A 230,686-nucleotide genomic window follows, 5' to 3' on the forward strand; every position below is an offset into this window, starting at 1 on the left:
GATTGCGCCGAGATTGCTTTAGGCGTAAACACATAAGTGATGCCACTGGTGTCTTTTACGTGTTTGTCACGGTCTACGTTTCTTATTTTGTAACCATCAAACTGGTTAATATCAAAAGGCATTTGGCCCGCGTATTTAGTCTCAAGGCCATTACTTAAGCTGCCTTCAATATTCCACTCGCGATAGGGTTTTACATCTTTTGAGGTTATGTAGCAAAGCATAGGGCCGCTTTTGTCGAGCGCGTATTTGTTAGCGTATTTAATAAATTGATGTAGTAACGCGCGATTAAGCACGTTCATGCTGGTTTTTTGAGTGTTGCTTTCAAATGCTTCGCGCCCTACAAAGGCTGGAATAAGCGGAAACTGAAAAATAACCACATCAAAGCTGTGCTGGTGCGCAGCTAATTTTTGCCAACATAAAGGGTCCGTTACATCAAAGCAATTAATAACCTCAACATGACACTTTTTTAAACTACTTAGCGCATTGTGCTGGTATTTTTGCTCTATGGTTTCGGCGCTATCATAAGTAGATGCGACTAACTTTGCCGGTTTTATATGATTAAACACCGCATTAGAGAACGATAGATCGCCATCGCCTACGGTGAGAATTCGCCAATTAGGATTTAAATACATAACTTAATTAGATTTGTGAGTGTTTTGATCTGCAATTTGAGTATTTTGCGCTGTATTAGCACCATGCAAACGATGAAATGCAAGGCGTGTTTTAAGCCCTTCAATGGCTATTTGTTTTAAAATTAAATTAAAGGTAATTAAAATAGCAAACACAATATGAATAGGACCATGTGTAAAACCCGCCTCTGGGTTATAAAGCGTAAGCCCAAACAATATAAATAACACCACTAACAGTATTTCTATTAATTGGTTTGAGTAAAAGCTGAGCCGGCCTTCATTTTTGTGATCTTTTTTAATACTAATAGCGCAAAAAAACGGAATAACTTTAATTTTAAAAGCGGCGTTTTTTTCTACGTAGTTTTCGCCAAGCTCGTTAAGCTGCTGGCGTAATGTATCAATCATGGTGCGTCCTTAAATAGCAGTGCGCGGATGTTACACTATTACGCCTAGTAGGTTAAGCAGCGCAAGGTTATTTTGGGTAAAGGCTCATACCAATGGTGAGTATGTGACACACAAATACCACTGAGGTAAGAATAAAGCGCATTTTTTGATAATCGCGATGGTAGGTTTGCCATTGTGGTGTGGCTTTTTCAAAGATAAGAACTAACCAAAAACTAGCCCCTAACCAGGCAAGCGCCCACTCCAGCGGGATAAACGATAAAAATGGTACGGGTATAACAGGCACAACCGCTTTAATTGCATCGCTGTAGCTTTGCATCCCAGCGCGCCATAAATTGCCCGCCATAAATGCCAGTATGGCAATGCTGTAAAAAGTAAAAAACTCCAAGTTAACGCTATTACTGCCAAACATAAGCGGCCACGCTACACAGCCCAAAAAGGGTAGTAACCCCAAATAGCCAAGTTGAATATGATTAACAAATTTTTCCATTACAGCATGCCTTATGTTGTGTGTTTTTTAGCGCGGCTATTGTAGCAGTATTCTTAGCACTTAAAGGTAATAAATCGTTTACGAATAGAAGAGCTAGATAGTTCAATCTTAAAAATCGATTGTTTTAATCTAAACAATCAATTTTATTTAGTTTACCAATGGGCTTATTGTATTAATCAAGCCAACGCGAAAGGCCACACATTTTGGCTGCGTTGAGTAACTTTAAAACACTTTAAATATAAATGAGGAATACTATGAGCACTTCATTGATCAACACAAAAATTCAACCTTTTAACGCAACTGCATACCACAATGGTGACTTTGTAGAAGTGTCTGAAAAAGACGTACTAGGTAAGTGGTCAATCTTTTTCTTTTACCCTGCAGATTTCACGTTTGTATGTCCTACTGAGCTTGGCGATGTTGCTGATTACTACGAGCAGCTACAAGAAATGGGTGTAGAAGTTTACTCAGTATCAACTGATACTCACTTCACGCATAAAGCATGGCATGACACGTCAGACACTATTGGTAAAATTAAATTTCCAATGATTGGCGACCCAACTGGCCGTATTACTCGCAGCTTTGGCGTTATGATTGAAGATGACGGCCTTGCACTTCGCGGTACTTTTGTAATGAACCCAGAAGGCGAAATTAAAGTAATCGAAACTCACGATTTAGGTATTGGCCGTAGCGCTAAAGAGTTAGTACGTAAAGTACAAGCTGCACAATACATTGCAACTCACGACGGTGAAGTTTGCCCTGCATCTTGGCAGCCAGGTGAAGACACACTTGCTCCTTCACTAGACCTAGTTGGTAAAATCTAAATATAGGTTTACCCACTTTTATGAGGGCAGGTAACTGCCCTTAAACCAACATCATTTCGTTTGTTGGTGCCTCCTATCTCAACTCGGACTCATTAGCACATGCATTAGTTGGCATGGGAGGCTTGCTGTTTAAATTTTCCTAAAAAGGGTTAAGCCATGTTAGATAACAACATTAAAAATCAATTAAAAAGCCATTTTGAATCGCTTACTCAACCTGTTGAGCTGCTTATTGCCTTGGATGACAGCAAAAAATCAGCAGAAGTAGAAAGCTTAGCAAACGATTTAGCCTCGCTAAGCGACAAGTTCACGGTAGTGAGCAACCCCGATTCGAGCGCACGTCGCCCATCTATGGTTGTGCATTCACCTGAAAAAAACACCCACATTACGTTTGCTGGCGTACCAATGGGTCACGAATTTACAAGTTTAGTGTTAGCGCTTTTACACACTGGCGGACACGCAAGCAAAGCAAAAAGCGAAGACATTGAACAAATAGAATCACTCAATCAAGAACTTAATTTTGAAGTTTACATAAGCTTAAGTTGCCAAACATGCCCACAAGTAGTGCAGGCGCTAAATACAATGGCAGCAACAAATAGCAAAATTAAAGCAACAATGATTGACGGCGCACTCTTTCAAGACGAAGTAGAAGAGCGCAATATTTTAGCAGTACCAGCTGTGTACTTAAATGGCGAACCGTTTAGCCAAGGTGCATTAAGCCTGACCGACATTTTAAATAAAGTAGACACTAAAGGCGCTGCTAAGCAAGCTGCAGCACTAAGCGAAAAAGACGAGTTTGATGTATTAGTAGTCGGTGGCGGACCTGCGGGTGCCTCAGCCGCTATTTACTCTGCTCGTAAAGGGTTAAACACCGGTATAGTCGCCGATAGATTTGGTGGCCAAGTTGCCGATACGTTGGCTATCGAAAACTTTATTTCGATTAAAGCCACTGAAGGTCCAAAGCTTGTTGCTCAGCTTGAAGAGCATGTTAAAGAATACGATGTAGATGTAATGCATAACCAACGCGCAGCAGGGCTTGGTCGCGGTAGTAATGGTTATGAAATTACCCTTGAAAACGGCGCTACTTTAAAAGCTAAATCGCTTGTTTTAGCAACCGGTGCACGCTGGCGTGAAATGAACGTACCTGGTGAGCAAGAATATCGCGGCCATGGCGTAGCTTACTGCCCACACTGTGATGGTCCGCTATTTAAGGGTAAGCCTGTTGCCGTTATTGGTGGTGGTAACTCGGGTATAGAGGCGGCTATCGACTTAGCTAACATTGTAGAGCATGTAACGGTACTTGAGTTTGCTGACACGCTGCGCGCTGACGAAGTACTTATCCGCAAAGCGAATAGCTTAAGCAACATCACTATTATTAAAAATGCGCAAACCACTGAAGTAGTAGGCGATGGTAAAAAAGTAACCGGACTTAATTACACTGACCGTGTAACAGGTGAGGAAAAATCATTAGCACTTGCAGGTATTTTTGTACAAATAGGTTTGATCCCTAATACCGAATGGTTAAAAGAGAGCGACCTTACACTAAGCAAGTTTGGCGAGATAGAAATTGACGCTAAAGGCGCAACCTCATTACCGGGCGTTTACGGTGCGGGTGACGCGACAAATACGCCGTTTAAGCAAATCATTATTGCAATGGGTAGTGGTGCAACAGCAAGCTTAGGGGCGTTTGATTACTTAATTCGCCATAGCGAGCAAAGCAACCAAGACCAAAATGCAGCTTAATAGGCAAATCGTCTCTTGATGTAACAGCAATAGGTACACCCAAAAGCTGTTTGTTAACCCAAGCCGCCCTCTCCAAAGGCGGCTTTTTTAATGCTTATAACAATATCTTTATTAATCACAGCCACCAGAATCCCCACCGCAATCATTATTAGAGTGTGAGTTATTACTAGCATAAATTGAAGAGTCATTGCTTGTATAAGTTGAAGAGCTACGTGATGCTTTCCCATTGATAAACGTAACTAATAGCAATACGCTTGATACAATAACAACGATTATTGATGAACCCCATTGCCCTGTAGAAATGCCTTTAAATATGGCTAACAACAGTACAGTAAAAAGTAATGTTCTTATTATATTTCTCATAGTATGTCCTTACTAAATTAAAGCGAATTTACTTTAGCTGTATGTTCTAAGGCATTAGAAAGCGCTTTTTCTATGTGCGGAAGCTTAAACGGCTTAGAGACAAACATATCCATGCCTGCTTGCTGGCAAGCTAGTTTATCTTGCGACGATGTATTAGCAGTTAGCGCTACAATGTAGGTGCTTTCGCTAGGGCAAATACGTTGTGCTCTCAGCGTTTTAGTGGCTTCAAAACCATCCAGGATTGGCATAATGCAATCCATAAAAATAAGGTCGTAATGCTTTTGCTTACACTTAAAAATAGCGTCTTGGCCATCAATGGCGCAGTCGGCTTTTACGTTTAACTTATCAAGAGAGGCATCAAGCACACGGCGGTTTATATCGTTGTCATCAACAATAAGTACACTGAGCGAATGGCTGTTTAACTCAATTTTTGATTTAATATCGTCTATTACTTGCTCTTTACCAAGCTCTAGCGGAATATTAATGCTAAACGTTGAGCCTTTTTGTTGCTCACTTGTCACCTTTATTGTGCCGCCCATGTATTCTACAAGCTCTTTTATAATTGCTAGGCCAAGCCCTGTGCCCCCTTTATTATTTTTAGCGTCAACCTCTTGTGTAAACGGCGAAAATAAAGACTCTAAAAAGGCAGGGGTCATTCCGCGACCAGTGTCAGAAACTGTAATACCAAGAGATAGCGCATCGTTATTATTTATGAGCTGTGTTTTAAGTTTTACATGGCCTTGCTCGGTAAATTTTAATGCGTTACTTAATAAGTTAGAGGTAATTTGGCTCAGGCGTGTGCTGTCGCAAAAGGCCCAGCAGCTATCATCAATTGTATTTTCTATGATTAATTCAACATGGGTTTCTTTAAATAACGGGGTATATAAAGAGGCTAAATCACTAAATATGGTTTTAAGCAGTACATCGGTTGGCTCTAGTTTTAATTCACCATGATTAATTTTAGAAAAATCAAGTACTTCGTTGATAATATTAAGTAAAATATCAGCGCTGCGTAGCGCTATTTTTATTTTTTCGTCTCGTTTTTCAGTGTCTTTTTCATCTATTAAGGTGGTGAGCATGCCAGTTATGCCATTTAGGGGGGTGCGTAACTCGTGGCTAATTTTAGCAAATAGCATACTTCTATCTTCTAACATATGCTCTGCTTCGGCTTTTTTCTTTTTTAGCGCTTCTCTAAGTAAGATTGATTCGGTAATGTCTTGAAATGTACCAAATAGCCTTATGCAATTACCTTCGTGAAACTCGGCTTCGCCAAAAGTCGAAATCCAAATTTCTTGGTTTTGTGCAGTGATAACCTCAAGTTCTAAATCCCATTTTTCACCTTTGTTTATGGCGTTTTCTACCGCTTTATTTATGGCTTCTCTGCTGGGGCCCTCTTTGTAAAACTCAATTGCGTTATCAACTATTGGCTGGTAGTCATCGGCTACCTGATGAATGCGTTTAGTTTGCTTACTCCAATAAACTTTGTTCTCGATTAAATCGACCTCCCAAGTGCCGATATTCGCGATGTTTTCGAGCTTTGAAAGGGTGTAGCTATTTTTTAAAAGTTGCTCTTTCGTGTCTATTTTTGCAAATTCAGATCCTAACCACTGGGCAAATAGCTCAATGTAATCGTAGGCTTCGTCGCTAAATGCAGTTGACTCGTTAGGCGATGAAAAGTTAACCGTGCCAAAAGTTTTATCGGCTACTTTTATAGGTGCGCCAATGTAGGACTCAAGTTGAAAATTTATGTAACAAGGGTGAGTTGCAATCGTACTTTGTGAGGCTTTATGAAACGATAGCGCCGAGCCCGCAGATAACGTATGGACGCAATAGGTGCCATCTAGCTCAAATTGTGTACCGGGTAATAAGGCGTTATCGGGTGTTAGAGCATGTAATACTGTGTACGTATTAGCATCAATTTTACTAATTATTGCTACATCAAGGCTGAACACTTCTAGGCCAAACGCGAGTAGGTTTTTAATTTTAGAATTAAAATCCAGAGTTTGGTCTGAGACTATATCGTGAAAACGCCTTAAAAAGTTCACCGCAGTTACCTTAATTGTATTTTATATCGTTATGCGTATCGGCAGATAGGCACATTTATTTATATGTTTTTAACAGTTTATACCAACAGGCGTAAACCGCTGAGCAATATATTGAGTAATGGGTGTTAGGCTATCAACACGCGAACTTAATTGTTTTGCTCAATTAGCAAACTTTTCCCATTAATAGGTAGAATTAGGCGTGTATTCTGGGTTTATGTCGCCGCCTACTTCTTCTGGGTCTACATCGTTTATAAGCAACACTTCGCGCACGGCTTCAATATGATCAAGCACCGTTTGATAGTGCTCGCCATATTCGTACTTTGTTACTTCAATTGCTTGCGGCATGTAAGTAAATGCAATTTTTAGTGCGTGTAACGCGTCTGGATTGATTTTATCGCTCATAAATTTCTCTTATTTTATCAATGTATAGTGATTTGTTTAACAGCTGCTAAAAGAGCCTGCCTAGGGGCAATTAGCTTTTTGCATATGCCCTAACAAAATAACAATAATTATAGAGTTTGTTGACTGTTAAAGTTAAAAATTTGCCTGTTTAGCCGTTATTTTAATGGGCTAAGCAGTTAAGCACTGATCAGTATGATAACGCAGTTATTTTTGGATTATTTAAAAACAGTTTTAGCTCATCATATTTGCCTACCTAAATACCAAGTATGCTCAAAAATGTAATTTTATAAATAAACAGACATTGATTATGCGAATAAAAAGGAGCTTGTTCGCTTATTAAGTAACGATAATATGTTGCATAAATTTACAAATGCGCAATATAATGCAAATAGTTGTTATTTGCATATGCAGGTGTGCGCGCCTGCTATTTATTAAATGAGCTAAAAATGTATAATAAAAAAACCTTTAGCGCTACAAAGCGTCGCCATTTAATGGCGTGCGTATTGGCATTGGTAACCGCTACGGTGATGATCGCCGGGATGACTACCTATTTGCCCTTACAAATGAGTGAACAAATTTTACTGCCTATTTTACTGTTTCCAATTATTTGGGTTGGGCTTTTTATATATGCCTACATTAGCGAAAAAGCATGGCAGCCATTTTTACTCATGATCACTTTGTGTTTAGTGCATGGAATTTTAAGTTATTTTGCATTAATGCAGGGGCAAGGATGAAATCAATTACTTTAAAAAAGCTATTCTTATTACATAGTTGGGTGGGCGTAGTAACCGCCGTTTTATTGTTTGTTGTGGCATTTACCGGCGCGTTAGCAGTACTTGCCAGGCCTGAGCTAAAAATTTGGGCCAACCAATCACTGCAGCAAACTCAACATATTCCTAATAGCGAAATAAGCACATTAGTCAACACATACCACGCTCAAGTGCCCAAAGAGTTTGGTGAAAACATTCATGTGTTTATGCCAACAGGGCATAATTTTCACTTACTGGCTTTAGTATTTGAATCGCACCATGGTGATGAAAATTACCAGCAAGAAGTACTTCGGGCATTTGAATTTGACCCAACAAGCTTAGCGTTGGTAAATACCTACTATGGCCCAAGTAAGCAATATTATGCCAATCGAAAAACAGATGCAGCCAGCTACATTGGTGAGTTTCACGCTGACTTACATTTAGGGCGACCTATAGGGCTTATTTTAACTGGGTTTTTAGGTTTAACATTATTAGTAAGTACGGTAACTGGCTTATTTATACATCGTAAATTAATTAAAGAGCTGTTCACCTTTAGGTGGCTTAAAGGCTTTGATGTAACCATAAGTGACGGCCACAAAGTAATGGGCATTTGGGGCAGTATTTTTAATATTGTAATTGGCTTTAGCGGCGCATTTTTAGGGCTCGCAACCGTAATTTTACTACCTGCAGCAGCCTTTGTTAGCTTTGGAGGCGACCAAGATAAGTTGATAGAAACTTTTACAGCTATTCCTGAGCCAATAATTAGTTATGTAAATCAGCCAACTAACATAACCGCTATTTTAAGTGATGCGCAGCAACGCTACCCACATGCAGTTATTTTAGATGCCACGGTAATGGCGCATAACGATGCTAACGCACAAGTGTATTTACGCCTTTTAGGAGGCGAAGCCGTGGCTTCTCAGTTATTGCATTACAATGGGCAAGGGGAGTACATCACTTCAATGAGTAGCTTTGGTGATATAGCTGGGGTATCAATTAAAATTATTGAAATACTCTTCCCACTCCATTTTGGTAATTTTGCAGGTTTATTTGTGAAGTTACTTTGGGTAATGCTTGGCTTAGCATGCGCCTTAATACCACTTTCAGGCATGATGATGTGGTTAGCAAAGCGTACCAGAGGCAGCACACCAACGCTTAGCGCTGACGCGTATGCAAGGTGGAACCGCTTTATTATAGGCAGTTGCGGTGGTTTAGTGATTGCTTGTTGTGTGTTATTCCCTATGCAAGTACTTTTAAACTATGCCGTGGCTGGCGCTGAGCACAATGCTTACTTTGGGCCGGTATTTTTTTACGCGTGGTTAGTATGGCTAGTAATTGCAGCATTTTGGCAAAGCTATAAAAACTACTTCAGAGCAACCTTGTTGCTTTGCGCCTTATTCTTAATAAGTGTTTTACCACTTAATAGTGTATTGGGCGTTAATAATGTTATTAACGCAAACAGTACCTTAGTGGCATTTACAGATATTAGCTTTTTAATTGTGGGACTGGCGTTTTTATGGGGATACTTAAAAACAAAACCTGATGCCATAGCACTTGCAGAGGTAAAAGCAGCATGAACACTGTTATGATAGTTATTGCACTAGCGTGTTTATTGGCCGCTTTATTATTAATGAGAAGTAAGCACTACAAAGTAGCCTATAAATGGCTGTATTGTAGTGCTTTAATAGCTATTGCCTTAGCGTGCTTTATACATGTTTACGCTGTGCTAGCGGGCATTGTATGCACCATTGCAGCGTTTACTGTAATGGGCATACTGGTTGCGCTATCTAAAGGGAAACAACACACTTAGCTTAAAAAGGCTTTGGCTGTATCAATTCCCATTTTGTACCCATCGTTAAGGCGTTTAACATTTTTGGTTGTACGACCCACTCTAAATTGAGGCGGTGGAGCAATAATATTGATTTTGCAATCTTCAGGCGGGTTATTAATAAAATCTATGCTGCTGTTATAAACATGCGCTCTGTTAATCGTGCTTTTTACTAAAGCAGGGTAGTTTTTATAAAGTTTTTTAGTTAACCACTGCGATTTACTTGGCTTTTTTCTATAGCCAAGTGGCTGAGAAAGCACCACGGTTATTTCTTGAGCGCCCATTTCGTATGCTCTTATTACGGGAATAGAGTCTGCTACGCCGCCATCGGTCATCGCAATATCATTAATTATAGGGTAGTTACGATACGCAATTGGAATCGCGCACGATGCCTTAAGTTGCTCTACCATCGCATCACTACTTGCTTTAAGGTAATGGGGCTGCCCTGTGGTGATAGCTGTAGAGACGATATAAAATTCGTGAGCCGCCTTTGCAAAGGCTTCTGTATTGAGGGGGATCTCTTTAATGGTTGCTTGCCACAGCCAATCTAAATCAAATAAGTGGCCGCCTTTGATAAAGCGCGCTAAGTTAATAAATTCAGGCCGACACGAAAAATCGGTAATAACATGGTAGTTTCGTTTAGGTTGTTGGCATAAATAAGCGGCTATATTGGTAGCGCCAGCAGAAACCCCAAAGTAATTAGTAAAAGGTTGATAGCGCTGCGCTAAAAACTCATCCAACACGCCGGCGGCAAAAATACCGCGCATTGCACCTCCCTCAACCACTAAAGAATGTTTATTGTTATTATTAATCATACTATTACCTCCCTTTTGATGATATTACCAACTAACCAGGTAAAGCGCGATAAAATGCTGAAATAATTATACCCATTTGCCACATTACTTAATTCACTTAAGGGGTTAAACTTAGCGCTAACGGCGCTAAAAATTTTGATATAAACAGAGCAATAACGAAGCTTTTATCCTGTAATCAACATGGTTTAGTATTTAAAACTAAATTACTTAATTAAGCTATTTGGTATTAGTGCACTGTTTGGCTTAGCAAAAGCATTTAGTTGCTAATATGTTTTGTTTAATCGTAAGTGTTGGGTATTTCTGATAAAGTATTTATTAATACAAGGCTTTGTTAATATTAAAGAATCGTTATTTATGACTGACACAAGTGTAACCGTATTTAGTAATTTGCAAAATAAGTTAGGTGAAAGCCCGCTTTGGCACCCTTTGCTTGAAACGCTATTTTGGGTAGATATAGAAAAAAATCTCCTGCTAAGTAAGTGTTTGACAAAGCCTGACTCACTAACACAAGTTGAAATGCAAGATACGGTTTCGGCTTTAGCGTGGCTTGATAAAGCACACCTTATTATTGGCACCAGTACGGGTATATATAAATACCATATAGCTTCTGGGGTGCGCCAAACGCTCACATTTTTAGAAAATACCCAGTCCACACGGCGCTCTAACGATGGTCGGGCAGACCCTTGGGGTGGTTTTTGGCTAAGCACTATGGATACAAACGCCCGCTCAGGCGAAGGTAAGATTTACCGTTTTTATCAAAATTCGCTTAATTGCGTGGTGCGAGGTTTAACCATTCCCAACGGGTTATGTTTTGATAAAGCGCGCTCACGTGCTTATTACTGCGACTCAAAAGCCAGCTGTATTTTTACTTTAAATGTAAACCCAGATAGCGGTGAGCCTATATTACCCGCCCAAGTTTTTTATCAATTTAAAAATACCCAAGTAGACCCAGATGGCTGTGTGATTGATGCACTTGGCAACTTATGGCTTGCGGTATGGGATATGGGCTGCGTTATGTGTTTATCGCCAGATGGGGAGGTTTTAAACACACTGTCGCTTGCTGCAACAAAACCTACAAGCGTTGCGTTTGGTGGCAACAACGCACAGTGGCTATTTGTAACTTCTGCAGATGACAGTAATGAAAAAACTAACCAGTCATTACAAGGTAATGTATTTAAAATATCAGGTATAAAAAACGGGCAGCTAGAGCCGCCCGTAATAATATAAAACGTTACGGGGCAGGGGCAACCCACATAACACCTACCTCTTTTTTAACCACTATTACTTTGGTGCCAGCACTAATGGGTTGTGTACTTTTGAGTTGCCAGCTTATGCCAGAATATTGATGTGTTGTTATTTCTTTATCTGAAACATCTTTTGCTAATACAAAAGTAAGATCGGCGAAATCGCTATTTATTTGCTTAGAATCTACATTTTCTTGCATACGTTTCATGGGTTTCCATAAAAGTAGTGCCAAAACAGCGGTAATGATGGTATTGCTCCAAAGTGCCGCTGTAATAGTTTCGGGTAGTACTCCTGCAACCATTAATAGCCCAGAAGTAAGCAAAGACAACCCCAAGAAAAGCAGAATAATAGTAGATAGCCCTAAAACGGTGACTTCTATTATTAATGCAATAATACCTATAACCATTAAAGCTTGTGGTAAGTTTTGCGAAATTAGGTCCATATATTCTCCTAAATTAAGCTAATAGGCTTTATTGCAGCTTTTGCGTTTTATTTAATGTATTGATAATAGACATACCTTGCGCTACGAGCGAGCTAGCATCGGTGGCGTTATCGGGAAGTAAAACGACCGATGACTCTTTAGCTATGGCCTCTTTTGCAGCGATAGCCTTAGTTGCAAGGTCTAATTGGATAGCTTTTTGTCCTTGTTCTGTATCTGCTGCTGCACCTACTTCACGCAGAGCATCTGCTTGTGCTTCAGCTACCGCAATAATGGCCTTTGCTTCACCTTCTGCTCTGAGTATTTGTTCTGCTTTTTCTGCTTCTGCGGCAAGTACCTGCGCCTGCTTTTTACCCTCTGCAACATTAATATTTGCTTGTCTATCACCTTCGGATTCTAATATTTGCGCGCGTTTTACACGCTCAGCTTTCATTTGAGCTTCCATTGCTTCCATAACTGATTGAGGTGGCACAATATCTTTTATTTCATAGCGTAAAACCTGTATACCCCATGGCTCAGCTGCTTGGTTAATAGCTGCCACAATGTTGGTATTTAATAAGTCACGTTCTTCAAATGTTTTATCTAGTTCCATTTTACCTAACTCTGAACGCATAGTTGTTTGCGATAATTGAGTAACAGCAAATACATAGTCATCCACGCCGTATGTTGCTTTGTAAGGGTCAAGTACTCGAAAGTACAATACACCGTCAACAATTAGAGAGATATTATCTTTTGTGATGGCTGACTGTGAGGGAACATCTTGAGCTTGTTCTTTCAAGCTACGGTCTGCAGCAATGCGGTCTATAAATGGCACAATAAAATTGAGGCCGGCTTCTTTAGTTGATTGGTATTTTCCAAAGCGCTCTATTAACCATGCTCGGTTTTGAGGTACAAACTTAACACTACTTTTTAGAAGTACAATTACAAAAACAAGTAAAAATGCTTCAACAGTAAATACCATATTTAGTATTTGATTGATTGGATCCATTTAAAAATTCCTTATGAGAGTGGAGTTGCTGAGTTGTTGTATTGTTTATAATTTCAGCGTGTATAGATTATCACTACTTGAATTTATGCACCACAAAAACAAGCTTTTAGTGAGTGGGTTTAAATTGACACACCTTATTACGGCCTGTTTCTTTTGCGGTATAGAGTGCTTGATCGGCTTTGTTTATAAAGCACTGCGGCGTACTATTTTTATCAGGCGTGGCTGAATAAAAACCGATACTTAATGTTAAGTACTCACTTACGGTAGAATTATTGTGTTTTATGCCTGCAGCGTTAATTGCTTGTTGAATTAAGCGGGTAAATTGTTGGCAGTCTTGCTCACTAGTTGCCGGTAAAATGACCGCAAATTCTTCACCGCCATAGCGCGCGGCTAAATCGCCTTCGCGTCGGCATTGCGACTTAAGCGCAGCTGCCACCTTAACTAAGGCTTCATCGCCTTGTTGATGGCCGTAGCTGTCGTTGTAATTTTTAAAAAAATCAATATCGCACATAATTAAGCTTACGGGTTGCTTTGCACGTGCGCAACGTTTAATTTCGCTCTCTAGTGCTTTGTCAAAACAGCGTCTGTTTGCAATTGTGGTGAGGCTGTCGGTATTAACAAGGTGGTTAAGTTTTTGATTTGCGGTAATTAGCTGTTGTTGAATATGCTGAAGCTCTTGCTTGTAGTTTAAGTTTTTAAACGCATTAGCGATTATTTCACCTACTAGTTTTAACCTAATTAAGTCTAAGTCTGTCCACTCACGTTTTTGTTTTACACAATCACAACCAATAAAGCCTACTAGCTCCTTATCGTAGCGAAGGCCAATACACAGTACCGATTGAATACCTTCACGCTCAAGTTCTTGTTTTTCTTTAGCCGCTTTTTCTGGGAGGCTGGCAACATCATTTACTTTAAATAAGTGTGTGGTGCCCATTAAATTAACAAAGTAGGGGAGTGAGTTTTTTGGTATGTGCTGTAGTTGATCTTTAAATGGCTGAATCCCTTGGTTAACCCACTCATGGGTGTTACGCATTGACTTACCATCGTCAGAAAATTTAAATAAGTAGCTCCTATCGGCATGGCATACAGTGCCAATGGCTTTAAGCGCAAACTCTATATGAGTATCAATATCGTCTATTTGAATATCTATTAGGTCGGTAGAAATTTTTGAAATAATTTTATCAAAGTTATATTGCGCATCTTCGTTGTGTTCAATTATCTCAAACGTAGCAATGTATAAGTGATTATTTAGCGAGGCAAGTTTGGCGTTTAGTAATAGGCCGTGCGTTTGTTTTTGTAAAAATACGTGGCAGTTAGTATTTATAACTAAGTATTTTTCAAACAATTGCGCAACAGTAAATTGTTTTTTACTTTCTGGACTACTTAACGTGAGGTGCTTAAAGTCTGCATCTTTTAAAGTTGGCTGTGAGGGTAAATCAAATATACTCTGCGCTTGAATGTTTGCTTTGTAGGCTTGTGTTTTAGCATCATAAAGTACAACGGCAAACGGAATAAGCTTTATAGTACTCCACATATCTTCGATTGGTTTTAAGCCCACTCATTGCTCCCGTTGATTTTACATACAATTTAATTGTTCCTACTATGTTATTTAGTACAACTTTAGCTATTTTGCTAAGTTTTTAGTGCGTTTAAGAGGGCTTCGTATTACAATTGCTACTGTATATCATTACCCTTTTCTACTCTAAGCCACCTGACGGCTTATTTGCATTTTAAGTATAGGTTTTTCAAGCATTTCATGACAGAAATCACTACACACCAGGCGTCTCGTCGTCGGTTACTTATCGCTTTAGCGATAACATGTTCATTTATGGTAATTCAGGTAATTGGCGCTTATTACGCTAATTCGCTTGCTGTACTTGCCGATGCAGGGCATTTATTTGTGCATAATAGCTCGCTATTTATTGCCCTTATTGCCTCAAGCTTAGCAATTCATTTTGCTAAAACCTATAACGATGGCTATCAACGTGCTGAGCTCATTGGTGGTTTAATTAATGGTTTACTGTATTTGGCAATAAGCTCCGTAATTTTATATGAAGGTGTAGAGAGAATTTCCCATCATAACGATGGTCATGATTTAGCAATAAACAGCTTTTTAATGTCGAGTATTGCCTCTGTAGGGTTTTTATTTCATGGTGCTGCAGCGTGGGTACTTTATAAAGGGCGCAAAGCAAGCATTAATGTGTACGCTGTATTTTTGCATTCGTTTTTTGACATTATATCGACCATTTCTACGTTTATAGCTGGCGTACTTATTTATTTTACGGGCTGGAGCATTATTGATATTTTATCGAGCATGCTAATTGCCTCGTTTGTGTTATTTACTGGCGGTAAAGTGATCACGAGCTGTATTAAAGGGCTGTTCTTTAATAACGCTAAGTTGCCTAAAGTGAAGGATATTGAGCAGTCAATTACCGATTTAGAGCATGTGCATAACGTACATAATGTGACGGTGTCGCGCAAAGACAGCGATATTATTGTCGGCGCTCACGTGGTGTTAAAAGAGCATTGTACAATTGAAAAGCACGATGAAGCCTGCCGCTTAAAAATAGAAAAACTCCTCGCTGCGCGTTTTAATGTTAAAAGCAGCGTACTGCAAATAGAAAGCCACGAATGCCAGCATATTCATAGCTAACTTTTTATTAAAGTGTGAATATGCTCATGTGTTTCGGGGTTTTGTAATTTCTCTGCACGCATTGGTTTTGCAAAATAATAACCTTGTAAAACATGACAACCTAACCCTTCTAAAAAGGCTTTTTGTTGCTTAGTTTCAACGCCTTCGGCTATGCAATAAAGCTCCAAGTTTTGAGCTAAAGTGTAAATGGTTTTGATGATCGACTCATCACTTTTATCAACCCCAATGCTGTTAACAAAGCTTTGATCTATTTTAATGACATCAATAGGGAACTGGCTCAAATAAGTAAGTGATGAGTAGCCGGTGCCAAAATCATCGAGTAACAGCTTAAAACCAGCCGATTTTAACTTTTGTAGTTGCTTTGCGGCTTTTTGCTTGTCTTCTAGCAGTATGTTTTCTGTTATTTCTAGGCGCAGTTGCACTGGGCTCATTTGATGCTGTTTTAATATATTGGTCAGCTTGGTTGCTATATTCGTCCTTAAAATGTGCTTTGGCGACAAGTTAAGTGAAATATAAAACAATGGGTTGCTGGCCAATGTAGGGGCTAGCTCAGTTAGCGCGCGCTCTAAAGCTTGCTCAGTTAATGCTTCTATCAGGCCTGTTTCTTCAGCAATAGGGATAAATAATGCCGGCGAGACAAATTGGCCGTTATTTTCCCAGCGCATAAGTAACTCAACCCCATTTATTGTTTGTGCGTGCGTGTCTATTATGGGTTGGTAGTGATTAAATAATAGATTATCTTTCGCGGCGTCTTTTAAATCGTTTTCGAGGATGAGCTTTTGTTTTATTTGCTCGTTCATCGAGTCGTTAAAAAACTTAAACCCGTTTCTGCCTGCTTGCTTTGCATGCATCATGGCTACATCGGCGTTTCTGATCAGTAAATCGGTCGAGCTGGCATCAAATGGGTATAAAGCCACGCCAATACTGGCTGATATATTAATAGAAAAATCTTCGATAATGACCTTATTGGCAAGTTCTGAGCTGATACTTTTGACTATGTTATTAAGTGCGGCTATGTCTTCTACGTTATCAATAAGCACTAAAAATTCGTCACCGCTTTGGCGGCCAAGTGTGGCATTACTTGGCAACATCGCGCTCACTCTTTGGGTAATATTACACAGCAGTTGATCTCCCACTGCGTGGCCAAATGTGTCGTTTACCGGTTTAAATTTGTCTAAATCTATAAATAGTAAAGCGCTTTGAGTGAGCTGCTGATGAGCTTTTTTAATCGATTTACCAATTTTTTGATGCATTAAACTGCGGTTAGGCAATTGTGTTAGGGGATCGAAGTTGGCTAAATAGCGCAGCTCGTCTTCTGCCTTTTTTTGCTCGGTTAAATCCGAAATAACAATTACATAGTAATTTATGCTATGTGTATCTTTAGCGATTGCAGTGGCACTTATATGTATGGGGTGGTGCGGGTTAGTTGCAGTTTTAATAACGGCATCAGTTCGCCAATTTTGTTTTGCTGTTAAGCTTTTTAATGTGTTGGCATAGCTTTTACATTGCACTTTACCTATCGCGTTAATAAACACTTTTAAGCTAAGCGGATGTTTATGAGTTTGCGAAAAGGTTTTTATAAAACTGTTATTTGCAGAAACCGGCACCAAATTATTATCTAAAATAAGCAGCCAGTCGTTTATTTGCCCAAATGCCTCACCTAAAATATTGGCTTGCTGCTCATTGGCACGTTGCTCAGTTATGTTGGTATATATGCCAGATACAGATACCGGTTTATTTGTTTGTTCGTCATAAATAATTTGCCCTAAATCTTGATACCACAACCAATGGCCAAGCTTATGCTTTAACCGGTAAGTTGCTTGCCAATGCTCATGCTTTTTTTGTTTGGTAAAATTTAACCAGTGCGAAATAACCCGAGGTTTGTCTTCAGGGTGAATTAAAGCTAAATAATGTTTTAATGGAATACGGTTTGGCAAATTAGTATACCCAAGCTCACTCCCCCGGTTTGTATTTACCGAATCGTCGCTGTAATGGTAATCCCAAATGCCACTTTTATTGTTACTGAGCGCAAGCTCGGTTTGTTTTTGCGAGTGTATTGTCGCTTTTTGCGCATTAGCTATGGCTAGTTGTCTGCTTCTGTATTGCCAAAACAGTAAACACAGCACAGTTATAATAATTAAAATATAAGCCGCATACGCATAAGGAGACTTCCACGGCGCGTATGCCACATTAAAATTTAACAGCGCCGGCTTTGACTCAGTCGCACTGTTAAAATTATACGCGCTGGCCTTTAATTGATAATTACCTGGTGGGAGCTTTGTAAAAAATATCTTGTTTGCTTTTAAATCATCATATTCTAGCGAAGTAGGTCCTTGAAGCGTAATTTTGTAACGTGTTTCCGCGCTATTTTGAAAATCAAAATTAGAAAAGCTGACCTCCAAACCCATATCTTCATGTGTTAATTGCAATGCAGAGGTTGCAAACTGATTTGGCTGATAGTCTAAATCGCGCGACATTAAAGTAATATCGGTTATTGAGGTTGTTGTTTGCGTGCTTTGCTGTAAAAACTCAGCGGGGTTAAACGAAATCGCACCATAACTGCTGCCAAACATTACATTGTTATTTTTAAGCGTAATTGCCCCTAAAGTGCTAAATAAATTAACCGATAAACCATCTTTTACCGTAAAAACTCGCAGCCTTAACGTATCGGTATTTAAGCGGTACAAACCATTTTTACTGCTAAACCATAAATAACCATACTCATCGCTAATAAGTGAATAAATAGACTGCGTTTTTAAGGCGTTACTTACGTTAAAGTGGTGCTTTTTTTCAAAGCTCTGCGCATCAATACCCACTAGGCCTTCGCTGGTTGTTGCTAACCATAAAATGTTATTTTTATCGGTTAACCTGTTTTCGACTGTGTGGTAATTTTGGCTGTCTTTTTTGCTGGTTTTATAAATAGTGGTAAGGGTGTTTGTTTGCTCGTTAAACCGGTAAAAGTGGGTAGTTGTACTTAATACAAATTCATTTGGGTAATCATCAAAAGGTCGATGAAAAGTATAGGCCTCTAAAGGGTTTACATGTTGTTTTAACCCGTTAATTTCGCGTGTTAAGCCTGTTTTACCATTATAAACATAAAAACTGTGATCATTATAAAAAGCGAATGTGTCGGGGGCTACCTCAGACAAACCATAAATAACCGCACCTTCAGACAGTGCGTTATTTAAATCTTTTTTAGCAACGGCTGTGCCTGTTTCTTTGTCAAATAAAATTAAACTGTAGTACCCCGTTAGCCATAAATACCGCGAAGTGGAATCTAAATGCGCTTTATTAATTGCAAAAATAGCGTATTCACCATAAACCGCTTTAGGGTCTTGCGAGGTTAGGTAGTAGGTTGTTTTGTTTTTAGCATTTACATGAGCAAGGCCATTATCGGTGCCGTACCACATAGATAAATCATCGTCTTGGTAAATACTGTTTATATAGTTGTTTTCGGGTAGGGTGATTTTGTTAAAGCGCCGTGTGTTTATTGACCAAGTAAGCACGCCTTGAGTGCGCGACGCCAGCCAAAACACGCCACTTGAGTCGACCATTAAATCGTTAATAGTATTTTCGGTAATATTAAATTTACTTTGATCAAAGCTAAGAATTAACTCAGTGGTGCCCTTTTCTCGGTTAAATTCGAACAAGCCATGCTCTGTGGCAATAAATTCGCCATAGGGTGTATTGCTGTAATCCCAAATATTGTAATCAGCAATCACGCTTTTAGTGCTTTGATCTGCAGCTGCTCCTGCTGAGCTATTTAAACTTAATGCGTACATGCCCTCAACGGTGCCTACTAATAATCCTAGCGTGGGATCTACAGATAAAAACTTAACATTACTGTTATCGACTGTTTGTTTATCGGGAGTATGTAAATTAAGAGGGGTTAATGACTCTGTTTTTAGGTCGTAGCTAAATAAACCCGTTTGTGTGCCTATAAATAGCGTATTTTTGTAATATTTTAACGCGCGCACCACGCTGTTTTCATTGCCTATAGTAAACTCTAAAGTAAGTGAATTTGTTTTAGAATTAAGTGAATACACGTTGTTTAGAATGGCAAGGTAAAAGGTATCTTGGTGCTGGGCTATCGCTTCAATTGAAGCGTAACTGCCTGTATTACCTGCAAGATTGCCCGAAAATATATTACGAGTAGTTAACGTTTTTGGGTTAACTAAATAGGCACCGGCAAGCTCAGTAGAAACAATTATATTGCCTGCATGCGTTTTAAATAGTGTAGTGATGAAGTTTTCGTTAAGGGTAAATCCGCCATCAAAAGGGGTTACCGTGTAGCCGTCAAATCGATTAAGCCCTTGCGCTGTAGCTATCCAAATATAACCTAAATCATCTTGCAAAATTTTAGTTACGTAATTTTGGGATAAACCTTCATCGGTAGATATTCGTTGTAGTTGTTGAGCATAATTTGTGGAGGCAGATACGCTAGTAATACAAAGAAAACATACAGTGGTGAAGAGAAAAAACAAAATACTCAATCGCACTAATAAACTCGCTCTAGGGCAGGGGATATACATATAAAAGTTAAATATAGCACATTTTTTAAAATGTGGATTACAACTTATAACAACTAAATTAAAGCACTAATTTAGTTATTTATAACCATTTAAGCTACGCTTACTAATTATAATTACTTAAAAACGGGGTGTTATGGTTAGTCACAAAAATTTATCTGCGGATAACAGCGTGTTATTAGTGATAGATATTCAAGATAAGCTATCTCCTGCTATTAGCGAATTTACTGATTTACTAGGGTGGGCAATAAAAATTGCCAAAGTAAGCGGCCTTTTTAAAATTCCTAGCATAGTGACTGAGCAATATCCTCAAGGGCTTGGTGGTACAAACAGCCTTTTAAAAAACACCCTTATAAACGCACAGACTGTTGAAAAAACACATTTTAGTGCGTGTAATGAGCCTGCATTTAATGCTGTGTTTACAAAGCTTACGCGTTCACAAATTATAGTAATAGGCACGGAGGCGCATGTATGTGTGTTACAAACCTGCTTAGATTTAATAGCACAAGGGTTTGAGGTGCATGTAGCTGCAGATGCTGTGGGCTCACGTAATACGATGCATAAATCGCTAGCTCTAGAGCAGTTACAACAGGCAGGGGCAATAATTACAAGCGTAGAAAGTATCATTTTTCAGTGGACAAAAAACGCAGCGTTACCTGAATTTAAAGCGGTTTTATCAATTATTAAGTAAAGTTGGCAGGCTAGGCTATATTGATAATTAAATGTGGTCGTAATTATTAGCTAATACGTACAACCCCTGATTTTGTTTAAAAAAATTTTAATAACTAAAGGTATTTATGAATAGTGTAAGTCGTTTATTCACCATAATATTCATTTTTTTGTTTGTAGAGTCTATCGCCATAGGCTTGTACTTTGGGACACTTACACAAGCATTTATAGTCGGCCTACCTTTAAGCTTAATGCCTATATGGTTACTTAAAACTCAGCAAAATAACCCAATCACAGGTCATGTTGTTGCTGCGGCAATTATGATGTTTTCTTTTTTGCACATACAACAAGCCTTTGGGTTAATAGAAATACACTTCGAAATATTCATCTTAATGGCCATGTTGATTATGTTTGTACAGTGGCAGGTGTTTATTACGGCCATTATTTTTGTGGCCGTTCATCATTTAAGCTTTTACTTTTTACAAACACAAAACACCGGTTTTTATGTATTTGACCCTGACAGACTGGCGTTTACTACGGTGCTTATACATGCCGGCTATGCAATAGTAGAAGTGTTTGTAGCAGGCTATATTGCTAAAACACTACAACAAGAGCGCAGAGCTGGCGTGTCTTTAACCAAAGCGACCGAAGCCATTATGCAAGACCCTGAGCATATACAGCTTTCGCTTAGGGCCGATGATAAAAATAGCAATGCAGTAGCGGGCTTTAATACTTTATTGGGTTATTTATCAGATGTAATTAGGCAAGTGCAAACGCAGTCTCTTTCACTGCAGCAAAATTCGCAGCAATTAATAAACGTACACGATGAGCTAGCAAGCGGGGCAGAGCAAAGAAAGCAACAAACTAATGATATAGCTGACTCTGGTGCTCAAGTTGCACAGGGTTTTAGCTTAGTTGAGCATGAAAGTGAAGTATTAAAGCAGCAGGTAGATAACATTACTCAAGCTGCAAATAGCGCCTTAAATGACGTTATGCAAACAGACACTAAAAGCACGGAACTACTTAATTTACTTAATCATACAGAAGAGCAAATAAATCATTTGGTGGCCGCTGGCGATGTAATATCAGGGTTGTTGAATGAAATATCAGGCATTGCAGAGCAAACTAACTTACTTGCGCTTAACGCAGCCATTGAAGCCGCAAGAGCGGGTGAGCATGGACGTGGGTTTGCAGTTGTAGCCGATGAAGTCAGAACGCTTGCTACAAGCAGTAAAGCCACGACAGATAAAATTGCTTTAACATTAAAAGATTTAGTTACAAACAGTAAAACGTCAACCCAATCTATGAGCCAGTGTGTCGATTTTGTTGTTGATTTAACGCATATCAGCACCACCATGAAAGAAAACATAAGCTCCATGAGTGAGCAAATAAAAGCCGTCAGCCAAAGTACTCACTCTGTAGCGCAAGTTGTTGCTGAGCAAGCTGTAAACACAAAACAAATAGCCTCAAGCACAGAACAAATGCAGCAAAGCCAATATCAAGATACCAAAGTGGTAGAAAAGCTAACCGCTAAAGTACAAATGATCGACGTAAGTATTGCGGTATTAGAGCAAAGCATTGCTAAATTTAAGTAATTCATCCATTAAAATGAGTGCAGTGATTGCTCTGTGGTTAGTATTGACGGTTTCTGGTTTAGTTTATTATCAATATAATCAGTTGCGCGTTTTTGACAGCTATGGCGTGCTTGAGCAACCAGGGTGGTTTACTCAATTTAAACAACACATAGGGTTTACAGCTGCAAAGCATAATTCATTGATTATCGTTACTGACCCTGACTGTGGCTGCACCAAGCAAGCCCAGCCTCATTTAAAACAGTTGGCTGCGTTTTCTAAAGCGCAAGATTTTACGCTTATCAATATTGAGCAAACAGCCTCTTTACAAATACTGCTCCCTGCTACACCAGCTGCTGTGGTGATTAACTATAAAGGTGACTTTGTTTATGCCGGCCCACTTTCTCAAGGGCTTGGCTGCGCGCAGGGCAGTGGTTTTGTTGAAACGGTTATAAATAATCTTGTAGCTGGATTTAACAGCGAACTGTTACTTAATAAAACCAGTGGTTGTTACTGCACTGCTTGATATTAGTGAATAATGAATCGCTTCCTAGATTTTCAATTTCAAAAACGTATTTCATTATTGACTCAAGCTAATGCTTAATGACAAACAAATTTAATAAAGTATACAGTGTGAGTGTCGAGCCTGATGAGTTTCTCTTACTTAATGGAACGGGGGCCGAACAAACAATTCAATTGACCGTGGGCCAGTTGTTAATGTTCGACGGTATGAGCATGAGAGACAATTGGAGAGAGTTGGGCGTTGATTGGTTGATAGAGCCTAGTACTGCTCACCGAAACCTACAAAAACCTGATATAGCGGGTTTGGGGGTCTCAACAATTGTAGTATCCCCTAAATATTCGCCGCTATTCTTAAACGATTTTAGCAACAATGTTGAGCTGCTTGAATGCAATTTAAAAGGTGAGAAGTGGTTTGCATTTAATGTTGTAGGCTTTGACAAAGCCCTTAGTGAAGAGCATTCCATCCGAAATATTAAAAATGGCACTACACTGGAATCACCTCTACAGCTCAAACTGAATAATATGTCAGACACAGCTAACAATAAGTTTAGCAATCTGCTAATCTAGGAACATTAAACATCTACCTGATTTCTATTTACAACTATCCCAATGCTGTTTATTTCCTTGCCAATGCAATATCTTCATGTCATCGGAACATTCCAAGGCATCTTATTAGCAGCAATACTTTTGTTTAGTGCTGGCGTTAATAATACTGGGCGCATAATGGGCGTTTGGTGTCTTTTTCTAGCATTTTATTTCTGCTGTCCATTGATTGTAGTGCATGCTGAGGATACTGTTTTTGCTAACCTAATTGGATGGGGCTACTTTGTCCCCGCCAGCTTTGGTGTATTTTTATATTTATATTTTCGGTCAGCGATAATTAAAAAGTCATTCCATTTAAAGGATAGTATTCACGCTACGCCGTTATTACTTTGTCTTCTCTTAAATATAGATTTTTTGTTTTCTACCCCGACTGAAAAAATCAACATCGCTAATAACGCTTTACACAAAGAAAATATCCAACTGCTGACTCAAATTATTATGTTCGTACAGGCATTTTTTTATTTAGCATTGAGTGTCAAACTGATAACTAAAAGTGGACGCCATGCGCGTGACACGCTTTCCAACTTTAATCCCAAAATATTTACCTGGTTATGGGTAGTATTAAATTTGTACGCAGCAATGTTGCTGACAGAAGCTGTCAGCACAATAATCGGCGCAAATTCTACTTTGGCTATTGCTAGTGATCTCATTGCCTTTACTTTGATATACAGCGTTTCGATGGCTCAGTGGCGTGAGCCAAACTTATTTACCATTGACAACTTGAGTGAAACTCCAGCGGAAGCACTCAACTCGACAACCAAGGCACAATGCTTCGACTCTAATACTAGAGCCAAATTATTAGAAAACATTGTTCAATATATGGAAGAAGAGCAACCTTATCTAGAAAGTGAACTTAGCTTAGATGCGCTAGCAAGATATACCAACCTTAGTAGTCATCACTTATCTGAAATCCTCAATCAGCAAGCAAATAAGAACTTTTATCAATTTGTTAACGAATACAGAATAAAAACAGTCTGTTCTCAAATTTCTTCTAATCCAAAAGAGAGACTTATTGATCTAGCTCTATCTGCTGGGTTTTCCTCAAAAAGTACCTTTAATGCCGTTTTCAAGCAATTCAAAGGAATGACCCCAAGCCAGTACAGGAAACAGCTGAAACTCGATTGCGAATGAGTGCGAATCGACCGAATCGCACGTCCAACTCGTCCAAATCAGACGATTTTTCTCTTAGACTGCTCTTTAATGCAACTTCTAGTCGCCGTGGATAACAATATTCATCAGACGATTTAATTAGTGGAAAATAGAATTGAGGACAAAAATTGAAGACTATAATTTTAACTTTTTTTATTGCGTTTGTAGTTGGCTGCACTAGCTTGAATGAACCAAAGTCAATTACAAAAAACACAAAAAACACAAAAACGCAAGAAAGTAATACTCATACTAACCTACCTTCATCTGGCAAGATAGTGAGCATTAAAGTATTAAAAAGCAACCTGACTGAGCTAAGTCAACGCCTTGATACGATCCACCCAGACCCGGGCTTTACTATGGATGTATCTGAAGTTAAATCGCAGATAGAGTCCTTGTCAGAAGGTATAACTTCACCCATGACACATTATGAAGCATGGAAATATTTCTCTCAGCTGAATCCTTACTTTAAAGATGGACACATGCTAATTGCTTCGCCACAGCTTGATGATCAATTTAAGAGCCACATTCAGAACGGTGGTCGGCTATTTCCATTTGACGTAATGATAGATGCATCTCAACGTTTGCTTGTGGCGGAAACTCTTGAGGGCTATTTAGATATTAAAATCGGTGATGAGATTACCTCAGTCAACGGAGTTAGGGTATCAAAAATAATTGAAACTATGTTGGCAAGAATGTATGGCGACTCATTAGAGTTTAGGGCTGCTTTTGCTGCCAGTCGATTTAACAAAATGTACTGGTTACTGTTTGGTAGTAGCAAAGATTATCAAATTGAGTTTATGCATAAAAATAAGCGCAAGCAATTCTCTATAATGGGTGTCACTGATGAGCCGGAAAATCACAATGCTGATGTGAGGGAATTTGTCCAAAGTCGAATACTAGACAATGACATAGGGTATTTGCGTGTCGATCGCTTTTTTTATTCTCAAGAACAAGAACAACCTTTTTTCACATTTCTAGATGAAACGTGGCAGGCGTTTAAAGATGCGAACGTCAAAGATGTGATTATCGACGTTCGCCATAACCCTGGGGGGACCGATCACTATTGGCAGCAAGGTATTGCACCTTACATTGCGAGCAAGCCATTTCCATTTCTGTCAAACTTTAAAATTCGTATGACTGAACGAAATATCAAACTAGGACCTATTAAAGGTAATCAAGGTGAGGTTATTGAAGGCACATTTAATCAATTAGTGCCTGTCGACGCGCATAAGGGTTTAAAGGTACCTGGACGGGCATATTTACTAATGGGGCCGCTCAGTTATTCATCCACTACTTTGTTTTTAACCTCACTACAGGACTCTCGTCAGGCTGTCATCGCGGGTCATTCAAATGTAAGGTCTTGCACTACTGGGCGTATAGAAACTCATGTATTGCCTGGTTCTAATTTAGAACTAACCATGCCGACACTTATCTTTACTCGCCCATCAGGAAAAGAGCATTGTCAGCAACCTATCGAACCAGATGTTTATGTGTCGAACGAAGTAATAAATTCGAATGAGGCAGTGGAATACTTAGCAAAATATATTACCGCTAGTAGGTAGACGAATATAGACGGGTTACCCAACATTTAAATAAGAGCGGTTAACGTGCAGGCTCAATCAAATCTGATGGTTTACCAACCCCGTCTTTAACTCAACACGTTAACCTAATTCGTTTTATGGTCGTTAAGAAGAAGCCTTGTGTTCATCAAATGGGACATGTCCTTAAGTATGTAATAACACGCTCTTGCGAGTTTATGTGCAACTGTTTTAATCGCGATAATTTGGTTGGTTTTACCCAGCTTGCGTTGGTAATTTTTTCTAATTGTCGGGTTATACCTAATAGCAAAGTTAGCAGCTTCAGTAAACGCCCACGCAAGGTAACGATTACCATTCTTTTGATTTGTAGCGCCTTTCTTCTTCCCATTGCTGTATTTTGCACCTTTCACGCAGCGACAATAGGAGGAGAAATTACCTGGACTATCAAAACGTTTAATAGTGCCTGTCTCTAACATAATGGTCAGTACTAACGTATTCCCAATCCCATCGATACTGGTTAGGTTTATAAACTCAGAGGAGAGTGATGTTTTATTAATAGCGCCCTCTATCGCATTGATTTGCTGTTGAGCACAGCGTATTAATGAGAGGTTAGAAATGACTGACAGTGCTGTATTCGTTGAGCTGAAATCGATGTGTACTTGCACAACATTCACGCCTTTTCTGATAGCGCCATTTGTTTTATTTTGTTGCTACTGAGCTTATACCCAAGATGACGCATGTAACAACTTTGCACTGATAATAAGTTTTTAGTGGACTGTTGAACAATGTCCATTCGTTTACGCATTAAGTAGCAAACAGCCCTGAGTTCATGAGGATAAATGTAGCCCTCAGGCAAAATGTTTAGACGTAGCATTTTAGCCAACCAGCATGCATTACTATGGTCATCAGCATGTTTTAAACTTGAATATTGCTGAATTGCAGCGGGGTTTGCTAAGTGAAGTTTAAACCCTTCATCCATTAAAGCATCGACTAACCAATACCAATTAAAGGTCGATTCAACAACAAGCCCTTCTAAGTTGTCTTTGTAAGGACTTAAAAAAGATAAAATGACAGACATATCATTATTTAAACGCTTAGCGGTAAGTGTTTCACCGTGTTCATTAATGATAGCGATAACACTTTATTTGAATGCAAGTCAATTCCACCACATAGTTTCATACCAAGCTCCTCGGATTCAGTATATGTTTTGGTCAACAAACTGTATCGTAAAACTCGAGGAGCTTTCTATATGAGTATCAAATCTTGACTTCATACATTAAAAATCGTGAATGACCGCTTATGGCACAGAGCAGACCGCCGGTGATTATTGAGTGCAGAAATCCACGGCTATAACTGCCCATGAATAGAAGTTCTTTATGTAATGAAAAATAAAGATGCGCTGTCGCTCCTCTGGTAAGCATCGGCCTAAATAAACTCTACCTCGAAGTAAACTCGATTAGCTTTCGTATAATAGATAGTCAAATTATCACTTCAAAGCACTTACTTTAATAGATGTTTGTAAGCGATTTCTCGTTGTTTGTGAAATTTACCTAATTATTTTTAGAGTGTAATTAAGTTAATAAATCTCAATTTAAGTGCCATATTTCATTATAAATCAATAAGTTCTCAACGCGCCGTGTATTCTCGACTTAAGTGGCACTGATCATATTTTTGATCGGCGCCATATAACTTGAGAATCTCAGCCATGTAATAAGATTTCAAAACAATAACTTAGCTTGTGTTCTTTATGGGTACTGCGCCTCTTAAATTGAGAATTATTTATAGCTAAAAACTGCCCCAACACAAATTCTCATCCAGCCAAAAAGTTCTCATTCTGCCTTGCAGATTCTCATTCTGCCACTGAAGAACTCTGACTTGATTTTAATGAGCACATAATTAAGTAGATTCTGTATTCGGTAAATTAGTGGCGAACACTATACGCTAATATTTACTTAGTAAAAGTGTAGTAAATCGATTAGAAAATGGATTTTTAGGATAAAGAGAAATGAAGCCATTTAAGTGAAAGTTAAAATGCAGATATGCGAAGCTTCATTTGTAATGTTGAGTTAATTCAAATTTGGTTTGATTTAGGTTTAGTTATGGATGAAATTACTAAACTTTTATTAAAAAAGGGAAAGTTAAACTTATTGATATTCAGTCGATTAGTTTTAGTGAACTGCTGTTATTGTTATTAATAAAGCATAGACCGAGAACATGTCTCGGCCTAAAAATTAAAGTTGAAATTACAAAGTACTAAATGTCGAGTGATAGCTGTTTGTTTTGCGTTTTCGCCAACTTCAAAGTATCACAATTAAGTATACGTTTTGAATTATTGCCATGAATGTAAACGGGCCTGAGCTTACCGGTATTAATCAACCTCATTAGTTCTACCTTTGGTATACCGGTGACTTCAGCTACGTTTGCAACGGACATAGTTTTATCTCTTATAAGTTGAGTATGTAATTTACAAAAGGTATCGAATGCTTCAGGCAAAACGTGTATGGAATGCATTAAGTCTAATGAAGGTTTGTATGCTATTGATAATTCTTTATTTTTAGCAGCTATCAGTACATCAGTTATACAGATATTATGAAGAGCCATAAAGCGACGTAGCTCAGAAAGGGGGACGTAATCTTTATTGTGGCTGAACTCGGCTAAAAAGGTATAAACACCTGATATTTCAACGCGAGTATCTGTTCTTAAGGCCTTTTTTGAATCAGTTCTTATCAATCCAACTTCGACTAAAAGAGCGATTTGTTTAAACGTTACCCCAATTATAGAGGAGGCTGTTTGAGCTTCAAACCAAAGCTGAGTTATGGGAGCTTTTGAACGAATATACTCGCTATTATACATTTCATATAGTGTGGATAATGACCCCCATTCACATAGCAAATTCTGAACAATAATTTCAATTTTGTGAAACTCAATGTTCAACGGTAGATCTGTTGGTACACGTTTAGCCCTTTCACTTAAGAATACTCTAGCACTATCTGGGTTATTAAGAATATCAGCCGCTCTATTTAATAATGTGGAGGTAATCTCCTTTGGTGGGAAACTCGTTCGTGTATTACTATCGTCAACTATCACTTTAGCTATGAGGTATGCATCGTGGACTTGTTCAGGTGATTTTAATTGATTATTCAATGGTATATGCGTTAAGCGTAAGCCGCACAAAGGTGATGTGCAGCGGCCATTTAGAAGATTAATGGTAAATTGCAGCGGTGAATTGCAATGAGGGCATTCGGATAACAGGGCACACTCATGAATAATACAGTGTCGTAAAAATGGATTTTGCCACTGGGCCCTAAAATACCCATATTGGTTAACACAATCTGGACAAACTTGTGGCGTTAGCAATCTCGCATGTGTCCAGCACTTTATCTTTAATGATGATAAAGTGCGAGTTATAGGAATAAGGTGATCAAGGAGTTCTTTCTTTGTTGATCTACCTTTGATGATACTGGTTAGCATAGCCTTATTGAGTACGCGAGATTCTGATTGTATGCCATTTCTTTTAAGTAAACGAAGTACATAACCAATACCTGACTCCGCTTCATAGTAAGAGGGTTTTATTGGGAAACGCATTAGCATAACCCCGAATAGAACTGACTTCTAAGGTTTTTATCTTGCTCATTTAGATATGCATCTAATTGTTTTTTTGTTAAAAGTTCATAATCAAATGGATTGACAGCCCCAATTGCATATTTCTCAAAGTTTTCAAATAAGGCTTCTATAAGCTGATCATAGTTTTTTGCATTTCGTGTGTTATTACGTAAAAATAAATCGCGCATTGTACTCATGGTGTGCTCACTGTACGCAAGGTAAATACGATCAAGTAGCTCACTGTGCTCATCCTTTGTTAAATTTGGCAACCCAACTTGTTGAATGAACCAATTACAACAGGCAATCCAGTTTTTCGTTTTAGGAAGGATTGGCTTAATTTCAATGGGGCGCATTTGTCGACGAGACATCTGCTCGTCATCGTCAAATTTACCGGCGGTTCTACCAAATGTAATAAGGCGCTTAGCACTGCTTGTACCGGCGAAAATAATCGAACAACGGATCTTGTTGCTATCGATCAGATAGCAAAAATATTTAATAATTCGTTGAAACTCTATCCCATCATAACTTGAGGCAATATTCTGAATTTCATCAAGAATGATTAGCTCCACTTCTAGGTCTTTGAGAAGTGAGATAAGTTGGGCATCCAATTCAGCTGCAGTAGTGCGAGAGTTTTGTGTTGTTCCCTCTAGCTCTGAAATTAAAAATCGAGTTATCTCTGCAGTACTTTTTTTAAACTCCTTAAAAGCGACATAAAAGATTGGTTTTGTCGTTTTTTCTGGCTTAGTAACAGGTAAAAACTGAGCGTGATACTGCTTTAATATATACGTCTTGCCAGCACCCGAGGCACCATAAATAAGTTGAGCTCGTTTATCCTCTGAAGGTACGTGATACATATTGTGGATTTCCGCTATCCTCTGCCATATCTTCATTTGTATGTCACATGCGAAAATTGTACTGGGCATAGTTACCATTGTTTTTCATTTCCTTCATCATCATTATAACGGGTAGAGGCCATTTCTCTGGTTTTGCTCACTATCGTATCTGCGTAGGTATCTTGTTCACCTGAGTGCGATATCTGTGATTTAAGTTCATTCACTTTATGAGATTTTTTTATTCGCTCTACAATGGATAAGTTCTCTTTCGTATTTTTATTGAAAGACGCTACCTTCGGGCCCCTGTGCTGTTTGCGTTTGGGCTTTTGCTTTACGAATTCAGTTATTTCACCGACATAGTGACCAGTAGGAGTATGGGAGAAAGTTTCTGTATATATTCCGAGTTGGGTCAGAGTTTGATTGCCATTTAGTTCAGCAAAGCTGACTGGTAGTTTAGTATCATGATGGTCAATATTATCAGCCACTATTTCCACAGGATTGTTCTCGCCAAGCAGTGTTGCTTGAACTGTTACTTTTCTGGCATCTAGGTCGTCATGAAACACATAAACAGAGGGGTTTTCACCCAGCTCCATGTCTGTTTTAGTAGCCGCGTATAGTTGTTTTAGCTCATCACTGTAATAATCTTGACCTAAACATCTGATAGTTCCACGTTGCTGTAATTTATGTGAGGCCTGGGCTCTGGACACGTGGAAGCAATGTTGTAGCTGATCATATGTGAATGAAGGCATAGGCGTATCAATAATGGACTGATTCCATTTTTTGATAGGCGTATGGCCAGCCTGTTTATGGTGTTTGTGCATGTATTCTGTCAAAAATATATTCAGTAGCTTTGTAAAATCAGATACCTTTATATCCGCACGTTTAGCTAATGGAATTGTGTCGAGTGAGTTCGGGTTAGTACGTTTTCCTGAATAACTTTGAAATCCAATACTCGTCTCACCACTTTGCGTTTCAATCTTCATACCCGAAAAAAAGTGATCTCTTAACACATTAAAAAATGACTCAATGAATGGCTTCTTAGCAGGTTGATTTGATGGTGTATAATGAATATTTAACTCTAGTCGCTCCGCAGCCTTTTTTATCAAACGATTATTAAACCCTGGGCCATTATCCATAATCAATGTAGTCGGTTTACGTCCATTCATTGTAAGATTACTATCTGCCATAAATATTTGACGTAAAAGATTAAGCCCACCGGCAGAGTTTTCAGGTTCAAAGCTAAGCACCACAGAGATAGGTGCGCGTGTGTATACGTCTATTGCTACATACAAAGAAATAGGCGGTGTCGGAAGACCTGTTTTGTCGTCAATTAAACACATATTTAGCACAACACGGTCGCATTCAACGCGCTGCATTGCGTAATAGGTTTTTATTCGTTTACGTAGCGTTGTTAGTCGCTTATTGATTTCCGCTTGTGAAAGGCCTTTAAAATTAGCAAGTTTTTCGGCATCAGTAAGCTCTTGTAACCGGCGGTAAAAGGTGCGTTGTGATGCGATTTGAATCTCATTATTTTTCAAGCTAGCTTCTTGCGCTTCTCGTTTATAGTTACTGTAATATGCGCCTTTGAAAGCAGAGTTATTACACGAATAGACGGTAGCGATGTAGTGCTGTATGAAAGCCTCAGTGGCCGCATTTAGCCGTACAGGGCTATTGCGCTTCACTCCCGCAAGCGCCTCATCATTAAAATCTGATTGAACCCATACGCGCCAATGGCGACATACCGTTTTCCATTGCGGGTGTTTTGTGGCAATAGTTGCAGGATGTTGGCTCTCGACTCGTTTGATGAGCTCATCATATGTCTTCTTAGTTGTAGCAGGGTATCCTTCACTAACCAGTTCTTTCAAGATAGATTGATACATCAATCGTGATGTAACCGTTAACTTTTGATATTCTGTTAGTTCAATATGTGGATGCTGTGCCCTTCTTAATATAAAGCCTTGATCATCAATTGATTTCTCAAAGTCGTCTCGAGGTAATAGGCGCTTCTTAGTCTCTATACCATCACCGGAAAGGAGTATTGATGTACTGTCAACAAACGCAATAGATTCAACGTTACCGTACTTATTAGTCAAGTCAGTACCCGTAGCATATCCGATCATTTGAGGTGACCTCGCATCAATGTAGTAGAGGCGTTTAACGGCTTCTCCATATCGAATTTATATACATTTGATGCAATTAGTCCATAAGCCTCTGCCACTGGGTTTTTAGCTATACCCTCCAAGCATTCGATGAGTTCACCAAAGGTTAAATCTCCATCAGGCAGCATTGTTAATGGGAATGAATGCTCCGAGTAATACATTGTTATCAGATTAAGGTTCGCCATAAAGATAGTATTGAGCTTATCGACGATGATTAACCGTAAACCTATTTGTGCTTTTTTTCGGGTGTACTCATTAAAAAGATGAATTTTCGAGTGATACTCTTTATCAACCTGAGACTCATGATGAACTTCAATATATTCAGCGAAGCCAGAATGATATAGCACTAAGAAGTCGGGTGTATAGCGGTAAACTTTTTTGTCTATAGTCACTTCTATTTGCTCTGGTTGGGTGGCAAACAGCTTCACATTAGGGTCACATTCCAGTTTAAAAGCCAGGATCAGCTCCTGAAATGACTCGGGATTAAGTGCGCACTGATTTTTATGGGAGTAAAATCGTATAACAAATCGACCTCTGTGAACGTTAGCATTCGTCTTTGTAACGGTCATAATTTTACCTCCCAAAAAATAAATGTCTTTACACTATAGATAATGGGTGATAAATTAAAAGGTTTATCTTTAGAATAGTTGTTCTTGGTAAGCATTTTTACATTATTCCTTTCGTCATAATTAGGCTTATCAATCCTTGGAGCCACTGAAAATTTTGTTTTATTTTCAAGGGTTAATCTCACTTTAAAATTCAAAAGTTAAGTTCAATGTTTTTTCTACGAGCGAATTATTTATTCTCAAAAAAAATTTATCTTTAAAGTACTGTGAAGGTTTCTCGAGTTGTTTTTACCTTATCCAAACCGATTTTATGTTTGTGTTTAACATGACGTTGTTATGTTCAAGTAAAACACCCAAAGCGAAAGTAATATTCAGTGCTGCTCCTAAAAGCTTAAATTTAAAATTTCACACCTAGCCCCAGCAAGGTTGATGCTTTTCAAAAGGCAGTCGCTATGATTGCAGATATCGCAAAAATAGAGAAGGGTTAACTGGTCTGACCTCTTAGGTATCTTCTTTGAATCTGGTTTTAAAATTCAACAAAGTGCCAATAAAATTAATCCTGGGTTCATATATGCTTCATTATTTTTGTGTTTTTTTAAGAAAAAAGAGGTGGTGTTCTCGCTTATTAGGTTAAGGTTAATGGAGGCTTAAATTTTTTTATAAACAAGATGGAGTGATATATGAAACACAAGCCAGAGGGGTGGGTTGTTTTAACGTTTCAAACTATTGATAGCAAACCTTGCTATGTGTTGTTTTGTTCGTGGAAAAATGATGATGAATGGAGAGTAAGCTCAGGTTCAATGGTTCTACCCCACTTATCAGCCTGTGGGAATTATTGGATTTGGCCTCAAATATCAGGCTCTGTTTATGAGCTTCCCGTTGATGAAGAAAATGGCTATACCTTCTACACTGGTGCTGTATTAGATGAATTGTTAGTAAAAGGGTATCGCGATGGTACTAAGCTAAAGCGCATTGCACTTAAAGATATTATGGAAGATAAATAAGGCGATTATCGCCTTCTAATCTGTCTATTTTACTTTTAAAGGTCATGAGCTCTACATTACGGTAGATACCTAGGGGCTTTGGTAGGCAAAGATGAGAATCTGTATTATGTAAATGTTGCTAGTTTTACATTAAAAGCTAATAAATGAATACATTAAAAGCTAATAAATGAATACAGTAAAAGCTAATAAATGAATAGAGTATAGGTATAACTAATGCGCACTCCTTTAGTAATCCAGCCTAATAAAATTTGGCTAATATCCAATGAGGTTCTGCTTGCGTTGCCGAAGGAGTTGATATTCTGGCTTCATTAATCTTTAATAAGCACAAATATTACTTCACAAAGGATTACTTATGGGAAAGGAACTCGATATTTATAAATTGCACAAACCAGATAGAACATACGATATAATTGACCTAGATATCGTATCGATGGCAGACCAAATTGCCGAAGAAAATAACCTCAGTTATAAAGAAGCTGTAATATTAGCCAAGATTGGTTTTCCTAGCGGCAAAACTAAAATAGCGGATATAGTCAAAAACGGATTTAGCTGCAAAGTTGAAAAAGAAGCTTTAAAGCAAGCCTACGACGTAAACTTATTTACGAATTACCTTGTTTTGAACCAAAAAGCGTATATTGCCCTAGGGAACTATCTGCAAGTTTACGGGGAATTTATACCACTTAGGTGTGATAAAGAGCTAATTTTATTTAATCCTCTCGTTTTCGAAGAAGAAGACAAAACTCTAACTGAAAAGGCTTACCTGAATGGTATTGAGGATGGTCTCAAATCCTTATCATTTAAATCAGGCAAAAACCTTGTCTTTAAATCATGCATGCAGGGTGGGACCGCACTTTATTGCAATGCTGAGTTTAAATCTCTGGTTAATGAAAATAGCTTAAGCGGACTTTCTTTTAATAGTGATTTAGTCAGCATTTTTGCTTAAAAAGATAAGTGCATATTTTATTCATTGAACAGCATCACATGAATAAGTCTTAACTTAATCTGTCAGGTTTGGTTTTTAGTTTTGATCAAATCTGAGAGTCGCATATGTGCCATGAGCGGTCATTCACATAGCACTCGCTTACACCCCACGTTTTTTTAAAGCAAAAACTTCTTTTACTCTTTCTGAAAGTTATTGGGCGCCCATTGGTAACCTTCAACAGAGCTGTAATCAGCTGACTATCTAGGTAAAACACCATGTACGTAAGAACAAGGTGTTTTTATGAGGCATAAGGTCCATAGAGTAGAGCTATATACAAATACTTAACAATGCTAAATCAGATCTTAAGTGCTGCCCCTAAATGTAGTTTATATCGCTCCATATCGGCTTTTATTTGGGGATTTTTCATAACATCGCTACAAACAAAAGTTTCTAGTGGCTTCATTCCTAAAAACTGATTTGCTTTATGCACGGGTAAATACACACCATCTACCCCAGTCCCCTCAAAAAACTGCTCACTATCAATGAACGCATTTACTGGGGCATTCCACGTGACAGAAAGCATGTATTTTTTACCGTGAAGTAAGCCTCCAGATCCATACTGCTTTGAAATATCACTTCTAGACCTACCGTCGCTTTCATATAACTTACCGTGCCCTTTGGTAAACACCTCATCCATGTACTTTTTCACAGTCCAAGGAGGCCCCATCCACCATGCGGGCATCTGAAAGATTACCAAGTCAGCCCACAGCCATTTAGAAATTTCTTCATCGACATCATATCCTTTATCAATAGTTGTGTTACGAACATTACAGTTACTTTGTACAAAGAAGTTTTCAGCAAAGGCTGTGAGCGAATTGTTAAGCTCACCTTTAGAGTGAGCGAAACATTTACCGCCATTTAAAATTAAGATATTTTTCACTATGTACTACTACCCATTCTTTATTGAAATTCACTTAAAAACCTTGAATTGATAAGTGTCTGACATTAAATGCCTATTTGATGCCTTTTAATCCAGTTAGAATCTCTTCGCCCACTTTACGAGCTGATTGCGGGTTTTGACCAGTAATAACTCGCCTATCATTCACAACGTTTACCGTCCATGCAGCACCATAAATGTGCTTTGCACCTTTGGACATTAATGTATCCTGTAGTGAGAAAGGAACAACTTCTGTTAGCCCTACATTTGACTCTTCCTCGTTAGTAAATGCAGCTAATTTTTTTCCTTTAACGAGGTATTGTCCGTTACTAAGCTTTACGTCTGTAAGAGCTGCTGGGCCATGACAAATCGCGCTTACAATACCGCCTCGCTCATATATTGAAACAGTTAATTTATTGATACGTTCATTGTTCGAGAAGTCCCACATGGTACCGTGACCGCCTACATAAACTACTGCTTGATAATCTTCACTGTTTACATCTTCAATCGCTTTAGTATTTATAATTGAAGCCATGAGCTTTTTATCATTTATAAACCTAGCATTGTTTTCATCTGAAAAATCTAGACTTTTAGGGTCTATTGGGGCCATTCCACCATCAATACTAGCAACATCAACTCCAAAGCCTGCATCAGCAAGGACGTAATAAGGATGTGTTAACTCACCTAACCAAAAGCCAGTTTTCATATCTAACGAACCCATTTTATTGTGGCTAGTCAGTACGAAAAGGATTTTATCCGCAGCAAAACTTGGAGCCGCGAAAACTAGTGTCATTAATAATAAAATTTTCATACTATCTTTCTCATATAAATTAAACCAACCGATTTGTCGGTTACTTGTAAAATATGCTACAAACTTTCATTGTTAGGCATTGAAGCTCAAGTCTCAGTTTTTGGTAGCGGCTCACCATATGTAACAACTCGACGGAAATATTATCCGCAGAGCGTAAAAAAACCATTTGACCGTCTTGAGGAAATCGATTTACTTCAATGCCTAGTTCCTGTAAGTGAGCGCATGTCTCGTATATATTTTCAACTCTGTAGGCTATATGACCGAGGTTTCTTCCTGTATTTAGATACTCAGGCTCCAAGTTATAAGTAAGTTCAATTTGAGCGCTTTCATCACCTTGTGCAGCTAAAAGATAAGAGAAAACTTTGCTCCAAAGTAGTCTTTCCTTTTTAGAACTTTCAACCCAAGACCCTCATAGCAAAATCTTAGTGATGTTTTAATATCTGATATGCGGTGATATTTCATTTATCACAAGCCTTAAAACACACGAGCTGTTTTAATAACGACTGATAGCACTCTACCTTCTAAAGACGTTTGTAATTGAAGATAATGCGACAGTGTCTTATGTTGCTCTAAAGTATCTATGTCACGCCACATTTCAATTAATGTGATTCTTTGTGACCCATTAACATCAGGGAAAACATCATAACGCTCGCATCCATCTTCAAGAATACTGTCACTCGAACATTCATAAATTGCATTTAATACGGTGCTGTAATGTTGTGTTTCACATAGAATATCCACAACGACCATTACTTCATTGTCCATTTTGAACCTTTATCTTGGTTTATAAGGCTGCTTACACAGCCTTTAATTAAATAGCAGAAATTTAACGCTCGATTACGACTTTACCTGTGGCTAACCCTGACTCTAGACGAGAGTGAGCAGCTTTAACTCCATCCAAAGTGAAAGGGAAAACACTATCAATCAAAGGTTTAACTTGGCCTTTATCTACAAGCCCAGCAAGTCGGCGTAGAATGTCACCGTGAGTATCTCTATCGATATTGTGAATAATCGAAATCGCCATAAATACAAGATCTAACCTAAGAGCCTTAAAGTGCATTTCAGTTAAGTTATAATCAGCATAACCAATTGTAGAGATAACATGCCCCTTCAGTTTTGCAGCGATTAATGAGTTTTGTAAAACGGGCCCGCCCACTGTATCAAATACCGTATCGAAGCCTTGACCATTGGTTAGTCGTTCAACATATTCCTTTGGCTCTTCTGTAGGGAATAGAACCGTTTCATCTGCGCCTAATTGTTTTGCAGTTTCTGCGCGAGCTTCATCTGCAACAGTCGTTGTAACATGTGCACCTAGTGCTTTTGCAAGCTGAAGACCAATGTGGCCTACGCCACCTGTACCACCATGAACCAACACTCTATCGCTCGGCTGGATTTCAGCTCGACCAATAATTGCTTCCCATGCTGTAATTGCTACTAAAGGCAAGCTAGCCGCCTCACCAAAACTAAGCGTTTTAGGTTTATGTGCTAATAATACAGCGTCAGCTTCAACCTTATCTGCAAGAGTACCCGGAATGCCAACGATACCGCCGACACAACCGTATACTTCATCACCAATTTTAAAGTTAGTTACACCTTCACCTACTTCACTGATTACGCCCGATACATCCATGTGAAGGATTGCTGGATAAGTCATACCAGCAGTGCCTTCACTGCCTTGACGGATTTTAGTATCAACAGGGTTAACACTTGTCGCTTTTACATCTATTACGACGTGACCGCGTTTTGGTTTTGGCGCATCAACTTCGATTTCATGTAAAACATTAACGTCACCATGACCATTAATAGCTATTGCTTTCATAATAATTTCCTCTTTGTTATTGACGAAAGTGATGTTATCAACATAATTAACAACCAAAAACACACTAAAAGTTTAATGATTAATTCCAAAAGGTTGATAATTTGATTGATTCAATAGAAGAACTAAAGATATTCAGTACGATTTTTGAACTTAAATCTATTCGAATGGCTGCTGATGCTCACAACCTAACGGCTGCAGCAGTGAGTAAAAGGTTGATAGCGCTCGAAAACAGACTGAGTGCTAAATTATTTTATAGAACAACACGGACCCTTAGTCCGACATTTACGGGTGAGAAGCTATATAACCATGCGCAAAGACTTTTAAGTATTAGCGATGAGATTGAACATGACCTCGACCCAACAAATACGTTAAAAGGAAAAATAAAAATAACTGCGTCAGCTTCTTTTACGCAAAGCTATTTATTACCTGTGATTAGCAGCTTTTTAGAAAGTTACCCGCAAGTTAATATTGAAATCATTTCTACAGATAGTTTAGTTAATTTAACTGAACAAGGTGTTGATTTGGCAATTAGACATGGCCCTTCGCGAGATTCATCATTAATTGGTCAAAAGCTATCTGATACAAAGAGAATATTATGTGCAACGCCGAGTTATTTAGAAAAAAAAGGAGTACCACAATCACCTGAATATTTAACTGATCATAGTTTATTAACCGTTGGGAATGAAACTAACTGGTCATTCATTAGAGAAAGTGAACGAAAAACAGTTAAGTTAAACCCCAGCTTTTCTTCTAGCTTAGGGGACAGCGTTTTGGGTATGGTGGAATTAGATCATGGTATTGCACTCTTGTCAGATTGGCATATTAAAGAACGTGTTGAAAAAGGGCGCTTAAAGGTTATTTTAGAAGATTGGGAGTGTGACCCATCAATTTCAATTAATCTATTATATCCGTCTAGGAAAAACCAATCGATAATAGTTAGGAACTTCATTGACCACTTGAAAGAATGGATAAAAAGCAATCCCCTTTCAAAATAGACTTAACTTCTTAGGGTTTTCACTACAGTTAACTTCATCTGGTAGTAAATTAGCTAACTCCACCTAGAGCCATTTACCAAACTTTAAAAAAGAGCAAGATATAAATTACACTTTATAGTGGTTTGGAGTATGTGTTTAGTGGATAAAATACTTTATATCCGAAGGGGGCTATGTGCCAACAGCGGACAGTCGTAACCATAGTCACTTGTTAGCCTTTAATTTTACTACCATTTTACGATGCCACGGGTAACTTTTATACCGCCCATCAATGTGGAACCACCATAATCTTTTGCAAGACGTAGCAATGTGTTATGAAAACCTAAATTTGGAAATGCTAATTCGACTTCTTTTATAGCCGATTTATTAAGGCCTTTGCGAATAAGTCCCTTAGATGCATCAATCCAGTCAGCCTTACGGCAGGCTTCGATAATATTTTGATGTTGCCCTTTATAAGAAAAAATTTTATGGTGCCAATGAATACCACCTCGAAGAACCTCAGGGTCTAACCCCCACTCATACTTTTGATTATCTTCTAACGCAACGGTTTCCGATGGCTCTAAATATGCCAATTCATGATCTGTCCATAGTCCTATATCATGATAAACAAAAATGGTTTCCACTAAACGTTCCAATTTGGGGTCATTACCTAGAAAATGCATAGCGTAAGTTATAGTGCGATATACATGGTTTCGATAACTAGGAAAATCTTTACCGATTATGTCTTTATAACGTGAAAAGAGCTCTTCAACATTAGCTCGCTCTAATTTAATTTCAATCTCTGCCATTATTGACACTCCTTAACAATATTTTAAAGGCTAACGCCTCGCTAACGGGCGCACAAATAGTTGGCTAAAATTAGCGAAGAATGAGCGCAAGCCAACTGTTTTGCGTCCACTTTGAGCGACTTGTTAGGCATCGATTTCATCTTTACTATCGTCTATCTTCTCTAATGCATAATCGAGTTCGAATTTGACTTCACTCTCAATACGTATGGCAAGAAATATCACCATTACTACTAGTTTTTCTTTGATAAATAACCGCGAATATTTTTCAGCTAGTCCAGCAGGTCGGTCTGGGTTATTAGAAATAATGTCCTGAATGCCTTCACGATCCTCTGCTACAAAACTATCATAAAAACTTTTAACATCCGATGAATCGAGTTTGAAATTAGCTCTATGAGCAAATTTGTTTCTTATACTTGTTATAGAATTTATAGGTTTATATATTTCTTCATCTAAACCCATTGCAACTGCAAGTTTTACTTTATTAGAAAAATCTATACTCATCTTATCTAGGTAGTCATGATTAGGGACGACTAGCGATAAAAAATGATCTACATATTGCTCAATAAGGATATGTGCTCTTACAACTGCACCAAGCTCATCTTCATTTAATAAAATATTCAACATTTTATCGAGCAACGCCGATTCTCCTCAAGATGCCTAACAATTTAATAGTGCGCTCATCGCGCATATTTCTGCCGACTTAACGCTCATTTATCTACTTTATTTAGTTTTAACAAATAACATAAAGCATTACTACCACTAAGTTTTTTAAAGCTTTAAAGTAAAGTTTAATAGAACAATATGCGCGCGTCGCTTATTTTCATGAATATACGCGCAAAGAGCAGTTTGACCAACCAAGTAACTACGATTTTTAGCCAACCTCAACGTCTGCTGATCGCTCAAATAAGACCCCGAAAGGTTGCTCATATAGTTATCTAGGTTAACGCTATCAAAAAACAGAAGTATATTTCCGATAACTACCTTTGAAGCCCTAAAAACGGAAGTTTGCTTCTGAAATATAGCAATATAGGCTTACAAATCGGAAGTTTACTTCCGCTTTGTACTTTAAGATTATAAGCCGGTGTTTAGTGAAAGCTGGGAAGTCCAAACTCGTTTCTGCCCCAAAACGTGTTTAGACGAATGCCGCAAAAGAGCAAACTACGGACGTTGGCTGTTAAGGTTTTAGCGACAGCGGCTAGCCAATTGCGGACATTAGGCATTTGCAAATTCAAGAGAATATTTAGTGCTGTATAACTATATTTTTTGATGGCTAATCTTAATTTTTTTTTGAGGTTTGATTGTTTGTATCAATAGGCATAGTGATACTAAAGCTACGCCTATCCAACCAATTACTTTAAATTTTTCACCAATAATGACTATAGCTAAAACAGTTGCAACTAACGGTTCAATTAAGGTGATTAATGTCGCTTTACTTGCATCTATATAATTCAAGCCAAAACCAAATAATAAATATCCTAAAAACATTGGAATTATTGCCATATACAAAGATACGAAAGCATTAGTTGAGCTTGAAAATAAGTTATCACCCGTAAACCATAATGATGGAAGTAACAATAGTGCAGCACAACCGAATAGCCCAGACATGGACGATTTTGATTGAATGCCACTTTCAATTAAACGCCTTGCTGACCATGAATAACCTGCATAAGTTAAACCAGCAATACAACCTAAAAGAATCCCCAAACCTTGTTGATTAATACTGTAAGCATTATTGCTCTGGTCTTTACCTAAAGTTAACAGAGCAATACCTATAGCACCAATGACAAAGCTCAACATCCATTGCAATGAAATGTCCTTTTTACTAATAAGACGCTCAAGGATTGCGGCAAAAAAAGGTGCAGTGGCTATAGATACTACAGTACCAATGGCAACACCTGATAAACGCATTGAGGTATAGAATACTAATGGGTAAATAGCGACAGAAACGGCACCTAAAAGAAATACTACAGGCTGTTCGAGCATCAGCTTATAATCTATAAGTAGCTTTTTTCGAGCTGTGATTACAAGCAACACTCCTCCTATCCCCATAGAGAATGCACCAATAGCCAAAGAGCTTACATCTGGTGAGTAGCTTGCAGCAGTACCAGTTGTCCCCCACAAGAAACTAGCAACAATAATCGCCATAACACCTTTAAAACTTCCGTGATGATTTTCCATAATAAGACCTATTTATAATAACTTCAATACAGAAATAGTATGCTAATTATGTAGAGTATTTTTAACAATTAAGACGCAATCGTTATCAATTCCGACTAAGTTTACTTTTTGAATTTAATTGGTGATAGACCAAAGTATTGTGAGAATTTTCTGCTAAAGGCTGAAGGTTCTTTATAACCTACTTTTTCACCAATAAATGGTAGCGGGTAATCTGTATGTGTAAGTAAGGCTTGGGCTTTTTCCATTCGAAGTTTTGTTACGTACTTCATCACGGTCATACCTGTTTGTTGTTTAAATAGTTTCTTAAACTGTGTCTCACTCAGGAAAGCAGATTCAGCTAAACATTTAATTTGAAGCTGCGCTGCAATATTTTTCTCTATGAAGGATATTGCTGCTCCAATGCGGTTATCTACTTTTGGTAATAAAGGTTGCTCTGCAAGCAATAGGCTGAACATTTCGAACATCGCCTGTTCTAATTGGGCATTAACTTTGTTTTCTAGTTGGTTTTCGATAAAAGTTAAGTAACTTCTAAGAGGTGAGTTAATTGCAAAAACAATACATTGTGAAGATGAAATATTTAGCGGAAGATTTTTCATATCTGCGACTACAAACCTAGCTTCAGTGTTTGCGGTGAACAAGTGCTCTTCGCTGGCTTTAACTACAACACATTCACTAGGAGCAACTTTACCATTAAAATCACCAACAGATATATTTATGACACCACGTAAAGGTAGAACCAACTGATTAAATTGATGTGAATGACGAACTGGCTTTGTGCTATAGGAACGGATGGATAATAGATTTTTCATAATAATAGAAAACGTATTGCCTTATTTCATCCTGAGATTAGGATTATACATCTTAGAGCAATGAATTCTAAAGTGAAGTATTAGTTTCTACTGGGGCTTTAAATTAAAGTCTCTATGGTGGCTTAGTTTACATACAGCCTTAAAAGGAAATCGACAAACGTTATGATAAAAACACCAGTGCTTTTATCTACTTAGGAAAGTCTGCTATCGTATCATTGCTGTTTTTTTGAATTAAGTGGCCAGTTTTCGCTATTGGCACAAAGCACGCCTTAGTTCTAAATCGTTTTTGTCCAAAAACGAGTTTGTCTGGACGTCTGCTTCTCGCTCTTTTGAGGCATTCGCCTCAACACGTTTTTTGTCCTGCTGAATTGACTTGTTAGTGTTCATTTGCGCTTATTGTGCCATGACTTTGTTGCACTCAAATAACTTTCTTGTTCCATTATTTTTTTAATAAACTCTTCTACTAGATCTAGAGAATAATAATGTATTTCTGGATTCTTATTTTTATAGTGAAACTTGTTATCCGATGACTTCCAATTGTTTTTAGATAAAATTGCCGCAAAGCAATTAGGGTTAATGATTGGCATCCCCGTATTTTTGCAACTTTTAACTAAATGTTTCTTTAGTTTAGCGTTATCAAATCGCTCTTGAAGCCTAAGATTGATTTCGTTAATTGCATCTTTTTGCAATAATGGATGAGATTTAGAACGATCGACCGGTTTTTCTATTACTAGTGCTTTTTTTAAGCCCTCAATACCTTCATCAGCTCTTGCTATCGCAATTGTGCTGCCATCTTCTCCATCTGTAGCAAATACTAATTTCACATTGAGTGGGATAGCAAATTCTATATCATCACTATTTTCAACATCAGTTTGTACTGAAGTTGCAAGTTCGATAATTTCATTTGCGATATCACCGTAAGTCGATTTCATAATTGATACTGGTGGCGATTTAAACTCTCCAACAAGAGAGATCATTCCTGCATGGCTGTTATTTAAAAATGATATCTCCGTAAACTCTTCAAATTTTGAAGTGTAATTTAAAACACCAGACTGAAAGACTCTAGACATAATGCCTTGTATTTCAGGCATTAAAAGATGCACAGCTTGATCTCTTAAATACGCTATCTGTTCGATATTTTTTCTAATGTTTGATTTTAGTGGGTAAACTTTTTCTAAACAATCGCGCAGGGAAATAGTTTCTTTTAGCCCTTTTTTACCAGCCTTGCGAAAAATACTATTTTCACCATCTTTCTCAATAAGTACTGCTTTTAAAAATTGTTCCCAAGCAGTGCAAAAACACATTACAAATGCATCCATTCGATTTTCTAAAGATGGTCTGTTATATAATTCAAGAGCTAATAACATATTGTCTTTCGACTTACTTAGTAGTGCTTTAGCAAGCTTAGATTTACAATTATGACCTAAACCTCTTCTATGTTTACTCTGAGAAAGCAGCTTTGCAAATTCAATTTCTGATATATCAATACAGTTGGACGCTTCAAAAAAACCTTTGCTAACTTCACTTATAAAATCAGCTAATTGACCTTTATTCCAATATGTTCTGAAAGTTGCAATTTTCCACCCTGTTGCATTAAGAATGTCATCTTTAGTGAATTGCTTCGATTGTTCTTCTTTTGTTTTTAACAACTCATGGAGAGATGATAATGACTTGCTGACCTTCACGTGACCTCCTTGTGAACACTAACAATTTTATAGTGCGGGCATCGCGCACCTTTCTGCCGATGTCACGCTCATGTATTAATAAATCTATTATTAACAAATAACGTAAAACATTTCCAACTATAATATTTTATTGAAAATAAAGGTACTCAGAAAAAGAAAATGCGATCGTCGCTCATTTTCTTGAATATGGAGTAGAGCCAATTGCATTAGATGAATAACACTGTATCTGATCGCTCAAAGCTGACCTATAGAGTAATTACGTTAACTCATTTTGGGGCAAAAACGAGCTACGATTGAAGGTCCGCTGGCACAGAGCCGAACTTCGTCAAAGAGCGATAATCAGTCAGTCAGGTGAGTCGTCATTAACTTAGTAAAAATAAGTGAATACTTTCCTCTTTTATAAATGTTTAAATAAGCTACAGTAAGCATAATATTTATAGTTGGCAGTGGCTTACACTATTCGCTAAGAATATAAGTCCATACAATATGGACGTTTTCGCGTTAAAATAAGAAAAATGTTCTCTTATAAAGTTGTTCAAGTGATTATGCAACACAAACTGCGTGCTGCATAAATACTAAAGTGTTAGGCATCAATCGAGGAATCAACATGTTATGAAATGGAAATGTCTTGGTTCACTTAAAGAAGCGAAAAGCTCTGGTTGTAGTGGAATTTATTTGATAGTCCATAAAGGTGCATTAAACCGAATAGTTTATGTTGGTGTTAGTGTAAATGTTGGTATAAGAATGAGTGAACACTACGAAGGTTATCTTCGAGGTAACAGAACGATCTACAACGTAGATGAGTCAGAAGATGTGTATAGCTTGATGTCTTCATATCTTGTTCATAACCATATTAAAGAATACAAAAATTTAGCAAATATTAAAAAAATTTGGGCATCAACAACTATCACATCAATTGAACCAAAAAATTTACTGTCATCAAATCAAAAGTTTTCGAATGAATGGGAACAAATATTACATAATAAATACCTTCCAAACTTATGTGTCTGGGCACTTCCTCTTTCAAACTACACATACGAAAAAGCAACTATAATAGAAAGTTTAATTCAGAGTAGAATAATAAAAACTTTCGACTTGAGAGGTTTTTTTAATCTAAATGATATTAGTATTTTGGGTAAGATTGAAAATACCAAAGTCAGAAAAATAAATATTGATTTTGATTGTTTGCCTGATCTTGATGATGCTTCTAAAATTGTAATCAAAAATATTAATAAGTCTACAACTCCGCCAACCGCTTTTTCTTTAGCTAAGATTCAACTCCAAGATGTTCTTACTGTCAGGGAAATTTCTAGGAAGCAAAGAGTAGAAGTCAGAGAGAAGGCTGCTCTAAAATATAGAAATAACGGTAAACCTTGGAGTACTATCGACTTGGAAAAACTAAGAGTGATGGTTGTTGAATTTGAGATGACAGCAAGTGAGATTTCTCAGTATTTAGGCCGAAGCCCTAGAGCAGTAGCTAAACGAATTGAATATAATGATAGGTTTTCCTTCAAAAAATGGAGAGAAAGTGTAGAGTCGCTATAAATTCCTTACAAATAAATGCAGATCACCTTCGGCAGCGCATAATTTGGGTGTGGGGCGTTAGAATTACTCCTTTTAAAGAAAATAAGCCCGTTTATGGGTTTCAAATGTATTTCCTAATGCCGAAAAAGTGCTGAGGAACGATTACAGGAGCTCGTTTTTACCCATTTTGGCTGTTAAACTTATCCTCCAGCCTCGTTATACGCACAGGAGTTGCGCTTGATTTTTCGATTAACATTTTTTTTATTTGTCTTATATGCCAGTCCAGTCATTGCGGGAACTCAGGAACCAAGATTCTTAGTTATTGATGGCATTCAAATGGAATACATCGATATCGGTGCTGGAAGCAAAACTTTGGTGATTGAATCAGGTATCGGAATGGGCTTAGCTTACTGGCACCCGTTATTAACAGACCTTTCAAAATTAAATATCAGAGCAGTTATATATTCTCGTGCTGGGAATGGAAAATCTCAGGTTGTCAAAGACGTTAGTTTAGCTAGTTCAAATCAACGACTCGAAAAACTGCTTTCGACTATTAACGCAAAAGAAAATCTAATTTTAATTGGTCACTCCTTTGGTGGCTTGCATGTCAGAGCATTTGCTGCTGCTTATCCCGAGCGGGTAAAAGGGTTACTGTTGATCGATCCAAGTCATGAGTTGTTTGATAGTGAATTAAATAAATACGACGCAACGTGGGCGAAACGCGATACTACTAAATTAAACGGAATGATGAATAACCAGCCTGAATGGGATCTCCTACAGGAAATTTATCATCAGAAAATGATTGCTGATGACGATATTGCCAATAAAATTCCTGTAGTTATAGTCACTTCATCAAAATTAAATGAAAGTGACTGGTGGATTGGGCATAGTGTGCAGGGTAAAAAGATCTGGCGGGATTTGCACCAGTCAATGATCATCAATAATGCAAATTCTATCCATATGGTTACTAATAAAACGGGCCATAACGTACCACATGATAACAAGCCTCTGTTTTTTAGCTCTATTAGTGCATTACTAGGCTTTATTGATGGCGTATAACAAACAAATTTTATCACCAGCAAAAAGTCTGGGCTGCGACGTCAAGCCGCTGCGCTGCTTTCCGCGCTAAATTTGGGCGTTACCACTGTCTGCAATTGGCACAGAGCAGACCGCCGGTAATTATTGAGTGATGCAATCCACGGCTATAACTGCCCATGAATACAAGTTCTTTATGTAATGAAAAATAAAGATGCGCTGTCGCTCCTCTGAAAGCATCGGCCTAAATAAACTCTACCTCGAAGTAAACCCGATTAGCTTTCGTATAATAGGTAGGCAAATTATCACTTCAAATCACTTACTTTAATAGACGTTTTCAAGCGATTTCTTTATTTTTAGAGTGTAATTAAGTTAATAAATCTCAATTTAAGTGCCATGTTTAGTTATAAATCAATAACTTCTCAACGTGCCGTGAATTCTCGATTTAAGTGGCACTGATCATTTTTTGAAAAATAACTAATTTTTATCTCACAAACAATTGATAACCATTATTGTTTAGATTAATATGCACCTACTAAATGAAATTGAGAGTAGTTTGTATTCATGTATATTTGTCTTTGTCACGGGGTGACCGATAAAAAAATTGAGCAGACAATTGACGATGGTGCAACTACCATGCGTGAATTAACTAAAGAGCTTAAAGTAGGCAGCCAATGCGGTAAGTGTTGTTGTTGTACTAAAAAGATCCTAAATCGCAAACTTATTGAGATTGCAGATATTACCGATCAAGTCGCTTAATTCGTTATTACAAAATTCAGATACAAAAAAAGCAGCTTATAAAGCTGCTTTTTTTATGACCTAAATTTACCTTAAAGTTGAGACTGTAAGTAATTTTCAAGCCCCGTATTTTGAATAAGTAATTGTTGGGTTTCTAGCCAGTCAATTTGTTCTTCCTGCTCGTTCAAAATATTGTCGAGTGCTTCACGGCTAATATAATCTTTTTTGTTTTCAGCTAATTTAATTGCACTGCGCAAATCATCAATTGTATCAAGCTCAAAGCTCATATTTGCGGCAATCATTTCTTCGCTGTTTTCGCCAATACGTAAACGGCCTAGGTCTTGTAAGTTAGGTAAGCCTTCTAAAAATAAAATACGTTCGATTAAACGATCGGCGTTTTTCATTTTTTGAATTGAAACTTTGTAGTCTGCTTTATCAAGCTGGCTAAAACCAAAATCTTTAAACATGCGGGCATGCAAAAAGTATTGGTTAATACCCACAAGCTCATTAGCGAGTACTTTATTTAAAGCTGCTATAACGTCTTTATCGCCTTTCATACTTTATGCTCCTTACTCGCCCATTTGTGCTTGGTGGTAGTTTTGCGTACCAATTTTATCAATTAGACCAAGTTGTTGCTCTAACCAATAAACGTGATCTTCCTCGGTATCAAATAATAGCTTTTCTAACACTTCGCGAGACTGATAATCTTGCTGCTCTTCACAAATAGCAATTACCTCTTTAACACATGCAACTACTTCAAGCTCTAGTGTTAAATCGTTTTGCATCATGCTTTTTACATCGTTACCAATTAAAAGGTCACGGCGTTTAGTCATGTTAGGCACGCCTTCTAAAAACAAGATGCGTTTGATTAGCCAATCAGCATGATCTTTTTCTTCTTCCATTTCATGGTTAAGGCGTACATATAATTTATCTAAACCCCAGTCATCATACATGCGTGAATGAATAAAATACTGGTCAATTGCGGCTAACTCATTGGCTAGCAAAGTATTAAATGCATCGATTACTTTTTGATTACCTTTCATGATAAATCACCTTAACTATTTTAATTGTGCACAGTGTAGTTAAATTTGCGTATTTTGCAAGTTTTTCTATAAAAATCATTAATTTACAATTGGTTTTGATTCTTATTTAAGTTTGCGTTATTGCTTGGTTTATGTACAGTTTTGCATTTTCATTTAAAGGGTAATGTTATACCCACTTATGCCGTTTGCACCATAAATAAACACCACTGAGTATAAAAAATGCTAACGACAGTGATACTAAAAGCCATACAAATTTTACAATCGGCCCTGCAAATGCGCCAGTATGAAACACATATTTAAAGTTCCATACATGGGTGACTGCATTTGCTTTACTGGCATCATACGCGCTAAGCACTTTAGCGTTGTATGGATTTACCCACACCCAGCTATAAGCATGGCTTTCTCCTGGGTTTTGTAGGCGTAAAGCGATTGGGTCATTGTGTTTTTTAGGTAAGTAAATACGATACAAAATCCCATCAGGAAATACATCAAGGGCTTTATTTATTGCTTGGTCGTAGTTAATACTTGCTGTTGATTTTGCTATCACTTTTGGCGCTTTAGGCCTATTTTGTACTTGAGAAAATGCCACGGTTTCTACTAATGTTTTGGTCGCGCTTTTCCAATTAAAGGTGATACCTGTAAAGGCTATAAGCAATAGCGGTAATAAAACATAAACACCAAGCACGGTGTGTAGCTGATACATAAGTACTTTAATTTTGGCTTTAGGTTTAATCGCCAGTCGTTTTAGGCGGTTTTTAGGCTTAATCCATAAATAAAAACCCACTAACGCATTTATTATTAATAATAGGGCGCATACAGAGACTACGTTTTTTAGTGGTTTTTCACCAGAGGCTGTTTCAAATAATAGCCAGCGATGCAAAGCAAGGGTAAAACCATACAGCGTGTCATTTGTTTGGTATTGAAAAATTACTTTGCCTGTATACGGGTTCACACTGGCGTTACTGCCATCACCTAATCTAAATTGCCAGCTGGCATTAGGATTACTAAGGGGCATAAAGCGGGTGATTTTTTTATCTGTTTGCTGCTGTACTGCGCGGATTAACTCTGCGTGGCTAAGCGTTTTGGTTTGTGGTTCTACCTGCCATTTATCGGGCTGAATATAATATTGTATGTCATTTGCATAGAGTAAAATGGCGCCGCTAATACTGAGTATTAACAAAAAAAGGCCACTTAGTAAGGCAAGGTATAAGTGAATTCGACGTAACCAGATTTTCAAAAGTAATCTCTATAATAAACAGTTACAGTGATTGTAAGTGATAGAACAGGTGTTTATCAATTTATAAAATGTGACCCTTTGTGTAATCAAACTACTGTATATAAAACCGCGAACAACACGCTAAGCTTTAGACCCTTAAATAAAGTTTAAAAATTGAGTGGCTTTAAGTCAGTAAAAGTTCGTATGAGTAATGCGCTTTAATTTTTATAATAATGAAATAAATACCAGCTAAAAATTAAAATATGCACGGTTTGCGTTCTTGCTTATTTTTACGTGTAAATTTTAATTGCAACTTATTGATGTTTAAACTGTAATTATGTGATGTATTTTAAACGCTTTGCGGGCTAAAACTTGCGTCTTTTAGGTTTTAGTGCATTAATATAGGTAATAAATAATACAATTACAGTTATTGGATATATAGCATGGTTGAAGGAAAAAAGTATGGGCTGCTAAATGGCACAGCTCAGTCTGTGCGTAGTAAGCTGATCATTACTTTTTTAGTTATTGCTATTGTTCCACTTTGTTTGCTGACCTGGTTTAGCTTACAGCACGTTAATAATACCTTGCAAAAAAATGCAAATGCAGAGCTTCATGAATTAAGCTCTATCGCCTCAGAGTTTGCTAATTTATGGTTTGATGATCACCTTACTGATTTATATACCTTTAAAAATCAGCTTTCTAACTTCCCGCTTGAACAAAGCAAATTAATAAATCATTTTGTTAATCAATATGACTTTGTAAACAGTATAGAAATTATCGCTGCATCGGCACTTAAGCTGCCCACTATCTCGCCTTACGGGCAGATAAACAAAGGTGAGCTTAGTACGCTTATAAATTCGGTTAATAGCTCAACGCCCGCCGCTTTTGGCTCTGTTATGTTAAATGGCAAACAGTTTAATATTATGGCTATGCCTTTGCTTAATGCGGCGCAACAACTAGAGGGTGTAATTCTCACAGAAGTAAATATTAATGGCCTTTTAAAAAGCTTAAACACCATTCACAACATGCACAACGAAGTGAGTTTTTTTGTACTACATAATAATAAAATAGAGCGCTCTTCAGTAACAAATGCAGATGAGGCGCCTGTTTTTTCGCAAACGGCACTCACCAGTAAGCAAGTGTTTGATTACGCCAGTGCCAACGGCACGACATACCATGCATATATTAGTGATTTAAATTTTTTAGGTGTGCAAGGGTGGCAACTTTTAGCAGCAAAACCTTTGCATATTATGCTCAAAGACTCTACTTATTATAAGCAGCTGGCTATTTTTACAAATGCAGTTTCTTTACTTCTCATTTTATGCGCAGCGTGGTGGTTTAGTCGGCGCTTATCTAAGCCTTTAATTCAGCTTACCTCAGTAATGGCCCGAATTACCGATGGCGAGAAAGTAAAGGTGCCTACTTTAACTGATAGCCACGAGTTAAATAGGTTATCAGTAGATCTTCAAAAAATGGTGGCATTTAAAGAAGAGCAGCAGAGCATATTGCAAAAGCAGCGCTCTGCTTTGCAAACTGCGTTTAAACAATTGGATGAGCAAAAAAGTGCCCTTGATGAGCATGCCATTGTAGCGGTAACAGATTTAGCGGGCACCATCACCTTTGTAAATAAGAAGTTTTGTGAAATTAGCGGCTATGAAGAACATGAGCTTATAGGTCAAAATCACCGTTTACTTAATTCAGGAAGGCACGACAAAGGCTTTTTTAAAAGCATGTATAAAACCCTTAAACGGGGTGAAGTATGGAACGGCCAAATATGTAATAAAGCAAAACATGGTGGCTTTTATTGGGTAGACACCACCATAGCGCCATTTTTTGATGAGCACGGTAAACCGCAAAGCTATATAGCCATTCGTACTGATGTCACGCCATTAAAATTACAAGAGCTTGAACTTGAGCAGCACAAAACCCAACTTCAGTTAGTCATAGATACCACCGCCGTAGGAATATGGGATTGGTTTATAGATACCAGCAAAGTGACTTTTAATAATCGCTGGGCAGAAATAATAGGCTATAAACTCAGCGAGTTAGAACCTACCACTATTAATACTTGGTATAAGTTTGCACACCCCGATGATTTGGTTATTTCAGAGCAAAAGTTAAAAGCGCACTTTAATGGTGACACTGATTACTATGTCAGCGAAGCGCGAATGAAACACAAAGATGGCCACTGGGTTTGGGTACTTGATACTGCAAAAGTAGTCGACTGGAACCTAGATGGGTCGCCTCGTCGTATGATTGGAACACATTTAGATATTACCGAGCGCAAGCAAATAGAGTCTGAGCTACAGTATAGCCGCGATCGCTTTGCTTCTTTGGTGGAAAATATTCCAGGGGTTATTTATCGATGTAAGTTCGATAAAGCCTGGACCATGTTGTACATGAGTGACCAAGTAAAAGACATAACAGGCTATACGCCTGATGACTTTATTAATAATAAAACACTGAGCTTCGCCGCTATTATCCACGATGGCGATCAAGATGTTGAGCTGCAGGTAAGTACCTGTATTGCACAAAAGCTGCCTTGGTCTATTGAATACAGAGTAAAAAGAAATGATGGCAGTATTCGTTGGGTACACGAAAAAGGCCAAGCAATTTATGGCGATGACAACGAAGTTCTTTATTTAGATGGCTTTATTTTAGACATTACTGAGCGCCATAATACTCAAGTAGAAATTACCCGCCAACAAAACCTGCTTGAGGCAATGAGTAAACAAGGCCAAATTGGCGCATGGGAAATAAACCTTGAAAACCAAACCATGTATTGGTCAGACGAAGTAAAAGTCATACACGAAGTTCCCGACGGGTTTGAACCTAACATTGATACAGCCATTAACTTTTATAAGCCAGGAGAGCACCGCGATAAAATTAGTACGTTGTTTGAATGTGCGGTGACTTTAGGCGAAAGCTGGAGTGTTGAGCTGATAATTTTAACTTATACCGGTAAAGAGCGCTGGGTTAAGTCGATGGGGCAGGCGGAATTTAAAGACGGCAAATGTGTGCGTGTCTTTGGCTCGTTCCAAAGTATTGATGCACATAAACGCCTAGAGTTAGAAAGCGAAAAAGCAAACGCCTATAACAAAAATTTAGCGTCATTAACGGTTTCGCCTGAGGTACAAAACAGCGACGTTGCGCAAGTTAAAAAGCTGACGATAAAGTCGATGGTAGAGGTATTAAATGTTGAGCGTGCCTCGATTTGGATATTTAACAAACAGTGCGACGAAATGGCGTGCCATGGTTTATATACTCGACAAGATGGTTTTGTAGATTTTGACGGCGTTCTTAAAAAGGCTAATTTTCCAAGTTACTATGAGGCTGTTTTTGAGCAAAACCTAGTGGCAATTGAAGATGTATATACGCATAAAGCAACCATTGAATTTACGCAAAGTTATACTCAACCATTAAATATTCAGTCAATGCTGGATGCGGTTATTTCATCAGGCGATGGAAATTTAGGTATTTTATGCGCAGAAACTGTAGGGGTTAAACACATTTGGACGCAAGGCGAAGAAACCTACTTGCGCTCTTTGGCTACGTTAGTCGGTAGTACCTTGGTCTCGCAAAAGCGTAAAGAAACCGCTGAAAAGCTAAAGGTTGCTTTAGTGCAAGCACAAGATGCTGCTATAGCAAAAAGCCAGTTTTTGGCAACTATGAGCCACGAAATTCGTACACCGATGAATGGCGTATTAGGCATGTTAGAGCTGGTAGAGTTAGAGCCATTAAGTAAACCAATAGAAAAAAAGGTCGCTATTGCTAAAAGCAGTGCTCATTCTTTACTTGGCGTTATTAACGATATTTTAGATTTTTCTAAGGCGGAAGCAGGCAAAGTTGAGCTTGAGCATATACATTTTAATGCACGCGACTTAATTGGCGAAATAGCCGAGGCACAGGCCTTTACCGCACAAGAAAAAGGCATTGAGATTATTTTAGATTTAGTCTCCTTGGAGCCTTCACATTTAATGGGCGACCCCGGGCGCATACGCCAAGTGGTAACCAACTTAATTAGTAATGCGGTTAAATTTACCAGTCAGGGTGAAGTGGTGGTGAGTGCATCTATAGAAAAAACTGACCAAAACCTACTGCTAAATATAAAAGTAAAAGACTCAGGAATAGGCATAACCGAAGCAAAACAACAGCAATTATTTACCCCTTTTTCGCAAGTGGATGCATCAACCACGCGAGAATACGGAGGCACGGGTCTGGGGCTTGCAATATGTAAACAGTTATGTGAGCTAATGAATGGTAAAATTTCACTGGCGAGCGAACCTGGCAAAGGCAGCGAATTTACTGCAACCATGCAAGTGGCTGAAGGCATCGAAAAAGAACGTAATATCCCTAATATCAATATGAGTTCGTTAAATGTACTAGTGGTTGATGATAACGAGACAAACCGCTTAGTTATCTCTCAGCAATTAGGGCATTGGGGGGCTAATGTTACGCTTGCTAGTAGTGCAAAACAGGCGCTTGAACTATGTGCACAGCGCATAGAAAATGATCAGCCTATGTTTGATATTGCCGTGCTAGACATGCAAATGCCAGAAATGGATGGAATGGAGCTGTGTAAAGTGCTTAAAGCACATGATGACTATAAAGCCATGCCATTAGTAATGATGACCAGTATTGCAGGTATGGAAGGCGCTCAGCGCTACTCAAAAATTGGTTTTCAGGCTTATTTTCCTAAGCCGGTTACAACCGCCGATTTAATTTCTGCGTTATCGGTTATTACAAGTTCAGACAGCACCGAGCCCCTTCCTTTGGTGACCCCAGGGTATATTTCGTCACTCAGAAAAGAAAAATCAGACACACCTGCAAAAATTTTATTAGTTGAGGATAACCCCGTTAATCAGCATGTTTCTACACTGATGCTTAAAAAGCTAAATTGCGAAGTAATACTGGCGCAAAATGGTCAAGAAGCCATAAATACCTTAAGCGAGCATAACGAGGGGTATTTTGATTTAGTGTTAATGGATTGCCAAATGCCGGTAATGGATGGCTTTGACGCCACGGCTAATATACGAGACGGTATGGCAGGGGATGAGCACAAAGCAATAAAAATAATTGCCCTAACCGCCAATGCAATGGACTCAGATAAAGAGCGTTGTATTAATGCCGGTATGGATGACTACTTAACTAAACCCATTCAGCTTGATATTTTAAAAGAAAAAATAGAGCAGTACTTTTAGGATTAATAACATGAGTAAGCAAATACAAATACGCGATGCTAAAAAAAGCGATGCGCCAACCATTTTACAGTTTATTACCGAACTGGCCATTTACGAAAAAGAACCCGATGCAGTAAAAACAGATGAGCAGGCAATTATAAAAACGCTGTTTAGTGAGGGGGCAACAGCACACAGTGTTATTTGCCTTGAAGATGATGAGCCTATTGGCTTTGCGGTGTATTTTTATAATTACTCTACCTGGCTGGGTAAAAATGGCTTATATCTAGAAGATTTATACGTAAGCCCCGATAGCCGTGGCAATGGTGCGGGCAAACTAATAATGAAACACCTTGCTAATAAAGCCATAAAAAACGACTGTGGACGTTTTGAGTGGGTAGTACTGGATTGGAATCAACCCGCTATAGATTTTTATAATAGCATTGGGGCAAAAGCCCAAAACGAATGGATAATCTACCGCCTAGCAGGCCAAGACTTGCTCGATTTTGCAGAGCAATAGTGATACTAAAACGCTTAATTAAGTGGGTTGGTATAATACTTTTTTAAAAGCAGATGAGTGCCGAAAACGGCCAGTATCTGCTTTAAAAATTGTTATGCTGAGGTACGTTTTATTGATTAAGACCCTACATGAATAATCAGTATTGGCAAAAAGCACGGCAAAGCCGCGATGCACGATTTGATGGCTTATTTTACGTTGCGGTAAAAAGCACCGGTATTTATTGTCGGCCAATTTGCCCCGCGCCCACCGCTCAAGAAAAAAATGTGGTGTATTATCAATATGCGCACAACGCAGCGCAAGCAGGCTTTAGACCGTGTATACGCTGCAGGCCCGATAGTGCTCCGGGCAGCGCTGCTTGGCAGGGGGTAAAAACGACCGCGCTTAGAGCTAAGCAGTTAATTGATTTAGGTGACAGCTGTAATTGCGAAATGCTAGCTACTCGTTTGGGTATTACCAGTCGATATTTGCGACGCATATTTAATCAGCACTTTGGTGTGTCTGTTACTCAGTATCGGTTATTTAACCAATGTCAGTTTGCTAAAAAGCTCATTCAAGAGACCACATTACCTATAACCGATATTGCATTTGCCGCTGGGTTTAAAAGTGTGCGACGTTTTAACGATGCTTTTTTACAACAATTAAATATAGCCCCATCAAAGCTCAGAAAATCAAAAAAAGAGGCAACCCCAGTGATTGTATTAACTCTCCCTTTTAGACCTCCTTACAATTGGCAGGCTTTGCACAGCTTTTTGTCAAAGCGGTTAATAGAGCCTATGGAGTGGATAACCCCAACCAGTTACGGGCGAACATTTAAGCTAAAAGGGGCGGTAGGTTATTTTAATGCGCACTTTAAGGCGCAACATAACCATTTTAAAGTTGAAATAGTAATAAATAATACCGAGCACTTACAAAAAGTCATTAACAATATACGCCGTGTACTTGATGTAGATGCCGATATAAACCCTATTGAAAGCCACTTAAAAAACAGTATTAATGGGGCATTTACATTAAGTGAAGGGCTACGCTTACCTGGAATATGGTCAAGCTTTGAAGCGGGGATCCGCGCTGTATTGGGTCAACAAGTTAGCGTGGGGGCAGCGCACACTTTAGTAACAAAGCTGGTTGCAGAGCGAGGCGATAAACACGCAGATAAAGTGTATTTTCCACAGCCTGAGGATTTAGCGACATGCGACTTTGAATTTTTTAAAATGCCGCAATCGCGCAAAAATGCATTAAAAAATTTATCTAAGTACTGCGCTGATAACCCCGATAACAGGGTTTTGGATAATTGGCTCGATATAAAAGGGATAGGCCCATGGACTGTTAACTACGCTAAACTGCGCGGGCAAAGTAACCCAGATATACTATTAGCCGGCGATCTCGGGGTAAAAAAGGCGCTGATCAATGCTAAGCAATTTAACCCAGAGCTGAGCGCTCCATTTCGCTCGTACTTAACGTTTCAACTATGGCAGCAACTTTCATGATTATACAGACCGCAATTTCGAGTCCGATTGACGATGTTATTATTCAAGCGACTGAAAACGGGGTGAGCTATGTTGGTTTTTACCCAAAAACACACTATGCCCATACACCCGTTGAGCAAGTAACAAATGAAGCGGCTTTAATCTGCGTAAAGCAATTAAACGAATACTTTAATGGTCAGCGCAAAACCTTTAATGTGACATTAGATACGCAAGGTACGCCTTTTCAAAATAGTGTGTGGCAAGCGTTGCTCAGCGTCCCTTTTGGCAAAACCATGACCTACGGCGATATAGCTAAAAAATTAAATAACCCTAAGGCGGTAAGAGCGGTAGGGGCTGCAAATGGCAAAAACCCCATCAGTATTATTGTGCCATGCCATCGAATTATTGGTGCAAACTCAAAGCTTACTGGGTACGCTGGTGGCCTTGAGAGAAAAAGTTGGCTACTAAAGCATGAAGGAATAATTTAACAGTTACAGTACTGGCAGCTTTATTATCACAAGCTACAATTTACATTATTTACTAATAAAAATTATTATGAGTATCAGCAGCTTAAATTATTTATTTATAATTGGTTTGATGTTTTCTTCAGCAGTGTTTGCTAACCCTCAAACACTTATATTTTGCTACGAAGATAAAGACGTTGCCCCTATGTTTTTGGGCATTGGGCAAGAGGTACCTATAGATAACCCTGGCGCCTCAATTGAAATTTTAAAGCAACTGGATGCCGACATACCCAATGTGTCTATTTCATTTGTTAGAAAACCATGGCGCAGGTGCCTAAACGATTTAGAACTTAACCGTGTTAATGCCGTTATTGCCAGCTATCGTGATGGGCGTGAACGTTTTGCTGTGTACCCTACAAACGAAAAAGGGGTGTTGCTAGAAATATTTGCAGTGAGTCGTTTTAGTAGCTGTTTAATAGGGCGGGCTCGTTTTCATAAACAATGGCAAACACGTGAAGTATTTCAAAATAAAGCGTTCACTATCGCCATTCCTAATGGCTATGGCTTAAACAGCGCGCTAAAAGAAGAGCCTTTTTATATTCATAATACTTTTTCAAAAGACAAAGCTTTTGAATTACTTGATAAAGGAGTGGTACAGGCAAGTGTTGATTTATGCCAAGTAGATGACTTAAAAGTGTCGAGCTATCAACATAAAGGGAGCGATGTAAAACCCCTTTACCCACCTTATGAAACAACCGACGGTTATTTAATTTTTTCAAAGCAGTTTTACCAGCAAAACAGCCAGCTTAGTAAAGAGATATGGCAATGGTTAGCGCGCTTTGACAGTGCACAAATTTATATAAAATACTTGCAAGCTGTTGAGTAATAAGAAAATCAAAGCGCTTATTAACTAAAATAGCGATATGAAATTGGTATTAATCGCATATTAAGGTAGCATAAGCGCACTTTTTATCTTAAGGCACGGCAATGGCTCAATTATACTTTTACTACTCTGCGATGAATGCGGGTAAATCAACCACCTTATTACAATCTGCGTTTAACTATCGTGAACGCGGTATGGAGCCAGTTATTTTAACGGCTGCAATTGATAACCGCTCTGGTGTAGGAAAAGTATCGTCTCGTATCGGACTGCAAGCTGATGCGCATATATTTGATGCGTCAAAAAATGTTTTTGAGCTGATCCAAAATCTGCAAAACGAAAAAAAGCGCCATTGTGTATTGGTTGATGAATGCCAGTTTTTGTCTAAAGAGCAAGTTATGCAGCTGACCGATGTGGTTGATGAACTTGGTATTCCCGTATTATGTTATGGCCTGCGAAGCGACTTTAGAGGTGAGTTATTTATTGGCTCTCAGTACTTGCTAGCATGGGCCGATAAACTGGTTGAACTTAAAACAGTGTGCCATTGCGGCCGTAAAGCCAATCATGTGTTGCGTACAGATGAAAACGGCAATGCCATTGCCGATGGTAACCAAGTAGAAATTGGCGGCAACGACCGTTATGTGTCGGTTTGCCGCAAGCATTATAAGGCTGAGTTAAATATGGGCCGCTAAGGCTCGTATAAAAGTATCTATATCATCTTGGTTTATATCAAGATGAGTGACTAGCCTAAGCTGTTTGCTTGGGCTAATTAATATGCCTTGTTGTGCTAATTGCTCGCTAATATGCGCTATATTTAACTCACTTGAATAGCGCGCATACACCATGTTAGTGGTGTTATTCATATCAACGCTAACCCCATCGAGCTCATTAAGCTTACTTGCTAAATAACGCGCATTAGCGTGATCGTCTTTTAAGCGAGAGACGTTATTTTCAAGTGCGTATTGCCCCGCGGCTGCCAGCATTCCGGCTTGGCGCATGCCACCACCGAGTACTTTTCTCCAGCGCCGTGCTTTTGTGATAAGCGCCTTTGTGCCTAGTAATAGCGAGCCAACGGGAGCACCTAGCCCTTTTGATAAGCAAATTGAAACAGAGTCAAAGTGCTGGGTTATATCTGTAATATCAACGTTTAATTCAACTGCTGCATTAAACGCACGTGCGCCATCTAAGTGCAGAGCTAACGAGTGCTCATTTACAAAATGACGTGCTTTGGCTAAGTAGCTAAGGGGGAGTGCTTTTCCTCCTATGGTGTTTTCAAGGCTAAGTAAGTGGGTGTTGGCAAAATGGCTATCGTTTGGTTTTATTGCTGCGGCAATTTTATCAAAGCAGAGGCTGCCATCGGGTTCATTCTCAATCGGTTGTGGTTGAATAGAGCCTAATACTGCAGCGCCACCGCCTTCAAATTTATAGTTATGGGCATTTTGCCCGCAAATATATTCATCTCCGCGTTCGCAATGGGCCATAAGCGCAAGTAAATTAGCTTGTGTGCCAGAGCTACAATAAAGTGCGGCTTCAAAGCTAAAACGCTCACATGCATAGGCTTCTAGTTGGTTTACGCTAGGATCATCTCCGTACACATCATCGCCTACTGGCGCGCTATACATTACATCGCGCATGGCTTTTGAAGGTTTAGTAACCGTGTCTGAGCGAAAATCTATCATGGTTTTTATTCCTTTATTAAGTACTACAGGCTTTATTGTTTTTATGGGTTTAAACAAGCTCTTCAAAAATTTGTTCACGCGTGGCTTTATCAAAATAACTCCAGGCAATAAAGCGACTTACTTTTTGTCCTTGTGCCATGTCTATAATTTTATATTCGGCAATAGGGAGGGAGCTTAATTTATTTTCTAACACTTTAAGCGTTTCTTTTTTTGAAACCAAGGAGGTAAACCATATTACTTGCTCTGCAAATTGCTCACTTTGAGCAATCATATTGCTAATAAACTGTGCTTCGCCGCCTTCGCACCATAGCTCATTATTTTGCCCGCCAAAATTAAGGGTGTTTTTAGGCGATTTCCCTAAGTTTTTCCATTTGCGCTGCGACCCTTTATTGGCCTCTTCTGCGCTTGCGTGAAACGGAGGGTTACACAGGGTTAAATGAAAAAAATCTTTTTTATTTATAATGTTTTCAAAAATAGATGATGCGTTTTTTTGGTGTTTTAGGGTTATTTTTAAACCATTAAATTGGGCGATTTGCTTCGCTATTTTTATTGAATTTGCATCGATGTCGCTACCAGTAAAGTGCCAGTTGTATTCATGATTACCCGTTAACGGGTAGACCAAATTGGCCCCTGTGCCAATATCGAGCACCTTAATTTGCCTGCCAGTTGGAATATTTTGTTGGTTGTCGTCGCTTAATAAGTCTGCCAAGTAATGAATGTAATCAACGCGACCAGGAATAGGAGGGCAAAGATTATGCTCAGGAATATCCCAAAAATCTATTTTATAATGCGCTTTTAAAAGCGCTTGATTAAGCGTTTTTACTGCTGTGTTATTGGTAAAATCAATGCTTTTACTCCCCGCAGGGGTGACGATGATGAAAGGGGTTAACGCATCGTGCTTATCACATAGCATGTCTAAATCGTAGCCATGTAAATGTTGGTTGCGTGGGTGGAGCTTGTTAGAGACTTGTTTTGATTTCATAGCATTAATTTAGCAATTAAATAATGGCGCAATTGTATCAAATGCCCCACTAAAAAGTGCAACCATTTACTTTAGAATTAACAGTGGTACTGGTAGGATGAGTGGCTAAAAATAATAAAGGAAAATTTGTGGCAATAACACAGCACTCACATTTTGTTCAACTAGGCAATCAGCAAACGCTACATTTACGCCGTATAGCAAACGACAAGCAAGCGGGCCCCGTGGTGTTTTTTATGCACGGCGCAGTAGAAAACGGCAAAATTTTTTATACTCATAGCAATAAAGGGCTAGCCCCTTATTTGGCTGAGCAAGGCTACTGCTGCTATGTAGCAGACCTGCGCGGACGTGGAGAGAGCAAGCCGCTTATTTCGCCGCAGGCTAAATATGGTCAAACAGAGGCAATAGTAGAAGATATCCCCGCCTTTATTAATTACATTGAACAATTCGAGGGTAAAAAGCCAGACTATTGGGTTGCTCACTCTTGGGGGGGCGTTTTAATGAATAGCGTTTTTGCACGTTTTCCTGAGTATTTAAAAGAGGTTAAAGCGTGTGCTTATTTTGGCTCTAAACGCTCTTTGTTTAACAATCACCCTAAAAAGTTACTACAAGCAAATGTAATTTGGTACTTTATGGCGCCCATATTGGCTAAAAAACAGGGATACTTAAACGCTAAAGGCTATAAGTGGGGCAGCGATAACGAATCGCAAAAGTCGCATTATCAAAGCATGCAGTGGGCTAAAAAAAGGCCATGGATAGATAGCGATGATGGTTTTGACTATGCAAAAGCCTTAGCTAAAGTGCAGGTGCCTCCTACACTACATATTGGCGCTGTAAACGATAAGGCTCTTGCGCAGCCTATTGATATTAAAAAGTTTATGGCAGAGTCCGGGCCTGGAAAACAAACCCTTAAAATTTATGGCAAGCGCCATGGTCATAGTGTGGATTACGATCATATTAATATGCTTACTCACCCTCAGGCACGGGATGAGCAATTTAAAGATGTTGTAAGCTGGTTTAACGAGCACAGTTAGGCAATTAGGCTCATTCAAATTGTTTTAAAAGCGGTGTTTTATAGCGCTCCCAATGCGCGAGTGCCTGTGTATTAATTGGCTGCCTAATGGCTTGTTTGCTTAATGTGCTAACAGGAGCCTTACGCTTATAAAATGCTAAGCATTGCGGTTCATACTCACACCCTAAAAACGAAAATAAAGCACTTAGCTGCGACTCAGGCTCGGCAACTATTTGCTCATAATGAATATCGTATAGCGGTAATGAGGGCAGGCTGCGCCAATGGTCCATTAATTTTGCATACAACGCATGGTAAAGTTTAAATTCTTTTAAATCACAAAAGTACGGCTCATTTTCGGCAAAGTAGTTACTGAACACCGAAAAAGCAGTGGCATTAAAATCTCTACTTAAATTAATAAATTTAGCATTAGGGAACAGCAAGTAAATTAAGCCAATAGACTGATAGTTACTCGGTAGCTTATTAATAATGAAAGGGCGTATAGGCTGTGCTTTTTTTAATTCTTCAATATAAATATTGCGAGCTTTTGCGATTAAATCGTTACTAAGTGCGCTTAAGCATTGCGGGTAAGGGGTTTGCGTTTGCTGCTCTATAAATGCCACCACTTGGTTAGCAATACTGGTGTTTTCACCTAATGTGGCAAACTGTGAGTGGCTGGCCATCATTTGCTCAAGTAAGGTTGAGCCGCTGCGGGGCATACCAATAATAAACACGGGCGTAATAGTGCCGGTAAAAGTGTGATCGGCAGATGCAATTAGCTGTTGTGTACTATGCGTTATAATTGTTTCATAAAAAGGCACTAAGTCACTGGTTTTAAAGTGAGTAAGCTTTTTTTGAAGTTTGTTGGCAAGCACATAGTAGTTAAATGCTTGCTCTGTATCTTCTAGTTTGTCGTAGCTTTTACCTAACGCGTAGTAACACACCATTTTTAAACGCACGTTATTCGTTTGCGTTAAAAAGTGGTGCAGGTTGCTCACATAATTATGTTCTTTATTGAAACGGCCTAATTGTACTAGTTCAAATAAAATATAGGCAGTTACGGGGTAAAGCCCCATGCTTAGCGCATGCGCAAATGTGGTGTGTGCTTTGTCTAATTCGCCGTAGCTTAAATAATGCTGAGCTAAATAATAATGAGGCTCTGGGTTATGGCTTGCGAGACTTTTAGCATATTCAAGTACTTTAAGCGCATCATTAGGGGAGTTAACACCGTTAAATGCATCGGCAAGGGCGTGCAGTGGCTCAAGCATATGGGGTAAACGTTCGCATGCTTTTTGTAATAAGTATACCGCTGCATCAAAGCGCTCTAACCTAAGTGCTATCCTGCCTAAACCAAATAATGCTTCGCCGCTTTGCGGGTTACTATTTAAAATTGCTTTAAAATGAAACTCGGCTTCTTTGAGTTTATTTTCTTGTAGTAATTGATTGGCTTTTTTAATTAGCATGATGAGGCATTATTGTTTTTTAATTAATATAAAATAAAAAAGGCGAAATGTCTTAACATTTCGCCTTGGTTTATCATGAAAAAATATTAGAAAGTATAGGTTGCTTTCGCGTAGTAGAAGCCACCGTTAATACCGTATGGAGACGTCTCGTAGTATTGGCCACCCCAGTTATTGTTAGGGATACCCGTACGGTCTTCAAAATCAAGTTTTTCAGCGTCTTGGTCAAAGATGTTTTGCGCACCTACCGAGAAGCTAATAGACTCATTTAAGAAGTATGTTATTTCAGCGTCAATAGTTACTGCTGCATCAGCTGTTTTTGCTGTTGCATCGTAATCTACGTGAACACCTTGGTATTCGCCGTAGTAATTAGCACGGGTAAACATTGAAAAAGATTCCCACTGCTGTGCCCAAGTAAGCGTTGCACGGTGGTTAGGTAAATCTTCTTCTAAACGCTTAACTTTAAACTCACCGGTAATGTCGCTGAACTTAGTTACCTCAGTTTCATTCCAGTTGTAAGCAAGGCTAAATGTAGAGCTTCCGCCTAGCATGTCAGCTGTGTAGTTTGCTACTAAGTCAATACCTTGCGTTGTTGTATCAAAGTCATTAGTGAAAAAGCTTACTTGTGCATAGCTTTGCGCATTTGGTACGCCTGCTGCTTCTAACGTATCTTTATCATCTTGGCTAAGTACAATTTTTTCAGATTGGCTGATACGGTCATCAACTTCAATGTTGTAGTAATCAAGTGTTACAAATAAATCGCCAATAGTGTAAACCGCACCTAATGTGTAGCTTTGCGATTCTTCTGGCTCAAGCTCTGTACCACCTAATTGCACTGCAATTGGGTTTGTTGGTGGTAAAAGTGCTGAATCTTGTAATACACCGTCACTTAAGTTTGTTTGTACGTTACTAACGTTCGCTTGGCCAACAGTAGGGGCACGGAAACCTGTGCTTACTGAGCCACGAATATTTAGATCTTCAGTTACGTGGTACTGCGCCATTACTTTGTAGTTTGTTGTTGTACCAAAGCTGTCGTAATCTTCAAAACGTACCGCAAGGCCCATTAAGAATTCTTCTGTAAATGGTGCTTCAATATCTACATAAGCTGCGTAGTTACGGCGTGTATATTCGCCTGCATCAGAAGGTTTGAAACCAGGGAAACCATTAGAGCCAATACCAAAACCTTGCTCAGTTAAAGGACCTGCAGTGAATGATGCTTCATCACCCGAAATTACAGTAAATGTTTCTTCGTGCCATTCTAAACCACCGGCAATATTTACATCGTACGCTAGGTCAAAATCAAAGCCTTTAGAAAGGTCAAAGTTAAAGTTTTTCTCTAGTTGCTCATATTTACCTGGGCTAAAATCACGTGGGCTGTCTGCACCTAACGACGCATTAACCGTGTCGTAAATAAAGTAGCGAGATTCGTTTAAACCCACCGTACCACTTAAATCGTAAAATGCATCTTTAAGGAAACCACCCGTAAACATACCCTTTGTACCAATAGTTAAAGAGGTATCGGTAATGTTGCCACCAAAGTTAGGTGTAAAACCGCCAGGAATGGTTTCGTTAAATGCAAAACAATCAGGATTATTAGCAACACCGCTAATGTAGTCTGGGTTATCTAGTACGTTGTCATCAATTGCGATAGTTGGACAGTTACCGCTCATGTCTTCTGTTAAATCGGCAACAAGCAGTGTTTCACCGCCATCGTTTGAGTAAACACCAGGGCGAGTATGCGGGTTACGGTAGTAAAAACCACCACGTACGTCACGCTCAGAGTAGTTACCAAACATATAAAATTCTGAGTCGTTTGTTAGTTCTAAACCAAAGTTACCAAAAATTGAAATGTCGTCATCAACCTCTGGAGCACCCCAAACTTGCGCAAGCGAAGACACTTCTGGTACACCTGCAGCAGAAAGTGCGGCTGCATCAGGGCGTTGCTCTGAGCGACTTGTTGCATCTGCTGTTTTATATTGAAAACTTAAGTTAGCAAAGCCGTTGTCGGTAAATGGTAAGCCTACGTTACCCGATATCTGTGTTGTATCACCGTCGCCTTCGTAGTATTGACCTTGGCGTACTTCAAGTTTACCGCCTTCAGAGGCATCTTTAAGTTGGAAGTTCATTACACCTGCGATTGCATCTGAGCCGTATTGTGCTGCTGCACCATCACGTAGTACTTCTACTTGCTTAAGTGCAATGCTAGGAATAACTGAAATATCAGCGCCTTGTGCACCATCGTTAATACCACCACCTAAAAATGCAATAACAGAAGCACGGTGACGGCGTTTACCGTTTAAAAGGATTAATGTGCTGTCTGAAGGTAAGCCACGTAAGTTAGCTGGGCGTACTAGTGATGCAGCATCACTGATTGGGTTTTGGTGAACATTAAAAGAAGGAACAGAGCCTTTAAGTAGCTCTAGCATGTCTGTGTTACCAGACTTTTCTAGCTCTTCACCGCCAATAATATCAATAGGAACCGGTGAATCACCAATAGAGCGTGGCGCTGAGCGAGTACCCACTACGGCAATTTTTTCAACGTTTTTATTAACTTTAGTTTCACTTTCTTCTGCTGCAACAGCAGAACCTGAAATAAACAAACCTGCGGTGGTTGTTGCTAATGCAAATTTAATTGCTTGATTTAGCGCGTTGCTTTTAAGTTTCATTCTAATTTTCCCCAGTTAGAATATATTTTGTACGTAATGCAGTAATTAACATTACTTATTTATAATTTTGGACGTATTCACATGGGGATAAAGAGTCAACCTACTCGACTTCTTAAAGCTAAAAGCCCACCTCATGTGAAGTCCTATGTACAGACTATACATAAAAAACTTTCAGGGCAATTAATAATTAACTCTTTAATAACAAAAAGTTCAAAATAAAATATATTTGCAACAATGGTGCAGTATGTAACTAATTTGAACTAATAAAGTGCGGTTTTATCGCTTTTTCGAAGATTTAATGCGCGAAGTGGGTGAGTGGATGTTATCAACTTGTTTCTATTGGTGAGGCAGGTGGTGTGTTTTGCGCTTGCCAGTCACGATATTTTTGTCTGTATTCGTCCCACACACAAGGGCTACAGCTACCTCCGCCGCAGCATTCATCAGGCTGTGGTTTTTGGGGTTTGAGGAGTACTATTATTTGTTTGTTTTGCATAAAAATGAGCTTTTTGAGCACTGTTATGGTGCAAAAGAGTAAAGTATAGGGCGTATTAAGTAAATTATTCTTGTGTAAAACCCTTTATGTGTGAAAATAAAGGGTATGCGATTATATAAAGTTATTCACCGTGCGCCTTGGCGGGTAGTTAAAATTAGTAAAAAGCGCCAACAGCTTCGCTTTCGTCGTGCAATGGTGGCGCTAAAAATTGCTCTTGCGCAAGAAAGGCAAGAAACCATAGAAATGCTCACCATTTATAGGCGTTACACGCAAGGGCAAACCAGCAAAGAAGAGTTAAAGCGTGCTAATGAGCAGTTTGTAGATATTTTAAAAGGGCTTGGCTTAGGTGTATTTGCCGTACTGCCGTTTGCCCCTATTACTATTCCATTGGTTGTAAAGCTAGGAAGAATGGTAGGTGTAGATGTATTGCCTAGCTCGTTTAACATTAATAAACCAGTTAAAGAGCTAGACGCTGAAATAGTTAAAGAGGATTTAAAACAACACACTAAAGCGCCAAATAAAGAATAAATCTGGCTAAAATTAGCTATACCTTTTAGCCGGTCTTATTGGTATGCTTTGAGCTACCATTTTTTATTATATGAGCTTTTCAATGAGTGCATTACTTCGTCATACTTCTTCTGGTATTCCTTTATCTTTTATTCTTAAAAACGAGTTAACTGACTGGCAATCACAACAACCGGCTTTTATCCAAACATGGTTAACAAATAGCGGCTTTGAAAAGCAAGGTTTAGCGCTTGTGCCTGACGCGCAAACCGGTGAGCTAAGCCACGTTTATTGTTTATTACAAAGCCAAAATGATTTTTGGGCCGCAGGCGAGCTTGCCAATAAATTACCGCTGGGCACGTATCAAATTCAAGGCGATGATGCCTTTATAGAGCAAGTCGCGCTTGGTTTTGTGTTAGGCGGCTATGAATTTAGTGAATATAAAGAAAAACCAACGGCCAAAGCACAATTAGCCATTGCCGATGAAGCGCTGTATCAGCGTATTAAGCAACAAGCCGATGCCATTTATTTAGCGCGTGATTTAGTAAACACACCTGCGGTAGATATGATGCCGCAGCATTTATCGCAAGTAATGGAAGATTTAGCCAATAATTACAACGGCGAATTTACCCAGTGGATTGGCGATGAGCTACTTGAGCAAAATTACCCAACAATACACATGGTCGGGCGCGCCAGCGAAAACAAACCGCGATTACTTGATTTAAAATGGGGCGATGAAAACGCACCACTTATTACCTTAGTCGGTAAAGGGGTATGTTTTGACTCTGGCGGACTTGATTTAAAGCCAAGCTCTGGCATGCGTAACATGAAAAAAGACATGGGCGGGGCTGCGCACGTTATTGCTTTAGCACAGCTAATTATGGCGGCTAATTTACCTATTAGACTGCGTGTTTTAGTGCCTGCGGTTGAAAACGCGGTATCGCGAAATGCATTTCGCCCAGGTGATGTAATTAAAACGCGTAAAGGCATTATGGTAGAAATAGACAATACCGACGCAGAAGGGCGTTTAGTATTGTGTGATGCGCTTAGCGAGGCACAAAACGATAACCCTGAGCTAATTATTGACTTTGCGACCCTTACCGGTGCTTGTCGTGTTGCTTTAGGTACTGAGCTGCCGGGCTTTTTCTCAACAGAGCGCGATGTAGCAAATGGTATTATTGATGCCGGTATGGATGTAAGCGACCCAGTATGGCAATTGCCTTTATTTGATCAGTACAAAAGCTTTTTAAAGAGCGATGTAGCCGATATGGCAAACTGTGCCAGCACACCATTTGGTGGTGCAATTACCGCGGCGCTTTATTTAAAAGAGTTTGTAGAGCCAACCACACCCTGGGTACATTTTGATGTAATGGCGTGGAATTTACGTGCATTACCTGGTCGCCCAACTGGCGGCGAAGCGTTAGGTATTCGTGCGGTATTTAATTACTTGCAAAGCCGCTTTAAATAAACCTTGTTATACGAGGGTTATACCTCGTATAACTCAAGCGGTAAGTTATCTGGATCGGCAAAAAAGGTGAATTTTTTGCCGGTTATTTCATCCACTCTTATCTCTTCCACTGTTATATTTTGTGACTCTAAATACTGCTTAGCTTGGGCAACGTTTTTAACTTTAAATGCTAAATGCCTCAAGCCTTGCGCTTCTGGGTAGCTTGGTCTTGCAGGTGCTCCATCAAACGAAAATAACTCTATTTGGCTGCCATCAGGCATCGCTAAATCTAATTTATACGAATTACGCGCGGCCCTAAAATGCTCGTTAATAACTTTAAGTTTAAGTACGTTACTATAAAAGTGCTTAGAGCGGGCGTAATCACTGCAAATAACAGCAGCATGATGAATGCCTAATAGTTCCATATAGTTAGTTCCATGTAGATAGCTCCATGTAATTAGCTCCATGAGTTTGTTCTTCTAAAAAACAAAAACGCACTAAAAAGTGCGTTTAATTTTTATGTGCTTTAAAAACGTTTAGCTAGGCTCAGCGTCTTTGCAGGCTTTAACTGCGGGGGCTACAAGCTCAAGGCCGGTTAGCTCACACGGTGGCAAAGTTGCATCACTTACTTTAATCGGCGCAACACGCTCGCCCCATTTTATATAGCTTGCTGCCCACGTTAAACCTGCGCCAAACGCTGCCGACATAATATTTGAATGCGGCTTAATTAAGCCTTGCTCTACGGCTTCACATAACGCAATAGCAATCGTCGCGGCTGAGGTATTACCGTAGTCAGCAATGTTTACCATTACTTTTTCATCCGGCACTTTTAAACGATGCTGAATTGCTTGAATAATACGTAAATTAGCTTGGTGTGGCACTAATACGTTTATGTCATCAAGGCTTAGGTTGGCTTGCGTTAATACATCATCACACGCTTCGCTCATACCTTTAACGGCACGTTTGAAAATTTCACGGCCTTCAAATAGTAAGTCCGATGGGCCAATTGGCTCATATTTATTTAAATCACTACCAAAGTTGGTGATATGCAAAATGTCTCTGTCTTCACTGTCGCAACCGGTTTTAGTACCAAGTAGGCCTGCGGGTGTATCTGCGGCTTCGAGTACTACTGCGCCTGCGCCATCACCAAATAATACAGCGCTGTCACGGCGTGCCCAGTTTACATACCAAGTCATGCGCTCAGCAGCAATAACCACGGCTTTTTTAATCATACCCGCCTGAATTTGAGCGGTAGCTGCCTGAAGAGCATATAAAAAACCAGAACACGCAGCATTGGTATCCATAGCTGCAGCGCCGGTTGCACCAATGTTTTTTTGTACTAAAGAGGCGGTATTGGCCACTACAGTAGAAGGGGTACACGTTGCTAAAATAACTAAATCGATATCTTTTGCGTCAATCCCTGCACAATCGATGGCGTGCTTTGCGGCAACGGTTGCAAGTTCTGCGGTGCTAACATGGCTAACCCTACGAGATTTAATACCAGTACGTGTGGTGATCCACTCATCGTTGGTATCAACTATTTCGCTAATTTCATCGTTGCTAATGCTTGCTGGTGGAATACATTTACCCCAACCAGTAATATGTGCGTAGGCCATAGTGTGTTCTCTTAAAAAGGTGGTCTGACGTGTATTGCTAATGGGTGAGTTATATCAAAAATTGCCCTTTAAGAGAAGTTATTAACCTGTTTTGTCTCGTAAATAATAGTAATTGTGGGCAATTTGACGTAAAGCTTGTTTAAAGAGTAAGCAAGTATTAAAACTATACGTAGCGATGTGTTAAACAGCATATAATTGAATAGTGCATGATTTTGCGGCTTTACTTAAACGTAAGTGGCTTGCGTTTATGGCACTGCGTTAAAGTGTTAGCTTGAGTGAATTAAAGTAAGCCGATATTATTAATTACTGCCCGTTTAACGTATAAACACACAAACACGTGGCAATTGCATACATAATAAGGAAGCCCATGAGCAATAAAATAAAAGTGTCGTTGTTTAATCAGTTGATTGAGGCCGAACGACAGTTGCTCGACCCCGATGTTCGTCAATCAAGCCATGCATTAAATGCCTTACTTGATGATGAGTTTATTGAAATTGCAGCTAATGGCACCGTATTTGATAAGCAGCACGTACTAACACGTTTACCTACCGAGGTTGTTCCGCAGTTTTATAATCAGCACTTTAAAGGGCGAATGCTTAGCGATGATGTCGCGCAAATTAGTTACCAAGCGGCTTATAGGCGCTCAGCCCGAAGTGAGTTTAATTACTCCTTACGTATGTCGCTTTGGCGTAAAAGTAATGAACAATGGAAAATGGTGTTTCATCAAGGGACCCCGTGCGCGCTGTTTACTATATCAATGGATGAAGATTAACTTTTTTAACGTATTAAATTTTATAGGTACATCGCACCTTGTTTATTCAAACCGACCCGACCATTAGCCGCCTTTTAATGCTGCGAAGTGGTGCTATTGCTGTGCAGTTAATTGCTGTACTAAGCGTGTATTTTTTATTAGAGCACCAAATAGCGTTACTCCCTTTATTAGTGGTAATAGCCATAGAGGCGATATTTCAATTAGTAAGCGTATTCGCCTATCGAAATGTTAGCCAAGCGCGCCCTATAGGGATGTTAATGCAGCTCACTGCGGATGTCCTGTTTTTAACTATTTTGCTCTCATTAAGTGGCGGCGCAACCAATGCGTTTGTATCGCTATTATTGCTACCTATCATGATTGCAGCGGTCACCCTTCGTGAAAAAGGACTCGCTTATATCGCCGTACTGGCAATTGCCGCTTATAGCTTTTTACTCATTAGGATGCCCGATCACAGTATGCATCAAATGAATATGAGTGGGCACTTTATAGGCATGTGGGTTAACTTTGTTTTAAGTGCAAGCGTTATCGCTTTGGTTATTGGTGCTATGAGCCGGGCATTAAAGGAGCGAGAGCGCACAATAGCTAAAGCTCGCGAGCAGCAATTGCGTAACGAGCAACTGGTAACCCTAGATGGCGCAGCTGCGCAAATAACCCATCAACTAGCCAGTCCTATCGCTAACTTACAATTATTATTTGAAGAGCTTTTAGAAGAGCAGCCAAATAACCCTGTCGTTGTGCAAATGCAAACGCCGCTTAAGCAATGTGCTAGGCAATTAAATGACTTTAGAAAGCTCTCTGCTCAGCTTCGTAATAAAAATACCACCGAGCACATTACAGTAAACCAGCTACAAACGCAGATCATCGATACATTATTACTGCAACACCCTGATCAGCACATTTATTGGTTAAGTGAGCCAATAGCAGCCACCTTAAAAAGTGATGCAATGCTATTGCCCGCCATACTTAATTTGCTACAAAATGCATGCATTGCTAATCAAAAAAATAACCAAACCCAGTTAGAGCTAAGCTGGCAGCAAGATAATCAACACAGTGAAAGTATATATTTGCTAATTCGTGATTTTGGTAGCGGTTTTAGCCAATCACAATTAGCAGAGCTTGGCGGGCAACTTATGCCTAGCAGCCAAGGTATGGGGCTTGCGGTTTTACTTTCTAATGTAACGTTTGAGCGACTAAACGGCTCGTTAACTATGTATAATCACGCTGGTGGCGGGGCAGTGGCTAAAGTAAAATTAGCCATAGCAAATAATGAGCAATCACTTACATGAAATTACTTATAATTGAAGACGATATAAACCTAGCCAGTACACTTGCTCGGCGTTTAACAAAACAAGGCTTTAGTTGTGAAGTTGCGCATACCCAAAGTGATGCATTACTTAGTGCACATAAATACTTACCAGATTTTATTTTGCTCGATATGAAACTAGGTGACGACAACGGCCTTGGCTTAATTAAGCCACTTCGCAGCTTATTACCGCAAGCGTATATTGTATTATTAACAGGGTTTGCAAGCATAGCCACCGCTGTAGAGGCCATGCGTTTAGGCGCTAACGACTACCTTACTAAACCCGTTGATATGGCCACGTTATTAAAGGCCCTAAACGCAGATTTAAATACACAAAATGTTAGTGATGTTGCCACACCAGTTATGTCACCAGAGCGTTTAGAGTGGGAGCATATTCAGCAAGTGCTACATAGTAATAACGGTAATGTGTCGGCCACTGCGCGGCAACTCAATATGCATAGGCGCACATTGCAGCGTAAGTTACAAAAAAAGCCGGTTCAGCAGTAACCGCTTAAGGGGTATAAAATGAGTGATGATGCGGCTACATTAATGCGTAATCAAAAAATTATATTATTCGATGCACAGTGCAAATTATGTAGTGCGTGGTGTAATTTTATTATTAGGGCCTGTTTATCTTTCGAGGTTAAATTTGCAGCAGTCTGTTTGGTAATTAGGCAAGACAGAGCCTATGTAGTGTGGTTGTTCCCCATAAATAGGCGATAACGTAGCATAAATGCCAAACAGGCGCTGCCCGAAGGGTTTCTGGCTATGGGTCATTTACTCTTTNCGATAACGTAGCATAAATGCCAAACAGGCGCTGCCCGAAGGGTTTCTGGCTAGGGGTCATTTACTCTTTGTTGCTCGGTTTTTACTTAGCCCACTAGGTTACAAACCTCGCGNCCGCGATTAAATGGCCCCTAGATTGAACAAATTTTAATCCTGAAAGGTCAACAGGCCCTAGTAACGATGCCACTGCCATTTTTAAACTGTGCAGCGTGCAATCCCCAAAAGGTGCACTGCTATTAACTCATTTTGGTTTTTCAACCACACAATACGCCTCAATGGTTTACCTACAAAACGGCAAAGCGTACACGCAAAGTCATGCTTTTTTTGAAGTAGTTAAGCAGCTAGGTTACCCCTATAAACTAGCCACTGTATTTAGTGTTTTACCCAACACCTTTAATAATTGGCTATACGATAAAATTGCTTTAAACCGCTATACCTTATTTGGCAAATATCAGTATTGCAGAATACCCAACCCAGAGGACGCAAAACATTATTTATAATTGATCGCAGGTAAAGAAATTTACTATCGTGTTGAATCATTGTCTCCATAAACAAATATATTGTGTAGTCCCAAAAAATTAGGTGCTGATATGTTTAATAAAAGTAGAGTCTTTTTTGTTGTAATGCTTTTAAGTTCACTCGCTTGGAGTGCATATTTAGTAACCGTTGTTTCAGAAGGTCTGACTACGAAAAGTTGGCCTATGGTTGAGGGTACTGTTATTTATAGTAATGGACTACGTATACAACATAACCAAGAGCGCTATATTATAGAGGTTGAATACTCTTATATGCTTGATGAAAAGCTATTTGTTGGAAATCGAGTATCAAACGTCAACTCTATGCTTGATAGAGCGGAGCGAGATTTACAACTTAAAAAATATCAAACGAGGGATAAAGTTAATGTTTATTATAATCCTCAGGAGCCTAGTAAATCCTACCTAATGGTTGGTGTAGGCTACGGTATTTATCTTTTGTTGTTTGTGTGTATAGCTATGGTATTTTTCTCAGCTGTGAATTTAAGAACGTTATTAAAAAACTGATTTTAAAAAGGCTCTTAGCAGAAGCAGAAAACTAATTGGGTTAGGTTTTTCTTATTGCCTTTGGTTGTTGCTAATATTAAGGTGTTAACTAATACAAATCAATAGGTTATGAGGTTTTTTGGCCTCGCAGTTTAGAGTGTACGGATGCGTTATAGAGCAATCCTCCCGGAAAGTTAATAGAATCCAAATATGAAAAAATTTATATCTATGTCTAGATTGTTAGTTTTAATGGTTGTGGTCTTTTCTGTAAAAGCATTTCCCTTACAGGAAAGTATAGAATGTAAAAAAGTATCTTGGGGCGAACTTTTTAAGAATCAAAATGATTTGGTTGGAACTAAAGTGTGCTTAGTTGGACATTATGGACACCTTGATTTTTATGAAGATCGTGCAGCTCTAGAAAAAATGTCAAAGCAATACTTAGTATTCCCATTTTACGGTGATGTAACTGAGGGGTTTGTTAAGCATTGTAGTGATCGAATGCTTTAGTGGAGGGATTTATTGCCAGTCATGAAAAAAGTAAAGCACCACGAATTAGAAAAGTAACTAGCTTGAGCCCACTCTCGGACCCTAGCTATAGCTGCTTAGACCAAATATCAGGTTTTGTGAATTAAAGCGTGCTATTGGGTGACGCCAATTATTTGATTGGTCAGCTATAAGTAGATGCTAGGTTTAGGTGGCTGTGCTAAAATCGCCGCGTTTTAAATTATCAGGGTTTTGAAATGGCAAGCACAGCGCACGCACTCCACATATTGGTTAAACACAAAGAAATAGCAGAAGACATTATTAAGCAATTAGGTAAAGGTGCCAAGTTTCAAACCTTAGCTAAAAAATACTCGTCGTGCCCATCAGGTAAAAAAGGCGGTGACTTAGGTGAGTTTAGACGTGGGCAAATGGTTCCACAGTTTGACAAAATAGCCTTTAATGGCGCTATTTTAGAGCCACATTTAGTTAAAACTAAATTTGGCTGGCATGTAATTAAAGTGCTTTATCGTACTTAATAAGCTCTCTGTCAAATACTAAAAAGGCTGCACACTGCAGCCTTTAAGATATAACCTTACCCGATTATTAATTATCCAAATTAAACTCAATTGTCATTTCTAAGTTTTTATCAGGTACAGCAACACCATTAACAACTTTAGGTGAGTATTGCCATTTAGATAGGGCACGTTTGGCTTCGCTATTAAACACTTGTTCAGGTTTAGCGTTAATAACTTTAATATTATTTGGGCGCCCATAACTATCTACATCATAAGACATGGTAACAAAACCTTCTGTTTTGTTACGTACCTCTGCAACAGGGTATTTAGGGGGAACTGTTGATTTTACTGTTGCGGTAGGACTGTCTTGAAGTGGAGTTGTAGTACAGCCAGTAATGATTAGAGCGGCAATTATAGACAGTAAGTATTTCATTTTAATTCCTTTTATTATTTAGTTAGTCCCCTTTTTTACACTAAAATACCAGTCATGTAAAATAATCCGCTTAGTTATCAAGCCCATTATTTAACCTGAATTAAGGTTATTTAATAAACATCCAGATACCCGCCGCAATCATAAACAGGTTTTCGGTCAGAGAGACAAACCCCAGCGGTACATTACTATCTCCGCCAACACAGGCACATTTAAGCTCTCGTTTGTCTATGTAAACAGCCTTAATCACCGACACGGCGCCAACACCCCCAATAAATAAAGAAATTGGTGCAACAATATATGCTGAAAGCCCTGCAATCATGCCAATACTTACAAATGCTTCTAAAAATGGATACACATAAGCATATCTCACTACTTTCATCGCAAATAAATCATAGGTTATAAAAGAATTACTAAAGCTGTATAAGTCGCGTAATTTTTGAATAGCCAGTACGCCCATTGTTAACGCGACAAACAGCATAACTGTATGCATTGAAAAAAGTGCAAAGCCAGTCGAGTAGCTAAATGCAAAGGCAAGCAATAGTGTAACAGCAAAAATGGCCGTTACGGGAGTATAAGTAGTACCTTGTTGGCCAGGCTCCGATTTATTAAAGTAAGCGCGCAGGTCGTCATACCCGCCAATGCGTTCGTTATCGATAAATGTTTGTGGTGTGGTATCAACATTGTACTTTTGTTGAAATGCATCGGTTTCTTCGCGCGAAGTCAGCGGCTTATCATCTACCTTATAGCCTTTTCGCTTAAGTAAATCTTTTGATTTGAGTCCAAATGGGCAAATATGCTCATTAGTTACCATTCTGTATAATGTTGCTGACTTAGCCATGTGTACTCCTTACTTTAAATAGTTAATTTATTTGTGCAGACAGTACAAATGTAGGTTTCAACATTGTTGGTCGCTTTGAAAAAAGGGTCTAAATAAATGTAATTTTTACCTATCATTCGCACAAAATTATCTCACAGAGCATGTAATAATTTTCTTTGCTAATAATGCACTTATAATGCCAGTGTAAAAATCTATTCGTGTAATGTTAATTGTGGCAAAGGAACAAATAGTAGATATGTTCCTATATTAGAAATTAACCATAAGCAATATCAACTACCTATTATTATGAAAAATACAGTCACGCTAATAAAATCTAAAGGTGTAGGGATAGGAGCTATCGCTATATTAGCAGGGCTCGTTTTAGCGTTAGGGGAGCTTACTAGTCTATTCACTCATTTACCAACATACGAAGGTGGCTTTAACAAAGTAGCAGGGGAGATGATACTGACAATTAGCTGCTTAGCCAGTTTGTATATAGTTTATAAATATTTTCGATTGGCTAGAGTTATTAAAATAAACTTAATAACAGAGCAGGTAACAATAAATAATAAATCCCTCATAGGCTTTTTAGAAATATCGATTAAGACTTTCGAAAATACGCATCGCTGCGCGTTAATAATTAAAAATACTGAGGAGGAAATACTCAAGTCAGGGGCGCTCTATTACTGCGCTAGTAAGGATTACTTAATCAACTACAGCGGCGAATATTTGCATATTACAGTTGAGAACCAATAGGGCTACAATGTGCAGCCTTATTTAGTTTTAAACTTGTCTTGTCCTGAAATGTGTAAACAGATTTCAGGACAAGACACTTTGAAAGAGATTGGTGACTATTTTCAATTGCACTATTCTCGTGTAAGTAAAATAGTGTCAAAAAGAAAGACCTGACCACCCTATTTACACAAGCCTTGGGCAACACTTTGCAAGCATTTGATAGTTATTCTGATAACATTGAATTTCGTAAAGTGCAACAGAAGTTTCAAACTGGCAGTAGTTTAAAACCAACGTTTGACGTGACAAATTACACCATTGGAAAGATTCAGTTATGAGCGATTTAAAGTACCACAATGACCACTATAAATTAGTGAACTTGCAAAATGCCTTTCATATTCATTTAGATACTTATAACAATAGGTGGCAGCGTTATCTCGAGCTAGAGCCCGCGATTTATGAGGAGCCGCAGGCACGGTTAAACTCTGACGCAATGGATTGTATAAGTCTAAGCTTTCATGCACAAAATGCAGAAAAAGGGCTTGAGGGCGCGTCTATTATGCGCTTTGGCCTAGATTTATTACATGCGCACTATAATTTAGTGTCAAACCCCGGGCAGCGCCATATTTTTACTTTAAAAGGTCACGTATTTCGCTTAGAAGGTCATTCTGAACATCGCTTAATCATGGTTGATGATTGGTTACTGCAATTAAGTTTAGCCCTGTGTTTAAGAGATGCTGATGCGACTGAGCTAATCTGTCGATGCGAAGAAAGTTGGCTTGAGTACCCTGATGCCCTTGACTTCGCACTCCTAAATTTTGTGCGAAATATATTTGTACAAGACGCAGACCAAACAGTGTTATTACGCGAGGTAATGGAAAAATCAGGCCCTGAGCATGTTGATGAATTTAGAGCGCCTTATGTGAACATGCTTTTCTTGCCTTATTTGGATGTGTGGGTAGCGCTTTTATCAAACGATGAAGCTCATTATAAACGGGCAATCTACAAGGCTATTGAATTACATTATACATTCTACAATGACCCACCTGAGGGCGCAGTTACGTGGACAGGCGATGTAGCTCTGCTAATAAGCGCAGTGGCTAGCCTTGCCTATGATAAACATGGTTGGCAAGTGCCCGACACCCCTTACCTGCCAAAGTGGCTAATTTATAAAGAGTTTGAAAATGCTTAAATTAGCATTGTTTGGCTACGAGGCTGCATATTGCAGCCTTTAATTTTGCTAGCTAACTAAACTTCTTGCTTAGCCTCTTCTTCACTAATTTGTTTTAGTGCTTGAATAAATGAGTCGCTTGGTTGTCCGCCACTGATTGCATATTTATCGTTGATAATAAATGTAGGGACTGAGGTAATACCGAGTTGTTTAAAGCGGTCTTGCTCTTGGCGTACTGTTTGAACGTATTTATCTGAGTGTAAAATACTACGCGCCTGTTCTTTATCAAGGCCAACACTTTCTACTACATCAAGCAGTGCCTCTTCTTGATTTAAGTATTTTAAATCGGTGAAGTGTGCTTCAAACATGGCAAGCTTTAATTCGGTTTGCTTATCTTCTTCACGCGCCCAAGTAAGTAGGCGGTGTAAATCAAAGCTGTTGATCATGATGCGCTCACCATCAAAATTAAAGGTAAACCCGGCACGCTGACCTGCTTCGAACATGTTTTTACGATTTTCATCGCCTTGTTCTTCGCTTAGGTTGTATTTTTGCATTAGATGCTCGTTTAAGTTTTGACCTTCAAGCGGCATGTCAGGATTTAGCTCAAAAGGATGCCACGTAATATCTGCACTCATCTCGTCTTTAAGTTGGCCAAGCGCTGTTTCTAGGTTTTTGTAACCTATTACGCACCATGGGCACATTACGTCTGACACGATATCAATTTTAAAGTTTTTCATATTCATCCTTTTGCGGATTGCTTTTGTATAACAAACGATATTGGGATGAAGTATGCATTATCAATCCTCAAACTAAAAAGAGCAGCTAATGGCTGCTCTTTATAAAGGGTTTAAGCGTTAAGCCCAAACGGGTCGTCAATACTATAACTTGGCTGTGTAAACCAATGTGGGCCGTTGTCGGTCATATAAAAGTGATCCTCCAAACGCACACCAAATTCATCGGGTATAACTAGCATTGGCTCGTTACTAAAACACATGCCAGGTGCAAGTGGGGTTTTGTCTCCACCGACTAAATAAGGCCATTCGTGAATATCTAAGCCAATACCATGGCCCGTACGATGCGGGCAGCCCGGTGTTTGATACTGTGGCCCCAATCCGTGAGCCGCTAAATAGTGACGAGCGCCTGCATCAACTGCTTCACACGTAGCGCCAATTTTTGCAGCACTAAAAGCGGCGAGTTGCGCTGCTTTTTCATGATCCCAAAACATCCGTTGTCGCACTGTTGGCTCACCAAATACATAGGTGCGGGTTATATCTGAAAGGTAATCATGCACTTTGCAACCGGTATCTATTAATACCATATCGCCTTTTTTAAGCACTTGCGCATCTTTAACGCCATGTGGAAATGAGGTCGCCACACCAAACAATACAATGCAAAAATAGTTACCGGGGGCACCTACCTTTTGATGCGCTTTTTTAATGAAGGCTTCCACCTCTGTGGTGGTAATACCTTCATATAGCATACTTGCGGTTGCTTGATGTACAGCTAAAGTCATATCCATTGCGCATTGCATGAGCGCTAATTCGTTTGCCGATTTATGCATGCGGCAATGTGCAGTAACGCTCTGTGCATTAACTATATTTAGGCCTTTTTGCGCTTTGTTTATACCGTCGAATATAAAAAACTGTGCACTTTCATCAATGCCTATTGTGGCATTGTCATTAATGTTGAGCTGCTTGAGTACACTTACAAATAACGCATATGGACTTTCGTGTTCTTGCCAGCCATGAATGGGGCCTTCAATCACTTTAAAGCCGTTTAGGGTGCCAATTTCAAAATAAGGGGCTATGTATTGTACATCGCCTATAGCGGGTAAAATGGCGCCAACCATGCGCTCACTTGCATACCACTTCATGCCTGTAAAATAAGTAAGGTTTGTACCTGCATTTAAATAAATTGCATCAATATTATTTGCTTGCATGTAAGCTTGTGCTTTTGCAATGCGCTGTAAATATTCATCTGCTTGAATAGGGTTTACATTGGCGGTCATATTGCTTAATCCCGCTAATGCTTGCTCGCTTGTGTGTGTACCAACGCCTAGTGTGGCCATAAAAGTCTCCTTGGTTTCAATACCAAGCTGCATAAATTCTTGAGCAATTTAACAAATTAAATTTCACTAAAATGTTAAAAAGGCCCAATAAGCAGATTGGTGTTAGGCATTGTGTTTAATATAAAAGCATAATTCAATATTATGCGACAACATGCATGCTAAGGTTTTTTAGCGTAAGGTAAACGCGATAATTTATTGCTAGTGTGGTAGCTATCAAGCCCTGTTACAGCCACTGTTTCAATGGCTTGTAAATCTAAAAAGCCATCACTTTGTAGCGCAGCTTCATCTAAATAAACATCGGTAATTTCACCTATAACCAGCTCGGTGCCATTAACGGCTAAGTGTTGGTGCTCAACGTATTTTACAGAGTATTTTAATCGCGACTCTTGCACAAACGGGGCTGTAAATTCATTTAGGTATTCTGGCGTTAAACCTGTTGCGTCAAACTCTGACTCGCCTTTATCGTAGCGAGCTGATGTTTGATGAGCTTGCTTATATATGGCCTTATTAACTTGGTTAATGGTGTAACAGCCGGTTTCTATGATGTTTTCAAACGTATGGCGAGGCACGCTATTAGGGCGCATTATCATACCAACTAATGGCGGGTGAGCCCCTAAATGAATAACCGAGCTAACAATAGCTACATTTTTATTGCCTTGCTTATCTTGCGTGCCAATTAAGTTGGCGCTTTTAAAACCCGAAAGAGAATTAATTAAATGAGTACGAGTGTGTTTTTCAAGTGCGTTTATGCGCTCTTTAGTAAAATGCATTAAAGGTCCTTACCAGGGTATGGCTTCGCCTTGCCAATCTAAATAGGCGGGCTCACCGTTAAGTTCTAAATGAGGGTTATTAAACGTAAGTGTAAAAAGCTGTTTAGCTACAAACTCAGCGCTAAAAAGCTTATCCGCAGGTATGTTTTTTTGAAATGGTTTTGAAAGCGCTGTATCGGTAGTGCCCGGATGAAATAACACCAGTTTAGTATTTTTAGCTCGGCGCGCCAGTTCTACCGCTGCGGTTTTAAATAGCATGTTTAAGGCCGCTTTAGATGCGCGGTATGTATACCAACCGCCTAATTTATTATCGTTAATACTGCCCACACGCGCACTGAGCGCCGTTATAGTGCACTGCGTTTTATGTGTTAACAGCGGCAAAATGCTTTGTAAGCACAGCAAGGGAGTGAGTGTGTTGGAATTAAATAATTCGTTAAAATAGTCTGCGTTTAGCTCTTCTAGCTTTTTTTCTGGCATGTGGGTTTTGTTGTGTAAAGTGCCATTAAACATAACGACTTGTTGAATATCGGCATTTTGCTCTTTTAAGTAAGTTGTAACCTTGGCTAAGCTTTGCGCTGTGTAATCGCTCTTTAGGTAAACAACATTACTATTTGTATCTGCCTTTTTTGAGCTAACACATATAACTTGCACTGTGGGGGCATTTATTTGTAGGTGCTCAATATAAGCTTGTGCTATTGCGCTGCTGGCACCGAATAAAACAATTGTTTTCATTGTTTGTCCTTTGTATTAACAGTGCATTGGCCGTTTAAACAGGAGGCGTTTGGCATGAGAAAACGGCTTATTTTTTGTCTGTGTTTTGCAAAAAACACATAGGCGGCATCAGCGAAGTAGCGAATTATTGGCAAGCGAAAAATTTTCAACCAGCGGTATTTTCCTACTGTTTTCCACGCTTGATAGGTAACATCTAAGCCGTAAATCATCTCGCCAGTTGGTAACTGTGCATGCAATATAGCCATGGCCTTGTTTTTATTAACACTTGGATAACGTGCGCTAAAATCGTGACTATTAAGGTCTTCTAAAACAATTTTATGTTTAGTATCAGCATCTTTAAGGTGCTGCATTTCGGTATTGCAAAGCGGGCAGTTGGCGTCGTAAAAAATGATCATAAAAGCCGTTTTCTAATAATTTACATATAGCTAATTACGATTCACTAATGCAAATGGATCTATTAAATCTGTGCTCATGATGATATTAATAGCATTCCATGAAACAAAGGAGACTGAGAAATGAGTGAACAATATGCCGCCTTGCGAGGTAATGTTAATTTACTTGGGCAGCTACTAGGACAAACTATTAAAGATGCCCAAGGCCAAGCGATTTTAGATAAAGTAGAAGAAATTCGTGCTTTATCAAAGTCATCTCGCAGTGGTAACGAAGACGACAGACAAGCGCTAATTGAGGTACTACATGCGCTTAGTGATGAAGAGCTTTTACCGGTTGCCCGTTCATTTAATCATTTTTTAAATTTAGCTAATGTAGCAGAGCAGTTTCACACTGTTTCGCGTTTTAATGATGTTGGTTTTTGCCAACTAAACCCTCTCACTCAAACATTAAAAACGTTAACTGCAAAAGCAAAAGAAGGCCAATTAGATAGTAATCATCTGGCCGAAACACTCTCAAAACTCCACATAAACTTAGTATTAACCGCTCACCCAACCGAGGTGACGCGCCGTACAATTATTAATAAGCACGTAGAATTAAGTGATTGTTTAGCCTCGCTTGAGCGCAAAGACAATTTACCACAAGAGCGTGAAGCTATTTTAAACCGTATCGCTCAGCTTATCAGCCAAGCATGGCACACCGATGATATTCGTCGTTCTCGCCCAAGCCCAGTTGATGAAGCTAAATGGGGATACGCTGTTATTGAAAACAGCTTATGGCATGCTGTGCCACGCTTTTTACGTGAGTTTTCAGATCAAGTTAAAGAGCATTTAAATTTAGAGCTTCCGATTGATTACAGCCCCATTGAGTTTACCTCTTGGATGGGCGGAGACCGTGACGGTAACCCATTTGTAACCGCACAGGTAACACAGCAAGTACTTGACCATGGTCGTTGGATGGCGCTTGATTTATACAGCCGTGATATTGACACGCTAAGCGCAGAGCTGAGCATGTCAGATGCAAGCGATGAGCTAATTGAGCTGGCAGGACAAGACTTTGAACCTTATCGCGCTGTACTTAAAAAGCTTAAAAACCAAGTCTCTGAAACAGTGGTGCATTTAGGTGCAAAAATTAAGAATAAGCGCAGCGATTCAGAAGACTTAATCACTGATATAAATCAAATCAAGCACCCAGTAGAGGTGTGCTATCGCTCTTTATTAAAGTGCAACATGAAAGTTGTCGCCGATGGTTTATTACTTGATTTACTGCACCGTATAAATAGCTTTGGCCTGCGTTTGGCAAAACTTGATGTACGCCAAGATTCAGACCGCCACAGCGATGTGTTTTCTGAGCTTACACGCCACCTAGGCTTAGGTGATTACAACCAATGGCAAGAGCAAGATAAGCAAGCATTTTTGCTTACCGAGCTTAACTCACGCCGTCCGCTTATTCCTAAAAACTGGCAACCAAGTCCAGAGGTGCAAGAAGTACTCGACACCTTTGATGTAATAGCTAAGCAAGATGAAAAAACATTTGGCTTGTATATTATTTCAATGGCGCGTACCGCCTCTGACATTTTAGCTGTACAACTGCTTTTAAAAGAAAGTGGCTGTCAGTTTGATTTACCAGTAGCGCCTTTGTTTGAAACGCTTGACGATTTAAACGCTGGTAGCGATGTAATTACCACGTTGCTTGATAACGTATGGTACCGCGGGCATATTAAAAATACCCAAAATGTCATGATTGGTTATTCTGATTCAGCTAAAGATGCCGGCATGATGGCCGCAGGCTGGGCACAGTACGAAGCAATGGATAAACTAGTGCAGCTTGCCGATGAGCGCGGCATTGAACTTGTTTTATTCCATGGTCGTGGTGGTACGGTAGGGCGCGGTGGTGCACCTGCTGCACAAGCATTGCATTCACAACCGCCTGGTTCATTAAAAGGTGGCTTGCGTGTAACTGAGCAAGGCGAAATGATCCGCTTTAAGTTTGGTTTACCCGATGTAGCACTGCAAAGTTTAAATATTTACGCCGGTGCCGTACTGCAAAGTAACTTATTACCACCGCCAGAGCCTAAGCAAGAATGGCGTGAAGTGATGAAGTTGATAAGCGAGCAGTCGTGCGATCACTACCGTAATGTGGTTCGCCATGATGAAAACTTTGTTCCTTACTTTAGAATGGCAACGCCTGAGCTAGAGCTGTCTAAATTACCATTGGGCTCGCGTCCTGCGAAACGTAACCCAAATGGTGGGGTTGAGAGCTTACGTGCTATTCCATGGATTTTTGCATGGAGCCAAAACCGTTTAATGTTACCTGCATGGCTTGGTGCATTAACAGGCTTAAAAGCGGCACTCGATAAATACGGCATAGAAACACTGCACGAAATGAGCCTGCAATGGCCATTTTTCAGAGCACGTCTTGAAATGCTAGAAATGGTATTTAGTAAAGCCGATAGCTGGTTAAGTGAGCATTACGATAACGCGCTGGTGGAAGATATGTACAAACCACTAGGTACTTCGTTACGTAAAGAGCTAGAAGAAGCAATTAGCTTAGTGCAATCGCTTAGCCCACAAAATAGCTTATTGGCAGATCAACCATGGATAAAAGAGTCGATTGCGCTGCGTAATCCGTACACCGATCCGCTTAATGTACTGCAAGTTGAGCTGCTGCGCCGTTCGCGCTCAAGCGATAAAGTAAGTGAAGGTGATATTGATAATGCATTAATGATCACTATGACAGGTATTGCTGCAGGTATGCGCAATACTGGTTAGTCTACTTTAACTAAAAAATAGGGGGGCACAGTGTGCCCCCCTTTTTTTGCTGGCATTTAGGCGCCTAACCTTTTAAACTACTTAGCCATTAAATAATTATAATATGTTATGGCATCAGCAATTTTTACTGTGCAACAAGACACAGCACTCACAAATTCACATATCTCACTAAGCGTTACGCAAACTCAAGCATTACGCAGCCAATTAAAAGCCCAGCGCGGTATTTTACATCCTAACGATATTAGCCAATTATGCGCGCAACTTAATGTATCTGATGACGCGTTATTACAAGGTTTAGTGCCTTTAGCGTCTGGATTTTCGGTGGCTCCTGTTTCTCATTTTCATGTGGGAGCTATTGTTAAAGCACTTGATGAGCAAGGTGATATAAATTTTTATTTTGGTGCGAATGTCGAGTTTGATCACCAAGCGCTTAGTTTAGTCGTGCATGCAGAGCAGTCGGCGATTAACAATGCGTGGTTAAATGGCGCAAAAAAAATACTAAAAATAGCAATTAGCGATGCCCCATGTGGTTATTGCAGGCAGTTTATGAACGAACTGGCTGATGCAAAAGAGTTTGATATTTTACTACCAGAGCAACATTTTAAATTAGCTGATTTATTACCGCATTCATTTGGCCCCACTGATTTAGGCAACGATTTTAGCCTGTTTAACCCAAAACAGCAGCAACACACATTTGCAGATACAACCCTTGATGAAAAACTAGCAGCCATGGCGCTAATGGCCTACGTACCTTACAGTAACAACTTTAGCGCAGTTAAAATAAGCACCTTTAATAATGGTGACTTTTACGGCAGTTACGCAGAAAACGCGGCTTACAGCCCAAGCCTTTCGCCACTACAAAGTGCGCTTAGTCAATTGTTTTTAGCGGGTCTTAGCTTTAACGATAAAACGATTAAAGCTATTACACTGTTAGAAACCCAAGGCCATGAAAACCAAGGGGGAGTAGCACGTGCGGTACTTGCAAGCTTTAGCAATTTGCCAGAAATAGAAGTGATTAGCGCAAAGCTAAGGTAACCAGAGCTCAGGGTAAGCTAAAAACAATAAAGCACAGCAATTGCTGTGCTTTATGCGTTTTATTAAAGCGCTAAAAAGGCATTAGCCTAATAGTACTTTTGCAGCTTCTAAAACCACAGCCACAGATTTTTTCTCAATTTCACCGTGATCAACGTTTGGAATTTCTTGGCGAGTACGGTTAACCAATACACCGGCAACACACGCCGCTTTAAGGCCTAGCGCTGCACACATGGTAAATAAGGTAGCAGACTCCATTTCGTAGTTCATCACGCCTAGGTTTTGCCACTCTTCACAGCTACCTTGTAATGACTTAGGTACATAACCCGAATGCGTATCGTAACGCTCTTGCCCTGGGTAGAATGTGTCGCTTGAGGCAGTAATACCAATGTGGAAGTCGATATCTAGGTTTTTACACGCTTGCACCATAGCTTGAGTCGCAAAAAAGTCAGATACCGCAGGGTAGCTAAGTGGTGCAAAGTGTTGGCTTGCGCCATCTAAACGCACAGACGCTTGGCTTACTAAAATATCACCTTCATTAATATGTGGCTGAATTGCCCCAGTAGTACCAATACGTAAGAAAGTACGTACGCCAAGCTGTGCCAGCTCCTCTACAGCAATAGAGGTTGAAGGGCCGCCAATACCGGTTGAACAAATCACCACAGAGTGACCATTTAACTGGCCTAAATAAACATGAAACTCACGTGTTTGAGCAAGGCAGGTTGGGTTGTCTAGGAATTGAGAAATGCGTGCAGCGCGATCTGGGTCACCAGGGACAATAGCAAGCTCAGCCCCTTTTAAATCGTCAATACATAATCCTAAGTGAAATACCTTTTCCATAACTAAGCCTTTTTATAAAAATTTGTTGTCAATCTAGCATCATTACGGCAAATGTAAACTAAGTACAGGACGTATGTCCGATGTTGAAAAATACTTATAAATGATGGCTTTATTCATTCACATTGAATATTAAATCAAAGGCTTAAAGTTCGTTAAAAGGCGGGTGGTTGACTTGTTTATTGAGAGTCTATATGTATTGATTATGGTGATAATTTAAATTTATCAATACGTGGTTTAAAGAGTTTTTAGTTATTTAATAACAAACAGTTACGGTTTTATTTTAGCTTTTTTTTAACGGCTTTTATATAAGCGCATAAATAATGCTTGAGCAATAAGTGAGCGCATTGCGCGTTATTTGCAAATAGGCCGATAATTTTAGTTTTTGCATAACTAATCAAAACCGCATGAATAAAACACACAAGTATAGGATTTATTATGAGCACACAATTTGACGCGTTTAAACGTAAAGTAGAGCACTGTTTATGTGCACCTGGCGATGGTGTATTTACAGTTAATACCGCGAAAGAGCGTAAAGCGGCATTACGTAATAAATTGTATGGGCAAAGCGAAAATGTTGATGTTTTGTGGCGCGATTCTTTAACACAATTACCCGAATCTCCTCACAAAGCGGTTATGTTAGGTATTAGCTCAGATTGTGGCGGCGGTATTTTACGTGGCGCAAACTGGGGGCCATTATTTTTACGCTCAGCCTTGATTGATCAGCAAACCCAGTGCCGCTCTTTTGATTTAGGTGATGTACGCGTTATCCCGCATTTATTACATGATAAATACTTAAACGACGCCACTATTTCAAACTGCCAAAAAGCCCTATACGGCGATAAAAACGATGATTACTACGTAAGCCCGCTTTCTATTACCGAAGATGTGTGTGACAGCTTTTACGCCACATTTAAAGATAAAGGCATATTTGGGATTGGGGGCGATCACTCAATTAGCTACCCGCTAACTAAAGCGTATTTAAAAGCTAAGCGCGAGCAAGGCAAACGTACCGCTATTATTCATTTTGATGCGCATACCGATTTATTAGTAGAGCGCTTAGGGATAGATTTATGTTTTGGCTCGTGGTGTACGCATATATTAGAGTTTTTACCTGCACCGCATCATTTAATCCAGTTTGGTATTCGCTCAAGCGGTAAACCTAAATCGCACTGGGAAAGCACCTTTGGTGTAAAACAACATTGGGCTAATGAAATTATAGAACGTGGTGCAAAAGCGGTTGCAGATGAAACCATTGCGCAGCTTAAAGCCGATAACGTAGATGAAGTGTATGTAAGCTTTGACATAGATGCACTCGATGCCGAATTTGCCTCAGCGACGGGTACACCAGAAGAAAACGGATTAACCCCGCAACATGCACTGGATATTTTACAAGCTATTGCCGATGAGTTTCCAATTACTGGCGCCGACATGATGGAAATAGCGCCATTTACCGACAGCTCATTAGTAGGCCAAGCAAGTTCAGAAACAACATTACGTGAAGGCGCTAAAATTTCAGCGTTCTTAATTAGTGCAATGAATAAATAGCAAGTTAGTCTTTAAAAAAATCTAGTCCTATCAGCGTATAGGGCTAGGTTAAAAACTAGCGGTTCGGTTACCCTCGGCTATAGTTGGTGTATATCTGTTTTAGTTTTGAGGCGAAGCTAAATGAAGCTGTACTTATTTTTGTTGTGTTTTGCATGCATAAGGCTCAATGCAGCTGAAATTACAATAGTGACCGAAGTATTCCCCGATTTTCAATACATTGACGAAAACAACCAACTTGCAGGGCGCTCTGTAGATAAAGTGAGAAACGCGCTCGCCAATACAGATATTAAATACACTATGTTAGCGCACAGTTGGGCTGTGTCTTATAACGCGGTATTAAGAGATACGAATACCTGTATATTTTCTATTGTAAGGTTACCTAAGCGAGAAGATAAGTTTAGCTGGGTGGCTGAGCTTGAAAGTTTTGACTCTGCTATTTATGCCCTTAAATCACGAAACATTCGCTTAAAAACGCTTAACGACGCTAAAAAATATAAAACAGCGGTGCTTAGGGATAATTTTAGCCACCATTATTTGCTAGAGCGTGGCTTTAGTGAGGCTAAAAACTTATTGATAATTGATAGCTTAGACAAAATAGATAAATTAATAAGTACACGGCACGATATTCTCGACTTTGTTATTTTAAGTAAAAAACAATTTAACTACCGCGCACAGTTTGAGCCAAAGCTTAAATTATTAGAGCCTATATTTACGCTCAATACACAACACTCCCCCCTTTACTTTGCGTGTAATAAAAACATGCCGCAAAGCCTACAAGATAGACTTGCGCTGGCATTCGATGAAGCAAAAAAGAAAAATAAACAACGCTAATTCAATGGCTTATTAATTAATCCTGTAAAAGCATAAATATAAATTGCCGCGTTTAAAAAAGCGTCTATAATCAGCTGCTTTTTATTGAAAAAGCGCTAACTTTTTGGAGCGTTAAATGGGTGATTTAATCGGGATTAGCTTATTGATCTTGATCAGTGCGTTGTTTGCCATGTCGGAAATTGCTATTGCAGCGTCGCGTAAAATTAAACTGCGGGTAATGGCTGATGAAGGCAGTGATAACGCGGCCGCGGTATTAAAACTGCAAGAAAACCCTGGGGCGTTTTTTGCGATGATCCAAATTGCCTTAAACGCGATTGCTATTTTAGGCGGAATAGTAGGCGAACAAGCGCTATCGCCTTATGTACAAAGTATCTTGGTGCTTTTTTATCAAGGTGTACACCTTGAAAAAATTAGCTTTTTATTTTCGTTTTTTACCATTACCTCGCTGTTTATATTATTTGCCGATTTAATGCCAAAGCGTTTAGCGATGATCATGCCCGAAGCGGTGGCTGTGCGTGTGGTAACAATAATGCGATGGGTTACTTTTGCACTTACGCCATTAGTAATGTTTTTTAATGGTTTAACTAATTTTGTACTGCGTTTATTTAAAGTACCCGCAGAGCGAGAAGATATTGTTACCACCGAAGACATTGTGGCGATGATGGATGCGGGCGCAGAATACGGCAGCTTACAACAACAAGAGTATGAGCTAATTGGCAATGTGTTTGAACTTGAAGCACGCTTTTTATCAAGTGTAATGACCCCACGCGACCAAATAGTTTATTTTGACTTAAATGAAAGCAGCCACGATATAGCCACCAAAATTATTGAAAACCCCCATAATCATTTTTTAGTGGTGTCGGGAAATTTAGATAAATTACGCGGCTCTGTTGAATCAAAAGATATACTACGACAAGTACTAAAAGGTGAGCCAGCTAATATTGAGCAAGAGCTGATTGAAACAGACGTGTTTTATTTACCTGAAACCCTAAGCCTGTCTGAGGCACTAAATGCATTTAAAAGTGCTGCAAAACCGTTTGCTGTGGTAGTAAATGAATATGCCTTGTTAGTCGGTATTGTTACCGTAAAAGATTTAATGAAAGGGTTTATGGGAGATTTAATTACCCATCAAGGCGATGAACTTATTATTGCCCGCGATGAGCACTCATGGTTAGTGGATGGCTTAACCCCGATTTCTGATTTAGCAAAAGTATTAGGCATTGAAGAGTTTCCCGATCAAATGCACTTTGAAACCGTAGCTGGCTTTTTAATATACACAATGAAGCGTATACCTAAACGTGCTGAGCACTTTACCTTTAATGGCTTTAAATTTGAGGTGGTTGATGTTGAGGGCATAAGGGTTGAGCAATTATTGGTGTCTCGTATAAATAAATAGTTATAAATTTGTATTAAAGCCAAGCTTAGCTTGGCTTTTTTGTTGCAGGTTAATAAATAACGCACCGCAATAAAGTTTATTTTTCATACTTGTCCGTTTTATTTTTCATCAAGTTAACACCTTCTACAACCTATGGCGTAGTTTAATTTTGCAACTGTAAGTTAGTGTAAATTTGCACCCGTTTTAATTTATTCTCGTTTAGATTTACTTTAGAATGATCGTTCACTCTAGACATAAATAGACTAAAAGGTATTTAACATGCAGCGTTCTCGCATCGCTTTATTTGTATTAACAGCCCTCGTTGGATCTGTTGCTTTAACAGGTTGCGACCAAGCAGCTGACTCGCAACAAGCTTCAGCTCCACAAGCAGTACCTGTTGGTGTAATTACATTAAAAAGCCAAGCGCTTACACTAAAAAAGGAGCTTCCCGGTCGCATTAGTGCTTTTCAAATTGCGGAAATCCGCCCGCAAGTAAGTGGCATTGTGCAATCGCGTTTATTTAAAGAAGGTGCTCAAGTTAAGCAAGGCCAAGCGCTTTATCAAATTGACCCCGCTACGTTTGAAGCTGACCTAGCAGCAAGCGAAGCAGCTGTGGCCCGCGCTGAGGCAAGTATTGCCAGCACTAAATCAAAAGCGTCGCGTTATAGCGAGCTTTTAAAAATTAAAGCCGTAAGTCAGCAAGACTTTGACGAAGCAGATGCAGCGCAAAAGCAAGCGCAAGCAGAGCTATTAACGGCAAAAGCACAGCTTAAATCGGCGCAAATTAACCTAGATTACAGCCATGTATCTTCTCCAATCAGTGGCCAAATTAGTAAATCGAGCGTTACTGTTGGTGCGCTTGTTAGCGCTAATCAAACAACAGCACTGGCAACAGTGACCCAGCTTGACCCTATTTATGTTGATTTAACCCAATCTAGCAACGAGCTAACTCAACTTAAAAAAGCTATTTCTTCAGGTTCATTGAGCGTTGATTCACAATCGCAAACAGATGTTGAACTGCAAATGGAAGATGGCTCAACTTACCCACTTAAAGGCACGTTACAGTTCTCTGAAGTGACAGTAGACCCAAGCACAGGGTCGGTTACCTTACGCGCTAAATTCCCAAATCCTGATAAGTTATTATTACCGGGTATGTATGCACGTGCCTCAGTGGTTGAGGGCGTAAAACAAGACGCTATTTTAGTGCCGCAACGTGGGGTTAGCCGTAATACAAAAGGCGAGCCAACAGCCATGGTTGTTAGCAAAGAAAACACCGTTGAAAGCCGCGTTTTAAAAGTAGACAGAACGATTGGTTCAAACTGGTTAGTAACCGACGGGCTAAGCGATGGCGATAAAGTGATTATTGAAGGATTACAAAAAATTCGCCCTGGAGCGCCGGTAACACCGACTGAAGTTTCACCATCAGCAACAGCTGACAAAGCGCAATAACGGAGAGTTTTAATGTCACGATTTTTTATCGACAGACCCATCTTCGCATGGGTACTTGCTATCGTGGTTATGCTTGCAGGTGTTTTAGCTATTCAAAGTTTACCAATAGCTCAGTACCCGTCAATTGCCCCGCCGGCAATTAGTATTACTGCAACATACCCGGGCGCATCAGCACGTACCCTAGAGGATACGGTTACCCAAGTTATTGAGCAAAAAATGAAAGGCCTTGATGGTTTGCTATATATGTCATCGACTTCTGAGTCGAGTGGTTCAGCAACCCTTACGCTTTCATTTAGCGCCGAAACTGACCCGGATATTGCACAGGTACAAGTGCAAAACAAGTTAGCCACAGCCACCCCTTTGCTACCTGAAGAAGTGCAAAGGCAAGGTGTATCGGTGGCTAAGTCTGCACGTAACTTTTTAATGGTACTGGGTTTTGTATCAAAAGATGGCAGCATGACGAATATCGATATTGGTGATTATGTGTCATCTAATGTTCAAGATATTGTTTCGCGTGTTGAAGGGGTAGGTGAGGTTCAGCTGTTTGGTTCTCAGTATGCTATGCGTATTTGGTTAGACCCAGCTAAGCTGCAAAACTACAAGTTAACCCCTGCTGATATTAGTGCATCAATCAGTGCTCAAAACGCCCAAGTGTCTGCTGGACAATTAGGCGGCATGCCTGCGGTTGAAGGTCAGCAACTTAATGCTACCGTTACTGCACAAAGCCGTTTACAAACAGCAAAAGAGTTTGAAGACATTATAGTTAAGGCAAACGCCGATGGCTCGTTTGTACGCCTTGAAGATGTAGCCCGTGTAGAGCTTGGTGGTGAAAGCTATCGTGTTGTAGCGCGTTACGATGGACAACCAGCATCGGGCTTAGGTATTAAGCTTGCCAGTGGGGCAAATGCACTCGATACCGCAGAAGGTGTAAAAGCTGCTATTGAAGAGTTAAAAGCGTTTTTTCCTGAAGGCTTAGATGTTGTTGTTCCTTATGATACTACTCCGTTTGTTTCGTTATCGATTGAAAAAGTAGTGCATACATTGATAGAAGCAGTTGTGCTGGTATTTGTTGTTATGTATCTGTTTTTACAAAACTTCCGCGCTACGCTTATTCCAACTATAGCTGTACCTGTGGTGTTGTTAGGTACTTTTGGTATTTTGTACGCGTTTGGCTATTCAATAAATACATTAACCATGTTTGCGATGGTACTTGCCATAGGTCTACTGGTTGATGATGCGATTGTTGTAGTAGAAAACGTTGAGCGTGTAATGAGTGAAGAAAAACTCTCTGCGCTTGAAGCAACACGTAAATCGATGGATGAAATTAAAGGCGCGCTAGTGGGTATTGCCATGGTGCTGTCGGCTGTATTTATTCCGATGGCGTTCTTTAGTGGGTCTACCGGTGTTATTTATCGTCAGTTTTCTATTACGCTGGTATCAGCAATGGGGCTATCGGTATTAGTAGCACTTATTTTAACACCTGCATTGTGTGCCACGCTTTTAAAGCCTAGCCACGTGCATGATAATAGCTCGATGTTTGGCCGTTTTTTCAGTGGTTTTAACCGCGGGTTTGATAAAACAAATGCCGGCGCGCAAAGTTTTGTAAGCCGTATGATCCGCTTATCTAAGCGCTACCTTTTATGTTATGGCCTTATTGTTGCGGGCATGGTGTATATCTTTTCAAGCCTACCTACAGCGTTTTTACCTGATGAAGACCAAGGTATTTTGTTTAACCAGGTTTCACTGCCTGCAGGCTCAACTACCGAAGAAACATTAGAAGTGGTTAAAAAAGTAGAAAACCACTATTTAAACGATCAATCTGAAGCTGTTAACGGTATTTTTACGGTAACCGGATTTAGCTTTGCAGGTTCTGGTCAAAACTCAGCAATAGGGTTTGTAAACTTTAAGCATTGGGATGAGCGCGAACGTGATGATTTATCTGTGCAAGGTGTGGCAGGTAAAGCAATGGGCTATTTCTCAACGATTAAAGAAGCGTTTGTGTTTGCTTTCCCGCCGCCAGCCATTGTTGAGCTAGGTACTGCAAATGGTTTTAATATTTTCTTACAAGACAGGGTTGGACTTGGCCACGATGCTTTATTAGCAGCGCGTAATCAATTACTTGGTTTAGCGAGTCAAAGCCCAATTTTGGCGGGTGTACGCCCTAACGGACAAGAAGATATGCCCGAGCTGCAACTTGATGTTGACCTTGCTAAAGCACAAGCACTGGGTGTGTCTCAGGCTGATATAAACAGCACGCTATCAACTGCGTGGGGTAGTAGTTACGTTAATGACTTTATTGACCGTGGCCGCGTTAAAAAGGTCTACCTTCAAGGTGAAGCGCAAGGACGTATGGTGCCAGAGGATTTAAACAAGTGGTATGTACGTAATGACAGCGGCGATATGGTGCCATTTTCAGCCTTTGCAAGTTCGTATTGGACTTATGGTTCACCACGTCTTGAGCGTTATAACGGCTTTTCAGCAATGGAAATTCAAGGTACTGCTGCACCAGGTTACAGTACTGGCCAAGCAATGGATGAAATGGAGCGCTTAGTTAAACAACTTCCTAATGGAATTGCCTCTGAGTGGACGGGTATTTCGTTTCAAGAGCGCTCTAGCAGTGGCCAAGCCCCGTTACTTTACGGTTTATCGCTATTGTTTGTATTTTTATGTTTAGCAGCGCTTTATGAAAGCTGGTCTGTACCGTTTGCGGTTATGCTTATTGTGCCATTAGGTATATTTGGTGCGACGGTTGCCGCGGTAATGGCAGGTTTATCTAATGATATTTACCTTCAGGTAGGTTTATTAACCACCATAGGATTAGCCTCTAAAAATGCAATATTAATCGTAGAATTTGCGATTCATAAAATGCAAGAAGGCCTAGGGTTAGTCGATGCGGCTATTGCAGCAGTACGCTTACGCTTACGTCCAATATTAATGACCTCAATGGCCTTTATTTGTGGTGTTATACCGCTTGCTATTGCCTCAAGTGCCGGTTCAGGTGCGCAAAATGCACTGGGTATTTCGATTATAGGTGGTACGCTTGCCTCTTCTATTTTAGTGGTGGTATTTGTGCCGTTATTCTTTGTTTTAGTTCGTCGTGTATTTCCAATGAAAAACACCGACGATAAAAAGGAGAGCGCACAATGAGCATTAAACGCTTCACTTTAAGCGCAATTACATTAGTTGTTTTAAGTGGCTGCCAACTAGCCCCTGAGCAAAAAGAGCTTGGTTTACCAGTGCCAGATACTTATGTATCTGACACTGAGCAAGCAGCAGCGCAACAGTTACATTGGCAGCAATTTTTTAATGATGAAAAATTGCAAACCTTGATTAGCTTAAGCCTTGAGCATAATAAAGATATGCAAATAGCAGTATTAAATGTGCAGCGTGTACGCGGTTTGTACCAAATTGAAGATTCAGGCTTATATCCTTCATTAGATTTTAATGGTGGGGCTACGCGCCAACGTTTACCGGCTGACTTAACCAGTACGGGTGAAGCAGGTATTAGCTCACAGTACAGCGCAACGGTCGGTATTACCTCTTATGAATTAGATATTTGGGGTAAGGTACGTAACCAGTCTGAGCAAGCCCTGCAAAACCTCTATAACACTGAGCTTACACAATACAGCACGCAAATTTCACTCATTGCTGAGCTTGCTAATGCTTGGTTAAACTACGCAACTGACTTACAGCTATTAGAGCTTGCTAAAGAAACATTAAGCTCGCAGCAGGAGTCGCTCTCGCTTACGCAAAAAAGCTTTGATTTAGGCGCTACATCGGCAATTACGCTTGAGCAGCTTAAAAGTACGGTTGCCACTGCAAAAGTAGATATAGCAACATATAAACGCTTGTTAAAACGTGATAAAAGCGCGTTAGATTTACTGGTAGGGCGCCCTGTATCGAGTGATTTATTACCGACAAACTCGTTAACTAATTTACTGGATTTACCAGAAGTACCTGTTGGTTTACCCTCTGATTTATTAACGCAGCGCCCTGATATTAAAGCCGCTGAGCACGCTTTATTAGCCGCTAACGCGAATATTGGTATAGCGCGTGCGGCGTTTTACCCAAGCATTAGCTTAACCGCGACTGCGGGCAGTACGTCTAGCGATTTAAGTGGCTTGTTTGATTCAGGCTCAGGGACGTGGAGCTTTGTACCGTCAATCAACTTACCAATTTTTACTATGGGACGTAATCAGGCAAATCTTGATGTGGCAAAGGCCGATCAAGAAATTGCGGTGGCGACGTACCAGCAAAAAATTCAAAATGCGTTTCGTGAAACCGCCGATGCATTAGCAGATAGAGAAGGCTACAAAGAGCAACTTGATGCCCTTGATATGTTAATTAGTTCGCGTCAGCTAACGTACGATTTATCAAAAATGCGTTACGAAAAAGGCGCTGATAGCTACCTACAGGTACTTGATGCACAGCGTACGTGGTACTCGGCTCAACAGCAGTTAATAACAGGTCAGCAGGCTTACCTTGCCAGCCAAATTAATTTGTATAAAGCTTTAGGTGGCGGCTGGAATATAGCTAAAACACCTGTGCAAGAGCAGTAAAATGAAAGGTGTTGTTAAGTTAAGCTATGCAATGAACTTACGCTGTATTAAGTATGCGCTTAATACCGGAGTAGGGTTATGAGCACGAAAGCTAAAAGGCATACAGACCCAGCATTAGCACAAGCTAGGCGAGAGCAGGTGCTTAGTGCTGCCTCAGAGTGTTTTAAACGCAAGGGATATCATGGCGCAGGCATGGCCGAAATATCCCGTACTGCAGGCATGAGCGCTGGGCATATATATAACTACTTTGAAAGCAAAGAGGCAATAATTGAAAGTATTATTGCTAAAGACATGGAAGAAATGTTTTCTATCTTTCAGAAGTTTGAAGATCACCCAGGTGATGTTCTGCAAGCGCTTATAGATGGCTTAAACATTGGTGTACAAAGGCATATGGATACCGGTGCCTGTGTGGTTGATTTAGACATGATGGCGGAAGCGGGTCGCAATAGTAAAGTGGCCTCGCTTTTACGAGATATGGATATTCAAGCGCGGGGGCGCATGCGCCAACTACTCACCAGTGAACGTAGTGCACTTAAAGATACTGATGAACACGAACTTGAAAGCCGCATTAACGTTATTTTTTCGATGATGGCGGGGTTACTGCTTCGTAAGATGCTCTACCCTGAACTCACCGAAGAAACGGTGTTAATCGCGCTAAGGCCTGCGATGAAAACCTTGCTCATGCCGTTTGATAAAACCAAGTAATAGAAAACTAAAAAGCGAGTCAAAAGACTCGCTTTTTCAATGCTAAATGCGCTCTACGCACCACAATAGTGCCATTGCAGCGATAGCAAGGGAGCCAATTGGCATCACCCATTTTATGTAAATAGGTTTATTGCGCATTGTTAGTAACACCGGCAGTGCAATACACAATATACTTAGCTGCCCAAGCTCTACACCTAAGTTAAACGCTAAAATGCTGAGCAATTGATAATCGCTCGAGAGCCCAAGCTCACCCAGTACACTGGCAAAGCCCATTCCATGTAACAAACCAAACGCAAAAGTAAGCCAGCCAAGGCGTAATATAACCGGCCATACATTGTTTAAAGCCGCAAATAATACCGAGATTGCAATACCTAGCTCTACCCAGCGGCTACTTGGCGAAACAAGATTAAGAGCCGTAGCAGTAAGGGTAAGTGAATGCGCAAGGGTAAACGCAGTCACAATCCACGCAGTGTGCTTAATAATGTGCTTTTTACTTGCTATTGCCTGCCAGTGACTATCATTGCGTGTTAAAACGCAGGTTAAAAGTAGTGCAATTAAAAATAAAATATGGTCAATACCAATCCAAATATGTAACACGCCTTGATAAACATATTGGTTAAAAGTCGTTAAATAACTCGATTGCCCAGTGGTAAAAGTGTGTTGTTGCTCATCTATAGTGAAAACCCGCGAAACCTGATTTACATTTACAATAACTTTGTGATTTGCATCTTGGTTAAAAAAAGCGCGGTACGTTAACGTTACATCTGCATCAGTGTTACAGCTAAAAACTAGCGGTAACACTAAATATGCTTCATTAAAATGATTATCTAATTGGTAGTTATCGGTGATTGTTAATGGGCAAGTTAGCTCATTTTGTAAAACCGATAGAGTATTTTTGGCATAGCGATTAATAGCCGTCTTTTGTGATTTTAATTCGCCCCAGCTTATTAGGGTGTCTTGGTTAACATCAAGCGCAACTTGTTGTTCTAAATCGCTAATATTTATTTGCCATGTGCCTGTGTATTGCTTTTCGTTATCGGTATTATCCAGCGAAATGTAGCTTGTGCTCAACTGATGTGCTTGCACGCTAAAGTTGGCAAATAGCGCAACTATAAATAAAACAAATAACGCGTTTATTTTACTCATAAAGAATCCCTAACCATCGTATTTGCTTGGCTTAGTAAGTGTTTATCTGTACTCATTTTTGCTTGCTGCCAATTTATATTTGCCCAGTATTGTGCCTTGGCTTGGTTTGCTTGTACATGAATATAGTAGTTAGCTAAGTCGTTGGCATGAAAGGTATCTTGGCGTTGTTCACGTAATTTTACGCGCTGTTGCATGAGCGGTTGCCACACCGTATTAGTGTGCTTATTACTGCGTTTTTCAGCTATGGCTAACTTGAGCAAAATAGCGTCTTCAAGCGATGAGTGGCTATTGGCAAGTTTACCGAGTGTATTAAGCACTTTTTCAGGGTTGTTTTGCTGCAGTTGAATTTCGGCCCACAGCACAATAAGGCTCACTGGGGCTGTGTTTAAATCAATATTATTTATATGCTGCTGCGCACGGGTGAATTTATTGAGTCTAAACGCCATTTCGCTGAGCACATGTTTTGTCGTTAAGCTGCTGTTTTTGTTTTGCGTAAGCTTAACTAACGCGTGATAACTTTCACTCAGTTTGCCCTGTTGGCTTTGTACATCTAGTACACACGTGCTGGCCGTTAATAGGCTGGTGTTACCAATTAATGCCACACAATGGCGCTTAGCTTGTTCAAATTTGCCTTGTGTCATCAACATATTAGCGAGTAATAAATGGGTGTTTACATGATCTGGCTGGGTTTTTAATACGTTATTAGCAACGTCTATGGCACGCGAAAACGCATGCTCCTTTTGAAGTACCCGTGCATATAAATAACCGCTTTGTGCAGTTGCAGAAGCGGTATATAGGTTTTTTAAGCGTTTTTTTAATACACCTTGATAGCGCGCTGTTTGGCCTATGTATTGGCTATTTAGCACCAGCGCAGTGAGTTGCTCAAGGGTTAAATTAGCACTTAATGTTGCATTGCTTGAGGCAATAATTGCGTTATCTTTTGGGGTAATTGGTTTTGCAAGCACGTTATTTACACACAGTGCAGCGCAAAAAACAAAGAGCATTTTTTTATAATGACTGCGCATTGTTTTATCCTCTTAAAAAAGCCATCCATGGCCATCAGCTTAATTTACTTACTGAGTTAGTTACCAGAAGCGCCTGATGAAATACCGCTTACGTCTGTGTCTGTATTGATAAAGACACGTCCGTTGGTAGATAGCGGTTGCGCAGTGGGGCTTTGGTTAAATGCATCGCTTGCAAATTGTGCAAAGTCCACTTGCAGTGCTTCAATGGTTATATTTACCGCTGCAGTCACTTGCTGGTTAACACCGTCTGATACGCCAAACATAAAGCTGTCGCTACCGGTTGCTTCTTTGTTTGGGGTATAGGTGAAGCTGCCATCGCTATTTACTACAGCGTTACCTAATGTCGGCTGCGAAGTTAATGTGTATGTTAATGTATCGCCATCAGCATCGGTTGCCACTAACATGTCGTTAATTTCAACTTCTGTTTGTGTAATTAACATTGCATCACTAGCATTGGGCGCAGAATTTACAACCGGTGTGGGTTGTTTATTATCATCATCACTGCTACACGCGCCTAGTGCCAAAGCGCATAACAATATACTGCTATGGGTAAGGTTTAAATTACGCATACGTTACTCCTTATTTAGAGCCTGCAAGTGGGGTGGCTAAGTATGGGAAAGTGGCATCCATCATGCTCGCATCAACTGGAGCACCATCAGTGAATGGCACTGTACCTACATCAGCATCCTCTGGTGTACATAGGCCTAAGTCGGTGTCTTCACCATTTACAGGAATAGGATGACATAAACGCCCCATTACCACGCGAAGTGCAATATCAACGACATCGTCACCTGGACGGCGCCCGTTTGGAAAACCTGCTAAATCATCACCGGCTACACCAAATGCAGACTGATCAGTTTGTGCTGTGGCTGCAATTGCAGTATTTAAACGTAGCATTTCTGATGGCGTTACGGTGGCTTGTTGGTTTACCCCTGCAAAACCAGTTAAAAATGCGGTGATTAAATCAGTACGTGGAAAGTTAGTTGGAGCAAGAGTTTCTAAATTAGCACCAAGTGTGGTATTTACTGCATCTTTAAATAAAATATTTAACAGCTCTGGTAAAGACGGGTGCGAAACGTAATCTAAAAACTGTGCATCGTCTTTAGGGTGAGCCGTTGAGAAGGTATCTTTGTCTTTAATACCAATAACTAGCTCATTAACTAATGGATTACCTAAGCGTGAAACCTGCGTTAATGCACCGCCATTTACCGCGTTATCTGCAAATTTAGCGTTAGGGTTTAAAATGCGTGCTTGAGGTAGGCTCGCTGTTGTCCATGAACCAATTACGCCGTTGCCTTCACCTACAATACAGCTTTTAGGCATTTCAACTGCAATTGAGGTAACGTTTTTATCTACGAGGTCGTCATTCTCACTGCTTTGTGTAATCCCTCCAGGGAAACCACCGCCATCCCCAGCACCTGGCGCACTATCACCTTCAACGGGAACGTAATTTACTAAATCGAATGTTTTACCTAAGTTAACGACAAATGGGTCTTTGCGCTGACCAACAAATACTTTGGCCATACTGTCACAGCCTGGTACCGAAACTTGATAAACAAACTGATCTGCATAGGTTTGGTAATCAGCCATTGAACCAAATGTTTTGTCACCAATATAATCAAGCGGTTTATTAAACGTGGTTGAACTGGTGGTGATATTACTTAATGCTGTACTGGTACCCGTGCGTTGTGGACCGCTTATAATGCTGAGTGTATATGACTCGCTAAAATTAGCGGCGCTATCATCACCTGCTGCTACACCACCAACGTTTTTAAGAGGTACAGATACAGTACGCTGATTATCTTCTGGGCCAACGGTTAATTGCACGCCTTGATTATCGTTTGGCAGCATACTGGTAAAATTAAAAGCAAAGGTAATATCCTCAACTGCATCACCGTCGTTATCAATATGAATACTGTAGGTTGCATCTGGGTCCATAGCAAAGTAGTTAGGGCCGCCGTAGGCATCTTGTAGAGGAATATAGTTGGCAATAAATGTAACGTAGTCGTCTCTGCCTGCTTCATAACTATTAAATACGTAAAAGTCGGTAGAGTCTAAGGTTGGAAAGCGGCTAATGTTCGGCGCTTCACGATGACTTGATGCCTCGCTAGAGGTGCTTACTAAGGTACTGCATACTACTACTGCGAGTATAGATGGAGTTAAAGCTTTCATGACTTTTTCCTTTAGTTTTGATTGGAGTCATAACTAATAACGAAACAAAAAGCACAATGGATGCAAAAAAGTTAAATGTTTTTTTATTTTGTTAATAAAGGGGTGTTTAACGTTCAAGATTAAATTTTCAGCAGGCTGTTTTGCATTTAGATAAGGAAGTGATAAGAGAGTGTTAAGGGGCTGAAGCGGTTTGGTTTTATACTTATTACAGGGGGTGTATGCAATTAAAATAACGCAGCAGGTATTGAGCACACAATATGATAAGCATCGCACTGCGATTAAGCCTACTTTAGTTTAATCAAATATTAATGGTTACCCAAGGTAAATAAAAAGGTTGGCCAAACAAAGTTTGACCAACCAGTCGCGTTTATTTAGTTATAAAATAACTAAATCTGTCGTGTACAGTACTTGTGTTGGTAGGCCGTTTGGCGAGCCACCTAAAGGCTCTAAGCTAACAGCTAGTAGGGCAATGTCTTGTGCCTTAAAGCGCGTGCCTTTGAGTAACTGTTTTTCACCGTTTTTAGGCAGTAGACCCAACGAAATTGGCGTGTCTTGCCCTTTTAAAATCATCCACAGCTCGTAGTCTTTATCGGTTTGCGCAACGAGTTTATCACTGGCTTTAACCGATAATGTTTGCTCATCTACGTTAATAAACCACAGTGATTGCTTATCTTGATTTTGTACTACTGCAATTTGTTGGCTGTATTGGGGCTGAGTTGTGGGCTGAATAACCAAAAATGCTAAGATAATACAGGCAGCTGTGGCTATAAATGACCAATTGCGCCATAGCGATGTAGCTGGTTTGATCACCGTTTTAACGGGTTGGTTGGTGTGTTCTAATGTATTTAAAATATTTTGCCACACTTGCGCGCTGGGTGTTTGAGGTGTAATTGCACTGGCTAAATCATTTAAATTTTGCTCCCACATTATAGTGGCTTCTCGGGCTTGCGGTAAGCTGAGCATTAAGCGCTGAAAACGTTTTCGTGCCAGGCCTTTTAAAGTACCTAATACATACTGCCCTGCTAAAGCATCAAGTAATTCTGGTTTATTATAATTCATAATGTTAAACACCTCTGCAACTGCTGCAAACCACGCCTGATCCAGCTTTTAACTGTGCCTAAGGGCGTTTCTATGTGATTGACTAACTCACCATGGCTTAGCCCTTTGTAATAGGCTAAATGAATGGCTTGTTTTTGTTGGGGGTCAAGTTGCTCAATACAATTAACAAGTTTGGTTTGTTCGTCGTAACTAACATCGACAGCTTGTTCATCGTATTCATCGTCACCCATTGCCTGCTCTTTTCTTACCTTGTGATAACGCAATGCATCTAAGCTGCGGTATCTCACAATGCTTATCATCCAGCTAATAACTGTGCCTTTAGATGAGTTGTACTCTGACGCGTTATGCCAAATTTTTATAAATGCCTCTTGCAGTACTTCTTCTGCGTGCGCGCGGTTTGACAGCATATTTAAACTAATCGCAAAAAGCTTTGCGCTTGTTTGCTGATACAAATCAGCAAACGCGGCTTTGTTACCCTGTGCTGTTTTACACAAAAGAGGAAGTAAATTGTCGTTTTCCATAAGGTTCCTGTTGTTTTTATTATTACCGAGGTGTGTTGGGCTTCGTGAATTAAAAATTGTTTTATTTAAGCGCAACTTAATCGCTTTGAAATAGAGATTAAACAGGCTGTTATAAATTTAACCAATAAAGATAAACACACTCTCAATAAACGTGTGAAAAGAGTGATTGGATGCAAAAACTTTTAAGCTGACATTTATATTAGCTGCTGTACACATTGAAACAAGTTTTAAATATAAACAGTTACCTTTGAGTAGTGAGAAAAAATGACCGATTACTGTGTAAAAAGCGCCTAATATGCGAATACAGCTAAAGCTAGCTACTTTTATTTATTTTATATCAGTTACTTAGTGTTGTTTTTGTTCCTAAAAAACAACTTTTGTTGGCGTGTAAATTGCTACTACACTTATACACAGCTGTAAAAAAATGTGCCAAAACAGTAAAAATAAAGGAGAAAATATGTGGGCTGCAACGAGTTATTTAATTTTAGCGTTAATTTTTATATTTATAGGGTGGGAGGTTAACTCGGTATATTTTGCAGTGGTATTTTACTGGAGTGCATTGTCGTTAATTCTTGTCAGTGGTGCTTACATTTTTAATTTGGCGAAAATTTTTAGAAAGCGTGAAAATGGTGTCATCCCATTTTATATTCGCTGGGCATTTGTGCCTTTTTTACTGGGTGCTCAAATTTACAATGCGTATTCTCGCAAGCACGATAAAGTCCCTCCCATTCAAAAAATTAACGACCATTTATTTTTAGCATGCCGATTGTTCCCCTCTGATATAGATACGTTAAAAGAAAACGGCATAACGGCAATATTAGATGTAACGTGTGAGTTTGATGGCTTAGAATGGAGCTCTACACAAGAAGATATTAGCTATTTAAATATTCCGGTGCTTGATCATAGTGTGCCTACCCATTCGCAATTAAATCAAGCCATTAACTGGATACATCATCATATTAAAGAAGACCGCCGCGTGGTAGTTCACTGTGCACTGGGCAGAGGGCGTTCGGTATTTGTTATGGCAGCGTATTTACTGAGCCAAGATAAAAACGCCGATGTTCACCAAGTGCTCGCGCAAATAAAAGAAACCCGCGAAACCGCAAATCTTAATAAGCATCAGCTTCGTCATTTAGCAAAGCGACATAAAAAGGGCGACCTAGTTATTAAAAACAAAGCCGTTATTATTGCAAACCCTGTGTCGGGTACCAAAATGTGGCAAGACAAAGAGCATTTAATAGTGGCTAGGTTGTCGGCGTATTATGATTTAGAAGTATTAACCACCACCAAAGAAATAGACGGTATTGAGCTTGCTAAACAAGCCATTAAAGATAAGCCAGATATAATAATTGCCTGTGGCGGCGATGGAACCGTGACAGAAGTAGCAAGTGTGTTGGTAAACACTCAGTGCAAGCTGGGTATTATCCCAATGGGCACAGCCAATGCATTAGCGCATGTGCTTATGGGGATTAGCTCTAAAATCATTCCTGTTGAGCAGGCCTGCGATCTTATTATTGATGGGCAAACCCAAACAATTGATACGGCCTATTGTAATGACGAGCTTATGCTGTTGTTAGCTGGGATTGGTTATGAGCAATCAATGGTAGAAAAAGCAGATAGAGACTCAAAAAACGAATCGGGTCAGCTTGCCTATTTAAGTGGTTTTTTTCAGGCATTTAGTGAGCAAAAAGCGCAAACCCTTTATGTCACCCTTGATGATAATCAAACGCAGCAAGTAAATACAAATAGTTTTATTGTGGCTAATGCTGCGCCATTTACTACGTTATTAGCCCAAGGAGGTGGTCAGCCCGATCACGAAGATGGCCTATTAGACATTAATTGGCTGCTACCTAGTGATGAAAACACCACTCGCGTGTTAAGCATTGCTGAACTTATGTTTAGTAGTATTACACAAAAGCATTTAGCAATTAGCTCGCATCATACCAACGCTAAAAAAGTAACGATAACCGCAGACGAAGAAATTAAGTATGTACTCGATGGTGAAATTAAAACAGCGGATACGCTTACTATTACAGTTGCCCCTGCCTCGTTAAATGTAATTAGTAAGGAGTTATAAAATACAAAATGCACGTATTTAACGTGCATTTTTGTGTGTTACTTTTTAATGCTTGGCCAAACAAACCCACTGCTGTCGCTTTGGCTGGCAGGTTTAGGGCGCTGAGCGCTTTTGGGTTTACGCAGCGGCTTGTTACTTAACGTATGTAAGTAGAGAGCTTCAACTTTATCGCGAGCCCAAGGGGTTTTACGCAAAAATTTTAAGCTTGATTTAATACTCGGTGAGTCGGTAAAACATTTAATGTTTACTTGCTCGCCCATGGCTTTAAACCCTAAGCGCTGCTCAAGCTCTACTAAAATTTGTTCTAACGTTACCCCATGAAGAGGATTTTTTGGTTGATTATCCATAGCCATACTACTTATTTAAACTGTGCGCATTGTAGCGTAAATCCGCTTTTAGCGCTAATTGACCGTAATGGTTTTAGGCTTTGTGGGATAAACAATATTGCCTTTTTTATCTAATTTTAGCCAAATTAGCTCGCTGTTATTATGCTGCGGGTTATTAGCTGCGCACACTAAGGTAAAAGAATGTACTTGCACCAGCGCGCCTTCACTATAACGTTTGTTGTCGTACCAACAAATATCACCATTATTAATAATCTCATTAGCGTCAATAATAGAATGCGTTTTGACTGTTTTTGCATAACTGCTAGGGGCTAAAGTGAACGCTATTAAAAAAATAAATAAAACCATAATATGGCGCATGAGCGACCTCGAATTTTGATAGTTTAAAAATAGTACACACGATTAAAAAACATGCTAGGGTAAGTAATAGCGTTAAACAACACTGACTTAAACACACAATTATAAAAAGGTGAACACATGCAATTTAATCAAACAATGATAGATGAATTTACGTTATTAGCTAAATTTCCACGTGAGAGCAAAATGCAAGGGATTAAGTTACATTCGGATGCTGAACCAAATTTATTAAGCGCGGCACAAAGGTTGTTTGATAAAGGCGTGATAGACAGCCCAGATGGCGGCTATTTAACCGAACTGGGCCTTGATTTAATAGAGCACGTGAGTGTTATTCACTGCGCATTAAAAAGTTAAACTGCATCGCGCTGATTTTGCGGCGCGGCGTCACTAAAAGCGGGTAATGCATTACAACGTGCATAAATGGCTGCAATTTTTGGATACGCAGCCATATCTACATTAAAACGCAACGCATTAAATACCTGTGGCACTAAGCATATATCAGCGAGAGTGGGTGTATTGCCTACGCAAAACTCATTGTTTTCACTTAACATCAATTCAATTTTTTCAAATCCAAGCTCTACCCAATGCCTATACCAGGCGGATTTAGCTTGCTCGTCTACACCCAATTCGTTACTTAAATACTTCAGCACTCGTAAATTATTTACTGGATGAATATCACATGCCACTGCATAGCTAATATTACGAATTTGCGCTTTTTGCCATGCAGTGCCATAAATTAACGGCGTTTGCGGATAGCTTTCATCTAACCACTCTAAAATAGCCAGTGATTGCGCTAATACGCCTTCGTCCGTTTCAAGAGCAGGAAGTAAACCTTGCACATTTTTATCTAAGTAAGGCTGCGCTAGCTGTTCAGATTTAAGTAAATTAACGAATTGCATATCATGCTCAATGCCTTTTAAATTAAGTGCTATGCGTACACGGTATGCGGCAGATGAGCGAAAGTAGCTGTATAGTTTCATTGTTATTATTCCTCGCCTGTAAAATGTTTTGTGATACTTCGCCAGCACTGAGTGTAATTAGTTTGACGCTCTTTTCCTTCAAGGGCATATTTAGTGGGCGATATTATGTAACGAGACTCAAACATAAAGGCCAACGTGTTCTCGTATTTTTGCGGTGCAAGCTCAGCGTTAGATGCTTTTTCGAATACCTCGGCTTCAGGCCCATGTGGCGACATACAATTATGCAAACTAGCGCCTCCTGGTACAAACCCGTGCTCTTTTGCATCGTAAACCCCTTCTATTAAGCCCATAAACTCACTCATAATATTGCGATGATAGTAAGGAGGTCTAAATGTATTCTCTGCCACCATCCAGCGCGGTGGAAAAATTACAAAATCTACATTTGCCATGCCTTCAGTGGCTGAAGGGGAGGTAAGTACAGTAAATATAGAAGGATCTGGGTGGTCAAAACTCACGGTATTAATAACATTAAAACGTGCTAAGTCGTATTTGTACGGTGCGCTGTTACCGGTCCAAGCAACTACATCAAAAGGCGAGTGTGTAATAGGGCAACTAAATAAATGACCGTTAAATTTAGTGACTAATTCAAAGCTACCTTCTTTATCTTCAAATGCAGCGACAGGGTATTTAAAGTCTCTGTCGTTGGCATAGCCATTTGCCCCGACGGGGCCGCGCTCGGCAAGTTCAAATGCGTGACCATAGTTTTCACAAATGTAGCCACGTGCGGTTTCATCAATTAAATCAACCGAGAATTTAATCCCGCGAGGAATGACGGCAATTTCCCCCGGCTTTACTGTGAGCTTTCCACATTCGGTGTGTAATAACAGTTCGCCATGCTGAGGCACAAACAACAGCTCACCATCGGCATTACAAAAATAACGCTCTTGCATAGAACTGTTAGCAACATAAACATGAATACCCATACCGGTTTGTCCATTGGCACTGCCATTTGCAGCCATTGTAATTAAGCCATCAATAAAATCAGTGGGCTGTGTGGGAATATCAATAGGGCTCCAGCGCATCATTGTAGGGGGCGTAATTGCTTCAGTTATAGGCGCTGTTCTTATTAGTGCGTTATCTATAGCGGTGTATTCACCTTGTACAACCGATGGGCGAAGGCGGTACAGCCACGTGCGACGATTAGCGGCTCGCGGGGCGGTAAAGGCCGTGCTGCTAAATTGCTCGGTGTATAAATTGTACTTCACCTTTTGTGGGGTAAATTGCCCAACAGGCAATGCACCGGATAGCGCTTCGGTTTCAAACTCATTGCCAAAACCGCTCATGTAGTTTATTTCGCTGGCCATATTTAGATCCTGTGAGAGTGACATTGTTTTATTTTTCTAGGGCCTGTTTATCTTTCGAGGTTGAATTTACAGCAGTCTGTTTGGGAATTAGGCAAGGCAGAGCCTATGCAGTGTGGTTGTTCCCCATAAATAGGCCATAACGTAGCATAAATGCCAAACAGGCGCTGCCCGAAGGGTTCTGCCTAGAGGCCATTTACTCTTTGTTGCTCGGTTTTTTACTTAGCCCACTAGGTTACAAACCTCGCGCCGCGATTAAATGGAATCCTGAAAGGTCAACAGGCCCTAATTAGTTTAAAGTACTCTCAAGTGAGAGTAATTTCAAATGGGCGCATGTTTTAGCCTGTAAATAAAAATGCACAGTTTTCACAGTGTGTAAATGCGATGAGAAAGTAATAATGGAAATAGATCTAGAGCAGTTTTTGCCCTATCAGTTGAACCAAATGGCAAATCTCATAAGCGATGATTTTGCGCGTGTTTATCAGCAAAAATACAACTTAACCATCCCTCAATGGCGGGTGTTGGCAAACTTAGCACAATATGGCAAAAGCAATGCAAAAGATTTATGTACTCAGGCCAATATGGACAAGTCAACGGTTTCGCGAGTTATAAAATCATTGCTGCAAAGAGGGTATGTTGAAGCACAACTAAATCAGCAAGATAAGCGAGTGACGCAGGTTATGTTAAATGAGCAGGGCAATGCAATTTACAAGCTCATAGCACGTGATGCACAAAACTGGGAAGCGCAATTAGCTGAAAAATTTAGTAAGCAGCAACAAGTCCAATTGCTAAATTTACTAAAAGAGCTTAAAGGTGCCTTATAAAACCAATCCGCAATAATACTTAATCATTTTGAGGGGATAAATAGATCATTTAATTAAGCTGGTTGGTAAAAAAAAGCCCATCAAAAGATGGGCTTTAATTAGTCGTTTTTTTACGTTAATGCGATTAGAAAGTGTAACGAACACCTACACGCATTTGCCATAATGACGCATCAGATTGTACTGATGTATTTGCGTTGTTTTCATTAAAGCCTGAGTAAACGTAACGGCCTTGCTCATCAATCGTTGTAGAAATCATGCTAGCGCCAACGAAAGGACCTTTTTTAAGTACGCCCCAATCATCGTTTAATAGGTTAGTTAAGTTATCAATTACGAAGAACGCTTCACCTTTATGGCCATCCATAAAGCCTGGTAATTCTTGAGTAACTTTAAAGTTAAATTTAACAAACCAATCTGAGTTTTCAGCATTACGGCCAGTGATTTCACCACGCTCTAAACCGTTAGACGCGATAAAGTCGTTAAACGCGTTAATTTCATCAGCGCTCATGTCGTAAACAACGTTAGGATCGTTTTCAAGTGGTACGTAAAGTAACTGACGGCTACCGTTCCAGTTGCTATCCCCGAAGTTACGATCGCTACCATCAAACGTGTAGCTGTATGGTAAGCCTTTGTATGCTTCACCGTATAGGTTAAAGCGAGTAGCAAAACCATCTACAAATTCATGTGTGTAGCCAAGCGTCATAGTAAAACGGTGCGGGATTTCGTAATCTGATGATGCAACACCAGGGTTACCCGGATCCGTTAGCGCAATATTACCGTAGTTTGAGCCGGCAACAGAGCTTGTCATTGGGTTAACATCGTCTGAATCTGTGTATGCGTAACCAAAGTTAACGCTTACGCCATTATCAAACATTTTGCTTACTGCTAATGAAATAACAGATGAATCACCGCTATCACCACTTACATTTGTAAGAAGGTACTCACCAGAGCGGCCTTCAATAGACTCGTAAAGAGGGCGACCATCAAATGTAGTTTCGCCCGAATCCTGAAGTGCGATGTCACGCATTAAGGCAGCATCTTTCTTCTTAGAGTATAAGTAATCAAGTGAAATTACATACTCGTTTTCAGTTGTGTATGTTGCACCAATTGAGTATTTCCACTCTGAAGGAATTTCAAAATCTGGGTCAACAGCGTTTGTTGCTGAATCACCCGAGCCGATAACAGTGTTAGCAACTTCATCAAACATATCTTGTGGTACTTCAAAACCAGGCGCGCCGCCATTTACGTTTGGCGTGTTGAATAAATCAACTGGGCTTCGGAATGTACCGATGTTAGTAATACCATCGTTAGAGTAAGAGTTAGATAACCACACATTTGGGTTACCACCAGAGAATAAGCCAACACCGGCGCGTACTTCTAATTCGTCTGTTGCATACCACTGGAAGCCAACACGTGGTTGAAGTAAATCAATACCATCGAACGTGCTTTGGTTACTAAAGCCGTAGCGGTCAGTAAAGTTTTGGTTGAAGTTAGGTACGTCATCACTTGTGTATTTATCGTAGCGTAAACCAAATGTGATGTTTGCATCTAAGTCTGTAAATGCGTATTCATCTTGTACATAAAACGTATGCTGAGCGTATGAAAAGCTTGCAGCTGCATCGTTTGGATCGTTAGTCGCTGCAGCATTATTGTAGTAAACACGGTCAGCTAAGCCATCTTCAAAATCATCGATTGAATCAAAACGATATTCACCTTCAGTATGCTGTACGAATAAGTTAAATACGTCTAACTCTTCAAACTCATAACCAGCAGTAATTGTGTGTTGGTCAAGGTAGTAAGTACCCGCTACTTTAAATGTAGTGGTATCGTAATCTAAATCATTTGATTGACGAGAGTCATCTGGACCAATGTAAACCGTACCACCATCTTCTGTACGAATTTGCATTTCGCCAAAGCTGCTAGCAGCATCAAGTGACTGTACAGTTGCATCTAGTTCTGATTTACCAATACGAACTTCAGTTGAAAAGTAATCTGACCAATCTGAGTAAACAGAACCAATAATTGATGTGAATTCTGCACTTTGGTCGTAAAAGTGGTTTGATAGTGAAACACGGCTAGAACCAGTATCAGACTGTGAAACCGTATTACCATCGTTGTAGTTATAGATTAAGTTTGCACGGTGATCTTCGTTGATGTTCCAATCTAATTTAACTAAGATTTTTTCATCTTCAACAGGCATACTTGAAGGCATACCGCCTACGTCATAACCATATACAGATTGAGCTACACTTGTAATACGAGCAATATCATCTGCAGTTACACTGCCGCTGCTTAAACCGTCGTAGTTAAACTGTTGAACACCTTCAAGTTTTTCATATGAAGTGAATAAAAATAGTTTATCTTCGATTAACGGTAAGCCAACGTTAAAGCCGTAACGTTTTTCGGTGTAGTTACCGTTATCAACGTCTTCGCCTTCAATTTCGTCGCCTTTGAATGAATCACTTGTGAAATCGTAGAAGATGCCACCGTGAACTTCATTACCACCAGATTTTGTTACCGCATTAATGTTACATGAGGTAAAACCACCGTACTGTACGTCAAATGGTGCTAGCTCAGCTGAAACTTGCTCAATTGAATCAAACGAGAAAGGGGCACGAATAGTAGGGTAACCGTTCGAGCTTAAACCAAAGTTATCGTTCATACGAACGCCATCTAGCGTTAAGCTGTTGTAACGAGGGTTACCACCGCCACAGTTGATTGAACCGCGGCTATCATCAATTGTGATACGCGGGTCAATACGAATGATATCTTTTAAATCACGGTTAATAGCAGGCGTGTTTTCAAGATCAGTTAAAGTAAATGTAGACGCTGGGCCAGTACCACCAGACATAGAGCTGATAGGTGCACCTGTTACTACAATTTGCTCCATGCTTGATTGTGGCTCAAGTGCAGCATTTACTGGGTAATCGTTACCAATGTTTAGGATAATGTTATTAAATTCTTGATCAGCATAAACATCAGAATCAACGATTACCTTGTAAGGACCACCAACACGAAGGCCTTTAGCAGTAAAGTAACCTGCATCGTTTGCTTCTGTTGTTTTAACTGAGCCAGACGGTACGTGTAAAATTGTTATTTTGGTACCTGGAGCTGGGTTACCGTTTGGACCGGTAATTTGACCCTTAATCGCAGAGGTTGTTTCGTTGGCGAATGCAGCGCCACTTACACTTACACACGCAGCGATAGCAAGTGAGAGTGCTGTTTTTTGAAGTTTAGTCTTCATTTTCATTTCCCGTGAAAGTTATAATTAAATTGTTATTTTAAGTAGTATAAAGTCAGCAGTGTTGTTGAATTTATACTCTTGTAATATGCAAAATTAATTTGCACAATTTATACTTGTATACTTAACTAAATTTGGATTAATTACTTATTGTTATGTTACCGCCGTTATGTGACAGTATTATGAAATGCAAACTTTATAATTCCTTTTACAATTAATTATTTACATTTTGTAATTAATACATTTTTAGCTGTATTATTTTAGCTATACTCCAGACCGTGTATAAACATAAATTAATTCCCGTGTGTAGGTTTTTTATTTATAGGTTGATTGTTATTTTGTCGTTATTTTTAATTTTTTATTGTCATCTGACGAATCAAATAAATAGTTCAATACACCCGCAAGCCTAACGCCTGCTTTTTGCAAACGCTGCTTTACAAGCGGATTGTATTTGAAAACATAACTATAGCTCACTTCATCACTGGTTGAGGTATAAATATCTTCGGCCAGTTTGTGAGATTCCATCAGCCAAGTAGTAGGGCTGCTGTTTAAGTATGTTTTAATTAATGCTGCATCGTCGGTATCTATAAACTTAGCGTATTCAGTGTAAGCTAAGTTTTCATTTTCTATTAATCCAGTGTCCCAAAGGCTATGCAAATTGGTTTCGTTGTCAAAAAAATCAACTTTAATTAAATTGCCGCCTCTATCTTCACTTCGCCCAGCATGAAATGGTTGATGGCTGTCGCCAACCAAGTGAACTAAAAACTTTAAAGCAAACTGTTTTTCATTAAGGGAAGAGGTAGATGACTGAAGTGTATTAATAGAGAAGTAAATACCTTCTAGAATATTTGTTACATCGTCTTTGCTGTGTGTATGTGCGTGATTTAGAGAAAGTGTTTTATTTTTAGGAAGGTTTATGTAGTGCCAGCGTGAAGATTTTTTACGCCAAAATAGTTCAGGACTAGATCGCATTTCATCTGCCCAAGTAGAAATTTGAGCTAGGGATTGTCCTTCTAATAGTGGCAACAGGTTCTGCACTGTTTCGTCACTCAAATGTTGCTCTGCAATATGCCCAACAATTCGATGACCATTTTGACCCCACGCATACGCTTTAGAAGTTGTAAAAACAGCACCAATTATTAACGTTGTTGCTACGAGAGTAGCAATTTTAATGCGCATCAATGTTTCCTGCATTTATTTTTATTCACCTATTAGCTGGTGTAAACATTGTGATTGTTTTTGCTAAATATAGAAAGGAGTCAAGAGCATTCATTATTTCTTATTCATAATTGCGTTAAATCAATGACTTACCTTTGATGGGTAAAATTACCTGTTGTAATAAGTAAATAATATTGTTCAAATAAAGCCTTAGGGTTGTTAGGTACATCTTATTGATGGGGTTTGGAAAGGTCATGTTACATAAACTGTCGTTTGTTACACTTTTGTTTCTGGTTATGGTTGCTGCATGGTCTGTTGGAAAGGTGAGCGTTAAAAGTGATGAAATAAATTTCCCAGAACTAATAAAAACGTCAACACAATGTTATACAACAGCCAGTGAAAACAAAAATCAGCTTATTGTATTTACGCCATCGCAAAGCGTGGCAGAGAAGCTTACAGAGTCTCTATGCCTTGATACCGTGGTAACGAAACAATACGGTTCAGTTAAAGGTTACTGGGGTGACAGTACAACGGAAAGCTTCGATTTTGTCGGCAAAGGGATTGCAGACCTCGTACTTGCAAAAAATAATATAATGGATGCCTTTAATGCAGAGCTAACTTATAACTATCAATCTGTGGTGGGCTTTTCTGATTACACCGCATTTTTTATCTCCTCAAAAGAAAAACCACGCTTAACAAAACAATACTTTTTAGATAAGCGTATAGGCTTATTAGATTACCCTACAAGCCGCTCTGGCCATATACTTCCAAAGAAAATGTTTAAAGATTTAAATATTAACTTAGCCAATTTAGATATTACTTACGCCAGTTCGCACAGCGAGCTTCGTGACTTATTAGCTAATGGGCAGGTCGATATTATTGCGTCTTTTTGGAAAGAAAGTGATGCTGCTCGTTTTTCAAAAAATTATATAACCCCTTTAAGTAATAAAATTTCAGGTTCGCGCTGGTATCTAAAAATGCAGCAAAACAATACAGACCTTTTATGTGCTGTACAGCGTCATATTCTTGATATGTCAAAGGAGCAAACACTGAGTTATTACAAAGAGGCGCAATCATACTGGGATTGCAGTTCAGAGCAGGTAACAGCTAAAGATGAGAGCGTTAAAAATGGATAAGTATAAATATGTTTTTTTTGGCTGCGCTGTTTTTATTATTAACTGTTTAGTGTTTTATGTGTCTGTAATTAATGAGCAGAGTGACGCTATTAAACGCCAGGTTATTGAAACCGAAAAACAAGTTGCGCTGGATTTACCGTTAATTGCGCTCTCTAATGAGCTCTTAAAGCACTCGGGTAACCAACATGCAGTGCAAGACTACTTATTAAAGCTCAACGGCTATTTAGACAATAACCTTCGCTTAGTTAAAATTGTGCCAAAATCTGCTAAACCTTTAACTTTAAAGCCAAACCAGTTTATAAGAACACTCAAGTCGAGCACTACCCATGTCTCTTTAGTGTTTGAGAAAAACGCACATTTTTGGTCAGAAAACAGGTTTTTAATTTGTTTGTTATTTTTGGTTTTGAGTATTTTATTTAGCAAATGGCTGAAGTCTATTATAGGTATGCCTGTAGGTGCTAAAGGCCCATCATTAAACGCTGATACTGACTTAGGGAAACCAAAAGAGCTGGCATTGATCATTGATTTAAACACTAAAACACTCAGTAATAGTTATATGCCTGAGGCTACAGTGTGTTTAGCTAACAAACCGTTATGCTTTTATTTAGCATTAATAGAGTTTTGTCGTGATAATAAAGATGTTGTGCTAAATCAAAATAAATACGTGCCAGATGAGCTTATAGAGCTTGCTAATAAGTACTTTTATAGGTTGATTGAGCTTGGGCATACTATACGCAAGCGGCCAAATTTTAATATCAGCTTAGAAAAAACCCTCAGTGAAATTCGTGCAGCCCTAGACGAAGTCTTAAATGAACACCCTGATATGAAAGATATTTATTATCCGCCTAAAGCATATGGCGAGGGCTCTCGCTCACGTTTACACAGTTACGGTTTAATAAATATTGCAAAGGGAAACATAGAAATAAAAGGAAAGTAGTCAGCTACTTTCCTTAAACATTATCTTTTAATAACGTTTTGTTATTTAGGTGCAAACTGCGCAGCTTTAAGTGGACTATTTTGCGATACAAAGGTTTTAAGTGCCTGGGCATCGGTTTCATCTGTGCTCACAAACCCTTTGAGTTTATTAATAGCAGGGTAACCGTCACCACCTGATGCGTTATAGCTATTTAAACTCATACGGTAAGTTTTATTTTCATCAAGTGGCTTACCATCAATGAGTACACTGACTAATTTGCCATTTTTACGGGTAAACGCTAATTTGTGATATTGCAAATAGGCACCTGCATCCACTGGGAAGCTGGTCACTGTTTCTAAGTAGTTCCATAAATCACGCCCTTGCCAGTCCATGTAAGTAATGCGATTTTTAAACGGATGTACTTTTAAAATATCTTTATAGCTAATATCGCCAGCTTCAATAGAGCTTCTTATTCCGCCACCACTAATCAGGCCAAAGTCGGCGCCAACTACATTCATTTGTGCCTGTATAATCACACGCGCTAAATTAGTTTGTTGGTAACGTACCTTGTTTCTATCGCCCTCTAAACGCGTATCAACACTGCCAATTTTACCTGCAATTTGTTTTGCGCCTTTTGCTTGGTAACTTGCTAAAAAAGCTTCTAGGGTCGGATCGGGTTTAATGTATTCGTTGGCTAATACTTGTTTACTAGACCCATCGGCTTGAATTTCATCAACATATAAATTAACTGGCAACAATTTATAATCAAGTAGGGTGAGCTTTTCGTTCTCTAGCTTAAACTCTGCCTTACCCACATACTTGCCCCACTCATGTGCTTGCATAATCCATGTGCCGTTTTGCTGATCGGGCTTACACGCAAGACCGGGTTTAAAGTTATCGTCATTTTTATTTTTAGCTGCCATACAAACCGGCTCTTGCGAGTGACCACCAATAATCATATCTAAGGTATTAGCGGGTAAAGAGCGGGCAAGTGTGACATCGCCCGGGGCATTAATCCCAAAGTTTGCATCTACATAATGGCCCATGTGAGTAAGTGCAATAGTGATATCGGGGTTGTATTGCTCATTAATTTTTTTAGCGAGAGCTGCCGTCACATCAACAGGGTCTTTAAATTCTAAATGGCCAATATATTGTGGGTTAGCTATTTTAGCGGTGTCTGTAGTGGTAAGTCCTATAACCGCAATTTTTAAGCCCCCCTTTTCAAAAATTTTATAGCCTTGAAATGCGATTTCCCCAGTTGCTTTGTCAAAAATATTTGCAGACAGTAAGGGAAAGGTAGCCCATTGCTGTTGCTTAGTTAAAACGCTCAGTGGATTATCAAATTCATGGTTACCAATTGCCATAGCATCGTAACCGAGTAACGACATCCCCTTAAAATCAGGCTCTGCGTGTTGTAAGTCTGACTCAGGTATACCGGTGTTAATATCACCGCCAGAAAGCAGCAATACTGCATGGCCTTGCTGTTGAGCTTTGTTGCGTAAAGCGTCAATTAACGTTTTACGCGCCGCCATACCATATTCACCTTTTTCGTTATGCCAAAAGCGCCCGTGATTATCGTTAGTATGTAATACAGTAATATACTGTGGGGCAGTGGAGGTGTTTAAAGGTGAGTTTGTACAACCTATAACAGATAAAATAACTGAAAATAAAATAATTATACGCATGAAATACCCATTTATTATGGTGTGCTTAATTTATTAGGCGGTTAGTTTAAACTAATTTAGCGATAAATAACGTACTTATTTTATACTTTTTTATATTCGAGTTTTAAAAGTAATATTAAATTATTAAATGCTTTACGCTAAGCGAATACAGCGAGTGTTATTTAAAAGAATATGTAATGAAGTGTAACTAAAAGGGTGTTAATTGTAGTTGTGCCTTCTAAATGCTTTTCCTTGGCGTATAGTGTGGATTAGAATTAACACTTAATTTAAATAACAATAACAATAACAAAAAGGACTCATAATGAAAAAGTGCCTGATTGGCTCACTACTTGCGTTTTCGTGCTTTACTAGCCAAGCCACTATTGTTGAAATGCAAACTTCGCACGGGGTGATAGAGCTTAACTTGTTTGATCAACAAGCCCCCAATACGGTTGCTAACTTTTTAAGTTATATTGAAGATGACGCATACAACCAAACCGTTATACACCGCTCAGTCAGCGACTTTGTAATACAAGGTGGTGGCTTTACATTTACCGACGAATTAGTGCCAATAACCACCAAGCCTGCTGTTGTTAATGAGCCTGTTTTATCTAATGTGAAGGGCACAATTGCGATGGCTAAATTAGCCAACGATGAAAACAGTGCAACGAGCCAGTGGTTTTTTAATATGGTTGATAATAGCGAAGCGCTTGATGCCCAAAATGGCGGTTTTACAGTATTTGGACAAATTACAGCGCAAAGCCAAGCTACGCTCGATAATATTGCTGGATTGGTACACTGCGGCGATATCCCATTGGTTGATATAACCAGTGAACAATGCTCAAGTAGCGATGTCGCTCTTAGCAGCGCTAACTTTGTAACTATTAATAGTGTGGTGGTATTAGATGACGACCCGCTTTCATCTGCCAACTTAAACCCAACAGCCAATACATTAATAAGCCAAGACGATTCATCGGCAGAGGCTGGCTCATCAAGCAGTTCGGGTGGGAGTATGGGTGTTGGTTTTTGCTTAATTGCACTGCTTGGTGTGGGTAAACGGTTAAAACGCGCTAAATACTAATTAAGTGTTAAAGAGTAAATAAAAAAGCGGCTAATTAAGCCGCTTTTACTAAAATGCTAAAATTCGCCAAACAATCGCGAGCCATAAAGCAAACACACTGGCGCAGCCTAGTAAAAAAACATTAAATCGCAGCCTTACATTATTACTGCCAATATGAATAACCGTATGCACAATACGCGAAATAACAAATAAGCACGCAAGCGCAGTAATTAAGTAGCTAGCGCTGTTAAGTTGCAATGCAACAATACAACCGATATAAAAAAGCACTGGTATTTCAAACTGATTGGTAAAGTTTCTATCTGCTACGCGCACGGTATCGCCTGCGTTATCAAGGCGCATGGTTTTAAAATCGCTCAACTGTAATTGTTTGTTTTTTGCAGCAGCAAAGCGTCGCTTGCCCATAATTAACATTACAACGAGCGATAACGTTACTTGTGCAAACATGGCGAGTATTATTATTTTTTCCATCCTATTTCCTTCGTTATTATTTTACTGACTTTAAGTATGCAGGTGTTTTTCACAATGTGTTACATAAATTAGTATTATTTTGTGGTAAACCCTTAATTGTTAGTGTTAATTTAGCTCTATTACGTTGTTTTTAGCGCATCCTAAGCGCAATTTTAATGGAAAAACAAAATGAAAAAAATTCTTGGTTTTAGCGTCATCGCTTTAGCAGTTTTAAGTGGCTGTACTAATACATCATCTACCTCATCGGTTGCTAGTTCTTCGCAAAGCTCCTTACTCTCAGACACATTAGTTGTAAGCCCAAATGATACGCGCGAATATAAAACCCTTACCCTCGAAAACGAAATAGAAGTCATTTTAGTCTCTGATCCAAGCGCTGAAAAATCAGCAGCATCGCTAAGTGTAGGCGTAGGCTTACTACACGACCCTATGATGCAGCAGGGTATGGCACATTACTTAGAGCATATGCTTTTTTTAGGCACAGAGCGCTACCCCGATACAAAAGGCTACTCTGACTTTATGACCAAAAATGGCGGGGTAAATAATGCGTATACCTGGCTCGATATTACAAACTACATGTTTAAAATTAATAACGATGCCTTTGATGAAGCGCTAGACCGTTTTGCTGATTTTTTTAAAGCCCCCAAGCTGTACCCTGAATATGCAGATAAAGAAAAAAACGCTGTAAATGCCGAGTGGTCAATGCGCCGCGAAATGGACTTTTTTGGCCAGTTTAAACTTGCCCGTAAAATGATGGGTGATCACCCGGCAAATCGCTTTTTAATTGGTAACCTAGAAACGCTAGGAGACAAAGAAGGCAGTAAATTACACAAAGAAACGGTCGACTTTTACAATAAATACTATTCATCTAACATCATGAAAGTGGCGCTTATTTCAAATTTGCCAATTGAGCAAATGGAGCAAAAAGCAAAAACTTATTTTGCCGATATCGAAAATAAACACATTGAAAAGCCAACCGTTATTGCAGAGCTTGATTTTGATAAAGCCGGTGGCAAAAAAGTATATTACTCACCTAATGAAGACGTAAAACAGCTGCAACTTGAGTTTACTATTAATAACAACAGCAGCGACTTTGCGGTTAAACCTAACCGTTATGTCAGTTATTTATTAAGTAATGAGATGCCAGGTAGCCCGGCACAATTACTACGCGACAAAGGCTGGGTATCGCAATTAACAGCGTCTCCTTCTCCTAGTCAGTACGGCAATTACGGCGCGCTTACTATTTCGCTAGAATTAACCGATGAAGGCATGAAAAACCGCGAAACAATTGTCGCAACTATTATGCAATACATTGAACTGATTAAAAAAGAAGGTGTAGATGCTAAGTACTTTAATGAAATTCGTACATCACTTAGCAATCAATTTAAGTTTTTAGAAAAAGGCGATGAGTTTAGCTATGTCAGCTCGCTTACTGGTAGCATGCAAGATTACCCATTAAATCATGCCATTGATGCGCCTTACTATTATGCCAAATTTGACGCAGAGGCGATAAACGAGGTACTTAAACAATTAAATGCCGATACGCTGCGCGTTTGGTATATTTCGCAACAAGAAGAAACCGACTCGCAACTGCATTTTTATGATGGTAAATACCGCATAGAAGATATTAGCGATGCCGAAATTGCCAGTTGGAAAACATCAAGCGAGTTTAAGCTTGCTTTACCAAGTGTAAATAACTTACTACCTGAAAGCTTTGCTATTAAAACAGCTGAGTTTAAAGAGCAAAAACACCCTGAACTGGCTTACGATAAAAACGGCGTAAAAGTATGGCGCCAAGCAAGCCAAAAATTTGCTGCCCAGCCAAAGGGGTTGGTTGAGGTATATATTAATACCCAGCCAGGCTTAAATGATATTAATGCTGAAGTACTTTACTCAGTATGGGCCGACTTATATAACATTCAACAAAGCCAACTAAGCACCGAAGCCGCCATTGCCGGCATGAGTGTAAACCTTGCGCCAAGTAATGGTTTAGTTTTATCAATGAGTGGCTTTACCGATAAGCAAGATGTACTTTTAAAACAAGCGCTAAGCGGGTTAAAAGCCGATGTAACGGCACAAGCATTTACCCAAGCAATTGATCGCTACAAACGTGGCTTGTTAAATCAGCAAAAGCAATTTCCGTATGCACAAGCATTTGGCGCCTACTCAAAACTTATCCGCACAGGCAGCTTTGATACAGAGGCACTGATAAAAGCGGCAGAATCGTTAAGCGTTGCCGATTTAAACAAGCTAAAAACAGCCACATTTGCCACCAACGATTTACGTGTATTTAGCTACGGTAATTACAACCAACAAGATATAGAATCGATAGCCACTGAGCTAAGTGCCACTTTACCAAGCAATCATACATCGAGTGAGTTTGCGCGCAGTAAAGCATGGTTACCACAGCCAGGCGAAACGCGAGTATTGCAAAAAGATATTGATGTTGCCGATGTGGCAGTAGTTGATATGACTGTTCACCCAGTGCCAGGGTATAAACAAAAAGCGCAAGCCGCGGTGTTACAAAGCCACTTTAGAACCATTGCATTTGATAAAATGCGTACCGAAGAGCAGCTTGCATACGCGGTAGGTGCGCTGGCTCGCCCAATAGAGGATTACTCGGCAATTGGCTTGTTTATTCAAACACCTGTTAAAGGGCCAAAAGAAATACAGGCACGTTTTGATCAATTCAAAAAAGAGTACGCGGTAGAGCTTGATAATATGAGCTTAGATACTTTTGCTCAACTTAAAAATGCCACGCTTGTATCACTAAAAGAGCAGCCTAAAAACCTAAGCGATGAAATGGGGCCACTTATTACCGATTGGTATCGTGAAAACTTTAACTTTGACTCTAAGCAAAAGCTAATTGATGAAGTTGAAAAAGTAACGCTTGAAGATATTAAGCAGTACTACAAACAAACTATGCTAAACCCACAAGCCGCACGTTTAAATGTGCAGTTACGTGGTACTAAGTTTGTAGAAAGCGACTTTGCTGATTTACCAAATCAAACCAAAATTCAATCGCTTGAAACCTATTACAATGGTATTAAATTACAAAAATAAGCTATATATATTTATACAGCTAAATAATACCAATCCGCTTAATTAAGTATTATTGTGGATTGGTAAAACACCCCAATGTAGTACTACATTGGGGTGTTTTATTTGTATTAACTTAATTTATGCCATAACAATAAAGCCGACAACGGCAAGTGCCGCGGCAATTAATGTATAAGGCAGTTGTGTTACTGCATGGCTCATTAAATTACAGCCAGAGCCTTGTGCTGCAAGTACGGTAGAGTCTGAGTAAAAACAGGCTTGGCTACCAAATGATGAGGCCGATAACAACGCGCCAATAACCATCGGAATATTAGCATCAACGGCAGTTGCCAGTGGCATAACTATTGGGATCGACACAGCAAAAATACCCCAACTAGAGCCTGTAGCAAACGCTAACACTGCCATAGCAATAAATACCACCGCCGGTAAGTATTGGGCAGTCATGTACGGGCTCAAACTACCGATCACAAACTGCGCTAAGCCAATTAAGTCGCACACATCTTTAAATATAAATGCCGCTATTACAGTGCCAATAGCCGGTATCATGCTTTTAAAGCCATCAAGCATGCGCTCTATCATTTCGCTAAAGCTCATTAATTTTTGTAGTGCATAAAAAGGAAGCGTTACCGCCATAGTTGCCAATAAGCCTTTATATACATCTATTTCAAAGTAAACTGTAAAGGCTACTAGTAAAATTATAGGCAGTAAAAAGTTGTGCAATTTTCCTTTAGGGTCGGCATCTTCAAAGCTTTCTTCTACTGCTTTTACAGCGTATTCGTCGGCTGTTTGAATATCACTAAATTGCGCAGGGTCTACAGTGGCTTGCTCAACTTGTGCTAACCTTTCGGCTTTTTTCATAGGCCCAATAGCAGGTATTACACCCAGTACCACTAACAAAACCACCAATACTGCAAACCAGGCGTAAAACATATAAGGAATGGCTTGAATATATACCGCAATGCCTTTGCCTTCCTCGGCAATGCCGTTATCGACTAACAAGCCGCCAAAAAATACAGCCCAAGTCGATAAAGGGACAAGTACGCAAATAGGTGCCGCTGTTGAATCTACAACGTAGGCAAGCATTTCTCGGCTAACTTTAAATTTATCGGTAATGCGTTTCATCGTTTCACCAACGGTAAGCGCATTTAAATAGTCATCAATAAAAATAACCACACCTAAACAAAAGGTCATAAATAAAGAAGAGCGTTTACCTTTAGTGTATTTTAGCGCTAATTTGCCAAACGCCGACGCACCGCCAGTGCGCACTAATAAAGCGATTAAAGCGCCAAAGCCTCCGCACACGAGTATTAACCAACCTATGGTTTCGTCGGTCATTACTTTAAGTGATGTGCTGGCAAAGTTAGCATGCACCTGAGCTGGGTCGGCTATTACTAAGCCAACTAAAGCGCCAATAAGTAAAGATAAAATAGGGCGGCGTAAAACAACAGCCAATACCACAACCACCGCTGGTGGCAGTAAACTTAATGCAGAAGGTTCAAGCATTTAAAGATTCACAAAATTAAAAGCATATTTAAATAATAAATTGCTTAACAAAAACAAAGCAGGTAATAGTTATTACGTGCCAAGTCACTGCTTTTGCCGCGTAGGGTGCTTTGCTGTTATGTTAAATTAATAGCGAAAGGGAAACGCGTTGGCTTTGGCGCCAGACGGTGCAAGAGAAGCATGCCGCTATTGTTGTGCCTGTAAAAACATCGGCGCAAAAATAATCCGGTTTTGTATTTCAGTCAATAAAAATTTACGTACAAAATAACTTTTTATAGGAGATAATGTGGAGGCCGTATTTAAAACCCAACGTTTATTATTGCGCTATGCAAATGAGCACGATGCAGCCATGTTACTTACTTTGGTGAATCAGCCAAATTTTATAAAATATATTGGCGATAAAGCCATTTATACGCACAGCGATGCCAAGCGCTACATTGAGCAATCGTTTAGGGCAGCCCATAAACACCAAGGGTTTGGCCCTTATATTATTACTTTACACAATGGTGAAGTAGTAGGAGTTGTGGGTTTTTATAAACGCGACGTACTGCAACTGCCAGATTTAGGTTTTGCCTTGTTAACCCGTTATGAGAAAAACGGTTATATCTTTGAAGCGGCCAAAGCGCTATTACAAAATAGGCACACACTTGGGATAAAGCAGGTCAGTGCTATCTGCGCAGCCAATAACACCGCATCTCAGTGTGTATTATTAAAGTTAGGTTTTAATAGGGTAGGCAAGGCGGTTATTAATAATGATAAAACCGCCGTAATTATATATGGTTACTAAAGTCGCGCTTGCTCTATGGCTTTTGCTACGCTTAGGTTTATGTTTTGCCAAGTTTGCTCAAGAGTAGCCACTAAGCCATCGTAACCGTCATCTTCTATTGGAACTACATGCGAAAAATTATGCACACTAATTAGGCGGCGGCCGGTTTCTGGGTGGGTGTAATATAAGCGCCACAGGCCAGAAATATCAGCGTTGCCTTGCATATCACCATTAAAGTGGTGCACTTCATATTCAAGCTCGTAAAACGTTTGCTGATCAAGCTCGGTAATTACCGGTAAGCCCTTAATAACCATCCAATTAGGCATTGCATTAAAAAGGGTTTGTTGCGCTGTAGCGGTGAGCATCACATCGGGCGATTCACCCCATAGGTTGTAATTTGCCGCATGAATTTGGTTGCTATCAATTTTCATTGCTATGCCCAAATTATTTAATGCGCCTCTAAGGGCCACGGTTTGCACTCTTAATTGGGCATCAGTTTCTTTTACATGGCGTGATGATGAAGCAATGGGTTGTTCAAACTGATAATACTGCGTTGCGGTTTGAATTGACGCACTGCACCCTGCAAGGGTAATTAACACGGTTATGGCTAAAAATAAGTGTTTCATTATTGCTTCCTTGGTTGTGGATCAGCAGGGAGTGCTTTATCAAAAATAAACATATTAGGTTGTTCGTTTAAACCCCGTGTAAGCGGCTGAATTTCTTCACTTAAGCGTTTAAATTCAAGCAAGGTTTGCTGTAATTGATGATGAAACTCAGAGCCGGCCTGATAACTTGCCATGGTTTTATCAAATTGACGCATGGTCACTTCAAACTGCTCCATACTTTTGGTCATTTTATCAAAGTTACGGTTAAAGTCGCCGGGTAAGTTTTGGGTATCTTTTTGGCTTAATAACGCACGCATTTCGTTAGCAAGCGCTTGGTAGTCGCTAAATGTAGCCTGCATTTGCGCTAGGCTGTCTTCAATTTTTAAATCGTTTACCTTGTTAAGCACATCCGAGACCTGATCGGCAAGCACCGTAATACCGCTAGAAATACTCGGAAATACATCATACTGGGCAAGCTTTGCTAAATGCGCTTTTGGTGCGTCGGGGTATATATCAAAATCTACATACACTGCGCCAGTTAAAAGGTTGCCAGGTTTTAAAGAAGCGCGCATACCATTTTTTATCCAGCCGGTTAGGCTACTTTGCCAAAACTCTTTGGCCGCTGCGCTATCGTGATATAAACGGCCATACTCTATTTTAATCAGTACCGGCACCGCCGTATTATGGTTTTTAAAATGTGCAGGTTTGCCATTAACAATAACGTTAGCGGGGGCTTCTACCACGGTACCAATTCGGGTGCCGCGATATTCCACAGGCGCGCCGGGTCTTAGGCCACGTATAGATTGTTCAAAATCAATAATGTAGTAATCAAAGTCATAAAAGCGCTCTTCTAGTGCTTCTTTGTAGCTTTGGCTTAGCGAAAAGTTGTGGCCGTCTTGGGCTAAGTCGCCTGGGGCTTGTTGCTCTGGTAAGCCAACCGAAATACCGCCTTTGAGGAGTTTACTTAATGAGCCGGTACTTATATTAATACCATCGGCCGACAAATCTATTTCAATGCCGGCATTAACCCAAAATATAGAGTTTAATGTTATGAGGTTTTGATACGGCTCGTTAATAAAAATACCGTACTTCATTGCTTGGTTTTTCCAGTCAAAAGTAGCGGTTTCTATTTGGCCTATTTTGTAGTTTTTAAAAAATATCCCAGTGCTGACCTCTAGCACTTCAGCGTTGTAGCTGAGTAACTGAAAACGCCCACCTTTTACATCTTTACCAATAAGGGCTGGCTCGTCTTGTAATACAAAACGCTCTTTTAGTTTTTTACTCTCCCCCGGTGAAAACTCTAAATAAACACCCGACAAAAGCGTACTCATACCACTAATGCCCGTTTCGTCTATACGGGGTTTAACAACCCAAATTTTAGCATCGTCGGTGAGGAGCTCATTATAGTTTTTGTCTATTTGTGCGCGGGCAATAACGCTATCTTGCGAGTCAGAAAGGCGTATAGCATCAATTTGACCAATTTTAACACTGCGCACTTTTATTTCTGTTTTACCTGCAATAATGCCCTCTGCGTGGGGCATTTTTATATAAATAGTAGGGCCTACATTTGCTTGGTATTGATACAACATCCATATACCAACTAATAAGGCTATCAGTGGAATAATCCAAATAGCAGAAATTTTTGGTTTTGTTGTTACATTAGCCGTTTCGGTCATGCTTTATTCTCTGAATGTTTGTTTTTTGGTGTATCCCACAACAAGCGCGGATCAAACGCATGTGCAGCCATCATTTGGCATATTACCATAACAGTAAAAAATACAATGCCTAGCCCTGGGGTAATTGACATTAAGTTGCCTAGTTGCACTAAGGCAACGAGTATAGCAACAACAAATACATCGATCATTGACCATTTGCCAATAAATTCAGTAAGTTGATAAATTTTAGTATAACCTTTTGTGTGCTTGTTAGCAGGTTTTGCCACCATAATGCATAAAAAGCTAAGCACAAAGGCTTTGGCCAGTGGCACCACTACGCTGGCCAAAAATATAATGGCAGCAATGGGGTAGGAACCACTTTTCCAAAGTGTCAGTACGCCGCCAATTAAGGTTGACGGTGACACATCACCCAGGCTGGTGGTGTGCATTATTGGTAATAGGTTTGCAGGTATGTAACACAGCACAGAGGTCACTAACCATGCCGTTGCTTTTTGAACACTGTTGGGGTTTCTTACATGGGTTTTAGTGTGACAACGCGGGCAAATACTACTTTTACACAGCTGATGGCATACGTGGCAAGCTTTAATGTTTTGATCAATAGCGCGTTTGGCATGTGCTGCGTCTTCGAGTGTTGTTGCTGGTTTAATATGTGCCCATAAGCGCGGCTTATTTAAATGGGCAAGCGCCGCAATATACATAATAACAAAGCCAATATATGCCCAAAAGCTGGTGCCAAAACTAATATCGGCAAGCGACATAATTTTAACCATGCTTACTAACACCCCAATTAAAAATATTTCAGACATGATCCACGGCTCAAGGGCCAAGGTAAACTTGAGCAATCGCCTAGCGATGGCCTCTGGCAAGGATTGCAAAAGCCCAAGATGCATAGGAATAAGAATGACCAGTAAGCTCATTGGCAGCGCAATAATGCTTAAATCAATAAATAAGCCAAGTAACTCACTGTCGTAATTAAATAAAATTCGGGCAGCATCGGGCAGGGTGATGGTTTGCGTTATGCCGCTGCTACTAAAAGAAATAAACGGGTAAAACATGCTGCTTAATAGCATTAGCAATGAGCCAATACTTAGAGCAACCACTTTACTGTCGTTGTTTACATCACCTTCGCACAACTTATGGTGACAATGCGGGCACACGGCCATTTGCTTATCGGCTATTGCGGGTATATCAATTATTAGGTCGCAGCACGGGCAAATTGTTTGCAAGTTATAACCATCAAAGAAGAATGTTTACGCAATTTTGCTATATTTAAGTTATTAATACAACGCGATTCATCATTAAGCGCAATAACAATACGTTAAGGATAGATGTGAGGCTGTTATTACTTTGCTTTATTAGCTGTTTTTTATAAGCCCGCCAGTGTCTGCCGCTTGGCAAAAACAGCCAATTGTGATTGCTGCCAGTGCGACTATTCCTCCCTATGTAATAGAAAAAACAGATACGGGTATACAACTTAATATAATTAAAGCGGCACTTATTGAGCAAGGCTTAGATAATATTGTGGTTATTTACATGTCTAACAAGCGCGCCGAGCAGCAACTGCATAGCGGTAATGTGGATATACTGCTTAATTACGCAGGAAAGCGCGGCGCAGGTATTTACCCTAGTCAGCCTGTATTGAGTTACAAAAATGTGGCGGTATCACTTAAAAAGCGCAACTTTACTATTGAGACGATAAATGAACTAAACAATAAAAGTGTATTAGGATTTCAAAATGCAACAGCTTATTTACCACCCCCATTTGCAAAAGGGGTTGCTCAGTTTGCAAGTTATGAAGAAGTAGTCAATCAGCGTGCGCAAGTCGATAGGCTAATGAAAGACTGGGTGGATGTAATTATTCTCGATGAGCGCATATTTCATTACTATAACAATGACTATGCGCACTCATTACCTGTTAATATTCACCCAATTTTTCCAAAAGCCCCACGCCCTGCTTATTTTAACAACGCAGTGCTGCAAAAAACATTTGATAAAGGCCTGCTAACTATAAAAGCAAAGGGAAAATATCAACAAATAATGAGTGGTTACCACTAAGCTCATTAGTAAGCTAAGCGGTACTTAATCAAACAAAGCAACGGTTTGACGTGTCAAAGCAATTAGCTCCCCCGATTGCGACCAAATACAGCCATCTTCTAAGCCATATCCCCCTTTAGCATGATGTGTAATTGCTTCAAAGCCTAACCATTCACCGGGTGTAAGCGTTGGTTCTTGCACAAATTCTAAATACCACGACATGCTACTTGCAGGAGCCGGCTGTTTAAACATTTGTAATAATGTAGGAGGCCATGCATCGGTAAGGGCTATTATATGTGCTTCGGTAATTGCCTCTGGGGTATGTTTAAAGCGCATCCAGCCGCCTAAATGCGAGGTCTCTGCAGCGCTAAAAGGCATAGCGCCTTGCTGCGGACATAAATCAACATGCTGAAAAAACTCAGGCATTTGCCCTTCAATAAACGGCAATGTATGACGTGCATCCACAGGCTTTAATCCCATCTCTTTACTAACCGGTACATTAACACCCGATTGCCTATCAATAGCAAAGCACGCTTGGACAATAACGCACACTTGTTCACTCTGAATCACTTTAGCTAATACCTGAGTACTGCTTTTACCTTGGCGTAAAATTTCAACTGACAATGAAAAAGGCGTGTCGGCAAGCAGCGGCCCAACAAAATTAGTGCTTAAAGACAGTAATCGTCTACTTGGGTCAATGTGTTTTCTGATTGCTTGATAAAGTAGTGCAGCAGAAAGGCCACCAAAAGCGGTTCTACCTTGGCACCAATTAGCAGGAAACTCCATTGTATTGCTGTTATTGGCAAGCGAACCCGAAGAAGAGCTTGAAATAGCAGAGGCTTGTTTTAATAAGTCATCAAAATGCATCGTTAATATCCTTGAAATTATCATTATCAGACATATATAGCACATAACAACTGGTCAGACTAGTTGTGTTGAATAGGTGTATTTGGCGTAAAAAACATCAAACCCTACTTTTATTAAGGTTTTTTGTTAAATAAATTACAAAAAATGAATTTTTTTTCATTTTTACAGTTGAATTAACTTTGTGGCATCCCTATTTACTAGTCATCGAACGTATTAACGAATTTGAAGTTGGAGAAGATTCATGGGTAAAATTATTGGAATCGATTTAGGTACTACAAACTCTTGTGTTGCAGTACTTGATGGTGATAAAGCACGTGTTATTGAAAATGCGGAAGGCGATCGCACAACCCCGTCTATTATTGCTTACACGCAAGACGGTGAGACTCTAGTAGGTCAACCTGCTAAGCGTCAAGCGGTTACTAACCCAACTAACACGTTATTTGCAATTAAGCGTTTAATTGGTCGTCGTTTTGAAGACGAAGAAGTACAACGCGATATCGGTATTATGCCGTTCAAAATCATCAAAGCTGATAACGGCGATGCATGGGTTGAAGCGGGCGGTGAAAAACGCGCTGCACCACAAATTTCTGCAGAAGTACTTAAAAAAATGAAGAAAACGGCAGAAGACTTCTTAGGTGAAGAAGTAACTGAAGCTGTAATCACAGTACCTGCATACTTTAACGATTCACAACGTCAAGCAACAAAAGATGCTGGCCGTATTGCGGGTCTTGAAGTTAAACGTATCATCAATGAGCCAACAGCTGCTGCCCTTGCTTACGGCATGGACAAAAACAAAGGTGAAAACGTTGTTGCAGTATACGACTTAGGTGGTGGTACTTTCGATTTATCAATCATTGAAATTGATGAAGTTGAAGGCGAGCACACATTTGAAGTACTTGCTACAAACGGTGACACTCACTTAGGTGGTGAAGATTTCGATAACCGCGTAATTAACTACTTAGTAGCTGAGTTCAAGAAAGACCAAGGTATCGATTTACAAAACGATCCGCTTGCTATGCAACGTGTTAAAGAAGCGGCTGAAAAAGCGAAAATCGAACTATCATCTGCACAATCTACAGAAGTTAACCTTCCGTACGTAACTGCCGATGCATCAGGTCCTAAGCACATGAACGTTAAACTAACGCGTGCTAAACTTGAGTCATTAGTTGAAGACTTAGTAACTAAGTCAATTGAGCCACTTAAACGTGCTCTAGCGGATGCTGATTTATCTGTAAATGATATTAACGATATCATTTTAGTAGGTGGTCAAACACGTATGCCACTAGTACAAAAAACAGTTGCTGAGTTCTTTGGTAAAGAGCCACGTAAAGATGTTAACCCTGATGAAGCTGTAGCAGTAGGCGCGGCAATTCAAGGTGGTGTATTAGCAGGTGACGTTAAAGACGTACTATTACTAGACGTGTCTCCATTATCGCTAGGTATTGAGACAATGGGCTCAGTAATGACCGCGCTAATTGAGAAAAATACAACGATTCCTACTAAGAAATCGCAAACGTTCTCTACAGCAGAAGATAACCAATCTGCCGTTACGATTCACGTACTACAAGGTGAGCGTAAGCGTGCTAGCGACAACAAATCTCTAGGTCAATTTAACCTAGAAGGTATTCGTCCAGCACAACGTGGTACTCCACAAATCGAAGTAACTTTCGATGTAGATGCGGATGGTATCTTACATGTATCAGCGAAAGATAAAGATACAGGTAAAGAGCAAAAAATCACGATTCAAGCGTCTTCAGGCTTAAGCGATGAAGAAGTAGAAAAAATGGTTCGTGATGCAGAAGCTAACGCTGAAGAAGATAAAAAGTTTGAAGAGCTAGTAGCAACTCGTAACCAAGCTGATGCAATGGTACACGGTACTCGCAAGCAAATTGAAGAAGCTGGCGATGCGCTACCAAGCGAAGACAAAGATGCAATTGAAGCAGCTGTTGTTGACCTTGAAGCTGCTATTAAGAGCGATGACAAAGCAGAAATTGAAGCTAAAACGCAAGCACTTGCTGAAAAGTCTCAAAAGCTAATGGAAATCGCTCAAGCTAAAGCGCAACAAGGTGGCGCAGATGCAGGCGAGCAACCACAACAGTCTGCCAAGCAAGACGACGATGTAGTTGATGCTGAGTTTGAAGAAGTAAAAGACGACAAGTAATTGTCAGCTAAGCTTCTAACTAGCCTAAACAACATGATTTGCTCAAGTTTTTAGGGTAGGATGAACTTTTGAGGCGCGCAGGCTACAGCTTGTCGCGCCTTTTGTATGTATTTAAGGTTTAAAATTTTCATGATAAATCGATGTGATTTATCGGTTTATCCCGCAGCCTAGCTGCAAATAGAAAAGAGTAGTGTGATAGATATGTCAAAACGCGATTATTACGAAGTTCTCGGCGTAAGCAAAGATGCAAGCGAGAGAGACATAAAAAAAGCGTATAAACGCTTAGCGATGAAATATCACCCAGATCGTACCGCCGGTGATAAAGATCTCGAAACTAAATTTAAAGAAGTAAAAGAAGCTTACGAGATTTTAACCGACGATCAAAAACGTCAAATGTATGACCAATACGGCCATGCTGCCTTTGAACAAGGCGGTGGCGGCGGTCACGGTGGCTTTGGCGGTGGTGGTCAAGGCGATTTTGGTGATATTTTTGGTGATGTGTTCGGTGACATTTTTGGTGGCGGTGGTGGCCGTCGTCAATCGCGTCAACAACGTGGATCAGATTTACGTTACAACATGGACCTAAGCTTAGAAGAAGCGGTCCGTGGTAAAGAAGTAGAAATAAAAGTACCTACATGGGTTAGCTGTAAGCCGTGTGATGGCAGTGGTGCAAAAGCGGGCTCTAAGCCTAAAACATGTACTACGTGTCATGGTGCTGGCCAAGTACAAATGCGCCAAGGTTTCTTTGCTGTTCAACAAACGTGTCCAACGTGTCAGGGACAAGGTCAGATTATTTCAGACCCATGTGATAAGTGTCACGGACAAGGGCGTGTTGAGAAAACGAAAACGTTGTCAGTTAAAATTCCAGCAGGCGTAGATACAGGCGATCGTATTCGTTTAACCGGTGAAGGCGAAGCGGGTATGCACGGAGCGCCAGCTGGCGACTTATACGTGCAAGTATCTGTACGCGAACACCCAATTTTTGTACGCGATGCGAATAACTTGTACTGCGAAGTGCCAATTAGCTTTACTACCGCAGGTTTAGGTGGCGAAATTGAAGTGCCTACGCTTGATGGCCGTGCAAAACTTAAAATACCGTCTGAAACACAAACGGGCAAAATGTTCCGTATGCGTGGCAAAGGTGTTAAATCGGTTCGTAGTGGTGCTCAAGGTGACTTAATTTGTAAAGTAGTGATTGAAACGCCAGTTAACTTAAACGAGCGTCAACGCGAGTTACTTAAAGAGTTAGACGAGAGCATGGGCAAAGATAGCTCAAAAAACCGTCCTAAAGAGCAAGGCTTTTTTGACGGCGTTAAAAAGTTTTTTGACGATTTAACTAAGTAATTAGTTATCGTAAAAACTAAAAAAACGGTGCTTGATGCACCGTTTTTTTTGGCTCAAATTCATGTGATTTAACCATTTTACTGGGCACGACTTAGCAATATTGTAAAGTGCGTATACTCAATCGATTAATTCACAGAGCTATTTTGTTGCCTTAGGCAATTGCCCCCACACTGCTTTACCCTTTGTACCTATACCCTCGTCAATAAAAGGCTTTTTACGTATTTGCTATTAAGTTACTCTTCAAAATGATTAACCCTTATTGTAGATTAATAAAGCGCTTAAAATAATGTGGCTAAATTGTATGACCCCTGCAATAGAATTACTGAAAAAACAAAATGTGCCTCACGATGTACTTAGTTATCAACACGATGCTAATACAACACGTTATGGTCAAGAAGCCGTTGAAAAGTTAAACCTTAACAGTGAGCAGGTATTTAAAACCCTCGTGCTTGAAACCAGTGAAGGGCAGTTAATTGTTGCCGTTACACCGGTATCCCAGCAAGTAAATTTAAAGCAATTAGCCAAACTCAGTCACGCTAAAAAGGTCGCAATGGCAAGCGCGCCAAAGGTACAAGCCGCCACGGGATACATTTTAGGAGGGGTTAGCCCACTTGGGCAAAAAAAGCGCCTAACCACTTTTATTCATTCAAGCGCTATGGCCTTTAAAACAGTGTATGTAAGTGCAGGTAAGCGAGGGCTTGAGGTAGCGCTTTCGCCAACCGATTTAAAGGCACAAACGCGTGCCACCTATGGCGATTTTTAAAAGCCTCCACAAAAACCAACACGCCCTATACCATATATTTTAAAGGCGATAATTTGCTGCTTAGGGTATTTTTAACTACAGTCAAAATACCCTTGTACACTATGCATTATGGCAGTATGTATGAATTTTGCTGATGTTAATTTTTTTGCCGTGCTTGTGGCGGCGCTTTCCTCTTTTATGCTTGGCGGTATTTGGTATTCAAACGCTTTTTTTAAAAATGCCTGGTTAGAGTGTACAGGCCTTACGGAGCTTGATTTACAAACAGCAAAACCGGCGTTAATTTTCGGCGGCAGTATGGTACTTGCACTTTTGTCGGCGGTGGTGCTTTCATTATTTTTAGGTAAAGAGGCCGGAATGGGAGAGGGCGCCTTTACAGGTTTTGCCATCGGTTTGTTTTGGGTAGGTAGCTCGCTGGGGCTCAGTTACATTTATGAGCAGCGGCCAATCAAGTTATTTATAATTAATGCAGGGTATTACACATTACAATTTACATTAATGGGTTTTATTATAGGTGTATGGCCCTAAGTACGCTAGATAAGGCGCCACCTTTAAGCTAAGCGCTAAAATACAATAAAGATAATTATGAAAATATTAGTCGTTGATGATATGCCACTTATGCGCCACGTATTAATTAACATGCTAAGGCAGCTTGATTACAAAAATGTTGTGGAGGCAACTGACGGCCAACAGGCGTTAAAAATACTGCGTCAGCAAAAGTTTGATTTAGTAATAACCGACCTACATATGCCTAAAGTAGACGGTGTAAACTTGCTTGATAATATACGCCACGACCAAGCTTTAGTCGATTTACCTGTTATTATGGTCACGTGCGAAGATAACGCTGATACAGTAAAACAAGTTATTAAAGCAAAAGTGTCGGGGTTTATTATTAAACCATTTAATATGAATGTGTTATCAGCGCAATTAAACCGTTTGTTTTTTAGAGATTAGCGAAACGCTTTTATGGTGTTTTATATCGTACCTATTATTTAATCCCCTGCGTTTTCTCCACCGCTTATTAGGCTAGATTCTGTAACGTTTTTATTTATTAACTGCTAAAATGCCTGCTTTGTATCAATGTAGGTATGTTAAGGAGTGTATGGCTAAGCCAAATAAAAAAGGGCCGACTAAAACTGTCGATATTTTTTGCTCTGCTTGCAAAGCGGCGCTGTTTAAATATAGAAAAGGTGGCAAAGGCGCTTTAGTAAAGTGTTTTATAGAGCGAATAACCCAAGATTACACAACTACACCGTGTATTTGCCCCCAATGCGAGCGCCCATTTGCGCGCTCAGCAATCATACGCGGTACGCCAGCTTATAAAATAATTGGCGGTAAAGTTACCTTTAAATAACCCAATACGTTTAAAAATGTAATAACTACAAAAACTTAGATTTGCTTAGTAAGGCGGACAATTGACCTTGTACCAATAAACAAGCCTGATATACTCGCCCGGTTTTGCTGTTTCAATGATTGAAAAACACCCTCCCCAAGGATAGGGCCAGTTAGTTGGGTTTTTTAAGCAAAGGATAAACGTGTGATAGCACTGTTATTTGATATTGTAGGTATGGCGGGTACTTTCTTAGTTGTTGGTGCATTCTTTTTATTACAACTTAATAAAGCATCCCCAACGGGGTTATTGTACAACATAATGAATTTAACAGGGGCAATTTTGCTGTTAATCAGTTTGTGTTACAACTTTAACCTTGCAAGCTTTGTAATTGAGATTTTCTGGATTGCAGCTTCACTGATCGGCTTATACAAGTACGCTAAAAATAAGCCTCAATTAGCCACTAACTCTTAATTTTAGTACCGCTAATGATGTTTACTGTTGCGAGTCAGTACAGACTTGCAGCAGTTTATAAATAAATTAAGATTTATTGTATTTGTTAACACAAAGTTTCTGTTGTTAGCGCCCATAACCCGTTAAACTAGCGCCCTTAAATTTTATAGCTATTTTGTTGTGAGCTAGGGCATGTTCTCCTTTTCTAAAAAACTTCTTTTATCTTTTGTTGTACTGATAGTGCTATTGTCGGTCGTGTTTTGCTATGGCCGAACTCATTATTATAATCAGGCCGAGCAAAAAGCAGCCCAGCAAGCAACTCAGTTAAAGCATTATATTGATGCTGAGCTTGCGCGTTTTTCAAAAATTCCTCAGCTTCTTACCTATAACAATGAGGTTATTGATTTTTTAGGTGCGGCGCAAAATAACGAAAAAAAGATTAATAACTACTTAGCTGATATACAACAAGCCAGTGGTGCCTCAGATATTTATATTCTTGATGAACAAGGCGCTGTGATTGCAAGCAGTAACTGGCAGGCCGATCATAACTTTTTAGGCAGCGATCTGTCGTTTAGACCGTATTTTAAGCGCGCATTTGCAGGGGAGAAAGTAGCGTATTTTGCCGTAGGTATGCGTACAAAAGAGCGTGGCATCTATTTTTCACAAGCCATTTATAACAATAATCAAGCGGTAGGGGTTGTTGTTTTAAAAGTTAATGTGAACAAATTTGAAAGTGACCGTGAGCTTTTAAATACCGCCAAGGGCAGCCACTTTTATGTGCAGCTAGAAGATAGCGTGATTGCTATTTCAGATATGGAAAATTGGCGCCTGAATACGTTTTCAACACTCGATATTACTCATCGGCGAGACATCGCTCAGCGTCGAGCGTATTTAGATTATCAACCTAAGCTGATTGCCCATTCAAATTATACATCACAAAGGTTACTGTTTAGCACAATTGATGAGCATAATTATTTATCGGTAGAGCAAAAATTACGTTTTTTGAACGCATCGGTTACCGTATTAGTAAATGTATCTAATGCTAATATTGCCCAATTACCGGCGTTATTTGGCTTTGTGGTAATTTATGCGCTTATTATTGCCCTAGGGTATGTTGTTTTAAGGCGCTTTGTTGGCGTTAAAAAGCTGGTTTATTCCCATCACAGTGTCAGTCAGGAAATTAGTGCACGTACTAATGCTTTTAAAGCACAGCAAGATGCGCTTGTACAATCAACTAAGCTTGTAACAATTGGCCAGCTTAGCATGGGCTTTAACCACGAAATTAACCACCCGCTTAATACCATTAATACTTACTTAGCCAGTGCTAAGCGCTTGCTAGCTAAAGGAAAGTTTGAAGCCCTAAACGAAAATTTACAGTTTGTTGAATCCTTAGTAGCAAGAGTGCATAAGATAGTTGCACAGCTAAATTATTTTTCTGATTCTGCAAAAACGATTATTAGCGAAGTGCCATTAAGTGAATCAGTAGCCAAGGCACTTGAGATTAATAAAAACCAGCTAAAGCAGGACAATATAAGTGTTTTACCGCCTAAAATTGACAGCCAATTAAACGTGTTAGCAGATAAAGCGGCCCTTGAAGAAGTGTTAGTTAACTTAATATCGAATGCCAGCCAAGCAATGCAAGGGTGTATTACTCGCGAGTTGAGTATCAGTGCCAATTATCTAAATAATAGTGTGCAACTGTGTATTGAAGATACCGGTCCGGGTATAGAAGTGCACGATATAGACACTATTTTTGAGCCTTTTTACAGTACTAAATCGGTTGATGGGCTAGGGCTTGGTTTGTGTATTTCTAAGCAAATTATTAGCGCGCTTAATGGCTCGCTAAGCGCACAGAACCGCGAGCAAGGCGGCGCTAAATTTATTATTACGCTGCCTTGTGAGCCGCTAACGAGCTAAATAAAAGTAATTTAAGGGCTAAATTATTGAGCGAGTAGTGGTTAATTGTGGCTATTTGTTCCTACAAAAGCGGTAATTTTTAGATAGTTAGTGTTATTGCTCGAAAATCAGAACGGCGTTATAGTCGTAGCAAAATGATACACGAGTAGCACCTTTGGATACTGATAGCACACACACACCGTCACTCAGCGATACGTTTAATGAGCTGCAAAATAGCTTTTTAGCCCAGTTGTACCTCCCGATAGATAAGCGTATCGTATTATTAAAAACGTTGCACAAACGCATTGTTAGTAATGAACAAGCGCTTATCGATGCAGCATCAAAAGACTTTGGCTACAGAACCGCGTTCGATACGTTACTTGGCGATATTCTGCCAACGGTTCAGGGTTTAGCGCACATAATTAAAAAACTGCCAAAATGGGCAAAACCCAGTAAGCGCTCAACTAGCTTAAGTTTGTGGCCATCAAAAGTGAGTGTGACTTACCAGCCACTTGGTGTAGTTGGCGTGATTGCACCCTGGAATTACCCCATACAATTGGCATTAGTGCCTGTTATTACCGCCATTGCTGCAGGTAATAGAGTTATGCTTAAGCTCAGCGAGTTTACCCCGCATACTAATGCAGTCATAGAAAAAATATTTGCAGAAGAGCTACAAGCGCATTGTAAAGTGGTGTTAGGAGCAAGCGATGTAGCGAGTGAGTTTTCTGCACTGCCATTTGCACATCTGCTGTTTACTGGCTCAACGTCAGTGGGCAAGCTGGTTATGAAAGCAGCCAGCGAAAATTTAACTCCTGTTACCTTAGAGCTTGGTGGTAAGTCGCCGGTGATCATTACTGAACAAGCTAATATTAAAAAAGCAGCGCAAACATTATTGTTTGGTAAAATGGCTAATGCGGGGCAAATTTGTGTAGCACCAGATTATGTATTTGTACCTAAGGCCCTTGAGCATCAGCTGGTGCAGCAATTGTGCGAGCTTTATAAAAAGCACTTTAAAGACGGGGTTGAAGGCAAAAACTTAACGTCAATTATTAGCGATGCGCATTACACTCGCTTAGAAGGGTATTTAACACAAGCACAGCAGTTAGGTGCGCAAGTTATTAAGCCGCTAGATCAAAACCAGCAAGACAAACAAAAGCATAGAATGGGTTTGCATATTGTTACCGCACCTAGCGATGATATGACGCTAATGCAAGATGAGTTATTTGGCCCCATTTTACCTATTAAAACCTACGAAAAGCTCGATGAGGCAATTAGCTACATAAAAGCGCATAATCACCCTTTAGCGCTATATATTTTAGGGCAAGATAAGCACGCTCAAGATTACATAATGGAGCAAACATTAAGTGGTACAGTTGCTGTAAACGATGCCTTAGTGCAGGTGACAGCAGACGATGTGCCATTTGGTGGCGTTGGGCATTCAGGAATGGGGCATTATCATGGTAAAGAAGGGTTTTTAACCTTTAGTCATGCAAAAAACACCTTGGTGTCTAGCTCGTTTAACCCGCGTACCGCGCTTTTACTCAAACAGAGCAACCTTATTATTAAGCTGCTTAAATTTTTATATATTAAGTAAATTGGTATAAAAAAGGGCTAATGCGAGATGCATTTGCCCTTGTGAAACGCTTGGGTTTAGCTAGGCGCAAATTAAAATAAGCGACCTTCACCGACGTATGTGCCTGCGAGTATTTTTTCGTAGATTTTGTCGGCTTTTTCTTTTGCTTCTTCTATTTCTTTAGGTAGCATTTTACGCTCATCTAGCTTACGGCTATGGCTTGCTTGCATGTTGCCGTTGTATTCTGCAATGGTGTTCCATACATACGACTTCTCTAAGTCTTTTGGCATGCCTAGGCCTTCAAAATACATGAGCGCCAGATTAAATTGCGCCAGTGAGTAGTTATTAGCAGCGGCTTTTTCGTACCACGTTCTGGCTTGTTTATAATCGCGCGTTACGCCCTCGCCATTTGCATACATAACACCTAAATTAAATTGTGCGGCGGGGAGGTTTTTTTTCGCTGCTTTTTCAAATAACGTAACCGCCATTTGCTTATCAAGCTTTACGCCTTTGCCTTCATCGTATAAAACCGCTAGCGCAAACATTGAGTCAGCGTGATTTTTTTTAACGCCTTCTTTATAAAGCTCTGCCGCTTTAAAGTAATCGCGTGTAACCCCATAGCCGCCCTCGTAAAGTTTACCTAGTTCGTAAATACCAGGGGCAAAGCCTTTATCAGCTAAATATTCAAATTCTTTTAGTGCCGTCGCAAACTCGCCTTCGTTGGCAGCTCTTATACCGTCTTCAAGAGTTGCATGTGCAAATGGGCTTGAAAGCAAAACGCCAGTGAGTATTAATGCTTTTAAATTAAACTGTGACATAGCCATGTCTCCAATAGGTAATAGTTGCAATGTGTATGTATAAAAACCTGTTTTATTGCAACACTTTGTACTTACTATTTAATAGCCACGTATAAAATGGTGCAAGTGCTTGGGGTTAAGTGAAATACTAACGCTTTGGTGATTATATGCTCGTTTAACACTTAGCCAAGCTGTTGTGGTAATTATAGCTTAAATAAGCAATTATATTGCTAATAATGCGCTGTTTATAAGCGTAAGATACAGATATTACAGAAAATTTAAAGCAGTAAAAAAGCGCAAGCCAAAGCCTGCGCTTTTAATGTCATATTAACCGTCACTAATATGAGCAATGTAGCAAGTAGAGATGAACTTTTATGCTATTACTTGGGTCGAGTAAATAATAGCCATTAAGCAGTCACGCGCTTAAAACAAAATGTCAGCATCCATGCTGTATTTCTTCCTTGGGCACTGAGGTCGTTACACTTTGTTTATGCGATTAATTATTATTTAGATTTGACGGTGTGTTAACAGTAAATAATAATTATTATCAATTAAAATAAATTAACATCTTTGCGTATTATGTGAGAGTTTGAGAGAAAGCGTTTGTTGAGGATTTCATGTTTAAAATAAAAAATATAAAAGTTTCGCGCGTAGCCATTGCGCTCAGTCTGCTATTTTTGTGTAGTTGTTCGGCTTCGTTTACTTATAATAACTTAACGTGGCTTTCGTCGTTTTGGGTAGATGACTACATTGACCTAAATAAGCAGCAAAACAAGCAACTCAAAAGTATTATTAACACAACCCAGCAGTGGCACCGCACCACGCAATTACCCGCCTACAAGCAAGATATACTAAATCTAAAAGGGTTATTTAATCAGCAGTTAGACTATCAGCAATTAAAGTCGCAAGTGGTATTGGCCAGAGCTCATTTTCAAAACATTCTTGAACATGCGCATATACCGCTCGCGCAGTTAGGGCTTACGCTTTCTTATGCGCAGCGCGAAGAGCTTATTGCTAATATCCAAACGCAAATTAACGAAGAATACGAAGAGTTTAATGAATTAACAGCGCAGGAGCGCAAAAGCGAGCGCCTAGAAAGGCAGCTCGATTACTACAAGCAATGGCTAGGAAAGTTAACCCCTGTGCAAACGCAGCTTATTACCCAAGCTAACAATGCTCATTATGACTCTTCATTGCTTTGGCATCAGTACAAGCAAACGCGTTTAAATGCAGCGCAGCAAGTACTTTTAAATAAAGCGCTCAGTGAGGCTGAATTTGTAAAACAATTAAGCTATGTAATTACACAGCGAGAAGCGTATATGAGCGAAGAACTATTAGCCAGTAATGATGCAAACTTAGCGCTCTATGTAAACCTACTTATTGAGCTAAATACCACATTGAGTAAGCAGCAACGCGAGAGTGTAAATGATGAGTTTGATGAGCTAATTAATACGCTCACCGATTTAATTGAAGATTAATGCTTATTTAAGCCAAGGCTCACATTAGGCAAAAAGCTAACGTATTGTTTGCTAATTAAGCATGTGTAACTTTTTATAAATTTTACGCTTATTAAGGAAGTTAGGGCATGTTGCACTGCAGTGGATGAATTTACAGCAGGGCGTTTGGTTTTTAGTCAGGGCAAAGCCTTTGAAGGCGATTTAATTGCACCTAGAGTGAAAAATTTCAATCCACACAGGTCACCTCGCCCTCGATAAATGCTAAGATAATATTTCATATTTAATAACGTCCTATCTGATCGATTTTAAAATATATCACGTACGCTTCTCACTTATTTGTTGCTTGATTATCCTCGTTATATCTAACAAATGAAGCAAAGCGACACCATGGTGATAATTAAAACGCGCGCATATTAAGGTTTGGAATGGCAGCAGCTAATGGTTACTGATTTAAAAGGAATGCTCAATACGTGGTATCCGCTTCGTGATGAACAACAATGGGTGCTCGCAACCTTGTACCAAATTGAAGGGTCTAGCTATCGAAAATTGGGCGCGATGATGCTTATTTCGAGCCTTGGCCAGCGCTTAGGCATGCTTTCGGGTGGCTGTTTAGAGGCTGATATTCAGCGCCATGCCAAACAGGTTATGACCTCATTACATTCTAAAACTATTACCTACGATGCAACCGATGAAGACGACTTAACATTTCAGCTAGGAATTGGCTGTGGTGGTGTGGTGCATATTATTTTGCAAAGCGTTAATAGTGAAAACGAATACTTACAATTAGATAGCATGTTTAATGCGCTTAAAAATAAGCAATCGGGGCACTATACACAGCAAATTAAACCTTTAGTGGCAAAGGGGTCTGGCGTTTTTAAAACCGTGGCGCAGCAGCACAACTTATCTTTAAACCGCAAAGCAACGCTTTTAGAGCAAGATAAAGTTCAACGTTTAGAAGTGGCTATTTACCCCAGCGCACATTTATTAATTGTTGGCGGTGGCGCTGATGCGATACCAGTATACGCGTTTGCTAAACAACTCGGGTGGATGGTAAGTGTATGGGATAGCCGAACTGCAAATGCTAAAAGAGACTACTTTAAGCATGCCGATAATATTTTGCGTTGCCCAGCTGCGCAGCTTAAACAATTTTGCGAACAGCACAAAGTGGATGCCGCTGTTTTAATGGCCCACAGTGTAGAGCTTGACTCACAGGCGTTAGCCGCACTTGAGCAAAGCCAACTAAAGTACATGGGGTTACTGGGGCCTACACATCGCCGAGCGCAAGTGTTTGAACATGCTAATACAACGGTAAATAAGGTAGTAGCGCCTGTATTTGGTCCTGTTGGGCTTAATTTGGGAGGCGACTCGCCAGAGAGCATAGCTTTGTCGCTCATTAGCGAAATTCATGCGGTATTTGCTAATAAAGATGCTACATCGTTAAGTAATTGGGGCAACTAAGGTGCGCGTAGCAAAGGTTATTTTGGCCGCCGGGCAATCGTCGCGCTTTAACGGCTGTAAGCTTATAGCCGATGTAGGTAATAAACCAATGATTTGCCGCGCCGTAGATACCTTACAAGGTGATGACACATTACCCATATACGTTATTAGCGGTGCTTGGCATGCGCAAATTGAAGATGCGTTACGTGGCTATAAAAATGTTGAAATACTGCATAACCCACACTGGCAAATAGGCTTAGGAAAATCCATTGCGCTGGCAACACACACTATAAGTAAGGCGCACTCATTAGAGGGGATTTTATTTATGCTGGCGGATCAGGTTGAGCTTAGTGCTACACACATAAATACTTTAATTACTCATTTTAACAGCAACCCCTCGCGCTGGTGCGCTGATTATGGCGAGCGTATTGGCGTACCTGCTGTATTTCCTGCCTGTGATTTTAAAACACTCACAGCGCTAAATTGTGATAAAGGCGCTCAACATTTGCTGCGCGATACACAGGTTGTCGTTAATACCATTTTACTTAAGCAGGCAAGCACAGATATCGACACTCAACAGCAACTAAAGCAGTTTATTAATAATAACAACAACCTAACTGTAAGCGAATAAACTAAAAAATATAGCCTAAACTTTAGGTTAAACGTTTAAAACGAGATTAAATTTTTAACAGTTATGCCAGCGCGCATTTTAAATGTGCGCTGCAATGCAAAGCGTAATAGTTTCAACGTACGGTGGTATAAAAAGTAACGTGTATGGGTCATGCGTTACTTTAATTTTATTTAGGCTTAATCAAGGGGCAAGCTATGGTGACGTTTACAGTTAATGGCAAAGAGGTTAAATCGCAAGCAAGTGCAGATACACCTTTGCTGTGGGTTATTCGCGATGAAATAGGGTTAAAAGGAACTAAGTTTGGTTGTGGTATTGCTATGTGCGGTGCATGTACGGTGCACCTAGATGGACAAGCAACGCGCTCGTGTGTATTACCCGTGGGCGCAGTGGCAGGAAAAAACATTACGACCATTGAAGGGCTTAACAACGCGCACCCGCTGCAAAAAGCGTGGGTCGATGAGCAAGTACCTCAGTGTGGTTACTGTCAATCTGGGCAAATTATGCAAGCTGCTACGTTATTAGCAGACAATCCAAATCCAACAGATCAAGAAATAGTAAATCATATGAATGGCAACTACTGCCGCTGTATGGCGTACAAGCGTATTAAATCAGCTATACAACGTGCAGCTGATGAATCGCAAAGTGCAGTACAAATGTTTAACCCCAAAGAGCTAGACGTGTAACTGGAGCCGACAATGAAAAAACTATTTCAAAAAAATACCGAAACCGTAGACTTAAACCGTCGCTCTTTTATGATTAGTACAGCAACTGCTGGCCTGGTTATGGCATTTGCTCCGGCTTTATTTTCAGGTGAACTTAGCGCCAAAGAGTCGATTGCACAACAATCGTTTTCACCGACAATTTGGTGGACTATGAACCAGCAAGGTGAAGTAGTCGTTAGTATTGCAAAAGCTGAAATGGGCCAACACGTAGGCACCGCCTTAGCGCGTATTGTGGCAGATGAGCTTGAGTGCGACTGGGATAAAGTATCAATCACGTATGTAGATACGCACGAAAAGTGGGGCTACATGGTTACAGGTGGCTCGTGGTCTGTGTTTCAAAGCTTTAAGCCGCTTTCACAAGCTGGCGCTGCGGGGCGTATAGCCCTTATAGATGCAGGGGCTAATATGCTTGGGGTTAAACCTGAGCAGTGCCACGCAAGTAAAGGGCGCATAATTGCAGGCGATCAATCGCTCAGTTATGCCGATATTGTTAAAAATGGTGAGTTTAACCGTACCTTTAGCAGTGAAGAAGTTGCAAAACTGCCGTTAAAGCCTGCCAATAAACGCCACTTAACGGGTTTAAAACAAGACTTTAAAGCGCTTGATATTCCGGCAAAAACAAATGGTACTGCCGTATACGGTATAGATGTAGAGCTTGAAGGCATGGTGTATGCGCGCCCTGTGATCCCACCAACACGCTATGGTAGTGAAGTGACACAGGTGGACGATAGCGCTGCAAAAGCAATAAAAGGCTATAAAGGGTTTGAGATTTTAAACGACCCAAGTAATACCGTACAAGGCTGGGTGGTGGTTTTAGCTGACAATTACCCCAGCGCTATTAAAGCGGTAGATGCGCTAAAAGTAACCTATAAAAAAGGGCAAACAGCTAATGTTACAGAGGCCGATATTCAATCCCTGGGCGAAAAATTATGTAACGATAGCAACGCTGGCACCTTATTTGTTAATGAAGGTGATACCGCTAAAATGCAGGCTGAGGCAACGCAGTCGCTTGAGTCACTGTACACCACAGCAACAGCAAGCCATTATCAATTAGAGCCGCTTAACGCGGTGGCAGAGTTTAAACAAGACAAGTGGATTATCCATACCGGTAATCAGTGGCAGTCTTTAACATTACCTGCATTGGCCAAGGCGTTAGAGGTTGAACAAAATAACGTTATTATTCGCCCTTATTATTTAGGCGGTGGATTTGGGCGTCGCTTGTTTGGTGATTGGACTGTGCCTGCAGCATTAACAGCGAAAGCGATTGGTAAACCCGTAAAACTGGTATTTACGCGCGCAGACGATAGCTTATTTGATCAATCACGCTCAGCCTCTACAGCTAAATTAACAGCTTCGTTTAATGAAAATGGCGAGCTCAGTGCAATGGAGCATGCTTTTGCAGCAGGTTGGCCAACAAAAGCAATGGCACCTGGCTTTTTATCACCAGGGGTTGATGGCAAAGGTAAGCTTGATGCATTTTCAGCCTCTGGAGCCGATCACTGGTACAGCATGGATAACCACCGTGCCCGGGCAATTAATAACGAATTAGCGCAAAGCACATTTACCCCTGGTTGGCTTCGCTCGGTAGGCCCTGGCTGGATAGCATGGAGCCTAGAGTCTTTTATCGACGAAATAGCGCACAAACAAGGGATTGATCCGGTTGAGTTTCGTTTATCAATGCTCGATGGCAAAGGTAAACAAGCAGGTAAAGCCCCTGAAAGCGTGGGCGGAGCGCTGCGCTTAAATGCGGTACTTAAAAAAGTGTCAGCAAAGGTCGCAAATGTTAAGCTGGGTGAAAATGAAGGCATTGGTTTTTCAGTAAGTTCAGGCCAAGAGCGTAATATGCCAGCGTGGATTGCCACAGCAGCCCATGTACACGTAAATAAAAGCGATGGTAAAATTACGATTAAAAAGCTTTACGCCGTGGTAGATGCAGGTTTAATTGTTCACCCCGATGGTGCACTAGCCCAGCTTGAAGGTTCGTTACTTTGGGGCACAAGCCTTGCGCTACATGAATCAAATAATTACCAAAACGGACAAGTAGCAGCCACTAACTTTAACACTTACTTGCCACTTAGAATGCAAGATGTGCCCGATATGGACATAGAGTTTGTACAAAGTGATGAGTTTCCAATGGGCTTAGGTGAGCCTGGAGTAATTGGCGTTGCGCCAGCTATTGGAAATGCGGTATTTAATGCAGTTGGTGTACGGTTACGTAATTTACCCATGAAACCCAATGAGCTTAAAGCAGGTCTTTCGGCCTAGTTAAGTGCTAACAAAGCGCGTAAGGCACAGGCCTTACGCGCTTTGAACTTAGCGATGAATTATTAAAATGTTAAAGGCTTTTTTATGCTAGTCGACCCAGCAGGGCGAAAATTTAGTTATCTACGTTTATCCATTACTGATGTATGTAATTTTAAGTGTGTGTATTGCTTACCGGATGGTTATCAATGCGATCACGACCGAGACTTCCTTTCTCTTAACGAAATTAGCAACACCGTAAACGCCTTTGCTCATCATGGCATATCAAAGTTACGCATTACTGGCGGTGAGCCAACCCTCAGAAAAGACTTTATAGATGTAATTCGTGCGGCAAAAGACACCCAAGGTATTACCAAAATAGCCGCCACTACAAATGGTTACTCAATGCATAAACATGTTAAAGATTGGGCACACGCAGGGCTCAATGCAATAAATGTTAGCATCGACAGCCTAGACCCACGTATGTTTAATACCATTACCGGCAACGATAAGTTTGCCACGGTTATGCAAGGCATAGACACGGCCCTAGAGAGCGGCTTAGATTCAGTAAAAATAAACAGCGTACTCATGAAACAGTACAATGGTCGTGCCCTTGAAGCTTTTTTAGCGTATTTAAAGCACAGGCCCGTAACGATGCGCTTTATTGAGTTAATGCAAACAAACGACAATAAAGCATTTTTTGATGCTAACCATATATCGGGGCAATCCATAAAAGAGCAGTTGCTTCGCGCTGGTTGGCAGCCCATTATACGCGATGTAACGGCGGGGCCTGCGCAAGAGTTTTACCACCCTGATTATTTAGGCAAAATAGGGTTAATAATGCCTTACAGTAATGACTTTTGTGCTACCTGCAACAGGCTAAGAATTTCATCACTGGGGAAACTGCATTTATGTTTGTTTTCTGAGCAGGGTATATCACTTAGAGAATACATGAGTGATAACACTAATCAGGCATTAATTGATCAGTTAGCGCGTTACATAAAAACAAAAAAACCAACGCACTTATTGCACCAAGGTAACACCGGGGTCACTACAAACTTATCTATGTTAGGTGGGTAAAGGCATAAATGTAGTGTAATTCGCTACTGAGTTTACTGTTTTCGCTACACAGTTTAATAAAATGACTGTTTTTACCTATTTAGCTACTTGTTATATTTAATTTTAAGGTTACACTGAATTTTTTATTATTTTAAGTTTTTTGAATGGATATAGCAGCACTTAGTAGTACTAAATCATTAAGAAGAAACGTTCTGAAATGGATGTGCTTGTGTTTTGGTTTTGTCTCATTGTTTTTTGCTGCGTTTAATATTTTTTTAAATAACTTTGCGTTATTAGGCTATTTAGAAATAGCGCTCACTGTATTTTGTGCCTACACCTACCACCGATTAAACACACACGCACTCGAAGTATGGCAATCTGTTGTTATGTGCATATTTGTCACCTTTGTTATTGTATTAGGTAATTATTTAGCAAAGCCAATAAATGGTTTGTATGTGTGGTCGTTTGCGTTACCTGTGTTGTATTACCTACTGTTAGGTAAGCGCTATGGCATTGTATTATCGGCTTTGTTGTTTGTACTCCAGGGAGCCATATTATTAACCAAAGCATCGCAACTTCCTCTAACAACGCTTAACTTCAGTTTAAATCTTGCCTTTGCTTATATCAGCATTTGGGCCATTTCTCATGTATTTGAAGGCAGTCGTGCTTTATCGTCTAAACGGCTGAAAAATCTGGCCTTGTTAGACCCACTTACTGGGGCTGCAAACCGTTTATCAATGAACCATTACTTTGCAGTAGAGCTTAAAGATAAGTCGCAACTTTATTTGTTTTTACTCGACCTAGACTTTTTTAAACAGGTTAACGACACCCATGGCCACGCAGTAGGGGATAAAGTGCTGATTGAAGTCGCCACTTTATTACGTGTTGTATTGGCAAAAGGGTATGTATTTAGAGTGGGCGGGGAAGAGTTTGCTTTACTACATTCTTTTGCGTCACAAAGTGATGCATTGGCAATGGCCGAAACCATAAGAGAAAAACTCAACAATACGGCATTTGAGATTGATGGGCTAAAAATAAATGTAACTGCCAGTATCGGCGTTGTTAAGTATCGCCAAGGCGACACGCTTGAAAAGTTTGTAATTAAAGCAGATAAACAACTCTATAAAGCAAAAGAATATGGCCGCAATAAAGTGTACTTTCAAGCAAATGCCAACCTGATTGAAAAGCCTCAAATAGCTTAAGTACGAGGCTAGTACATTTGCTCAAAATTTGGGATGTTGTTTTCCCAAATTGGTTTGTCTTTACCTAGGTATTCTCTCACTGCATCAAAAAATAAACGTGTTCTTACCGGTAAGTCTCTGTGTGGGTACACCGCATACATATGGCTAAACTCTTTTAACTTAACATCCGTTAAAATGGGCACCAATTGACCTTGTGTAATTTCTTTATCGATAATAAATGCTGGCGCAACAAAGTAGGTAGTCCCTGAAATAGCTTTCATTAGCAGTACTTCAGCGTCGTTTGCTCTGTACACGCTTTTTATTTTTAGCTCGCACGGCTCACCTTTACTATCGTAGTAATCTATGGTTTCTACTCGCATAGCGTTACTTGCATAACTTGCAGCGGGTAACTGCACCAGCTCTTCTATGGTTTGAGGCATACCATAGGTTTTTATAAATTCAGGGGCGGCTACAATAAGCAGCCTGTTACGGGCAATTTTACGGGCAATTAACGAGGAGTCTTTAGGCTCACCAATTCTAAATGCTAAATCAAACCCTTCAGATACAATATCAACTAGCCTATCGTCGAGGCGCAGCTCTACTTCTACTTGTGGAAAACGTTTTTGAAAGTCGTTTAGCACAGGTTGTAAATAACGCCGGCCAATTAATGTTGACGAAGTAACCTTTAGCACACCGCGTGGCTCTAAGTGGTAGTTTTCGGCCATACGTACGGTTTCACCAAGTAACTCTCTTAGCTCTGACGCTTTTTTAATCATTTCTGCGCCCGCCGCCGTTAACGAAAACGAACGGGTGGTGCGGTTTAATAACCTAACCCCTAGCTCGTCCTCTAATCGACTGATTTGTTTAGATATAACAGAGCGGTCTATGTTTCTTATTTCTGCAGCTTTGGCAAAAGAGCCTTGTTCTACCACTTCAAGCAGCATTAAAAGCCGGCTTGTTGTATCCATTATGATCACCCAATAAATGTTATTGATGCCATTTTGGCATTAATGAATTTATAAATCTATGGTTTTTGTCCGCAAGTATAGTCCGTAACATGCCAGGTAAATAAATAAAGGAGCGTCTTCATGAATAAACATTTAATTGCTGCTGCATTAGCTGCGGCAACTCTATCCTTAGCGGGCTGTGCCGATGAGAGCGCAACTAATGCGCAGCAACAACAATTACAACCTATCGATGTAGCACAAGTTTTAATTAAACCAGTACAAAGCTGGCACACCTACACCACGCGTTTAGAATCGCCGCAAGAAGTTGCGCTGATGCCGCGTGTATCTGGGGTGATTGATAGCATTGAATTTAAAGAAGGTGATGTTGTTAAGCAAGGCGATGTGTTGTTTCAACTTGACGAGCGCCCTTTTGCAGCGGTTGTAGCAAGCCTAGAAGCGCAAATACACAGCGCAGAAGCTGCACTTGAACAAGCAAAAAGTGAAGATAAACGTGCAATGCGCTTATTAGAGCGTAAAGCTATTTCAACAGAACAAGCACAGGCGCGTACCTCAACGCTTCGCCAGCGCGAAGCACAACTTGCAGCGCTGCAAGCACAGCTTACCTCTGCAAAGCTCGATTTAGAATTTACTTCAGTGGTTTCGCCGATTGATGGTGTTATCTCACGCGCAAATATTACCAAAGGTAATAACGTATTAGCGGGCCAAAGTGTATTAACGTCAATTGTTTCTAATAAAGCAATGTATGCCTACTTTGATGTTGATGAGCGTACCTGGAATAGCGCCTTTAACGATGTAACCGCGCAAAGCCGCCAAACAGTTGTTATGCAAAAAGTAGGGCAAAAAGAGTTTGCTTATCAAGGCTATATTAACTTTATTGATAACCAAATTAATTCAGCAACGGGTACTTTACGTGTACGTGCGGTATTTGAACAAGACAACAATCAACTACGTGCAGGTTCCTTTGCTCGCGTTAAATTGGCAGCAAACGAAGTGAGCGAAAAAGTAATTATTCCTGAGCGTGCTATTGGCACCGATTTAAAAAATCGCTTTGTGTTAACTGTTGGCGAAAACAACGTGCTTGAATACAAATTAATAGAAGTAGGCGAGCGCTATGGTGCGTTACGCGCTGTTACTGCTGGCCTAAACGAAGGCGATATTATTGCGGTAAATGGCCCTGCACGTGTAGGCCCAGGTATGCCAATTTCGCCAAATACAGTAACAATTGATACAAGCGGCGTGGCTTTTACATTGTCAAACGACAACGCGCAGCTAATGGCTAAGCAATAAGGTTTATTGATGAAATTTTCACACTTTTTTATTCAGCGACCAATTTTTGCAGCCATGCTGTCGTTGGTTATTTTAATTGCCGGTGGTATTTCACTGTTTCAACTTCCTGTAAGTGAATACCCAGAAGTTGTGCCACCTACTGTTGTAGTAACTGCAAATTACCCAGGTGCTAACCCAACCGTTATTGCGCAAACTGTGGCAACGCCGCTTGAGCAAGAAATTAACGGTACCGAAAACATGCTGTATATGTTTTCTCAAGGCACCAGCGATGGCCGTATGACACTTACGGTAACGTTTGCATTGGGCACCGACCTAGACCGTGCACAAGTGCAAGTACAAAACCGTGTAAACAGTGCATTACCACGTTTGCCCGAAGAGGTGCAGCGCTTAGGTGTAGTAGCCGAAAAATCATCACCCGATTTAACCATGGTGGTGCATTTATACTCGCCTGAAAACAGCCACGACACAGCGTATTTATCTAACTATGCCGACATTCATATTAAAGATGAAATTGCCCGTTTACCGGGTGTAGGCGACATTCAATTATTTGGTGGTGGTAAGTACTCTATGCGCGTGTGGCTAAACCCAGATGCATTAGCAGCGCGTGAGCTTACTGCAACGGATGTTGTGGCCGCTTTGCGCTCGCAAAATCAGCAAGTTGCCGCGGGTAGCTTAGGTGCACAGCCAATTTCTAACGACAGCCAATTTCAAATTTTATTAAACGTAAAAGGGCGTTTAAATAGTGTTGAAGAGTTTGAAAAGGTCATTATTAAAGTGGGTGAAGAAGGGCAATTAACTCGTTTGTCTGATGTAGCCCGTGTTGATTTAGGCCAAGATACCTATGCACTTCGTGCAGAGCTTGATAACCAACCAGCACTTGCAATGCCTATTTTTCAACGCCCAGGTTCAAATGCGATTGAGCTTTCAGACCAAGTACGTGAAACAATGGCGCGTTTGTCAGAAGATTTCCCAGCGGGTGTTGAGTACGACATTGTTTACGACCCCACTGTGTTTGTACGTGGTTCAATTGATGCGGTAATCGCTACATTGCTAGAGGCAATAGTATTAGTTGTTATCGTTGTAATTGTATTTTTACAAACATGGCGCGCATCTATTATTCCACTGATTGCAGTACCTGTATCATTAATTGGTACGTTTGCTGTAATGCAATGGCTAGGCGTGTCTATTAATACACTTTCGCTGTTTGGCTTGGTACTGGCAATTGGTATTGTAGTTGATGATGCAATAGTTGTTGTTGAAAACGTAGAGCGAAATATAGAACAAGGGCTTTCGCCTTTAGAGGCAACACGTGTTGCTATGAGCGAAGTAACCGGGCCAATTATTGCGATAGCGTTAGTGCTGTGTGCGGTATTTATTCCTACTGCATTTATTACCGGTTTATCGGGTCAGTTTTATAAGCAATTTGCACTAACAATTACTATTTCGACTGTTATTTCGGCGTTTAACTCGTTAACTCTATCGCCTGCGCTATCGGCATTATTATTAAAATCGCACGATGCAAAACCAGATGCATTCACGCGTTTACTTAATAAACTGTTTGGTGCGTGGTTATTTAAACCGTTTAACCGCGTGTTTGACCGTGGTGCTAAAGGCTACGAAAAGCTGGTACAAAAGCTTATACGTATGAGCGTTATTGTTATGGTGGCCTATGTTGCGCTGGTGGGCGGTACAATTAAATTGTTTGATACCGTACCGGGTGGCTTTATTCCACAGCAAGATAAGCAATATTTAGTTGCGATTGCGCAACTGCCAGATGCAGCCAGTTTAGACCGCACCGAAGATGTGCTCTCGCAAATGCAAAAAATAGCATTAGAAGTACCAGGCGTTGCACACACCGTGGCGTTTCCAGGCTTATCGGTAAACGGTTTTACTAACAGCCCAAATAGCGGCATTGTATTTACGCCACTTGAGAGCTTTGATAAACGTACCGACCCTAGTCAATCAGCGATGGCAATTGCCGCGCAGTTAAATCAGCGTTTTGCAGCTATTGATGAAGCGTTTGTGGCTGTATTTCCGCCGCCACCAATTCAAGGTTTAGGCACAACAGGTGGCTTTAAGCTGCAAATTGAAGATAGAGCAAATAAAGGCTTTGATGCACTATTTAATAGTTTGCAAACCATTATTGGTAAGGCGCAGCAAGACCCCGCGTTAATGGGCTTATATTCAAGTTTCCGTATTCAAGTACCTCAAATGGATATTGATATAGACCGCGAGCAAGCGCTTATTCAAGGTATTCCTCTTGATGAAGTATTTGACGCATTGCAAATATATTTAGGCTCTGTGTATGTGAATGACTTTAATATGTTTGGTCGTACTTATCAGGTTAATGCGCAAGCTGATGCTGATTTTCGTCTTGACCCTGAGCAAATCCTTAACCTAAAAGTACGTAACAGTGCAGGAAATATGGTGCCGCTTGGCTCGGTACTTACAGTTACACCAACAATAGGGCCTGACCGTGTAATGCATTACAACGGTTACCCAAGTGCAGAACTAAACGGCAGTCCAGCCCCCGGTTATAGCTCTGATCAGGCACAAACTGCTATTGAAACAATATTAGCCGACAATCTGCCAACAGGTATTGAGTACGAGTGGACAGAAGTAACGTACCAACAAGTACTTGCAGGTAACACCATGGTTTATGTATTCCCATTAGTTGTGTTGCTTGTATTTATGGTGCTTGCTGCGCAGTACGAAAGTTTACGTTTGCCACTGGCCATAATATTAATTGTACCGATGACTATTTTCTCAGCACTATTAGGTGTGTGGTTTGTAGGCTCAGACAATAATATATTTACTCAAATTGCATTAATTGTACTGGTGGCACTTGCCTCTAAAAACGCCATATTAATGGTAGAATTTGCCCGCGACCAACACGGCGGTGGGTTAACGCACTTTGAGGCAATATTAGCGGCGTGTCGTATGCGTTTACGCCCAATATTAATGACCTCAATTGCCTTTACAGCAGGGGTTGTACCACTAGTACTTGCAACGGGGGCAGGTGCCGAAATGCGCCACGCAATGGGTAACGCGGTGTTTGCAGGCATGATAGGCGTAACGGTGTTTGGCTTATTATTTACGCCCGTGTTTTACATGTTAGTTGTGAAAAAGCAGCAAAAAGCAAAGGGGATATCGCATGACTAATTTAATCGCTAAACCTATCAAAACGCGCTTAACGTTAAGTGCTGTGTTAGTGGCTGCTTTTTTATCTGGTTGCGCTAGCAAAATAGATACACAAAGCGAGCAAAACGCTATTAACGATTTTGTAGCTCAAGCAAATATTGCCAGCAATGTTGCCATTGCAGATGAAACAAATTGGTGGCACAAGTTAGAATCAAAGCAGCTAAATGCTTTGGTTAATAGCGCACTTGCCAATAACTACAATTTGCAAACAAGCCAATTAACGCTCAAAAGTACCCTTGCCCGACTTGGTGAGCAAAAAGCGCAATATTTACCCCAAGGCGGGGTAAATATTGGCGCAGCACGAAGCGATGCACCGAGTGTGTTTGACCGTCAATCGAGTGCTAACATAGCGCTTGATTGGCAGTTAGATTTATTTGGCCGTATTACTGCTTTGGTTGATGCTGCAAATGCATCGGCCATGAGCCAAGCCGAGCAAGTACGTTCACTGCAAATTGAAGTGGTATCGTCTGTTGTTAAAGGGTTTGTAAGCTATCAAGGTAATGTTGAAAAACAACACATCATAGCCATGCAAATTAACGCATTAGAGCAAAGCATTGAGGTACTTCAAGCACGTGTAGATGAAGGCGTTGCCAACGAGCTTGACCTAAACCGTACTATGGCACAGCTTAGGCAGCAAGAAGCCCTAATGCCCGCTATTGAGTATGCTAAATACAGCGACTTATCAACTTTAGCGGTGCTTACAGGTAAGCTTGCGCAAGACATTGCGATAGACAATGAGCAAAACCTGCTGGAGCAAAGCTTTAGCGTTGCGCTTAAAAATGCCAATAGCGCCATTGCCCTTCGCCCTGATATAAGCCGTGCATTGTATGATTTTAGCCAAGCCAACAGCTTAAGTGTGGCGGCAAGTAAAGCCTTACTACCTGATATTAGCTTATCAGCCTTTGCAGGCGTAGTGAGCATAGACAGCACGGGCTTAAAAAATACTGATCAGCAATGGCAAGTAGCCCCCCAGTTGCAATGGTCAATATTAAGTTACCCCGCACTCCTTGCTCAGCGCGACGCACAGCAGTTTTTAAGTGAAGCTGCCTACAGCGACTATCAGCAAATAGTATTAAATGCGGTGACTCAAAGTGAACTTTCATTGCAAATGTTGGTCAATCAACAACAGCAAGAGCGTTATGCTAAACAGCGCTATGGCTTTGCAAATAAAGCATTTTTACAAGCACAGGCGATGTACGAAGAAGGCCAAATACCGTACTTAGAGTTGTTAGATGCACGCCAGGATGTTTTAATGGCACAAGAAAACGCTGTTGACACAACTATTGCTACATTGCTTGCTAAAGTGAATGCTTATCAGGCATTTAACGGCCAATGGAGCTATGCACTGAGCAGTACAAAATAGGTAGAGTTAATTGAATGAGCAATACTGAATTATCACATCAAGGCAGCCCCTTACAAACAATGCGCGCTATTGTTTTATCACAACCAGATGAGCAAATACGCTTGCAAGATGTAGAGGTTGATATACCCGAGTGCGCCGACAACGAACTGTTGGTAAAGCTTGAGTATGTAGGCCTTAATCCTGCTGATGCCTATTTTGCTAAAACGGGATTTTGTAAGTGGCAATACCCTCATATTTTAGGCCTAGACGCCGTTGGTGTGGTAGTTAAAGCTAACAAAGGTGTGTTTCCTGGGGTTGGCGAACGAGTAATGTGGCATGCCAATATAGGTAAGCAAGGGGTACTGAGTGAATACACCACCGTGCCTAACTTTGCTGTATCGGTTGTGCCCGATGGGCTGTGCCCTGCAAAGGCTGCTACGTTACCGTGCGCTGGTATGGCCGCCCTTATTAGCTTAGATAAAATTGCCATTACGGAGGGCGACCAAATCCTAATCGAAGGTGGCTCTGGTGCGGTAGGGCAGTTTGCCATTCAATATGCTAAACAACGCGGTGCCGATGTATTTACCACCGCTTCAAAGCGTAATCACAAACTAGTAAAGCAGCTAGGTGCCGATGTGGTATTTGATTATAACGACAAAAAGTTACGCGACAAAATTCGCCGCGAGCTTGGCCCGCAAGGGTTTGATGCTGTAATTGATACTATGGGCGGTGAATCAACGCTTAGAAATATTGAATTAATGCGTTTTTGCGGGCGTATCGCGTGTTTAAACTCGCTGCCTCATTTTGATCAAGATTTAATGTACCACCGAGCGCCTAATATTAGTGTGGTGTCTATTGGTGGTGCGTGGCTTGCCAATAGTTTATGTGCACAGCAGCGCTTAAGTTTTATGGGCAATTTATTGCTTGAAGGCTCGCTATCGGGCGATATTAAAACACCGGCAATCACTGCGGTTGACTTTACTGCTGACTCAGTCAGTGCTGCCTTAAATAACCAAATAGCGGGTGGCTTTACAGGCAAACACGTTGTGCAAATAAGCAGTTAACGTTGCCCACCTTATTTTAAAAACGCAGCCCAAGTGGCTGCGTTTTTTTATGCCTAAAAAAGAGCTTTTTATGAGTATGGGGATTAATTGTTGCCAAATAGAGGTATTTCAGCGCACAAGTGTAAGCCTTTTAGTTTCAACAGTTTACGTCACCGTAAAGAAAATAAATTGAAAAAACTGTTAATTAATTGAATAGAGTAATTGATCTAAACTGATTTTTATGACGTAATGTAGGTATTATTTATCTGGTCGGATGAGTTCAATCATGAGTTTACGTACAAAATTAAAAAAAGTATTACCAAGTATTTCAATCACTGAACAAGAAGCGCTAGACGCGGGTGATGTGTGGCTAGAAGGGTCTATCTATCAAGGTAAGCCAGATTTTAGCGCACTACGCGATGTGCCGGCTGCTACCCTAAGTGCAGACGAGCAAGCATTCTTAGATGGCCCAGTACAAGAGCTACTAGGCATGATTGACGATTCAGTTATTCAAAACGGTATTCACTTACCAGATGACATATTAGAATTTTTGAAAAAAGAGCGTTTCTTCTCGCTTATCATTCCTAAATCGTTTGGCGGTTTAGAGTTTAGCCCTTATGCAAACTCGACTATTGTGGCAACCATTGCGACAAAAAGCTCTGCAGTAGCGGTAACTGTTATGGTTCCTAACTCTTTAGGCCCAGGTGAATTATTACTTCACTTTGGTACACAAGAGCAGCAAGCGCATTACTTACCGCGTTTAGCAAACGGCAGAGACATTCCATGTTTTGCTTTAACAAGCCCAGAGGCAGGCTCTGATGCAGGTGGCATTCCAGATATTGGTACTGTCACCAAAGGCATGTACAACGGCGAAGAAGTACTTGGCCTTGAGATCACATGGGATAAGCGTTATATCACACTGGCACCAATCGCTACGGTACTTGGTTTAGCATTTAAAGTAGTGGATCCAGAAGGTTTACTAGGCGGCAAAGAAAACTTAGGTATTACCTGTGCGCTTATTCCTAAAGATCACCCAGGTGTACAGCTTGGCAACCGCCATGACCCAATGGGTATTCGTTTTTATAACGGTACTACACGTGGTAACAAAGTATTTGTACCAATGGACTTTATTATTGGCGGCCAGAAAAACATCGGTCGTGGTTGGCAAATGTTGGTTAGCTGTTTAGGCGCAGGACGTGGTATTTCATTACCTGCACTAGGTGTAAGTACATCACAAGTGGCGTTTAAATCAGCATCTGAATACGCAGCAGTGCGTGAGCAGTTTGGTTTAGCAATTGGTCAATTTGAAGGTATTCAAGAAAAACTAGCAGACATTGCAGGTAAAACATACCTTCAAGAAGCAATGCGCGTACTGACAACTGAAGGCCTAGGCATGGGTTTAAAACCATCGGTTGTTACAGCAATAGCTAAATACCACATGACCGAGCTTGGCCGCGACGTATTAGACTCTGCAATGGATATTCAAGCGGGTAAAGCGATTCAAAATGGTCCACAAAATACCCTTGCAAGCGGTTACGTAGCACAGCCTATTGCTATTACAGTAGAAGGCGCGAACATTCTTACACGTAACCTGATGATTTTTGGTCAAGGTGTTATGCGTTGTCACCCTTATTTACAATCTATGGTTGAATCAATCCATAGTGAAGATAAAGGTGCAGATAAAGAGTTTAACGGCATTTTGCGTAAAACAATTGGTTACAGCACAGCAAATAGCTTACGTGCGTTCCGTTTAGGTGTTTTACCATTTACTGCAAGTGCAAACTCTGCATTACCAGAAGTACGTGAATACGAAAAAGCCGTGCATAAACTATCTGCAAAATTAGCAGTGTATGCTGACTTCTCGTTACTCGTACTTGGCGGTAAGTTAAAGCAGGCTGAAATGCTATCAGCACGTTTAGGCGATGTAATGAGCTTTTTATACGCGGCAATGGCATCAATTAAGTATTACGAGCAAAAAGTAGCAAGCAGCGAGCGCGAGCAAGCAGCGCCGTACTTCCACTACGCGACACGTTTTGCACTACAAAGCGCTGAAGAAGCACTGCATAAGTTTTTAGATAACTTCCCTGCAAGTGGTACTCGTAAGTTTATTCGTTTTGTAACAATGAACTACTCAACTAAAATGCCAAAAATTAGCGACGACTTAATTCGTGAATTAGCAAAACAAGCACAGCTTGATACCGCATTTAAAGCGCAAATTACGCATTTAGTTAAGCCTGTAGAAGGTGATGGTCATCACATTAACGAGCAAGCTTATAAAGCTAAAATGGCATCACTTGTTGAGCTGGCTAAAGTTAAAAAAGCGCTGCGTGCTAAAACGATTAAACCAGGTACACGTTTTGCCATTACGCTAGATAACGCATTAGCGGCAAATGTAATTACTGCGGATGAACATGCGCAACTAATTGATTACAACAAAAAGCGTGAAAAAGCGATTCGCGTTGATGAGTTCGACTTTGACATGAACTTATTAGATGACAACGCACAACCAGTTAACCCACTTAAAAGTGTAGTTAATCAATAAAATTCAATGATGCAAAGCGCCCGCTGTATCGGCGCTTTTATTCTTGATTAAAAAATTAGTGTGGAGCCTCGTTTGTTTAAAACCAAGCGGGGCTTTTTTATGTGTGTAATATAGAGGCAGGGCTAATAGTGGCTCATTTTATGGTCGTTTTGCTTGTTCAATTAGAGTAGCTGTTTAGTTTATTTTCCATACTTTAAATAAAAAGCTCAACGCATTTAAGGCTTGTGTTTGAGTATTAGGAGCAACATTTTGTTGGTTGACTAAATGATTTAAAAAAAGTTCGACCTCATTATCTCCCATCGTTGTTGGGTGCCTCATAGAGTTAAAACGAATAAACGAAGCTATCCAGTATAAATACGCTTTAATGGTACTTTTATATCATAGTTAAAAAAGGTGATTTCATGATATGAATCTCTAGCAAAATTTAACTGTATATATAGGCAGTACTTGTTGTTTTGTCCAATATTACTGATCTCCACCATTTCGGTGTATTTTCGCACTGATTAAAAATAATTTTCAGTTAACTAATTGTTTACATGTGTTTATTTGATGGTTAAGATAAATGCATTGTAATATATGGACATTTGTCGGTTTATAAAACGACAAATGTCGTAGACCAGATCACGACAACAAGGAAAGTTATGCGTAAACATATCCTCATTGCGATTCTGTTTCTACATTATCCTACTTTCGCAAAAGAGAGTGTGCTGATTGAAAATGTGACCGTCGTATCATCGCACCTTCAGGGGCCATTACAAAAGGCGCATGTTCTTATTGCTGATGGACGGATAAAAACGGTATCGTCATCTAATATTAAAAAAACAGTTGATACTCAGGTCATAGACGGGACTAATTTATATCTAGCACCTGGAATCATGGATAGCCATGTTCATGTTTCATCTATTCCTGGTATGGGGTTTGGCGTGGAGCCTGTGGCACAAAAGAATGGCGCACTTGCTGAAGATTACTATAAACAACAACCCTATAGCTTTTTGTATTACGGTATCACGCAGGTTGTCGACCCAAATCCTGGGCTTGAATGGACAAAATTCACTTCTTCTAAAGTACATCCTGATTACTATCGTTGTGAAGTCATCACCGCACGCTCAACGTTTCCTTTGGTAGAGAAAAATGATGAGCTTTCGAAGTCCATGTTTTCCTATATTGTTGAACAGGACGTTGCTGAAACAGCACTGAACTCTCCTGAGCAAATTGTTAAACGTATTGCTGAATCCGGCGCATCTTGCATAAAAGTATACTTTGAAGATGGCTATGGGGATGAAAGTCAGTGGCCGTTGTTGTCTGACGATACCCTGAAACGTATTCGAAAATCTGCATTACCACATAAACTACCTCTCGTAGCGCATGCCAATGCATTGGATATGTATCAAAGAGCTATTGATGCAGAGGTGGATGTAATTGCACACGGGCTTTGGAATTGGGGGGAGTTTTGGCGTGAAACTGAAGTATCCAAACCAATGCATGGCGTGATTAACCATTTAATGAGCAAAAGCATTGGTTACATGCCAACCCAAAGGGTAATTGCCGGATTAGGTGAACTCATGTTGCATAACTCACATGGTATTCCTGAATTTAGTAAGGTCACGCCCAAAGAATTACTTGAGTGGTATAAGCAACCTTCGGCACAATGGTTTAAAGAAGAATTACGCGCAGGATTTGACGGACTACCCGACGAGGTTATTGCTCGAATCTTTTTAAAAGATCGGATGGGGAAAGGTAACAAAATTCTACAAACCCTCACCGAGGCAGGCTATCCGCTGTTATTAGGTTCTGATTTTCCGGGAAGTCCTAGTTTTTCCAACCAGCCTGGTTTAACAACTTTCCTTGAGATGAAAGCAATGGCAGACGCCGGAGTATCTTTAGTTGCAATACTTGCAGCTGCGACCATTAATAATGCGCGACAATTTAATATTGATAAAGATTACGGAACGGTTGAAGTTGGCAAGGTTGCAAATTTACTTTTGCTAAAACAAAACCCTTTAACTACCGTGGACGCTTGGAGCCATATCCACCAAGTCATCTTACATGGGGAAGTTTTTGATCGAGCAGATTTTGCTGCAGATACTATGGCTAACAAAGCATTGCAGCGGACAAGCCGCTGAATGCGGCGTTAGGTGCTCAATAAGGAAGTTATGTTTCCCAAAGAATTCGCAAAAAAAACAGGACGACTGTACCTAGTTGATGACTCAGAAATAGAGTCAGTTAGAGAATACTGTGAAATGCTAGAACAGCTGTTAACCGGTCCTTTTAGTATTTGGGAAGAGGATGGCGAACTCCAGGTATTAGAGATAAAGCAACTCGTTGAAAAAGTTGGCGGCTTAAAAATCGAGATATACTCAAACGAACATCCACCACCTCACTTTCACGTCAAATCTGCAAATATCAATGCCAGCTTCGCAATCGAAGACTGTCTCAAATTAAATGGAAAAGTTGACACTTCAGACTACAAAAAAATAAAGTATTGGCATAAGCGAGCTAAACCAAAACTAATTGAAGCGTGGAACAATACTCGCCCAACAAATTGTGTCGTTGGGGCTTATGCAGGCACCTAACAAAAACATTATGTTCATTCGCTGCGCTCATTGGGACGCAAACTCGTTGGCTCAGCTCATTCTTCGCAAGTATAGCCAACAAGCATGCGCCCCATATGTTAAGCGTTATGTGCCAGGGAAGCTAAAGAGGCAATGTTGAGATTTCACGATTATCATCTTCAAAAGTACGAAGTAAGCGACCACGGCAAAACTGTAAAGTTATATTTGGGCTTCGGTTACCCCGGCAAAGAAACTGATTTTTCGGAAATCACCTTCACCGAAGTAGCTATTTATCATTTCGTCCACACTGCATATTCGATTATCACAGACATTGAAAATGTGCCGATTAGCTCTCTCTTCGAAAACGAAAAAGAGAATGTCCAAAATTGGAATCGACATTTTGGCGTCGATATTTGGAAAGATGATATTGAAACTACAGTTAATTATCTTCAAAGTAATAATTACAGTGGCTGGTATATTGAGTCGGCCATAGGTTTCAGTGGGTTTGTTGTGGCTAAATCGGTTAATGGCACATAACAAAAAAATTAAGTCACTCACTTCGTTCGCTGGGACGCATACACGCGGGGCGGCTTCGCCATTATGCCCCACATGCCTGCGCCCGTTATTGGAAAGTTAGGTAGCACACCATGGTTCAGCTCGTTGAAAGAATGAATAAAAGCACTACGGTAGCTAAAACTTATATCGGCATAGGCTTAGTCGTCGGTGTCGCTTGCTTCTATTGGTCCTACCAATTATATTCATTTCTTCACGTCGCGACATCAGCAAAAGGCTCTGTTGTTAAACTAAACAACAGAGATGGATCATATTATCCTGTTATTCGTTATGAAGCTAAGTCTGAGGTTCGTGAATTTCAGGCAAATTCTGGCTGTAAACCGACATGTTATAAAATTGGAGAACAAGTTACTGTTCTGTATAGTGAAAGCAGTTCTCAGATGGCATTAATTGACAGTTTTCAGTCTAAATACGCGCCCAGCTTACTTTTCGCAGTAATTTCCATAGGCTTCTTTGGTGGCGGTTTTTACAATCTAAGGCGGATTAAAAGTGCTACCTAACAAACCGCTGTAGTCGGTCGCAAGCTCCCTGGGACAATAACATGTGGGCTCAGTCGCTTCGCTCCAAATTTTAGCCCACATGTTATTGCCCCTAAGCGGGGCGTTAGAGGCACTATGAAGTTAGCAACCATTTTTCTAGCCCTATTCTTGCTATCAGGATGTGGTACAGAAGGTGTTGATATGGAAATCAGTGATGTTGATGACTGGTTTAAGGTAAATGAAACTGAAATAACTTCTATCGTTGAATTATTTAAGAGCGACAAATGTTTACGTAGAGTTGAACTCGGCTCAATGAAATATATCAGTCAAAACTGTGAAAACAGTTCGTCTCAAGAAACCAAAATAAAAGAAATACAAAGTAAGCTAACAAGCCTTGGTGTTGTTCTAGCTGTTGCGCATACATTCGATGATGGAAATTTTGTTGCGAGTATATTGATAAACAGGAGAGGTATTGCAGTATCTGGTGGAGGTCTTGAAATTAGTTACTGGGAAAAATTTCCTGTTTATTTAAATGATGAACTCGAGTGTGGTGCAATTGAAGCTCTCTACAAAGAAAAGTGGTACGCAGAGATTTTAAGCTCTGAAGATCCGTGCCTCTAACAAGTCAATTCAGCGGGACAAAAAACAGTTGGTTTTGCTCCTGCGTCGCTAATTTTAACCAACTATTTTTTGCCTTTGATTGAGGCGTTATGCAGCAAGGAGAGTCTGGTGATGAGGATATGTTTAGGTGTTTTGATACTACTATTTTTGTTTGGTTGTGCATCGACAGATAAAACTAATATCAAAAGTGAACCATCAATTTCCGAAACAGCGATAGAAAATAGAGTACATATCAAACCCTTAATTTATATTGAGCCTTTGTACCCAGTTGAAGAAGCAAAAAATAATATTGAGGGTGATTGTAAATTGTCATTTGATCTCGAAAATCAAGGTAAAGGAGCTGTTCCTGCTAACCTGACTCTAATCGAGTGTACTAATAATAACTTCTACAAACAATGTAAGAACTCAGTTAAAAAATGGTTATTTCTACCTATCGAACGTTTTCAAGGTAAAGAGCTTCATACTGGCTTAGTTACAACATGCAAGTTTAGGTTAAATGCTGCATAATCGGGTAGCCGGAGGTCTCTAACCTCCAGCCCCCACACCACCCATCATACGGGTCCGCAATGGGCGGTTCATCTCCCGTAATGAATATTGATCCAAATATCCCTCAATGACACTAAACCTTGTGAAGCTAAGTAGTTATTGCTTAGCGTAAATAATAAACAAGATAAATAATAAACAAGACACCAAATAATAAACAAGACACCCATCTTAATTTTGCTGAGGATTCAGGTGGTTGTCAAAGCGAGCCGAAGCCATTGGAGATTGTAATTACTGGAGGCAAAAATAAAGGGGAATCATCTTCTAGCCCTAATGCCGCAGGTGGTGATATTGGAAGAAAAGGCAATAGTGATAATCCAAATGCACCAATTGCTAACTCTTCCAAAAGTCCTATGCCGTCAAATTGTAATGAGAATACTCAGAAGAGCCAAGGTAAAATAGGAAGTGCTATTAGTGATATTGGTTCTCCCAGTACAATCACAAATAATAGAAGTACAGCCCCTTCGTCAGTAAACAATAGTAGTAAAGGACTATTTCCCAATATACCTACGGTACCTGCGCCACCAAATGCTAAAAATCATATGTCTGGGATGAGATCTGCTCTGGGTTATGTGCAAAAATATGGTATGAATGTGCTTCAAACTATAGGGGGCTCTGGGCAGGCATTGTTAGGTGCTAGTTTAATGAGTAACCCAATAACTTTTATACCAGGTGCTTTAATTTTAGCGCATGGCCTTTTTAATACTGCTCAAGGTGTTGGTTTAACAGAAAGTAATTATGCTCAAGAAGGGTGGAGGTATGCATTGGGTGAACAATATGGTGATTACGCATATTTTGGTGTTGACATAGCTAGCGCCGGTTGGGCAGCTTTAGGGAGAAAAATAGGACAATTTGGACTACGAGCTTCAGGCACAAACACCATACATCATTCAAGAAATTTAACTAATTCTTTGGGACGGGATCGTATCCACTTTAGAGGAGATTATGTGAGAAATTATCGAACAGTATCTGGAAGTGCACTATTTGCTAATGACGCGATAGTAATTGGAAATGGAGTTATGCAGAATGCTAACTGAGAACCCGTTAGTTACATTAGTTCCTTTAATTTTTATTATTGACTTAGTTTTAACTGTGGCAGTTATAAGGAAAAAGGTAAAAGATAGAAATGTTGTTCCTGTGCTGAGGTTTTTGTTAATGGGATTAGGGGTCGCAAGTTCTTGGATTTTGTTCTTCAACTACCCATCATTAGGTCACTTATTTGATTATATTTATGGAAGTATTTTAGTTTACTTTTTAGTAATTAGAGTATTTGTACTGAGATCCTAATAGACACAATGGAATAAAAATATGGCTTCGACTTACTCACTATTTGACTTTAAAGTGAGCAAACAACCTCAGTAGAACTGCGCACTTGCTAGCAGCAGGCTGTGCGATTTGTGTCAGCAAAATAAACAACAAAATAAACAAGACACCCAACTTAAATTTTGCACTTAACGCAATTAGAGGCTAGCTTTTGTTTAGTGCAAAAAACAGGCAGAGTGTCTTATGGCAATTGCAAGAAAGCGACAAGTAAGTTTGGTTGATACAAAATACTATCACTGTATTTCACGGTGTGTTCGTCGTGCATTTTTATGTGGCGAAGACCGTTTCATTGGTCAATCTTACGAGCATCGACGAGGATGGGTTGAAGATAAGCTGGGTGAATTAGCTAAGGTATTTTGTATTGATGTGTGCGCTTATGCCGTAATGAGCAATCACACCCATTTAGTGCTGTATGTAGATGATAAAAAGGCAAATAGGCTGAATGATAAAGCGATTGTTATTCGCTGGCATAAACTCTGTAAAGGCACATTGTTAACGCAAAAATACATACAAGGCGAGAAGCTAAGTAAAGTTGAACTCATCTTTTTCAATCAAACGGTAAAACAATACCGAGAACGTTTAGCAAGTATTAGCTGGTTTATGCGCCTGTTAAATGAAGATATAGCGCGAAGAGCAAATAAAGAAGATAACTGCACAGGGAGGTTTTGGGAGGGTAGATTCAAATCGCAAGCACTCCTTGATGAAGCAGCACTTGCAGCGTGTATGGCCTATGTAGAATTAAACCCCATTAGAGCCAAGATGGCTAACACGCCAGAAGAGTCAGACCATACCAGCGCTCAAGTACGCTTAATATGTGCAAAAGAAGGCAAGCAGCCAAAACAACTACTTCGCTTTGCAGGCATGTCACGTCAAGTAATGCCTAAAGGGCTGCCGTTTGAGCTTAAATCGTACCTTGAACTTGTTGAGCTAACAGGGCGAGTAATGCGAGAGGATAAGCACGGGCATATAGATAATATGACCCTTCCTTTGCTAGAAAGGCTTAATATATCATCAGAAAACTGGTTAAAACTCACCACACAATTTACGCGCGTATTTCATGGTGCAGTGGGCAGGCCTGCCTCACAAGAAGGGTATTGCGAAAACTTAAACCGAAAGCGGCGAGCGAATATCAGTAACTGCGCAAAGTTATTCGCTTAGAGCCAAATCACTTTTTGAGCACTCCAACTACATAATGTAGGTTTTTTTGTGGCTGCCATTTGAGCTTTATTTAGTAATACCTCTATTTTAAAACTCAAATTATTTTTGGACAGTTAAAAAACATAAATTCACTAGTTAACTTTAACTTTTTGTAATTCACTTTGTAGAAATTAGGTGGGTGTCATATTAAGCAACTCTAAAAAGAAATGGGCTTATGGATGCTATCGTTTTATTAAAAATACCTTCTAATGTTAAACTATAAAAAACTTAATGACTTAATATAGCTATGGCATTTTACCTTCCTCTTTTACAGCCTCATTTTAAACACATTGAAATGGGCGATACACTAACATCGCTTTGGAGCGGGTGTGGCAGTATTGTCGAGTGCAGGCTTGATGCCGAGCCATGTGTTATCAAAGCGATTAAAATACCACGCCACATAAACCATCCAAAAATTAAGCAAAGCGAATTTGCATTAAAGAGAAAGCAGCAGTCTTATAAAGTTGAATATAATTTTTATAGGTTATACAGCGCGTACTTACCGACAAGCGCTAAAAGTATTACCTGTATTAATGCAATTAATGATGGTTATGATTATGCGTTAGTGTTTAAAAACTTTACGCAACATGGTTTTGCTCAAGCAAGTGCGCTTGACATAAAACCAATACTTACGTGGCAAGCCCATTTTCATGCCTTTAATTTAAATAAGCCTGCAAAGGGCTTATGGCAACAAGGGAACTATTGGCATTTGAGCACACGGCCAGATGAGTTTAATAAGTTAAAACAAAGCGCTGACGAAAAGTCCGATATTAAAAATGCGGCTCATAAAATTGATAAAATACTGCAATCATCACACTACAAAACCTTGATACATGGCGATGCTAAACTTGCCAATTTTGCTGCAAATGAGCAAAGTAAAATACTCGCTTATGACTTTCAGTATGTTGGGGCTGGGGTAGGGATTTGCGATGTAATGTATTTTATGACCAGCTGCTTAAGCGACGAGCAATTACATACCTGCGCCGATGAGTATTTACGTTACTATTTTAGCCAATTAAAAAATGCGCTTTTAGTGTATCAACCGCAAATAAATGCCGATGACGTGATTGCAAAGTGGCATGCATTATGGCCATTAGCTTGGGCCGACTTTTATCGATTTTTAGCGGGTTGGAGCCCAACTCATTTTAAAATAAATAGTTACATGATGGCGCAAGTAAATTTAACGTTATCAGATAACAACTTATAAACATAAAGTAGTGTGTCGCTTGCATAAATATCAAGCAAATCAATGCATTTTGGCACGATCTATGAAAACTTATTTAAAATTGCAGGTCAAATGACCTTTTTTAATATAAAATACCGCCAATTCTTGTATCAGTAGGTTTTTATCATGTCAATTCACGTAATTTCACACCCTCTAGTTCAACACAAATTAGGCTTAATGCGCGCTCACGGTATAAGTACTAAAAGCTTTCGTGAATTATGCTCTGAGGTAGGTACTTTATTAACCTACGAAGCAACTAAAAACCTACAGTTAGAAGATAACGAAATTACTGGCTGGGACGGCAACAAATTAAAAGTAGAGCACATTAAAGGCAAAAAAATTACTGTTGTGCCTATTTTACGCGCGGGCCTTGGCATGATGGATGGCGTAATGTCATTACTCCCAGCGGCTAAGGTAAGTGTAGTGGGCCTTGAGCGTAACGAAGAAACGCTTGAGCCAGTACCTTACTTTGAAAAGTTAGTAGGCAATATTGATGAGCGTTTAAGCTTAGTTATAGACCCAATGCTTGCAACTGGCGGCTCTATGATTGCTACTATCGATATGCTTAAAAAAGCCGGCTGTAAAGACATTAAAGTAATTGTACTGGTTGCTGCACCTGAGGGTGTTGAAAAAACATTAGCCGCTCACCCTGATATTGAGATTTTTACTGCCTCAGTTGATAGCCATTTAAATGAAAAGGGTTACATTATCCCAGGGCTTGGCGATGCAGGTGACAAAATTTTCGGTACGGTTTACTAAGGTTTAACAGTGCAAAATAATTCTACATTTTCTATAAAAACCATTTTAACCGGCGCCCAAATGTTGTTTGTAGCATTTGGTGCGTTAGTGTTAGTGCCTTTATTAACGGGGCTTGACCCAAGTGTCGCTTTGTTTACAGCGGGTATAGGTACTTTATTATTTCAGGTAGTGACGAAAGGCAAGGTGCCTATATTTTTAGCGTCATCATTTGCGTTTATTGCGCCTATTATTGCCTCAGTACAAATGTGGGGCGTACCAGCCACCATGGGGGGGTTAATGGCAGCGGGCTGTGCTTATATGCTGTTAGCGCTATTAGTTAAATTTAAAGGGGTGGCAACACTTCATAAAATTTTGCCGCCTGTGGTCGTCGGCCCCGTTATTATGGTGATTGGTTTAGCCCTTGCACCGGTTGCGGTAAATATGGCAATGGGTAAAAGTGGCGACGGCAGTATTGAACTTATTGCTTACGATAAAGCCATTATTATTTCGCTGTTTTCTCTTGTTGTAACACTTATTTTTGCTGTGTGGGGCAAAGGTGTATATAAGCTGATCCCTATATTAGCGGGTGTTATATCGGGTTATGTTTTATCACTGGTAATGGGTGTGGTTGAATTTGGTAGCGTAAATGAAGCGAGCTGGTTGGCTGTACCAAACTTCACATGGCCCGAATTTAAGTGGCAAGCCATTCTCTTTATGGTGCCTGTTGCCATTGCACCTGCTATTGAGCATATTGGCGATATGATGGCTATTAGCCAAGTAACCAATAAAGACTTTTTAAAAAAACCAGGCTTACATCGCACCTTATTTGGTGATGGCTTAGCCACTGCCGCTGCCTCTTTATTTGGTGGTCCGCCAAACACTACTTACTCTGAAGTAACTGGCGCAGTGATGCTGACCAAAAACTTTAACCCTAAAGTAATGATGTGGACTGCCATAATTGCTGTGGTACTGGCCTTTGTGGCAAAAATGGGCGCTGGTTTACAAACAATTCCTGTACCTGTGATGGGCGGCATAATGATTTTGTTATTTGGCTCAATTGCGGTAGTGGGCTTAAATACGTTGGTTAAATCTGGGGATGACTTAACTGCACCCCGTAATTTAAGTATTGTGGCACTTATATTAGTATGCGGTATTGGCGGTATGCACATTGGGGGTAGCCAATTTAGCTTAGAAGGCGTTAGCTTGTGCGCCATTTTAGGTATTGTGCTTAACTTAGTATTGCCAAAAGCCGAGCCAGAAACTGATTAATTTTGCACTGTATGTAAAATTTACGCACCAAAATAGCGCATACTAATTGCGCTATTTTTGTAAGTTACTAATAATTAAATAAAAATAATAGTGGTCTAGTACCTGCATTTGTTACTTCATAATATAAGGAGTTACTATGTCAGAGGCCAGTATTGTGGATATAACCCCATTTTTAGCAAAGCACCAATTGCCTTTAAAGTATCAGTACCTTAGTGAGCAATTTTTTATCCCGCTTGCACACGATATTCTAGAATCAAAAAAAAATAACCCCCCTATTTTTGTCGCCATAAATGGATGCCAAGGCTCAGGAAAAACCACCCTCGCAGATTTTTTAGTTACTTGGTTTAGTAACAACACGCCGTTTACCAGTGTCGCGCTTTCTATTGACGATTTTTACTTATCTAAAGCGCACCGCCAAGGACTTGCCAAAGACGTACACCCATTATTTGCCACCCGTGGTGTGCCTGGCACCCACGATGTAGGGCTAATGAATACCACCATAAGCCGATTACTTGCAAAAGAGGTTGGCGTGCCTTTGCCTAAATTTGACAAGCATCACGACGATTGCAGCCCCGAGCAAACATGGCAATGTAACAATAAACCCATTGATATTATTATTTTAGAAGGTTGGTGTGTAGGTAGTGAGCCACAACCGTTATTTTCTTTAAGTGAGCCTATAAACGAGTTAGAAACACAGCACGATAAAGAAGGCGTGTGGCGTCGTTGTGTAAACAGTTGCCTAGCAAATGAATACAAAAGTGTGTTTAGTAAAATAGATTACACGGTGATGCTTAAAGCGCCGAGCTTTGAAGATGTATTTAAGTGGCGACAAGAGCAAGAACAAAAGCTTATTGCCGCTAAGGGCGAGGGCGATGGCACCATGAGTGATGAGCAACTGGTGCACTTTATTTCTCATTTTGAGCGTATTACTCGCGAAAACTTAAACACCCTAAGCGCTAAAGCTAACGCCCTTATAGAGCTTGATAGTAATCGCGATATTAGTGCTATGCACTTAACCAGCGACGATACGCTGCAACCTATTATATTTACCGACTTAGATGGCACGTTACTCGATCACGCCGATTACAACACTAAAAATATCAGTAGCTTGCTGCAAGACTTACAAGCAGCCCACATTCCTGTGGTGTTTAATACTAGCAAAACATTTTGCGAAGTGGTTGAACTTAAAAACGAGCTTAATATTCAACAGCCTTTTATTGTTGAAAATGGCGCGGCGGCTTATTTACCCGTAGATTATTTTGAGCTTAAACCCATTGGCTGCACGCAAGTAGGGGCGTATTGGTGTTATGCATTTGCATCACCCTTATCTAACTTACTTAGTGATTTAGACTCCTTAAGCAGCGAATATAAATCGCATTATAAGTTATTTAGTGATTTGTCGAGCGAGCAAATATCATCCCTCACCGGGCTTGATGAAGCGCATGCAAGGCGCGCTCAAACACGCGATTTTTCAGACCCACTTTATTGGCACGGCAGCGATGAATTACTTAATGCGTTTGTAAACGATGTTAAAGCACTCGGCTACGAAATAAAAATAGGCGGGCGGTTTATACATATTGCTAAAAACACCGATAAAAGCGCTGCACAGCAGTGGTTAGTTAAACAAATTTCACAACATTTTAGAAAGCCTCTCACGGTAATTGCACTAGGTGATAGTGACAACGATAAGCAGATGCTAGAGCAAGCTGATATCGCCATTATCATACATAACCCAAGCAGTAAAAAGCCGGTTAAGTTAACACATAACAAGGCGCGTTATTCGCAATCGCCCGCTCCACTGGGTTGGATTGAAGAAATAACCACATTGCCTTGTATTAGCAGCATTTTAAATACTATTGAGGAGCGAAAATCACATGGCTGATTTTTATCAAAATGGCATCATCACAACCTTACATAACATCGCCGATAGACCGGTAGAAGCGCTTGAAGAAGAGCTAATTAGTTTTAGTAAGCAACGTCCAATGGGGTTAATACTCCCTTCGTTGTTTAGTGAGCTTGAAGGCCCAGCGCTGCAAAACATTGTAAAAGAACTCAGAGAGGTTCCTTATTTATCGCAAATTACCATAGGTTTAGACAGGGCAGACGAGTCACAATACCGCCATGCCTTAGGCTTTTTTAAAGAGCTTAACCAAAACCACAAAGTGCTTTGGAACGATGGTCCTCGTTTGCAAGCGCTTGATAAAGAATTACAAGAGCTAGGCGTTGCACCGCGTGAGCTTGGTAAAGGCAGAAATGTGTGGTATTGCATGGGTTACAAATTGGCCACCTCAGAGGTAGAGTCGATAGCCCTGCACGACTGCGATATTTTAACTTACGACAGAGGTTTGTTAGCGCGCTTAATTTACCCTGTAGCGCACCCGCGTTTTAATTATGAATTCTGTAAAGGCTTTTACCCACGTACTGCAAACGGCAAAATTAATGGCCGAGTATCGCGCTTATTAGTAACGCCGTTATTACGCTCGTTCAAAACTATTTTAGGCAATACCGACTACCTTGAGTACATGGATACCTTTAGATACCCGTTAGCAGGGGAGTTTTCGTTTAGACGTGATGTGCTAAACGATATTCGTATTCCGAGTGATTGGGGTCTTGAAATTGGCGTACTCAGTGAAATGTACCGTAATTATTCGCATAATCGCTTATGCCAAGTGGATATTGCTGATAACTACGATCATAAGCATCAGGAACTTTCTCTTGATGACCAAAACGCCGGTTTATCTAAAATGTCGATAGACATAACTAAGGCACTATTTAGAAAATTAGCCACACAAGGGGTTACTTTTACCAGCGAAACAATTCGTTCTTTAAAAGCAACTTACTACCGTATTGGTTTAGACTTTATAGAAACGTACCATAACGATGCACTGATGAATGGTTTAACCTTAGATGTGCACCAAGAAGAAAAAGCCGTAGAAATGTTCGCCAAAAATGTTATGGAAGCAGGTCAGCACTTTTTAGATAACCCAATGGAAGCGCCATTTGTGCCAAGTTGGAACCGTGTTGTATCAGCCATGCCAGATGTTTTTGAGCGCTTAAGAGAAGCGGTTGATCTTGATAATAAAGAATTTAGTGAATAAATAAAACAATAATAAGGGGCGCGTGTGAATACAGTAAGTGAATTATTTTTACAGCGGGTAGAGCAACATCTACATATTATTTATAAAGATGTTGAACTGCCCTTAAGTATTACAGAGCTGGCTGAGCAGCTTATAACTATAATTTTAGGCGACAGCCCGCTGCGCGACCCTACACCCCATACAAACCGTTGGGACGAGCAAGATATTATACTAATAGCCTATGGCGACTCTATTATTAAGCACGATGAGGGAGACCAAGCTGTTGCAAAACCGGTAGAAGCACCGCTTAAAACCTTGCACCGGTTTATAAAAGAGCAGTGCGATATGCAGCTTAATGCTTTGCATATATTGCCATTTTACCCGTATAGCTCTGATGAAGGCTTTGCGGTAATGAACTACGTGCAAGTAAATGAATCGCTAGGTGATTGGCAAGATATAAAAAATATTGCCAAAGATGTAAAGCTAATGGCAGATTTAGTGATTAATCACTGCTCTAGCCGAAGTGTATGGTTTGAAAACTTTTTAAACGATTTGGACCCCGGCAAAGATTACTTTAAAACGGCAAGTTTAACCGATGATTTATCTAATGTAGTACGCCCGCGTACGTCACCGCTATTAAATACGGTGACCACACCAAGCGGCGAAAAACATGTATGGTGTACATTTAGCCACGACCAAGTTGATTTTGATTTTGGTAACCCGGAAGTTTTAAAAGAATTTATAAGCATTATTCGCCATTATTTAGATAACGGCGTACGCTTGTTTAGGCTAGATGCGGTTGCATTTTTATGGAAACAGCTCAATACAAATTGCATTAATTTACCGCAAACGCATGAAGCTGTTAGGCTTATTCGTACCCTTATAGAGCATACTGAGCCAAGCGTTGTCATAATTACCGAAACAAACATACCAAACCAAGAAAACCTCTCTTACTTTGGTAACGCTAACGAAGCCCACAGTATTTATAACTTTGCCTTACCGCCCTTATTACTGCATACATTACTCAGTGGAGATAGCACAGCCATTAAGCATTGGATGATGAGTATGCCGCCTGCGCAAAACGGCACCACATACTTTAACTTTATTGCCTCGCACGATGGCATTGGGCTTAGGCCAATAGAAGGCTTGTTACAACCAAGCGAAGTAGCGTCATTGGTGAGTACGTCTATGCAGTTTGGCGGGCGTGTATCAATGCGCACCAGTAACGATGGTACGCACACACCGTATGAACTAAATATTGCACTTTTTGATGCATTACAAGGCACGCACAATGGGCAAGATAAGTTTGGCCTTGAGCGATTTATGTGTGCACACGCCATTATGTTTGCGCTTGAAGGGATCCCTGGGCTTTATATTCATAGTTTGCTTGGCACAACGAACGATTACGAACGCTTTGAAAACTCACAGCATAACCGTGCAATTAACCGTCATCGTTGGCAAGAGTCAAAACTATTATCGGCTTTAGGTGATAAATATAGCCATCATCACAAAGTGTTTAATGGTATTAAGCATTTATTAGGTATTCGAAAAAAACAAAGCGCATTTCATCCTAATGCCACGCAATTTACGCTGCACTTAGCGGGGGGGTTATTTGGTTTTTGGCGGCAAAGTATAGACAGGCGCCAAAGTATATTTTGTGTTTATAACATAAGTGATAAACCACAAGTACTTACCCTTGCAGATTTAAACTTAATTAACACCCAGCAGTGGTTTGATTTAGTGGCTAATGAAACAATTACCGAGGATCAACTCACTATAGAGCTAGAGCCATATCAAAGTGTATGGTTAAGTAATATTAAATAAAGTCCAGTAATACCAATTTGCAAAATAGCTCACTTAATTAAGCACATTGGTATAAAAAGGCTCGCAGTGCGAGCCTTTAATTTAATTAATAAACGTTGTTACTAATTATAAGCTGTAGCTTAAGTTAATGTAGCCAAAGCGACCAATGTTATCGTAACTTGCGCTGTTTTCGCCTGTCCCGCGTGTACCGTACGGAAGTTTACGATTAAATAGGTTATCAACACCTACTTTAACGCCTAAGCCGCTATCGAAGTTGTAACCCACTGTCATATCGGTAATAAAGTATTTACCGTAAGACATTTGGTTACTTGGGTTCGAGTTACTCGCAAGCTCTACATTTGTGTATAAATCAACTTCGCTGATAAAGCGTGTTTCAACCGTTGAATAAAAGTTATCCATTACGTAGCTTACAGATAGGTTAGTCTGCCATTTCGCTTCGCCGGTTGTACCTGCGTACTCAATATATGAACTAGGATCATCTTGGAACGGATAATCTTTACGTTCAATTAAGTAAGTACCAATTAAACGTGTTTTAAAGCTACCTTCTAGCGCATCAAAGTCATAGCCTAGTTCAAAATCAACACCAGACGCCTTTTGACCAGCTACGTTAAGCACTGAGTTTTGAATCAGTGAAATTTCACCACTGGCATTACGTGTAATTAAATTACAGTACTGATTGTCTATACCTGTTGTGCTATCAACACAGCGGTCAAGAATTTCTTGCGCGTCGATTGTGTCAATTGCATTTTCTAGATCAATTTCCCAGTAATCTATAGTAAGCACAGCGTTTTCTAAAAACTCTGGTTGATAAACAATACCTACCGTTGTACTTGTAGACTCTTCACCTTTAACATCACGGTTACCGCTTGTTAAGCCATCTAAAGAGGCTGAGTCGTAACCTGAGTTAAAGTCACTTGCAACACCTAATGCAGCACAGTTTGCAGTGCGTGTTGCTGCATTTGATAAATTAGCTATGTTTTCAGCGCGGCACGGGTCTTCTACATTGTAGAACGTTTGGCTTGCTGCACCAAATACTTCACTTATGTTAGGCGCACGAAGTGCTGCAGATTGCGTTACACGCACACGTAGTTCATCGTTAACAGTCCAATCAAGGCCTAGTTTCCAGCTAGTTGCTTCGCCAATTGTGCTGTAATCAGCATGACGTACTGCGGTATCAAATACTAAATCTTGAATAAGCGGTAAGTCAGTTAAAATAGGCATAGTTGCTTCAAAAAATACTTCACGCACATTAAACGAGCCTTTATCTTCGCCTAAAGCGTTAAAAAATGTACCTTCTGCGTTATCTGGCTCTTTTGTTTCGCTTTCTTCTTTACGGTATTCAGCACCAAACGCAACACCTACATAACCTGCTGGTAATTCAAAAATAGCGCCATTGGCAAGTGAACCAGAAACCACGGTTTGCTTAATAGTTGACGTACCTACAGATACCGTATTTATGTAATCAATCGCTTGTTGAGATGGTGCGCCAAAACCCATAATGTTAACCGGTACACAGCCATCAGCTTGTGCTGCAGCGCTGCGACATACGATGTTGCCATCTGCATCTTCAACGGCATCAAGGGCATTAAAGTAGTTGGCTAAAATCATATTAGCGCCATTTTCGCGCTCTAAGTCAGTTTGACCATACACAACTGATGTATCTAATTCCCAGTCTTCAAACACAGTCCCTTTTAAGCCTGTAACAAAACGGGTTGTTTCACGGGTATTATTTTCAACGCGGCGGCCAAGGTCACTCATCATGCGGTTTATCATGATTGAATCAACGCCTTCCTCTTGCATACGCGCTTTGATATCTGGGTCTAGGTAAGGGTTATCAATTTTAATGCTGTTGTCGCTGTCAAAAAAGAAAAACGCAGGTTGACCTATGCTTTCGCCTTGGCTGTTTACGTATTTTGCATCAAAGTAGACGTTTAAATCGTCGGTAACATCGTAGTTAACTTTAAAGTTTACGTTGTAACGCTCAAACTCAGGTTGTATTTCTTCAAATTGGCCTAGGTTAAAAAAGTCACATTCTGCACATGAATATGGATCTGCGTTATTGCCTATGTATAAGTCACGAGCACTGCTATCCGGGTTAAAGCTATTAATAAATTTGCTTGGATCTTCAAGTGCATAAACACCTGCATCATTGATGGCGAAATAACCCGCATTAGGTGTTAAAATATCATCAGGAAAGTCAGCACTATTTTTGTTCTCATCCGTTTGGGCTTGGTTAGGTAAGCTGCTAAAAGATGTGCTAGTCCAAGGGTGGTCAAGTGCATTTAATGAATCTTGGCCTGAGTACTCAATAGCAAAAGCGGCATTACCACGGTCGTTATCAAAATTAGAGCCGTACGAGAACGTTGCTTTTTCGTTGTTGTAGCTGTTTAAATCGGCAAAACCACGGGTAACGCTAAAATCCATACCTTCAATGTTGTCTTTTAATATAAAGTTGACAACACCTGTAACCGCATCAGCACCGTATACAGCTGATGCACCACCAGTAATAATTTCTACTCGCTCAACCCAGACGCTCGGAATAGTATTTGTATCAACAGCTTGAGAGCCCGCTGAGCTAGATACGTGGCGCTTACCGTTTACAAGTACTAAGGTACGGTCGGTACCCATATTACGTAAATCAAGAATGTTTAAACCAGCAGTACCAATAAAGCGGCCTGAGTTAGCCATTGAATATGTATTGCCAAGTGCTGGTAAGTTGTTTAGCGCTTCACCAATGTTTACAGCGCCAGTATTAATTAGCTGCTCGCCGCTTATAACTGTTACTGGGGCCGGTGCAATAGCGCCTTCACGTAAAATACGCGAACCCGTTACTTCAACGCGTTCAATTTTTGTCGCTTGCTCATCTTGTGCAAGCACAGAATTACTCGCTGTTGCAGCAGCAGTAATCAATGCACATTTAATGCTAGTAGAAAGTAAATTATGACGTTTCATGTGTTTCCCAAAGGAGATTTTATAATAATTAAATACATTAACTTTTTAGCTAAATACACAGTGCATTTAGCCTAAGCCCTATAACTTTTGTTATAGGGCCGGCGATTATTGCATGCGTATTATTTTATTAAAAGCAACTAAAATAAGCCTAAATCACTAACATGAAATAAGTTACAGGTAAGTTATTGTTAAATTAACAATAAAGCGAGGTGAAGTTAGGAGTTTAAGTTTTATGGGTGTTTACGCTTTGCTTATTAATTGCTGTCAATTAATTTACACTGGAATTGTATTGGTAATATTAAAGAGTTTATTTTGAGCGTCTTGATTTGATAATGGCTTAAATATAACCATTGAGTGTATTTTAACCTTTAAATGGGGTGCTCTAATTATAGGCGGATTTGTAAGGTTTATGTGTTTAATTTAACTTGTTAAATGAGTTAACTTTTGAGAAATAGTAAGAATAAAAATTAAATTTGAAAATTTTTCACTATAAAACTTGCCGTATCATAATTTTGTAAAGCCCCTTTACAGTTATCTAGCATCCTATGCACCTTGAGTTACTTTATTACGTAAACTTGATACACTTACACTGTTTTTTATAAATAGGTTTTACCATGAAGTTTTTAGTTTTAATTTTTACTTTTGTATTTAGTACTGCGGCCATTTCAGAGCAAGAAGTTGATCTCGAAGTTAATATGAAAAATACTGGCCTTGCTTATAAAAATGCGGTGCAAGCAGTAGGTATAGGTGGCTTTAATACCGCCATAGATAAGTTTATTACTTTGGTTGAAACCAGTAAAAAAGCGACCTTTCATAAAGAAGCACAAATGTCGCTACAAGGGCTAGATAAAGTTATTGCGCAAGCAAAGTTGGCAAAAAAATTAGCGAATGAGCGCGGGCTTGATGCAGCAAAGCCAGCCCTTAAAAATATAGATGATTTACGCAAGAAGTATCATGAGTTGCACGAGCCTCCGGGTTTTTTTGACTTATTGTTTGGTAATTAACCTCAGCTTTTTTGTAAATTAATGTCGAGCAGTTATTTCAGCGCTACCTAGGTTAACTTTTTCGCAGTAGCGCATTATTGATGCGCAGATTTGTGATGTTTTAATAAAATGTATAGCTGCAAATTAAAAAGTTTGAACGCTCATTTTTCAATATTTTAGTAAAGCTCTTATCTAGGGTGCAGATTAATTAAGGAATAGTAATGGAAATTTCAGTGTCATTGTTAGAGGGTCAAAAACAAAGTGCAAAATTTGGCGACCTCGAAGTAATAAGCGATCAAAGTATTAATGCTGGTGGCGGTGCCGAACACCCAGAACCGTTTGACTACTTTTTAGTAAGCATGGTGCTATGTGCTGGGTTTTATGCACGTAAATTTTGTGAGCAACGCGATATCTCTACACAAGGGATGACGCTTACGCAAAATAATGAAAACGTAGATGAAGAAGGTAAAAAATTATTTTCTATCGAAATTAATTTACCTGATGGCTTTCCTCAAAAATATAAAAAAGCACTTATTGCTGCGGTTAATACGTGTACTGTTAAAAAAGTGATTCAGGCCCAACCTGAGTTTTCTGTAGTTGTTAAATAAAAAATACGGGTAAACATGTATCGTTTACCCGTATACTTCACGGAATTAGTGTTACTTTTTCTTCATTCCTTGTACTGCTTTAAAACGTGGATTGTCTTTACATATTACAAAAACACGTCCTTTTCGCTTCACTATTTGACATCCTGGTCGTTGCTTAGCGCTTTTAAGCGAGCTTAATACTTTCATTACTCACCTTTTTTGGCAGTAGATAAGTTTTTAAAGCGACGGTTAAATTGTGCGACACGGCCGTCACTAGCCACTGTTTTTTGCTTACCAGTATAAAACGGGTGCGAGTCGCTAGACACATCAATAGGCACATACGGATACGTTTTCCCTTCAAGCTCAATAGTGCGGTCTGTTTTAATGGTAGAGCCAATAATGAAGTAGCTATCGGCAGCTGTATCGTGAAAAGCAACCACGTTGTAATCTGGATGGATATTAGGTTTCATAATACGCCTCAAGTTGTTATGTGATAATGTAACTGTAGGTTATCGCGTTTACGGTATTTGTGCAAATGATTTTTACTCTCATTTACTGACATTTTTGCTGGCTAATTGCGCAAACAATTCAAAAAATAACCACTTAAACCAAAAATACTGGCTATTAGTTTTTAGGCTGTTATAACTATATAAAAAGTGTTAACAATAAAATTTTTACGGTTTAGAGGTAAGCTATGAGCGACGCAGCACAACAAGAACAAATAGACCAAGGGGTGATGGAAACCCTTAGAGAGCGCGATCACACAGTCTTATCTGAGCAAATTAATCCAATAGACTGTACACACAACGATATTATTGAGCTATTAGCACAATATATGGCGTTAAGTGAGCAAGATAACGACGAACTATTTGACGATTGGTTTGATAATCTAAATAAAGAACAGCACACTGTTTTAAAAGTGTTTGAGGTATACCGCGGCCAATACGAGCACCAAAATTAATACTTAGGCGCAGGTGAAACGCTCACTTAGCTGCGCCTTATTAATTAACCACCAACCTGAGCTTTGGATAATAAAATTATCTCAAGCTGCTAATTTGTTTTGTTTTCACATAAATTTTTAGCTAGCGAAAGCAAACTTAAATACTATGACCACAGCTCAGATTAATGAATGCAATTATAATCAGAGTGTTAAGGCGTTTTCATACAGTTTTTGTCTGCATAGGGCGGGGCTAAACTGACATCAGGGTTCCAAATTCTACCCCACACTTTACTTAGGCTACTTAAATTTGAGCGCTGATTTAGTTTTTCAAAGTTGCTTACCTGCACTCCTTTGTTAGTTTTTTCGCCAACTGCAAAATTAAATACGTAATAACACTCCATCCCCATACGTAAGTCAGCTAAAACAATTTTATTTTGCTGCTCTTTCACGCTATAAAAACCTTTAGTAAACCACTGCAAACGTTTTATGCCCCATTCATTTTTAATATCGTTTAGCAAAGCGGGGCTTGTGTTATAGCGGTTTATTGTAACCTCTTCAGGGGAGTCAAATACCGAGGCATAACTTATGTAATATTGCCCATCAGACATCGCTACAACTCGCCATAGCAAGGTCGTAAGTGGGGCGGGGGTGCTTACATAGTTATTAATGTGTATGTGTTTATGTGCAAACGCGGCGTCTATTTTATTGTTAATTATTACTTTTAAAATAAGAGAGCTACATAAATAAAGGCTACTGAGCACAAGCATAGCGGCGTTAATTTTATAAATGCGCGGTGTATGTATTTTAGGTATTAAAGTGCACAGAAAGGCCAACAATAACGGCAGGGTGTACAGGGGATCGATTATAAATATATTTGAAATAGCAAAAGGGTGCTCGCTAAGCGGCCAGATTAATTGCGTACCATATACTGTAAAGCTATCGAGTAATGCATGGGTCGATAAACATAAAAATACCAGCCAAAACCAGCGGGCTTTATGTATTTGCATACCGGAGTGTATTTTTAAAATAAGCCAAACAATAAGGGGACTAATTAATAAGTGCACAATAAACGAATGGCTAAAACCGCGATGATAAGTAAATGCCTCCACTGGCCCGCCATAAGGAATAAAAACATCTAAGTCGGGTAAAGTACCTAAAGCAGCACCCCATAAAGCGGCTTTTCGGCCAATTTTATTACCTAATACGGCGTAACCTACTGCGCTACCTAAAACTACCTGCGTTAACGAGTCCATTTTATTCCTTTTTATTTAGGGTGTTAGTTGTGCTGCCCTTGGGCTTAAAACCAATCCACAATAATACTTAATCATATTGCGGGGCTAAACGTGTCGCTACCAGCGTTAAAAAATTTTAATTTACGATTATAAGGATGCAGGAGCAATTGCTGAGAACAACGAAATAGCCAATTTTTTGCTTAGCTATCAACACGTTTTTTCGAGCCTCAATATAGATTACTTAATTAAGCGTTTGGTATAAAAACGTCACTTACAATTTCAGCAGTGGTTTTATAAAATCTAAAAAAGCCATTATACGCGACGATACAGCACTGTTTTTGTAATACACCGCTTGCACAATTTCGCGGTTGTTTGGCGTGCTGATACTCCCTGGCAGTATTTCTATTAACTTGCCTGATTTTAAATCATCACCAATCATAAAGTGCGAAAGCAGCGCCACCCCTTGGTTTGCCAAGCATAGCTGGCGTACAGTTTCGCCGCTACTGGCGGTTAAGCCAAAATTTAAAGCTATGGGCGACTTTAGCGGCCAGTTATTAAGTTTAGGCGAGTCGGTAAAACCAATGAGTTTATGCTGGGTTAAGTCGCTGGTGTATGAAATCGTCGGTGTATGTTTAAGGTAACTAGGGCTTGCAACTAAATGCAATTTACTTACGCCGAGCTTTTTTGCATGTAGGTTAGAGTCTTTTAACTCGCCTATACGAATTGCTAAGTCGGTTTTATGTTCGAGCAAATCTATAATGCTGTCGTGGGAGGTTATATCAAGCGTAATGTGGGGGTATTGCGTATTAAATTCAGCAATTAAAGGTACCAATTGGTGCAGTACAAAGGGGCTTGCTGCATCAATACGTAATTTTCCACTAGGGGCTTGTTTTAAAAGCTTTATTGCTTCTTCGCCGGTTTGTAAGGTGTTTAAGCCATCGCGAGCATATTTGATAAAGGTATGACCCTCTTCGGTTAGCTCTAATCGGCGAGTGGTCCTATTTAGTAATGTACATTGTAACGTGTTTTCAAGGCGAGACACGGCCCGCGACACTTTTGCTACTTGCTGATCAAGCAAATTAGCTGCTGCTGAAAAACTTCCGCTATCTACTACCGTTAAAAACATTTCTAAGTCTTCGGTTTTTGCATGCTGAGCCATACGTGAGCACCTTACTTTTGCATTAATAACAAAAGTATTTTGTCACTAATGCTATTTTTTGCAAACACATTTTTAGTCAAACTGTAAGTCTTAACTAATAATGAGGATTTAATTATGCCATTGGCTTTGTGGGCGCTCACCTTAAGCGCATTTGCAATAGGAACAACCGAGTTCGTAATAGTGGGATTAGTGCCTACTATTGCAAACGATTTAGGCGTAAGCCTACCTTCAGCGGGTTTGCTAGTTAGTTTATATGCAGTAGGGGTTGCCATTGGTGCACCACTACTGACCGCACTAACTGGGCGTTGGAACCGTAAAATTGTACTAATAAGCTTAATGGGCTTATTTGTTTTAGGTAACTTACTTGCATGGCAAGCGCCTAGTTACGAAACATTAATACTAGCGCGTATTTTAACAGGCTTGGCTCACGGGGTATTTTTCTCAATTGGCTCAATGATTGCCACAAGCTTAGTAAGTAAAGATAAAGAAGCCAGTGCTATTGCTATTATGTTTACCGGACTTACTGTAGCGCTAGTGACGGGTGTGCCACTAGGCACTTGGATTGGCCAACACTTTGGCTGGCGAGCAACGTTTTTAGTGGTGTCGGTACTGGGTTTAATCGCTTTAATTGGCAGCGCTATTTTAGTACCAAAAAACTTAAAACAGTCTATTCCGGCAACGTTTAAAGAGCAGCTTCAGGTTATTGTTAAGCCGCGCTTATTACTCGTATATTTAATGACAATTTTAGGTTACGGCGGCACGTTCACTGCGTTTACTTACTTAGCACCTATTTTAGAGCAAGAAACAGGTTTTGCTCCTTCAGCGATTGGTTTAATTATGCTGGTTTACGGTGTATCGGTAGCCATTGGTAATATTTGGGGCGGAAAACTGGCTGATAAACGCGGCCCAATTAGCGCACTGAGTATTATATTTAGCGCGCTGACAATTATTTTATTGGCTTTTACTTTTACGATGGAGTCAAAAGTAGCGGCCGTACTGACTATTCTAGTTTGGGGTGCATTTGCGTTTGGTAACGTACCAGGCTTACAGCTTTATGTCGTAAAACAGGCGCAAAAGCATACTCCTAATGCGGTAGATGTCGCATCGGGCTTAAACATAGCAGCGTTTAATATTGGTATAGCACTGGGCTCAATTATTGGTGGCAGTGTAGTAGAGGGCATGTCACTTCAAGATACCGCTTGGATTGGCGCAGCAATTTGTGCTCTAGCATTAGTAGTAACTCGTTACAGTGGCATGCTTGATAAGCGAGAAGTGAAACAAGCATAAAGTATTCTGCTAAGGTTGAAACTTAAATTTATGACCTCATTACCTGTATTGAGGTCATAATTTTTAGGTGACAACACAAAAGAAGTAAAAGGTGTATTTCGTAAAACTTTAAACAGTTTGTATTTTTAACCGATTATTTTATAAGGATAGAGCCATGACACAACGTGTAATAGAAATGCCAGATTTAGGCATGGGAACATTCCGTTTAGAAGGCGATACCGCCTACAATTCAGTAAAAATGGCGTTAGAAGTGGGGTTTCGTCATATTGATACTGCGCAAATTTATGGTAACGAAGAGCAAGTAGGCCAAGCCATAAAAGATAGTAACATTCCGCGCAGCGAAATATTTTTAACCACCAAAGTGTGGAACAACAAGCTTAACAAAACTGACTTTATTGCCAGCGTTGAAAAGTCACTTGAGAAATTACAAGTAGACTCTGTCGATCTACTGCTTATTCATTGGCCTGCGCCTTCAAATGATGAGCCAATGAGTGAGTACCTAACGGAGCTTTTAAAAGCTAAGCAGCTTGGTTTAACAAAACATATTGGCGTATCTAATTTTACTATTGCCAACTTAAACGAAGCAATGCAAACACTTGATTCGCGTGAAATATTTACTAACCAAGTTGAGGTGCATCCGTATTTAACCAATACTAAGCTACGCGCTTTTTGTGCCCAGCACGATATTCACGTTACAGCGTATATGCCATTTGTAGTTGGTAAAGTACTAAAAGATCAAACTATTATTGATATTGCTAATAAGCATGAGGCATCACCAGCGCAAGTAGTTATTGCATGGATTAATGCCAACGGCATGACCACTATTCCATCGTCAACTAAGCGTAAAAACTTAGAAGATAACTTTAATGACCATGTTAAATTAGACGCTGAAGACATTGCTCGTATTGACGGACTTGATTGTGGCGACCGCCAAGCAACGCCTGATTTTGCGCCGCAGTGGGATCAGTAATAAAATACGCAAAACAACATTAGGTGTAGCAAAGCTGCACCTTTATTTTTTTAAAAGGACTCCGTATGTTAACGGTAATTGCCACTATAGCGAGCAAAAATATCGACGCAGAGGTTGTTTTAACTGCGCTCGAAAATCTGCAAAAGTATTCACGTCAAGAAGTGGGTTGTTTGCGTTACGAGTTGTCGGTTAAACGAGACTCAGACAATACCGAGTACCTTGTAAGTGAGCAGTGGGCGTCGCAAGAACACTTTGAAGCTCATAAACAAGAGCCTCACTACAAAGCATTTGGTACCCAAGTTACCGGGCTTGTAACAAGCAGTAATATTGATGTGTACAACACCATCGGCTAGTAAAAAGCACTCTTAATATTGGTTAATGAGTAAAATACAGTGGCGGCGTAAGCATACATCGCCATTTGCGTTACTTAGTCTTTTAAATACCCACCTCGTATTAAAACCTCAGCCATTTTATTTAATCGATAAATCGTACTTTAAAATAAGTGCATCTATGTAACGGGCACGTAATGTGTGTTGTTTTTCGTGATCGGCGCCGTGGCCTAATGCTTTATTGAGTAATTTCATCGCGGGGTGAAGCTGCGTACGCTCTTGTTGATTTAAACTTCCTTTAGTGCGCAATTCAGTAATATCGTCTACCAGCAAGCGGCCTATATCCACACATACTATTTCGTCAATTAAACCGTTTTGTGTCAGTACGCCGTATTTGCTGCATAAAAATTGTTGCCACACTTGCTGTAAATGCTCGTCTATTTCGCAGCCAAATATTTCTTCATTAAAAATAAAACCTTGCTGGGCAAGTATACTCAGGCTTGCCGTGTACTGCTGCGCAAAGTAATTAAAGGCATTGCTTGAGGATTCAATTTTTTGTTTTATTAGCCCTTGCCCCCAATTTACACAGCCGCGCGGGTAATAGTCATCGTACTCTTCACATTCATACAAACCAGAGTACGAGCTGCAACTTAATTGGCTTTTTATACAATAACTTGGTTTAGGAAAAATACTTTGCTGCTGCCATGTATCTAGTTGCTCGGCATCAATATTTAAAGCATGGCAAAGCTCATCGGTGTTATAAAAATGAGTGGCTAAGTAGTCAGATAAACGCATAATGGCTCGCTTAAAATTAAAAATATAAATACTGTTTAAATGTACAGTGTTTATATTTTGTATTATCAAACTAAATAACACAAGCCATTTTACGTTTATTATTCGCTTAGGCCTGCAAAAATGCGTGCAAGTATGTTACAAATAGCGCAAGTTTTATAAATAATGAATTTTTATGCGCACCCTAGAACAAATTAAACAAGCAAGCTTAATTACCGCCATTAAAACCCCATACTTAGCCAATGGTGAAATAGATTTAGCAAAGTACGATGAACTCGTTGAAATACAAATTGCAGCGGGTGTAGATGGCATTGTGGTTGGTGGTACAACCGGCGAAGGCCAGCTAATGAACTGGGAAGAGCATTTAATGCTTATCGCGCACAGTGCAAATAAATATGGCGATAAGCTGGTGATTGTAGGGAATACGGGTAGCAATAATACCCGCGAAGCTATTAAAGCCACTAAGTATGGCTTTGCAAGTGGTATGCATGCCGCGCTGCAAATTAACCCATACTATGGCCGCACCTCTATTGCCGGTGTTAACGAGCACTTTAAACGTGTACTCGATATAGGCCCTGCGTTTATTTACAACGTAGCAGGGCGCACAGGGCAAGATTTAACCCCTGATATTATTGAGCCATTAGCAAAACACCCTAATTTAATTGGTGTAAAAGAATGTGGTGGTAACGAGCGTATTGCTCATTACGAACAGCAAGGCATTGCGTGTTGGTCAGGTAACGATGACGAAGCACACGATGCACGTCACACGCACAATGCACACGGTGTTATATCGGTCACATCTAATCTTATACCAGAGTTGTTCCGCCAGTTAATGGATACTAAAAATGATGCGTTAAATACCTCATTACAACCTTTAATGAACTGGCTATTCTGCGAGCCAAACCCGATTGCAATAAACACCGCAATGATGATGACAGGCGCGGTAAATCCCGTATTTAGATTACCGTATGTGCCACTGAGCGATGAGCAACAAGCACAAGGCGAGGCCTTAATAAACGAGCTTAACGTTGATGATATTGTGGGCAATAAAGCTAAGTGTATAAAACAAAGTGATATTGCTTTGCTTTCTTAGGTTATATGAGCCAGCGCTGAACAGTTAGTAAGTGCTGGCATTTATTTAATGAATATTTTACTTTTATTGCTAATATCGGTAAAATTCTCGCCCCCTTACTTACTAAATAACGTTTATTTGTGAAATTTGTTGTTGAACAACTCGCTACATGGATTAAGCCTGAACAGCGACAAAGCCCCTCTGAAAATTGGTACGACTCATCACCAATTACATTAAGTTGGGTACCTGCAATGCAGCGCAGAAGAATGACACCATTTGTAAAAATGGTTTTACATACTGCGCACCAGGTTACAAATGATAAAGGGTATGAAAACATGCCTGTTATTTTTTCATCACGCCATGGCGATTTCCATAAAACAGCTAATTTATTAGGAGAGCTTGGTGAGAAACAACCTCTATCTCCGACAGGCTTTGGTTTAAGTGTGCACAACGCTGCGATTGGTATGTATAGCATTATTAGCGGTAACACCCAACCTATGAACGCTATCGCAGCGGGTAAGGATAGCTTTGCTTGCGCTTTGATTGAAGCATATATAAAGTTGGTTGAGTATAAACAACCACATATATTACTTGTGCATACAGATGAGTCACTCCCAGAGCCGTATACAACATTTGTTGATGAGGCACAAATAACACATTCTATTGCGTTAGTTATACGTTTAGCTACAGAAAAAGAAGCTCATTTTAGTTTAACTAAACAAGCCACTAACAATAGCGAACAAACAACTACTCCTTTAAGTTTAGAGCTTGCTAAAGCAATGTTTAACAAACAAAGCGCCAGTGCTAATGGTTGGTTGTTAACACACTATGCTTAATACAATAATAAGAGTAATAGGCCTTGTTTGGCGCATTATAGCCACTGGCCTTTGTTTTAGTGTATTTGGTTTGGGTGGGCTATTTTTAGCCTTACTACTATTCCCCGTTCAACGTTTATTTCAACGCTGTCCTGTAAAGCAAAAAGAAAATGCGCGTACGGTAGTGCATTATAGCTTTAAATTTTTTGTCGCTTTAATGCATTATACTGGCGCTATCCGTTTTCATATTAAAGATAAAGCCCATTTAGCTAATTTGAAAGGCGAGCTTGTTTTGGCTAATCACCCATCACTTATTGATGTTGTGGTACTTATATCGGTTATTAAAAATGTTGATTGCGTTGTAAAAGCACACCTTTTTAAAAACCCTTTTATGCGTGGTGTGATAAAAAGTACAGGTTATATAAGCAATGAAGACCCGCAAGAATTATTAAAAGAATGCGAGCAAACACTAAAAAGAGGGAATAACTTAATTGTTTTTCCTGAGGGAACACGTTCAGTACCTCATAATTCGCTTAAATTTAAAAGAGGGGCTGCAAATATAGCCCTTAGATGTCATGCCCCTATAACCACCGTATTGATTAAAATGAAACCTAATACGTTAACTAAAGGGACGCCTTGGTACAAAGTAGCCCCATACCAAGCGCATTTTTCTATGCAACTAGCACCACATTCTTTCAAAAGCGATATTATTTATACAAGCGACGTACCTGCAATACAGTCCCGCCAGCTTACGAAAGGCTTACAACAATACTTTACAAAAGAGCTTAGCTATATATGAGTGAATTAAAACAACAAATTAAACAATTGATTATTTCGAGCCTAGATCTTGAAGATATGACCACTGCCGATATAAAAGACGACGAGCCTTTATTTGTAGATGGTTTAGGGCTAGATAGCATTGATGCGCTAGAGCTCGGGCTTGCTATCAAAAAAGAATTCGACGTAAAAATTGATGCAAATTCAGAACAAACTAAAGCGCATTTTGCGAGTGTTAACTCTTTAGCGCAATTTATAGAACAATCACGTACTTAATTAACACACACTAGGAATAATAATGAAAACCGCTGCTGAAATTTATGATGTATTACACGGCATTTTAGAAAATGAATTTGAAATAGATGCTGAAGATATCTCTTTAGAAGCTAACCTGTACGAAGATTTAGACTTAGACAGTATTGACGCTGTAGATTTAGTTGTTAAGTTACGTGAAATTACAGGTAAGAAAATTGAGCCTGACGCATTTAAACAAGTTCGCACTGTGCAAGATGTTGTATCTGAAATAGAAAAGCTCGTTAAATAAGCATGTTTAAGGCATTTTTAACAGCGTTAATAATAATTTTTTTAACCTGTTACCCTTTCATTGTTTATATAGGGCTGACACGTTTCAACAGTTATTTAATCACTGTGATTTTATTAACACTGTTAATAATAAGGCTTTGGTTAAGCAAGCCTTTAATAGCTAAAATGCCATGGATAAAGCCAGCCTCATTACTTGGAATTTTAGCTATTGGCTTATCTAAAGCGATGGGCAGTGATTTTGGTATTCGGCTTTATCCGGTTATTGTAAATACTGTTATGTTTTTTGTTTTTGCTTACTCGCTTTATAAAGGTCCAAGTATCATAGAAACGTTTGCGCGTATCACTGAGCCAAAGCTTGATAAAAGAGCCATTTCGTACACTAAAAATGTAACTAAAATATGGTGCGTTTTTTTTGTTTTTAACGCCAGTATAGCGTTATACACCAGTGTGTTTACAAGTCTTGATGTGTGGGCATTTTATAACGGTTTTATTGCATACATTATTATGGGTGCTTTATTTGCAGTAGAGTGGTTAGTAAGGAAAAAAGTAAAAAGGAATGCAGGTGTTTAATACTTTAGATAACGCAAGCATAAATATTCGATTTAATCATAACGGCTCAGCGTTATCTGAGCGTCAATTTGTTAATGATATTAATCAAGTATTGGCTAAAATTCCGCAATCGCCTACTAAAGCATCGGCAGTGCTTTTCAACAGTAGTAGCTATGATTTTGCTGTAAACCTTTTTGCATTGGCGCATAAAGGCTGGACTATAATTTTACCGCCTAATGGTCAAAGCGAAACACTCAATGCGCTTTTAGAGCAAACCCCTTACTATTTGGGCGATAGTGATTTGGTCGAGCATGCGACTACGCCATTTGAAAATATTGGTAATTTAACAACGACACCTAACTACACACCGTTCAATAAAATTGCTTGGCCGAGTGAAGGTAACCTTGTTTTTTATACTTCTGGCTCTTCAGGTCAAGCTAAGCCTATTTTTAAATCGTGGCGAGTGCTTAATAAAGAGATAAAAACGCTCAACAGTACGTTTGCTTTAAAACGTAACCCTGTATTTATTGCCAGTGTTTCGCATCAGCATATTTACGGTTTGTTATTTAGAGTGTTATGGCCGCTTAGCAATAACCACATAATTGATACAGACTTGCTTAACTACCCCGAACATATTGCTACTAAACTTAAAACAATTACACAGGCCGTGTTTATATCCAGTCCGGCACAGCTAAAGCGGCTGCATCAAGATAACGTTTTAATAGAAGAAAAGTCACATTTACAGTGGGTTTTCTCATCCGGTGGGCCGCTTCAAAATGAAGACGCTGTCACTTTAAATAAACAGCTAAATAAACCCATTACTCAAGTATTTGGCAGCACCGAAACTGGCGGAATTGCATATCGTCAGGTTGTGTCTTTAGAGAACGTTAGTCATTGGCAACCATTTTTAGGGATCACATTACACAGTACCTCTGAACAACGATTAGTGTTAGATTCGCCTTTAGTTGAGCAAACAAACTATTTATTAGATGACCGAGGTACATTATTTAAAAATGGCCAATTTGAATTACTAGGTCGTTTTGACCGTATTATAAAGCTTGAAGAAAAACGCTTAAGCCTTGACGAACTAGAGCTACATTTATGCAAAAGTGAGTGGGTACAGGAAGCTAAAGTAATAATGCTAAATGGGAAACGTTTAGTATTAGGCGCTGTTATAGTGCTTACACAGAAAGGACAAGCATATTTAAATACAAATGGAAAGTTAGCGACAAATACGCTTTTAAAAACACATACATTGAATCGTTTTGAAGGGATCTGTACGCCTAAAAAATGGCGTTTTCTAAATCAATTACCCTACAACACGCAAGCTAAAATAAATTTAAAAGTATTGGAGTCTCTTTTTGTCAAAGCTGATTAACACAAAGCCTGAACTTGTTAACTGTGTATCGTCAACACAGAGTCATTGCCTAACGCTTTTTATACCGCCAAGTTTAGATTATTTTAAAGGTCACTTTAGTCAAGGCCCTATTTTAGCAGGTGTAGTGCAGCTCGATTGGGCCGTAGATGCCGTGCGAAAATACTTTAATGTTAAACGTGAAGTAAAAGATATTGAAGTGCTTAAGTTTCAGGTTGTTATTACCCCTGGTCTAACAATTAAATTAACTGTAGAAGAAAAGCCTGGCGGTAAGTATGGCTTTTCGTATCAATCAGATAAAGGCCAACACGCCTCAGGGCGTATAGTGTTTAAAAGTGATACAGATGAATAATTTTTGTATTGTTATACCTAATTTTAATCATGTAAGTGTTATAGATGAAGTACTTGCAACGTTAACTGAGTATACGCTGCCAATAATAATGGTTGATGATGCCAGTAGTGTGCAGGCTAAATCTCTTTTTGCTACTCTTGAGAAAAAATATGCCCACCTCACTCTTATATCGCATGAGCAAAATGAAGGCAAAGGCGGTGCGGTACAAACAGGTTTGCGCTGCGCGTATGAGCAAGGTTATAGCCATGCAATACAAGTAGATGCAGATGGACAACATAATTTATCAGATATCAAAAAGTTGATTGAGCTTTCAAACACACACCCACAGGCATTAATTAGTTGTTGCCCAGTGTATGATGAATCGGTTCCTAAGCACCGTTACTTAGCACGTTATTTAACCCATGTGTGGGTATGGATAGAAACGCTCAGCTTTAAAATTGTGGACTCAATGTGTGGTTTTAGAGTCTACCCTTTAAATGTGACTAATAAGCTTATAAGTGAGGTTAATCTCGGTAAGCGTATGGACTTTGATCCAGAAATACTGGTTAGGTTATATTGGCGCAACGTTCCATTTGTTTTTTTACCAAGCCAGGTTATTTACCCAGAAAATGGCTTGTCACACTTCCAGCCACTCCAAGATAATGTGCGTATTTCGTGGTTACATACGCGTTTATTTTTTGGCATGCTGCTTCGTTCACCTGTTTTACTATGGCATAAATATAAGAGACGTTATGGCCGTTAAACATTGGTCTAAAATGCAAGAGCGAGGTAACTTTTTAGGTATACAAATATTACTATTTGCCCATAAAGTACTTGGCCGTAAAGGGTTGTGGGTTATTTTGTTCCCGGTTGTTTGCTATTTGTTTATTACCGGTAAAGTTGCACGCGCGGCTTCTAAGCAGTTTTTAGTCCAAGTTAATAATTACAATAATGTTGAGCGTAAAGTAACTTTTAAACAACAGCTTATGCATTTTTGTAGTTTTGCCGATAGCGCCCTTGATAAAATTGATGGTTGGCTCGGTCGAATTTCAAAAAAGGATATCCAATATACTAATGAACAGCTGTTTATTGATTTAAATGAGCAACAGCAAGGGGCCATTTTTATTGGCTCTCACTTGGGTAACCTTGAGGTATGTAGAGCACTGAGCCAGCATCGCAGCAGTAAAAAAATTAATGTGCTTGTATTTACTCATCACGCTGTTGAATTTAATAAAATGCTTAAAAAAATTAACCCCGCGGTGTCGGTTAACTTAATTCAAGTGAGCGATATGGGGCCTGATCTAGCTATTTTATTAAAAGATAAAGTAGAGCAGGGTGAAATAGTCGTTATTGTTGGTGATAGAACAAGCGCTACAACGGGTGAGCGATCAACACGTGTTGAGTTTTTAGGTAAGCCAGCATCTTTTTCTCAAGGGCCTTTTATATTAGCTGCATTATTAGATTGCCCCGTTTACTTTTTATTTTGCTTAAAAGATAAAAAAACAAAAAAGTATCATGTGATTTTTGAACATTATAGCCAAACATTAAAAATACCCCGCTCACAAAGGCAAGGTCTATTAACCACTGTAATTACAGATTTTTCTGCACGTTTAGGCTTTTATGCCGCGCGGTATCCTTATCAGTGGTTTAATTTTTATGATTTTTGGCAAAACGATCAGCAAGTAGAACGCAGCAATGCAAAGGAGAAGTAGAGTGTCAGCTCAGGAAGTACAGCTTTTTGGAAACCAACAACTTTCTATTGAAGATATTGTTAATATTGCACATCAAAATACTCAGGTGCAATTAAGTGGCTGCGAGCAATTTAGCGCAAAAATTGATAGCGCGCTTAGCTTTTTAGACTCTCTACTCAAAGAAGATGGTGTGATTTATGGGGTAACTACAGGCTATGGTGACTCAGTCACGGTTCCTGTGCCACTTAACTTAGTTGATGAGCTGCCATTACATTTAACGCGCTTTCATGGCTGTGGACTAGGCGATGTGTTTAATAAAGTGCAAGGGCGTGCAATTTTAGCTACGCGCTTAGCATCACTTTCACAAGGCTATTCTGGCGTAAGCTGGGAAATGCTTAATCTTCTCAAAGACTATTTAAACCTTGATATAGTACCTGTTATTCCTCAAGAAGGCTCGGTAGGCGCTAGCGGTGATTTAACCCCACTGTCGTATGTAGCAGGTGCTATGGTTGGTGAACGTGATGTTTTTTACAAAGATAAAATACTTAACAGCGCACAGGTAATGCAAGCGGCTGGTTTAAAGCCTTTAACGCTTCGCCCAAAAGAGGGGCTTGCAGTTATGAATGGTACAGCTGTGATGACCGCACTGGCTTGTTTAGCGTTTGATAGAGCTAATTATTTAGCAAAACTTGCAAGTAGGATTACTGCATTGTCTAGCCTTGCTCTTAAAGGTAATAGTCATCATTTTGATGAAATTTTATTCTCTGTTAAGCCTCATCCTGGGCAGCAACAAGTTGCTAAATGGATACGAGATGATTTAAACCATCATGACCATCCTCGTAACGCTGATAGACTGCAAGATAGGTACTCTATTCGCTGCGCACCGCATGTTATTGGTGTATTGCAAGATAGTTTGCCATTTTTCAGGCAGATGATAGAAAACGAGCTTAATTCTGCAAACGATAACCCTATTATTGATGGCGAGGGTGAGCATGTACTTCATGGTGGCCATTTTTATGGCGGCCACATTGCAATGGCAATGGATAGTATGAAAACAGCGATTGCAAATCTGGCAGATTTAGCTGACAGGCAAATCGCTTCATTGGTCGATACTAAATTTAATAATGGATTACCATCAAATTTATCAGACAGTGAGGCTGAACGTCGTAACATAAATCATGGCTTTAAAGCCGTGCAAATAGGCGCCAGTGCCTATACTGCTGAAGCGCTTAAGTTAACGATGCCTGCAAGTGTATTTTCTCGCTCTACTGAGTGCCATAATCAAGATAAAGTAAGTATGGGGACTATTGCCTCACGTGATTGTTTGCGTATTTTACAGCTTACAGAGCAGGTTATTGCAAGTACGTTACTAGCAAGTATTCAAGGGGTGAGGCTGCGTATTAAACAAGGCGAACTTGAATTTTCAAGTTTAACTGCAGATATGCAAGCGATGTATACTGACATAACTCATTATTTCGAAAACCTAACTGAAGATAGGCCAATGGAAGCGGTACTTAGACAAACCATTAGTTATATTCAAGAAAAACGTTGGGCTTTATATGAATAGTAAAGGCGCTTTGCTAACTCATGAAGTGGAAATTGAAATTCCATTTCATGACTGCGATCCGATGAATGTAGTATGGCATGGTAATTACCCTCGCTACTTAGAGGTGGCTCGCTGTGAGTTACTGCGATTATTTGATTACGACTATCCTCAAATGATGGAGTCGGGTTATGCGTGGCCAATAGTGGATATGCAAATTAAGTACGTGGCATCCGCCATATTTACCCAAAAAATTAAAGTGACCGCGCATTTAAAAGAGTTCGAAAACCGATTAAAAATTGATTATATAATTACAGATGCCATAACGAATAAGCGTATTACTAAAGCGACTACCACTCAAGTTGCTGTTGAGATATCGACTAAAGAAATGCAGTTTGCCTCACCAGCAGTGATAGTTGATAAGCTTGCAAAAATACTTAGCTAATATTGGATGATGCTATGAATTATTTAAAAAATTGTGTATTTGTTAGTGCTCTTTATTTTGTTTTTTTTAGTGCCAGTTTATTAGCTGCTACGACAGTTTCGGGTGAATTTAAGCAATTAAAGCATTTTGCCGGCTTCTCTAAACCATTCATCTCTAAAGGGGAGTTTACACTTGAAGGGGAAAAGCTGCTTTGGTATGTAAAAACACCAGTGCAAAGTACATTACTAATCGAGAATGGCCAAGTATTTGTGAAAAATAAAGAGGGTGAGCTTACTCCTCAGCCTGGCAGCGAGCAGTTTGTAGGCTTATTAACTGACTTACTCGCATTAGATATGAAAGCCTTATATGCGCGTTTTGATGTAACAAATCAAACAGGCTGTTTATTATTAAAGCCAAAAGATACGCTATTAAAACAGCTGTTTAGCCATTTTATTCTTTGTGAAAATAACCAGCGTGTACAAAGTATAACCTTAAATGAGCACTCGGGTAGCAACACAGTAATAAAATTTTCTTATGCAAATACACCTAATAATTAATAAGTGTAAGTAACCTTCGGAAAAGTGATGTGATTAAACGTATTAGTGTACTTATTACATGGTTTGTTTTTTTAGCTGTTTTACTTTGTGCTGCTTTGTATATCACTAAGCCTGTATTAAATGCTGATATGTTTAGTTTATTACCAAAATCACATTCTCAATTGGCGTACGGCGAAGAGGTCTTTTTTAAAAAAAATGCAAACCGTATTATGTTTTCATTTACTGGTGATGGTAAAAACTTAGCACATGACGAGCTTAAATCATGGCTGTTAAAACGTGATATAAAAAATAGCTTTGAACTGCCAAGCATTGAGCAGTTATCTTCAGTGTTCTCTGCGTATCAACATGCGCTGCTCAGCGACAATTATAAAAATAGTATGGTTGATAAAGCACAGTTTGAGTTATTTTACCTTACTCAATTAAATCAATTAGGAAACCCTTTTGTAAGTGCCACCCTAAAAGCCGATATTAGTTTAAGTCTTGCTGCATTTATAGGCGATAATTTAAAACAAAGTCAGTTGTTCTCTTTAAAAAATGAGCGGTTAACGCGCCGTCTAAATCATACTGATTATGCTGTTATATTGGCTACCATTCCTAACAATAGCCTCCCAATTGATGAGTCTATTAAGCTTGCGAGCAGCATTAAAAATAAGCTTGAAAGTTTAAATGATACGTACCCACAGACCACTATTCGCTATTCAGGTGCTCTTTTTCATACAGCTGAAAACGCTCAGCAAGCTAAGTATGAAATGAGCTTATTTGGTGGCCTTAGTGTAATCGCATTACTTTTAATGGTGTTTTGGGTATTTAGGCAAGTCAGTAGCATTTTGCTTGCAAGCTTAACCGTACTTAGTGCACTGGCTGGTGGTGCTACGGCCATGGTATTTGTGTTTAATTCGATTCATTTGTTAACACTAGTTTTTGCTGTAACCCTAATTGGTATAGCTATTGATTATGCATTTCATGCGATGACTGATTTAGCGTATGGCAACAGTTTTTACCAAAGTAGTGGGTTAAGTAAAGGCACAAAAACAGCTTTGCTTTTATCTTTTATTACAACAGGCCTCGGCTATAGCTGTTTATTAGGTGCGCCAATTTCACTTTTATCGCAAGTAGCAGTGTTTGTAATTGCTGGGCTTGCGAGCGCCTGGTTATTCACATTAATTATATTACCTATCTGGCAATCTAAGCTTGTACTCTCTGAGCGAAGTTTGATTAAAAGTCAGCAGTTATTAGGTTTAATGGTGCGCTTTAACCGTTGTAAGCAATCGGTTTTACTCGTATTGGGGCTGGTGTTAATGTTTTTGTTTTATCTTAAACCCATTTCATTTAACAACGATGTACGTTTACTAAATGCAAGCCCACAGCAACTAATACTTAATGAGCAAAAGCATTTAACTTTAATGGGACAGTTAGATGCCCACATTGTATTTTTATTTGCATCAAATGCTGAACAACTACTGCAAAAGCAAGAGCGACTAATAGATGATTTAAAGCGTATTAACCCACATCTTAAACACAATGCTATTAAGCGTTGGTTACCTAGTAAGCGCACGCAAAAAAATAATTTAGCGCTCTTTAACGGGGCTGTTAAAAACGATGTGTTAATTATCACTGAAAAATATACAGGGATAAAAGTTGAGTCAGCTAACACAGAACTTTTGAGTTACGACGCTTTAGCAAATAGTCATTTTTCAGCACTTTTAAATGCACAAATGTTTGTTGAGCCTAATAAGGCTGTTACTTGGTTTTCTGTATCGGGAATATCCACGCACGCGTTAACTTCTAGCGTTAATGCTTATGAAGATGCGTTTATATATAACAAGCCTGAGCAAATCAGTAGCCTACTTGAAAACTACAGCCAGTATTTATTGCTTACATTGGGCGTGGCCATTGTTATTTGCTTTGTTTTATTTAGCTATAAATTTGGCCTTCGGATTGGCACTGTGCAGGTGATAACATTAAGTGCCAGCCTATTGACTATGCTTTGGGTATGTAATGCAGCGCAAGGAAGTATCTCAATTTTTAATCTGCTAGGTGGCTTACTCATTATTGGCCTAGCCATAGATTATTTAGTGTTTTACCAAATTAACAACTTAACGGCGGTAAATGTATTGGCCATTAGCTTGTCGGCCGCCTCTTCGATGTGTGTATTTGGTATGCTCGCCTTTTCAGATACCCCCGCCATTTTTAGTTTTGGCCTTACTGTTATGGTAGGGATTTTAGCCGTATATATTTTATCTCCATTAAGTGTATTAAAGTCTCAAAAGGAATAATAATTTGAACAACCTTGAGCAGTATGATGTTGTGGTTATAGGGGCAGGGCCTTCAGGTGCACTTGTAAGTAGCTTATTAGTACAAAAAGGCTGGAAAGTGCTGGTGCTAGAGCAACAAGTGTTTCCTCGTTTTTCAATTGGCGAAAGCTTATTACCTCAATGTATGGAATATTTAGCGGATGCTGGGCTAGTTAACACAATACATGAATATGCGGATGAGCTTGGCTTTCAATTTAAAGATGGTGCTGCGTTTCATCGTAATGGCCAAAATACAGCTATAAATTTTACTGAAAAATTTAGCCCAGGCCCGGGTACTACTTTTCAAGTTAAACGGGCTGATTTTGATAAGCTGATTGCTGATAGAGCGCAGCATCAAGGCGTTGAAATTCGCTATCAGCATAGTGTTATTGGTTTTACTGATGAAGCTGCTAGTGCGACGCTGCAAGTGCAAAATAATAAAAAACAAACGTATGACGTAAGGGCTAAGTTTGTACTTGATGCGAGCGGTTTCGGCCGAGTTTTACCAAAACTTTTAAATTTAGAAAAACCTTCTACTTTTCCTGTGCGTAGTGCTTATTTCAGTCACTTTAATGATGGCATTACTGACGAGATGTTTGATAGAAATAAAATTTTAATAACCGTTCACCCTAAATTTAATGATGTTTGGTATTGGCTCATCCCCTTTAGTGATGGCACGTCCAGCATTGGGGTTGTTGCAAAGCAAACACGCTTTAATGAGAGTAGTGAAGCTGACACCTTAAAACAGTTTATAGAGCAAGACCCTTACTTAAAAAAACTTTTAGCTAATCGCGTACCTATAACACAGGCACGTAGCATTAGTGGTTACTCTGCTAATGTATGTACGCTACATGGAAAACATTTTGCTTTACTAGGCAATGCGGGTGAATTTTTAGATCCGGTGTTTTCATCTGGGGTGACTATTGCTTTAAAGTCTGCACACTTAATTGCCCCCCTTATTGATGATTATTTAAATGGAGAAGTGATTGATTTTGAGGAATGTTACGCCGAGCCATTGCAGGCAGGAGTTGATTGTTTTAAAACCTTTGTTAAAGGTTGGTACGATACCCGATTTCAAGACGTTATTTTTTATTCAGAACAAAACTCGCAGGTTCGTGAAATGATCAGTGCTATTTTAGCGGGTTACGCATGGGATAAAAATAATCCATTTGTTGCTCAAAGTGAGCGTCGTTTAAATGTATTAGCGCAGCTATGTCAAAATTAATCCCAGTTATTGAGGCTCATATCAGACACTTTTTAAAATGTACTTTTATAGCTTTAGTGTGTGTTTGCATAACAGCATGTAGTAGCACATATAAAAGCAGTGAGCGTGTTGATATTTCTGCAGCCACTACACTTGATATTTCGCATGTGCCTGTACAAATGTTTGATCAAAATTGGCAGCATGTTTTATATATTCAAAACAATGAGAAAGAGCATACATTATTAGCACAATTAGAAATAAACAAGCAGGGTACTATCAACTTATTGTTAATGACTACACAAGGCTTACCTATTTTAAAGCTTGAGAAACTAAATAACCAACCATCTAATGTTACTAAAATGATACTCGGTGTTGATTTAGACCCAGCTTATATATTGGCAGATATTGCCTTAGTGCATTGGCCTGTATTATTTCTTAATGAGAAAATATCTGGGGCGATTATAAAGCAGATAGCCACACAAAGGCGTGTAGTAAAAAATAACCGCTCGATTATTACAATAAATTATAGCGATAATAAAACAGTACTAAATAATAGTGAGCGACATTATCAAATTACATTTGAGAAGGTAAACTAGTGACTTTTTGGTTAAATGATTTAGGCATTGTAAGTGCAATGGGCAAAGGCGTTGAAGATACAATTATTAGCCTAAATAACTTACAAAATAATGAAGCCCCACAGCTTTTAAAGACAAAAGATTTAAGCACAGAGGGTTTGCCATTTTATGTTGGGCACGTGGACTGCGTTCCTCTAAATCAAAAGCACCGTATTGATACGCTAATTGATATAGCCCTTGAGCAAATATCCCCAACACTTAAGCGTTTTTCACATATTGATAAATCACGAATTGCTGTTGTGGTAGGTACAAGTACATCTGGGGTGCATGATGGCGAACAAGCTCGAGCTGAACACGACAGTTCAGGTGTGTGGCCAAGTGACTTTTTATATGCTGATCAAGAACTTGCTACTCCTTCGCATTACATAGCCGAAAAAGTAGGGGCGTTAGGTCCTTGTTATAGTATTTCAACGGCATGTACCTCAAGTGCTAAAGCTCTCATTAGCGCAAAAGCTTTAATAACTGCTGACTTAGCAGACGTTGTAATTTGTGGTGGCGTAGACAGCCTTTGCAAACTTACCATTAATGGATTTAATGCCTTGGCATCAATGAGCACTGGAATGTGTAAGCCTTTTTGCGATGACAGAGATGGTATTAATATTGGTGAGGGTGCTGCGTTATTTGTCATGAGTAAAGAAGCACCGTTAGAAAATGGCGTCATGTTTTTAGGTGGTGGTGAAAGCTCTGATGCTCATCACATTTCGGCGCCAGACCCTAGCGGTAATGGTGCAAAATCGGCAATGAAAGCAGCTCTGGCCGTTGCTGACTTATTACCTAGTGATATTGACTATATAAATGCACACGGCACAGCAACAATTAAAAATGACGAAATGGAAGCCCTTGCAATTAATAGTGTGTTTGGCAACAATACACCGCTGAGCTCCAGTAAGTACTTAACTGGGCACACTTTAGGTGCAGCTGGTGCAATTGAAGCAGGTATTTGTTGGCTGTTGCTCAGAGGGAGAGGAAATATTACTTTGCCTTTTAATAAATGCACACACAGAAATAAGCTCGCAGATATCAACGTTATTGAGCAAGCTAGCACGGTTAAATTAAATTACTGTCTATCTAACTCATTTGCGTTTGGTGGGAATAATGCCAGTTTGATTTTAGGTACTCATAATGAATAATTATTCTATAGAGCAGGTTGTACCCCACGATGCTCCTATGATTTTAATAGATCAGTTAGTTGAATACAGCGATGAAAGTGCAGCCTGCTCTGTGACTATTACACCCCAAAGCCCTTTTTATAATGAGCAAATTGAGGGAGTGCCAAGTTATATAGGTGTTGAATATATGGCCCAGTCTATAGCTGCCTATGCTGGAGCATTAGCTAACGATATTAATGAAGCGGTTAAAATTGGCTTTTTGATCGGCACGCGAAAATATAAAACACATCAGGCCATGTTTTATAAAAACAGCACCTTAACTATTTATGTTCACAAGCTTTACCAAGAAGAATCTGGTTTAAGTGTGTTTGAATGCCAAATAAGTGAAAATAAAAAAATACTGTGTGATGCAAAAATAAATGTATTTCAGCCAGAAGAACCGCTGGAATTTATAAGAGAAAACCAATGAATAAAAGAATTTTAGTGACCGGCTCTAGCCGGGGTATAGGTAAGGCTATTGCACTTAAACTTGCAGCTCAAGGCTATGACATTACTGTTCATTGCAGAACTGGTTTAGAGCAAGCTAAGCAAACATGTGCAGAAATACACGCACTTGGACAAAGCACTACACTACTACAATTTGACGTATGCGATAGAGCAGCGGCAAAGCAACAAATTGAGCAAGATATTACAAACAATGGTGCTTACTATGGTGTGGTGTGTAATGCGGGCATTACCAACGATATGGCTTTTCCGGCAATGCAGGGCGATGATTGGGATAGCGTAATTAGAACTGGGTTAGATGGCTTTTATAATGTTGTGCACCCAACAGTTATGCCCATGGTACAAACTCGTAAAGGTGGGCGCATTATTACTATGGCTTCAGTGTCGGGTATTGCGGGCAACAGAGGGCAAGTAAATTACAGCGCAGCGAAAGCAGGTATTATTGGCGCTACCAAAGCTCTATCGCTGGAACTAGCTAAGCGAAAAATTACTGTAAATTGTGTAGCGCCTGGTTTAATTGAAACAGCAATGACGGATGAGCTTCCGGTTGCTGAAATGATGAAAATGATTCCACTTAAACGTATGGGAACAGTGAACGAAGTGGCTGGTACGGTTGCATTTTTAATGTCTGATGATGCTGCTTACATCACTCGCCAAGTTATTTCGGTTAACGGCGGGATGGTTTAATGAAACGTGTTGTTGTTACAGGGATGTCGGTTATAACCGCATTGGGCGATGATTGGGATGAATTTAAAAGCGCCTTGATTAAAGGTGAAAATGCAGTTGTAACAATGCGTGAATGGGATAAAGCTGATGGGCTTAATACGCGCTTAGCTGCCCCTGTCACCCATTTTGAAAAACCTAACCATTATAAACGTAAGCAAATACGCTCAATGGGGCGAGTGGCACTTATGTCCACACGTGCAACTGAGCGTGCGCTTGAGCAAGCAGATTTACTTGAACATAAAAGTCTTACAGATGGCTCTACCGGTGTAGCATATGGCTCATCCACCGGCTCAACACCGCCACTTCTCGCATTTGCGAATATGTTGGAAAGTGGCTCAATGTCTGGAGTCACAGCTACAAGCTATATTCAAATGATGGCACATACAGCGCCAGTAAATGTAGGCGTATTTTTTGGCATAAAAGGACGAGTGATCACCACAAGTTCGGCATGTACGTCTGGCTCGCAGGGTATTGGCTATGCTTATGAGGCAATTAAATTTGGTCGTCAAAAAATAATGGTAGCAGGGGGGGCAGAAGAACTTTGTATTACCGAAGCAGCTGTATTTGATACGCTGTATGCTACAAGTATTAAAAATGACACCCCTAAAAATACGCCTCGCCCATTTGATAAAAACCGTGATGGCTTGGTTATAGGAGAAGGTGCCGGTACTTTAATACTTGAAGAGTATGAGCATGCTAAAGCTAGAGGGGCAAATATATTGGCTGAGGTTGTCGGTTTTGGCTGTAACTCTGATGGACAACATGTTACTCAACCATCTTCAGATACCATGCAAATAGCCATTGAAATGGCATTGCAAGATGCCAATTTATCACCTGATAAAGTAGGTTATGTCAATGCGCATGGTACCTCAACCGATAGAGGTGATATTGCTGAGTCTCATGCTACTTTTAATGCGCTGGGAGTTAAACCTATTAGTTCTTTAAAAAGCTATTTAGGGCATACTTTAGGGGCGTGTGGTGCAATAGAAGCATGGGCTACTATTAATATGATGAGCGATAATTGGTTTGCACCTACAATAAATTTAACCGATATAGATAATGATTGCGCTGAGCTTGATTATATTAAGACACAAGGGCGAGAAATTAACACCGATTATGTCATGAGTAATAACTTTGCATTTGGTGGGATTAATACATCTCTTATTTTTAAACGGTATAAGCAAGATTAATCAAGTTTATAAACACTAATCACTAACTGTTGACTCATTTTTGCTGTATAATTTGCGACCCTTGATAAATGTGGCCGCAGGTTATACAGCATGAATTTTAAATCTTTTAGTTTTTCCCCTGAACTTATTCAGGCGTTAGACGAACTTAATTACCACACCCTTACGCCCATTCAGCGTTCAGCTATTCCGGCTGTTCGTAAAGGTAAAGACGTTTTAGCAAGTGCCCAAACAGGCACAGGTAAAACGGCTGCGTTTGCTTTACCTATCATCCAAAAATTAACTGAATCTGAGCTAAGCACAAGCAATGCTCCGCACGCGTTAGTGCTTGCGCCAACTCGTGAGCTGGCAGAGCAAATAGCAAATAACTTTAAAGCCTATGCAAAACATACCGCTTTAAAAGTAGTGAGCTTATTTGGCGGTGTTAATACCGCAGGCCAAGCAAATGCACTTAAAGACGGCGTAGATGTTGTAGTTGCAACCCCAGGGCGTTTACTTGATCATATTCGTTTAGGTAATTTAAGCCTAGCAAGTGTTAAACACTTAGTACTTGATGAAGCTGACCGTATGCTTGATATGGGCTTTATTGAAGATATGCAAAGTGTTATTAAAAGTTGTGACGAGCAGCGCCAAATTTTACTTTTTTCAGCCACTTTTCCAGCGGCTATTAAGCAGTTTGCAGCAAAAGTATTAAAACAGCCTGAAATTGTTCGCGTAGATCAAACTAATAGTACTGCAAGTACGGTACAGCATGTTGTGTACCCAGTTGAAGAGCGCCGTAAGCAAGAGCTGCTTTCTGAGCTGATTGGTAAAAAGAATTGGCAACAGGTACTTGTGTTTGTAAACATGAAAGAAACGGCGGATGAGCTGGTTAAAGAACTTAACCTTGATGGTATTCCTGCCACTGTATGTCATGGTGATAAATCGCAAGGTAACCGCCGACGCGCACTTCGTGAATTTAAAGAAGGCAAAGTACGTGTTTTAGTGGCTACCGAAGTTGCAGCGCGTGGTATTGATATTGAAGGCCTACCACGAGTAATTAATATTGATTTACCATGGCTTGCAGAAGATTACGTGCACCGCATTGGCCGTACAGGTCGTGCTGGTAATCAAGGCCAAGCTATTTCGTTTGTAAGCCGCGAAGAAGAAAACACCTTGTTTGAGATAGAGTCGCTAATTGGCCAAAAAATCAAGCGTGTTTACTTAGAGGGTTATGAAGTAAGTAGCCGTGAAGTACTTATTGATAAAATAGGTAAAAAACCAGCGCATTTACGTCGTAGCCGTACTAATAAGCCAACAGGCCAAGCAACAGGCGAAGCACGTGCGGTAAATCGCTCACGTATTTCGAATGTGCGTAAAAGCTTAAAAGGCGCCAAGCTTACCCTTAAAAAGTAAGCTTACAAAGTGTAGCGCTTTTAAAAACCTGAGGTTTACTCGGGTTTTTTTGTGCCTCAATTTAGCTCAAGGTTTAAACAAAAAAACCTCACTAAGTGAGGTTTTTGATTAATAATTTAAAAGGGTTAAGCGTTTTCTAACATTGAGAGTGCAACGGCTTCAGCCGCTTTAATACCATCAATACCTGCAGATAAAATACCACCTGCGTAACCTGCGCCTTCACCCGCTGGGTATAAACCTTTAGTATTTATGCTTTGGAAGCTTTTATCGCGCTTGATACTAATAGGTGATGATGTACGGGTTTCTACCCCTGTTAATAAACCGTCGTTTGTAGAAAAACCACGAATTTGCTTATTAAAGGCTGGAATAGCTTCGCGTATTGCATCGATAGCAAACTGCGGAAGTACATTTGCTAAATCGGTGAGTTTTATTCCTGGTGTAAACGACGGTTGTACATCACCTAAATCGCCCGATGCTTTTCCTTTTAAAAAGTCGCCAATTAACTGTGCTGGTGCATCGTAGTTGCTACCGCCTAATGCATAGGCTTGCTCTTCTAGTTTACGTTGCAAATCAATGCCGGCAAGCGGGTGACCAGGGAAGTCTTTTTCAGGTGTAATACCTACTACAATGGCACTATTTGCATTGCGCTCACTCCGAGAGTATTGGCTCATACCGTTTGTTACTACGCGGCCTTCTTCAGAGGTGGCGGCTACAACAGTCCCTCCTGGGCACATACAAAAGCTGTAAACTGTGCGGCCATTATCACAATGGTGAACGAGTTTATAATCAGCAGAGCCTAAAATGGGGTTACCCGCGTTAGGCCCAAAACGACACTCATCAATCATCGATTGCTTGTGCTCGATTCTAAAGCCCACAGAAAACGGTTTAGCTTCTACATAAATGCCTTTATCGTGAATCATTTTAAAGGTGTCACGGGCGCTATGTCCCACAGCAAGTACTACATGGCGAGTATTGAGCTTTTCACCGTTTGAAAGCGTTAAGCCTGTTACTTGTCCATCATCTATATGAATGTCGTCTACGCGCGTACTAAAGCGGATTTCGCCGCCAAGTTCAATAATACGTGCGCGCATTTTTTCAATCATGGTAACAAGTTTAAACGTACCAATGTGTGGCTTACTTACATATAAAATTTCATCTGGTGCGCCGGCTTCTACAAATTCGGTGATAACTTTACGCCCGTAATGTTTTGGATCTTTTACTTGGCTGTATAGTTTACCGTCTGAAAATGTACCTGCGCCACCCTCGCCAAACTGCACATTAGACTCTGTATTAAGGGTACGTTTACGCCAAAAGCCAAAGGTGTCTTTGGTGCGTTCGCGTACTTCTTTACCGCGCTCTAAAATAACAGGATTAAAACCCATTTGAGCCAGCACTAAGCCCGCAAATAATCCACATGGGCCAAAGCCAATTACTACAGGGCGCTCAGTAAGGTTAGCGGGGGCGTGGGCAACAAATTTGTATGAGGTATCGGGGGCTGGTTTTACGTGCTGATCTTTAGCAAATGCGTTTAACAGCGCTTCTTCGTTATCTACTTCAATATCGAGGGTATAAATAAGTAAAATAGCCGTTTTTTTACGTGCATCGTACCCACGTTTAAACACATTGTAGCTGTGTAGCTGCGCTGGCTGTATTTTTAGTTTATCAACTATGGCTTGGCCTATAGCGTCTTCATTATGATCAAGCGGCAGCTTTATTTCGGTTAAACGTATCATTGTTATCTCTTTTAGGTGTCTTAGCGGTAATATTATCCGCTCACAATAAGAAGTGTAGGGCACGTAATGGCTATACATTAAGGGCGCATATATTACGTTAAATTGACCGCAGATGGCACATATTTATTGTGTTTTTAATGGGGTTGGGTATGATCGCGCTGTAGATAATTAATTACTAGGTTTAAACTATTATGGCGTTTGTGGTCACCGAAAACTGTATTAAATGTAAATACACAGATTGTGTGGCAGTGTGCCCTGCAGATGCCTTTTACGAAGGCCCTAACTTTTTAGCAATAAGCCCTATTGATTGCATAGATTGTGGATTATGCGTACCAGAGTGCCCAGCTGAAGCAATTTACCAAGAAGACGAGCTGCCGGAAGACCAAAAAGAGTTTACCGAGCTTAATGCTGAGCTTGCATTGGTGTGGCCACGCATTGTTGAGGTAAAACCAGCGCCTGCTGATGCCGATAGTTGGAATGGTGTGGCTAATAAGCTTAAATTAATTGAAACCTAGCTTTTAAATTAAGCCTTTAATATTAATTAGTTAAAAAAGCTATTGTTTTTAGTATCAAACTATTAACAAATGTACTGACTTAAATTACACTGCATAAATAAGTTTACCTTTTAAGGGTAAACACGTCTAAATGGATGTTTATGCAGTACTTAATAATTATAAAAAAACAATGCAGTGCTTTATTCCCCTTCTTATTAGCACTTTTATTTTCTAACCACCTTTATGCCAGTGAAAAACAGCAGCACTCTCTTGTACATATAAATGCAGATATTACTGTAGATGGCGTACTTGATGAGCCCCACTGGCAAAATGCCACTTTAGTTCCTATAGCATTTCAAGATGAGCCTAACGAAAAGGGCACCCCACCGGTTAAAACTGATGCTTACATGTATGAAGATGGCAGCCACTTATATGTTGCTTTTGTAGCCGAAGATCCACAGCCGAGCGAAATAACAGCTTCTCTTCGCGACAGAGATACGCTTTGGCAAGATGATACGGTTATTTTAATTATTGACACTTTTAACGACGAACGTTCAGCTTACGAATTTTATGTAAATCCATTGGGTGCGCAAGGTGATACGCGAATGAGTGACACCGATGGCTGGCAATCAGACCCGTCTTGGGATGCAATATGGGATAGCGCAGGGCAAATTACCGACCAAGGGTTTGTGGTTGAAATGCGTATACCTTTTAAAGCGCTAAGATTTCCTGAAAATAAAACAGATTTAACATGGGGCTTTGCCCTTATGCGAAATTACCAACGTGATGTACTGTATCAGCTTTCAAATATGGGGTTTGACCGAGATATAAAATGCAGTTTATGTCAGTTTGATAAATTAAATGGTTTTAAAAATATAAAAGCCAGCAAAAATCTGCAACTAACGCCCACACTTACGGCGCTCAGAAATGATTCAAAAGCTACCTTGCCAGGACAGTGGGATAATGGTGATATAGACACTGAAGCTGGCCTTGATTTACGCTGGGGGGTTACACAAGATGCGGTAATTAATGCCACTATAAACCCAGATTTTTCGCAAATAGAAAGTGATGCGTTAGCCCTTGATGTGAATACCACGTACTCAATTTATTATGCAGAAAAACGACCATTTTTTTTAGATGGCGCATCCTACTTTAAAAGCAGTTTATTTGAACTATTGTATACCCGCACTATTGCAGAGCCTGAAGTAGGGGCGAAATTAACAGGTAAAACAGGGCAACATAGCTATGCATTTATGTATGCCGATGACAATAATAGCAATATTTTATTGCCTACAAATCAAGGCTCTGGTTTTGCAATTTTAGAGGATAAAACCCATGCAGCAGCAGCGCGTTATCAATACGATATTGGCCAACAAGGCACTATAGGGCTAAGTACGACTCACCGCGAAAGCGATGATTACTCCAATACAGTGCTTTCTGTCGATGGCAGCTATTGGTTTAATCAATCAGATCTACTGACCTACCAGGTAGCTACAACAGATTCTAAAAACTCTGATTTTTTAACAAGTAACTATAACTTATCTAAAACTCAATCTGATGAAGCGTACGCTATAGAGTTTACCCGTGATAAACGTGACTACAATTTGTTTGCCAGCTACGAAAATATAGGTAAAGACTATCGTACTGACTTAGGTTATCAAGAAAAAGTAGATTATGAGAACGTAGGCTTTGGGGGCGGGCAAACCTGGTATGCAGATGAGTCTGGCTTATTAACGTCATGGTCTTATGAGGCTGATTGGGATAAAACATGGGCGCAAAATGGCGACCTACTTGAAGAAGAATACCAAGGGTTTATAACATTAAAAGGGCAAAAGCAGTCTATTTTTGAAATTGGCTTACTGCATCGTTATGAAAACTATAATGATGCTTTTTATAACCAAAATATTGGCTTTGTTTATACGGGCTTTAAACCTAAAAATAATATATGGCTTTCATTTTATGGTGAGTATGGCAGCCGCATTGATTACGCCAATGAGCAAATTGGCGATTCGTATGCTACGCAAACGCAAGTTACGTGGGATATAAACGATCATTGGCAAGTAGACGCTACGCATAACTACAGCGTATTAGATAACCCTGAAGGGGAGCGAGTTTATACTGCTAACTTATTAGATTTTAGGCTTTATTATAAATTTAGCATGCGCGCTATGCTCAAGCTTATATTGCAATTTGAAGACATTGATAGAAATAAAGACGCCTACTACTACCAAGTTAGCCACATTAATAAAGACTATGGCAGCCAATTAGTTTACTCGTACAAAATTAATGCTCAAACATTATTTTATTTAGGCTACTCAGATAAAAGCTATCAAGACGATTCCCTAAAACACGTTGAAAGAGATCAACGCACATTTTTTACAAAAGTGAGCTATGCATGGCAACTTTAAATAACCATTAAAAGGATGAATATGAAAACAATAAAAATAACTATCGCAGCTGCAATGGTAGCAACCCTAGCGGGTTGTGCTGCTAAGCAAGATATAACTCGCTTTGACACTGTGAAACCAGAAGTAGTATGTATAGCTGAACATAAGGCAGTTAAAGAAGGCGTTGTCACAGCAATGGAAGAAGGGTTTGCAAAACATAACGTCAAAACACGTGTAATTGCTGCTAACTATGTATTGAAACATCAGGAGTATCAAACTGAATTACCTAATGCTGACATCGCAGGGTGTAATGCCGTTGCTTATTACGTGGCTAACTGGCATTGGGATTTAGCGTTGTACATGTCATACGCGAATATTTGGGTTACAGACGCTCAAACCAATAAAAAAATTGCGCAAGCATCTTATCGCACCGGCGGTGGTTTGGATAAGTTTATAGACGCGAAAGAAAAAATTATCGAACTAATCGATGGTATGTATTAAATACTTGTAATATTAGTTTTTTCAAACATTTTAAGCTTAAGGTTTATTTTTATTCATCACTCTCTATAATTAGTTAATTATTAAGCATTAATTTATTCTTTTTGAGTACAGTTCTAAAAATTCAATGAATAAGGACTGTGCTATGGCTTGCTTAGTACTAAAAATAGGCGATATAATCGTCTTTTAGTAACGGGTTTATAGGATAAGTAATTTAGATGGATTTTGTTGATGAATAAATTTAAACCCTTAGGCGGCATTTTTTTTGTATTTATCTTATTTTGCTTTTGTTTAAACATCGAGCTAACAAACCAAATTAACCGCATTAATTTATTCAACCCTGATATAGATTTACGCCACTTTGATATTGTAGATACAACGCTCGAAATGGCGCCTTGGTATAACCCTATGCTCAATGGGCACTATTTAATACACCAGCCTTCTGCCGATTTTTTGTTAGTTAAAACTACCGACACGGAATTTATCGCTGCAAACGCAACAAAGCTTATTTTAATGACGCTAACGTCGCCAATAAACTTTATATTGGTGTGTATGGCATTGTTTGTTGGCTTTACAATTATTCGTAAAGAGCGTAAAAAAATCTCTTATCAGCATCAAATTGCACAGCTAAATAACAACGCTAATCAATTGCTTGTTGCCTTTAACCTACAACCCCAACACGACAACCCGTCAGGGCTTGGCAATTTAAGCCAGTCAATAAACAATTTAAATACCCATGTTGCTAATTATTTAAAGCAAACACAAACAAGTATCTGCCAAGATAAGCTAACCTTGCTCATTGACCGCCATGCTTATATTGAGCATATAGATAGGCAAATAAATTTTACTGATGAAGAGCAGCTTAAATGCGCCTTATTGTTTATTGACCTAGATGGCTTTAAACAGGTAAATGACTCGTTTGGTCACAGCTTTGGTGATGAAATTTTGGTGCAGGTTGCTACGCGCCTAGCTAACGTATTACGCCATCATAAGTTAAGTAATATTAACGAGGCGAATCAGTTAGAGCAAAATTTATCACGTTTAGGCGGTGACGAATTTTCAATTTTTATTGAGTCGGTAGATACCGATAATAAAGTGGTCGATATTGCTAAGCACGTACTCAGTGAACTTGAAAAAGACTTTGTACTAGGTAATAAAATAATAAAAATTAGCGCCAGTATTGGTATAGCGGCTTACCCAGAGAGCGCATCAACCCCACAAGCATTATTGCAATTGGCCGATGTGGCAATGTACCGTGCAAAAAGCGATGGTAAAGGGATTTTTAAAGTGTACTCCCCAGAGATGGGTAATAAAATGCGCCGCTATCACTATTTATTAGAAGAGTTGCGTTTAGCGGTTGCGTGTAAAGACTTTTACTTATCGTTTCAACCTATCGTGCATGTAGAAGATTGCATGATAGATTATTTTGAAGCGCTTACACGCTGGGATCACCCTATAGAAGGGATGATTTCACCGGCGGAGTTTATACCTATTGCCGAAGAGTCTAACCTTATTTTAGAGCTTGGCGATTGGATTATGCATGAGTCGTGTAGGCAAATGGCGGCATGGCATAATGCTGGTATGCGCAAAGTAAAAATTTCGGTTAATGTATCGGGTGTGCAACTAAAACACCGCTCAGTGTACGATTGGATAATGAAAAACCTAAAAAACACAGGGCTGCCATCGCATTCTTTAATGCTAGAAATAACAGAGTCTACGTTTATTAAAGCCAGTAAAAGTATGATTGAAGAGCTTGAGCGGCTTCGTGCAGAAGGTGTGACAATTGCTATTGACGATTTTGGTACCGGCTTTAGCTCATTAAGCACATTGGCTGATTTGCCCATTGATGTAATAAAAATAGATCGCTCGTTTATCTCTCAAGCCGATAAAAGTCCAAAGTACAACGATATCCTTAATACGATTAGCGAATTAGGTCAAAAGTTAGGACTTAAAATAGTGGCAGAGGGCGTAGAAGAAATTGAGCAGTTTGAACTTGTAAAACGCATGGGAGTAAGCTCTGTTCAAGGCTATTTGGTTAGTCGCCCTCAATCATCTATCAATGTGGGTAACAAAGTTTTACGTAAAAATACCGCTAACTTATCTGCAGCGGGTACCAGCGCGTGGGAAATAGAAAGTTAGAGTCTGTTTATTATTATAGGTAGTTTAATAGCTTATGGAGGGTTTTAGGCTAAGGCTATGGTATTAAATTGCCCCTACCGATAGCGATTAACTTGAGCATTCACTGGTGCAGTTATTTAGGCCACGAAACGTTAAACCCTGTATTGTGCTTAATCGCCCCTAAATAAAACTAAGTTCTTTAGGGCTACAGCCTTAAAATTTAGTAAAAAAAATGCCACTTTTAAAAGTGGCATTTTTGTTTGTAGAATCTAACAACTACAAATTTATAAATCGAATGTGCGTGATATAGCAAGTACTATACGCTCATCAGCGTAATCGTAATCTAGGCTTGTGTCTTCAGCAGCAATCTCAATGCCAAAGCCTTCGTAGCTAGTTTGGTACGCTAGGCGGTAATGTTTGTATGATTTCTTTTGGTTTACATCCCATGCCCATTTTTCGCCATCAAGCGAATTAGAAATATCAAAGCTTGCACGAATGGCATGATTTGGGGCAATTTCAAAGGTGTGGGCAATCATAGAAATAACATGGCCAGCACCTGTACCAAAGTAATCCCAGCTATACCAAAAGTTTAGCTCTGTTTGACCATACTCACTTGCATAGCCAAATTTTGTGTAGGCTTCGGCGTAGTTACCATCGCTGTTATTACCTTGGTATGTGTAATAAGCAATACCATAATCAGCGCTAACCGTGTCAGTTAATTGCACGTATTTACCTAGGTAGGCATCAAGTTCAAAATCAGTGTCATCACCAAAATCTACATTAGATGCCCATGCACCCGCATACACACCGCTGTCGAAAGCGTAATCAAGGCTTGCTTGAATTGCAGGGTCGCTATCAGTTTGAGTTACACCGTTAAAAGTATAATCAGATGCTGCTGTAATGGTTGTTGACCAGTTAGCTGACACCGTTGTTGATAAAAGTGCGAAAGGTAGTGCTACTGCTAGTTGTTTTAGTTTGTTATTCATTGTTGATCCCTAATGTACAGTTTCTATTTTTGTGTAATCTATTTTGTTTGCTTTTGGCGAACTGTCTATATTGTTAACCGTTTTAAATTTGCTGTAGCCAATAAACGCAGCACAGCCAAAAAACAGTGCAATTACTAACGCGCCAACCCATTGAATTTGTAAAAACTCAAGCTTAAACAATAGGGTTAGTAACGAAAGGGCAACAATATTGAGTATCATATAGTTCTTTTTACCTAAACGTTTAACCGTTAAGTTAAGGTTATCTGTGTATAAGCGTATTAATGAATCAAGCGAATTAATAACAAACACTATCCCAACAAATACCATGGCAAAGTTTTTAATACCCGCTGTTGAAATACCCATTTCGTGGTAGTGATAAAGTACGCTAAACCAAATCGCAATCGGAATAGATGGAAATATCAACATTGCACCTAATACTTGGTATGTTTTAAGGCCGCCTACAAAACGAGACGTAAATTGGCCAATCATAATGCTCCACGCAAACCACCAAAATAGATAAAATTCATGGTAGTCATTAAGCGGTAAAACAAACTGATTTATATTGGCAAAGTAAGTACCAATTTCAGCAAGGTTATTGGTAAATGCCGACATTTTGCTGTCACCAACGACAAAGGCACCTGCCCACATAAAGGCAATTAATGCGATAAATAACCACGTTGTAGAAATACTTAAAAAGCGCACGTATTTAATATCTGTACTTGAGTACACAGCAAAGCAAATAGCTGCAAATACAATAAAGTAGAAGGTAGGTATAACGCTCGAACCATCGCCTAGCTCTGGTAAGTACCACGGCAAGTTAGAAAGCAGTAGGTAAGCTGTAAAGGCACATGTGCCAATAATAACTACGTTATTAATGAACTTAACCCATGAAATTTCGAAAAATTTAACTTTGGGCTCTATTACACAGAAATAAAAGCACGTAAGAAAGTAAAATCCCCAGATCAAGAATCCCCAATAGCCAAACTCAATAGCCAGTGGGTTTGCAAACGCGTATTCTGGGCTTGCTTTTATGTCTGCATAACCTGCAAATTCGGTTAATGGAAACATGATTAGGCCAACGTCTAGGCCTGAGGTAAATAAGATTGCGATAAAGGTAAAAGTTCTCACTGGTGTTACGCCTACTACGCGTACGTTACCCCATTTAAATAAAATAGTAATAACAGCAAGTAGCGTAAATATAATGCCAGCACTAAGCCATATAGTCATTATCGCCCTCCCAAAATGAATAAAAGTAACTCATAAGTTCTCCGTTTTTGTTTTATTACTTGCATAAACACCGCGTAACCAATTTACGCCGTGAGCCACTGCAAGTTGAACGTGCCCTACATAGTGTTAGGCACGTTATGGCTTAATTAAATCTCGCTATTACGTTGCGTTGTTTGCCAATTACTGCTCATGGCAACGTTTACCGATGCCTGTGTAAGTGGGGTTTTACCTAAAATTAGATCAGCTGCTTTTTCTGCAACCATAATTGTAGGGGCATTTAAGTTGCCATTTGGCACCGTAGGGAAGATTGACGAGTCAACAACACGCAGCCCTTCAATACCGTGAACCTGGGTATTAGAATTAACCACGGCCATATCATCTTCGCCCATTTTGCAAGAGCAAGACGGGTGATAGGCACTTTCTACTGCTTGGCGTACAAAAGCATCTATTTCTTCGTCGGTTTGAATGTGCTTACCTGGTTGAATTTCTTCATCGCGGTAGTCATCAAATGCGCTTTGTTCAATAATGTCGCGAGTTAGGCGCACACACGCTCTAAAGCCTTCAATATCGTCTTTATGCTGCAAGTAGTTAAATAAAATTTTCGGCGGTTGCTCAGGATTAGCTGATTGAATAGTGACACTACCACGGCTTTTAGGTTTGTTATGACCTACATGCACCTGAAAACCATGACCCGCAAATGCACTGCGCCCATCGTAGCGCATCGCCGCTGGTAAAAAGTGGTACTGAATATCTGGCCATTCAACGTCTGGTTTTGAGCGAATAAACGCACACGACTCAAAGTGGTTTGTTGCACCTAAGCCTTTTCGGGTCAGTAGCCATTTAGCGCCAATTAAGCCTTTTGAAATAAGACCTAATTTACCGTTTAAGGTAATAGGTTGTTTACACTTGTACTGAAAGTAAAACTCAAGATGATCTTGTAAGTTTTGACCTACGCCTGGTAAATGATGCTTTACCTCAACACCAGCTTCTTCAAGTATGGCTTTATCGCCAATACCCGAAAGCTGTAAAATATGAGGTGAGCCAATTGGACCTGCACTTAATACAACGTCTTTAGTCGCATGCGCCGTTTTAAGAGTGCCATTTACTGTGTACTCAATGCCTGTGGCTTTTTTGCCTTCTAAAATCACTTTTTGTGCTAAAGCACCTGTAATAACTGTTAGGTTACTGCGTGATTTTACTGGGTCTAAATACTCGCGCGAGGCCGAACTGCGCACACCGTCTTTAACGGTCATGTGCATTGGGCCAAAGCCTTCTTGCTGAGCTGCGTTGTAGTCGTCTGTGTGTGCATACCCTGCTTCTACGCCTGCTTTAATAAAGGTGGTGTAAAGCGGGTTTTGCATTTCGTTACCGTTATTAACGCCAAGCGGGCCTGTGCCACCACGGTGCGCATTTTCACCTAAATAAAAGCTTTCTGCTTTTTTAAAGTAAGGTAAGCACGACTGATAATCCCAGCCGTTAGCACCGTGTTGTTGCCACTCGTCAAAATCTTTCGCGTGGCCGCGAACATATACCATGCCATTAATTGATGACGAACCGCCTAACACTTTACCGCGTGGGCAGTGCATTTCTCGGTTATCTAAATACGGCTCTGGCTGAGTGTGAAATTGCCATGCGTATTTATCTGTATTCATAGGAATAGAGAGCGCCGTTGGCATTTTTATAAATATACTTTTATCGCTACCACCGGTTTCTAGCAATAGCACTTTATTGTTTGTATCTTCAGATAAGCGATTTGCAAGTACACAACCTGCAGAACCGGCGCCAACAATAATATAATCGTAAGTGTTATTCATAGTTGCCACCTTAAAACGGGCTTTCTATGTCGGCCATGCCCACATAAATAGACTTAGTTTGCGTGTAATGATCAAGCGTTTCTATGCCATTTTCACGGCCAATACCTGATTGCTTGTAACCACCAACAGGCATTTCAGCAGGTGAATTACCGTAAGCATTAATCCAACAAATACCGGCTTCTAATTGGTGAATAACACGGTGCGCACGTTTAATATCGCTAGTAAATACGCCTGCGGCTAAGCCAAGGTGTGTACCATTTGCACGGGCGATAACATCGTCTTCGTCTTCAAAAACAAGCACGCTCATAACTGGGCCAAAAATTTCTTCTTTAACAATAGTCATGTCATCGTTGCAATCGGTAAATACCGTAGGTGCTACAAAGTAGCCATTAGGCGCTGATTCAGGAGAAAGAGTTGTACCGCCAGTAAGTAGCGTTGCACCTTCGGCCAAGCCACTTTTTATGTAGCTCATTACCAACTCTTGATGCTTTTTAGAAATTAATGCACCAAAGTTAGTATTTAAATCTTGTGGGTCGCCGGCAATAATATTTTGCTCAGTACGTGTTTTAAGCTCATCAATAAATTGTTGATATACATTTTTATGAACATAAATACGGGTACAGTTAGTACAAATTTCGCCTTGCGTATAAAAGTTACCTAGCATGGCAGCACTGACTGCTTGCTCAATATTGGCATCTTCAAACACTAATAAAGGTGATTTACCACCTAACTCCATTGTTACGTCTTTTAATGTACCGGCAGCGCTTGCCACTACTTTTTTACCTGTGCCTACTTCACCAGTGAACGACACTTTGTCTATTTCACTGTGAGAGGTTAACCACTGACCTACATCACCGGCACCTTGCACAACGTTAAATACGCCGGCAGGTACGCCTGCTTCAACAAAAATTTCAGCTAGTTTAATAGCACCTAAAGGGGTTTCTTCTGAAGGTTTAAAAATAAACGCATTACCTGCGGCAAGGGCAGGGCCCGATTTCCAACATGCAATTTGCAGCGGGTAGTTCCATGCACCAATACCAGCACAAATGCCTAGTGGCTCTTTGCGGGTATAGTAAAAGTCTTCGCCAACCATTTGCTGCTGGCCAACTTGCGCTGGTGCTAGGCCTGCAAAGTATTCAATTACATCTGCGCCTGTTTCTATATCAACGCAATTAGCTTCTTGCATTGGTTTACCTGTATCAAGCACTTCAACTAAGGCAAGCTCATCATTACGCTCACGCAATAAAGCAACCGCTTTTAATAAAATACGGCTACGTTCTATTGGGCTCATTTTAGACCATTGAGCAAAGCCTTGTTTTGCACTTTCGATAGCCGCGTTTTGAATAAATTCGTCGGCAACTTCTACCGAGTAAATAACTTCATCTGTGGCTGGATTTTTTACATCAAAAGTTTCACCACTTTGGTTTGCAAGGAAGTGGCCGTTAATAAAGTTTTGATAGACAGGTGTAGTCACGCTAGGCTCCATATTGCTTGATGAGTGAATGTACATAGCTTTTTGCTAATGTTTCACTGTGTTTAAATTGGTTTTCGTCAGATTGACTTAATACTGCTCTTAACCATAGGCCATCAATCATGGCGGCGCTAAGTTCTGCAGCTTGTTTTGCTTGCTTTACGGGCATTAGTTGCTTAAAAGAAAATGCTAAATTACTTTGCAAGCGATTACTGTTTACATTTTGCAGCCTGTGCAGTTCTTGATCGTGCATTGACTGCGCCCAAAAACTTAACCACGTACGGGTGGTGTCGTTGCGCTGTTGAACAAGTGCAAAGTTGGCCTCAACAATAAACATCAAACGCTCAATTGCGCTGGTGGTTGGCTCAACTTTTTCAATTAATTCATTTTTTAAATTCGATAACAAATACCTAACGGTTGCCTCTATTAACCCCTGCTTGCCACCAAAGTAATGGCTAATAATGCCAGATGATAAACCCGCATTTTTACTGATGGTGTTAATGGTTGTTCCTTGCAAACCGCGCTGTGCAACTGACTCAATGGTCGCGTCAATTAGCTGCTGACGCCTGACAGGTTCCATTCCGATTTTAGGCATAATTTTTATTAATTGAACGTTCAATAAAGATAAGCTTAATGTAATAGCTCTAACAATTCAAGGCGCAAGTAAACAACCAGATACCAAGATGTAGATAGATTATTAATAAAAACGGGTTAATTTGCAGTAGTGCCACATGCAGATCTTGATTAATAAAATCACATATATTCAATGAGTTATGTTTAAATTTTTAAATGGTAAAAATAGTAAGGATTTGTTTACGGGGTATGAGTAATAAAAAAGATAAATATTCGTTAGAATGGTAATAGTTAGAGTACGAAGGGTATTTTAAATAAGCAAACGAAACCATTTCACATGTTTAATTAGTGTACTAAATAAAAAAGTAGCAGTGTGTAATGGCTATAAGAGGAGAGCTTAAGGTTAAAAAAGGCGTGTAAATTAGGCGCTATTAATAACGCCTTTAAATAATAGCGGGTAGCGTCTAAGGCGATTACCTATGTAATCATCGGCTAAGATTTGTTGGCATATAAAATTAACATCGTTACTGGCCTCAAACACCCAGTCAAAGCGTTCAATAGCCAGCAAAAAACCGCGTTTAAGGTGAGTCTGTTCGCGGTATTCATTTAGGTTTCGACGGATTATCTCCAGCTTTTCTGGGTGCGCTTGCAGCTCAGTAATTACCTGGTTTATAAACGTGGTGGTTTGCTTGTTTGTGGTGCGTTTACGAATGCGTCTTGGCTGCATTATTCCTCATTAGCAATGTTGTATAGTTTTTTTAAAAAGTCGTCTTTATGTTTGTCATGCTCATAATCTAGGTGATAAGCATTATGAAACCCAAAGCGCAATAATACGCCGCTACCTTCTAAGTAAATAGTGTAGCCGTCAATGTCAGAGTAAGCCGTAACACCTTGATAATGTTTACCAATATCATTTTGTTTACCGCGCTGCTGAATACGTTCGTACACAGAGAGGATCTGCTTGTTATCGAGTTCGTTTTTCATCATTAACCCTTTATTGTTTAAAGCTATTACGTTTTATATATGAGGGTCGATCACCGTAAAAACAATGGCTAAAAAGCGCTAAAATAATCTTGCTATTAACTGGTTTTACCTTATGCTCAAGCCTCATTTTTTGTTGAGCTTACACCATGATAGACAAGGCTTTACTCCTTAAAACTCGCGAACTGTCAGAGCAATTAATTGCTTTACAAACACCCATTAGAATACTCGATGCCATTAACTGGGATAAACAAATCAAAGAGACGTTTTTCAGGCAAAAGTGCCAAAAAAATCCGCTAATCGATAGCGCCTATTACCAGCAACGAGATTTAGGATTTGTCCCCAGCGAATTACGCCAAGCGTTTTCTAACTTGCACCGCAATATTATTAACCAGTTAGGTCAGCTAAATCCTATTTCTCAATACATGGGTAAAATGTGTAGCGAGTATAAAACGGTGCTCAGTATGCTTGAGTATAGAGGAACGCCTGAGTTTCATGATTTGTCGGTAGAGCTTTTTGGTCACCCAAAAGATTTATTTCATGCAGGTGAACCTTCACTGTTCGAACTTGCCAATATGTTAGAAAAACCACTGCAAAACTTATTAATAGCCGATATTTTGCCTGATGATCCTAAAAATATTAATGCAAGTGATGCCGTGCGTATTCTGTCTGAGCAAGTGAATAGCAGTATGGCGGGTATTAATGTAGAGGTTATGCTCAGCGATGGGATTGTCAGTGATGCTGCTGCAGGTGCAAATAACATTAAGCTAAATCAAGATGTTAAATTCTCCCAGCGTGAGCTCGATATTTTAGAAGTGCACGAAGGCTGGATACACGTAGGTACAACGCAAAACGGGCTAGCTCAGCCTTATTTAACCTGTTTAAGTAAAGGGACGCCAAGCTCAACAGTGACTCAAGAAGGCTTAGCTGTTTTAACAGAAATAATTACCCTTAAATCAACGCCTAGGCGTTTATCAAAGTTAGTAAATCGTATTCAAGCAGTTACTAAAGTGATTGATGGCGCAGAGTTTGTTGATATATACCGTGACTACTTAGCGCAAGGGCTTTCAAAAGATGAAAGCTATACGCTAGCACAACGTGTTTTTAGGGGAAGCACGGCAACAGGCTTACCTTTTACTAAGGATATTGCTTACATTAAAGGATTTGTGCTGGTATATAACTTAATTCGTGTTGCTATACAGCTTGGGCGCATTGATCAGCTGCCATTATTGTTGGTCGGAAAAATATCGATTGATGATTTTAGGCTTATATCGCAATTACATAGTTTAGGTGTAATAGAAAGCCCAAAATTTGTACCACCACATTTTAAAGATTTACGAGGTTTAGCAACGTGGCTAAGCTTTGGCAGATTTATAGGTGACTTATCGTTTGAACAGTTAGAAAACGACTATAAACCATTATTTTTGTAATAAGTAGCGCAGGTTGCTTTTATTAGAGCCTGCTTTGCTGATCAAAAAGGTAATCAAGCCCCAGTTATTTAACGCAATAAAAAAACGCAGTTGGAATGAGCAACTGCGTTGAAATGTATAGGTACAAGCCAGCGTACCTATAGCGAGGAACTTATTTTCTTAACCTGTTAATACTTGGCTGTGCATTTGCTCGTTTAATACAACGACCTCAGCACGTTTAAAAAAGTTAAAGTCGGTTGCTGTAGCAAGTGTGTAGGCACCCATCATACGGCTAATAATTAAATCGCCATTGTTTAGTTTTGGCAGCATAATTGAATCACTTATTACATCTATACTGTCGCATGTTGGGCCCGCAAGTACCGACTCAAAACGCTCGCCATCTTGTTTTGCACTATCGATAGGGTAGGCTGCTTCATCAAACATTAAACCGCTAAAAGAGCCATAAACGCCATCATCTAAGTAGTACCATGTTTTACCTTCGCGCGTTGCTTGTCCCATTACAGAGGCAACACTGGTTACACTACTTGCTACAATAAAACGGCCAGGTTCAGCAATAATTTGCATTGTTTCTGGTAATTGTGCCAACGCGATATTAATAGGCGCACAAAATACATCAATTGGTAGCACATCTGCGCTGTACGGCACAGGAAACCCACCACCAATATCGAGCGTACTAAGTGCTGGTAAGCCTAACTCAGCCACCTGTTTAACCACTTTTGCAGATGCATTTATCGCTTCAACGTATTTAGTTGGGTTAGGTGATTGCGAGCCAACATGAAACGATAACCCTTTAATACGAATACCAAGTTGCTGGGCAAGGCTAATAATGTCGATTGCCGCCTCTGGGCTGCAGCCAAACTTTTTAGATAAATCAGCAAATGCATCTTTATTACGAAAGCTTAAACGCACTAAAATTTCGGCTTGATCTTTATAGGCAATAAACTTTTCAAGCTCGTTAATGTTATCCACCACAAACACTGTACAGCCGTAGGCAAGTGCGTCGCGAATGTCACTGTCGCGCTTTATTGGGTGCGTATGAATTGTACGCTCGCTTGGTACGCCTTGGCTTGCTACTAAGTCAACTTCGCCACTGGTTGCTAAATCAAAGCTTGCGCCTTCATCTAACAAAGTGCGCACGACAGCAGCATGCGGTAAAGGCTTTAAAGCAAAATGTAACACAACGCCAGGCAGTGCATGTTTAAGTGCACGGTATTGACGACGTATAGCGTCGCAGTCAAGCACCATTAGAGGTGCGCCATATTGTGAAGCAAGTTGTTCAATGTGGGCAATACTCGGTTGCGCGCAATCAATTGCTTGATTTGCAGCAACCGCTGCTGCAGGTACTTTAGTTACGGTGTCTTGTAGTTGTGTTGATAAAGCCATTTTATTTTCCGAGTCAATTAAGCAACTGCTCGGGTATGGTGTATCCACGAGTCAGTTGAGTGAGATCAATAGTGCAAACGCACAGTCAAATTCACTCTTGGATAGTTGCTCTATCGCCTTGCTACAAACGGGGTTTGTAATGTACTCGGATTGGCTATCATCAAGAAGCGGCGAGATAATAATGTAGGTTTTTATCCAGCGCAATAAAAATTTTAAATAAGTTTAAAATAATTTATTTGTTATTAAAATCATGATCTTAAATTGATTTGCAGTGTTTATCTTGACGATTAATTTTACTCATCAGAGGTTAAGTATACGTGCTCTTGAGAGTAAGCAAGCATCATAGCGCTAGATGTATCAGCACTATAGGCTTGTTGTAAACTTTTTTGTAAGCGGTCGTAAATTTCGGGGGTGTTCATTAAAATATTGATGGTTTTTATTACTTTTTCGCCAAGCTCTGACTTACTACATGCAAAGTAGCCATTAACAAATTCTGGAAATTCAGCTATTTCACGACTATCTATTTGTGTTAGTTGCTCACTGGTGAGTGCACCAAGTACGTTAACCTCGTAATCGACAATCATGTCTATTCTATTATGGATGAGAAGTTGAGGTAGTTGAGAGCTGGTGTCTTCTGAGCTTATCGCTGCAATTTGCTCATTATACTTTGTTAAAACAGGCTCAAGTTTTTGATAACTCGTTCCTGAGTCTACGGCAAGGGTAAAGTCTTTTTCTAGTAGTTGAGCAACAGAGACTCGTTCAGGAAAGTTTTGTAAGGTGCGTTTAAATCCGTATATTTTTCGTTGCTCGTAAATAGTAGTTGGTATATTTGAGAACAAAATATGTTTTTCACGCTCGGGCGTTTTTATTATATCGTAGCTGCATACTGCTTCATTACCCATAAGCCGCTTGATTAGACGAGCTTGGTTGGTCCACTGCAATTTAGTATTAATTGTATGATTGAGCAGGCTTTCGAACGTTTTATCTGAGTTTAAAAAGCCATCAGTAGACGCATTCGCTCTAGAGAGTAATGTAAGTGGTTCATTTGTATGGCTCAATGATGATATAAGCAGTACATGCAAGATAATCAAAAATTTAGTAAATACAGGCATAAAACTTAGTGTAAATGTTCTAAATATTTTTGTCATAAAAAAAAGCCCAAACGGGCTTTTTTTAAGTTAAAACATTAAGGCATGTTTTATTTTTAACGCGCGTTAGTGCTTTCAAAGATTTTATCAGCAGAGGCTGCAACAAACCCCGTGTAAAGCTCGCCATCGGCTTTAGGGTATCTAATGGCAAACTCATAAAAACAGCTAGGGATGCGCAGTTCGCCGTCGCTAAAGGTGACAGCATACTCATCTGCAAGGGTTGATGATTGCTCTAATAATACCTCTGGTGAGCCTTTTACTTCGCCGCCTGATGTATTTAGGGCAAAGCCTGCGTCTTTAAGTGCTTGGTTAACATCCTTAATATTATCAAACTTAGCAAGCATATTAATATTTACAGTAAAGTGGTTTGCACGGTAGCCCCATGCCGACATCCACGCTGCGTACTCACTTTCAGCAAGTAACTGCTTGTATGTGTCGCTACTTACTTGCCAATGGGTACCTGAGTATAAAAAGTTATCGGCAGTTACTGCGTTTTCATCTATTTGCTCTACCATATCTGTCACAATAGCTTGTAACTCTGGTGAACACTTTTCAACTAATAGCTCAGAAATAAATACTTTAGGTTGCTTAGGGTCGCTATGCTCGTAGTGTTTAGCATAGAGCTTTTTAGCTTCAAAGTGGTATTCACCACACTCTGTATAACCAAGTGCTAAAAAGTGCGCGGCTAGTTTTTCTAGGCCTACTTTTTCAATATTAAAGGTCCGCAGCGCAATATGGTCGTTAATAATGTCATCTTTTTGCGTTGAGCCTAATAAATCATGAATTTTATCTGCCGAGGGGGTAACGGCTAAATAGTTATCCCATAGGTTTTCAAATAATGTATTTACGTTAGTGTGCATGTTAAATCCTTAAATTGGGTTATTCACTTATTCAATTACTAAGCCTGGCGCTAAAGTTTGTGGCAGGTTTACCTTATCGGCCTCAACTGATGCTACAGGGTAGGCACAATAATCAGCGGCATAATACGCACTGGCTCTGTGGTTACCACTTGCGCCTATGCCACCAAACGGTGCTGCACTAGAGGCACCCGTAATAGGGCGGTTCCAATTGACAATGCCGGCACGAATGCGTTTTAAAAAGTGGCTGTAATCATCTTCGTTATCGCCAAGTAAGCCTGCTGATAAACCAAAGCTGGTGTTATTAGCCTCTGCTATTGCGCTGTCAAAGTCGTTGTAGCGATACACTTTTATAAGCGGGCCAAAGTGTTCTTCATCGGCCATGTTTGTAATGTTAGTTACATCAATAATACCTGGGCTTACAAACCCAGTGCCTGCTTTTAGCTGCTTAAGCTCAACAAGTATTTCGCCACCACTTGCAACTAATTCTTTTTGCGCTGCAACCATGCCTAAGGCGGCTTTTTCGCTGATCATGGCACCCATAAATGGTTGATCGCTTGCAAAGCTGTCATCAACAACAATGTTTTTAGTTGCGCTAATCAGTTTTTCTAAAATAGCATCGCCATTGAGCGATTTCTCAATAAACACGCGGCGTGCACAGGTACAGCGCTGGCCAGAAGTAATAAAGCCCGATTGAATAATATCGTGCACTGCAGCGCTTACATCGGCTACATTTTTAACGATTAATGGGTTATTACCGCCCATTTCAAGCGCTAATATTTTACCTGGGTGGCCTGCAAACTGTTTATGTAATAAATGGCCGGTGTTTGAGCTGCCGGTAAAAAATAAGCCGTCTATGTTTTGATGCGAAGCAAGAGCTTTACCTGTTTCTACTTCACCTTGCACTAGGTTAATAACACCTGCTGGTAAGCCTGCTTTTAACCAAAGTGATAAAGTAAATTCAGCAACGTGAGGGGTTAGTTCAGACGGTTTAAATACCACGGTGTTACCCGCTAAAATAGCCGGTACAATATGGCCATTAGGTAAATGCCCAGGAAAGTTATACGGGCCAAATATAGCCACAACGCCGTGTGGTTTATGGCGTATAAAGGCCTTTGCACCCGGCATTGGGTTTTCAGTGGTGCCGGTACGCTCGTTGTACGCTTTAATCGAAATGGCCACTTTACCTGTCATAGCGCCTACTTCTGTGCGTGTTTCCCAAAGAGGCTTGCCGGTTTCGCGCGCTATAATGGCTGCAAATTCTTCGCTGTGCTCTTTTAATTGTGCTACAAAGTTTTCAAGTATGGTTATACGCGACTCAATTGGCGTATCTGCCCATTGTACTTGTGCGGCTCTAGCTGCATTGATTGCAGCATCTACTTGCTCGGCATTTGCGCCATTACCTTGCCATACAACTTCGCCGTTACTCGGATTAACAGAGCTAAAAGCGGGGCCTTGGCCTGAATGCCATTGGTTATTTATAAGGTGTGTGTTCATATTTGTTTTACAGGCGGAAAAAACGCGCTGCATCTCCTTGGGATAAATTAAGGGCATCAGCCACTTCTTGGCTTATTACTAATGTGTGTTTAGCGTGGTTATAATGGGCGTGCTGGGTAAAGGTTGCTCTAAACCCACTTACACCTTGATTACAAACGGCTAAAGTATCTGAGCTGTGCTGGCTAATATGTTCCAGCTCGCCAATAGTAATAGGGCATACTTGAGATTCACGAATACTGCGAATATTACCAAGCTTGGCTTCTACCGTTGGGCCTGCATCAAACAAATCAACGTAGCCACGGTGCTCAAAGCCTTCTTTTTCGAGCAATTTGAGCGCCGGTTTAGTTTTTTCATGCACGTTGCCAATCACTGCTTGGGCTTTTTTACTGAGTAAGTTTACGTAAATAGGGTATTTAGGCATTAACTCACTAATAAACACTTTATCGCCAAGCCCCACTAAATGATCGGCCTTGGGAAACTCAATACTAAAAAAGTGCTCTTGCAGCCACTGCCAAAACGGTGAGTGACCATCTTCGTCACTTACGCCGCGCATTTCAGCAATCACGGTATCGGCAAAGCGTTCGCTGTGCTGCGCCATAAATAAAAAACGTGAGCGTGATAAAAAGCGCCCGGTTAAGCCTTTACGGCTGTTTTCGCGCAAAAACAAAGTACATATTTCAGAGCATCCGGTGTAATCGTTACACATGCTTAAAATATCAACGGTGTTATAAACATTAAGTGTAGGCGAGTGGTGTACTGTTTTACCTAAATGGTAATGATAAAGCGGCACCGATAAGCCAACAGCGGCTTCTATGGCGGTTGTGCCAATAACTTCACCTGTTTCACTGTCTTCTAAAACAAATAGGTAGCTTTCATCTAACGGCTGATTGATATTTTTAGCAAAGCTTTTCTCGGCGCGGTCTATTTTGTCTTTTAATAGCTGGTCGTCCACCGGAAGTGAGGTAAACCCATGGCCCGATTCAATCGCAATTTGCTTAAGTGCAGCAAAGTCTTCTGTGGTAATAGGACGTAATACTTGCATTTATTACTTGCTCCAACAGCGCGCCCTAAGGCGCGCTTAATTAAATTAGCCGTTTACTACGTCGCTTACTGCTTTTTCAAAGCGTGCTAGGCCTTCTTTAATATCTTCAAATGGAATAACTAAAGAAGGGGTAAAACGAATAACATTCATGCCTGCAACAAGGTTCATTAAACCATTGTTAGCACTGGCAACTAAAAAGTCACGTGCGCGGCCTTCAAATTTATCGTTTAATACCGCACCAATAAGTAAACCTTTACCACGTACTTCGCTAAATACGTTGTATTTTTCGTTAATTGCACTTAAACCATCGCGAAATAGTTGTTCACGCTCTTTAACGCCGTTAAGTACATCCGGTGTGTTTGCGGTGTCAAATGCAGCTTCTGCTACTGCACAGGCAAGTGGGTTACCACCGTACGTAGAGCCATGCGTACCTACTTTTAAGTGCTCTGCTATATGAGTACGAGTGATCATAGCACCAATAGGAAAACCACCGCCTAACGCTTTAGCTGTCGTTAAAATATCGGGCACTACACCTAAACCTTCGTAAGCGTATAAATCGCCAGTGCGGCCAACGCCTGTTTGTACTTCATCAAAAATTAGCAGTGCATTGTGTTTAGTACATAACTCGCGTACTTTTTTAGCAAATTCGTCGGTAGGTGAAATAATGCCGCCTTCACCTTGTAGTGGCTCCATCATTACGGCACATGTTTTATCGCTAATAAGTGCTTCAAATGCTGCAATGTCGTTGTAATCACAATGCATAATGTCGCCAGGTTTAGGGCCAAAGCCATCAGAGTAAGCAGCTTGTCCGCCCACCGTTACAGTAAAAAATGTACGGCCGTGAAACCCTTTGTTAAAGGCAATAATTTGTGATTTTTCTTCGCCGTGTTCGTCAAGTGCAAAACGACGCGCAAGCTTAAGGGCCGCTTCGTTGGCTTCTGCGCCTGAGTTTGCAAAATACACTTTATCAGCAAATGTCGCTTCAACCATTTTTTGCGCTAAACGCAGGGCTGGCTCATTAGTCATCACATTTGATAAGTGCCAAATTTTCTCGCCTTGCTCTTTTAAAGCCGATACAAGCGCTGGGTGACAGTGGCCTAAACAATTAACGGCAATACCGCCTGCAAAATCAATAAACTCATTGTTATTTTGATCCCACACACGTGAGCCTTCGCCGCGTACAGGAATAACTGCCGACGGATTGTAGTTTGGCACCATTACATCGTTAAATAAGTCTCTTGTTACTTGCATTATGTACACCTAAAAATTGTGAATATTGAATAAAGATTAGCAAAATAAAAACGTTAGCGTTTTCTCAGCTAGGTAATTTTTGTTATTAAGCACTATTATCGAAGGTTGTAGGTTAAATTTGCAGTGCTATTTTGTGAAAAATGATTACAATAAAAGTCAAAATAACGAAATTAATAAGCAATATGATAACTCCACAAGACGAAAAGCTACTTTCAATTTTAAAAACCAATGCAAGAGCCAGTATTTCTGACTTGGCACGCATGCTTAATTTATCGCGCTCTACCGTGCAAAGCCGTATGTTAAAACTTGAAGAAACAGGAGTTATAAAAGGCTATAGTGTAGATTACGGTGAAGACTATTTGACCAGTATGGTCTCGGCTCATGTATCTATAAAGGTGATGCAAAAACTCACCACTAAAACCAATTTAGAACTTAAACAGATTGATGCTATTTCCCAGCTTTATGCCATAAGTGGGGAGTTTGATTTAATTGCTGTAGTGCAAGCGCAAAACTTAGAAAAGCTAAGCCATTTACTTGATGATATAGGTAATTTAGATGGGGTAGAGCGCACAACATCGTCAGTGATTTTAGAAACAAAGTTTAAGCGTTAACACAATTTATTATAACGTTTCTGCGTTTGAACTATATAAAGGTACGCTTTGCTAAGATGACAAATGTTTAGATATATCCGCATTAATAAATATTATCTAAACAAGCTAAATAGAATTGTATTGGCTAATTTATGTGGTAAACTATTGAACGTTTAAATAGCATTATCAAATGCTTTTATAACAGGGATTTAACAAACAACGGAATAGATTATAATACGCCTACCTTTGTAAATTTTTATAAACATTACTCATAAACTATCTGCTGCATACAAGATGGATGTCTTGCATTAAATGGAAGTAGCATAATCGCGTCATTAGGGACAAATGATGAAAAAAACTATATTGCTGATCTTTTCAATTGTATTTATTGGTTACTACTTAACGGCTAAAGCTAGTCAGTATGCATTTAATAAGCATATAGAAGTTAAAACGTATAGTGATTTATATTATAAGCTTGAAACAGCTGAAGTTAGCATAAATGAAATTATAATCGGAGCTTCGGAGTTTTCGTTAACTATGTGCGCTGATAAAGTTTATCAAGAAGCTAAGGGAAGCTCTACAGAAGGTTGTAATGACCAATTTCTATCTGCAAAAAATAAATGTGCCAAATATTTAATAAAAACATCTAAGCAGTACTATAAAAGCAAAGAAAAGGTTTCATTACTTACAGAGCGATTTATTAACTGTGTAAGTTAGCATACCTGAAGATAAAGTCCTTTCATGCAATCTTTTGCTTATTGACTATACTTGTTATAGTTCAAATAATTATTTAGCAATGGATTATGCCCACAACGTTATTTTTTGCACTTTTAACTTTAACTGAACCCTTAAAATTTGGTACCAATGTATCGCTTACAACACCAGATAATGCGGTTAACCAAGTGCAATGTATTTTACACAATATGGATATGCCATTTGAGTTGCAATCGTTACCTTGGCTGAGGGCTCGTCGCGAGGTAAAACTGGATAGGTTAGATGGGTATTTTACAACGCATTTAACCTCTGAGATGAGCCAGTATGGTAAGTTGTCATCACCTATTTACCTAGAAAATTGGTACTGGTTTACTCATCCCGGTAGCGTTAATAAAGACCCGAAAAAATTACGTTATGGCGTGGTCCATGGCAGTTATCAGGCTAATTGGTTTAAAACGCAAAATATTACCTCGTTAGTTGAAGTAAACTCGCTAGAAGAAATAGTAAACGTACTTCACCATCATAGAGTAGACAAAGTATTACTTGATTTAGATGATTTTAATAATGCTGCCGATCACTTAGGTATTGACGCATCTGCCTATCCGCGCTCATTTTATCGTTATGTGCCTCTAGGGGTTTTTGCTGCTAATAAGCTTATTAATTCGCACCCTTCTTTTTTAGAAAAATTCGATGAAACGATTCCTCAATGTGCCCCTGCACCGTTTTATTTATCACAGGGCGAACAAGTACAAATACTAAATACATTGTTAGAGCCAATAAAGGCGTTAATTTCACAGCCCATAATTACCGATGCCGCAGCGCAAAGTAACCATATAAAGCTGACTAATAAAGCGCTTAAACTCGCTGACGAGCTTTGGATAAAAGAAGTTAAAACACATCAACATGATTTAGCTAAAAATATGCTATTTACTGATGCTTCATTATATTTAAAACAATGGCAAAGGCAGTTCAAAGGCATAATTACCGAAATTATAGTGACAGATAAGCAAGGTAAAAATGTGGCTATAAGCAAAATCACCAGTGATTATTGGCAAGGGGATGAGAATAAATTTAGCCTCGTATACCAGCAGTCTTTAGCGTATCGCTTTGACAGTGTTGAATATGATGCTTCAACACATCATTTTCAGGTGCAATTAAGTCTAGCGATAAAAAATGCCAAGGGCGATCATATTGGCGTTATTATTTTGGGAGTTGATGTAGAAAAAGCGCTGCACTCATTTAATAACAACGCATTAAATTAATAGCGTGTGCAGCGTCTTATTAAAGCCCGCGTGTATAGCAAAATTTTGTGTAGCTATTTATTTACGGCAGTCTTTGGCGCTTGTCTGATAACGGTTTTTTGTGCTTCATTTAATTTAATAACGTAAGCATTTCCTCC

The 230,686-nt window shown here is 39.8% G+C and carries 210 protein-coding genes and 3 pseudogenes (2 of these 213 only partly in view); 125 read left to right on the forward strand and 88 right to left on the reverse strand.

The window, feature by feature from the left end:
• The 3 genes from AN395_RS01045 to AN395_RS01055 form a co-directional block, all read right to left on the reverse strand.
• Positions 1-632: the 5' portion of a class I SAM-dependent methyltransferase gene (locus tag AN395_RS01045; RefSeq protein WP_054981770.1), read on the reverse strand. Its footprint begins 205 nt before the window's first position; the window shows 632 of its 837 coding nt (coding positions 1-632); it begins with the start codon at positions 630-632; its stop codon lies beyond the left edge, outside the window.
• A gap of 3 nt (positions 633-635) precedes the next feature.
• Positions 636-1,034, reverse strand: coding sequence for a hypothetical protein (locus tag AN395_RS01050; RefSeq protein WP_054981771.1), 399 nt, complete (start codon positions 1,032-1,034; stop codon positions 636-638).
• 67 nt (positions 1,035-1,101) lie between these two features.
• The gene (locus AN395_RS01055) at positions 1,102-1,521 is read right to left on the reverse strand and encodes a DUF3429 domain-containing protein (protein ID WP_054981772.1); all 420 of its coding nucleotides are present in this window, start codon (positions 1,519-1,521) and stop codon (positions 1,102-1,104) included.
• 254 nt (positions 1,522-1,775) lie between these two features.
• Here AN395_RS01055 and ahpC point away from each other — a divergent pair, with 254 nt between their 5' ends.
• A complete protein-coding gene (ahpC, locus tag AN395_RS01060; protein WP_004587118.1) occupies positions 1,776-2,345 on the forward strand; it encodes an alkyl hydroperoxide reductase subunit C in 570 nt (189 codons plus the stop codon).
• 156 nt (positions 2,346-2,501) lie between these two features.
• Complete coding sequence (ahpF, locus tag AN395_RS01065; RefSeq protein WP_054981773.1) at positions 2,502-4,085, forward strand: alkyl hydroperoxide reductase subunit F; 1,584 nt, start codon at positions 2,502-2,504, stop codon at positions 4,083-4,085.
• A 111-nt stretch (positions 4,086-4,196) separates the two neighbouring features.
• Here ahpF and AN395_RS19280 read toward each other — a convergent pair whose 3' ends face one another.
• The 3 genes from AN395_RS19280 to AN395_RS01075 all read right to left on the reverse strand — a co-directional run bounded on the left by AN395_RS19280 (position 4,197) and on the right by AN395_RS01075 (position 6,895).
• On the reverse strand, positions 4,197-4,448 hold the full coding sequence (locus AN395_RS19280) for a hypothetical protein (RefSeq protein ID WP_095206591.1): 252 nt from the start codon (positions 4,446-4,448) through the stop codon (positions 4,197-4,199).
• Between the two features lie 17 nt (positions 4,449-4,465).
• Positions 4,466-6,493: an ATP-binding protein gene (locus tag AN395_RS01070; RefSeq protein WP_054981774.1), complete on the reverse strand. Its 2,028-nt coding sequence runs from the start codon at positions 6,491-6,493 to the stop codon at positions 4,466-4,468.
• Between the two features lie 180 nt (positions 6,494-6,673).
• On the reverse strand, positions 6,674-6,895 hold the full coding sequence (locus AN395_RS01075) for a hypothetical protein (RefSeq protein ID WP_054981775.1): 222 nt from the start codon (positions 6,893-6,895) through the stop codon (positions 6,674-6,676).
• Positions 6,896-7,341: 446 nt separating this feature from the next.
• Between AN395_RS01075 and AN395_RS01080 the strand changes: the two genes are divergently transcribed.
• The 3 genes from AN395_RS01080 to AN395_RS01090 are packed head-to-tail and all read left to right on the forward strand — an operon-like array spanning position 7,342 to position 9,454.
• Positions 7,342-7,629 carry a hypothetical protein gene (locus AN395_RS01080; RefSeq protein ID WP_054982104.1) on the forward strand — a complete coding sequence of 96 codons (288 nt, stop codon included), beginning with the start codon at positions 7,342-7,344 and terminating at the stop codon, positions 7,627-7,629.
• Complete coding sequence (locus tag AN395_RS01085) at positions 7,626-9,221, forward strand: PepSY domain-containing protein (RefSeq protein ID WP_054981776.1); 1,596 nt, start codon at positions 7,626-7,628, stop codon at positions 9,219-9,221. Before AN395_RS01080 ends, AN395_RS01085 begins: the two co-directional genes overlap by 4 nt.
• The gene (locus tag AN395_RS01090) at positions 9,218-9,454 is read left to right on the forward strand and encodes a hypothetical protein (RefSeq protein WP_054981777.1); all 237 of its coding nucleotides are present in this window, start codon (positions 9,218-9,220) and stop codon (positions 9,452-9,454) included. Before AN395_RS01085 ends, AN395_RS01090 begins: the two co-directional genes overlap by 4 nt.
• On the opposite strand, the gene AN395_RS01095 is transcribed toward AN395_RS01090, so the two are convergent.
• Positions 9,451-10,287: a patatin family protein gene (locus tag AN395_RS01095; protein WP_054981778.1), complete on the reverse strand. Its 837-nt coding sequence runs from the start codon at positions 10,285-10,287 to the stop codon at positions 9,451-9,453. The genes AN395_RS01090 and AN395_RS01095 overlap by 4 nt on opposite strands.
• 354 nt (positions 10,288-10,641) lie before the next feature.
• On the opposite strand from AN395_RS01095, the gene AN395_RS01100 reads away from it, so the two are divergent.
• Positions 10,642-11,514, forward strand: a complete 873-nt coding sequence (locus AN395_RS01100) for an SMP-30/gluconolactonase/LRE family protein (RefSeq protein ID WP_054982105.1) — start codon at positions 10,642-10,644, stop codon at positions 11,512-11,514.
• Between the two features lie 4 nt (positions 11,515-11,518).
• Here the strand turns inward: AN395_RS01100 and AN395_RS01105 are convergent, their stop codons facing one another.
• The 3 genes from AN395_RS01105 to AN395_RS01115 all read right to left on the reverse strand — a co-directional run bounded on the left by AN395_RS01105 (position 11,519) and on the right by AN395_RS01115 (position 14,517).
• Positions 11,519-11,974, reverse strand: a complete 456-nt coding sequence (locus tag AN395_RS01105; protein ID WP_029774440.1) for an NfeD family protein — start codon at positions 11,972-11,974, stop codon at positions 11,519-11,521.
• A gap of 28 nt (positions 11,975-12,002) precedes the next feature.
• Positions 12,003-12,959 (reverse strand): SPFH domain-containing protein, encoded by a 957-nt coding sequence (locus AN395_RS01110; RefSeq protein ID WP_029774439.1) that lies wholly within the window; start codon positions 12,957-12,959, stop codon positions 12,003-12,005.
• A 106-nt stretch (positions 12,960-13,065) separates the two neighbouring features.
• Positions 13,066-14,517: a diguanylate cyclase domain-containing protein gene (locus AN395_RS01115; RefSeq protein ID WP_095206592.1), complete on the reverse strand. Its 1,452-nt coding sequence runs from the start codon at positions 14,515-14,517 to the stop codon at positions 13,066-13,068.
• A 198-nt stretch (positions 14,518-14,715) separates the two neighbouring features.
• On the opposite strand from AN395_RS01115, the gene AN395_RS01120 reads away from it, so the two are divergent.
• Positions 14,716-15,612 carry a cation diffusion facilitator family transporter gene (locus AN395_RS01120; RefSeq protein ID WP_029774437.1) on the forward strand — a complete coding sequence of 299 codons (897 nt, stop codon included), beginning with the start codon at positions 14,716-14,718 and terminating at the stop codon, positions 15,610-15,612.
• Here the strand turns inward: AN395_RS01120 and AN395_RS01125 are convergent.
• Positions 15,609-20,144 carry an EAL domain-containing protein gene (locus AN395_RS01125; RefSeq protein ID WP_408003087.1) on the reverse strand — a complete coding sequence of 1,512 codons (4,536 nt, stop codon included), beginning with the start codon at positions 20,142-20,144 and terminating at the stop codon, positions 15,609-15,611. The genes AN395_RS01120 and AN395_RS01125 overlap by 4 nt on opposite strands.
• A gap of 133 nt (positions 20,145-20,277) precedes the next feature.
• Here AN395_RS01125 and AN395_RS01130 point away from each other — a divergent pair, with 133 nt between their 5' ends.
• From AN395_RS01130 to AN395_RS01155, 6 genes are all read left to right on the forward strand, one after another.
• Positions 20,278-20,832, forward strand: coding sequence for a hydrolase (locus AN395_RS01130; protein WP_054981780.1), 555 nt, complete (start codon positions 20,278-20,280; stop codon positions 20,830-20,832).
• A gap of 106 nt (positions 20,833-20,938) precedes the next feature.
• On the forward strand, positions 20,939-22,405 hold the full coding sequence (locus AN395_RS01135) for a methyl-accepting chemotaxis protein (protein ID WP_054981781.1): 1,467 nt from the start codon (positions 20,939-20,941) through the stop codon (positions 22,403-22,405).
• The gene (locus tag AN395_RS01140; protein ID WP_054981782.1) at positions 22,389-22,907 is read left to right on the forward strand and encodes a DUF6436 domain-containing protein; all 519 of its coding nucleotides are present in this window, start codon (positions 22,389-22,391) and stop codon (positions 22,905-22,907) included. Before AN395_RS01135 ends, AN395_RS01140 begins: the two co-directional genes overlap by 17 nt.
• 77 nt (positions 22,908-22,984) lie before the next feature.
• Positions 22,985-23,470: a hypothetical protein gene (locus AN395_RS01145; protein ID WP_095206594.1), complete on the forward strand. Its 486-nt coding sequence runs from the start codon at positions 22,985-22,987 to the stop codon at positions 23,468-23,470.
• A gap of 156 nt (positions 23,471-23,626) precedes the next feature.
• Entirely contained in the window at positions 23,627-24,637 is a 1,011-nt protein-coding gene (locus AN395_RS01150; RefSeq protein ID WP_235576532.1) for a helix-turn-helix domain-containing protein, read from the forward strand.
• A 146-nt stretch (positions 24,638-24,783) separates the two neighbouring features.
• Positions 24,784-26,217 carry a S41 family peptidase gene (locus AN395_RS01155; protein WP_054981784.1) on the forward strand — a complete coding sequence of 478 codons (1,434 nt, stop codon included), beginning with the start codon at positions 24,784-24,786 and terminating at the stop codon, positions 26,215-26,217.
• A gap of 104 nt (positions 26,218-26,321) precedes the next feature.
• On the opposite strand, the gene AN395_RS19555 is transcribed toward AN395_RS01155, so the two are convergent.
• The 6 genes from AN395_RS19555 to AN395_RS01180 form a co-directional block, all read right to left on the reverse strand.
• Complete coding sequence (locus AN395_RS19555) at positions 26,322-26,858, reverse strand: transposase (protein WP_235576533.1); 537 nt, start codon at positions 26,856-26,858, stop codon at positions 26,322-26,324.
• A gap of 5 nt (positions 26,859-26,863) precedes the next feature.
• Positions 26,864-27,271 (reverse strand): hypothetical protein, encoded by a 408-nt coding sequence (locus AN395_RS19560; protein WP_235576534.1) that lies wholly within the window; start codon positions 27,269-27,271, stop codon positions 26,864-26,866.
• A 1,175-nt stretch (positions 27,272-28,446) separates the two neighbouring features.
• Positions 28,447-29,778, reverse strand: coding sequence for a TniQ family protein (locus AN395_RS01165; RefSeq protein WP_157683937.1), 1,332 nt, complete (start codon positions 29,776-29,778; stop codon positions 28,447-28,449).
• Positions 29,778-30,728 (reverse strand): TniB family NTP-binding protein, encoded by a 951-nt coding sequence (locus tag AN395_RS01170; RefSeq protein WP_024032700.1) that lies wholly within the window; start codon positions 30,726-30,728, stop codon positions 29,778-29,780. Before AN395_RS01170 ends, AN395_RS01165 begins: the two co-directional genes overlap by 1 nt.
• Positions 30,722-32,749: a DDE-type integrase/transposase/recombinase gene (locus tag AN395_RS01175; protein WP_054981786.1), complete on the reverse strand. Its 2,028-nt coding sequence runs from the start codon at positions 32,747-32,749 to the stop codon at positions 30,722-30,724. The genes AN395_RS01170 and AN395_RS01175 overlap by 7 nt, the downstream gene beginning before the upstream one ends.
• The gene (locus tag AN395_RS01180) at positions 32,746-33,357 is read right to left on the reverse strand and encodes a TnsA endonuclease N-terminal domain-containing protein (protein WP_024032698.1); all 612 of its coding nucleotides are present in this window, start codon (positions 33,355-33,357) and stop codon (positions 32,746-32,748) included. Before AN395_RS01180 ends, AN395_RS01175 begins: the two co-directional genes overlap by 4 nt.
• A gap of 677 nt (positions 33,358-34,034) precedes the next feature.
• On the opposite strand from AN395_RS01180, the gene AN395_RS01185 reads away from it, so the two are divergent.
• Together AN395_RS01185 and AN395_RS01190 are read left to right on the forward strand one after the other, a co-directional pair.
• Positions 34,035-34,358 (forward strand): hypothetical protein, encoded by a 324-nt coding sequence (locus AN395_RS01185; protein ID WP_054981787.1) that lies wholly within the window; start codon positions 34,035-34,037, stop codon positions 34,356-34,358.
• A gap of 352 nt (positions 34,359-34,710) precedes the next feature.
• Positions 34,711-35,301, forward strand: coding sequence for a hypothetical protein (locus AN395_RS01190; protein WP_054981788.1), 591 nt, complete (start codon positions 34,711-34,713; stop codon positions 35,299-35,301).
• Positions 35,302-35,635: 334 nt separating this feature from the next.
• Here the strand turns inward: AN395_RS01190 and AN395_RS01195 are convergent, their stop codons facing one another.
• The 5 genes and pseudogenes from AN395_RS01195 to AN395_RS01210 form a co-directional block, all read right to left on the reverse strand.
• Positions 35,636-36,220, reverse strand: coding sequence for an NAD(P)H-dependent oxidoreductase (locus AN395_RS01195; RefSeq protein ID WP_054981789.1), 585 nt, complete (start codon positions 36,218-36,220; stop codon positions 35,636-35,638).
• 73 nt (positions 36,221-36,293) lie between these two features.
• A complete protein-coding gene (locus AN395_RS01200) occupies positions 36,294-37,028 on the reverse strand; it encodes a type 1 glutamine amidotransferase domain-containing protein (RefSeq protein WP_054981790.1) in 735 nt (244 codons plus the stop codon).
• A gap of 40 nt (positions 37,029-37,068) precedes the next feature.
• A pseudogene (locus tag AN395_RS19780) lies at positions 37,069-37,347 on the reverse strand (VOC family protein); the annotation flags it as partial.
• Positions 37,348-37,502: 155 nt separating this feature from the next.
• On the reverse strand, positions 37,503-37,793 hold the full coding sequence (locus AN395_RS01205; protein ID WP_054981791.1) for a putative quinol monooxygenase: 291 nt from the start codon (positions 37,791-37,793) through the stop codon (positions 37,503-37,505).
• A 61-nt stretch (positions 37,794-37,854) separates the two neighbouring features.
• The gene (locus AN395_RS01210; protein ID WP_054981792.1) at positions 37,855-38,847 is read right to left on the reverse strand and encodes a zinc-binding dehydrogenase; all 993 of its coding nucleotides are present in this window, start codon (positions 38,845-38,847) and stop codon (positions 37,855-37,857) included.
• A gap of 101 nt (positions 38,848-38,948) precedes the next feature.
• Here AN395_RS01210 and AN395_RS01215 point away from each other — a divergent pair, with 101 nt between their 5' ends.
• Entirely contained in the window at positions 38,949-39,842 is an 894-nt protein-coding gene (locus AN395_RS01215) for a LysR family transcriptional regulator (RefSeq protein ID WP_054981793.1), read from the forward strand.
• 224 nt (positions 39,843-40,066) lie between these two features.
• On the opposite strand, the gene AN395_RS01220 is transcribed toward AN395_RS01215, so the two are convergent.
• From AN395_RS01220 to AN395_RS01240, 5 genes are all read right to left on the reverse strand, one after another.
• Positions 40,067-40,627 carry a hypothetical protein gene (locus AN395_RS01220; protein WP_054981794.1) on the reverse strand — a complete coding sequence of 187 codons (561 nt, stop codon included), beginning with the start codon at positions 40,625-40,627 and terminating at the stop codon, positions 40,067-40,069.
• 123 nt (positions 40,628-40,750) lie between these two features.
• Complete coding sequence (locus AN395_RS01225) at positions 40,751-41,263, reverse strand: hypothetical protein (RefSeq protein WP_095206595.1); 513 nt, start codon at positions 41,261-41,263, stop codon at positions 40,751-40,753.
• Positions 41,264-41,881: 618 nt separating this feature from the next.
• Complete coding sequence (locus tag AN395_RS01230; RefSeq protein ID WP_039485102.1) at positions 41,882-42,805, reverse strand: DMT family transporter; 924 nt, start codon at positions 42,803-42,805, stop codon at positions 41,882-41,884.
• A gap of 101 nt (positions 42,806-42,906) precedes the next feature.
• A complete protein-coding gene (locus AN395_RS01235; RefSeq protein WP_039485098.1) occupies positions 42,907-43,614 on the reverse strand; it encodes an AraC family transcriptional regulator in 708 nt (235 codons plus the stop codon).
• 383 nt (positions 43,615-43,997) lie between these two features.
• Positions 43,998-45,299, reverse strand: coding sequence for a DUF3644 domain-containing protein (locus AN395_RS01240; RefSeq protein ID WP_054981796.1), 1,302 nt, complete (start codon positions 45,297-45,299; stop codon positions 43,998-44,000).
• 612 nt (positions 45,300-45,911) lie between these two features.
• Between AN395_RS01240 and AN395_RS01245 the strand changes: the two genes are divergently transcribed.
• From AN395_RS01245 to AN395_RS01255, 3 genes are all read left to right on the forward strand, one after another.
• Positions 45,912-46,844: a hypothetical protein gene (locus AN395_RS01245; RefSeq protein ID WP_054981797.1), complete on the forward strand. Its 933-nt coding sequence runs from the start codon at positions 45,912-45,914 to the stop codon at positions 46,842-46,844.
• 216 nt (positions 46,845-47,060) lie between these two features.
• Positions 47,061-47,882, forward strand: a complete 822-nt coding sequence (locus AN395_RS01250; protein WP_054981798.1) for an alpha/beta fold hydrolase — start codon at positions 47,061-47,063, stop codon at positions 47,880-47,882.
• A gap of 540 nt (positions 47,883-48,422) precedes the next feature.
• Positions 48,423-48,617, forward strand: coding sequence for a (2Fe-2S)-binding protein (locus AN395_RS01255; protein WP_004588794.1), 195 nt, complete (start codon positions 48,423-48,425; stop codon positions 48,615-48,617).
• Positions 48,618-48,688: 71 nt separating this feature from the next.
• Here AN395_RS01255 and bfr (AN395_RS01260) read toward each other — a convergent pair whose 3' ends face one another.
• From bfr (AN395_RS01260) to AN395_RS01270, 3 genes are all read right to left on the reverse strand, one after another.
• Entirely contained in the window at positions 48,689-49,153 is a 465-nt protein-coding gene (gene bfr, locus AN395_RS01260) for a bacterioferritin (protein ID WP_004588793.1), read from the reverse strand.
• A 12-nt stretch (positions 49,154-49,165) separates the two neighbouring features.
• Complete coding sequence (gene bfr / locus AN395_RS01265; RefSeq protein WP_024031963.1) at positions 49,166-49,639, reverse strand: bacterioferritin; 474 nt, start codon at positions 49,637-49,639, stop codon at positions 49,166-49,168.
• Between the two features lie 166 nt (positions 49,640-49,805).
• A complete protein-coding gene (locus AN395_RS01270; RefSeq protein ID WP_054981799.1) occupies positions 49,806-50,876 on the reverse strand; it encodes a PepSY domain-containing protein in 1,071 nt (356 codons plus the stop codon).
• Positions 50,877-51,298: 422 nt separating this feature from the next.
• Here AN395_RS01270 and AN395_RS01275 point away from each other — a divergent pair, with 422 nt between their 5' ends.
• The 6 genes from AN395_RS01275 (at position 51,299) to AN395_RS01300 (ending at position 60,051) form a co-directional block, all read left to right on the forward strand.
• Complete coding sequence (locus tag AN395_RS01275; RefSeq protein ID WP_054981800.1) at positions 51,299-56,056, forward strand: PAS domain-containing protein; 4,758 nt, start codon at positions 51,299-51,301, stop codon at positions 56,054-56,056.
• A 10-nt stretch (positions 56,057-56,066) separates the two neighbouring features.
• A complete protein-coding gene (locus tag AN395_RS01280) occupies positions 56,067-56,552 on the forward strand; it encodes a GNAT family N-acetyltransferase (RefSeq protein WP_054981801.1) in 486 nt (161 codons plus the stop codon).
• Positions 56,553-56,680: 128 nt separating this feature from the next.
• Positions 56,681-58,036, forward strand: coding sequence for a DNA-3-methyladenine glycosylase 2 family protein (locus AN395_RS01285; protein WP_054981802.1), 1,356 nt, complete (start codon positions 56,681-56,683; stop codon positions 58,034-58,036).
• Entirely contained in the window at positions 58,033-58,503 is a 471-nt protein-coding gene (locus AN395_RS01290) for a methylated-DNA--[protein]-cysteine S-methyltransferase (protein ID WP_054981803.1), read from the forward strand. Before AN395_RS01285 ends, AN395_RS01290 begins: the two co-directional genes overlap by 4 nt.
• A gap of 109 nt (positions 58,504-58,612) precedes the next feature.
• The gene (locus AN395_RS01295; RefSeq protein WP_235576535.1) at positions 58,613-59,365 is read left to right on the forward strand and encodes an amino acid ABC transporter substrate-binding protein; all 753 of its coding nucleotides are present in this window, start codon (positions 58,613-58,615) and stop codon (positions 59,363-59,365) included.
• Between the two features lie 101 nt (positions 59,366-59,466).
• The gene (locus tag AN395_RS01300) at positions 59,467-60,051 is read left to right on the forward strand and encodes a thymidine kinase (RefSeq protein ID WP_004588785.1); all 585 of its coding nucleotides are present in this window, start codon (positions 59,467-59,469) and stop codon (positions 60,049-60,051) included.
• Here the strand turns inward: AN395_RS01300 and ltaE are convergent.
• Together ltaE and rlmF are read right to left on the reverse strand one after the other, a co-directional pair.
• Positions 60,034-61,038, reverse strand: a complete 1,005-nt coding sequence (ltaE, locus tag AN395_RS01305) for a low-specificity L-threonine aldolase (RefSeq protein ID WP_054982107.1) — start codon at positions 61,036-61,038, stop codon at positions 60,034-60,036. The genes AN395_RS01300 and ltaE overlap by 18 nt on opposite strands.
• Positions 61,039-61,087: 49 nt before the next feature.
• Positions 61,088-62,020, reverse strand: a complete 933-nt coding sequence (gene rlmF, locus AN395_RS01310) for a 23S rRNA (adenine(1618)-N(6))-methyltransferase RlmF (RefSeq protein ID WP_054981805.1) — start codon at positions 62,018-62,020, stop codon at positions 61,088-61,090.
• A gap of 128 nt (positions 62,021-62,148) precedes the next feature.
• On the opposite strand from rlmF, the gene AN395_RS01315 reads away from it, so the two are divergent.
• Entirely contained in the window at positions 62,149-63,051 is a 903-nt protein-coding gene (locus tag AN395_RS01315) for an alpha/beta fold hydrolase (protein WP_054981806.1), read from the forward strand.
• Positions 63,052-63,061: 10 nt separating this feature from the next.
• Here the strand turns inward: AN395_RS01315 and AN395_RS01320 are convergent, their stop codons facing one another.
• The 3 genes from AN395_RS01320 to AN395_RS19290 form a co-directional block, all read right to left on the reverse strand.
• A complete protein-coding gene (locus tag AN395_RS01320) occupies positions 63,062-64,489 on the reverse strand; it encodes a sulfotransferase (protein ID WP_054981807.1) in 1,428 nt (475 codons plus the stop codon).
• Positions 64,490-64,575: 86 nt separating this feature from the next.
• Positions 64,576-67,152 (reverse strand): TonB-dependent siderophore receptor, encoded by a 2,577-nt coding sequence (locus tag AN395_RS01325; protein ID WP_054981808.1) that lies wholly within the window; start codon positions 67,150-67,152, stop codon positions 64,576-64,578.
• Positions 67,153-67,477: 325 nt separating this feature from the next.
• Positions 67,478-67,645 carry an oxidoreductase-like domain-containing protein gene (locus AN395_RS19290; protein WP_084554454.1) on the reverse strand — a complete coding sequence of 56 codons (168 nt, stop codon included), beginning with the start codon at positions 67,643-67,645 and terminating at the stop codon, positions 67,478-67,480.
• Positions 67,646-67,750: 105 nt separating this feature from the next.
• Between AN395_RS19290 and AN395_RS01330 the strand changes: the two genes are divergently transcribed.
• Both AN395_RS01330 and AN395_RS01335 read left to right on the forward strand, forming a co-directional pair.
• Entirely contained in the window at positions 67,751-68,173 is a 423-nt protein-coding gene (locus tag AN395_RS01330) for a hypothetical protein (RefSeq protein WP_024031949.1), read from the forward strand.
• An 82-nt stretch (positions 68,174-68,255) separates the two neighbouring features.
• The gene (locus AN395_RS01335; RefSeq protein ID WP_054981809.1) at positions 68,256-69,617 is read left to right on the forward strand and encodes a M17 family metallopeptidase; all 1,362 of its coding nucleotides are present in this window, start codon (positions 68,256-68,258) and stop codon (positions 69,615-69,617) included.
• A gap of 17 nt (positions 69,618-69,634) precedes the next feature.
• Here the strand turns inward: AN395_RS01335 and AN395_RS01340 are convergent, their stop codons facing one another.
• The gene (locus tag AN395_RS01340) at positions 69,635-70,021 is read right to left on the reverse strand and encodes a VOC family protein (RefSeq protein ID WP_024031947.1); all 387 of its coding nucleotides are present in this window, start codon (positions 70,019-70,021) and stop codon (positions 69,635-69,637) included.
• 111 nt (positions 70,022-70,132) lie between these two features.
• Complete coding sequence (locus AN395_RS01345; RefSeq protein ID WP_054981810.1) at positions 70,133-71,212, reverse strand: ketoacyl-ACP synthase III; 1,080 nt, start codon at positions 71,210-71,212, stop codon at positions 70,133-70,135.
• A gap of 367 nt (positions 71,213-71,579) precedes the next feature.
• Here AN395_RS01345 and AN395_RS01350 point away from each other — a divergent pair, with 367 nt between their 5' ends.
• The 7 genes and pseudogenes from AN395_RS01350 (at position 71,580) to AN395_RS01385 (ending at position 76,111) form a co-directional block, all read left to right on the forward strand.
• Positions 71,580-71,984, forward strand: coding sequence for a DUF4440 domain-containing protein (locus AN395_RS01350; RefSeq protein ID WP_054981811.1), 405 nt, complete (start codon positions 71,580-71,582; stop codon positions 71,982-71,984).
• Between the two features lie 38 nt (positions 71,985-72,022).
• The gene (locus tag AN395_RS01355) at positions 72,023-73,270 is read left to right on the forward strand and encodes an ATP-binding protein (protein ID WP_054981812.1); all 1,248 of its coding nucleotides are present in this window, start codon (positions 72,023-72,025) and stop codon (positions 73,268-73,270) included.
• Positions 73,267-73,794: a response regulator transcription factor gene (locus AN395_RS01360; RefSeq protein ID WP_054981813.1), complete on the forward strand. Its 528-nt coding sequence runs from the start codon at positions 73,267-73,269 to the stop codon at positions 73,792-73,794. The genes AN395_RS01355 and AN395_RS01360 overlap by 4 nt, the downstream gene beginning before the upstream one ends.
• 464 nt (positions 73,795-74,258) lie before the next feature.
• A pseudogene (locus tag AN395_RS01370) lies at positions 74,259-74,573 on the forward strand (thiol-disulfide oxidoreductase DCC family protein); the annotation flags it as partial.
• A gap of 90 nt (positions 74,574-74,663) precedes the next feature.
• On the forward strand, positions 74,664-75,113 hold the full coding sequence (locus AN395_RS01375) for a DUF3592 domain-containing protein (RefSeq protein WP_054981815.1): 450 nt from the start codon (positions 74,664-74,666) through the stop codon (positions 75,111-75,113).
• A gap of 189 nt (positions 75,114-75,302) precedes the next feature.
• On the forward strand, positions 75,303-75,599 hold the full coding sequence (locus AN395_RS01380; RefSeq protein WP_054981816.1) for a hypothetical protein: 297 nt from the start codon (positions 75,303-75,305) through the stop codon (positions 75,597-75,599).
• 233 nt (positions 75,600-75,832) lie between these two features.
• Complete coding sequence (locus AN395_RS01385; protein ID WP_004588770.1) at positions 75,833-76,111, forward strand: peptidylprolyl isomerase; 279 nt, start codon at positions 75,833-75,835, stop codon at positions 76,109-76,111.
• Positions 76,112-76,178: 67 nt separating this feature from the next.
• Here the strand turns inward: AN395_RS01385 and AN395_RS01390 are convergent, their stop codons facing one another.
• Entirely contained in the window at positions 76,179-76,523 is a 345-nt protein-coding gene (locus AN395_RS01390) for a TonB family protein (protein WP_029771693.1), read from the reverse strand.
• A 106-nt stretch (positions 76,524-76,629) separates the two neighbouring features.
• Entirely contained in the window at positions 76,630-77,361 is a 732-nt protein-coding gene (locus AN395_RS01395; protein ID WP_054981817.1) for a MauE/DoxX family redox-associated membrane protein, read from the reverse strand.
• A 285-nt stretch (positions 77,362-77,646) separates the two neighbouring features.
• Here AN395_RS01395 and AN395_RS01400 point away from each other — a divergent pair, with 285 nt between their 5' ends.
• Positions 77,647-78,096 carry a hypothetical protein gene (locus tag AN395_RS01400; protein WP_054981818.1) on the forward strand — a complete coding sequence of 150 codons (450 nt, stop codon included), beginning with the start codon at positions 77,647-77,649 and terminating at the stop codon, positions 78,094-78,096.
• Between the two features lie 310 nt (positions 78,097-78,406).
• The gene (locus AN395_RS01405; RefSeq protein WP_054981819.1) at positions 78,407-79,264 is read left to right on the forward strand and encodes an immunity 49 family protein; all 858 of its coding nucleotides are present in this window, start codon (positions 78,407-78,409) and stop codon (positions 79,262-79,264) included.
• A 56-nt stretch (positions 79,265-79,320) separates the two neighbouring features.
• Here AN395_RS01405 and AN395_RS01410 read toward each other — a convergent pair whose 3' ends face one another.
• The 5 genes from AN395_RS01410 to AN395_RS01430 form a co-directional block, all read right to left on the reverse strand.
• The gene (locus AN395_RS01410; RefSeq protein ID WP_054981820.1) at positions 79,321-79,980 is read right to left on the reverse strand and encodes a DsbA family oxidoreductase; all 660 of its coding nucleotides are present in this window, start codon (positions 79,978-79,980) and stop codon (positions 79,321-79,323) included.
• Between the two features lie 110 nt (positions 79,981-80,090).
• Positions 80,091-81,311 carry a Xaa-Pro peptidase family protein gene (locus AN395_RS01415; protein WP_054981821.1) on the reverse strand — a complete coding sequence of 407 codons (1,221 nt, stop codon included), beginning with the start codon at positions 81,309-81,311 and terminating at the stop codon, positions 80,091-80,093.
• A gap of 158 nt (positions 81,312-81,469) precedes the next feature.
• Positions 81,470-82,081, reverse strand: a complete 612-nt coding sequence (locus tag AN395_RS01420; RefSeq protein WP_054981822.1) for a flavin reductase family protein — start codon at positions 82,079-82,081, stop codon at positions 81,470-81,472.
• A 9-nt stretch (positions 82,082-82,090) separates the two neighbouring features.
• The gene (locus AN395_RS01425; RefSeq protein WP_054981823.1) at positions 82,091-82,813 is read right to left on the reverse strand and encodes an SDR family NAD(P)-dependent oxidoreductase; all 723 of its coding nucleotides are present in this window, start codon (positions 82,811-82,813) and stop codon (positions 82,091-82,093) included.
• Entirely contained in the window at positions 82,810-83,208 is a 399-nt protein-coding gene (locus AN395_RS01430; RefSeq protein ID WP_054981824.1) for a thiol-disulfide oxidoreductase DCC family protein, read from the reverse strand. Before AN395_RS01430 ends, AN395_RS01425 begins: the two co-directional genes overlap by 4 nt.
• A gap of 120 nt (positions 83,209-83,328) precedes the next feature.
• On the opposite strand from AN395_RS01430, the gene ppc reads away from it, so the two are divergent.
• Together ppc and cdd are read left to right on the forward strand one after the other, a co-directional pair.
• Positions 83,329-85,974 (forward strand): phosphoenolpyruvate carboxylase, encoded by a 2,646-nt coding sequence (gene ppc, locus AN395_RS01435; RefSeq protein WP_054981825.1) that lies wholly within the window; start codon positions 83,329-83,331, stop codon positions 85,972-85,974.
• A gap of 108 nt (positions 85,975-86,082) precedes the next feature.
• Positions 86,083-87,009 (forward strand): cytidine deaminase, encoded by a 927-nt coding sequence (cdd, locus tag AN395_RS01440; protein WP_054981826.1) that lies wholly within the window; start codon positions 86,083-86,085, stop codon positions 87,007-87,009.
• An 81-nt stretch (positions 87,010-87,090) separates the two neighbouring features.
• Here the strand turns inward: cdd and udp are convergent, their stop codons facing one another.
• Positions 87,091-87,846 (reverse strand): uridine phosphorylase, encoded by a 756-nt coding sequence (gene udp / locus AN395_RS01445; RefSeq protein WP_004588758.1) that lies wholly within the window; start codon positions 87,844-87,846, stop codon positions 87,091-87,093.
• A 435-nt stretch (positions 87,847-88,281) separates the two neighbouring features.
• Here udp and AN395_RS01450 point away from each other — a divergent pair, with 435 nt between their 5' ends.
• From AN395_RS01450 to AN395_RS01480, 7 genes are all read left to right on the forward strand, one after another.
• Positions 88,282-89,391 (forward strand): arginase family protein, encoded by a 1,110-nt coding sequence (locus AN395_RS01450; protein ID WP_054981827.1) that lies wholly within the window; start codon positions 88,282-88,284, stop codon positions 89,389-89,391.
• 120 nt (positions 89,392-89,511) lie between these two features.
• The gene (locus AN395_RS01455) at positions 89,512-90,222 is read left to right on the forward strand and encodes an ABC transporter substrate-binding protein (RefSeq protein ID WP_024031933.1); all 711 of its coding nucleotides are present in this window, start codon (positions 89,512-89,514) and stop codon (positions 90,220-90,222) included.
• A 115-nt stretch (positions 90,223-90,337) separates the two neighbouring features.
• The gene (locus tag AN395_RS01460; RefSeq protein WP_024031932.1) at positions 90,338-91,618 is read left to right on the forward strand and encodes a hemolysin family protein; all 1,281 of its coding nucleotides are present in this window, start codon (positions 90,338-90,340) and stop codon (positions 91,616-91,618) included.
• 258 nt (positions 91,619-91,876) lie between these two features.
• Positions 91,877-93,046: an efflux RND transporter periplasmic adaptor subunit gene (locus AN395_RS01465; protein WP_054981828.1), complete on the forward strand. Its 1,170-nt coding sequence runs from the start codon at positions 91,877-91,879 to the stop codon at positions 93,044-93,046.
• A gap of 12 nt (positions 93,047-93,058) precedes the next feature.
• Positions 93,059-96,193 carry an efflux RND transporter permease subunit gene (locus AN395_RS01470; RefSeq protein WP_054981829.1) on the forward strand — a complete coding sequence of 1,045 codons (3,135 nt, stop codon included), beginning with the start codon at positions 93,059-93,061 and terminating at the stop codon, positions 96,191-96,193.
• The gene (locus AN395_RS01475) at positions 96,190-97,605 is read left to right on the forward strand and encodes an efflux transporter outer membrane subunit (RefSeq protein WP_054981830.1); all 1,416 of its coding nucleotides are present in this window, start codon (positions 96,190-96,192) and stop codon (positions 97,603-97,605) included. The genes AN395_RS01470 and AN395_RS01475 overlap by 4 nt, the downstream gene beginning before the upstream one ends.
• Before the next feature lie 78 nt (positions 97,606-97,683).
• The gene (locus tag AN395_RS01480; protein WP_054981831.1) at positions 97,684-98,310 is read left to right on the forward strand and encodes a TetR/AcrR family transcriptional regulator; all 627 of its coding nucleotides are present in this window, start codon (positions 97,684-97,686) and stop codon (positions 98,308-98,310) included.
• Between the two features lie 42 nt (positions 98,311-98,352).
• Here AN395_RS01480 and AN395_RS01485 read toward each other — a convergent pair whose 3' ends face one another.
• The 6 genes from AN395_RS01485 to AN395_RS01510 form a co-directional block, all read right to left on the reverse strand.
• Entirely contained in the window at positions 98,353-99,456 is a 1,104-nt protein-coding gene (locus AN395_RS01485) for a HupE/UreJ family protein (protein WP_054981832.1), read from the reverse strand.
• Positions 99,453-100,481: a tetratricopeptide repeat protein gene (locus tag AN395_RS01490; RefSeq protein ID WP_054981833.1), complete on the reverse strand. Its 1,029-nt coding sequence runs from the start codon at positions 100,479-100,481 to the stop codon at positions 99,453-99,455. Before AN395_RS01490 ends, AN395_RS01485 begins: the two co-directional genes overlap by 4 nt.
• A 56-nt stretch (positions 100,482-100,537) precedes the next feature.
• Entirely contained in the window at positions 100,538-101,050 is a 513-nt protein-coding gene (locus AN395_RS01495; RefSeq protein WP_054981834.1) for an Ig-like domain-containing protein, read from the reverse strand.
• 10 nt (positions 101,051-101,060) lie between these two features.
• Positions 101,061-102,653: a DUF4331 domain-containing protein gene (locus AN395_RS01500; RefSeq protein WP_054981835.1), complete on the reverse strand. Its 1,593-nt coding sequence runs from the start codon at positions 102,651-102,653 to the stop codon at positions 101,061-101,063.
• 375 nt (positions 102,654-103,028) lie between these two features.
• A complete protein-coding gene (locus AN395_RS01505) occupies positions 103,029-103,712 on the reverse strand; it encodes an anti-sigma factor domain-containing protein (protein ID WP_054981836.1) in 684 nt (227 codons plus the stop codon).
• The gene (locus tag AN395_RS01510; RefSeq protein WP_024031922.1) at positions 103,709-104,233 is read right to left on the reverse strand and encodes a sigma-70 family RNA polymerase sigma factor; all 525 of its coding nucleotides are present in this window, start codon (positions 104,231-104,233) and stop codon (positions 103,709-103,711) included. Before AN395_RS01510 ends, AN395_RS01505 begins: the two co-directional genes overlap by 4 nt.
• A gap of 457 nt (positions 104,234-104,690) precedes the next feature.
• On the opposite strand from AN395_RS01510, the gene AN395_RS01515 reads away from it, so the two are divergent.
• On the forward strand, positions 104,691-106,310 hold the full coding sequence (locus tag AN395_RS01515) for a diacylglycerol kinase family protein (protein WP_054981837.1): 1,620 nt from the start codon (positions 104,691-104,693) through the stop codon (positions 106,308-106,310).
• Positions 106,311-106,348: 38 nt separating this feature from the next.
• Here AN395_RS01515 and AN395_RS01520 read toward each other — a convergent pair whose 3' ends face one another.
• Positions 106,349-106,657 (reverse strand): VF530 family DNA-binding protein, encoded by a 309-nt coding sequence (locus AN395_RS01520; RefSeq protein WP_004588743.1) that lies wholly within the window; start codon positions 106,655-106,657, stop codon positions 106,349-106,351.
• A gap of 54 nt (positions 106,658-106,711) precedes the next feature.
• Positions 106,712-107,014, reverse strand: a complete 303-nt coding sequence (locus AN395_RS01525) for a DUF1496 domain-containing protein (protein WP_004588742.1) — start codon at positions 107,012-107,014, stop codon at positions 106,712-106,714.
• Between the two features lie 117 nt (positions 107,015-107,131).
• Here AN395_RS01525 and AN395_RS01530 point away from each other — a divergent pair, with 117 nt between their 5' ends.
• Positions 107,132-107,365, forward strand: a complete 234-nt coding sequence (locus AN395_RS01530) for a TIGR02647 family protein (RefSeq protein ID WP_004588741.1) — start codon at positions 107,132-107,134, stop codon at positions 107,363-107,365.
• On the opposite strand, the gene maiA is transcribed toward AN395_RS01530, so the two are convergent.
• Both maiA and hmgA read right to left on the reverse strand, forming a co-directional pair.
• On the reverse strand, positions 107,362-107,991 hold the full coding sequence (gene maiA, locus AN395_RS01535) for a maleylacetoacetate isomerase (RefSeq protein WP_054981838.1): 630 nt from the start codon (positions 107,989-107,991) through the stop codon (positions 107,362-107,364). The two genes, AN395_RS01530 and maiA, sit on opposite strands and share 4 nt — an antisense overlap.
• Before the next feature lie 5 nt (positions 107,992-107,996).
• Complete coding sequence (gene hmgA, locus AN395_RS01540) at positions 107,997-109,295, reverse strand: homogentisate 1,2-dioxygenase (RefSeq protein WP_054981839.1); 1,299 nt, start codon at positions 109,293-109,295, stop codon at positions 107,997-107,999.
• A gap of 395 nt (positions 109,296-109,690) precedes the next feature.
• Here hmgA and AN395_RS01545 point away from each other — a divergent pair, with 395 nt between their 5' ends.
• Complete coding sequence (locus AN395_RS01545) at positions 109,691-110,116, forward strand: MarR family winged helix-turn-helix transcriptional regulator (RefSeq protein WP_054981840.1); 426 nt, start codon at positions 109,691-109,693, stop codon at positions 110,114-110,116.
• 124 nt (positions 110,117-110,240) lie between these two features.
• Here AN395_RS01545 and AN395_RS01550 read toward each other — a convergent pair whose 3' ends face one another.
• Positions 110,241-113,357, reverse strand: a complete 3,117-nt coding sequence (locus tag AN395_RS01550) for a TonB-dependent receptor (RefSeq protein ID WP_054981841.1) — start codon at positions 113,355-113,357, stop codon at positions 110,241-110,243.
• 330 nt (positions 113,358-113,687) lie between these two features.
• Positions 113,688-114,533, reverse strand: a complete 846-nt coding sequence (locus tag AN395_RS01555; RefSeq protein ID WP_054981842.1) for a S1/P1 nuclease — start codon at positions 114,531-114,533, stop codon at positions 113,688-113,690.
• A 233-nt stretch (positions 114,534-114,766) separates the two neighbouring features.
• Between AN395_RS01555 and AN395_RS01560 the strand changes: the two genes are divergently transcribed.
• Positions 114,767-115,648, forward strand: coding sequence for a hypothetical protein (locus AN395_RS01560; protein WP_004588735.1), 882 nt, complete (start codon positions 114,767-114,769; stop codon positions 115,646-115,648).
• The gene (locus AN395_RS01565) at positions 115,641-116,585 is read left to right on the forward strand and encodes a hypothetical protein (RefSeq protein WP_054981843.1); all 945 of its coding nucleotides are present in this window, start codon (positions 115,641-115,643) and stop codon (positions 116,583-116,585) included. The genes AN395_RS01560 and AN395_RS01565 overlap by 8 nt, the downstream gene beginning before the upstream one ends.
• 41 nt (positions 116,586-116,626) lie before the next feature.
• Here AN395_RS01565 and ushA read toward each other — a convergent pair whose 3' ends face one another.
• Positions 116,627-118,249, reverse strand: a complete 1,623-nt coding sequence (gene ushA / locus AN395_RS01570; RefSeq protein WP_054981844.1) for a bifunctional UDP-sugar hydrolase/5'-nucleotidase UshA — start codon at positions 118,247-118,249, stop codon at positions 116,627-116,629.
• A 301-nt stretch (positions 118,250-118,550) separates the two neighbouring features.
• Between ushA and AN395_RS01575 the strand changes: the two genes are divergently transcribed.
• Positions 118,551-119,309 (forward strand): peptidylprolyl isomerase, encoded by a 759-nt coding sequence (locus tag AN395_RS01575; RefSeq protein ID WP_054981845.1) that lies wholly within the window; start codon positions 118,551-118,553, stop codon positions 119,307-119,309.
• Between the two features lie 48 nt (positions 119,310-119,357).
• Here the strand turns inward: AN395_RS01575 and AN395_RS01580 are convergent, their stop codons facing one another.
• Entirely contained in the window at positions 119,358-119,777 is a 420-nt protein-coding gene (locus AN395_RS01580) for an MAPEG family protein (protein ID WP_054981846.1), read from the reverse strand.
• Between the two features lie 168 nt (positions 119,778-119,945).
• On the opposite strand from AN395_RS01580, the gene AN395_RS01585 reads away from it, so the two are divergent.
• Positions 119,946-122,837: an insulinase family protein gene (locus AN395_RS01585; protein ID WP_054981847.1), complete on the forward strand. Its 2,892-nt coding sequence runs from the start codon at positions 119,946-119,948 to the stop codon at positions 122,835-122,837.
• Positions 122,838-122,954: 117 nt separating this feature from the next.
• Here AN395_RS01585 and AN395_RS01590 read toward each other — a convergent pair whose 3' ends face one another.
• The gene (locus tag AN395_RS01590; RefSeq protein WP_054981848.1) at positions 122,955-124,337 is read right to left on the reverse strand and encodes a Na+/H+ antiporter NhaC family protein; all 1,383 of its coding nucleotides are present in this window, start codon (positions 124,335-124,337) and stop codon (positions 122,955-122,957) included.
• A 286-nt stretch (positions 124,338-124,623) separates the two neighbouring features.
• Here AN395_RS01590 and AN395_RS01595 point away from each other — a divergent pair, with 286 nt between their 5' ends.
• Positions 124,624-125,124: a GNAT family N-acetyltransferase gene (locus AN395_RS01595; protein WP_054981849.1), complete on the forward strand. Its 501-nt coding sequence runs from the start codon at positions 124,624-124,626 to the stop codon at positions 125,122-125,124.
• Here the strand turns inward: AN395_RS01595 and AN395_RS01600 are convergent.
• The 3 genes from AN395_RS01600 to AN395_RS01610 are packed head-to-tail and all read right to left on the reverse strand — an operon-like array spanning position 125,121 to position 128,547.
• Positions 125,121-125,729: a membrane integrity-associated transporter subunit PqiC gene (locus AN395_RS01600; RefSeq protein ID WP_024031907.1), complete on the reverse strand. Its 609-nt coding sequence runs from the start codon at positions 125,727-125,729 to the stop codon at positions 125,121-125,123. The two genes, AN395_RS01595 and AN395_RS01600, sit on opposite strands and share 4 nt — an antisense overlap.
• The gene (pqiB, locus tag AN395_RS01605; protein ID WP_029771939.1) at positions 125,729-127,384 is read right to left on the reverse strand and encodes an intermembrane transport protein PqiB; all 1,656 of its coding nucleotides are present in this window, start codon (positions 127,382-127,384) and stop codon (positions 125,729-125,731) included. The genes AN395_RS01600 and pqiB overlap by 1 nt, the downstream gene beginning before the upstream one ends.
• Entirely contained in the window at positions 127,381-128,547 is a 1,167-nt protein-coding gene (locus AN395_RS01610; RefSeq protein WP_235576545.1) for a paraquat-inducible protein A, read from the reverse strand. The genes pqiB and AN395_RS01610 overlap by 4 nt, the downstream gene beginning before the upstream one ends.
• 217 nt (positions 128,548-128,764) lie before the next feature.
• Between AN395_RS01610 and AN395_RS01615 the strand changes: the two genes are divergently transcribed.
• The gene (locus AN395_RS01615; RefSeq protein WP_200910430.1) at positions 128,765-129,439 is read left to right on the forward strand and encodes an ABC transporter substrate-binding protein; all 675 of its coding nucleotides are present in this window, start codon (positions 128,765-128,767) and stop codon (positions 129,437-129,439) included.
• A 24-nt stretch (positions 129,440-129,463) separates the two neighbouring features.
• Here the strand turns inward: AN395_RS01615 and AN395_RS01620 are convergent, their stop codons facing one another.
• A complete protein-coding gene (locus tag AN395_RS01620; protein WP_054981851.1) occupies positions 129,464-130,285 on the reverse strand; it encodes a thioesterase family protein in 822 nt (273 codons plus the stop codon).
• Positions 130,286-130,526: 241 nt separating this feature from the next.
• Here AN395_RS01620 and dnaK point away from each other — a divergent pair, with 241 nt between their 5' ends.
• The 9 genes from dnaK to AN395_RS01665 all read left to right on the forward strand — a co-directional run bounded on the left by dnaK (position 130,527) and on the right by AN395_RS01665 (position 139,823).
• A complete protein-coding gene (dnaK, locus tag AN395_RS01625; RefSeq protein ID WP_024031902.1) occupies positions 130,527-132,446 on the forward strand; it encodes a molecular chaperone DnaK in 1,920 nt (639 codons plus the stop codon).
• A 201-nt stretch (positions 132,447-132,647) separates the two neighbouring features.
• Positions 132,648-133,790 carry a molecular chaperone DnaJ gene (dnaJ, locus tag AN395_RS01630; RefSeq protein WP_024031901.1) on the forward strand — a complete coding sequence of 381 codons (1,143 nt, stop codon included), beginning with the start codon at positions 132,648-132,650 and terminating at the stop codon, positions 133,788-133,790.
• A 301-nt stretch (positions 133,791-134,091) separates the two neighbouring features.
• Positions 134,092-134,553, forward strand: coding sequence for a Cys-tRNA(Pro) deacylase (ybaK, locus tag AN395_RS01635; RefSeq protein WP_054982109.1), 462 nt, complete (start codon positions 134,092-134,094; stop codon positions 134,551-134,553).
• Positions 134,554-134,673: 120 nt separating this feature from the next.
• The gene (locus AN395_RS01640; RefSeq protein ID WP_054981852.1) at positions 134,674-135,078 is read left to right on the forward strand and encodes a DUF1761 domain-containing protein; all 405 of its coding nucleotides are present in this window, start codon (positions 134,674-134,676) and stop codon (positions 135,076-135,078) included.
• Positions 135,079-135,135: 57 nt separating this feature from the next.
• Positions 135,136-135,504: a response regulator gene (locus tag AN395_RS01645; protein ID WP_024031358.1), complete on the forward strand. Its 369-nt coding sequence runs from the start codon at positions 135,136-135,138 to the stop codon at positions 135,502-135,504.
• A gap of 148 nt (positions 135,505-135,652) precedes the next feature.
• Positions 135,653-135,904: a hypothetical protein gene (locus AN395_RS01650; RefSeq protein WP_054981853.1), complete on the forward strand. Its 252-nt coding sequence runs from the start codon at positions 135,653-135,655 to the stop codon at positions 135,902-135,904.
• A 183-nt stretch (positions 135,905-136,087) separates the two neighbouring features.
• Complete coding sequence (locus AN395_RS01655; protein ID WP_004588716.1) at positions 136,088-136,354, forward strand: CBU_0592 family membrane protein; 267 nt, start codon at positions 136,088-136,090, stop codon at positions 136,352-136,354.
• A gap of 171 nt (positions 136,355-136,525) precedes the next feature.
• The gene (locus AN395_RS01660; protein WP_054981854.1) at positions 136,526-138,250 is read left to right on the forward strand and encodes an ATP-binding protein; all 1,725 of its coding nucleotides are present in this window, start codon (positions 136,526-136,528) and stop codon (positions 138,248-138,250) included.
• A 154-nt stretch (positions 138,251-138,404) separates the two neighbouring features.
• Positions 138,405-139,823: a coniferyl aldehyde dehydrogenase gene (locus tag AN395_RS01665; RefSeq protein ID WP_054981855.1), complete on the forward strand. Its 1,419-nt coding sequence runs from the start codon at positions 138,405-138,407 to the stop codon at positions 139,821-139,823.
• A gap of 71 nt (positions 139,824-139,894) precedes the next feature.
• Here the strand turns inward: AN395_RS01665 and AN395_RS01670 are convergent, their stop codons facing one another.
• A complete protein-coding gene (locus AN395_RS01670; RefSeq protein ID WP_054982110.1) occupies positions 139,895-140,620 on the reverse strand; it encodes a tetratricopeptide repeat protein in 726 nt (241 codons plus the stop codon).
• Positions 140,621-141,216: 596 nt separating this feature from the next.
• On the opposite strand from AN395_RS01670, the gene AN395_RS01675 reads away from it, so the two are divergent.
• From AN395_RS01675 to AN395_RS01705, 7 genes are all read left to right on the forward strand, one after another.
• Positions 141,217-142,077 (forward strand): DUF6279 family lipoprotein, encoded by an 861-nt coding sequence (locus tag AN395_RS01675; protein WP_054981856.1) that lies wholly within the window; start codon positions 141,217-141,219, stop codon positions 142,075-142,077.
• A 417-nt stretch (positions 142,078-142,494) separates the two neighbouring features.
• Positions 142,495-143,514: an XdhC family protein gene (locus AN395_RS01680; protein ID WP_054982111.1), complete on the forward strand. Its 1,020-nt coding sequence runs from the start codon at positions 142,495-142,497 to the stop codon at positions 143,512-143,514.
• A gap of 1 nt (position 143,515) precedes the next feature.
• A complete protein-coding gene (locus AN395_RS01685) occupies positions 143,516-144,124 on the forward strand; it encodes a nucleotidyltransferase family protein (RefSeq protein WP_054981857.1) in 609 nt (202 codons plus the stop codon).
• Between the two features lie 194 nt (positions 144,125-144,318).
• Positions 144,319-144,807 carry a (2Fe-2S)-binding protein gene (locus AN395_RS01690; protein ID WP_029771953.1) on the forward strand — a complete coding sequence of 163 codons (489 nt, stop codon included), beginning with the start codon at positions 144,319-144,321 and terminating at the stop codon, positions 144,805-144,807.
• Between the two features lie 12 nt (positions 144,808-144,819).
• Complete coding sequence (locus AN395_RS01695) at positions 144,820-147,111, forward strand: xanthine dehydrogenase family protein molybdopterin-binding subunit (RefSeq protein ID WP_054981858.1); 2,292 nt, start codon at positions 144,820-144,822, stop codon at positions 147,109-147,111.
• Between the two features lie 84 nt (positions 147,112-147,195).
• Positions 147,196-148,167, forward strand: coding sequence for a GTP 3',8-cyclase MoaA (gene moaA, locus AN395_RS01700; protein WP_054981859.1), 972 nt, complete (start codon positions 147,196-147,198; stop codon positions 148,165-148,167).
• Between the two features lie 143 nt (positions 148,168-148,310).
• On the forward strand, positions 148,311-149,348 hold the full coding sequence (locus AN395_RS01705; protein ID WP_054981860.1) for a GGDEF domain-containing protein: 1,038 nt from the start codon (positions 148,311-148,313) through the stop codon (positions 149,346-149,348).
• Between the two features lie 8 nt (positions 149,349-149,356).
• Here AN395_RS01705 and AN395_RS01710 read toward each other — a convergent pair whose 3' ends face one another.
• Entirely contained in the window at positions 149,357-150,295 is a 939-nt protein-coding gene (locus AN395_RS01710; protein WP_004588705.1) for a LysR family transcriptional regulator, read from the reverse strand.
• Between the two features lie 120 nt (positions 150,296-150,415).
• Between AN395_RS01710 and AN395_RS01715 the strand changes: the two genes are divergently transcribed.
• The 5 genes from AN395_RS01715 to AN395_RS01735 all read left to right on the forward strand — a co-directional run bounded on the left by AN395_RS01715 (position 150,416) and on the right by AN395_RS01735 (position 159,710).
• Positions 150,416-151,582, forward strand: a complete 1,167-nt coding sequence (locus AN395_RS01715) for an efflux RND transporter periplasmic adaptor subunit (protein ID WP_054981861.1) — start codon at positions 150,416-150,418, stop codon at positions 151,580-151,582.
• Between the two features lie 9 nt (positions 151,583-151,591).
• A complete protein-coding gene (locus tag AN395_RS01720) occupies positions 151,592-154,744 on the forward strand; it encodes an efflux RND transporter permease subunit (RefSeq protein ID WP_054981862.1) in 3,153 nt (1,050 codons plus the stop codon).
• A complete protein-coding gene (locus AN395_RS01725) occupies positions 154,737-156,146 on the forward strand; it encodes a TolC family protein (RefSeq protein WP_054981863.1) in 1,410 nt (469 codons plus the stop codon). Before AN395_RS01720 ends, AN395_RS01725 begins: the two co-directional genes overlap by 8 nt.
• A gap of 14 nt (positions 156,147-156,160) precedes the next feature.
• On the forward strand, positions 156,161-157,189 hold the full coding sequence (locus AN395_RS01730; protein WP_054981864.1) for a zinc-binding dehydrogenase: 1,029 nt from the start codon (positions 156,161-156,163) through the stop codon (positions 157,187-157,189).
• A gap of 265 nt (positions 157,190-157,454) precedes the next feature.
• Positions 157,455-159,710 (forward strand): acyl-CoA dehydrogenase, encoded by a 2,256-nt coding sequence (locus tag AN395_RS01735; RefSeq protein WP_054981865.1) that lies wholly within the window; start codon positions 157,455-157,457, stop codon positions 159,708-159,710.
• Between the two features lie 192 nt (positions 159,711-159,902).
• Here AN395_RS01735 and AN395_RS19785 read toward each other — a convergent pair.
• Positions 159,903-160,113, reverse strand: a pseudogene (locus tag AN395_RS19785) (phage integrase N-terminal SAM-like domain-containing protein); the annotation flags it as partial.
• Between the two features lie 238 nt (positions 160,114-160,351).
• Here AN395_RS19785 and AN395_RS01740 point away from each other — a divergent pair.
• From AN395_RS01740 to AN395_RS01810, 14 genes are all read left to right on the forward strand, one after another.
• Complete coding sequence (locus tag AN395_RS01740) at positions 160,352-161,833, forward strand: amidohydrolase family protein (RefSeq protein ID WP_054981866.1); 1,482 nt, start codon at positions 160,352-160,354, stop codon at positions 161,831-161,833.
• 30 nt (positions 161,834-161,863) lie between these two features.
• A complete protein-coding gene (locus AN395_RS01745; RefSeq protein ID WP_054981867.1) occupies positions 161,864-162,283 on the forward strand; it encodes a DUF4160 domain-containing protein in 420 nt (139 codons plus the stop codon).
• A 132-nt stretch (positions 162,284-162,415) separates the two neighbouring features.
• Positions 162,416-162,799 (forward strand): hypothetical protein, encoded by a 384-nt coding sequence (locus AN395_RS01750; protein WP_054981868.1) that lies wholly within the window; start codon positions 162,416-162,418, stop codon positions 162,797-162,799.
• A gap of 110 nt (positions 162,800-162,909) precedes the next feature.
• Entirely contained in the window at positions 162,910-163,335 is a 426-nt protein-coding gene (locus AN395_RS01755) for a DUF3592 domain-containing protein (RefSeq protein WP_054981869.1), read from the forward strand.
• Between the two features lie 114 nt (positions 163,336-163,449).
• Positions 163,450-163,935, forward strand: coding sequence for a hypothetical protein (locus AN395_RS01760; protein ID WP_024031814.1), 486 nt, complete (start codon positions 163,450-163,452; stop codon positions 163,933-163,935).
• Between the two features lie 111 nt (positions 163,936-164,046).
• Complete coding sequence (locus tag AN395_RS01765) at positions 164,047-164,442, forward strand: energy transducer TonB (RefSeq protein ID WP_054981870.1); 396 nt, start codon at positions 164,047-164,049, stop codon at positions 164,440-164,442.
• A gap of 254 nt (positions 164,443-164,696) precedes the next feature.
• Positions 164,697-165,515 carry a hypothetical protein gene (locus AN395_RS01770; protein WP_054981871.1) on the forward strand — a complete coding sequence of 273 codons (819 nt, stop codon included), beginning with the start codon at positions 164,697-164,699 and terminating at the stop codon, positions 165,513-165,515.
• A 469-nt stretch (positions 165,516-165,984) separates the two neighbouring features.
• Positions 165,985-166,959: a transposase gene (locus tag AN395_RS01780; protein WP_054981872.1), complete on the forward strand. Its 975-nt coding sequence runs from the start codon at positions 165,985-165,987 to the stop codon at positions 166,957-166,959.
• A 286-nt stretch (positions 166,960-167,245) separates the two neighbouring features.
• Positions 167,246-168,205 carry an oxidoreductase family protein gene (locus AN395_RS01785; protein WP_054981873.1) on the forward strand — a complete coding sequence of 320 codons (960 nt, stop codon included), beginning with the start codon at positions 167,246-167,248 and terminating at the stop codon, positions 168,203-168,205.
• A gap of 144 nt (positions 168,206-168,349) precedes the next feature.
• Positions 168,350-168,982, forward strand: a complete 633-nt coding sequence (upp, locus tag AN395_RS01790; RefSeq protein WP_004586497.1) for a uracil phosphoribosyltransferase — start codon at positions 168,350-168,352, stop codon at positions 168,980-168,982.
• A 9-nt stretch (positions 168,983-168,991) separates the two neighbouring features.
• Positions 168,992-170,230 carry a uracil-xanthine permease family protein gene (locus tag AN395_RS01795; RefSeq protein WP_054981874.1) on the forward strand — a complete coding sequence of 413 codons (1,239 nt, stop codon included), beginning with the start codon at positions 168,992-168,994 and terminating at the stop codon, positions 170,228-170,230.
• Positions 170,231-170,366: 136 nt separating this feature from the next.
• Entirely contained in the window at positions 170,367-172,112 is a 1,746-nt protein-coding gene (locus tag AN395_RS01800; RefSeq protein WP_054981875.1) for an HAD-IIB family hydrolase, read from the forward strand.
• Positions 172,105-173,328: a hypothetical protein gene (locus tag AN395_RS01805; RefSeq protein WP_029771978.1), complete on the forward strand. Its 1,224-nt coding sequence runs from the start codon at positions 172,105-172,107 to the stop codon at positions 173,326-173,328. The genes AN395_RS01800 and AN395_RS01805 overlap by 8 nt, the downstream gene beginning before the upstream one ends.
• A gap of 24 nt (positions 173,329-173,352) precedes the next feature.
• On the forward strand, positions 173,353-175,131 hold the full coding sequence (locus tag AN395_RS01810) for a sugar phosphorylase (protein WP_004586493.1): 1,779 nt from the start codon (positions 173,353-173,355) through the stop codon (positions 175,129-175,131).
• Between the two features lie 105 nt (positions 175,132-175,236).
• Here AN395_RS01810 and AN395_RS01815 read toward each other — a convergent pair whose 3' ends face one another.
• Complete coding sequence (locus AN395_RS01815) at positions 175,237-178,083, reverse strand: TonB-dependent receptor domain-containing protein (RefSeq protein ID WP_054981876.1); 2,847 nt, start codon at positions 178,081-178,083, stop codon at positions 175,237-175,239.
• A 614-nt stretch (positions 178,084-178,697) separates the two neighbouring features.
• Here AN395_RS01815 and AN395_RS01820 point away from each other — a divergent pair.
• Both AN395_RS01820 and AN395_RS01825 read left to right on the forward strand, forming a co-directional pair.
• Positions 178,698-179,087: a cytochrome b562 gene (locus AN395_RS01820; RefSeq protein WP_024031804.1), complete on the forward strand. Its 390-nt coding sequence runs from the start codon at positions 178,698-178,700 to the stop codon at positions 179,085-179,087.
• 200 nt (positions 179,088-179,287) lie between these two features.
• Positions 179,288-179,674, forward strand: a complete 387-nt coding sequence (locus AN395_RS01825; RefSeq protein ID WP_004586490.1) for an OsmC family protein — start codon at positions 179,288-179,290, stop codon at positions 179,672-179,674.
• A 51-nt stretch (positions 179,675-179,725) separates the two neighbouring features.
• Here the strand turns inward: AN395_RS01825 and ykgO are convergent, their stop codons facing one another.
• Together ykgO and AN395_RS01835 are read right to left on the reverse strand one after the other, a co-directional pair.
• Entirely contained in the window at positions 179,726-179,860 is a 135-nt protein-coding gene (ykgO, locus tag AN395_RS01830; RefSeq protein WP_004586489.1) for a type B 50S ribosomal protein L36, read from the reverse strand.
• The gene (locus tag AN395_RS01835) at positions 179,860-180,123 is read right to left on the reverse strand and encodes a type B 50S ribosomal protein L31 (protein ID WP_004586488.1); all 264 of its coding nucleotides are present in this window, start codon (positions 180,121-180,123) and stop codon (positions 179,860-179,862) included. The genes ykgO and AN395_RS01835 overlap by 1 nt, the downstream gene beginning before the upstream one ends.
• Before the next feature lie 224 nt (positions 180,124-180,347).
• Between AN395_RS01835 and AN395_RS01840 the strand changes: the two genes are divergently transcribed.
• The gene (locus AN395_RS01840) at positions 180,348-180,614 is read left to right on the forward strand and encodes a hypothetical protein (protein ID WP_024031803.1); all 267 of its coding nucleotides are present in this window, start codon (positions 180,348-180,350) and stop codon (positions 180,612-180,614) included.
• Between the two features lie 188 nt (positions 180,615-180,802).
• Here AN395_RS01840 and AN395_RS01845 read toward each other — a convergent pair whose 3' ends face one another.
• On the reverse strand, positions 180,803-181,846 hold the full coding sequence (locus tag AN395_RS01845) for a metal-dependent hydrolase (RefSeq protein WP_054981877.1): 1,044 nt from the start codon (positions 181,844-181,846) through the stop codon (positions 180,803-180,805).
• 250 nt (positions 181,847-182,096) lie between these two features.
• Complete coding sequence (locus tag AN395_RS01850; protein ID WP_054981878.1) at positions 182,097-182,984, reverse strand: LysR family transcriptional regulator; 888 nt, start codon at positions 182,982-182,984, stop codon at positions 182,097-182,099.
• 114 nt (positions 182,985-183,098) lie between these two features.
• On the opposite strand from AN395_RS01850, the gene AN395_RS01855 reads away from it, so the two are divergent.
• From AN395_RS01855 to AN395_RS01865, 3 genes are all read left to right on the forward strand, one after another.
• On the forward strand, positions 183,099-184,271 hold the full coding sequence (locus AN395_RS01855; protein WP_054981879.1) for an MFS transporter: 1,173 nt from the start codon (positions 183,099-183,101) through the stop codon (positions 184,269-184,271).
• Between the two features lie 154 nt (positions 184,272-184,425).
• Positions 184,426-185,241, forward strand: coding sequence for a 2,5-didehydrogluconate reductase DkgB (dkgB, locus tag AN395_RS01860; RefSeq protein WP_004586484.1), 816 nt, complete (start codon positions 184,426-184,428; stop codon positions 185,239-185,241).
• 65 nt (positions 185,242-185,306) lie between these two features.
• Complete coding sequence (locus AN395_RS01865) at positions 185,307-185,594, forward strand: putative quinol monooxygenase (protein WP_004586483.1); 288 nt, start codon at positions 185,307-185,309, stop codon at positions 185,592-185,594.
• 117 nt (positions 185,595-185,711) lie between these two features.
• Here the strand turns inward: AN395_RS01865 and AN395_RS01870 are convergent, their stop codons facing one another.
• Positions 185,712-186,365, reverse strand: coding sequence for a DUF6058 family natural product biosynthesis protein (locus AN395_RS01870; protein WP_054982112.1), 654 nt, complete (start codon positions 186,363-186,365; stop codon positions 185,712-185,714).
• Positions 186,366-186,537: 172 nt separating this feature from the next.
• On the opposite strand from AN395_RS01870, the gene dapA reads away from it, so the two are divergent.
• The 21 genes from dapA (at position 186,538) to AN395_RS01975 (ending at position 205,093) form a co-directional block, all read left to right on the forward strand.
• Positions 186,538-187,455 (forward strand): 4-hydroxy-tetrahydrodipicolinate synthase, encoded by a 918-nt coding sequence (dapA, locus tag AN395_RS01875; RefSeq protein WP_054981880.1) that lies wholly within the window; start codon positions 186,538-186,540, stop codon positions 187,453-187,455.
• Positions 187,456-187,574: 119 nt separating this feature from the next.
• Positions 187,575-188,270 (forward strand): beta-ketoacyl synthase chain length factor, encoded by a 696-nt coding sequence (locus AN395_RS01880; protein ID WP_095206597.1) that lies wholly within the window; start codon positions 187,575-187,577, stop codon positions 188,268-188,270.
• Positions 188,263-189,048, forward strand: a complete 786-nt coding sequence (locus tag AN395_RS01885) for a 1-acyl-sn-glycerol-3-phosphate acyltransferase (protein WP_054981881.1) — start codon at positions 188,263-188,265, stop codon at positions 189,046-189,048. The genes AN395_RS01880 and AN395_RS01885 overlap by 8 nt, the downstream gene beginning before the upstream one ends.
• Positions 189,045-189,302: a phosphopantetheine-binding protein gene (locus AN395_RS01890; protein WP_004586478.1), complete on the forward strand. Its 258-nt coding sequence runs from the start codon at positions 189,045-189,047 to the stop codon at positions 189,300-189,302. The genes AN395_RS01885 and AN395_RS01890 overlap by 4 nt, the downstream gene beginning before the upstream one ends.
• A 22-nt stretch (positions 189,303-189,324) precedes the next feature.
• Positions 189,325-189,570 carry an acyl carrier protein gene (locus AN395_RS01895; RefSeq protein WP_004586477.1) on the forward strand — a complete coding sequence of 82 codons (246 nt, stop codon included), beginning with the start codon at positions 189,325-189,327 and terminating at the stop codon, positions 189,568-189,570.
• Positions 189,571-189,734: 164 nt separating this feature from the next.
• Positions 189,735-190,139 (forward strand): hypothetical protein, encoded by a 405-nt coding sequence (locus AN395_RS01900; protein ID WP_235576537.1) that lies wholly within the window; start codon positions 189,735-189,737, stop codon positions 190,137-190,139.
• On the forward strand, positions 190,126-191,496 hold the full coding sequence (locus tag AN395_RS01905; RefSeq protein ID WP_095206598.1) for an AMP-binding protein: 1,371 nt from the start codon (positions 190,126-190,128) through the stop codon (positions 191,494-191,496). The genes AN395_RS01900 and AN395_RS01905 overlap by 14 nt, the downstream gene beginning before the upstream one ends.
• Positions 191,480-191,845 carry a hypothetical protein gene (locus AN395_RS01910; protein WP_029771994.1) on the forward strand — a complete coding sequence of 122 codons (366 nt, stop codon included), beginning with the start codon at positions 191,480-191,482 and terminating at the stop codon, positions 191,843-191,845. Before AN395_RS01905 ends, AN395_RS01910 begins: the two co-directional genes overlap by 17 nt.
• Positions 191,838-192,587, forward strand: a complete 750-nt coding sequence (locus AN395_RS01915) for a glycosyltransferase family 2 protein (protein ID WP_004586473.1) — start codon at positions 191,838-191,840, stop codon at positions 192,585-192,587. Before AN395_RS01910 ends, AN395_RS01915 begins: the two co-directional genes overlap by 8 nt.
• A complete protein-coding gene (locus tag AN395_RS01920; protein WP_029771996.1) occupies positions 192,577-193,536 on the forward strand; it encodes an acyltransferase in 960 nt (319 codons plus the stop codon). Before AN395_RS01915 ends, AN395_RS01920 begins: the two co-directional genes overlap by 11 nt.
• The gene (gene hutH, locus AN395_RS01925; RefSeq protein ID WP_054981884.1) at positions 193,520-195,082 is read left to right on the forward strand and encodes an aromatic amino acid ammonia-lyase; all 1,563 of its coding nucleotides are present in this window, start codon (positions 193,520-193,522) and stop codon (positions 195,080-195,082) included. The genes AN395_RS01920 and hutH overlap by 17 nt, the downstream gene beginning before the upstream one ends.
• Positions 195,075-195,503: a thioesterase family protein gene (locus AN395_RS01930; RefSeq protein WP_054981885.1), complete on the forward strand. Its 429-nt coding sequence runs from the start codon at positions 195,075-195,077 to the stop codon at positions 195,501-195,503. The genes hutH and AN395_RS01930 overlap by 8 nt, the downstream gene beginning before the upstream one ends.
• 14 nt (positions 195,504-195,517) lie before the next feature.
• The gene (locus tag AN395_RS01935) at positions 195,518-196,039 is read left to right on the forward strand and encodes an outer membrane lipoprotein carrier protein LolA (protein ID WP_054981886.1); all 522 of its coding nucleotides are present in this window, start codon (positions 195,518-195,520) and stop codon (positions 196,037-196,039) included.
• A gap of 29 nt (positions 196,040-196,068) precedes the next feature.
• Positions 196,069-198,315 carry a hypothetical protein gene (locus tag AN395_RS01940; RefSeq protein ID WP_054981887.1) on the forward strand — a complete coding sequence of 749 codons (2,247 nt, stop codon included), beginning with the start codon at positions 196,069-196,071 and terminating at the stop codon, positions 198,313-198,315.
• Positions 198,316-198,319: 4 nt separating this feature from the next.
• Positions 198,320-199,558, forward strand: a complete 1,239-nt coding sequence (locus AN395_RS01945; protein WP_054981888.1) for an NAD(P)/FAD-dependent oxidoreductase — start codon at positions 198,320-198,322, stop codon at positions 199,556-199,558.
• Positions 199,546-200,133 (forward strand): DUF3261 domain-containing protein, encoded by a 588-nt coding sequence (locus tag AN395_RS01950; protein ID WP_054981889.1) that lies wholly within the window; start codon positions 199,546-199,548, stop codon positions 200,131-200,133. The genes AN395_RS01945 and AN395_RS01950 overlap by 13 nt, the downstream gene beginning before the upstream one ends.
• Complete coding sequence (locus tag AN395_RS01955; RefSeq protein ID WP_054981890.1) at positions 200,133-201,302, forward strand: beta-ketoacyl-ACP synthase; 1,170 nt, start codon at positions 200,133-200,135, stop codon at positions 201,300-201,302. Before AN395_RS01950 ends, AN395_RS01955 begins: the two co-directional genes overlap by 1 nt.
• Positions 201,295-201,750 (forward strand): hotdog family protein, encoded by a 456-nt coding sequence (locus tag AN395_RS01960; RefSeq protein WP_054981891.1) that lies wholly within the window; start codon positions 201,295-201,297, stop codon positions 201,748-201,750. Before AN395_RS01955 ends, AN395_RS01960 begins: the two co-directional genes overlap by 8 nt.
• Positions 201,747-202,472, forward strand: coding sequence for a 3-oxoacyl-ACP reductase FabG (fabG, locus tag AN395_RS01965; protein ID WP_054981892.1), 726 nt, complete (start codon positions 201,747-201,749; stop codon positions 202,470-202,472). The genes AN395_RS01960 and fabG overlap by 4 nt, the downstream gene beginning before the upstream one ends.
• Positions 202,472-203,701 carry a beta-ketoacyl-ACP synthase gene (locus tag AN395_RS01970; protein WP_054981893.1) on the forward strand — a complete coding sequence of 410 codons (1,230 nt, stop codon included), beginning with the start codon at positions 202,472-202,474 and terminating at the stop codon, positions 203,699-203,701. The genes fabG and AN395_RS01970 overlap by 1 nt, the downstream gene beginning before the upstream one ends.
• A 90-nt stretch (positions 203,702-203,791) precedes the next feature.
• The gene (locus AN395_RS01975; RefSeq protein WP_004586461.1) at positions 203,792-205,093 is read left to right on the forward strand and encodes a DEAD/DEAH box helicase; all 1,302 of its coding nucleotides are present in this window, start codon (positions 203,792-203,794) and stop codon (positions 205,091-205,093) included.
• A gap of 125 nt (positions 205,094-205,218) precedes the next feature.
• Here the strand turns inward: AN395_RS01975 and AN395_RS01980 are convergent, their stop codons facing one another.
• Complete coding sequence (locus tag AN395_RS01980) at positions 205,219-206,826, reverse strand: NAD(P)/FAD-dependent oxidoreductase (protein ID WP_029774457.1); 1,608 nt, start codon at positions 206,824-206,826, stop codon at positions 205,219-205,221.
• A gap of 191 nt (positions 206,827-207,017) precedes the next feature.
• On the opposite strand from AN395_RS01980, the gene fdxA reads away from it, so the two are divergent.
• The 4 genes from fdxA (at position 207,018) to AN395_RS02000 (ending at position 212,344) form a co-directional block, all read left to right on the forward strand.
• On the forward strand, positions 207,018-207,341 hold the full coding sequence (gene fdxA, locus AN395_RS01985; protein ID WP_029774458.1) for a ferredoxin FdxA: 324 nt from the start codon (positions 207,018-207,020) through the stop codon (positions 207,339-207,341).
• A gap of 140 nt (positions 207,342-207,481) precedes the next feature.
• Entirely contained in the window at positions 207,482-209,728 is a 2,247-nt protein-coding gene (locus tag AN395_RS01990; RefSeq protein WP_054982114.1) for a carbohydrate binding family 9 domain-containing protein, read from the forward strand.
• A gap of 21 nt (positions 209,729-209,749) precedes the next feature.
• On the forward strand, positions 209,750-210,208 hold the full coding sequence (locus tag AN395_RS01995; RefSeq protein ID WP_004586456.1) for an Sbal_3080 family lipoprotein: 459 nt from the start codon (positions 209,750-209,752) through the stop codon (positions 210,206-210,208).
• Positions 210,209-210,436: 228 nt separating this feature from the next.
• On the forward strand, positions 210,437-212,344 hold the full coding sequence (locus AN395_RS02000) for a bifunctional diguanylate cyclase/phosphodiesterase (protein ID WP_054981894.1): 1,908 nt from the start codon (positions 210,437-210,439) through the stop codon (positions 212,342-212,344).
• A 263-nt stretch (positions 212,345-212,607) separates the two neighbouring features.
• Here the strand turns inward: AN395_RS02000 and AN395_RS02005 are convergent, their stop codons facing one another.
• The 7 genes from AN395_RS02005 to AN395_RS02035 all read right to left on the reverse strand — a co-directional run bounded on the left by AN395_RS02005 (position 212,608) and on the right by AN395_RS02035 (position 219,378).
• Positions 212,608-213,309 (reverse strand): TorF family putative porin, encoded by a 702-nt coding sequence (locus AN395_RS02005; RefSeq protein ID WP_054981895.1) that lies wholly within the window; start codon positions 213,307-213,309, stop codon positions 212,608-212,610.
• Positions 213,310-213,318: 9 nt separating this feature from the next.
• Positions 213,319-214,536, reverse strand: coding sequence for a BCCT family transporter (locus AN395_RS02010; protein ID WP_054981896.1), 1,218 nt, complete (start codon positions 214,534-214,536; stop codon positions 213,319-213,321).
• 146 nt (positions 214,537-214,682) lie between these two features.
• A complete protein-coding gene (betA, locus tag AN395_RS02015) occupies positions 214,683-216,350 on the reverse strand; it encodes a choline dehydrogenase (RefSeq protein ID WP_054981897.1) in 1,668 nt (555 codons plus the stop codon).
• Positions 216,351-216,360: 10 nt separating this feature from the next.
• Positions 216,361-217,824 carry a betaine-aldehyde dehydrogenase gene (betB, locus tag AN395_RS02020; protein ID WP_054982115.1) on the reverse strand — a complete coding sequence of 488 codons (1,464 nt, stop codon included), beginning with the start codon at positions 217,822-217,824 and terminating at the stop codon, positions 216,361-216,363.
• A 1-nt stretch (position 217,825) separates the two neighbouring features.
• Complete coding sequence (betI, locus tag AN395_RS02025) at positions 217,826-218,401, reverse strand: transcriptional regulator BetI (protein WP_024031790.1); 576 nt, start codon at positions 218,399-218,401, stop codon at positions 217,826-217,828.
• Between the two features lie 414 nt (positions 218,402-218,815).
• Positions 218,816-219,121, reverse strand: coding sequence for a hypothetical protein (locus tag AN395_RS02030; protein WP_004586449.1), 306 nt, complete (start codon positions 219,119-219,121; stop codon positions 218,816-218,818).
• Positions 219,121-219,378, reverse strand: coding sequence for a DUF3081 domain-containing protein (locus AN395_RS02035; RefSeq protein ID WP_024031788.1), 258 nt, complete (start codon positions 219,376-219,378; stop codon positions 219,121-219,123). The genes AN395_RS02030 and AN395_RS02035 overlap by 1 nt, the downstream gene beginning before the upstream one ends.
• A gap of 146 nt (positions 219,379-219,524) precedes the next feature.
• Between AN395_RS02035 and AN395_RS02040 the strand changes: the two genes are divergently transcribed.
• Positions 219,525-220,805: a flavohemoglobin expression-modulating QEGLA motif protein gene (locus AN395_RS02040; protein ID WP_054981898.1), complete on the forward strand. Its 1,281-nt coding sequence runs from the start codon at positions 219,525-219,527 to the stop codon at positions 220,803-220,805.
• Between the two features lie 159 nt (positions 220,806-220,964).
• On the opposite strand, the gene AN395_RS02045 is transcribed toward AN395_RS02040, so the two are convergent.
• The 6 genes from AN395_RS02045 to AN395_RS02070 form a co-directional block, all read right to left on the reverse strand.
• Positions 220,965-222,188: a type III PLP-dependent enzyme gene (locus tag AN395_RS02045; protein ID WP_095206599.1), complete on the reverse strand. Its 1,224-nt coding sequence runs from the start codon at positions 222,186-222,188 to the stop codon at positions 220,965-220,967.
• A gap of 293 nt (positions 222,189-222,481) precedes the next feature.
• A complete protein-coding gene (locus AN395_RS02050; RefSeq protein WP_054981899.1) occupies positions 222,482-223,336 on the reverse strand; it encodes a transporter substrate-binding domain-containing protein in 855 nt (284 codons plus the stop codon).
• A 56-nt stretch (positions 223,337-223,392) separates the two neighbouring features.
• Positions 223,393-224,196 (reverse strand): DUF1338 domain-containing protein, encoded by an 804-nt coding sequence (locus tag AN395_RS02055; RefSeq protein ID WP_054981900.1) that lies wholly within the window; start codon positions 224,194-224,196, stop codon positions 223,393-223,395.
• 27 nt (positions 224,197-224,223) lie between these two features.
• Positions 224,224-225,690 (reverse strand): succinylglutamate-semialdehyde dehydrogenase, encoded by a 1,467-nt coding sequence (gene astD, locus AN395_RS02060; protein WP_054981901.1) that lies wholly within the window; start codon positions 225,688-225,690, stop codon positions 224,224-224,226.
• Positions 225,691-225,697: 7 nt separating this feature from the next.
• Positions 225,698-226,732: an arginine N-succinyltransferase gene (astA, locus tag AN395_RS02065; RefSeq protein WP_024031782.1), complete on the reverse strand. Its 1,035-nt coding sequence runs from the start codon at positions 226,730-226,732 to the stop codon at positions 225,698-225,700.
• Between the two features lie 45 nt (positions 226,733-226,777).
• Entirely contained in the window at positions 226,778-227,983 is a 1,206-nt protein-coding gene (locus tag AN395_RS02070) for an aspartate aminotransferase family protein (protein ID WP_054981902.1), read from the reverse strand.
• Between the two features lie 182 nt (positions 227,984-228,165).
• On the opposite strand from AN395_RS02070, the gene AN395_RS02075 reads away from it, so the two are divergent.
• The 3 genes from AN395_RS02075 (at position 228,166) to AN395_RS02085 (ending at position 230,549) form a co-directional block, all read left to right on the forward strand.
• A complete protein-coding gene (locus tag AN395_RS02075; protein ID WP_004586440.1) occupies positions 228,166-228,594 on the forward strand; it encodes an Lrp/AsnC family transcriptional regulator in 429 nt (142 codons plus the stop codon).
• Positions 228,595-228,918: 324 nt separating this feature from the next.
• Entirely contained in the window at positions 228,919-229,290 is a 372-nt protein-coding gene (locus tag AN395_RS02080) for a hypothetical protein (protein WP_157683940.1), read from the forward strand.
• An 86-nt stretch (positions 229,291-229,376) separates the two neighbouring features.
• Positions 229,377-230,549, forward strand: coding sequence for a hypothetical protein (locus tag AN395_RS02085; RefSeq protein WP_054981904.1), 1,173 nt, complete (start codon positions 229,377-229,379; stop codon positions 230,547-230,549).
• Positions 230,550-230,602: 53 nt separating this feature from the next.
• Here AN395_RS02085 and AN395_RS02090 read toward each other — a convergent pair whose 3' ends face one another.
• Positions 230,603-230,686: the 3' portion of a hypothetical protein gene (locus AN395_RS02090; RefSeq protein WP_054981905.1), read on the reverse strand. Its footprint extends 849 nt past the window's final position; only the last 84 of its 933 coding nucleotides appear in the window; its start codon lies off the right edge, out of view — the gene reads right to left on this strand; the stop codon is at positions 230,603-230,605.

Origin of the sequence: Pseudoalteromonas sp. P1-30 (genome assembly GCF_001400005.1) — a bacterium.
GTDB classification, from domain to species: Bacteria; Pseudomonadota; Gammaproteobacteria; order Enterobacterales; family Alteromonadaceae; genus Pseudoalteromonas; species Pseudoalteromonas atlantica.

What these genes read in the sequence shown, in the direction of transcription:
- AN395_RS01050 (WP_054981771.1), bottom strand. Translation starts at nt 1,034, where the DNA reads ATGATTGATACATTACGCCAGCAGCTTAACGAGCTTGGCGAAAACTAC.
- AN395_RS01055 (WP_054981772.1), bottom strand. Translation starts at nt 1,521, where the DNA reads ATGGAAAAATTTGTTAATCATATTCAACTTGGCTATTTGGGGTTACTA.
- ahpC (WP_004587118.1), top strand. Translation starts at nt 1,776, where the DNA reads ATGAGCACTTCATTGATCAACACAAAAATTCAACCTTTTAACGCAACT.
- ahpF (WP_054981773.1), top strand. Translation starts at nt 2,502, where the DNA reads ATGTTAGATAACAACATTAAAAATCAATTAAAAAGCCATTTTGAATCG.
- AN395_RS19280 (WP_095206591.1), bottom strand. Translation starts at nt 4,448, where the DNA reads ATGAGAAATATAATAAGAACATTACTTTTTACTGTACTGTTGTTAGCC.
- AN395_RS01075 (WP_054981775.1), bottom strand. Translation starts at nt 6,895, where the DNA reads ATGAGCGATAAAATCAATCCAGACGCGTTACACGCACTAAAAATTGCA.
- AN395_RS01080 (WP_054982104.1), top strand. Translation starts at nt 7,342, where the DNA reads ATGTATAATAAAAAAACCTTTAGCGCTACAAAGCGTCGCCATTTAATG.
- AN395_RS01085 (WP_054981776.1), top strand. Translation starts at nt 7,626, where the DNA reads ATGAAATCAATTACTTTAAAAAAGCTATTCTTATTACATAGTTGGGTG.
- AN395_RS01090 (WP_054981777.1), top strand. Translation starts at nt 9,218, where the DNA reads ATGAACACTGTTATGATAGTTATTGCACTAGCGTGTTTATTGGCCGCT.
- AN395_RS01095 (WP_054981778.1), bottom strand. Translation starts at nt 10,287, where the DNA reads ATGATTAATAATAACAATAAACATTCTTTAGTGGTTGAGGGAGGTGCA.
- AN395_RS01100 (WP_054982105.1), top strand. Translation starts at nt 10,642, where the DNA reads ATGACTGACACAAGTGTAACCGTATTTAGTAATTTGCAAAATAAGTTA.
- AN395_RS01105 (WP_029774440.1), bottom strand. Translation starts at nt 11,974, where the DNA reads ATGGACCTAATTTCGCAAAACTTACCACAAGCTTTAATGGTTATAGGT.
- AN395_RS01110 (WP_029774439.1), bottom strand. Translation starts at nt 12,959, where the DNA reads ATGGATCCAATCAATCAAATACTAAATATGGTATTTACTGTTGAAGCA.
- AN395_RS01120 (WP_029774437.1), top strand. Translation starts at nt 14,716, where the DNA reads ATGACAGAAATCACTACACACCAGGCGTCTCGTCGTCGGTTACTTATC.
- AN395_RS01125 (WP_408003087.1), bottom strand. Translation starts at nt 20,144, where the DNA reads ATGTATATCCCCTGCCCTAGAGCGAGTTTATTAGTGCGATTGAGTATT.
- AN395_RS01130 (WP_054981780.1), top strand. Translation starts at nt 20,278, where the DNA reads ATGGTTAGTCACAAAAATTTATCTGCGGATAACAGCGTGTTATTAGTG.
- AN395_RS01135 (WP_054981781.1), top strand. Translation starts at nt 20,939, where the DNA reads ATGAATAGTGTAAGTCGTTTATTCACCATAATATTCATTTTTTTGTTT.
- AN395_RS01145 (WP_095206594.1), top strand. Translation starts at nt 22,985, where the DNA reads ATGACAAACAAATTTAATAAAGTATACAGTGTGAGTGTCGAGCCTGAT.
- AN395_RS01150 (WP_235576532.1), top strand. Translation starts at nt 23,627, where the DNA reads ATGGGCGTTTGGTGTCTTTTTCTAGCATTTTATTTCTGCTGTCCATTG.
- AN395_RS19560 (WP_235576534.1), bottom strand. Translation starts at nt 27,271, where the DNA reads ATGTCTGTCATTTTATCTTTTTTAAGTCCTTACAAAGACAACTTAGAA.
- AN395_RS01165 (WP_157683937.1), bottom strand. Translation starts at nt 29,778, where the DNA reads ATGCGTTTCCCAATAAAACCCTCTTACTATGAAGCGGAGTCAGGTATT.
- AN395_RS01170 (WP_024032700.1), bottom strand. Translation starts at nt 30,728, where the DNA reads ATGGTAACTATGCCCAGTACAATTTTCGCATGTGACATACAAATGAAG.
- AN395_RS01175 (WP_054981786.1), bottom strand. Translation starts at nt 32,749, where the DNA reads ATGATCGGATATGCTACGGGTACTGACTTGACTAATAAGTACGGTAAC.
- AN395_RS01180 (WP_024032698.1), bottom strand. Translation starts at nt 33,357, where the DNA reads ATGACCGTTACAAAGACGAATGCTAACGTTCACAGAGGTCGATTTGTT.
- AN395_RS01185 (WP_054981787.1), top strand. Translation starts at nt 34,035, where the DNA reads ATGAAACACAAGCCAGAGGGGTGGGTTGTTTTAACGTTTCAAACTATT.
- AN395_RS01190 (WP_054981788.1), top strand. Translation starts at nt 34,711, where the DNA reads ATGGGAAAGGAACTCGATATTTATAAATTGCACAAACCAGATAGAACA.
- AN395_RS01200 (WP_054981790.1), bottom strand. Translation starts at nt 37,028, where the DNA reads ATGAAAATTTTATTATTAATGACACTAGTTTTCGCGGCTCCAAGTTTT.
- AN395_RS01205 (WP_054981791.1), bottom strand. Translation starts at nt 37,793, where the DNA reads ATGGACAATGAAGTAATGGTCGTTGTGGATATTCTATGTGAAACACAA.
- AN395_RS01210 (WP_054981792.1), bottom strand. Translation starts at nt 38,847, where the DNA reads ATGAAAGCAATAGCTATTAATGGTCATGGTGACGTTAATGTTTTACAT.
- AN395_RS01220 (WP_054981794.1), bottom strand. Translation starts at nt 40,627, where the DNA reads ATGGCAGAGATTGAAATTAAATTAGAGCGAGCTAATGTTGAAGAGCTC.
- AN395_RS01230 (WP_039485102.1), bottom strand. Translation starts at nt 42,805, where the DNA reads ATGGAAAATCATCACGGAAGTTTTAAAGGTGTTATGGCGATTATTGTT.
- AN395_RS01235 (WP_039485098.1), bottom strand. Translation starts at nt 43,614, where the DNA reads ATGAAAAATCTATTATCCATCCGTTCCTATAGCACAAAGCCAGTTCGT.
- AN395_RS01245 (WP_054981797.1), top strand. Translation starts at nt 45,912, where the DNA reads ATGAAATGGAAATGTCTTGGTTCACTTAAAGAAGCGAAAAGCTCTGGT.
- AN395_RS01255 (WP_004588794.1), top strand. Translation starts at nt 48,423, where the DNA reads ATGTATATTTGTCTTTGTCACGGGGTGACCGATAAAAAAATTGAGCAG.
- bfr (WP_004588793.1), bottom strand. Translation starts at nt 49,153, where the DNA reads ATGAAAGGCGATAAAGACGTTATAGCAGCTTTAAATAAAGTACTCGCT.
- bfr (WP_024031963.1), bottom strand. Translation starts at nt 49,639, where the DNA reads ATGAAAGGTAATCAAAAAGTAATCGATGCATTTAATACTTTGCTAGCC.
- AN395_RS01275 (WP_054981800.1), top strand. Translation starts at nt 51,299, where the DNA reads ATGGTTGAAGGAAAAAAGTATGGGCTGCTAAATGGCACAGCTCAGTCT.
- AN395_RS01280 (WP_054981801.1), top strand. Translation starts at nt 56,067, where the DNA reads ATGAGTAAGCAAATACAAATACGCGATGCTAAAAAAAGCGATGCGCCA.
- AN395_RS01285 (WP_054981802.1), top strand. Translation starts at nt 56,681, where the DNA reads ATGAATAATCAGTATTGGCAAAAAGCACGGCAAAGCCGCGATGCACGA.
- AN395_RS01290 (WP_054981803.1), top strand. Translation starts at nt 58,033, where the DNA reads ATGATTATACAGACCGCAATTTCGAGTCCGATTGACGATGTTATTATT.
- AN395_RS01295 (WP_235576535.1), top strand. Translation starts at nt 58,613, where the DNA reads ATGTTTTCTTCAGCAGTGTTTGCTAACCCTCAAACACTTATATTTTGC.
- AN395_RS01300 (WP_004588785.1), top strand. Translation starts at nt 59,467, where the DNA reads ATGGCTCAATTATACTTTTACTACTCTGCGATGAATGCGGGTAAATCA.
- ltaE (WP_054982107.1), bottom strand. Translation starts at nt 61,038, where the DNA reads ATGATAGATTTTCGCTCAGACACGGTTACTAAACCTTCAAAAGCCATG.
- rlmF (WP_054981805.1), bottom strand. Translation starts at nt 62,020, where the DNA reads ATGAAATCAAAACAAGTCTCTAACAAGCTCCACCCACGCAACCAACAT.
- AN395_RS01320 (WP_054981807.1), bottom strand. Translation starts at nt 64,489, where the DNA reads ATGCTAATTAAAAAAGCCAATCAATTACTACAAGAAAATAAACTCAAA.
- AN395_RS01325 (WP_054981808.1), bottom strand. Translation starts at nt 67,152, where the DNA reads ATGAAACTTAAAAGCAACGCGCTAAATCAAGCAATTAAATTTGCATTA.
- AN395_RS19290 (WP_084554454.1), bottom strand. Translation starts at nt 67,645, where the DNA reads ATGCAAAACAAACAAATAATAGTACTCCTCAAACCCCAAAAACCACAG.
- AN395_RS01330 (WP_024031949.1), top strand. Translation starts at nt 67,751, where the DNA reads ATGCGATTATATAAAGTTATTCACCGTGCGCCTTGGCGGGTAGTTAAA.
- AN395_RS01335 (WP_054981809.1), top strand. Translation starts at nt 68,256, where the DNA reads ATGAGTGCATTACTTCGTCATACTTCTTCTGGTATTCCTTTATCTTTT.
- AN395_RS01340 (WP_024031947.1), bottom strand. Translation starts at nt 70,021, where the DNA reads ATGGAACTATTAGGCATTCATCATGCTGCTGTTATTTGCAGTGATTAC.
- AN395_RS01345 (WP_054981810.1), bottom strand. Translation starts at nt 71,212, where the DNA reads ATGGCCTACGCACATATTACTGGTTGGGGTAAATGTATTCCACCAGCA.
- AN395_RS01350 (WP_054981811.1), top strand. Translation starts at nt 71,580, where the DNA reads ATGAGCAATAAAATAAAAGTGTCGTTGTTTAATCAGTTGATTGAGGCC.
- AN395_RS01360 (WP_054981813.1), top strand. Translation starts at nt 73,267, where the DNA reads ATGAAATTACTTATAATTGAAGACGATATAAACCTAGCCAGTACACTT.
- AN395_RS01375 (WP_054981815.1), top strand. Translation starts at nt 74,664, where the DNA reads ATGTTTAATAAAAGTAGAGTCTTTTTTGTTGTAATGCTTTTAAGTTCA.
- AN395_RS01380 (WP_054981816.1), top strand. Translation starts at nt 75,303, where the DNA reads ATGAAAAAATTTATATCTATGTCTAGATTGTTAGTTTTAATGGTTGTG.
- AN395_RS01385 (WP_004588770.1), top strand. Translation starts at nt 75,833, where the DNA reads ATGGCAAGCACAGCGCACGCACTCCACATATTGGTTAAACACAAAGAA.
- AN395_RS01390 (WP_029771693.1), bottom strand. Translation starts at nt 76,523, where the DNA reads ATGAAATACTTACTGTCTATAATTGCCGCTCTAATCATTACTGGCTGT.
- AN395_RS01395 (WP_054981817.1), bottom strand. Translation starts at nt 77,361, where the DNA reads ATGGCTAAGTCAGCAACATTATACAGAATGGTAACTAATGAGCATATT.
- AN395_RS01400 (WP_054981818.1), top strand. Translation starts at nt 77,647, where the DNA reads ATGAAAAATACAGTCACGCTAATAAAATCTAAAGGTGTAGGGATAGGA.
- AN395_RS01405 (WP_054981819.1), top strand. Translation starts at nt 78,407, where the DNA reads ATGAGCGATTTAAAGTACCACAATGACCACTATAAATTAGTGAACTTG.
- AN395_RS01410 (WP_054981820.1), bottom strand. Translation starts at nt 79,980, where the DNA reads ATGAAAAACTTTAAAATTGATATCGTGTCAGACGTAATGTGCCCATGG.
- AN395_RS01415 (WP_054981821.1), bottom strand. Translation starts at nt 81,311, where the DNA reads ATGGCCACACTAGGCGTTGGTACACACACAAGCGAGCAAGCATTAGCG.
- AN395_RS01420 (WP_054981822.1), bottom strand. Translation starts at nt 82,081, where the DNA reads ATGCATTTTACTAAAGAGCGCATAAACGCACTTGAAAAACACACTCGT.
- AN395_RS01425 (WP_054981823.1), bottom strand. Translation starts at nt 82,813, where the DNA reads ATGAAAACAATTGTTTTATTCGGTGCCAGCAGCGCAATAGCACAAGCT.
- AN395_RS01430 (WP_054981824.1), bottom strand. Translation starts at nt 83,208, where the DNA reads ATGATCATTTTTTACGACGCCAACTGCCCGCTTTGCAATACCGAAATG.
- ppc (WP_054981825.1), top strand. Translation starts at nt 83,329, where the DNA reads ATGAGTGAACAATATGCCGCCTTGCGAGGTAATGTTAATTTACTTGGG.
- cdd (WP_054981826.1), top strand. Translation starts at nt 86,083, where the DNA reads ATGGCATCAGCAATTTTTACTGTGCAACAAGACACAGCACTCACAAAT.
- udp (WP_004588758.1), bottom strand. Translation starts at nt 87,846, where the DNA reads ATGGAAAAGGTATTTCACTTAGGATTATGTATTGACGATTTAAAAGGG.
- AN395_RS01450 (WP_054981827.1), top strand. Translation starts at nt 88,282, where the DNA reads ATGAGCACACAATTTGACGCGTTTAAACGTAAAGTAGAGCACTGTTTA.
- AN395_RS01455 (WP_024031933.1), top strand. Translation starts at nt 89,512, where the DNA reads ATGAAGCTGTACTTATTTTTGTTGTGTTTTGCATGCATAAGGCTCAAT.
- AN395_RS01460 (WP_024031932.1), top strand. Translation starts at nt 90,338, where the DNA reads ATGGGTGATTTAATCGGGATTAGCTTATTGATCTTGATCAGTGCGTTG.
- AN395_RS01465 (WP_054981828.1), top strand. Translation starts at nt 91,877, where the DNA reads ATGCAGCGTTCTCGCATCGCTTTATTTGTATTAACAGCCCTCGTTGGA.
- AN395_RS01470 (WP_054981829.1), top strand. Translation starts at nt 93,059, where the DNA reads ATGTCACGATTTTTTATCGACAGACCCATCTTCGCATGGGTACTTGCT.
- AN395_RS01475 (WP_054981830.1), top strand. Translation starts at nt 96,190, where the DNA reads ATGAGCATTAAACGCTTCACTTTAAGCGCAATTACATTAGTTGTTTTA.
- AN395_RS01480 (WP_054981831.1), top strand. Translation starts at nt 97,684, where the DNA reads ATGAGCACGAAAGCTAAAAGGCATACAGACCCAGCATTAGCACAAGCT.
- AN395_RS01485 (WP_054981832.1), bottom strand. Translation starts at nt 99,456, where the DNA reads ATGAGTAAAATAAACGCGTTATTTGTTTTATTTATAGTTGCGCTATTT.
- AN395_RS01490 (WP_054981833.1), bottom strand. Translation starts at nt 100,481, where the DNA reads ATGCGCAGTCATTATAAAAAAATGCTCTTTGTTTTTTGCGCTGCACTG.
- AN395_RS01495 (WP_054981834.1), bottom strand. Translation starts at nt 101,050, where the DNA reads ATGCGTAATTTAAACCTTACCCATAGCAGTATATTGTTATGCGCTTTG.
- AN395_RS01500 (WP_054981835.1), bottom strand. Translation starts at nt 102,653, where the DNA reads ATGAAAGCTTTAACTCCATCTATACTCGCAGTAGTAGTATGCAGTACC.
- AN395_RS01505 (WP_054981836.1), bottom strand. Translation starts at nt 103,712, where the DNA reads ATGAATTATAATAAACCAGAATTACTTGATGCTTTAGCAGGGCAGTAT.
- AN395_RS01510 (WP_024031922.1), bottom strand. Translation starts at nt 104,233, where the DNA reads ATGGAAAACGACAATTTACTTCCTCTTTTGTGTAAAACAGCACAGGGT.
- AN395_RS01515 (WP_054981837.1), top strand. Translation starts at nt 104,691, where the DNA reads ATGTGGGCTGCAACGAGTTATTTAATTTTAGCGTTAATTTTTATATTT.
- AN395_RS01520 (WP_004588743.1), bottom strand. Translation starts at nt 106,657, where the DNA reads ATGGATAATCAACCAAAAAATCCTCTTCATGGGGTAACGTTAGAACAA.
- AN395_RS01525 (WP_004588742.1), bottom strand. Translation starts at nt 107,014, where the DNA reads ATGCGCCATATTATGGTTTTATTTATTTTTTTAATAGCGTTCACTTTA.
- AN395_RS01530 (WP_004588741.1), top strand. Translation starts at nt 107,132, where the DNA reads ATGCAATTTAATCAAACAATGATAGATGAATTTACGTTATTAGCTAAA.
- maiA (WP_054981838.1), bottom strand. Translation starts at nt 107,991, where the DNA reads ATGAAACTATACAGCTACTTTCGCTCATCTGCCGCATACCGTGTACGC.
- hmgA (WP_054981839.1), bottom strand. Translation starts at nt 109,295, where the DNA reads ATGGCCAGCGAAATAAACTACATGAGCGGTTTTGGCAATGAGTTTGAA.
- AN395_RS01545 (WP_054981840.1), top strand. Translation starts at nt 109,691, where the DNA reads ATGGAAATAGATCTAGAGCAGTTTTTGCCCTATCAGTTGAACCAAATG.
- AN395_RS01550 (WP_054981841.1), bottom strand. Translation starts at nt 113,357, where the DNA reads ATGAAGACTAAACTTCAAAAAACAGCACTCTCACTTGCTATCGCTGCG.
- AN395_RS01555 (WP_054981842.1), bottom strand. Translation starts at nt 114,533, where the DNA reads ATGCGCATTAAAATTGCTACTCTCGTAGCAACAACGTTAATAATTGGT.
- AN395_RS01560 (WP_004588735.1), top strand. Translation starts at nt 114,767, where the DNA reads ATGTTACATAAACTGTCGTTTGTTACACTTTTGTTTCTGGTTATGGTT.
- AN395_RS01565 (WP_054981843.1), top strand. Translation starts at nt 115,641, where the DNA reads ATGGATAAGTATAAATATGTTTTTTTTGGCTGCGCTGTTTTTATTATT.
- ushA (WP_054981844.1), bottom strand. Translation starts at nt 118,249, where the DNA reads ATGCGTATAATTATTTTATTTTCAGTTATTTTATCTGTTATAGGTTGT.
- AN395_RS01575 (WP_054981845.1), top strand. Translation starts at nt 118,551, where the DNA reads ATGAAAAAGTGCCTGATTGGCTCACTACTTGCGTTTTCGTGCTTTACT.
- AN395_RS01580 (WP_054981846.1), bottom strand. Translation starts at nt 119,777, where the DNA reads ATGGAAAAAATAATAATACTCGCCATGTTTGCACAAGTAACGTTATCG.
- AN395_RS01585 (WP_054981847.1), top strand. Translation starts at nt 119,946, where the DNA reads ATGAAAAAAATTCTTGGTTTTAGCGTCATCGCTTTAGCAGTTTTAAGT.
- AN395_RS01590 (WP_054981848.1), bottom strand. Translation starts at nt 124,337, where the DNA reads ATGCTTGAACCTTCTGCATTAAGTTTACTGCCACCAGCGGTGGTTGTG.
- AN395_RS01600 (WP_024031907.1), bottom strand. Translation starts at nt 125,729, where the DNA reads ATGAAACACTTATTTTTAGCCATAACCGTGTTAATTACCCTTGCAGGG.
- pqiB (WP_029771939.1), bottom strand. Translation starts at nt 127,384, where the DNA reads ATGACCGAAACGGCTAATGTAACAACAAAACCAAAAATTTCTGCTATT.
- AN395_RS01610 (WP_235576545.1), bottom strand. Translation starts at nt 128,547, where the DNA reads ATGGCCGTGTGCCCGCATTGTCACCATAAGTTGTGCGAAGGTGATGTA.
- AN395_RS01620 (WP_054981851.1), bottom strand. Translation starts at nt 130,285, where the DNA reads ATGCATTTTGATGACTTATTAAAACAAGCCTCTGCTATTTCAAGCTCT.
- dnaK (WP_024031902.1), top strand. Translation starts at nt 130,527, where the DNA reads ATGGGTAAAATTATTGGAATCGATTTAGGTACTACAAACTCTTGTGTT.
- dnaJ (WP_024031901.1), top strand. Translation starts at nt 132,648, where the DNA reads ATGTCAAAACGCGATTATTACGAAGTTCTCGGCGTAAGCAAAGATGCA.
- ybaK (WP_054982109.1), top strand. Translation starts at nt 134,092, where the DNA reads ATGACCCCTGCAATAGAATTACTGAAAAAACAAAATGTGCCTCACGAT.
- AN395_RS01640 (WP_054981852.1), top strand. Translation starts at nt 134,674, where the DNA reads ATGAATTTTGCTGATGTTAATTTTTTTGCCGTGCTTGTGGCGGCGCTT.
- AN395_RS01645 (WP_024031358.1), top strand. Translation starts at nt 135,136, where the DNA reads ATGAAAATATTAGTCGTTGATGATATGCCACTTATGCGCCACGTATTA.
- AN395_RS01650 (WP_054981853.1), top strand. Translation starts at nt 135,653, where the DNA reads ATGGCTAAGCCAAATAAAAAAGGGCCGACTAAAACTGTCGATATTTTT.
- AN395_RS01660 (WP_054981854.1), top strand. Translation starts at nt 136,526, where the DNA reads ATGTTCTCCTTTTCTAAAAAACTTCTTTTATCTTTTGTTGTACTGATA.
- AN395_RS01670 (WP_054982110.1), bottom strand. Translation starts at nt 140,620, where the DNA reads ATGTCACAGTTTAATTTAAAAGCATTAATACTCACTGGCGTTTTGCTT.
- AN395_RS01675 (WP_054981856.1), top strand. Translation starts at nt 141,217, where the DNA reads ATGTTTAAAATAAAAAATATAAAAGTTTCGCGCGTAGCCATTGCGCTC.
- AN395_RS01680 (WP_054982111.1), top strand. Translation starts at nt 142,495, where the DNA reads ATGGTTACTGATTTAAAAGGAATGCTCAATACGTGGTATCCGCTTCGT.
- AN395_RS01690 (WP_029771953.1), top strand. Translation starts at nt 144,319, where the DNA reads ATGGTGACGTTTACAGTTAATGGCAAAGAGGTTAAATCGCAAGCAAGT.
- AN395_RS01695 (WP_054981858.1), top strand. Translation starts at nt 144,820, where the DNA reads ATGAAAAAACTATTTCAAAAAAATACCGAAACCGTAGACTTAAACCGT.
- moaA (WP_054981859.1), top strand. Translation starts at nt 147,196, where the DNA reads ATGCTAGTCGACCCAGCAGGGCGAAAATTTAGTTATCTACGTTTATCC.
- AN395_RS01705 (WP_054981860.1), top strand. Translation starts at nt 148,311, where the DNA reads ATGGATATAGCAGCACTTAGTAGTACTAAATCATTAAGAAGAAACGTT.
- AN395_RS01710 (WP_004588705.1), bottom strand. Translation starts at nt 150,295, where the DNA reads ATGGATACAACAAGCCGGCTTTTAATGCTGCTTGAAGTGGTAGAACAA.
- AN395_RS01715 (WP_054981861.1), top strand. Translation starts at nt 150,416, where the DNA reads ATGAATAAACATTTAATTGCTGCTGCATTAGCTGCGGCAACTCTATCC.
- AN395_RS01720 (WP_054981862.1), top strand. Translation starts at nt 151,592, where the DNA reads ATGAAATTTTCACACTTTTTTATTCAGCGACCAATTTTTGCAGCCATG.
- AN395_RS01725 (WP_054981863.1), top strand. Translation starts at nt 154,737, where the DNA reads ATGACTAATTTAATCGCTAAACCTATCAAAACGCGCTTAACGTTAAGT.
- AN395_RS01730 (WP_054981864.1), top strand. Translation starts at nt 156,161, where the DNA reads ATGAGCAATACTGAATTATCACATCAAGGCAGCCCCTTACAAACAATG.
- AN395_RS01735 (WP_054981865.1), top strand. Translation starts at nt 157,455, where the DNA reads ATGAGTTTACGTACAAAATTAAAAAAAGTATTACCAAGTATTTCAATC.
- AN395_RS01740 (WP_054981866.1), top strand. Translation starts at nt 160,352, where the DNA reads ATGCGTAAACATATCCTCATTGCGATTCTGTTTCTACATTATCCTACT.
- AN395_RS01745 (WP_054981867.1), top strand. Translation starts at nt 161,864, where the DNA reads ATGTTTCCCAAAGAATTCGCAAAAAAAACAGGACGACTGTACCTAGTT.
- AN395_RS01750 (WP_054981868.1), top strand. Translation starts at nt 162,416, where the DNA reads ATGTTGAGATTTCACGATTATCATCTTCAAAAGTACGAAGTAAGCGAC.
- AN395_RS01755 (WP_054981869.1), top strand. Translation starts at nt 162,910, where the DNA reads ATGGTTCAGCTCGTTGAAAGAATGAATAAAAGCACTACGGTAGCTAAA.
- AN395_RS01760 (WP_024031814.1), top strand. Translation starts at nt 163,450, where the DNA reads ATGAAGTTAGCAACCATTTTTCTAGCCCTATTCTTGCTATCAGGATGT.
- AN395_RS01765 (WP_054981870.1), top strand. Translation starts at nt 164,047, where the DNA reads ATGAGGATATGTTTAGGTGTTTTGATACTACTATTTTTGTTTGGTTGT.
- AN395_RS01780 (WP_054981872.1), top strand. Translation starts at nt 165,985, where the DNA reads ATGGCAATTGCAAGAAAGCGACAAGTAAGTTTGGTTGATACAAAATAC.
- AN395_RS01785 (WP_054981873.1), top strand. Translation starts at nt 167,246, where the DNA reads ATGGCATTTTACCTTCCTCTTTTACAGCCTCATTTTAAACACATTGAA.
- upp (WP_004586497.1), top strand. Translation starts at nt 168,350, where the DNA reads ATGTCAATTCACGTAATTTCACACCCTCTAGTTCAACACAAATTAGGC.
- AN395_RS01800 (WP_054981875.1), top strand. Translation starts at nt 170,367, where the DNA reads ATGTCAGAGGCCAGTATTGTGGATATAACCCCATTTTTAGCAAAGCAC.
- AN395_RS01805 (WP_029771978.1), top strand. Translation starts at nt 172,105, where the DNA reads ATGGCTGATTTTTATCAAAATGGCATCATCACAACCTTACATAACATC.
- AN395_RS01815 (WP_054981876.1), bottom strand. Translation starts at nt 178,083, where the DNA reads ATGAAACGTCATAATTTACTTTCTACTAGCATTAAATGTGCATTGATT.
- AN395_RS01820 (WP_024031804.1), top strand. Translation starts at nt 178,698, where the DNA reads ATGAAGTTTTTAGTTTTAATTTTTACTTTTGTATTTAGTACTGCGGCC.
- AN395_RS01825 (WP_004586490.1), top strand. Translation starts at nt 179,288, where the DNA reads ATGGAAATTTCAGTGTCATTGTTAGAGGGTCAAAAACAAAGTGCAAAA.
- ykgO (WP_004586489.1), bottom strand. Translation starts at nt 179,860, where the DNA reads ATGAAAGTATTAAGCTCGCTTAAAAGCGCTAAGCAACGACCAGGATGT.
- AN395_RS01835 (WP_004586488.1), bottom strand. Translation starts at nt 180,123, where the DNA reads ATGAAACCTAATATCCATCCAGATTACAACGTGGTTGCTTTTCACGAT.
- AN395_RS01840 (WP_024031803.1), top strand. Translation starts at nt 180,348, where the DNA reads ATGAGCGACGCAGCACAACAAGAACAAATAGACCAAGGGGTGATGGAA.
- AN395_RS01845 (WP_054981877.1), bottom strand. Translation starts at nt 181,846, where the DNA reads ATGGACTCGTTAACGCAGGTAGTTTTAGGTAGCGCAGTAGGTTACGCC.
- AN395_RS01850 (WP_054981878.1), bottom strand. Translation starts at nt 182,984, where the DNA reads ATGGCTCAGCATGCAAAAACCGAAGACTTAGAAATGTTTTTAACGGTA.
- AN395_RS01855 (WP_054981879.1), top strand. Translation starts at nt 183,099, where the DNA reads ATGCCATTGGCTTTGTGGGCGCTCACCTTAAGCGCATTTGCAATAGGA.
- dkgB (WP_004586484.1), top strand. Translation starts at nt 184,426, where the DNA reads ATGACACAACGTGTAATAGAAATGCCAGATTTAGGCATGGGAACATTC.
- AN395_RS01865 (WP_004586483.1), top strand. Translation starts at nt 185,307, where the DNA reads ATGTTAACGGTAATTGCCACTATAGCGAGCAAAAATATCGACGCAGAG.
- AN395_RS01870 (WP_054982112.1), bottom strand. Translation starts at nt 186,365, where the DNA reads ATGCGTTTATCTGACTACTTAGCCACTCATTTTTATAACACCGATGAG.
- dapA (WP_054981880.1), top strand. Translation starts at nt 186,538, where the DNA reads ATGCGCACCCTAGAACAAATTAAACAAGCAAGCTTAATTACCGCCATT.
- AN395_RS01885 (WP_054981881.1), top strand. Translation starts at nt 188,263, where the DNA reads ATGCTTAATACAATAATAAGAGTAATAGGCCTTGTTTGGCGCATTATA.
- AN395_RS01890 (WP_004586478.1), top strand. Translation starts at nt 189,045, where the DNA reads ATGAGTGAATTAAAACAACAAATTAAACAATTGATTATTTCGAGCCTA.
- AN395_RS01895 (WP_004586477.1), top strand. Translation starts at nt 189,325, where the DNA reads ATGAAAACCGCTGCTGAAATTTATGATGTATTACACGGCATTTTAGAA.
- AN395_RS01900 (WP_235576537.1), top strand. Translation starts at nt 189,735, where the DNA reads ATGCCATGGATAAAGCCAGCCTCATTACTTGGAATTTTAGCTATTGGC.
- AN395_RS01905 (WP_095206598.1), top strand. Translation starts at nt 190,126, where the DNA reads ATGCAGGTGTTTAATACTTTAGATAACGCAAGCATAAATATTCGATTT.
- AN395_RS01915 (WP_004586473.1), top strand. Translation starts at nt 191,838, where the DNA reads ATGAATAATTTTTGTATTGTTATACCTAATTTTAATCATGTAAGTGTT.
- AN395_RS01920 (WP_029771996.1), top strand. Translation starts at nt 192,577, where the DNA reads ATGGCCGTTAAACATTGGTCTAAAATGCAAGAGCGAGGTAACTTTTTA.
- hutH (WP_054981884.1), top strand. Translation starts at nt 193,520, where the DNA reads ATGCAAAGGAGAAGTAGAGTGTCAGCTCAGGAAGTACAGCTTTTTGGA.
- AN395_RS01930 (WP_054981885.1), top strand. Translation starts at nt 195,075, where the DNA reads ATGAATAGTAAAGGCGCTTTGCTAACTCATGAAGTGGAAATTGAAATT.
- AN395_RS01935 (WP_054981886.1), top strand. Translation starts at nt 195,518, where the DNA reads ATGAATTATTTAAAAAATTGTGTATTTGTTAGTGCTCTTTATTTTGTT.
- AN395_RS01950 (WP_054981889.1), top strand. Translation starts at nt 199,546, where the DNA reads ATGTCAAAATTAATCCCAGTTATTGAGGCTCATATCAGACACTTTTTA.
- AN395_RS01960 (WP_054981891.1), top strand. Translation starts at nt 201,295, where the DNA reads ATGAATAATTATTCTATAGAGCAGGTTGTACCCCACGATGCTCCTATG.
- fabG (WP_054981892.1), top strand. Translation starts at nt 201,747, where the DNA reads ATGAATAAAAGAATTTTAGTGACCGGCTCTAGCCGGGGTATAGGTAAG.
- AN395_RS01970 (WP_054981893.1), top strand. Translation starts at nt 202,472, where the DNA reads ATGAAACGTGTTGTTGTTACAGGGATGTCGGTTATAACCGCATTGGGC.
- AN395_RS01975 (WP_004586461.1), top strand. Translation starts at nt 203,792, where the DNA reads ATGAATTTTAAATCTTTTAGTTTTTCCCCTGAACTTATTCAGGCGTTA.
- AN395_RS01980 (WP_029774457.1), bottom strand. Translation starts at nt 206,826, where the DNA reads ATGATACGTTTAACCGAAATAAAGCTGCCGCTTGATCATAATGAAGAC.
- fdxA (WP_029774458.1), top strand. Translation starts at nt 207,018, where the DNA reads ATGGCGTTTGTGGTCACCGAAAACTGTATTAAATGTAAATACACAGAT.
- AN395_RS01990 (WP_054982114.1), top strand. Translation starts at nt 207,482, where the DNA reads ATGCAGTACTTAATAATTATAAAAAAACAATGCAGTGCTTTATTCCCC.
- AN395_RS01995 (WP_004586456.1), top strand. Translation starts at nt 209,750, where the DNA reads ATGAAAACAATAAAAATAACTATCGCAGCTGCAATGGTAGCAACCCTA.
- AN395_RS02000 (WP_054981894.1), top strand. Translation starts at nt 210,437, where the DNA reads ATGAATAAATTTAAACCCTTAGGCGGCATTTTTTTTGTATTTATCTTA.
- AN395_RS02005 (WP_054981895.1), bottom strand. Translation starts at nt 213,309, where the DNA reads ATGAATAACAAACTAAAACAACTAGCAGTAGCACTACCTTTCGCACTT.
- AN395_RS02010 (WP_054981896.1), bottom strand. Translation starts at nt 214,536, where the DNA reads ATGACTATATGGCTTAGTGCTGGCATTATATTTACGCTACTTGCTGTT.
- betA (WP_054981897.1), bottom strand. Translation starts at nt 216,350, where the DNA reads ATGAATAACACTTACGATTATATTATTGTTGGCGCCGGTTCTGCAGGT.
- betI (WP_024031790.1), bottom strand. Translation starts at nt 218,401, where the DNA reads ATGGAACCTGTCAGGCGTCAGCAGCTAATTGACGCGACCATTGAGTCA.
- AN395_RS02030 (WP_004586449.1), bottom strand. Translation starts at nt 219,121, where the DNA reads ATGCAGCCAAGACGCATTCGTAAACGCACCACAAACAAGCAAACCACC.
- AN395_RS02035 (WP_024031788.1), bottom strand. Translation starts at nt 219,378, where the DNA reads ATGAAAAACGAACTCGATAACAAGCAGATCCTCTCTGTGTACGAACGT.
- AN395_RS02040 (WP_054981898.1), top strand. Translation starts at nt 219,525, where the DNA reads ATGATAGACAAGGCTTTACTCCTTAAAACTCGCGAACTGTCAGAGCAA.
- AN395_RS02045 (WP_095206599.1), bottom strand. Translation starts at nt 222,188, where the DNA reads ATGGCTTTATCAACACAACTACAAGACACCGTAACTAAAGTACCTGCA.
- AN395_RS02050 (WP_054981899.1), bottom strand. Translation starts at nt 223,336, where the DNA reads ATGACAAAAATATTTAGAACATTTACACTAAGTTTTATGCCTGTATTT.
- AN395_RS02055 (WP_054981900.1), bottom strand. Translation starts at nt 224,196, where the DNA reads ATGCACACTAACGTAAATACATTATTTGAAAACCTATGGGATAACTAT.
- astD (WP_054981901.1), bottom strand. Translation starts at nt 225,690, where the DNA reads ATGAACACACACCTTATAAATAACCAATGGCATTCAGGCCAAGGCCCC.
- astA (WP_024031782.1), bottom strand. Translation starts at nt 226,732, where the DNA reads ATGCAAGTATTACGTCCTATTACCACAGAAGACTTTGCTGCACTTAAG.
- AN395_RS02070 (WP_054981902.1), bottom strand. Translation starts at nt 227,983, where the DNA reads ATGCAAGTAACAAGAGACTTATTTAACGATGTAATGGTGCCAAACTAC.
- AN395_RS02075 (WP_004586440.1), top strand. Translation starts at nt 228,166, where the DNA reads ATGATAACTCCACAAGACGAAAAGCTACTTTCAATTTTAAAAACCAAT.
- AN395_RS02080 (WP_157683940.1), top strand. Translation starts at nt 228,919, where the DNA reads ATGATGAAAAAAACTATATTGCTGATCTTTTCAATTGTATTTATTGGT.
- AN395_RS02085 (WP_054981904.1), top strand. Translation starts at nt 229,377, where the DNA reads ATGCCCACAACGTTATTTTTTGCACTTTTAACTTTAACTGAACCCTTA.